The sequence below is a fragment of the Pseudonocardia oceani genome (assembly GCF_019263585.2).
GTDB classification, from domain to species: Bacteria; Actinomycetota; Actinomycetes; order Mycobacteriales; family Pseudonocardiaceae; genus Pseudonocardia; species Pseudonocardia oceani.
The window spans coordinates 3779840-4007270 of sequence record NZ_JADQDF010000001.1; the positions used below are offsets into that span (position 1 = coordinate 3779840).

Sequence of the window (227431 nt, forward strand, 5' to 3'; positions counted from 1 at the left end):
CGAAGATCAGGCCGGCCACTGCAGCAGTGGTCACCGTTCTTCCATACATGGGGTTCCTTCTTCGCTGACCTGTGTCAGCACATGACGAGCAGCCGTGTCGTGGCGGAGGGCAGCAGCGATCGACCGACCGGACGCCGGTTCGGCACTGCTGACCGTTCGCCCTCCCGGTACGGGGGGCGTGGTGCGCACCGCATCGCGTCGGGGCGGGCCGGTGTTCTCCAGCTCGGCGAGTCGCGGGACGCGCGGTGCGTCGTTTCGGGGTGGGGCCGCCGACGGGATCCGTCGCGCGGTGCTGGCCTGGGACCGGAACGACCCGACCCCCCGCTCGTACGTCGCTGCGTACCCACGGAGTGTGCGCCTCTCGTGACAGAACGGCAAGCCGGACTAGCTGAAACGCCTACCAGTGTTTGTCGATACGCGCGCTGCCGGGCGTGTCACGATGGCGTGATGCGCAGGTTCCTGGTGCTCGCGACGGTCGGCGTGCTGGTCCTGCCCGGGTGCGCCGCCGCGTCCGGCCCGGCGCTCGTCACCGCTCCCATCGAGGCGACGCCGGGCGCGCCCGGCATCGGCGACCCGTACTTCCCGCTCGACGGCAACGGCGGCTACGACGTCGACCGCTACGACCTCGATGTCTCCTACGCCCCCGAGACCGACGTGCTCGCCGGAGTCGCGACCGTCAGTGCGCGCGCGACGCAGGGGCTCTCGGCGTTCAACCTGGACCTGTCGGGGCTGGAGGTCCGGTCGGTCACGGTCGACGGCGCCGACGCCGCGTTCACCCGTGACGGCGGCGAGCTCACTGTCACCCCGGCCGCTCCGCTCGCCGAGGGCGCCGCGTTCACCGCGGTCGTCACCTACGACGGCGTCCCGCAGCTCGTCGAGGACAGCTTCGGCGCCGCCGGCTTCTTCGCCACCGGTGACGGCGCGCTGGTCGTCGGGCAGCCCGACGTCGCCGCCACCTGGTTCCCGGCCAACGACCACCCGCTCGACCCGGCCGCGTTCACCTTCCGGATCACCGCGCCCGAGGGGCTGGAGGCGGTCGCGAACGGGGTGCTGGAGTCGACGACCACCAGCGGCGGCTCGACCACCACCACCTGGGTCGCCGACCGGCCGATGGCGCCCTACCTCGCGGGCATGGCGATCGGCGAGTTCGACGTCCTCGCCTACGAGCAGGACGGCATTCGCTACTGGGACGCCTTCGCCCCCGACCTCGGCGGCGTGGACGCCGTCGCCCGCGCCGCGCTCGCCCGCCAGCCCGAGGTGCTCGCGTACCTGGCGCGGGTGTTCGGGCCCTACCCGTTCGACGTGGCGGGCGGCATCGTCGACGCCGAGCCGCGGCTGGCGTTCGCGCTGGAGAACCAGACCCGCCCGATCTACGCGCAGAGCTTCTTCGACGACGCGGTGTCGGGCGAGTCGGTTGTGGTGCACGAGCTGGCCCACCAGTGGTTCGGCGACGACCTGCCGCTCGCCCGCTGGAGCGACATCTGGCTCAACGAGGGCTTCGCGACCTACGCCGAGTGGCTGTGGAGCGAGCACGACGGGCGGGAGACGGTGGCGCAGCAGTTCGCCGCGGTCACCGCGATCCCGGCCGACGACCCGTTCTGGACGGTCCCGATCGGCGATCCCGGCCCCGACAGGATCTTCGACGAGGCCGTCTACGTCCGGGGCGCCATGACGCTGCACGCGCTGCGCACCGCCGTCGGCGACGAGGCCTTCTTCCGGATCCTGCCCGAGTGGGCCGCCCGGCGGTCGGGCCAGAACGTCACGACCGCCGACTTCGCCGCGCTCGCCGAGGAGGTCTCCGGGCAGGAGCTGGACGACCTGTTCACCACCTGGCTCGTCACGCCGGAGAAGCCCTCCGGGCTCGCCTGACGGCGACCGCCTCGTCCGCTCGGACGCCCGGCCGGCGCAGCGCTGCGCACGGTGGTCACCGGCCGTCAGTGCACGGTCGCCGGCGGGGCCGTCGGGACCGGCGACTGGTCCGGGCGAGGGCTCACACCTGTCCGTGGCGGGCTGCGGTGACGCTCCGTGCATCCCCGGTTGACAGGGCGTGCGACAAGCGTCAAGCTGTCATCTGTCAAGCAGCAGTAGGTGACCGCGACGAACGCGCGGTCGTGATCGCGCAGACCGTCACCTCCCCGGTGGCGCCCACGTCGTCCGGACCTGCCCAGCGGCCCCCCGAGCCGCGCGCGTCCCGGACCGCACGCACCTCTCCGGTCCTACGAGGCCGGCCGCCGCACCCCACGGCGCATCCACCCGGTGACGTCACCGGCTCATCACGGCACGCTCCCGAGGGGCGGCCGACCCCGCCTGGAGGCGATGTGCCCACCATGGACCAACCCGTGCCGCCCGGCACCAGAGCCGGCCGGATCGGTGCCGCCGTCACGGCGGTGATCGCCGTGGTCGTGGCGACCCTGATGCTGCTGTCCGCGGGCACGGCACTGGCTGCGACCTCGGTGCCGCTGGGCACGGCGGCGAGCTTCGCCGTGCTCGCGGGCTCGAGGGTGACCAACACCGGCCCGACGCAGGTGTCCGGCGACCTCGGCGTCAGCCCGGGCTCGGCCGTCACCGGGTTCCCGCCGGGTTTGGTCAGCGGCGGCACGCAGCACACGGCCGACGCCGTCGCGCTGCAGGCGCAGTCGGACCTGACGATCGCCTACAACAACGCCGCGGGTCAGCCCCGGGTCGGTGAGACGGCCACCGAGCTCGGTGGGCAGACCTTCGTGGCGGGCGTGTACGGCAACGCCGGCGAGCTGGGCCTGACCGGCACCGTCACCCTGGACGCGGAAGGCGATCCCGGCGCGGTCTTCATCTTCCAGGCCGGCTCGACCTTGATCACCGCGTCGAGAAGCACCGTCGCGCTGGTCAACGGTGCGGATGCGTGCAACGTGTTCTGGCAGGTCGGCAGCTCCGCGACGCTCGGCACCGGCACCGCGTTCCGCGGAACGGTCCTGGCTCTGACCTCGATCACCGCGAACACGGGCGCGACCGTGCAGGGCCGCCTGCTCGCCCGCAACGGCGCCGTCACCCTCGACTCCAACGTCATCGACCGGGCGGGCTGCGCCGCCACCCCCGCACCGGAGCCGACGGCCACGCCGACGACCACCACGACGGCCCCGCCGACGACGACCACGGCCCCGCCGACGACGACCGAGCCGCCGACGACGACCACGACGACCGAGGCGCCGACGACGACCACGACGACCGAGCCGCCGACGACCACGACGACCGAGCCGCCGACGACGACCACGACCGAGCCTCCGACGACGACCACGACGGCGCCGACGACCACGACCACGGTCCCGCCGACCACGACCACGACGGCCCCGACGACGACGCCGGGCAACCCCGGGAACCCCGGGAACCCCGGGAACCCCGGCAACCCGGGAAATCACGGTAGTCCCGGCAACCCGGGCGCCCCCGGAGACTCCGACGCACCCGGCGACGGTGACAACGATGGCGACGAGGACGACTCCGATGGTGGCGTCGACGACGGTTCCGGCGGCTCCGGCGACGGCGACGGCGGCGAGAGCGACGCCGGCGACGACACCGCCCCGGCCACGGGCAGTGGCTCCGGCGATTCGGACAGCGGTGGCAGCGGCGTGACCGGCAACGGATCCGGCGACGGCGTGGTCGTCCCCCTCGGCTACCCGGCCACCGGTGCGGGCGGTCCCTCCGCCCCGGACGTGGCCTGGGTCCTCGCGGGCGGACTGGTGCTCCTCGGCTCCGCCGCGGTCGCCCTGCAGTTCCACCGTCGCCGGAACGCGCGGTGACCACCGCAGGGTCGGGATCCCGGGGCTCGGCCGGTCGCGCCGGCCGGCCCGGGACGCCCGGCCGTCGACCCGGCGCCCGGCCGTGAGGTCCGGATCCCCGCGGCCGCCCCGGACCGGGTGGGGCTGGTGGCCCGTCGCGGCGGCCGGGGTGGCCCTGCTCGTCGTGGCGCTCGTCGCGGTGCCGTGGCTGGTCGACCGGCCGGTGCCGACGGCCGGCGGCGGCTCCGCCACGGCCGCGGCGCCGCGGGCACCGGCACCCGGCGTCGTCGTCCCGGTGTCGCGGCCCGTCACCCTCGACGTCCCCGCGATCGACCTGGCCGGCTCCCCGCTCGGGGAGCTGGGGCTCAACGCCGACGGGACCGTCGAGGTGCCCACCGACTACGCCACGGCGGGCTGGTTCGACCTCGGGCCCACGCCGGGGCAGGTCGGGGCGTCGGTCCTGCTCGGGCACGTCGACTCGACCACCGGCCCCGCCGTCTTCTTCCGCCTGCGCTCCCTGGAGGCGGGCGACCGCGTGGACGTGCGCCTGGCCGACGGGACGGTGGCGCGGTTCGCCGTCGAGACCGTCGAGACCCACCCGAAGGCCGAGTTCCCGGCCCAGCGGGTGTACACCTCGCCCGGATCGCGGGACCTGCGCCTCGTCACCTGCGGGGGCGAGTTCGACCCGGTGTCGGGGAGTTACGAGTCCAACGTCGTCGTCTACGCGACCCTGGTCGACTCCGTGCCCGCATGAACCGGCCCACCGACCGGGAGGGCGGCCCGTGACGGACCTGCGCGACGACTGGCCCGACCTGCTCGCCGACATGACCACCGAGCTCGACGAGTGCTCGGGCTACGTCGTGATGGTCACCGACTCCGTCACCGACGAGGTCGACGCCTACGGCCCGATGACCGCCGACGCGGCCGTCGAGGAGGCCGAGCGGATCCTGCGGGACCTGCACGGGCAGGGCCTGCGCGACGTCGTGGTGCGGATGGTCCGGCTGCACCTCCCCGAGGGCGACGGCGGGCGGGCCGCCGTCGCGCCCCGGTGGGGCTGATGCGCGGGTGACGGGCAGGCAGGCCTGCGCCGATCACACGCGTCGGCCTCACCCGCCGAGGGCCCGCCGCGCCACCACGGCCGCCGCCAGGTCGTCGAGGACGTCGGCGGTGGTGTCCCAGCCCATGCAGGAGTCGGTGACCGACCGGCCGTAGGTCGTGCCGGGCCCCAGGTCCTGGCGCCCCTCGACCAGGAAGCTCTCCAGCATCAGGCCGACGACGCCGCGGTCGCCGGCTGCGAGTCGGGCCGCCACCTCGCGCGCCACGCCGGCCTGACGGACGTGGTCCTTGCCGCTGTTGCCGTGGCTGGCGTCGACGATCACGCGCTCGGCCAGGCCGGCCTTCCGCATCCGCCCCAGCGCCGCCGCCACCGACTCCGCGTCGTGGTTGGGGCCGCCGGAGCCGCCGCGCAGGATGACGTGGCAGTCGGGGTTGCCGGCCGTGGTGACCAGCGCCGCGAGTCCGTCGGGGTTGATGCCCATGAACACGTGGCTCGCCGCGGCCGCGCCCACGCCGTCGACGGCGACCTGCACGTCCCCGTCGGTGCCGTTCTTGATCCCCACCGGCATCGACAGCCCACTGCACAGCTGGCGGTGCACCTGGCTCGCGGCCGTGCGCGCGCCGATCGAGCCCCAGCTCACGACATCGGCGAGGTACTGCGGCGTGATCGGGTCCAGGAACTCGCACCCCACCGGCAGCCCCAGCCCGTTCACCTCCAGCAGCAGGCGCCGCGCCATCCGCAGGCCCGCGTTCACGTCGAACGTGCCGTCCAGGTGCGGGTCGTTGATCAGGCCCTTCCAGCCGACGGTCGAACGCGGCTTCTCGAAGTAGGTCCGCATGACGATCCGCAGCTCGCCGGCGTGCCGGCCGGCCTGCGCGGCGAGGCGGTGGGCGTAGTCGAGCGCCGCCGCCGGGTCGTGGATCGAGCACGGGCCGACGACGACGAGCAGACGGTCGTCGCGGCCGTCGAGGACGTCGACGACCTCGGCCCGCGCGCGCGTGACGGTGTCGGCGACACCGTCGTCGACCGGCAGGTCGTGGCGCAGCAGGGAGGGGGAGATCAGCGGGCTGACGCGGACGGTGCGGTGCGCGTCGAGCGCAGGAACGGCGGTGAGCACGGGAGGGTCCTTGCTCCGGTGAGCGGCCCGCCGAGAAGTCCCCGTCCGAGCCGATCGATCCGGCTCGTGGGGTGGAGGTCAGCGCAGCGGTTCGCCGGCCGACCCGACACGGGCCGTCGCGGTAAACCAGTACTGGCGCTGCACGTCGGCGACAGTACCAGCCGGCCCAGGACTTCCCGCCTCAGGACTTCATGGTCGCGATCTGGATGAGGTTGCCGCAGGTGTCGTCGAGCGTCGCCACGGTGACCGGGCCCATGTCGACGGGCTCCTGCACGAACCGCACGCCGTCCGCGGACAGCCGGGCGAACTCGGCGTGCACGTCGTCGACGGCGAAGGACGTGAACGGGATGCCGTCGGCCACCAGCGCCTCCTTGAACGGGCGGGCGGCCGGGTGCTCGGAGGGCTCCAGCAGCAGTTCGGTGCCGTCGGGGTCCTGCGGGGACACGACGGTGAGCCAGCGGTGCTCGCCCATCGGGATGTCGTGCTTCGTCACGAAGCCGAGCTTGTCGGTGTAGAAGGCGAGCGCCTTGGCCTGGTCGTCGACGAACACGCTGGTGATGTTGATGCGGATCATGGCTGCTCCCGGATCGGCCAGCGCCCGAGGATCGAGCGCAGCGGGGTGGTGTCGAGGTGGTGGAACTTGTAGCGGCCCTCGCGCCGGGTCGTGACCAGACCGGCCTCCTCGAGCACCGCGAGGTGCTGGGAGACCGCCTGCCGTGACGACGTCAGGTCGTGCTTCATCACCAGGCGGGTGCAGATCTCGAACAGGGTCTGGCCGTCGCGGTCGACGAGCTCGTCGAGGATCGCGCGACGGGTGGGGTCGGCGATCGCCTTGAACACGGCGTCCACGGGACCGTTATAGGCAAGTGGCTACTTGCCTGTCAAGTGGTGGGCCCCCGCCAGTCGAGGCACAGCACGGTGGAGTCGTCGCGGAGGTCGCCGCCGGTCGCGTCGATGACGGCGTCGCTGAGCGCGCGCACCACCTCGCGCGGGTGCAGGGCGGCGCTGGCCCCGAGCACCGTGGGGACGTCCACGTGCGCGCTGTTGCGGTCCAGCACGCCGTCGGTGACGAGCAGCAGGCGGTCGCCGGGCCGCAGCGCCACCTCCTGGATCTGGTGCACGACGCCGGGGTAGATGCCGAACGGCAGGTCGATGGCGAGCTCGACCTCGCGGACGACCCCGTCGCGCAGCAGGACCGGGAACGGGTGCCCGGCGTTCACGATGCGGACGACACCGGTCGCGAGGTCGATCCGCGCCACCTGCCCGGTGACGAACGCGCCGACCGACGAGTGCTGCGCCAGCGCGTCGTTCGCGGACAGGACCTGCTCGGGCAGGCCCAGGCTGCGCCGGCGCCCGTTGCGCAGGCTGCTGACCAGCACGGTCGCCAGCAGCGAGGCGTGCACGTCGTTGCCGACGGCGTCGGTGATCGACAGGTGCAGGGTGTCGCGGTCGAGCGCGTAGTCGAACGTGTCGCCGCCGACGGTGTTGGCCGGCTCCAGCCAGCCCGCGAGGCTGAACGTCGCGGCGTCGCAGCTGAACGCGCCGGGCAGCAGGCGGCGCTGGATCTCCGCGGCGAGGGAGAACGGCGCGGTGCGCTGGCCCCACTCGAACAGGTCGGTGTAGCGGCGGTTGGCGACCACGACGTAGCCGAACGCGTGCGCGACCTCCCGCACCTCGCCCAGTGCGGCGTCGTCGGGCGGCTTCGGCAGCCACAGCTCCAGCACGCCGATCGCGTCGCCGCGCACCGTGACCGGCACCGTCACGACGACGCCGCCGTCGTGCTCGCGCACGTCGAGCGCCTGCGACCGCAGCACCGCCTCGTAGACGGTGCCGGCCAGCGCGACGGTCTCGGCGACGTCCTCGCCGTGGCGCCGCGTGCCCGCGCGCGCCCAGCTCGACCGGTCGAAGCGCACGACGAAGCGGCCGGAGTAGTCGGTGATCAGCAGGTTGACGTGCCGGGCGCCGATGACGTCGGACAGCTCGTCCTCGGCGACCTCCACGGCGTCGACGGGCGCCGCGTCGTCGATGCGTCCCAGCAGGGAGCGGCGGGTCACGCGCCGCCGTCCCCGAGCAGGGTCGCGGCGTGGTCGGGGACCTCGTGGAAGCGCTCGCGCGGCGGGCGCTGGTACCCCCGCTGCGGCGGACGCTTCGGCAGTCTGAGCTTGCGGCCGGGCACCGGTTCCCACGGCACGCTGTCGAGCAGGTGGGCGATCATGTTGATCCGGGCGCGGCGCTTGTCCTCGGCCTCGACCACCAGCCACGGCGACGTCGGGGTGTCGGTGTGGGCGAACATCTCGTCCTTGGCGCGGGAGTAGTCCTCCCAGCGCGTGATCGACTCGAGGTCCATCGGGGAGAGCTTCCACTGCCGCATCGGGTCCTTCATGCGGTCGCGGAACCGGCGCTCCTGCTCGGCGTCGCTGACGGAGAACCAGTACTTGCGCAGCAGGATCCCGTCCTCGACCAGCAGCTCCTCGAACACCGGGCACTGCCGCAGGAAGCGCGCGTGCTCGTCGGGGGTGCAGAAGCCCATGACGCGCTCGACGCCGCCGCGGTTGTACCAGCTGCGGTCGAGCAGCACGATCTCCCCGGCCGCCGGCAGGTGCTCGATGTAGCGCTGGAAGTACCACTGCGACCGCTCGCGCTCCGAGGGCGCGGGCAGCGCCACGATGCGGCAGATGCGCGGGTTGAGGTACTCCGCGACGCGCTTGATCGCGCCGCCCTTGCCGGCCGCGTCGCGGCCCTCGAACACGACGACGAGCCGGGCGCCGGTCGTGCGCACCCACTCCTGCATGTGGACGAGCTCGCCCTGCAGGCGCAGCAGTTCTGTCTCGTACGGAACGCGGGGAAGCCGGGCCATGCGGCCATCGTGCTAGTTCAGCATCCAGATGGCGAGGTTGAGGGCCGAGGCGAAGGTGACCCAGGCGGCGTAGGGCAGCAGCAGCAGCGCCGCGGGGCGGCTGTGGCGGGCGAACAGCACGATCGTCGCGACGATCGTCAGCCACAGCAGCACGATCTCGACGAAGGCCGCGCCGAACAGCCCGGCGCCGAAGAACAGTGGCGTCCACAGGGCGTTGAGGACGAGCTGGGCGGCCCAGACGGTCAGCGCGGTGCGCGCGCCGCTCCAGCCGTCCGTGCGCCAGACGAGCCAGGCGGCGACGGCGATCGTGACGTAGAGGACGGTCCAGACGGGCCCGAACAGCCACGACGGCGGTGCCCAGGACGGCTGCACGAAGCTGCCGTACTGCTCGGACGCCGAGAGGGACGCCAGGCCGCCGACGACGGCGACGAGGACGACGGCGGCACCGAAGACGGCCAGACCGGCGACGGCGTTGGGGACGGTGGGGCGCGGATCCAGCGCAGTGGTACTCACGTGAAGATTCTCGCTCATCGAGAGAGTTTCTGCACGCTCGCAAGTCGGGAGGGCGGTCGCTCAGGCGTCGCGGCGCAGCATCCGGTAGGTCGTCACACCCATGCCGACGGCGACGTAGCAGAGCGCCCGCAGCGAGCTGTCGACCATGCCGTCGAGCGGGAGCGGGTCGCGGAGCGCGTCGGCCCCGGCGGCCCAGCCGCTCGTGAGCAGCCACGGCTGCAGCCACTCCAGCGCCGGGATCGCGGCCAGCACGCCGAACACGATCAGCCCGCCCAGCACCGCGGCGAGGACGACGAGCGGGTGCTCGGTGAACGCCGAGACCGCCAGCGCCACCGCCCCGACCGCCGCCAGCTGCCCGACCACCCACACCACGACCAGGCCGACCCGCAGCAGCGCCCCGCCCAGCCCGACCGACGTGCCCGACAGCGTGACCAGCTGCCCCTCGGCCCCGCCCACGACCACCAGCCCGGCGAGGACGCCGACGACGGCGACCACGAGCGTGGCCAGCGTGGCGACGACGAGCACGCCGAACGCCTTCATCACGACCAGCCGCAGCCGCGAGACCGGCGAGAGCAGCAGCCCGCGCAGCGTGCCGTGCGCGCTCTCCCCGGCGATCGCGTCGGCCGCGGCCATCGAGACGGCCAGCGGCAGCAGCAGCGCGAGCGAGAGCGTCATCGCCGCGACGGGCAGCACGAGACCGTTGCCGGCGACCGCGGTGATCAGCCCCGGCCCGCGACCGGTGGACCCGGCGACGGCGACGCCGATCGAGATCAGCACCGGGATCAGCGCGAACAGCCCGAGCATCACCAGCGTGCGCGGGCGGCGCAGGACCCAGCGCAGCTCCGCGCCGAGCAGCCGGCCGAACGGGGCGGTGCGGGGGGTCCCTGCGCGAGTGGTCGGGTCGGTGACCGCGGCCGTCATCGGGTCTCCTCCGTCGAGGTGCTCACTCCGACAAGCTCCGTTCGGTCAGCCGCGCGAACAGCTCCTCGAGCCGGGCGCGGCGGCGCCGGGCCTCCTGCACGGCGACGCCCGCGCGCACGAGCAGCGCGATCGTCTCCGCGGTGGGCGGGCCGTCCTCGCCGACGACGACGCCGGGCTCGTCACCCGGCGCGCGGTACGCCGCGACACCCGCCTCCCGGAGGACGCCGAGCGCGAGGTCGACGTCGGGGGTGACGACGTCGAGGCCGCCGGTGCCCGACTCCAGCAGCGCGGCCAGCTCGCCCGCGGCCACCAGGGACCCGGACTGCAGCACGGCCACGTGCGTGCACGTCGCCTCGACCTCGTCGAGCAGGTGCGAGGACACGATCACCGTCGACCCCGCGGCGTGCAGTTCGGCGATGATCCGCCGGACGTCGCGGGTGCCGGCGGGGTCGAGGCCGTTGGTCGGCTCGTCGAGGACGACGAGCCGACGCGGCAGCAGCAGCGCGCCGGCCAGGCCGAGGCGCTGCTTCATGCCCAGGGAGTAGCCGCGGAACCGGCGGCCCGCGGCGGGGGTGAGCCCGACGCGCTCCAGCGCGGCGTCCACGGCGCCGGGAATCTCCCGCGAGCCGAGCAGCGGCTCGGTGGCCGCCACCCGCAGCAGGTTCTCCCGGCCCGAGAGGAACGGGTGGAACCCCGGACCCTCGACGAGCGCGCCGACGTGCGGCAGCGCACGGGCGGCGTCGTCGGGGATCGCGTGACCCAGCAGCTCCGCGGTGCCGGAGTCGGCGCGGGTGAGCCCGAGCAGCATCCGGATGAGCGTGGTCTTGCCCGAGCCGTTCGGGCCGAGCATGCCGAGCACGGAGCCGGCGGGGACGTCGAGGTCGATGCCGTCGACGGCCACCGTCGAGCCGAACGCCTTGCGCAGCCCGATCGCGCGGGCGGCCAGCGGGGTGGACGCGGCGACCGGGGGCACCGTCGCCGCGTCCAGCACGGAGGGGGTCGTCGTCACCGCGCGAGGGCCTCGGTGAGGACCTGTTCGGGGACGGCGCCCGCGGCGACGCGGCCGTCGTCGGTGACGATCGCGTTGGCCACGGCCGTGCTGATCAGCGTGCCGCTGCCCCACGCGCCGCTCACGGGGGTGCCCAGGGCGCGGAGGTCGGTCGGCGCGTCGCCCTCGTCGTCACCCTGCGGCGCGGTCGCGTCGGCCGGGACTCCTGCGACCACGACGGTGTCCCAGCCCTCGCCGACGGTCGTCGGCTCGGCGCCCTCGGGGCGCGCGGGACGCTCGCCCTCGGGCCGGTCGGCCCCGGGCTCCTGCACGGTCGACCCGGGCGGCGGGGTGAAGGTGAACAGCGACGCGTCCTGCGCGCCGAACGACAGGTCGGTGAACCCGACCTGCAGCGCGGGGTCGGACGAGCCGGTGGCCAGCACCGTCATCCGCAGCGGGACGCGCTGCTCGGCGTCGACGGCGATGCGCACCTCGCGCAGCAGCGTCCGCTCGTCGGGCGCGGGGGTGAGCACGAGCTCGTAGGCCGGGCGGCCCGCGACCTCGGCCGTGCCGTCGACGGTGACGACGCTGCTGGTCTGCAGCGTGCGGATCGCCTCGGTGGCCGCGGCGGTCGGGTCGGCCATGTCCCCGCCGTCCGGGGAGCCGGCGCCGTCCGGGCGGTCCTCGCGGGTGCCCTGGGTGACCGTGCGCTCCTGCGAGTCGTAGGCCCAGAACGTGGTGCCGTCGGTGACGAACGTCTTCTCGCCGTCGGAGGTGGGCAGCTGCACGCGGCCGCCGTCCTCCCCGTTCGACCAGATCCGGGCGGTGCTCGTGCCGTCGGCGGCCTGCGGCGCGCCGGGCAGGGCCGGCAGCCCGAGCGAGTTGTCGAGCTCCACGGTGCCCGCGAAGGCGTCCGGGTCGGCCGCCAGCACGGAGGCCACGAGGTCCTCCGGCGTGACCGGCGGCAGCTCCGGGGCCGCGCCCGCTCCGGCCGGCGCGGCCAGCAGTCCCAGTCCGACCACCCCGGCGACCGCGATCCCCGCGGCTGCCGTGCGGCCCGTCGTCCATCGTCCGGTTCCCATGGGCACAGCCTGACCCACGACGGCTGAGAGATGTCTGAGGTGAGGTGCGCGGGGTGGCGGTACGTTCGCCGGGACATGGCGCGCGTGCTGGTGGTCGACGACGAACCGGGCCTCCGCACGGCCATGACCAGGGGGCTCACCGCGGAGGGCATGGAGGTCGTCGCGCGCGGCGACGGCGACTCGGCGCTGGAGGCGGCCCTCACCGGCACGTTCGACGCGATCGTCCTCGACATCATCCTGCCGGGCCTGTCGGGCTACCGGGTGCTCGAGCAGCTGCGCGCGGCGGGCGTCGACACGCCGGTGCTGCTCGTCTCGGCCAAGGACGGCGAGTGGGACCAGGCCGACGGCCTCGACCTCGGCGCCGACGGCTACCTCGTCAAGCCCTTCGCGTTCGTCGTGCTCGTCGCTCAGCTCAAGGCGCTGCTGCGCCGGCGCGACGCCGCGCTCGGGCGGGTCGGGCAGCGCGTGCGGCTCGGGTCGCTCGTCGTCGACCCGGTGGCGCGGGCGGTGAGCTTCGACGGCGAGCCGGTGGAGCTCTCGCCGCGCGAGTTCGCGCTGCTGCACGCGCTCGCCAGCCGCCCCGACACCGTCGTCGCGAAGGACGAGCTGCTGCGGATCGTGTGGGGCGACGAGGGCGCGGCCAGCCGCAACGTCGTCGAGGTCTACGTCGGGTACCTGCGCCGCAAGCTCGACGCCGTCGGCGCCGGGCAGGTGCTGCGGACGGTGCGCGGCTTCGGGTACCTCGTGTCGTCGTCGTGACCCGCCTGCGCCGCTGGTGGGCCGGGCGCGGGCTGCGGTTCCGGATCACCGTCGTCGTCGGCGCGGTGGCGCTGGTGGCGCTGCTCGGGCTGAGCCGCCTCGGCGTCGGGCTCCTCTACTCGACGCTGCTCGGCGCGGCCGACGAGGAGCTGCGGACGGACGCCTCGGCGGTCGTCGCGGCGCTGCAGGCGGGGGAGGCGCCGTCGGCGGCGCGGACGCCGACGGTCCGGGTCGTCGACACCGCCGGTGACCCCGTCGACGGCGGCCCCGCGCTGCCCCTGGAACCCGGGGCGGTCCGCGTGCTGGCGGCGGGCGAGGGCGTCGTCTCGGGGCGGTTCGACGAGCTGCGGCGCTACCTCGCGGTGCCCGCCGTGCTGCCCGACGGTTCGACGCGGCTGGTCGTGGCCGCGGGCGACATCGTCGGCGGTGCCGTGCTGCTCGCCCGCGCCGCCGGGCTGTTCGTGCTGGCCGCGCTGCTGGTGGCGGCGATCGTCGTCGTGGCGGCGTGGGCCGCCACGCGCGCCGCGCTGCGCCCGGTGGAGCGGCTGCGCGCCGCGGCGGCGGCACTGCCCACGGGGGAGCGGCTGCCGGTGCCCGTCGCGCGCGACGAGCTGCGGTCGCTGGCGGAGGAGGTGAACCGGCTGCTGGCTCGGCGCGACGACGCCGTCGCGCGGCTGCAGGCGTTCACCGGCGACGCCGCGCACGAGCTGCGCTCCCCGGTCGCGGCGATCCGGGCGCAGGCCGAGGTGGCGGTCGCGCACCCCGACCCGGACCTGGCCGACGAGACGCTGCGCGCCGTCGCCGTGGAGGCGGAGCGGCTCACCGACCTGCTGTCGGACCTGCTCGCCCTCGCCCGCGCCGACGCCGGGCGCCGGCCGGACCCCCGGCCCGTCGACCTGGTGGCCGCGGCGCGGGCCGCGATCGCCCGGGCCGGCGACCCGCCGCCCGCGCTCGACCTGGTGGCCCCCGCCCCGGCCCGGGTCGCGGCCGGGCCGGCGGAGGTCGACCTGGTGCTCGACAACCTCGTCGCCAACGCCCGCCGCCACGCCCGGACCGTGGTGCGGATCGGGGTGCTGCCGGACGGGCGGTGGGTGCGGCTGGTGGTCGAGGACGACGGCCTCGGCATCCCGCCCGCCGACCGCGAGCGCGTGTTCGACCGCTTCGTGCGCCTGGACCCGGAGGCCGGCGGCGGGGCGGGCCTGGGGCTCGCCCTGGTGGCGGCCCTGGTGCAGGGCCGGGGCGGCCAGGTCGTGGCGGGGGAGGCGGCGGGGGGTGGGGCGCGCTTCGAGCTCCGCTGGCCCACGGCCCCACCCCATTGACCCCGCGAGTTCGCCGGTCCCGCCCGGCGAGTTGGCCCACGCCGCCCGCGATTCGGGCTCTGGTGGTGCGCGGGTCGGGGTGTGGCTGCGTCGAGGGCGCGCCTCGCCGCCGCACACCGCCGGGCCTTGATCGCCAGGAGTGGTCGGATCAGGCCATCGGTGACCGCCTCCGACCACTTCCGCCGATCAAGGCCAGATGGCGCTGGCCGTCCCCGGTGATCGTCGAGATCGCACCGCCACGGCCCCGCCGACGACCGCCACGACGCACTTCCGGTGATCACCGGCTCGCGGGTGGCAGGAGCGCGCCCTCACGGTCGCGGAAGGACGCTGGAGTGACGGTCCTGGCGATCACGAGGCGCGGGCGGGCGGCGGACGGGAGTGATCGCCGGGAGTGGGCGAGAAGTGTCATCAGTGGCCCCGTCCGACCACTCCTGACGATCAAGGCCGATCCGCCCGTCGCCACCCCGGCCACCCCGCCCCAGCCGACCGTGCCCGGCGAGCCCGCCGCCGCCCGCCGCCGCCCGCCGCCGCCCGCCCCCCACGCCCGCCGACGTCGCCGGATGCGCACTCCTGCCACCATCACCCTGTGCCCGTCCTCCGCCTCGAGACGCTGATCCCCGCGCCCCCGCGCACGGTGGCCGGGGCGGTCCGCGACGCGAGGACCTGGGCGGCGGTGTTCGACGGGTTCGTCGCCCCCGCCCGGTGGTTGGCCGCGGGTCACCGGGTCCGGACGGGGACCCGGGGTGAGCTGCGGGTCGGCCGCGTCTCCGAGCACGGCCTGACGGCCGCAGGCCCGGCGATCAGCCTCACCGTCGTGCTCACCCCCGACGGCGACGGCACCCGCATGCGCGACGCGGTGACCACCGGCGACGCGGTGAGCGCCGACGCCGAGCTGACCGCCGACGACGCCGGGCACCTGCTGGCCGCGCGCGCCGCGGCGATCACGGCGACGGCGCGGGCGATGGCGGCGTCGCAGGTCGTCGTCGCCACGGCCCTGGTCCACGACGGACGTGTGCTCGCCGCACAGCGGACGCGGCCACCGGAGCTCGCGGGGTTGTGGGAGCTGCCGGGCGGGCGGGTCGAGGCGGGGGAGTCGGAGGCCGCGGCGGTGGTGCGGGAGTGCCGCGAGGAGCTGGGCACGACGGTCGTCGTCGGGGAGCGGATCGCCACCGACCTGCGCATCGCCGCCGGCGTGCTGCGCGTCCACACCGCCCGCCCCGCTGGCGCCGCCCCGCCGCCGCGGGCGCTGGAGCACGCGGCGCTGCGCTGGGTGGCGGCCGGTGAGGTCGCCGCCGTCGACTGGGTCGGGGCGGACCGCGCCGTCGTCGCCGACCTCGTCGCCCTGCTCGCCTGACCGTTCGCGGGCGCACCCGATCCGGCGGGGAGCGGAACCGCGGGGCCCGGGGAGCCGTCGAGTGCGGTCATGACGGTCGTCTCCCTGCTGGCCCGCCAGGCCGGCGTCCTCTCCCGCGACCAGGCGCTGCGCGCGGGCCTGCCGCCCGCCGCGGTCGACCACCTCGTCCGCCGCCGGCGCTGGACGTCGCTGCACCCGCAGGTCTACCTGGCGGCGGGGCACCGGCACGGCGACGAGGCCGCCGTCCGCGCCGCCGTGCTGTGGGCCGGGGACGACGCGGTGCTGACGGGACGGGCCGCGGCGTGGTGGCACGGCATCGTCGACGACCCGCCGCCCGCGGTGCGGGTGGCGGTGCCGCCGCACCGCACCCCGCGCAGCCGGCCCACCGTCGACGTCCGGCGCCGCGCGCTGCACCCCGACGACGTCACCGTCCTGCGCGGCCTCCGGATCACCGCCGAGCCGCTCACGGTGCTGGACACGGCGGTCGAGCTCGGGGACGGCTTCCTCGACCACGCGCTGCAGCGCGTGGTCCGCTTCCCCGCCGTGCACGCGGCGCAGTGCCGCAACCCCGGCTCGGCGCGGGCAGGGCAGCTCCTCGCGGCCGCCGCCGACCGCTCCGCGCCCGTCGCCGAGGATCTCCTCCTGCGGGTCCTGCGCGCCTCCGGGACAACAGGATGGCGCGCGGTCCCGGCCGCGGGTGTCGTGTTCCCAGAGGCGCGCGTCGCCGTCGCGGTCGACGGGTGGGCGTGGCGCGCAGACCCGGGTGCCGGCGAGCGGCGCAGCGACGCGCTCGCACCCGGTTGGACGCTCCTGCGCTGGACCTTCCACGACCTCGTGGAGCGGCCGGGGACCGTGCTCGCGGGGATCGCGGCGGCGGTCGGGGGCGTCCGGCACGTGGATCCGGCCCTGACGATGACGTGACCTTGGTCACGCTCGGTCGTCGCCGACGCCCGAGGAGGAGAAGGGTGTGGGGACCTGTGGCCCGGCCCCGACGGGCGGCCGCGGAGCGTCGGCGCTCGACGTCGAGGGGCCGGGAGCGCCGGAGACCCCCGTCACTGCACCGACCGGCCGAACCGCGTCCGGCAACCGCCCGTCGCCGTAACGCCGCCGCTCACCGGGCCGGGGCGGGCGGATCGGTTCAGTAGACGCGTGCGGCCTTGACCGCCCGCCGGAGCTCCTTGCCCTGCAGACCCTTGTCCTCGATCCTGCGCAGGCGCAGTGCGACGACCGGGCAGTTGGAGCAGCGCTTCGGCTTCGAGCGGCAGCACTTCTTCTTCACCTTGCCCATGGTGAGGGGAGCCTAGGCTCACACCTGGGCGAAGGCCAGAGGACGGACCGCTACCGTGAACAGGTGAGCACCGCTATCTCGTCCGCACCCGCAGGCCCCGGCGTGACCCGCGGGGACGGCGCGCTGCGCAACGTCGCCATCGTCGCGCACGTCGACCACGGGAAGACCACCCTCGTCGACGCCATGCTGCGCGCCTCCGGCGCGTTCGGTGAGCGCGCCGCCGTCGTCGACCGGATCATGGACTCCGGCGACCTCGAGCGCGAGAAGGGCATCACGATCCTCGCCAAGCACACGGCGATCAACTGGCACGGGATGACGCTCAACGTCGTCGACACCCCCGGCCACGCCGACTTCGGAGGTGAGGTCGAGCGCGGCCTCTCGATGGTCGACGGTGTCGTGCTGCTCGTCGACGCCTCCGAGGGCCCGCTCCCGCAGACCCGCTTCGTGCTGCGCAAGACGCTGATCGCCGGGCTGCCGGTCGTGCTGGTCGTCAACAAGACCGACCGCCCCGACGCCCGCTGCGAGGAGGTCGTCGACGAGAGCCTCGAGCTGCTCCTGGAGCTGGCCGACGAGCTGGAGCTCGACGAGACCATGACCTCGCGCCTGCTCGACCTCCCCGTCGTCTACGCGAGCGGCCGCGCCGGGCGCGCGTCCCGCAACCGCCCCGCCGACGGCGACCTCCCCGACGAGCCGGGCCTCGAGAGCCTCTTCGACGTCATCGCCGAGACGGTCCCGCCGCCCGCCGACGACGCCGACGCGCCGCTGCAGGCCCACGTCACCAACCTCGACGCCTCGTCGTTCCTCGGCCGCATCGCGCTGTGCCGCGTCCGCGCCGGCGTCATCCGCCGCGGCCAGCAGGTCGCCTGGATGCAGGACGGCGGCAAGGTCACCCGCGTCAAGATCACCGAGCTGCTGCGCACCGAGGCGCTCACCCGCGTGCCGGCCGACGCCGCCTACGCCGGTGACCTCGTCGCCGTCGCCGGCATCCCGGACGTCACCATCGGCGACACCCTCGCCGACCCGGAGACCCCGGTCGCCCTGCCGCGCATCCACGTCGACGAGCCCGCCATCTCGGTGACCATCGGCATCAACACGAGCCCGCTCGTGGGCCGCGACCCGCGCCCGGGCACCAAGCTCACCGCCCGCCAGGTCAAGGGCCGCCTCGACTCCGAGCTGATCGGCAACGTGTCGCTGCGCGTGCTGCCCACCGAGCGCCCCGACGCGTGGGAGGTGCAGGGCCGCGGTGAGCTGGCGCTGGCCATCCTCGTCGAGACCATGCGCCGCGAGGGCTTCGAGATGACCGTCGGCAAGCCCGAGGTCGTCACGCAGATGATCGACGGCAAGCTGCACGAGCCGTTCGAGCAGCTCTCCGCCGACGTCCCCACCGAGCACCTCGGCGCCGTCACGCAGCTCCTCGCGGGCCGCAAGGGCGAGATGAGCCAGATGGTGCACGGCGAGAGCCGCGTCCGTCTCGACTACCGGGTGCCCTCGCGCGGCCTGATCGGCTTCCGCACCGAGTTCCTCACGATCACGCGCGGCGCCGGCATCGTCAGCCACGTCTTCGACGGCTACGGCCCGTGGGTCGGCGAGATCAACAACCGCCTCCGCGGCTCGCTGATCGCCGACCGCACCGGCCCCGTCACCGGCTACGCCGTGGAGCAGCTCGCCGACCGCGGCGTCCTGTTCATCGGCCCCGGCACGCAGGTCTACGCGGGCATGGTGATCGGCGAGTACACGCGCGCCGAGGACCTCGAGGTCAACATCGTCCGCGAGAAGAAGCTGACGAACATGCGCAAGTCGACGAGCGACGAGCTGGTCAAGCTCACGCCGCCGACCGTGCTGAACCTCGAGCAGAGCCTGGAGTTCTGCGCCAACGACGAGTGCGTCGAGGTGACGCCGGAGTCGGTGCGGATCCGCAAGGTCGAGCTCGACTCGCACCTGCGCAACCGCCAGCGCTCGCGCGCGAAGCAGGCCACCGGCTGACGGGCGCGTCACTCCTCGGTGGCAGGATGACCGGGTGACGCGCGCGCTGGTGGTGGCCCTGCTGGCGGTCGTGCTGGCCGCCTGCACCGCCGTCCCGTCGCCGCAGCCCGCGCCCACCGCGCCGGAGCCCACCGCGCAGCTCGAGCCCACGGAGCTGGTGGTCGGCGTCGAGGACCTCGGGGCGGGGTACAACCCGCACCTGCTGGCCCACTCCTCGCCGCTCACCACGGCCGTCGCGGCGCTCGTGCTCCCCTCGGTGTTCCGGCCCGGCGCCGACGGCGTCCCGCAGCTCGACCGCACCATCGCCACCAGCGCCGAGGTCGTGTCCACCGAGCCCTTCACGGTGAGCTACGAGCTCAACCTGGAGGCGTCCTGGTCGACGAACACGCCCATCGCGGCGGAGGACTTCGTCTACCTGTGGGAGCAGATGCGCGCCGACCCCGGCGTGTCCGACGGCGCGGGCTACCGGCTCATCACCGACGTGCGCTCGCGCGCGGGCGGCAAGGCCGTCGACGTCGTGTTCGACCAGCCCTACCCGGCGTGGCGCGAGCTGTTCGCCGACCTGCTGCCCGCCCACCTGCTCAAGGACGCCCCCGGCTCCTGGATCGGCGCCACGACCGGCGGCCTGCCCGCCTCGGGCGGCCCGTTCCGCATCGCCACCGTCGACGCCGGGCGCGGCGAGGTCGTGCTCGCCCGCAACGACACCTACTGGGACACCCCCGCCGTCCTCGACACCCTGGTCCTGCGCCGCCTCGACGACGCTGCGATGGCCACGGGCCTGGCCGTCGGCGACGTCGACGTGGCGCTCACCGAGGCCGACCCGGCCGTCCGCACGGCCCTGGGCGGCCTGACGCCGGTACCGCGCACCCAGCTCGCGCCGCTGCCGACGGTCACCCAGCTCGGCCTGCGCGCCGACGACGGCCCGCTGCGCGACCCGCGCGCCCGGCGGGGCGTCGCCGCCCTTCTCGACCGCGAGGCGATCCGGCTCTCGGTCGCCCCCGAGTCGCTGCCGGCCGACGCCTTCGGGCGGGCGCCGTCCGAGCCCGGTTACGCGGCGAGCGCGCCCGAGGGCGCTCCCGCGCGGCCCGACCCGATCGCCGCGGAGCAGCTCCTGGCGTCGGCGGGCTGGACGCGCGACACCTCGGGCAACTGGGCCGTCGACGGCGCGCCCGTGGCGCTCGTGATCGGCTCGGCCGAGGAGCGCCCCGAGGACGGCCGCGTGGCGCGCCTCGTCGCCGCCCAGCTGACGGTCGCCGGGATCGACGCCGTCGCCGTCGAGTCGCCCGCGGCGGAGGTGCTGGTGCAGGCCACCGTCCCCGCCGGCGAGGTGACCACGACGACCGGGCCCTCCACGAGCACGACCTCCCCGTCCTCGTCCCCGTCGCCGGGTGCGCCGACCTCCCCGGCGGCGGCCCCGCCGGCCGGCGGGGGAGTGCCGGTGGACGTCGTCGTGGGCCCGCGCACCGTCGGCGGCGACCCCGGCACCGAGCTCGCGTCCGACTACGGCTGCGCGCTGCCCACCGACCTCGTGCCCGACCCCCCGGCGTCGCCCACCGGGTTCTGCTTCCCGGCACTGCAGCTGCTCCTGGAGTCCCTCGCCACCGGCAGCGGCACCGAGGACCCGGCGCGCTTCGCGACGGCGGAGCAGGTGCTGTGGGCGCAGCTCCCGGCGCTGCCGCTGTTCCAGCCGGTGGCGCTCGTCGTCAGCAGCGGGGCGGCCGACGCCGCCACGGGCGTCGGGCCGGGCCCGCTCACCGAAGGCCCCCTGGCGGGCGCCGCACGGTGGAGCGAGCCGGGGTGACACCCCGGCGCCAACCGTAGTTACCAACAGGTAGGTTGTTGTCGGCGCAGGGTTCAACTCCGATCACCCTTTGGTCACGATGGCAGGGCCGCGGGTGACGAGTCCCGAACCGCTCCCTACCGTCCCGTGGGTTCGGCGAGCCGCCCCGACACAGATGGGCACCGGCTCGTGCGAGGAAGGCCGCCCGACCGGGCGTCCAGCAGAGAGAGGTCAGGAACAAAGCATGACGAGATCGAGGGTTGCTTCGGTTGTCGCGCTCGGCGTGGCATCCGCGCTGATGCTCGCGGCCTGTGGCGGGGGTGGCTCGTCCGAGGGTGGGGGAGCGGGAGCTCCCGGGGGCGGCACCTTCTCGCTGAACATCAACAGCGACCCGGAGAACCCGCTGGTGCCCGGCAACACCACGGAGAGCGAGGGCGGCCAGGTCATCCGCGCGCTGTTCACGCCGCTGGTGAGCTACAACACCGAGACCGTCGAGATCGAGTACGGCGCCGTGGCCGAGTCCATCGAGACCGAGGACAACACGACCTTCACGGTCACCCTCAAGGACGGCTGGACCTTCCACGACGGCTCGCCGATCACGTCGAGCTCCTTCGTCGACGCCTGGAACTACACGGCGAACGTCGAGAACGCCCAGGGCGGGGCCTACTTCTTCAGCAAGATCGCCGGCTACGACGGCGAGAACCCGAAGCCGGCCATGGAGGGCTTGCAGGTCGTCGACGACCTCACCTTCACCGTGCAGCTGTCCGCGCCCTTCTCGCAGTTCCCGCTGATGACCGGCTACACGCCGTTCTCGCCGCTGCCGGAGGCGTTCTTCGCCGACCCGGACGCCTTCGGACGTCAGCCCATCGGTAACGGCCCGTTCAAGGCCGACACCGAGTACGTCCCGGGCCAGGGCATCACGCTGTCGCGCTTCGAGGAGTACGCGGGTGACAACCCGGCCCAGGCCGGCGGCATCGACGTCCGGCTGATCTCCGACGTCAACACCGCCTACAACGAGCTCATCGGCGGCAACCTCGACGTGTTCCGCTACCAGGTCCCGCCGGAGCTGGCGACCATCGCGCCCGACGAGCTCGGCGACCGGTTCTTCGAGCGGGAGGCCTCGTCGTTCACCTTCATGGGCTTCCCGGTCTACGACCCGCGGTTCCAGGACCCGCGCGTCCGGCAGGCCTTCTCCATGGCCGTCGACCGCCCCGCGATCACCGAGGCGATCTTCTCCGGCACCCGGACCCCGGCCTACGACATCATCCCGCCGACGATCGACGGGCACCGCCCCGACGCCTGCCAGTTCTGCCAGTACGACCCGGCGCGGGCGCAGCAGCTGCTGACCGAGTCGGGCTTCGACACCTCGCAGCCGGTGGAGCTGTGGTTCAACTCCGGCGCCGGTCACGACGCCTGGGTGCAGGCGGTGGGCAACCAGCTCCAGCAGAACCTCGGCATCACCTACTCGCTGCGCGGTGACCTGGACTTCGCCCAGTACCTGCCGCTGGCCGAGGAGCAGGGCATGACCGGTCCCTTCCGCCTCGGCTGGAGCATGGACTACCCGAGCCCGGAGAACTTCCTCGGACCGCTGTTCACCAGCGCGGGCCTGCCGCCGGCCGGGTCGAACTACCCGTTCTACTCCAACCCGGAGGTCGAACGACTCGTCGCGGAGGCCAACGCCGCATCCACCAACGAGGAAGCGGTCGCGCTGTACCAGCAGGCCGACGACATCGTGCTGACCGAGCTGCCGGTCATGCCGATCTTCTTCTCGGTCTCCCAGGGCGGGCACTCGGAGAACGTCGACAACGTGCAGTTCAGCCCGTTCGCCACCGACATCGTGCTCACCGATGTGACGGTGAACGGCTGAGTTCCCGCCGGCACAGGGGCGCGGTCCGGTCGATTCCGGGCCGCGCCCCCTGCCACGTCGAGCGACCGTTCCACTCCGACCGACCCGTCCCCGGGCAGGCGAAAGCCGAGGTCCACTCGTGTCCCGCTACATCGCGCGCCGACTGCTACTGGCGATCCCCGTACTGATCGGCGCATCGTTCTTCATCTTCTTCCTGGTCTACGCGCTGCCCGGCGATCCCGTCCGGGCGTTGGCCGGTGACCGTCCGCTGGCTCCCGGCGTCATCGCGGAGCTGCGTGAGCGGTACAACCTGGACGATCCCGTCTTCGTGCAGTACCTCAAGTACATCGGCGGGCTGCTGCAGGGCGACCTCGGCATCGACTTCAGTGGCCGTCCGGTCTCCGAGACGATCACCCAACGTCTCCCGGTCACCGCGCAGCTCGCCCTCACCGCTCTGGTCATCGAAGCGGTGATCGGGCTGATCGCCGGGATCGTCGCAGGTGTCCGCCGCGGCAGCTACCTCGACAACCTGGTGCTCGTCAGCACGACGTTCCTGGTGTCGATCCCCGTGTTCGTGCTCGGGTTCACGCTGCAGTACTTCCTGGGCGTGCAGATCCCGCTCTTCCCGATCAGCGGAACCAACGAGGGGCTCTACAGCTACCTCCTGCCGGGCTTCGTGCTCGCCACCGCCTCGATGGCCTACGTCGCCCGCCTGCTGCGCACGAGCCTCGCGGAGAACCTGCGCAACGACTACGTCCGCACGGCCCGGGCCAAGGGCCTGCCCGAGCGGATGGTGATCGGCAAGCACACCCTGCGCAACAGCCTGATCGCCGTCGTCACCTTCATCGGCGCCGACTTCGGCACCCTGATGGGCGGGGCGATCGTCACCGAGGGCGTGTTCAACCTGCCGGGTATCGGACGCGCGGTGTTCGACGCCGTCCGCTCGCAGGAGGGCACGGTGGTCGTCGGGATCACCACCTTCCTGATCTTCGTGTACATCTTCTTCAACCTGCTGGCGGACGTGCTCTACGCCGCCCTCGACCCTCGGATCCGGTATGAGTAGCCCCCGCACGGACCAGCAGGCCGGCGACGGCGGGACGGCCGCGCCGGGAGACGGGTCGCCCGCCGAGACGACGGCACCCACGACCACCGCGGCCGTGGCGCAGGCCGGCCTGTGGGGCGACGTCTGGCGTCAGCTGCGCCGCTCGCCCCAGTTCCTGATCGGCTCGGCCGTCATCGCGGTGCTCGCGCTGATGGCGCTCGTTCCCCAGCTGTTCACCCGCATCGACCCGCGGCAGTGCGACCTCGCCCGCAGCCGTCGACCCCCGAGTGCCGAGGCCTGGTTCGGGTACGACGTCCAGGGCTGCGACTACTACGCCAACGTCATCTACGGTGCGCGGTCCTCGATCAGCGTCGGGTTGATCGTCGTCGGGGGAGCACTCGTCATCGCGCTGGTGCTCGGGGCGATCGCCGGGTTCTGGCCGGGCTGGCGCGACAACGTCATCGCCCGCGTCGCCGACGTCTTCTACGGGATGCCGTTCATCCTCGGCGCGATCATCATCCTCTACCAGTTCGACGAGCGCGGGGTGCTGCAGGTCGCGCTGGCACTGCTGCTGCTCACCTGGATGACGCCGATGCGGCTGGTCCGCGCGAGCGTGGTGGCCATCCGCGACTCCGACTACGTGCAGGCCGCCCGGGCGCTCGGCGCCACCGACCTGCGGATCATCACCCGGCACATCCTGCCCAACGCGCTCGCGCCGGTGCTCGTGTACGCCACGATCACCATCGGGGCCGTCATCTCGGCGGAGGCCACGCTGTCGTTCCTCGGGGTCGGGCTCCGGCTCCCGGCGATCTCGTGGGGCCTGATGATCGGCGAGGCGCAGAACTACGTGCGGACCTCCCTGCACCTGCTGCTGTTCCCCGGCGCGTTCCTCGTCGTCACCGTGCTGTCCTTCATCAGCGTCGGTGACGCGCTGCGCGACGCCCTCGACCCGAAGATGCGGTGACGTGAACCTTCCGCTGACCGAGCCGGGCGCCGCCGACGGCGCGCCCGGCGACCACCTGCTGGAGGTCGACGGCCTGTCCGTCGAGTTCCGCACCGACTACGGCACCGTGCGGGCCGTCCGCGACGTGAGCTGGCACCTGGACAAGGGCGAGACCCTGGCGATCCTGGGCGAGTCCGGATCGGGTAAGAGCGTGAGCGCCCAGGCGATCATGGGGATCCTGGACAGCCCGCCCGCGCGGATCACCTCCGGGAAGATCCGGTTCAACGGCACCGACCTGCTCACGCTGCCCGCCGACGAGCAGCGGGCCATGCGCGGCGAGCAGATCTCGATGGTCTTCCAGGACGCGCTGTCGGCGCTGAACCCCGTGTTCACCGTCGGCGCGCAGATCGCCGAGATGTTCCGCGTGCACCGCGGGACGTCGAGGAAGGAGGCGATGGACAAGGCCGCGGAGCTGATGGACCGGGTGCGGATCCCCGGCGCGCGCAACCGCGTCAAGGACCACCCGCACCAGTTCTCCGGCGGCATGCGCCAGCGCGTCATGATCGCGATGGCGCTGGCGCTCGACCCGGCGGTGATCATCGCCGACGAGCCGACCACCGCGCTCGACGTCACGGTGCAGGCCCAGATCATCGACCTGCTGCTGGACCTGCAGCGGGAGAACGGGATGGGCATCGTCCTGATCACCCACGACCTCGGGGTGGTCGCCGAGACCGCCGACCGGGTCGGGGTGATGTACGCGGGGCGGATCGTGGAGACCGGCTCCATCGAGGAGGTGTTCTCCCGCCCGGCTCACCCGTACACCGTGGGGCTGATGAACAGCATCCCGCGCGTCGACCAGATCGGGAGCCGGCTCTCGCCGATCGTCGGGTCGCCGCCCAGCCTGGCCGCCATCCCGGTCGGCTGCGCCTTCCACCCGCGCTGTCCCCGGGCGGTCGACCGGTGCCGGTCCGAGGACCCGCCGCTGATCGACGTCGGACCGGGGCGCCGCAGTGCGTGCCACTTCGCGAAGGACGTGCTCGATGCCTGAGTCGGACGGTCTCACGAAGGTCGCCCCCGTCGACCGCGGCGGCGAGCCGCTGCTGCGGGTGTCGGGTCTGGTGAAGCACTTCCCGATCCGGTCGGGGATCGTGCGGCGCCGGGTGGTCGGGCAGGTCCGGGCCGTCGACGGGGTGGACCTGGAGCTCTACCCGCGCGAGACGGTCGGGCTGGTCGGCGAGTCCGGCTGCGGCAAGTCGACGGTGACCAAGGTGCTCATGGCGCTGGAGAAGCCGACGGCCGGTCAGGTCAGCTACAAGGGCCGCGACGTCTTCGCCATGGACGCCAAGGAACTGCGCACGCTGCGGCGGCAGATCCAGATCATCTTCCAGGACCCCTACACCTCGCTGAACCCGCGCATGACCGTCGGCGACATCGTGGGGGAGCCCTACGAGATCCACCCCGAGGTGGAGCCGAAGGCGGGCCGGCAGCAGGCGGTGCGCGACCTGCTCGACCGGGTCGGGCTCAACCCCGACTTCGTCAACCGCTACCCGCACCAGTTCTCCGGCGGCCAGCGCCAGCGCATCGGCATCGCCCGGGCGCTCGCGCTCAAGCCCGAGATCATCGTGTGCGACGAGCCGGTGTCGGCGCTCGACGTGTCGGTGCAGGCCCAGGTGATCAACCTGCTGGAGGACCTGCAGAACGAGTTCGGGCTGTCCTACCTGTTCATCGCCCACGACCTGTCGGTGGTGCGCCACATCAGCGACCGGGTCAACGTGATGTACCTGGGCCGCATCATCGAGAGCGGGAGCAACACCGACGTCTACGAGCGGCCGGCACACCCCTACACGCAGGCGCTGCTGTCCTCGGTGCCGTCGCACGACCTGGCGCTGCGGGGGAGGAAGAAGCGGATCGTGCTGCAGGGCGACCTCCCCTCGCCGGTCGACCCGCCGTCGGGCTGCCACTTCCGCACCCGCTGCTGGAAGGCCCAGGACGTCTGCGCCGAGGACTACCCGGAGCTGCTCGACCGCGGCCAGGGGCACCGGTCGGCCTGCCACTTCGCCGATGCCGTCGACATCATCCACGGGGAGCTGCCGCCGGCGCCCGGCGGCGCGGGCGATCCCCGGCCGGGCGAGTACTGACCCGCGTCTAGGGTGGCGTGCATGGGTCGCCGGATCGTGCTCGTGCACGCCCACCCCGACGACGAGACGCTGACGACCGGCGGCACGATGGCGGTGCTCGCGGCGGCCCCCGACACCGCCGTCACGCTGGTGACGTGCACCCTCGGCGAGGAGGGCGAGGTCATCCCGCCCGCGCTCGCCGGGCTCGTGCCGGCGGAGGCCGACCAGCTCGGCGGCTACCGCATCGGCGAGCTCGCCGGTGCCTGCGCGGCGCTCGGCCTGAACGACCACCGCTTCCTCGGGGGCGCGGGCCGCTGGCGCGACTCGGGCATGGCCCTGGCCGGTCACGGTGTGCGCGCCGCCACACCCGAGGTGCTGCACCCGCGGGCGTTCGCGGCGCCCGGGGCGTTCGAGGCGGAGGTCGACGCGCTCGTCGCGGTGCTGGAGGAGGTGGCGCCCCACGTGGTGGTCACCTACGGCCCCGACGGCGGCTACGGCCACCCCGACCACGTCCGCGCCCACGAGGTCACCGTCGCCGCGGTGGCTCGGGTGCCCGCACGGCTGTTCTTCACCGTGATCGCCCGCTCGACCCTCGACGCGGGCCTCGCCGGGTTGGCCGCCACGCCCGGCGTGCCGTTCGCGCTGCCCGCGCCCGACGACCTGCCGAGCGTCCCGGACGCGGAGGTGACCACCCGGGTGGACGTGTCCGGGGTGCGTGCGGCGAGGATCGCCGCGATGCGGGCGCACGCCACGCAGATCTCGGTGTGGGAGCGGGAGGGTGACGGGGCGGTGGCGTACGCGATGAGCAACGGGGTGGCCCAGCCCCTGCTGGACGTCGAGGAGTTCGCGGGCCCGCCCGGCGGCCTGTTCGGGGACGGGGCGTGACGGCGCCCGCGCCCGGCGGCACCGTGCCGCGGGAGATCGCGCCACGGGGCGAGTCGCGGGTCGTCGGCGTCGCCGCACTCGTGCTCCTGGTGTTCGACGGCGCGCTGCTCGGCGCGTTCGGCGTCGCCTTCGCGCAGATCCACTCCGGCGGGATCCCGGTGCCGATGGGCGTGGTCCTGACGGTGCTGATCCTGCCCTGGCTGGTGCTGCGCGCGGGCGAGGTCGACGACCGGCCGGGCGTCGCGGGCGCGCCGCTGGTCGCCTGGTTCCTGGTGGTGGCCGTGCTGGCCGTCACCGGGCCGGGCGGGGACATGATGGTGCCGCTGAACTGGCAGTCGGGCGCGCTCGTGCTCGGGGGACTGGGCGCGGGGCTGTGGGCCCTGCGCCGCGTGGTGGACGGGGAGCCGGATGGCTGAGTCGATCACCGACGGCGCGGTCGTGGCGGTGCTGCGGCCCTTCGTGCGGGCCACGCGCCCGCTGCTGGACGGCCTGCGCGAGACCGACCCGTTCGGGCTGCGGGCGCGGGTGGCGGACGTTCCCGCGGACGACGAGCGCGGCCTGCGTGAGAAGGTCCTCGACTTCCTGGCCTCGGTCGAGGTGCCCGGCACGGCGGCGTGGGCGTCGATGCGGCCCGCGGAGCGCTCGCGCTGGTGGGTGCGCCGGGTCGGCCGGTTCACCACGCTGATCGCGGCGGTCCCCGGCATCGGGGGCGCGGTCGCGAACCGGCTGCCGGTCTCGGCGGCGCTCGGTGCCGCCGGTCAGGGGCTGCTGCTCGTCGCGATCGCCGGCGAGCACGGCGTCCACGACGAGGACCGGCTGGTCGGGCTGCTGGGCCGGGTGCTGTTCCGCCGCGAGCTGGTGGTGGAGGCACCGACCGCGGCGGCCGACGCGGCGGCCGACGCCCGCGCCGCCGAGCTCACCGGCGACCTCTCCGACTCCCGGCCCACGCTGCAGCGCGTCGGGTCGGTCGTGTGGCGGCTGGGGCGGGCGCTGTGGTCGGTCGAGGGCGAGCTCGACAAGCGCCCGCACGGCAACTGGTTCCACTCCGCGCTCGGCAACCTCCCCGTCGTCGGGGCCGTCGGCAAGTACCTGGGGGAGTGGTCGGGGCTGCAGCGCGCGGCGCGCGAGGCCGAGGAGCTGCTCGGGGTCACCTGACCGGCACGAGGTGCCGGTAGCGGTGGTGCTCGGTCCAGCCGGTCGACGCGTACAGGGCGCGGGCGCCGGTGTTGCGCAGCGCCACCTGCAGCACGCCGAACCGGGCGCCGCGGCCCCGGCCCCATGCCGCGGCGGCAGCGACCAGGTCGGTGCCCAGGCCCCGGCGGCGCGCGGCGGGCACGACCTCGAGCCACGCCAGGTGCAGGTGGTCCTCGACGACCGACGCGCGCACCTGGCCCACCGCGGCCCCGCCGGCGTCGCGGGCCAGCACGTACGCCGTGGGCACGTCCCGCGGCGCGACGACGTGCGCCTGCACCGGGGTCGGGCGGGCGCCGTGCAGCCCGAGCGCCCACCAGTCGTCGTCGGGGCGCTCGGGGGTGGTGACCGTCCAGGGCCCCGGCCCCGGCCCCGGCCGCGCCCCCGGCCCCGGCCCCGCCCCCGGCTGCGACTCCGGCTTCGGCGCGGCGTCGAGCGTCCGCAGGTCGGCCACCAGCACGGCGACCTCCGCCCCGGCGCCGTGCCCGACGTCGATGGTCCAGCCGGCGCGGCCCACCGCGGTGTCCCACGGCGATCCCGCGGGCACGGTCACGCGCGGCGGGACGCCGTGGGCGGCGGCGAAGGCGCGCACGGCGTCGAGCGCGTCCGGGACCGGCATCCCGGGGTCGCCCAGGGCGAGCGCGGTGTTGGCGCGCGCGGTGTAGCCGCCGGCCGCGCGCAGCCGCCACGCGCCCATGCGCTGCTCGACCAGCGCGGGCCAGGCGTCGGCGCACAGCTCCTCCAGGCGCGCCACGACCGCCCACGACGGGCGGCGCGGCACCGCGGGCGGCACGGCCCGCACGGCGACGACGGCGTCGCGCCGCACGCGCACCGGGCCGCGCCGCGTCTGCACCGTCACCGCGTCGGCACCGAGGGTCAGCTCGCCGACGGCGTCGCTGTGCAGCGGGCGGCCGTCGCGCTCGCCGACGCGGTGGCGCAGCGAGACCCGTCGACCGTCGAGCGACTCGGGGAGATCCACCGGTCCATCCTCCGACGACGCGCGTCACACCGCCCCGGCTGGGTCCCGGGGCCTCCGCCGATACATACTGTGGGCCGTCCTGAACTGCCCGAGTGGAGGACCCACCCGTGACCTACGTGATCGCCGAGCCCTGTGTCGACCTCCTCGACAAGGCGTGCATCGAAGAGTGCCCGGTGGACTGCATCTACGAGGGTGGCCGGATGATGTACATCCACCCCGACGAGTGCGTCGACTGCGGAGCCTGCGAGCCCGTCTGCCCCGTCGAGGCCATCTACTACGAGGACGACGTCCCCGAGCAGTGGACGGCCTACACCAAGGCCAACGTCGACTTCTTCGACGACCTGGGCAGCCCCGGCGGCGCGTCCAAGGTCGGCAAGACCGATCTCGACGTCGAGCCGGCGAAGAGCCTGCCGCCGCAGACGCACGACGAGTGATCGGGCTCCCCGACTTCCCCTGGGACTCCCTCGCGGGGGACCGGGCGCTGGCGGAGGCCCACCCCGACGGGATCGTCGACCTCTCGGTCGGCACGCCCGTCGACCCGATCGCGCCGGCCGTGCGGGCCGCGCTGTCCGGCCCCGCGGCCGACGACCCCGGCTACCCCACGACGCACGGTCCCACCACGCTGCGCGTCGCGGTCGCCGGGTCGCTCGCCCGCCGGTTCGGCGTCACCGTCGAGCCGGTCGCCGTGCTGCCCACCATCGGCTCCAAGGAGCTCGTGGCGTGGCTCCCGACGCTGCTCGGGCTGGGGTCGGGCGACACCGTCGTCATCCCGGAGCTCGCGTACCCGACCTACGAGGTCGGCGCGCGGATCGCCGGCGCCACCGCGGTCCGCTCCGACGGCCTCACCGCCCTCGGCCCGGCGCGCGTCGGCCTGCTCTGGGTCAACTCGCCCTCGAACCCGACCGGCAAGGTGCTCCCGCCCGAGCACCTGCGCAAGGTCGTGGCCTGGGCGCGGGAGCGCGGGGCGGTCGTGGCGTCGGACGAGTGCTACCTGTCCCTGTCGGACGGGGCCACCTCGATCCTGCACCCGGACGTCTGCGGCGGGTCCCACGAGGGCCTGCTCGCGGTCCACTCGATGTCGAAGTCCTCGGGCCTCGCCGGCTACCGCGCCGGGTTCGTCACCGGTGACCCGTCGCTGGTCGCGGGCCTGCTCGAGGTGCGCAAGCACGCCGGCATGATCGTCCCCCGGCCCGTGCAGGCGGCGATGGAGGCCGCGGCGTCGGACGACGCCCACGTGGCCGCGCAGGCCGCCGTCTACGCCGCCCGCCGCGCCCGGCTGCGCGTCGCGCTGGAGAAGGCGGGCCTGCGCGTCGACCACTCCGAGGCGGGGCTCTACCTCTGGGCCACCGCGGGCGAGCCGGGCCGCACGACGGTCCGGGCGTTCGCCGAGCAGGGCGTGCTCGTGGCGCCCGGCGAGTTCTACGGTCCCGCGGGTGCGCAGCACGTGCGCGTGGCGCTCACGGCCGCCGACGAGCGCATCGACGCAGCGGTGGTGCGGCTCAGCCCGTGACGCTCTCCTCCCGACCCACGGCGGTGCGGCCGTGGGTGGTCCTGCTCGGCCTGCTGGCGCTGGCCGCGAACCTCCGCGCGTCGCTGGCCGGTTACCCGCCGCTGCTGGAGACCGTCCGCGCCGAGCTCGGGACGTCCGCGGGCGTCGCCGGGCTGGTGCAGGCCGGGGCCGTGCTGATGATGGGCGTCGGCTCGTTCGCCGGGCCCGCGGTGGGCGCGCGGTTCGGGCGCGAGCGCGCGCTCGGCGGCGCGGTCGGGCTGGTTGCGCTCGGCGGGGTGCTGCGCGGGATCCCCGCGCTGGCGTCGCTGATCGGCGGCAGCCTCGTCGTCGGCGCCGGGATCGGGCTGGCCGGCGTGCTGCTCTCCGGGGTCGTCAAGGAGCACCTGGAGTCGCGGGCCGGCGCCGCGACCGGCGGCTACGTCGTCTCGATGATGGTGGGGGCCACCGTCGCGAGCGCGGTCGCCGTGCCGCTGTCGGTGGCGCTGGGCGGCTGGTCGTGGTCGCTGGCGGTGTGGGCGGTGCCCGCGCTGGTCGCGGTCGCGGTGTGGACGCCGATCGCGCGGCGCATCCCGGTGCCCGAGCGCACCGGGCAGCGGAGCCTGCTGCCCTGGCGCGACCCGTTCACCCGGCTCACCGCCTGCTACCAGGCCGGCACGTCGGTCATGTTCTACGGCTGGCTCACCTGGCTCGCGCCCTACTACGAGGGCCAGGGTTGGAGCCCGACGCAGGCCGGGCTGCTGCTCGCGGTCTGGAGCGTCACGCAGATCCCGGCCGCCCTGTTCGCGCCCGCGCTGGCCGAGCGGCGCAGGCGGTGGCGGTTCTGGGCGTCGCTGACGCTGGCGTGCGGGCTGCTCGGCACGGTCGGTGCGGCCGCCCTGCCGATGCCCCCGGTGCTCGGCCCGTGGGTCTGGGCCGTGCTCATGGGCATCGGCGTCGGCGCCGGGTTCCCGCTCGGGCTCACCGTGATCGCCTGGCGCACCCCCGACGGCGCGGCGAGCGCCGCCACCAGCGGGTTCGCGCTCGGCGTCGGCTACACCGCGGCGGGGCTGGCCCCGCTGCTGATGGGCGTGCTGATCGACCTGACGCGGAGCTACCCGGCGGCGATCGCCGTCCTGCTGGCCGCGGGGGCGCTGCAGGCGTTCGCGATCGTGAGGATCGGGGATCGCCCGGCTACACCGTGACGCCGCTACACCGTGACGGCCACGACCTGCTCCCACGCCGCCCACCACTCGCCGCGCTTGGCCTCGGCGCGGGTGCGCTCGCGCTCGACGAGGCGCCCGGCGACGAACACGACGTGGGCGTCCAGCTCGCCCGTGCCGGCCTCGATGCCGTCGAGCAGCCCGCGGATACGGGTCTCGGCCACGCACGCGTCCTGGTGGTCGCCCAGGACCTCCTGCAGCTCGGCGGTGGCGCCCAGCAGCTTCTTCACGGCCTTGCCGGTGGGCGTGCCGGACAGGGCGGGCGCCACCAGCTCGCCGGTGTAGCGCACGCGCTTGCCGAGGATGCGCAGGGCGTGCAGCTCGGCGTCGGGCGGGTCCTCCCCGGCGCGGCGGACGGCCTTGTGCATCCGCCCGATCTCCTTGCGGATGAGGTCGACGAGCTCGGGCTGCTCCTGCGTGGCCGACGGCGTCGGCAGCGGCAGCCGCACCGCGTCGGCGATGCGCTCCACCAGCGCGGTGTAGCGCGGGGCGTCGAGCGCGGTGAGCATCTCCGCGCGCGCCGCCACCCGCTCGGCCTCCAGCGCCCCGACGAGCACCCCGCCCGCCTCCTGCTCCGCCGCGGGCAGCGCCGCGACCTCCGCGCGCAGCCGCAGCAGCATCACGTCGAGGTCGCGCACCGGGCCCAGTGCGCCGCCGAGCCAGCCCAGCTCGGCGCGGAGGCCGTCGGCCCAGACCGGGTCGAGCAGCGGCCGGGCCGCCTTGAGCGCCGCGCGCATGCGCCGCACCGACACCCGCATCTGGTGCAGGTCCTCGATGTCCTCCCCGGTCCGTGTGCCCGGGTCGTGCGCCAGCATGGCGCGGAGCCGCAGGTCCAGGGCGGCGCGCACGTGGTGCGGCGGGGCGTCGGTGGCCGCCGCGAGGAACGGGGCGGGGAGGTCGAGGGACTCGACGGTGACGCGGCGGCGGCGTCGCGGGGCGGCAGTGGGCACGACCGCGGAGCCTAGTTCCCGGCCGTGCCGACCCGTCGCGGAGATCAGTTCTTGTGCAGATCCGCGTTGAGCGCGATGCCGTCGCCGGTGCGGGGGAGCACCTCGACGGCGCCGGTCACCGAGTTGCGGCGCAGCAGCAGCCCGTCGCGGCCCGAGAGCGTGCGGGCGGCGGCGGTGGTGCCGTCGGGCAGCACGACCTTCGTGCCGGCGGTGACGTAGAGGCCCGCCTCGACCACGCAGTCGTCGCCCAGGGAGATGCCGATGCCCGCGTTCGCGCCGATCAGGCAGCGGCGGCCGACGGAGATGACCTCCTTGCCCCCGCCCGACAGCGTGCCCATCACCGAGGCGCTGCCGCCCAGGTCGGAGCCGTCGCCGACGACCACGCCGGCCGAGATCCGGCCCTCCACCATCGACGCGCCCAGCGTGCCGGCGTTGAAGTTGACGAAGCCCTCGTGCATGACCGTGGTGCCCTCGGCCAGGTGCGCGCCCAGGCGGACGCGGTCGGCGTCGGCGATGCGGACGCCGGTGGGCAGCACGTAGTCGACCATCCGCGGGAACTTGTCGACGCCGAACACCGTGACCGGCCCGCGCGCCTTGAGCCGGGCCCGGGTGAGTTCGAAGCCGGTGACGGCGCACGGCCCGTAGTTCGTCCAGACGACGTTGGCGAGCAGCCCGAACAGGCCGCCGAGGTCGACCTCGTGCGGCGCGACGAGCCGGTGGCTCAGCAGGTGCAGCCGCAGGTAGGCGTCGTGGGCGTCGACGGGCGGGTCGGCCAGCGAGGAGATCTCGGTGCGGACGACGACGGTGGACACGTCGCGACCCCCGTCGGCCCCGGCGAGCGGCTCGAGGTCGGACATCACGTCCGGGGCGTCCGGCCCGAGCGCGGGGGCCGGGTACCAGGTGTCGAGGACCGTCCCGTCGGCGGTGACGGTGGCCAGGCCGGTGCCGGAAGCGCCCTCGCGGCGCGGTGCGGTGCTCACGGACCGACGGTATCCCGTGCCGGTCAGTACGAGTCCGGGTACCGGCGCAGCCACTCCCGTGCGGTCGTCGGCGGTGGCAGGTGGCGGGTCTGCGCGACCCGCACCTCCCACCGCGACCGCGCGCGCTGCGCGTCGCGCCGGCGGCGGTCCCGGTGGAAGGTCTCCGGCGGCCGGCTCAGCCCGTACCGATCGCCCCACCACTCACCGTCGACCGGGTCCAGCACAACGTCCAGGTGCGAGGGGTAGCGCCGCTCGGCGCCGTCGCGCAGGTCGTCGCGGTCCTCCTCCATGGGACCCAGCAGCCTCCCGTCGCGGTCGACCGCCACCAGCGCCACGTCCGCCGCTGCCAGCACGGCTCGCAGCGTCGACAAGCTCGGGAGGAGCCTGCCCGCCTCGATCCGCGCGATCGTCGAGTGCGACACGCCGGCCCGCTCGGCCAGCTCCCGCTGCGAGCAGTCCGCCCGCCGCCGTGCGGCGCGGACCAGACCGACGACGTCGAAGTCACCCGGAGCGATGCCCATGGCGCCGATGCTGCCCGCCGGTCGGGTCGAGTGGCGCCCAGGACGCCCGGCCCTGTGGACTACCCGGCCAGAGGGGCGCCCACGTCCCCTCCCTGTGGACAACCCGCCCCGCCCCGTCACCCCGCCCCGCCCCGCCCCGTCACCCCGCCGCGCCCCCTTTGCTCTGGACACCGATACGCACCAGCGCCTGCCAAGCGGTGCGTATCGGTACCCAGAGCAAAGGGGAGGGGCAGGGGGACCTGGTGACGGACCGGGCGGGCTCCGGCGGGGACCGGTGCGGACGTGGTCGCCGTCCGGGAACGGGTCGCCCCGGCGGTACCGTCGCCCCGTGACCCGCCTCGACCTCCTCGCCGACCCGATCGACCTCTGCGCCGCCCTCGTCGACACTCCCAGCGTCTCCGGGGACGAGGCCGGGCTGGCGGACGCCGTGCAGGCCGCGTTGAGGGAGCAGGCGCCCCACCTCGAGGTCCTCCGCTCCGGCGACGCCGTGCTGGCGCGCACGCGGCTCGGCCGGGAGCACCGGGTGCTGCTGGCCGGGCACCTCGACACCGTGCCCATCGCCGGCAACCTGCCGAGCCGGCGGGAGGGGCACCTGCTGCACGGCTGCGGGACGTCGGACATGAAGGCCGGGGTGGCGACGATCGCGCACCTCGCGGCGGCCGTCGCGCAGCCGCGCCACGACGTCACCTTCGTCTTGTACGACTGCGAGGAGGTCGAGGCCGAGCGCAACGGGCTGGGGCGCATCGAGCGCGACCACCGCGACTGGCTCGTCGCCGACCTCGCCATCCTCGGCGAGCCGACCAACGCCGGGGTGGAGGCGGGCTGCCAGGGCACGCTCCGCGCCGAGATCACGACGCGCGGGCACCGGGCCCACTCGGCGCGCTCCTGGCTGGGCGACAACGCCATCCACGCGGCCACGCCCGTGCTGCAGCGCCTGGCCACCTACACCCCGCGCGACGTCGACATCGACGGCTGCGTCTACCGCGAGGGCCTGCAGGCGGTGCGGATCGCGGGCGGGGTCGCCGGCAACGTGGTGCCCGACGAGTGCGTCGTCACCGTCAACTTCCGCTTCGCCCCCGACCGCGACGCCGCCGCGGCCGAGCGCCACGTCCGCGAGGTGTTCGACGGCTTCGACCTCGTGCTCACCGACCTCTCCCCGGGCGCGCTGCCCGGCCTGACGGCCCCCGCGGCGGCCGAGTTCGTGGCCGCGACCGGCGCCGCACCGAGCGCCAAGTACGGCTGGACCGACGTCTCGCGCTTCGCCGCACTGGGCATCCCGGCCCTCAACTACGGCCCCGGTGACCCCAACCTCGCCCACACCCGCGAGGAGCACGTCGACACCCGCCAGATCACCGAGGCCGTGGACGTACTCCGCCGGTTCCTGTCCTGACACAGCTCGAGCCGAGCCGATCACTACCCTGGCGCCCATGAGCCCACGCGGTGACCAACGGCCCGAGGAGAAGCAGAGGGGCCCCGTCGTGCTCCGCGGGGAGCGCCGCAAGGAGGCCACCACCACCGACCAGCGCCTCCTCGACTCCCGCGGCCCCAGCGACTGGGTGCACACCGATCCGTGGCGGGTCATGCGGATCCAGGCGGAGTTCGTCGAGGGCTTCGGGATGCTCGCCGAACTGCCCCGTGCGGTCACGGTGTTCGGCTCCGCCCGCACCCCGCGCGACCACCTCGAGTACGCCCAGGGCCGCGCGCTGGGCACCGCGCTCGCCGAGGCCGGGTACGCCGTGATCACCGGCGGCGGGCCCGGCGCGATGGAGGCGGCGAACAAGGGCTGCTCCGAGGCGGGCGGCCTGTCGGTCGGCCTGGGCATCGAGCTGCCGTTCGAGCAGGGCCTCAACGACTGGGTCGACCTCGGCATCAACTTCCGCTACTTCTTCGCGCGCAAGACGATGTTCGTGAAGTACTCGCAGGCGTTCGTCTGCCTGCCCGGCGGGTTCGGCACCCTCGACGAGCTGTTCGAGGCGCTGACGCTGGTGCAGACCAAGAAGGTCACCAAGTTCCCGGTCGTGCTGCTGGGCAGCGACTACTGGGGCGGGCTCTACGACTGGATCGCCAAGTCGGTGCTGGAGAACGGCAAGATCGGCGAGAAGGACCTCAAGCTGCTCCACGTCACCGACGACGTCGACGACGCCGTCCGCGTCGTCCACGACGCCTACAAGGCGTGGGAGGACGCGCACTAGTCATGAAGGTGTGCGTCTACTGCGCGTCGATCGAGACGATCGCGCCGCACTACCCCGCCCTCGCCGCCGAGGTCGGCACGGAGATCGCCGCGCGCGGCTGGGAGCTGGTCAGCGGCGGCGGCCTGCGGTCGATGATGGGCTCGGTCGCGCGGGCGGCCCGCGCGGGCGGCGCCCGGACGACCGGGGTCATCCCGCGCTCGATGGTCGAGCGCGAGTGGGCCGACCGGGAGTCCGACGAGCTGCTGGTCACCGAGACCATGCGCGAGCGCAAGGCGCTGATGGAGGTCCACGCCGACGCCTTCCTCGCCCTGCCCGGCGGGCTGGGCACCTGCGAGGAGCTGTTCGAGGTGTGGACCTCGGGCTACCTCGGCATGCATGCCAAGCCGGTCGTCCTGCTCGACCCGGACGGGCACTGGACGGGCCTGCTCGACTGGGTCCGCGGCCTGGGCGAGCGCGGCTTCGTCACCCCGGAGGCGGTCTCCCGGCTCGTCGTCACCACCGACGTCGCCGCCGCGCTCGACGCCTGCGGGCGTGCCACCATCGGGACGTGATGCGCTTCGGCACCCGCGAGCCCGCCCAGGACCGGGCGCTCGTGATGGCCATCGTCAACCGCACCCCCGACTCCTTCTACGACCGCGGCGCCACGTTCTCCGACGCCGCGGCGATGGCGAAGGTCGACGCGGCGGTGGCCGAGGGCGCCGACATCGTCGACATCGGCGGGGTCAAGGCCGGGCCGGGCGACGAGGTGGACGCGGCGGAGGAGGTCCGACGGGTCATCCCGTTCGTGGCGGCCGTCCGCGACCGCCACCCCGACGTCGTGATCAGCGTCGACACCTGGCGCGGCGAGGTCGGCAAGCTGGCGGTGGCCGAGGGCGCCGACCTGCTCAACGACACGTGGGCCGGCGCCGACCCGACGCTGGGCGAGGTCGCGGCGGGCACCGGGGCGGGGATCGTCTGCTCGCACACCGGGGGAGCGGTGCCGCGCCGGCGCCCGCACCGGGTGCGCTACGCCGACGTCGTCGCCGACGTGCTCGCCGACGTCGTCGGGCAGGCCGAGCGGCTCGTCGCGCTCGGCGTGCCGCGCGAGGGCATCCTCATCGACCCCACCCACGACTTCGGCAAGAACACCTTCCACGGCCTCACGCTGCTGCGCCGCGTCGACGAGCTCGTGGCCACCGGCTGGCCGGTGCTGATGGCGCTGTCCAACAAGGACTTCGTGGGGGAGGCGCTCGGTGTGGAGCTGCACGAGCGCCTGGAGGGCACGCTCGCGGCCACCACGCTCGCCGCCGCCGCGGGCTGCCGGGTGTTCCGCGCCCACGAGGTGGCCGCGACGCGACGTACGGTGGACATGGTCGCGGCGATCGCGGGTACCCGTGCTCCCGTCCGCACCGTCCGCGCACTCGCCTAGCAGGAGACTCCCGTGCAGCCCAGCGCCGAGGCGTGGTTCGCCCGCCGTACCTGGCAGGAACCGGCGTGGACGGTCGACGGGCTGGTGGCGTGCAAGGCCGGGCGCCGCGTGTCGGTCGTCCTCCCCGCGCTCGACGAGCAGGACACCGTCGGCGCCATCGTCACCGCCATCCTCCCTCTCACGACCGGCCCAGCCCCGCTGGTGGACGAGCTGGTCGTCGTCGACTCCGGGTCGACCGACAGCACCGTCGAGCGCGCGTCGGCCGCGGGCGCGCGCGTCGTGCACCGCGCCGACGTGCTGCCCGGACTGGAGCCGCTGCCGGGCAAGGGCGAGGTGCTGTGGCGCTCGCTCGCCGCCACCTCCGGCGACGTGGTCTGCTTCCTCGACTCCGACCTCGTCGACTTCGACCCGGGCTTCGTGCCCGCGCTGCTCGGCCCGCTGCTCGCCGAGCAGGGGGTGGCGCTGGTCAAGGGCTTCTACCGGCGCCCGCTGCGGGTCGAGACCACCGACAGCACCGAGACGTCCCAGGGCGCCGGCGGCGGGCGCGTCACCGAGCTGGTCGCCCGCCCGCTGCTGGCCGCGCTGCGTCCGGAGCTGTCGGGGATCGTGCAGCCCCTCGGCGGTGAGTACGCGGCCACGCGCGCGCTGCTGGAGGCGGTGCCGTTCGCCACGGGGTACGGCGTCGAGATCGGGCTGCTGCTCGACACGCACACCCGCCTGGGCCTCGACGCGCTGGCGCAGGTCAACCTCGGCGTGCGCAAGCACCGCAACCGGTCGCTGCTGCAGCTCGGGGTGATGTCGCGCCAGATCGTGGCGGCCGCGCTGTCGCGGTGCGGCCTGGCCGACCCGGGTGGTGCCCTCACCCAGTTCGTCCAGGTGGGCGGGGAGTGGCTGCCGTCCACCACCGACGCGCCGGTCGCGGAACGGCCGCCGATGGCCGCGGTGTCGGGCCTCCGTGGTTCCATCACCGGGTGGGGACCGCGCTGATCTACCTGTTCGTCGTCGTGCTCGTCGCGGCGGCGTTCTTCGGGGTCGCGGCGCTGGTCTTCGGCCGCGGCGAGGAGCTGGCGCCGCTCGCGCCCGACGCCACGCCCACCCGACTCCCGTCGGGCGAGATCGCCGGCGAGCACGTCCGCGAGCTCCGGTTCCCCCAGGCCGTGCGGGGCTACCGGATGACCGAGGTCGACTGGGTGCTCGACCGCCTCGCCGACGAGCTCGACCGCGTCGGCGCCGAGCGTGACGGCCTGCTGGGCCGCATCGCCGAGCTCGAGGCGGGCGTCGCGAGCGGCGACGAGCGCGGGCTGGGAGGATCGGCGTCATGACCAGCAGCGCACATCCTCAGCGGGTCGAGCTGACCGTTCCCGTCGACGTCAACGCCCCCGCCGAGGCGGTGTGGCGCACGGTCACCGACTGGCCCGGGCAGGGGGACTGGATGCTCGGCACGCGCGTGGAGGTCACCAACGGCGGCGACGGCCGCGAGCTGGGGGCTCAGCTGCGTGCGGTCACCGGCATCGGCCCGCTCGGCGTCGCCGACACGATGGACATCGTCGAGTGGGATCCCCCGAAGCGCTGCGTGGTGCGCCACACCGGCAAGGTCGTGCAGGGCGACGGCGTGTTCGAGGTCGTCGAGCTCGGCCCGGAGCGCGCGCGCTTCCTGTGGACCGAGCTGCTCGACCTGCCGCTGGGCGTGCTCGGCCGCGCCGGCTGGCCGCTGGTGCGCCCGGCGTTCCGGGCGGGCGTCGAGATGTCGCTGCGGAAGATGGCCCAGCAGTGTGAGAAGGAGTACCGGCGCGAGCGGGACGGGCGGGGTGCCGGACTCTAGGGTCCGGTGCTCGTGGGCGGGTTCCGCGCCCGAGTACACCGCCTACCACGACGAGGAGTGGGGACGTCCGCTGCGCGGGGTCACCGCGATGTTCGAGCGGCTGAGCCTGGAGGGCTTCCAGTCCGGTCTGTCGTGGATCGTCATCCTGCGCAAGCGGCCGGCGTTCCGCGAGGCGTTCGCGGGCTTCGAGCCGTCGGCCGTGGCCGCGTTCGGCGAGGCCGACGTCGCCCGCCTGCTCGCCGACGCCGGGATCGTCCGCAACCGTATGAAGATCGAGGCGACGATCGCCAACGCGCGCGCGGTGCTCGGCCTCGACACCCCGCTCGACGAGCTGCTGTGGTCGTTCGCGCCGGCCTCGCACGTCCCGCCCGCGACGGTCGCCGACGTGCCCGCCACCAGCCCCGAGTCCGTCGCGATGGCCAAGGAGCTCAAGCGGCGCGGGCTGCGGTTCGTCGGACCGACCACCTGCTACGCGCTGATGCAGGCGGCCGGACTGGTCGACGACCACGTCGCGGAGTGTTGGCTGGCCGCTCCGCAGCGTGAACCTTGCGCGGATTGATCGCTCCGGTTGCGACCCTGTCCCTCCGATGAGGAAAGATGGGTGCCGGGCATCCCGGCCCGCGCTCTCCCCGGCGCGGCGGTGCCGGAGCAGAACTGGACGACGGAGGAGTACGAGATGGCGGCTATGAAGCCCCGTACCGGTGACGGTCCCCTGGAGGTGACCAAGGAGGGGCGCGGCATCGTCATGCGCGTCCCGCTGGAGGGTGGTGGCCGCCTGGTCGTGGAGATGTCGGCCGAGGAGGCCAGCGACCTCGGCGACGCGCTCAAGGCCGCATCCGGCTGACGCACCGCGGGCCTACCACGTTCCGCCGCACGACACGGCACCCCCGCGCGACCCTGCGCGGCGGGTGCCGTTCGTCTTTCCGCAGGGGTGGGCGGTTCAGAGCAGCGCGCGGTAGATCTCGACGGTCCGCTCGGCGGCCTGCTCCCACGCGAACTCGCGCACGGCGCGCTCCCGCCCGGCGGCGCCCATCTCGGCGGCGCGGGCGGGGTCGGCGAGCAGGGCGTTCACGGCGTCGGCCAGGCCGGTGCGGAACGCCTCCTCCTCGTGCTCGTGGCCGGAACCCTGATCGGAGAAGTGGACCAGCGTGCCCGTGACGCCGTCGTCGACGACCTCCGGGATCCCGCCCACGTCCGACGCCACGACGGCGGTGCCGCAGGCCATCGCCTCGAGGTTGACGATGCCCAGCGGCTCGTAGACCGACGGGCAGACGAACACGGTGGCCGCCGAGAGCAGCTGCCGCACGTCGGCGGCGGGCAGCATGCCCTTCACCCACACGACGTTGCCGCGCGAGGACGCGAGCTCGGCCACGGCCTCCTCGGTCTCCTCGGCGATCTCCGGGGTGTCCGGGGCACCGGCGCAGAGCACGACCTGCGCGGCCGGGTCGATGCCGTGCGCGGCCGCGACGAGGTGCCCGAGGCCCTTCTGGCGGGTGATCCGCCCGACGAACACGACCATCGGCCGGTCGGGGTCCACGCCCGCCGCGCGGACGGCGTCGCGCCGCTCGTCGGGGTGGTAGAAGTCGGTGTCGATGCCGTTGTGGACGACGTGCACGCGCGCCGGGTCCAGCGCGGGGTAGCAGTCGAGGACGTCGGTGCGCATCCCGGCGCTCACCGCGATCACGGCGTCGGCGTACTCGTAGGACGTGCGCTCGACCCAGGACGACAGCCGGTAGCCGCCGCCGAGCTGCTCGGCCTTCCACGGCCGGCGGGGCTCCAGCGAGTGCGCGGTGACGACGTGCGGCACGCCGTGCAGGATCTTCGCCAGGTGCCCGGCCATGTTGGCGTACCAGGTGTGGGAGTGCGCGAGGTCGACGCCGCCCAGATCGTTCTGGCTGAGCCCCGCCACCATCGACAGGTCGACGCCGAGGGTCTGCAGCGCGGGGTTCGCACCGGCGAGCGCACCGGGTGCGCGGTGCGCGTGGGTGTCGGATGCGTCCGGACGGGGTTCCCCGAAGCAGTGGACATCGACGTCGACCAGCGACCGCAGAGCAGGCACCAGGTGCTCGACATGGACCCCGGCCCCCCCGTAGACGTCGGGCGGGTATTCACGGGTGAGCAGGCCGATGCGCACGCCGTGCACCGTAGCCGCCCCGGGCGTTCGGCGCGCTGTCGTCTTCTGCACGCTCCCAGCTGTGGCCGCGCACGGTGTCGGCGCACTAGGGTCAGCACCGTGACGGTGCGGGGATGGCTGCTGTGACGGGCGCTCGGCTGTCGGCCGCCGCGCCCCGCCCTCTGTCGGCCAACGTGCTGGGGATCGTCCTGGCGGGTGGCGAGGGCAAGCGGCTGTGGCCGCTCACCGCCGACCGCGCGAAGCCCGCGGTGCCCTTCGGCGGCAACTACCGGTTGATCGACTTCGTGCTGTCGAACCTGGTCAATGCCGGGCTGCACCGCATCTGCGTGCTCACGCAGTACAAGTCGCACAGCCTCGACCGCCACATCTCCACGACGTGGCGGCTCTCCAGCGTGCTCGGGCAGTACATCACCACGGTCCCGGCGCAGCAGCGGCTCGGCCGCCGCTGGTACACCGGCAGCGCCGACGCGATCTTCCAGAGCCTCAACCTCGTCTACGACGAGCGGCCCGACTACATCGCCGTCTTCGGCGCCGACCACGTGTACCGCATGGACCCGGCGCAGATGATCACCCAGCACATCGAGAGCGGCGCGGGCGTCACCGTCGCCGGGATCCGGGTGCCGCGCGCGGAGGCGAAGGCGTTCGGCGTCATCAACTCCGACGAGTCCGGGAAGATCATCGAGTTCCTGGAGAAGCCGTCCGACCCGCCGTCGGTGCCCGACGACCCCGACGTCACGTTCGCGTCGATGGGCAACTACGTCTTCACCACGGAGGTGCTGCTCGAGGCCCTGCGGGCCGACGCCGAGAACGGCGACTCCGAGCACGACATGGGCGGCGACATCATCCCCCGCCTGGTCGACGAGGGGCAGGCCTCGGTCTACGACTTCGCGGAGAACGTGGTGCCCGGCGCCACCGACCGCGACTCGGGCTACTGGCGCGACGTCGGCACCATCGACGCCTACTACGAGGCGCACAACGACCTGTGGTCGGTGCACCCGATCTTCAACCTCTACAACGACCGCTGGCCGATCCGCACGGCGTCCGCGCCGCTGCCGCCGGCCAAGTTCGTGGAGGGCGGCATCGCCCAGGACTCGATCGTCGGCTCCGGCACGATCATCTCCGGGGCCATCGTGCGCCGGTCGGTGATCAGCCCGAACGTGCTCGTGCACGCGGGGGCCGAGGTGTCCGACTCGGTGATCCTGCCGGGCGTGCGGATCGGTCGCGGGGCCGTCGTGCGCGGGGCGATCCTCGACAAGAACGTGCAGATCCCCGACGGCGCGCTCGTCGGCGTCGACCTGGCCACCGACCGGGCCCGCTACACCGTCAGCCCGGGCGGGGTCGTCGTGCTCGGGAAGGGCATGACCGCGCTCTGACCCCCCGTGAGCGGCAACCGTGGCCGGAGCCACGATCGCCGCTCACGAGGCTGCTGCGGTCAGACCGCGGCGCTGGCGTGCTGGTCGATCAGGCGGCCCAGGCGGGGCAGCGCCTCCTCGACGTTCTTCTGCCCCTGCGGGCGGAGCTTGCTGTAGACCTTCTTGACGGCGTCGGAGCTGCTGCCCTCGGCGCGGCGGTCGCTGACCGACAGCAGGGCGTTGGCGGCCTCGGCCGGGCGGGCGGAGAGGTAGGCGCCGAAGTCGGTGCCCGCGCTCGCGCGGTAGTCGGCGTAGAACGGCTCCAGCGCGGTGGCGAAGTCGGGCAGCATCTTGTCGACCGCGCTGGTCACGATGCCCGGCTTGACCTTCTTGACCGTGGCGTACCCGGTCTTGATGACGGCGCCGGAGACACCGCCGGAGTCCGAGACCTCCTGGTCGACCAGCGTCTGGAGGTCCGTCACGACGGTGGGGCGCCGGGTCGGGTCCAGCAGGATGGCGTTGAGGGTCTGCGTCACGGGTGTGTCGTCCTTTCTGATCCGTTCACCGAGGCATCTCGGCCGGGCAGGACGGTAATGCAAGATCCACTGTGTGACACGGGCGGGGGACCTGGATCAGGTGACGACCACCGCGGCCAGCAGTCCGTCGCCCAGGGGCAGCAGGAGCGGCACGAGGCGCTCGTCGTCGCGGACCTGGCGCGCGACCTCGCGCAGGGCGACGCTGCCCGGGTCGTCGGCGGCGGGGTCGGTGACGCCGCCGGTGAGCACTCCCGCCATCGCCACGACGCCGCCCGGGCGCAGCAGCCGCACGGCCTCGTCGAGGTAGCGGGGGTAGTCGGTGCTGCTGGCGTCGACCGAGACGAGGTCGTAGCCGCCGTCGGTGAGCCGGGGGAGGACCTCGAGGCCCATGCCGTTGATCAGCCGGAGCCGCCCGGGGGCGAAACCGGCGTCGCGGAACGCCGAACGGGCGACGCGCTGCGCCTCGGGGTCGACGTCGATGGACGTGAGCACGCCGTCGGGGCTCATGCCGCCGAGCAGCCACAGCCCGCTGACGCCCGCACCGGTGCCGATCTCCACGACCGCCCGCGCCCCGATCGCCGCCGCGAGGAAGCGCAGACCGGCGCCGCCGCCGGGACCGATCGGGGCGCATCCCATCGCGTCGCCGCGGGCGCGCGCGTCGCGCATGACGTCGTCCTCGGCGAGGTACCCCTCGACGTAGTCGCGGACGGCCCAGGGGTAGCCGTCGTCCGTGCGGACGGTCATGGAGGGAAGGTTACTGTGCCGCTGCAGATCACTGTGCCGCTGCTCGCGAGAGGGGGTGCCGCGCTTTCACAGGTTCCTCTCAGTCGGTTCTCACCCCCCGTTCACGAGGATGGGGCACCGTGGTGCACAGATCGGCCGGGGTCGTCGGCCGGTGGAGCGGATCCGGGGGAACTCCCCGGACGCCGCGGACGTTGCCCCGAGCAGCACGACCCGCGCCGAGAGGGTTCGAGAAGATCATGACCGACGGCCTGGCCACCGCCACCGCCTCCCAGTCCGCGGGGACGGTGCTGCCCGGTGAGGGTGCGCCGTGGACCCCGCCGACGTGGGACGAGGTCGTGCGCGAGCACGCGGACCGGGTCTACCGCCTCGCCTACCGCCTCACGGGCAACCCGCACGACGCCGAGGACCTCACCCAGGAGACGTTCGTCCGGGTGTTCCGCAACCTCGCGTCCTACCGCCCCGGCACGTTCGAGGGCTGGTTGCACCGGATCACCACCAACCTGTTCCTCGACATGGTCCGCCGCCGCGCGCGCATCCGCATGGAAGCGCTGCCCGACGACTCCGAGCGCATCCCCGGCCGCGGGCCCGAGCCCGAGCAGGTCTTCTCCGACACCCACCTCGACCCGGCGCTGCAGGCCGCGCTCGACGAGCTGCCGCCGGAGTTCCGCGCCGCCGTGGTGCTGTGCGACGTCGAGGGACTGTCCTACGAGGAGATCGGCGCCACCCTCGGCGTGAAGCTCGGTACGGTGAGGAGCAGGATCCACCGCGGCCGCGCCGCGCTGCGTGCCGCGATCGAACGCGACCGGGCCGCTGCGGGCGCGCCGGTGCAGGAGGAGGTCAGGGCATGAGCGAGCGTCGGCTGTTCACGGTGAACGCGCCCGACTGGGGTCAGACGCACCTGACCTCGGACGCCGTCGTGGCCTTCGTCGACGACGAGCTCGCCCAGCGCCCGCACGCCCGCGCCTCCGCCCACGTGGCCATCTGTCCCGACTGCGCGGCCGAGGTCGTCGCGCAGCGGCAGGCCCGCACCGCGCTGCGCGGGGCGTCGTGCCCGTCCCTGCCGTCCTCGCTGCTGATGTCGCTGCGCTCGATCCCGCAGGACACCGAGCTGCCCGGGCCGCCCGCCGGGCTGGCCGTCACCGACGAGGGGCAGCTCGTGTCGGTGCTGCGCAGCGAGCCGGCTCCGGCCGCCGCACCCGCCGCACCCACGGCCACCGCCGCACCCACCGCCACCGCCGCACCCACCGCCGTCGACCACGGCCGCCGCCCGCCCGCCGCGCGCCGCATGCGGTTCGGTGCGGGCGCCGCCGTCTCCGGGCTCGCCATCGGCGCCCTCGCGCTCGGCGCCGCCACCCTGCCCGCCGCCTCCGTCCCCGCGCCCACCGCCGACCGCGGCGTCCTGGGCGGTTCGCTGCTCAACCCCGCCGGCGCGCTGCCCGCCCGGCTCGGTCTCGAGGCGCAGACCTCCGCGGCCGACGACGCCCGCCACGGCGGCCTCGGCCGGCTGCCCCGCGCGTTCCTGCGCCACGGCGTGCGCTGACGTCCTGGCCCTCCGCGCCGGAACCCGGTACGCGGACTTCACCCCGGCTGCGGCAGGCTGGCGGCGGCCCGCCCCGCCCGCCGTCCCAGGAGTCCCCGCCGCCGATGAGTGACCGCGCGACCCGTGACGCCGACCGGGACCCGGGCCCCTCGGCGGCCGAGGCGCCCCCCGTCGACGACGTCCCGGCGGAGCCCGCCGGGCCACCGCGCCTCGCCCCGCGCCCCCTGGACCGCCCCGAGGTCGACGAGGCCGCGGCCTCGGTGTTCGGGCGCCCCGCGGGCCTCGACGGCGGGTTCGCCACGCCGGCCGCCCGCGCCGTCGCCCCGCCGGTCCCGACGATCGCCCCGCCCGCGCTCGCCGCGGCGTTCGGCCGTCCGGCCTCCGTCGCCGGCTCGTTGCAGCGCCCGCCCGACGGCGGCCCGGCCGGTCCCGGTGCCGACGACCCGTTCTGGGCCGGCGCGGAGGACGACCCGTGGCGCGACCCCGACAGCGGCGTCGCCCTCGGCCCGCCCGCCGTCGACGACGAGCGCCCGGCCGCGGCACCCGCCGGCGAGGGCGCCCGGCTGAGCCTGCGCGAGGTCCTGTTCGGCCGTCGCGTGCACCCGCGCGCGCTGGCGCTGCTGGCGGTGCTCGCGCTGGCCGTCGGCGCGGTCGGCGGACTCGTCGGCCGCCTCACCGCCGACGGCGCGAACGCGCTCACCGAGCCCGGCGCCACGATCGCGTCGGCCGTGCCGGCCAGGGAGCGGCCGCCGGGGTCCGTCGCCGACATCGCCCAGCGCGTCGTGCCCGCCGTCGTCTCGATCGAGGTGCGCGTCGGGCAGGAGGGCGGCACCGGCTCGGGCGTCGTGATCGACGGGAGCGGGTTCGTCCTCACCAACAACCACGTCGTCGCGCCGGCCGCCGAGGTCCCGGGCGCGACGATCGAGACCGTCTTCAGCGACGGCACGCGCACGCAGGCCGCGATCGTCGGGCGCGACCCGAAGACCGACCTCGCCGTGATCCGGGTCGGCGTCGCCAACCCCGTGGTCGCGCAGGTCGGCTCGTCGGCCTCGCTCGCCGTCGGCGACGCCGTGATCGCCGTCGGCTCGCCGCTGGGGCTGGCCGGCACCGTCACCGAGGGCATCGTCAGCGCGCTCGACCGGCCGGTGCGGTTGGAGGGCGGCAACGTCAACGCCGTCATCGACGCCATCCAGACCGACGCCGCGATCAACCCCGGCAACTCGGGCGGCCCGCTCGTCGACTCCACCGGCGCCGTCGTCGGCATCAACACCGCGATCAGCAGCATCGGCGGCGGCGGCGAGGGCGGCTCGATCGGGCTGGGGTTCGCCATCCCGATCGACGACGCCCGCGTCATCGCCGAGGAGCTCATCCGCACCGGCGTCGTGAGGCACGCCGACCTCGGCGTCAACGCGCGGTCGGTCGAGGACGACACGTCGGCGGGCGCGCAGGTGCAGAACGTGCAGCAGGGCGGGGCCGCCGCGGCCGCCGGGATCCTCGAGGGTGACGTCATCGTCACCCTCGGCGAGCGCAGCATCGCGGGCGCCGACGAGCTCGAGGTGGCGGTCCGCGAGTTCGAGCCCGGGGTCACCGTGCCGGTGCAGCTGATCCGCGAGGGGCGCCCGCTCACGGTGTCGGTGGTCCTGGCCTCCGACTGAGCCAGTAGGATGACGGCGTGTTCGACAGCGTCGGCTGGGGCGAGATCATCGTGTTGATCGTGGCCGGCCTGTTCATCCTCGGTCCGGAGCGGCTGCCCGCCGCGGCGGCCTGGCTCGGCGGCGCGATCCGTCAGGTCAAGGAGTACGCCACCGGGGCCCGCGATCAGCTCAAGGGCGAGCTCGGCCCGGAGTTCGACGAGCTGCGCAAGCCGCTGGAGGAGCTGCGGGGCCTGCGCAACTTCAACCCGCGCACCGCCGCCACCCGCGCCCTGTTCGACGACGGCCCCGCGGAGAAGCCCAACGGCTACGCCCCGCCGCGCAACGGCACCGCCGGCAGCAGCGCGCCGAACATGACGAAGAACGGCAGCGCGGCACCGGGTGCCGCCACGACCCCCCAGCGCCATCCGGCCACCGGCCCGGCGCGGGAGGGGCTCGCCCACAACGAGCGCCCCCCGATCGACCCCGACGCCACGTAGGACCCCGCGGTCGGGTCAGACCGTCGGGCGCGGCCTCTGCAGGTGCCAGTCCGTCGTCGCCTGGAAGGCGTGGGCGGCCGCCAGGACCGCCGCGTCGGCGTGGCGGGGCCCCACGATCTGCAGGCCGATCGGCAGCCCGTCGCGCGTGAACCCGCACGGCACGCTCGCGGCCGGCTGCTGGGTCATGTTGAACGGGTAGGTGAAGGGCGTCCACGACGTCCAGCGCTCCCGCGCCGACCCCGCCGGCACCTCGACGCCCGCCTCGAACGCCGGGATCGGCAGCGTCGGGGTGAGCAGCAGCGAGTGCCGCAGGTGGAACTCGCCCATCGTGCGGCCGAGGTCGTTGCGCACGGCCATCGCGGTGAGGTAGTCCAGCGCGCTCGCCCGCGCCCCCTGCTCGGCGGCGGCCACCAGCCCCGGGTCCATGCCGGCGCGCTGCTCGGGCCCGAGGTGCTCGATCGACTTCGCGGCGCCGGAGAACCACAGCGTCTCGAACGCCTCGACGGGGTCGGAGAAGCCGGGGTCGACCTCGGTGACCAGGGCGCCGAGTGCGGCGAACATGTCGACGGCGGCTTCGAACGCCGCCGCGACCTCCGGGTGCACGTCGACGTAGCCGAGGGTGGCGCTCGACGCGATCCGCAGCCCGGCGATCCGGCCGTCGCCGACGGCGGCCGAGGTGGGCGCAGCCGTGGGCAGCGCCCAGGGGTCGCGCGGGTCGAAGCCGGAGAGGACGTCGAGCAGCAGGGCCGTGTCGGCGACGCTGCGCGCCATCGGGCCGATGTGCGCGAGCGTGCCGTAGGGGCTCGCGGGATAGGCGGGCACGCGGCCGTAGGTCGGCTTGATCGTCGTGGTGCCGGTGAAGCCGGCCGGGATGCGCACCGAGCCGCCGCCGTCGGTGCCGAGGCTGAGCGCGCCCATCCCGAGCGCGACGGCCGCCGCGCTGCCGCCGCTCGACCCGCCCGCGGTGAGCGCCGGGTTCCACGGGTTGCGCGTGACGCCCGTCAGCGGGGAGTCGGTGACGCCCTTCCAGCCCAGCTCGGGCGTGGTCGTGCGGCCGATGACGACCGCGTTGTGCTCGCGCAGCCGCGCGACCGCGGGCGCGTCGACGTCCCACGGCCCCGCCGGGTCGATCGTCAGCGAGCCGCGCAGCGTGGGCCGCCCGTTCGTGAGGAGCAGGTCCTTGATCGAGGTCGGCACTCCGTCGAGCAGGCCGTGCGGCTCGCCCCGGTGCCAGCGCGCCTCGGACTCCTTCGCCGCGGTCTGCGCGTCGTCCGCCTCGACCAGGCAGAACGCGTTGACGACCGGGTCGTAGGTCTCGATCCGCGCGAGCGCGTCGCGGGTGGCCTCGACGGGGGAGAGCTCCCCCGAGCGGTAGGCGTCGAGCAGTTCGACGGCGGTGAGGTCGGCCGAGCTCATCGGGCACTTCCCGTCCTGGTGGGCGGGCTCGCGAGCTCGCCCGACGTCACGAATCCGAGGGTCTTGTCGACCACGTTCTCCAGCGGCTCGCCCGCCCGGAAGCGGTCGAGGTTGGCGACGAACAGGGCCTCGAGCTCGTCGCGCCAGCCGAGGATGTCACCCGACATGTGCGGCGAGACGATGACGCCCGGCAGCCCCCACAGCGGGGAGTCGGCGGGCAGCGGCTCGCGCTCGAAGACGTCGAGCGCGGCACCGGCGAGGTGGCCCTCGCGCAGGGCCGCGACCAGGTCGTCCTGCACGACCAGCGCACCGCGCCCCACGTTGACGACCCGCGCCCGCGGGGGCAGCAGCCGGATCGCGGCGGCGTCGAGCATGCCGCGCGTGCTCTCGGTGAGCGGTGCCGCGAGCACCAGCCACTCCGCGCGCGGCAGCAGGCCGGGCAGCGCGCTGATCGCGTGCACGCCCTCGCCCGCCCGGCGCCCCACCAGCTCGACGGTCATCCCGACGGCGGTGAGCATCGCCGCCGTCGCGCGGCCGATCGGCCCGCTGCCGACGACGACGGCCGTGCGCCCGCCGACCCGCTCGCTCTCCCGGTGGCGCCACTCGCGCCGCGACTGCGCGTCGAGCGTGCCCGCGAGGTCCTTGGCCATGGCGATCACGAGGCCGGTGACGTACTCGGCCATCGGCACGTCGAAGACGCCGCGCGAGTTCGTCAGCACGACGTCGGAGTCGAGCAGGGCCGGGAACGTCAGCCGGTCGACGCCGGCGCTCGCGGTGTGCACCCAGCGCAGTGCGTCGGCGGCCGGCCAGGCGTCGCGGACGGCGGTGGAGGTGAAGTCCCAGACGAGCAGGACCTCGGTGCCGGGGAGCGCCGCGGTGAGCGTCTCGTCGGTGACGAAGCGGACGTTCGGCCCGTCGAGGTGCTTCGGCCGGTCGTCGGAATGCAGGATCGTGATGACGGGATCGTGCCCCTGATCTGCGGAAACGGGCACGTTCGTGATCCTCTCGACGGTTGCGGCTCGGCGATTGACACGCTAGGAAGCGTTCGTATGATTGTCAACAATCTCCCCGTCCGACCCGAGGTGATCTCCGTTGTCCAAGCTCCTGCGCATCAGTCTCGAGCGCCGCGGCGTCTCGTGCACCGCCGAACTGCTCGAGAAGCAGGCCCCCCGCACCAGCGCCGCCGTGTGGGAGGCGCTCGCCGACGGGCCGCTCGCCGGGCCCGCCCAGCACGCCAAGTACGCGCGCAACGAGGTCTACACGATCGTGCCGCGCTTCGGCCCGCGCATCGGCCACGAGAACACCACCGTCACGCCGATCCCCGGCGACCTCTGCTACTTCGACTTCCACGGCGGCGTCCTCGACGAGGCGTTCAAGGCCGACCAGGGGATCGACAGCGAGGCCGGCGGCATCGACCTCGCGATCTTCTACGGCCGCAACAACCTGCTCATCAACGGTGACGTGGGCTGGGTACCGGGCAACGTGTTCGGCGCGATCGTCGAGGGCCTCGACGTGATGGCCGAGGCCTGCCACGACGTGTGGCGCTCGGGCAGCGTCGGCGAGCGCCTCGTCTACGAGCGGGTGGGCGCGTGACCACCGTCGGCATCCTCTATCCCGGCTACTCCGCCGAGGACGACTACCCGCGCGCCGAGGAGCTGCTCGACGGGCCGCGGCTCCCGCTCGTCCACACCGAGATGCGCGAGGACGCCCACCGCGTCGACGCGCTGCTCGACATCGGCGGCGACGACGTGCTGGCCGCCGGGGCGCGGGAGCTGGCGGGCCCCCTGGACGCGATCATCTGGGCCTGCACCAGCGGCAGCTTCGTCTTCGGCTGGGACGGCGCCGCCGCGCAGGTGGAGGCGCTGGGCGCGGCGGCGGGGGTGCCGGCGTCGAGCACGTCCTTCGCGTTCGCCGACGCGTGCGCGCACCTCGGCGTCACGCGCGTCGCGGTGGGGGCGACCTACCCCGACGACGTCGCGGAGCGGTTCGTCGCGTTCCTCGCGCGGGCCGGCGTCGAGGTGGTGTCGCTGTCGGCGCGCGGGATCGTCACCGCGGCGGAGGTGGGCACGCTGCCCGCCGACGACGTGCTGGCCTTCGCCGCCGCGGCCGACCACCCCGACGCGCAGGCGCTGCTGCTGCCCGACACCGCGCTGCACACCGTCGACGTGCTCGACGCCCTCGACGCCCGCGTCGGCAAGCCGGTGCTCACGGCCAACCAGGTGAGCATCTGGCAGGGCCTGCGCCTGGCCGGGGCGGGCGGCCCGCGCAGCGGGTTCGGCCGGCTCTTCGCGGGCCGGGGGATGGAAGGGGCGACGGAGGAGGCCCGGGGCGGGTGGGACTAGCCGTGGACCTCTCGGACATGGAGCCGGTCGAGCGGCGGTCGACCGCCGCGATCGTCGCCGACCGAATCCGCACGGCGATCATGCGCGGCACGTTCCCGCCGGGCACCCAGCTCGGCGAGGTGGAGCTGGCGGCCCGGCTCGGGGTGAGCCGCGGGCCGCTGCGCGAGGCGATGCAGCGGCTCGTCGCGGAGGGGCTGCTGCGCAGCGAGCGGCACCGCGGGCTGTTCGTGCGCGACCTCGGCGCGGCCGACGTGCGCGACATCTACCACGCGCGGGCCTCGGTCGAGCGGGCCGCGGGACTGCTCCTGCTCGAGGGCGACCGCGCCGCCGCCGCCGACCGCCTCGACACCGCGGTGGCCGCGATGGCCGCCGCCGTGGCCTCGGGCGACCCGGTGGCCGTCGCCGACTCCGACCACGCCTTCCACGCCGAGCTCGTCGCGGCGTCGGGGAGTCCTCGGCTGCGGCGGATGGCCGACGGCCTGCTCGTCGAGACCCGCATGTGCCTCGCCGCGCTCCAGCAGACCGCCCCACCCCCCGACGGCCTGCTCGCCGAGCACCGCGAGCTGTGCGACGCCGTACGGGCCGGCGACCGCGACCGCCTCACGGCGGCGCTGGAGGCCCACATGGCCGACGCGGTGGACCGGATCCTGGCGCCCGTGGCGGTGGCCCCACCCGCCCCCGCCCTCCCGGCCTGAGGACGGGGCCGTGTGCGGCCGCAGCGCCCGCCGCGGCCTCGACACACCGGTTCCGTCGCCCGCACACCGGTTGCAGGAGGTGTGCGGCGTACGAGACCGGTGTGCGGCGGAGCGTGTCGTCCCGAACGGCCCCGCGGAGGGGTGCCGGCCGTGCACCCTGCGCCCGTGGACGAGCCTCACGTGCTGCTCCGGGCCCGGTTGCTGGCGGAGGGGTGGTCGGACGCGGAGCTGCGTCGGCGCCGGCAGTCGGGCGAGCTGGTGGCGGTCGGGCGCGGCGGGTACCTCCCCGCCGACGACCCGCGCCTGACCACGGCCGCGGCCGCGCACGCACTGCGCATCGAGTCGGGCGAACCGCTGCGGGCCGACGACTCCGTGATCAGCCACGTCTCGGCCGCCGTGCTGCACGGCCTCCCGGTCTGGGGTCTCCCGCTCGGTCGAGTGCACCGCACGCGCGACCGGCGCACCGGCGGGCGGCGCACCCCGACCGCGCACCTGCACACCGCCCCGCTGGACGCAGAGGACGTGACGTCGATCGACGGCCGGTTGGTCACCGCGGTCGCGCGCACGCTGGCCGACATCGGGCGCACGGAGGGGTTCGAGCAGACGGTGGTCCTGGCCGACGCCGCGCTGCACCGGCGGCTCCTCGATGCTGCGGCGCTGCGGCGCGTGCTGGCCCGGACGTCGGGGTGGCGCGGTGCGCCGCCCGCCCGCAGGGCTCTGGGGTTCGCCGACGGCCGCAGCGAGAGCGTCGGCGAGTCGCGGAGCCGCGTGGCGATCCTGCGGGCCGGGCTGCCGGTGCCGGACCTGCAGTGGGAGGTGTCGGCGTCGCACGCGTGGCTCGGGCGCGTCGACTTCGCCTGGCCCGGCGTCGTCGGCGAGTTCGACGGGCGCGTGAAGTACGGGAAGTACCTGCGGCCGGGACAGGACGCGGGCGATGCCGTGTTCGCGGAGAAGCAGCGGGAGGACCGCATCCGCGACGAGGGGCTGCGGGTGGTCCGCTGGGTGTGGGACGACCTGCGCTGGTTCGGGGAGGTGGCCGAGCGCCTGCGTCGCGCCTTCGCCGCCGCCCGCTGAGCGCCGCACACCGGTCCTGTGCGCTGCACACCGGCTGCAGCAGGTGTGCCGGACACGGAACCGGTGTGCGGCGATGAGTCGGGGCGCTGGGCGGAGTCCCACCTCGGTGCGCACACCACCACCTCCTCGGGGGCGGTGCTGGTGCTGGAGGCCGCGGCCGCGGTGCCCGGCGCGCGGGTCCGGTTCCTCGACGGCCAGGGCCACGAGGTCGACCAGGACGTGCTGGCCCCGGTGCTCGCGGAGTTCCTGCGCGCCTGACGCCCTTGCCCCATCCCGCCCCGGTGTGTTTCCCTCTGGTTGTCGACAATCTGACAACCAGGGAGTGCTCATGGCTCGGCTGTCCCCCGTCCTCCAGCAGGCGACCCCCGTGCAGGTCGCGCGCGGTGAGGGTTCCTACCTGTACGACACCGACGGCCGCCGCCACCTCGACTTCACCGCCGGCATCGGCGTCACGAGCACCGGCCACTGCCACCCGCGGGTCGTCGCGGCGGCGCAGGAGCAGGTCGCCACGCTGATCCACGGCCAGTACACGACGGTCATGCACCAGCCGCTGCTGCGCCTGACCGAGCGCCTGGGCGACGTCCTGCCCGCCGGCATGGACCGCGTCTTCTTCCTCAACTCCGGCAGCGAGGCCGTCGAGGCGTCGGTCCGCCTGGCCCGCCACGCCACCGGCCGCCAGACGATCATCGCCTTCGACGGCGGCTTCCACGGCCGCACGATGGGCGCCGCCGCGCTCACGACGTCCGGCGCGAAGATCCGCGCGGGCATCGGCCCGATGATGGGCGGGGTCGCGTTCGCTCCGTTCCCCTACGCGTTCCGCTACGGCTGGAGCGAGGAGGAGACCGTCGCCTTCTGCCTCAAGGAGCTCGACCGGATCCTGGTCACGGCCGCGCCCGCCCGCGACGTCGCCGCCTTCCTCATCGAGCCGGTCCTGGGCGAGGGCGGCTACGTCCCCACGCCGGCCGCGTTCCTGCAGGGCCTGCGCGAGCGCGCCGAGCGCATGGGCATCCTGCTCATCGCCGACGAGGTGCAGACCGGCTACGGCCGCACCGGCCGCTTCTGGGGCCACCAGCACGTCGACGGCCTCACGCCCGACATCCTCATCACCGCCAAGGGCCTCGCCTCGGGCTTCCCGCTCTCGGCGATCGCGGCGCCCGAGGCGATCATGAGCAAGGCGCTGCCCGGCTCCCAGGGCGGCACCTACGGCGGCAACGCGGTGGCCTGCGCGGCCGCGCTCGCCACGCTCGACGTCATCCAGGACGAGGACCTCGTGGCCAACGCGGGGGAGCAGGGCCTGCGCCTGCTCGAGGGCCTGCGCAAGGCGGCCGTCGACCACCCCGGCGTCGCGGACGTCCGCGGGCTGGGTCTCATGGTCGGCAACGAGTTCCTGACGGCCGACGGCGCGCCCGACGCCGCCGCGGCCACCCGGGCGCACGGCGCCGCCGCCGAGCGCGGCCTGCTGCTGCTGACCTGCGGCCCGTTCGGCAACGTCGTCCGGATGATCCCGCCGCTGGTCGTCACGGCCGAGCAGGTCGACGAGGGCGTGGCCCTGTGGTCCGAGGCCCTGCGCGCCGCGGCGCAGTAGGGCACTGCGCCGCGGCGCAGTAGGGGCCGGTACGGGTCAGGTCAGCAGGCGCAGCGACGCGGCGAACGCGTCGTGCTCGGCCGGCCGGTCCTCGGAGCCCGCGGTGATGAGCTGGTAGAGCCGCTGGCCGTCGAGGACCAGCCGGGCGCGGTAGGTGCCGTCCGGGCCCACCGAGGCGACGAGGTCCAGCGCGGGCCGGCCGTCGACGGTGGCCGGGGCGGAGCTCTGCAGCACGCCGCCGGGCACGTTGCCCACGGCGCCGTCGCGGGCACCCTCCAGCACGGCGGTGGGGTCACCCAGCTGCAGGTCGGCCGGGTAGTCGATCACGGCGACGGCCACGGCGTACGTCTCCCGGGCGACGCTGTAGGTCGTGGCCGCGATGCCGGGCAGGTCGGCGATCTCCTGGGTGTCGCGCGTCGGCTCGCCGGGCAGGCCGACGGAGAACTCCGGGGTCTCCAGCAGGTACGCCGTGGCGCTCTCGGTGGTGGGCACGGGCGCGTCGGCCGTGGGCGCGGCGTCGGTGGCCGCGCCGCCGCCGCACCCGGCCAGCAGCGCCGCCGCGAGCAGTGCCGCCGCGAGCGCCCCGCGCCCCACCCCGCTACCGGCTGACCGGGGTGAGGTTCAGGCTCATGCCGGCGAGGCCGCGGGCCCGCGTGGTGAGTTTGCCGGCCACGGCCGACAGCGCCTTCGCGCTGGCCGACTCCGGGTGCGTGAGCACGATCGGGGTGCCGGCGTCGCCGCACTCGCGCAGCGCCGTCTCCAGCGGGATCTGCCCGAGCAGCGGCACCGGCGCGCCGATGGCGCGGGTGAGCGAGTCGGCGACGGTCTGGCCGCCGCCCGAGCCGAACACCTCCATGCGCGTGCCGTCGGGCAGCTCCATCCACGACATGTTCTCGACGACGCCCGCGATGCGCTGCTTGGTCTGCAGCGCGATCGACCCGGCGCGCTCGGCGACCTCCGCCGCCGCCTGCTGCGGCGTGGTGACCACGAGCAGCTCGGCGTTGGGGATGAGCTGCGCGGTGGAGATCGCGATGTCGCCGGTGCCCGGCGGGAGGTCGAGCAGCAGGATGTCGAGGTCGCCCCAGAAGACGTCGGCCAGGAACTGCTGCAGCGCGCGGTGCAGCATTGGGCCGCGCCACACGACGGCCTCGTTGCCCGGCGTGAACATGCCGATCGAGATGACCTTCACGTCGTGCGCCTGCGGCGGCATGATCATGTCGTCGACCTTGGTGGGCAGGGTGGTCGTGCCCAGCATCCGCGGGATCGAGTGCCCGTAGATGTCGGCGTCGACGACGCCCACCGAGAGGCCGCGCGCGGCCATGGCGGCGGCGAGGTTGACGGTGATCGAGGACTTGCCGACGCCGCCCTTGCCGGACGCGACGCAGTACACGCGGGTGAGCGACCCGGGCTGCGCGAAGGGGATCACCGGCTCGGCGGCGTCGCCGCGCAGGCCGCGGCGCAGCTCGGCGCGCTGGTCGTCGCTCATGACGTCGAGGTCGACCTCGACCCCGGTGACGCCCGGGACCTGGGAGACGGCCACGGTGACGCGCGTGGTGATCGTGTCCTTCATGGGGCAGCCGGCGACGGTGAGGTACACGCCGATGCGGGCGAGGCCCTCGGGAGTGATCTCGACCCCCTTGACCATCCCCAGGTCGGTGATCGGCTTGTGGATCTCCGGGTCCTCGACGGTGGCGAGCGCGGCGCGGACGGCCTGCTCGACGGTGGTGGTTCCGGTGGAGGTGGACACGCCTCCCATGCTACGTGGACGGCGCGGAACGGGCCGCCGACCGTACGATGCTCCGTCGTGGCCCTCCGTGATGCTCCCGACACAGCGCCGCCCGACGGGCGCCGCGCGCCGTCGGTCGACGAGCTCGGTGCGTGGCGGGCGTTCCTGCGCGCCCACGCGAGGATCACCCGCGTCCTGGAGGCCGAGCTCGTCGCCGAGCAGGACCTGTCCCTGGCCGCCTACGACGTGCTCGTGCAGCTGGCCGAGGCGCCCGACCGCCGGCTGCGGATGACCGAGCTCGCCGACGCCGTGCTGCTCTCGCGCTCGGGCGTCACGCGGCTCGTCGACCGGATGGAGCGGGCCGGGCTCGTCTCGCGCACCCGGGTGCCCGGTGACGGCCGGGGCGTCGCCGCCGGGCTCACCGACGCCGGTTTCCACCGCCTGCGGGTGGCCGCGCGGACGCACCTGGCCGGGGTGCTGCGGCACTTCGTCGCCCGGCTCGACGAGGACGACCTGTGCGCGCTGGAGCGGATCAGCCGGCGGCTCGCGGAATGAGCGCCTGCTCCGGACCGGGTCAGCCCTTCGGCTGGAGCCGGTCGCCCAGGCGCTCCAGCTCGCCGCGCAGGTAGTCGCGGGTGGCGACCTCGCCGACAGCGACGCGCAGCGCGGCGAGCTCGCGCGCGAGGTACTCGGTGTCGGCCTTCGTGCGCTCGGCGCGGGTGCGGTCCTCGTCGAGCGCCACGCGGTCGCGGTCGTCCTGGCGGTTCTGGGCCAGCAGGATCAGCGGCGCGGCGTACGCGGCCTGGGTGGAGAAGGCCAGGTTGAGCAGGATGAAGGGGTAGGGGTCCCAGCGCAGCGACACCGCCACCAGGTTGATCGCGATCCACACGATGACGATGACGGTCTGGATCGCCAGGAACCGCCCGGTGCCCAGGAACCGCGCGATGCGCTCGGAGATGCGGGCGAAGCTGTCGGGGTCGAGCTCGAAGCGGCGGCGGCCGGGCCGGTCGAGCCGGCGGCGCGTCGTGATCTCAGGCACCTGCGGCCTCCGGGGTCGGGTCGGGTGCGGCCTCGTCGGTGAACCGGTCGCGCCAGTCCGTCGGCAGCAGGTGGTCGAGCACGTCGTCGACGGTGACGGCCCCGAGCAGGTGGTCCTCGTCGTCGACGACGGGACCGGCGACGAGGTTGTACGCCGCGAAGTACCGCGCGATCTCGCCGAGCGTCGCGCCGGGTGACAGGCGCGCCAGCCCCGTGTCGACGACGCCCGCCACCAGCTCGAAGGGCGCCTCCCGCAGCAGTCGCTGCACGTGCGCGCAGCCCAGGTAGCGCCCGGTCGGCGTCTCCGAGGGCGCGCGGCACACGAACACCATGCTGGCCAGGGCGACGGGGAGGTCGGGGTTGCGGATGCGGGCCAGCGCCTCGGCCACGGTCGCGTCCGGGCGCAGGATCACCGGTTCGGGTGTCATCAGACCGCCCGCGGTGTCGGAGGAGTAGCTCATCAGGCGACGCACCGGGGCGGAGTCGCCGGGCTGCATGAGCGCGAGCAGGGCGTCGGACTCGGCGGTGGGGAGGTCGCCGAGGAGGTCGGCGGCGTCGTCGGGGCTCATCGCCTCCAGCACGTCGGCGGCGCGCTCGACGTCGAGGTGGGCGAGCAGCGCGCGCTGGTCGGAGTCCGACATCTCCTCGAACACGTCGGCGAGGCGCTCGTCGTCGAGGGCGTCGACGACCTCGTGCTGGCGCTTCTCGGGCAGCTCCGACAGCGTGGCGGCGACGTCGGCGGGTCGCATCGTCTCCAGCACCGACAGCAGCCCCGCGGTGCCCTGCCGGTCGGTGAGCGAGAGCCCGGTGACCGCCGACCACGGCAGCTCCTGCACCTGCCCGCGCCGGGTCAGGCCGTGGCGGCGGGCGCGCACGGCCAGGCGCCCGACCACCCAGTCGCGCGAGCGCGTCGGCTCGATGGCGGCGTCGACGACGACGGCGGGCACCCCGCCGTCGACGATCGTGACCGGCGCGTCGAGCAGCTGGCCGACCACGAGCGTCTCGTTGGGGCGCTGGGAGAACCCGCGCAGGCTCACCGACCCGGTGGCGAGCGTGACCGCGCTCGGGTCGATGCTCGTGACCCGCAGCATCGGCACGAAGATCCGCCGCCGGGTGACCATCTCGACCACGACGCCCAGCACCCGCGGCGGGCTGGCGTCGACCCGGACGGTGACCAGCACGTCGCGGACGCGGCCGATCCGTTCGCCGTCCGGCCCGAACACCTCGAGGCCGACCAGCCGTGCGACGAAGACGCGGTCGGATGCCATGGCGCGCAGCCTAGGGTTCTAGGGTCGCTCCCGTGCTCCGCTACGACGTCGTCGACGTGTTCACCGACCGCGCCTACGCCGGCAACCCGCTCGCCGTGGTGCACGGGGGCCACGAGCTCAGCACCGGGCAGATGCAGGCGATCGCCGCCGAGTTCCACCTGTCGGAGACCGCGTTCCCGCTGCCGCCCACCGCCGACGCCGACTACCGGCTGCGGATCTTCACGCCCGGCCGTGAGCTGCCCTTCGCCGGGCACCCGAGCGTCGGGACGGCGTGGGTGCTGGCCCGCGACGGCCTGATCTCCACCGGCGACGTCGTGCAGGAGTGCGGGGCGGGGCTGCTGCCGGTCCGCGTCGACGACTACGGCGCGCAGGTCACCGGCGGGGCGTCGGAGGTCGGGCCGGCGCTGGACGGCGCGGTGCTGGCCGCCGCGGTCGGGCTCTCCCCGGCCGACGTCGTCGACGCCGTGCCGGCGGGCGTCGCCGGCGCGGGGGTGCCGTACGCGTTCGTGGTGGTCGCGCCGGACGCCGTGGCGCGGGCCGTGCCCGACCCCGCGGCCGTGCGCGCCTGCACCGAGGGCCTCGTCGGGCTGACGGTGGTGTCCTTCGACGCCGCCGCCTCCGCGGCGCACGCGCGGATGTTCGCCCCCGACGTCGGCGTGTCGGAGGACCCGGCCACCGGCTCGGCCGCCGTCGCGCTGGCGGTGCTCCTGGTCGACCGCGGCGTGCTGGCCGCCGACGGCCAGACCGGGTTCACCGTGGCGCAGGGCGCGGAGATCGGGCGCCCGTCGACGCTGGGGGTGCTGGTGCACGCCGACGCCGGCACCGCCGTGCGCACGTCGGTGTGGGGCACCGTCACGGCCGTGGCCCGCGGCGAGCTCGTGGCCCTGCCTCCCGTCTGAGCACTCCGTGCGGGCAACCCGTCCGACGGGCCCCGACGGGGTGAGAAAACGGTCACCCCGGCGGGCCCGGGGGCGCCGGTCGTGCCAGCATCCCGGGGTCCACCGCGCCGACGTCGACGAGGAGTCCCACCGATGACCACCAGCCAGCTGCGCCCCCGCCGGTCCTGCCTGGCGGTGCCCGGCTCGAGCCAGAAGTTCATCGACAAGGCCCGCACGCTGAACTCCGACCAGGTCTTCCTGGACCTCGAGGACGCGTGCGCCCCGCTCGCCAAGCCCGGTGCCCGCACGACGATCGTCGAGGCGCTCAACGAGGGCGGCTGGGGCGAGAAGATCCGCGTCGTCCGGGTGAACGACTGGACGACCGAGTGGACCTACCGCGACGTCACCGAGGTCGTCGAGGGCGCCGGCGCCAACCTCGACGCGATCATGCTGCCCAAGGTGCAGACGCCCCAGCAGGTCGTCGCCCTGGACCTGCTCCTCACCCAGATCGAGAAGACGATGGGCTACGAGGTCGGGAAGATCGGCATCGAGGCGCAGATCGAGAACGCGCTGGGACTGATCAACGTCAACGAGATCGCCACGGCGAGCCCGCGCGTCGAGACCATCATCTTCGGCCCGGCCGACTTCATGGCCTCGATCAACATGAAGAGCCTCGTGGTCGGCGAGCAGCCCCCCGGCTACGACGTGGGCGACGCCTACCACCACATCCTCATGAGCATCCTCATGGCGGCCCGCGCGCACGACAAGCAGGCCATCGACGGCCCGTTCCTGCAGATCCGCGACGTCGACGCGTTCTCCCGCGTGGCCGGGCGCTCCGCCGCGCTGGGCTTCGACGGCAAGTGGGTGCTGCACCCCGGCCAGATCGACGCCGCCAACGAGACCTTCAGCCCGCTGCAGGAGGACTACGACCACGCCGAGAACATCCTCGACGCCTACGAGTACTTCACCTCCGAGGCCGGCGGCAAGAAGGGCTCGGCCATGATCGGCGACGAGATGATCGACGAGGCCAGCCGCAAGATGGCGCTCGTGATCGCGGGCAAGGGCCGCGCCGCCGGCATGGAGCGCACCGACCGCTGGACCGCGCCCGAGTCCTGACCGCCGGTTCCCGGTGGTCGAGGCCCTGACCACCGGGAGTGGTGGGAAGGTTCACAGGCGTCGGCGATCCCGGCGGCCGCACGGGATACTTACCAGCCAGTACCCAGCGCCGGGACCTTCCCCTCCCGGCGGCCGTGACGTCAGCCAGGAGGCACCCCATGGCCCGGCTCGCCCAGACCGCCGGTCTCACCGAGATCCAGCAGGAGATCCTGTCCACGGTCAAGACGTTCGTGGACAAGGAGATCATCCCGCACGCCACCGCCCTGGAGCACGCCGACGCGTACCCGCAGGACATCGTCGACGGGATGAAGGAGATGGGCCTGTTCGGGCTCACCATCCCCGAGGAGTTCGGCGGGCTCGGCGAGTCGCTGCTGACCTACGCGCTGGTCGTCGAGCAGATCGCCCGCGGCTGGATGAGCGTCTCCGGCGTGATCAACACCCACTTCATCGTGGCGCACATGATCACCCACCACGGCACGCCGGAGCAGAAGGCGAAGTACCTCCCCGCGATGGCGCTGGGGGAGACCCGCGGCTCGTTCTCGATGTCGGAGCCCGACCTCGGCTCGGACGTCGCGGCGATCAAGACCAGGGCCGTGCAGGACGGCTCGGGCGATGACGGGGACTTCGTCATCGACGGCGCGAAGATGTGGCTGACCAACGGCGGCACCTCCACGCTGACCGCGGTGCTGGTCAAGACCGACGAGGGGCAGCCCAAGCCCTACCAGAACCTCACCTGCTTCCTGGTGGAGAAGCCGGTCGGCTACGGCGAGGTCGCACCCGGTCTGATCATCCCGGGCAAGATCGACAAGATGGGCTACAAGGGCGTCGACACCACCGAGATGGTGTTCAAGGGCCACCGCGTGCCCGCCGACCGGATCCTGGGCGGCAAGCGCGGCGGCGGCTTCGCGCAGATGATGGACGGCGTCGAGGTCGGCCGCGTCAACGTCGCGGCCCGCGCGTGCGGCATCTCGATCCGCGCGTTCGAGCTGGCCGTCTCCTACGCCCAGCAGCGCTCCACCTTCGGCAAGCCGATCGCCGAGCACCAGGCCATCGCGTTCAAGCTCGCGGAGATGGCCACCAAGGTCGAGGCCGCGCACCTGATGATGGTCAACGCCGCGCGCCTGAAGGACTCCGGCGAGCGGTTCGACGTCGAGTCGGGCATGGCCAAGCTGATCGCCAGCGAGTACTGCGCCGAGGTCACCCAGGAGTCGTTCCGCATCCACGGCGGCTACGGCTACTCCAAGGAGTACGAGATCGAGCGCCTCATGCGCGAGGCCCCGTTCCTGCTCATCGGCGAGGGCACGTCGGAGATCCAGAAGACGATCATAAGCCGCGGGCTGCTGAAGGAGTACAAGCTGCGCTGAGCCACCTCACGTCGTCGTTGCGCGGGAACGCGCGGGCGGCGAGGCGCATCCGCCGCCCGCTTCCCTTGCAGTGCCGGCACAGGTCGAAGGCGCTGGTGGAGAACACCGGTGGTCTTCGGCTTGTCGTGAGGGGCGCGCCGCCGTTCGCCGAGCCGTACGAAACCGGACAGTGCAGACGGGTGTGAGACCCGCCGCCCTCCGGCACTACGGTGCAGGTCGACGCGTTGGCATGATGTGGACATGTCCCCGTCCGCACTGAGGAGGCCCCCGTGAGCACACCGTTCGGCGGGCCCGCGCGCACCGCGCCCGGCCTGCCCAACCTGCCGACCCCGCCCACCGGCTGGCCGGTCGGCTCCTATGCCACCTACGAGGAGGCGCAGCGCGCCGTCGACCACCTGGCCGACTCCGACTTCCCGGTCCGCGACGTCACGATCGTCGGGGTCGACCTGATGCTCGTCGAGCGCGTGATCGGCCGGCTGACCTGGGGCCGCGTGCTCATGTCGGGCGCCGCGTCCGGTGCGTGGTTCGGTCTGTTCGTCGGCCTGCTGCTCAGCCTGTTCAGCGGCAACGAGGGCGGTGGGTTCGGCCCGATCCTGGTCGGCCTGGCCAGCGGCATCGTGTTCGGTCTCGTCTTCGCCGCGGTCGGCTACGGCGCCACGCGCGGCCGGCGCGACTTCACCTCGGCGAGCCAGATGGTCGCCGGGCGCTACGACGTGCTGTGCCAGCCGCGCAACGCGGAGAAGGCGCGCGAGCTGTTGGCCAAGCTCGCGATGGGTCCCACGCAGACGACATGAGCGTGGGGGCGGGCATCCCCGACGGGTGCCCGCCCGCCGCGTGCGGGAGGATCCGGTCTCGTGAGTCCCCAGCAGCCCGGCCGCATCGACGCAGGCAACGTGTCGCGGTCGTTCGACGTGCACGCGCGCACCTACGACAAGCTCGTCGGCGCCAACCCCGGCTACCACGAGCACCTGCGCCTGTCCGCGAAGCGGATGGGGCTGCCCGGCGGCGGGGCCGGTCTGCGCCTGCTCGACCTCGGCTGCGGCACCGGCGCGTCCACCGCCGCGCTGCTCGAGGTCGCGCCGCAGGCCGAGATCACCGCCGTCGACGCCTCGGTGGAGATGCTGGCGCAGGCCCGGCGCAAGACCTGGCCGTCGACGGTGCGGTTCGTGCACGGCAACGCCGAGGAGCTCGACCCGGCCAAGTTCGCCGGCCCCTACGACGGCATCCTCGCCGCGTACCTGCTGCGCAACCTCACCGACCGCAACGCCGCCCTGCGCCGCTACCGCGGGATGCTCAAGCCCGGCGCCCCGCTCGCGGTGCACGAGTACTCGGTGGCCGACTCGCCCCGCAGCCGCGCGGTGTGGACCGCGGTCTGCTGGAGCGTCATCATCCCGATGGGCCGTATCCGCACCGGCTCCGCCGACCTGTACCGCTACCTGTGGCGCAGCGTGCTCGACTTCGACGGCGTCGACGCCTTCACCGGCCGCATGACGGCCGTGGGGTTCGAGGACGTGCGGGTCCAGACGATGCCCGGCTGGCAGCAGCACATCGTGCACACGTTCCTGGGTCGCAGCCCCGGCGTGCCGCTGGGCGCCGACCCCGACGCCCCCACCCCGCCCGAGGGCCTGGACCTGACGAAGTAGGACGGCCGCGCCCGCCCCGCCCCGCCCCGCCCTCTCGTGACAGTGGAGTGGCTTTACTGGCGCCCAGTGGCAGTAAAGCCACTCCACTGTCACCCGGTGCGGGCTGCTGGGAGCTGTTGGGGGTGCCGAGGGTGGGTGCGCAGCCGAGTGGGGGCGCGGTCAGGTGGTGCGCAGGGCGTAGCGGCGCTCGGCGTAGTCGAGGTCGTCGCGCCACAGCCGCTTGGCCGCCACCGCGATCATCGGCCGCAGGGCCGCCGCGACCTTGCGGGAGTGCTCGAAGCCGGGGCGGTCGGAGTGCGCGACGACGGCCTCGATCACCGCGGTGCGGGGGAGGCCGTCGAGGCCGGGGCGCAGGGGCGGCGCATGGGTCTCCACGACGCTGCCCGTGCCCTCGCCGTCGACGATCTCCATCGTGATCGTGCGGGGATCGGGGCAGGTGAACGCGGCCTTCACCGGCACGCCGAGGCGCCGGCCCAGGGTGAAGGTGACCTCGACGAGGAACCGGTCCTCGGCCTCGGTGCACTCCATCGGCGGCGCCGACACCACGCGCAGGTTGGCGAACGAGTACGGGTGGAACCACGCCCCGTGCCACGGGTCGAGCCGGTTGGCCAGCACGTCCTCGGGCTCGCAGCGGCCCACCACGGTGGCGACGGCGGGCAGGCTGCGCCCCGGGTCGGGGCGCGGGCCCAGGATCGGCGCGTCGGTGACGACCTCGTCCGCGGCCTCCAGCCGCACCCAGGCGAGCACGCCGTCGTCGTGGGCGGGGAACGTGCGCCAGCCCGGCCGGCCCTCCGGTCCGAGCGCGAGCCCGTGCCAGCGGCAGACGACCCGGCCCTCGTGCACGGGGGTGTCGCAGAGCGCGGCGCCCAGGTGCGGGCAGGCGCCCGGCCCGGCGTGCAGGGTGCCGGCGTCGTCGCGCCAGAGCACGACCTCGCGCCCGCCGACGACCCGCCCGTACGTCGTCCCCCGGGTGACCTCGCGGCTCGCGGCGACGACGAACCAGCCACCGGAGGGCCGCGCCTGGGCCCGCGCGAGGGCGGCCCGGATGATCCCCGGCTTGGCGTCGGCCCAGGTGGGGACCTGCTCGGCCCAGGCCGGGCGGCTCAGCAGCCGCAGTGGGTTCATCTGCCGGTCGTTCACCCTGCACAGGCTAGGACGGTCGTCCCGCGACGGCGCGCCGACCCGTCCCGCGTCACACGGCTGGTGACGCTGGGCGACCGCGCGCTACAGCCAGTGGTTGCGGCGGAACTGCCGGAACAGGTACGCGCAGATCGCGACGATCGTCAGCAGCACCGCCGGGTAGCCGATCGGGGACTGCAGCTCGGGCATGTACTCGAAGTTCATCCCGTAGATGCCGGCGATCATCGTGGGGACGGTGATGAGCGCGGCGTACGAAGTGATCTTCCGCATGTCGTTGTTCTGCTGCATGGTGATCTTCGCCAGCGAGGCGTCGACGAGGGTGGTCAGGAGCTCGTTGAAGCCCGCGACCCGCTCCACGACGGTGACGAGGTGGTCGTCGACGTCGCGGAAGTAGGAGCGCACGTCGTGCGGGATCAGCGCGCTGTAGCCCTCGGTCAGCTTGCGCAGCGGCGTGGCCAGCGGCACGACGGCGCGCCGCAGCTCCAGCACCTCGCGCTTCATGACGTAGATCTGCTCGGCGTCCATGGGGGACCGGGGCGTGAAGACCTCGGCCTCCATCTCGTCGATGTCGTTCTCGATGGCCGCGGTGACGTCGAGGTAGGAGTCGACGACGTGGTCGGCGATGGAGTGCAGGACCGCCGAGGGCCCGAGGCAGAGCTGCTCGGGGTCGGCCTCCAGCTTGCGGCGGACGTCGCGCAGGCCGGAGTGGTTGCCGTGCCGGACCGTGACGATGAAGTCGTGCCCCAGGAACGCCATGACCTCGCCGGTCTCGACGATCTCGTTGGCCGTGGTGGGCTCGGCGTGCCCGACGTAGCAGACGGTCTTGAGGACCATGAACAGCATGTCGTCGTAGCGCTCGACCTTGGGGCGCTGGTGCGCGTGCACCGCGTCCTCGACGGCGAGCTCGTGCAGGCCGAACACGTCGGCGATGCCGGTGATCTGGTCCTCGTCGGGCTCGTGCAGCCCGATCCAGACGAAGCCCTCCTCGCGGCGGCGCACCTCGGCGAGGGCGCCGTCGTGGGTCCAGCGCCCGGGCAGGCGCTCGCCGTCGACGTACACGGCGCAGTCGACGACGTAGGCGGAGACCGGGACGCGCAGCTTGGGCAGCAGCGGCTCGGAGACGCGCGTGGTGATGCGCGAGGCCGCACGGATGGCGGGGCGGATCGAGGACAGCGGCGGCACGGGGTACCTCCTGCGGGGTTCGGAACGCACGGGAATCGCGCCCCGAACCGGGAGGGGGCCCCTAGCGGGCCGGTCGGTCGGGAGCGCGGCGACTACTGCATCCGGGTGCCGTCGGCACCGCGCTCACCTCCTGACGTGTGTCGATCACGACCCGCACGGCTGCGGGCCGTTGACTAGATTACTCCTCCAGGCAGTTCATCGGCTGAGGAGGCGTTGACGTTGCAGTTCGGGCGGTACTACGAGGAGTTCGAGGTCGGTGCGGTCTACAAGCACTGGCCCGGGAAGACGGTCACCGAGTACGACGACCACCTGTTCTGCCTCATCACGATGAACCACCACCCGCTGCACCTCGACGCGCACTTCGCCGAGGAGACCACCGAGTTCGGCAAGAACGTGGTGGTGGGCAACTACATCTACTCGCTGCTGCTCGGGATGAGCGTCCCGGACGTGTCGGGCAAGGCGATCGCCAACCTCGAGGTGGAGTCGCTCAAGCACACGAAGCCGACGTTCCACGGCGACACCATCTACGGCGAGACCGAGGTGCTGGACAAGACCGAGTCGAAGTCGAAGGACGACCGCGGCGTCGTGTACGTCGAGACCCGGGGCTACAAGCAGGACGGCACCGTCGTGTGCACGTTCCGGCGCAAGGTGATGATCCCCAAGAAGTCCTACGGCGACGCCCGCGGCGGCGAGCAGGCGGGCCGCCCGGTCCCGCAGGTCTAGACGAGTAAGTCCTAACGGCGTGGCACCCACGAAGGTGGACGGAGGGTGTTGAAGGTCAGTGTGTGACGACCAACCTCAACACCCTCCTGACCGCACTTTACGTCAAGATCGATGACTATCTCGGGCGCCGCACCCGCACCGGGAGACCACCGAAACTCTCCGACGCCGAACTGCTCACCCTCGCCGTCGCCCAGGTCCTGCTCGGCGTGCGGTCCGAGGCCCGGTGGCTGCGGTTCGTGCCCACACACCTGCCCGGCGCGTTCCCCTACCTGCCCGGCCAGTCGGGCTACAACAAGCGTCTACGCGCGGCGTTGCCCCTGATCAAACAGCTGATCCGGGTACTGGCCACCGACACCGATCTATGGGCCGACCCGGTCTGGGTCGTGGACTCCACCCCGGTCGAGTGCGCCCGTTCCCGCCCCACGGTCAAGCGCTCCAACCTCGCCGGCTGGGCCGGCTACAGCTACTGCGCCTCGCACTCACGGTTCTTCTGGGGACTGCGCCTGCACCTGATCGCCACCCCGTCCGGGCTGCCTATCACCTGGGCCCTGGCCGACCCCAAGATCGACGAACGCCAGGTGCTCATTGCCGCACTGGACCACGACCACACTCTGACCGCCGACCGGCCCGGACTCACCATCATCGCCGACAAGGGCTACGTGTCCCGCGAACTCGACACCTACCTCGCCGAACGCGGTATTGCACTACTGCGACCGTCCTACCGCAACCGCACCCCGCATCCAGCCGAGCATCTGCTCAAACCCGTCCGCCAACTCGTCGAATCGATCTTCGACACCCTCAAAGGACAGCTCGACCTGGAACTACATGGCGGACGCACCATCGACGGGGTCGGCGCCCGGATCGGACAACGCCTCCTCGCCCTGACCGCCGCGATCTGGCACAACCGGGCCACCGGCCAACCGATCACCCGCTCCCTGACCGCCTACGACCACTGATCGCATTCGGACTTACTCGTCTAGGTCGCGCTCCTACTCCGGCAGCGCCCCCCACGTCGCGAGCGTCTCCACGAGCCCGTCGACGAGGGGGAGCGCGGCGAGGTCGGCGGCGGCGCACCACCGGGCGTCGAGTGCGTCGTCCCCGGCGCGCAGCGTCCCGCCGACGACCGCGCAGGCGTAGTCGGCGATCGTGTACGGCCCCCGCTCCACTCGCCCGATCAGGCGACCCGGCCGTACGTCCAACCCGGTCTCCTCGCGCATCTCCCTGATCACGGCGGCCGCGTCGTCCTCCCCGGCCTCGACGCGCCCGCCCGGCACGGACCACCGCCCGCGACCAGGATCATTGGCCCGCAGGACGAGCAGCAGGCGCCCGGAGGCGTCGTAGGCGAGGCCTCCCACGCACGGAGTCGTTTCGTCACACCGGGTCACAGATCGGCACCGTATCGGCCCGCGTGCCGGATACCCTGTACCCCGTGGGTGCTGTAAGAATCAGGACGGAAGCGGTTTCCATCCTCGTCTCGGAACGGTGGTACGGGTGAACGTCAGGAAGATCGTCGGGCTGCTCGCGATCGCGTTGCTGATCTTCTTCGTGATCACCCAGCCGGGCAGCGCCGCCAACTCCGTGCAGAACATCGGCGGCATCCTCTCGAACGCGGCCAACTCGATCGTCACGTTCTTCACCGAGCTCGTGTAGGCGATGCTCGCCCCCCGGGAGATCGACGAGTACCTGCTCCCGACGGAGCGGCGGGTCATCCGCGTGCGCCAGCACTGGGCGGTGATGATCCGGCACCTCACCGAGACCGCGCTGTTCCTGCTGCTGCTGGTGATCGTCCAGCTGTGGATCGAGCCCAACACCACCGACGTGTCGCCGTCGTTCGGCTCCGTGATCGCCGACAACGTCACGTTCTACCTCGGGCTCGTCGCCGTCCTGCGGTTCACGGTGCTGACGATCCTGTGGTGGATCGAGCGCATCGTGATCACCGACAAGCGCGTGATGCTGGCCGAGGGCATCATCGTGCACAACGTCAAGATGATGCCGCTGAGCAAGGTCACCGACCTGACGTTCCAGCGCACGCTGGGCGGACGGATGTTCGGTTACGGCACGATGATCGTCGAGTCGGCGGGCCAGATCCAGGCGCTCAACCGCATCGACTACATGCCGCGCCCCGAGGAGATCTACGAGGCGCTCTCCGAGCTGGTGTTCGGGGAGAAGGGCAAGACGCGTGCCACGGGCATGCTCGCGCGGCCGCGCTGGCGCAAGTGACCGCGGGCAAGTGACCGCGGGATAGCCTCGCGGCGTGGCCAGCCCCCCGCGGATCGACCTGCACACCCACTCCACCGCCTCGGACGGCACCGACGCGCCCGCGGAGCTGGTGGCCACGGCCGCCGCCGCGGGCGTCGACGTCCTGGCGATCACCGACCACGACACGACGGGCGGCTGGGCCGAGGCCGTCGCCGCGCTCCCGTCCGGGATGCGGCTCGTGCGCGGTGCCGAGTTCTCCTGCGTCAGCCCCACCGGCCGCCCGGACACGCCCGAGGACCCGGACGAGGTCGCGGTGCACCTGCTCGGGTACCTGTTCGACCCGGAGCACCCGGCGATCGCGGAGGAGCAGCAGCGGCTGCGCGAGGCGCGCCACCACCGGCTCGTCGGCATGATCGGGAAGATGGCCGACGCCGGCTACCCCGTCGACGTCGACACGGTCTTCGCCTACCTGCCCGACGGCGCGAGCGCCGGGCGCCCCCACCTCGCCCGCGCGCTGGTGGCCGCGGGCGTGGTCGAGAGCGTGAACGAGGCCTTCGCGAAGCTCCTCTACACGGGCAGCCCGTTCTACGTCCCGAAGCAGGACACCCCGGTGGAGACCGCGGTCGAGATGATCCGGGCCGCCGGGGGAGCGGCGGTGTTCGCGCACCCGCTGGCGCGCAAGCGCGGCCGCGTCATCGAGCCGTCGGTGCTGGTGGACCTGGCCGCGAAGGGCCTCGCCGGCGTCGAGGTCGACCACCCCGACCACGGCCCCGACGACCGCGACCTGCTGCGCGACCTGGCGGGCCGCCACGGCCTGCTCACCACGGGGTCGAGCGACTACCACGGCACCAACAAGACCACCCCGATCGCGGCCGAGACTACGGCCGCCGCCGCCCTCGACGCGCTCGTCGAGCGGGCCGCGGGCGGGATCGAGGTCGTCACCGGCTGACCACTACCGTGGGTCGGGTGACCGGTCAGCTGGGCTTCGACTTCGTCGCGCCCCGGCTCGTGAAGGTGACGCCCTCGCGGCTGGGCACCTGGCGCGACTGCCCCCGCCGCTATCGCCTGGGCTACCTCGACCGCACCTCCCGCGGCGGGGCGTGGGCGTCGGCCACCCTCGGCGCCGTGGTGCACCTGGCCCTGCGCGCCTACTACGCGCTGCCGCCCGCGCGCCGCACGCCCGACGCCGCGGCGGCGCTCGTCGACCGCAACTGGAACGGCGAGGGCTTCCGCGACGCGGCGCAGCAGCGCGAGCACCGGGAGCGCGCCCGCGGCTGGGTCGCGGCGTACGTCGCCGAGCGGGCCGGGGACGAGCCGCTCGGCGTCGAGCAGTGGGTGTCGGTGTCGACCGAGCGCATCGTGGCGGAGGGCCGGGTCGACCGCATCGACGCGCGCGGGCGCGAGGCCGTGGTCGTCGACTACAAGACCGGCCGGCGCCCCCTCACCGACGACGACGCGCGCACCTCCGAGGCCCTCGCGCTCTACGCCGTCGCGACGGCCCGGACGCTGCGCCGCCCGTGCAGCCGCGTGGAGCTGCACCACCTGCCCACCGGAGAGGTGCACGCCCACGAGCACGACGACGCCTCGCTCATCGCGGCCGTGCGGCGGGCCGAGGCGACGGCGGGGGAGCTGGCCGCGGCCACCGACGCGCTGGCCGACGGCGGCGACCGGGAGGCGTTGTTCCCGCCCGTCGTCTCGCCGAGCTGCGGCACCTGCGAGGTGCGCCGCCACTGCCCCGAGGGGCGCGCCGCGGTGCCCGAGCCCGCGCCGTGGGACGGACTCGCACCGTGAGGACGGCCGCCGTGCTGCGGGGGCTCTCCGGCGTGCTCGCGGGCGGGCTCGTCGTGCTGGCGCTGGCGCTGGGCGTCGCCTGGGTGGTGGCGACGCGCACCGGCTCACCCGGTCCGGCGCCGGCGTTCCTCGCCTGGCACGTCGTGGCCGCGGTGGTGGCCGTGGTGGCGCAGGTGCGGGCCGACCGCGCCGCGGACGGCGGTCACGGGGCAGGCGCAGCGCTGGCCGTCGTGGGCGTCAGCGCGGTGGTCCTGGCTGCCCTGTGGCTCGCCTGACGCCGAGGAACGCAGCCCGCAGCGCACCCAGCGACGCCGTGGTGACCAGGCCCGAGCCGGGCGGGCGTGGCACGCCGTAGAGCTGCTTGGCCCACGGCGGCAGCAGGCCGATCGCGACGGCGGCGACGGTAGTCCAGGCCGGACGGGCCAGAGCGACGGACGCGGCCATCTCGCCCAGCGACCCCACCGGCACCGGCAGCGGCAGCCGCCGCGGGATCGGCGCGAACGCCAGCCGGCGGGCGGCGCGGCGCGCCACGGGGCTCGCGACGAGCTCGGGGCGGACCGCGGCGAAGTACGCGTCGACCTCGGTGCGGGAGGCGGGCAGGTCGACCGCGCCCAGCAGCGCGCCCGCGCGCACCTGCTCGGCGAGGAAGCGGTCCTCCTCCGCGGCGTCGATGAGGCCCAGGCGCCGCACGGCCGCGGAGAACGAGCTGACCTCGGTGACGTGCACCCAGCGCAGCAGGTCGGGGTCGTCGGCGGAGTAGGCGCGGCCGGTCACCGGGTCGGTGCCGCGGACGTGGCGGTGGATGCCGCGGACGCGGGCGGCGGCGCGGTCGGCCGTGGCGGTGTCGGCGAACGCGAGCGTCGTGACGTACTCGGCGGTGCGCTGCAGGCGCGGCCAGAAGTCGTCGGGGAACGAGGAGTGCTGGTCGATGCCCGCCATCGCGCGCGGGTGCAGGGCCTGCAGGAACAGCGCGCTGAACCCGCCGATGAGGGCGGCCGGGTCGCCGATCACGCGGCGGGTCGCGCTGCCGGGCGGGAAGTAGCCGACGTCGGTCGCGGTGCTCACCCGTCCGAGCGTAGGAGTCCCGGGTCGATCCCGCGCGCCGCTAGGGAGCCGGGACCAGCGCGGTGACGGTGGCGCCGCGCTGCTCCAGCAGCACGTCGCCGTCGACGGCGAGGCTCACGGGCGCGTCCGGGTCGGGGCGGTCGACGGGCAGCAGGCGCCCGGGGCGGCCGCGGTCGGCGTCGACGACCCGCAGGCCGCCGGGCACCGGCACCAGCAGCTCGACGCCGTAGCGGACGGGCGGGCCGAGCGCGTCGGGCAGCGTCCAGAGCAGGGCGAGCTGGGCGACGTCGAGCGCGACGACCGACGTGCCGGTGAACCAGTAGCGGTGGGCGTCGTCGGCGGAGGTGGGGGCGACGCCGCCGGGCGGGTCGGCGACGACCGCGTCGACCTCGCTCACCGACACCTGCGCGCCCGACGCGTCGAACACGGCGAGCCGCGACGGGTCGGGCAGCGCGAGGGCCACCTGCTCCTCCGAGACGGCGACGACGACGGCACCGGCGCCGGTCAGCGGCACCGAGAACCGCTCCTCGGGCTTCTCGGCGCCGTCCTCGCCGTCGGAGGCGAGCACGGTGAGGCGGTCGGCGGACTCACCGGGGCAGCGCTCGACGACCGCGACCCGGCGCCCGCCCAGCGCGACCGAGCCGTAGGTGCAGCCGGGGCGGGGCTGGCGGCCCACCTGCTCCTGCGCGGGGACCTCGCCGTACTCGAGGGTCCGGACCAGGTCGGAGCGCCAGACCTCGAGGTGGTCGGTGCCGGTCGCCAGCACGTAGGTGTCGTCGGCGAGCAGCCGCGTGCCGGGCCGGGCGTCCGGGTTGCGGGCGCCGACCCGCTCACCGGTGTCGCCGCGCAGCATCGTGACCTCGGAGCAGTAGGCGCCGTCGCCGCTGCCGGCGTCCGCCGGGTCCCCGTTGGCGTAGACGGCCAGTGCGCGGCCCTGCTCGACGCCCGGGAACCCGGCGCCGACGGTGCACAGCGGCAGGTCGCGGGCGTAGCGCCAGCGCTCCTCGCCGGTGCGGGCGTCGCGCCCGGTGACCGTCGACCCCTCGGCGGTGACGACGGCCGGACCGGCCACGACGGGTACGGGCGTGCCGGGGCTCGGGGCCTCCCAGGCCGGCACGAAGCCGGTCGGGGCGCCGGATGCGGGGGAGGGGGCCCCGATCGGCGCGGTGGCCGGGACCGAGGTGGTGCCCGCGACGTCGCTGGTGGCGGCGACCGTGACGGTCAGCGCCACCAGCAGCACCACGATGAGGCCCGCGGCGACCAGGTCGCCGCGGCGGCGCCGCTCGGACGGCTGCGTGCGCAGCATCGAGCGGCGCCCCTCTCCTGCGGTGCCGTGCGTCAGCTCGCGGCCGCGTCCTCGGAGCCGCCGTCGACGGAACCGGCGTCGGCGGAGCCCTCGGACCCGCCGCTGCGACCGCGGCCGCCGCGACGGCGACGGCGGCGCGGACGCCCGTCGGCCGAGTCGGAGCGCGGGCCGGACTCGGGGCCCGACTCGGGTCCGGACCCGGGCGCCGCATCCGGGGACGCCTGCGGGGCGTCGACCGGCGTGGTGGTGGTCGCCGGCGCGGTGGTGGCCGGGGCGGACGTGGCCGGGGCGGACGCGGCCGGGGCCTCGCCCCCCTCGAGCGTCATGCCGGCGCGGCTGCGGGTGCGCGACCGCGAGCGGCGCGGCTTGCGCTCGGGCAGGACCGTCTCCTCGGCGGCCCGCGGGCCGACCTTGTCGCGACCGCGGTCGCGGCGGCGGCCGCCGCCCTGGTCGCCCTCGGTGTCGACGTACTCGGCCTCCAGCCCGGCCCGGGTGCGCTGCGAGTGCGGCAGGCGGCCCTTCGCGGTGGTGGGGATCGAGAGGTCGGTGAACAGGTGCGGCGAGGTGGAGTACGTCTCCGGCGCCTCGGGCTTGTCGAGGCCCAGGTCGTCGCTGATCGTCTTCCACTTGTGCAGCTCGTCCCAGTCCACCAGCGTGACCGCGACGCCCGTCTTGCCGGCGCGGCCGGTGCGGCCGATCCGGTGGACGTAGGTCTTGGAGTCCTCGGGGCACTGGTAGTTGATGACGTGCGTGACGTCGGAGACGTCGATGCCGCGGGCGGCGACGTCGGTGGCGACCAGCACGTCGACCTTGCCGGAGCGGAACGCGCGCAGCGCCTGCTCGCGGGCGCCCTGGCCCAGGTCGCCGTGCACGGCGGCGGCGGCGAACCCGCGGTCGGCGAGGTCGTCGGCCACGCGCTGCACGGTGCGCTTGGTGCGGGCGAAGATCATCGTGAGGCCGCGGCCCTCGGCCTGCAGCACGCGCGTGAGCAGCTCGACCTTGTCCATGGCGTGCGCGCGGTAGACGTGCTGCGTGGTGTTCTCGTGCGTCGAGCCCGAGTCGGGCTCCTCGGCGCGGATGTGCGTGGGCCGGTTCAGGAACTGGCGGCTCAGCGCGATGATCGGGCCGGGCATCGTGGCGGAGAACAGCATCGTGTGGCGCTGCTCGGGGAGCATGCGCAGGATGCGCTCGACGTCGGGCAGGAAGCCCAGGTCGAGCATCTCGTCGGCCTCGTCGAGGACGAGGGCCTTGACGCGGCCGAGCACGAGGTGGCGCTGCTCGGCGAGGTCGAGCAGGCGCCCGGGGGTGCCCACGACGACGTCGACGCCCTTGCGGAGCGCGGCGAGCTGGGGCTCGTAGGCGCGCCCGCCGTAGATGGCGGTGACGCGGATGCCGAGGTGCTTGCCGGCGTCGGCGAGGTCCTGCGCCACCTGCACGCACAACTCGCGGGTGGGGACGACGACGAGCGCCTGCGGGACGTCGCGGCTGCGGTCGGCGGCCTCGCCCTCGAGGGTGGCGGCGGGCTGCTCGGCCGGAGGCGTGACGCGCTGCAGCAGCGGGACGCCGAAGCCCAGCGTCTTGCCCATGCCGGTGCGGGCCTGGCCGATGACGTCCTCGCCGGCCAGGGCCAGCGGGAGCGTCAGCTCCTGGATCGCGAACGTGTGGACGATGCCGGCCTCGGAGAGGGCCTGCACGATCTCGGGTCGGACGCCGAGGGCGGCGAACGTGGGGGAATCGGGCTTCACGGGGGCGGCGCCGGTGAGCGGGTGCGCCTTCGCGGCGTCCTCGGGGGCGGCGCCGATGGGGGTGGTAGCGGTCTCGACGGACAGGGTGATCGCCTCTCTCCGCGCACAGGAGCCGGGGCCGGCTCGTCGACCACCGGCGCGCGCACCGTCGTGGGAGAGCCGACGAGGCGCTGCACGCACCAGGTCGTTGCGGCCTGACCGTCGTCGGATGCGGGCCGCGGGTAGGCGCGCACCCCGTACGGGTGCTGCGCTAGGTCGCATCCTACCCGCCGGAGAGGTGACGGGGGAGTCCGGCGTGCCGCGACGTGTCGTGACGTGCGCCGCCCCGGACGGGTGGCGCGGCATCTAGGCTCCCGGTCACGGGCGTTCCTACCGGCTCGGCCGGGGGTGCGGAGCGGCGGCCGGGACGAGCGTGACGGCGAGGGCGCGACGGCGATGAGCGGGGCAGGGCGAATGGGTGGGACGGCGTCATGAGCGAGACCGCGAGCGGCACGGACGCCGCCATCGCCTCCGGGCGGGCCACGATCGACCTCCTCGGCGTGCTGGCCTACGGCGAGCTCTCCGCGTTCGACCGGCTCGCCGAGGACGCGCGCCACGCCCCGACCCTGAGCGGGCGCGCGGCGCTGTCGTCGATGGCGGCCGCGGAGATCGGGCACTTCCGCATGCTGGAGGAGCACCTGCACGGCATCGGCGTGCCGATCGAGGAGGCGATGGCGCCCTTCGTCGGCATGTGGAACGCCTACCACGCGTCGACCGCGCCCCGGAGCTGGCTGGAGTCGCTGGTCAAGGCCTACCTCGGCGACGGTCTGGGCGCCGACTTCTACCGCGAGGTCGCCGCCTGGGTGTCGGGCCCGACCGGTGAGCTGGTGCGCCACGTGCTGGCCGACACCGGCCATAGCGCGTTCGCCGAGCGGGAGGTCCGCGCCGCGTGCGAGGCCGACCGCCAGGTGCACGACCGGCTCGCGCTGTGGGGGCGGCGGCTGCTCGGGGAGGCCGTCACGCAGGCGCAGCACATCGTGGCCGAGCGCGACGAGCTCGCCGAGTTCATCGTCACGGGTTCGGGCGACCTCGCCGGCATCGGCGCCCTGCTCCGGCGCCTGCAGCTCAACCACGGCAAGCGGATGACCCGTCTCGGGCTGTCCTGAGCCCGGCCCGTCCCGGGGCGGTTCGCTGAGGGCGGACGCCCGTCCGGGCCGTGGAGCCCCGGCTCGACTAGCCTGGGGCCCGTCAGTTCCCGAACGTCACGACCAGGAGGTCCCCCGGTGGAGGTCAAGATCGGCATCGCGGAGAGCCAGCGCGAGCTCGTGGTGTCCAGCGACCAGACCCCGGACGAGGTCGCGAAGCTCGTCGACGAGGCGCTCGCCGGCGGCGAGGGCGGCCTGCTGCGGCTGGTCGACGACAAGGGCCGGAAGTACATCGTCCGCTCGGCCCAGATCTCCTACGTGGAGATCGCGCCCGAGGAGGGCCGCCGCGTCGGCTTCGCCATCGGCTGAGCACGAGTCGGCCGAGCACGAGGAGTTCGTCGAGGGGGTCCCGGTGCGCCGGGGCCCCCTCGACGCGTTCGGCCCGCCGCGTTCCCCCGAGGTCGCGTTCCCCCGAGGTCGCGTTCCCGAGGTCGCGTTCCCGAGGTCGTGAGCGGTAACCGGTGCTCCGGCACCGGTTGCCACTCACAGGTCAGTCGTCGAGCGCCGGCTCCTCGATCACGTAGGGCGGGCGGCCGACCCCGGTGACCCGGAAGCGGCCCCACGGGTCGCGGTCGCCGATGCGGGCCTCGGAGCGCCCACCGGCGGTGCGCAGCTCCAGGCGGCTCGACGTGGCCGTCAGCGCGCCGAGCAGGGCCGGCTCGGCGTCGCGCTCCAAGGAGAGGCGGCCGAACCAGTGCAGGCGGCCGTCGTGGGGCTCGTGCCGGGCGTCGAGGACGACGCGCACGGGCACGTCCTCGCCGTCGACGGTGAGCACGGCGGGGCCGCGATAGCCGTCCTCGTGGTCGTGGTCGTCGCTCATGTCGGCTCTCCCGTTCCGGTGGGGGGCAGCAGGCGCAGCGGCGCGTGCGGAGCGGTGCCCGCGCCGTCGAGGACGCCGGCGACGCCGCCCCAGATCAGCGTGGTCAGGTAGTCGGTGACGGCCGCGCGGCTCATCGTCTGGCGCTCGAGCCACCAGTCGCCCGCGCTCTGCACCATGCCGACGAGCCCGATGGCCCAGACCTCCGCGCCGCCCGGGTCGAGCCCGGCGTCCTTGAGGCGCTCGCCGATGAGCGAGGAGAGCAGGCTCGCGATGGTCTGCCGGACGTCGTCGACGACCTCCGCGCCGGGCGTGTGCTCACCCGGGTTGTGCACGACGAAGCGCCACAGCTGCGGCTCGTCCTCGACGCCGGACAGGAAGCCCTCGACGACGCCGCGGATGTGCTCCTTGGGCTCCCGGTTCTTCATCAGCTCCGGGGCGATGCGGGCCATGAGCAGGGCGGCGGCCTCGTGGCCGACGGCGCGGTGGAGGTCGGCGCGGTCGTCGAAGTGCCGGTAGAGCACGGGTTTGGTGATGCCCGCCTCGGCGGCGATGTCGGCCACGGAGACGCCGGGGCCGTGCCGGCGGACGGCGTCCATGGCGGCCTGGACCATCTCGGCCCGGCGCTGCGCGCGGCGGGCGTGGCGGTCGCCGGGCTTGACAGGAGGCTGCACTGGAGGCACGGTACCAGAGGTAACAGTTACCGCTGGTAACAGCTTCTGACACGACTGCGCCGGGAGGACCACGATGACCGCAGGGATCGCCGCCAAGGTCGGGGACCGCGAGGCCACGGCCGCACGGCTGCTCAAGTCCTCGCTCGACCACTCCTACGAGCCGAGCATCGACATCGACTGGGACGCGCCGCTCGTCGACGGCCTCTGGGGCGTCCCGGAGCACCGGGTCTCGCTCTACGGCACCGACCTGTGGGACACCCTGTCCGACGAGCAGAAGCGCACGCTCTCGATCCACGAACTGTGCAGCATCGCCCGGATCGGGCTGTGGTTCGAGATGATCCTCATGCAGATGCTGCTGCGGTACTCCTACGACCGCGACCCGCGCAGCGGGCACATCCAGTACGCGCTGGTGGAGATCGCCGACGAGTGCCGGCACTCGATCATGTTCGCGAAGATGAACGCGCACTGCGGCGTGCCCGACTACCGCCCGCGCCGGATCGTCCACGAGCTCGGCCGCGGCTTCAAGGCGCTCGCCTCCGGCCCGGCCATGTTCGCGGGCACGCTGTTCGTCGAGGAGATCCTCGACCAGCTCCAGCGCGAGGCGATGCGCGACGAGACCGTGCAGCCGCTCACCCGGATGGTCAACAAGATCCACGTGACGGAGGAGGCGCGGCACGTCCGCTACGCCCGCGAGGAGCTGGTGCGGATCATGCCGAGGATCAGTACCGCGCAGCGGGCGCTGGCCAACTACCTCACGGCGCGGATCGCCTACGTCGTCGCCAAGAACCTCATCCATTGCGACGTCTACGCCTCGGTCGGCATCGACCCCGCCGTCGGGTACCGGGCCGCGCAGGCCAACCCGCACCACCAGGAGATGATGCGGTGGTCGGCGCGCAAGCTGGTGCCGTTCCTGCGGGAGCAGGGGCTCATCGGCGGGCCGACGGAGGTCCTCTGGCGCAAGGCGCACCTGGTCTGATGCTCGCTCCCGACGAGGTCCCCCTGCACGTCGAGGTGGAGGGGCCCGAGACCGCACCCGTGACGGTCGTGCTCGCGCACGGCTGGACGCTGGACTCCACGACGTGGGCGCCGGTGTCGTCCGCGCTGGCCGGACCGGGCGCCCGCGTCGTGCGCTACGACCACCGCGGGCACGGGCGCTCCGGCGCCGCCGACCCGGCGTCGATGACGCTCGACCAGCTCGCCGACGACCTCGCCGCGGTCGTCGCCGCGGCCGCCCCCACCGGCCCGCTGGTGCTCGCCGGGCACTCCATGGGCGGGATGACGCTGATGGCGCTGGCCGAGCGGCACCCCGACGTCGTGGCCCGCGCGGCCGGCATCGGGCTCGTCGCCACGGCGTCGGGCGGGCTGGCGGACACCTCGTTCGGCCTGCCGCAGCGGACCGTCCCGGTCGTGCGCGCGGTGGAGGAGCGGATCTTCGGGTCGAAGCGGTGGGCCGCGGGTTCGCGGCTGGGCACACCCGGGGTGCTCACCCCGGCGGCGAGATGGCTGCTGCTGGGGCCCGACGCCGACCGGGAGGCCGTGCGCACCACCGCACGGTCGCTGGCCGCGTGCCGCCCGTCGACGATGTCGGGGTTCCGGCCGACGCTCGCCGCCCACGACCGTGACGAGGCGCTGGCGGCGTTCGCCGCGATCCCGACGGTCGTGCTGGCCGGGTCCCGCGATCGGCTCACCCCGCTGCGGGCCGCCCGGCGGATCCGCGCCGCGCTGCCCTCGGCGTCGCTGACGATCTTCCCGGAGGCCGGGCACATGCTGCCGCTGGAGCGGGTGGCCGGGGTGTCCGGGCGGCTCGGCGCACTCGTCCGGGGAGCACTCGGACGCCTGGCGGCCTGAGACCTGCTACTGCCGCGGGTCGGTGATGAACACGTTCGCCAGTTCCGGGTTGTAGGCGTGCACCAGGATCGCGAAGATGATCGCGTCGAACGTCAGGTGCACGGTCACCACGTACGGCAGGGAGCGCGTGCGCTGGAAGATGTAGCCCTGCAGCAGGGCGAACGGGATCGTGAGCAGCGGGCCCCAGCCCCGGTACCCGAGCTCCCACAGGAACGACACGAACACGACCGCCTGCAGCAGGTTGGCCTGCCAGAACGGGAAGTGCCGCCGCAGCAGGGCGAAGACCGTGCACACGAAGAACAGCTCGTCCCACAGCCCGACGGCGTTGACGCCGACGAACAGCCGCAGGATCTCGTTCGCCCCGGAGATCTCGGGCCAGTTCAGGTACGCCCCCGAGCCCAGGAAGTACACCGGGAGGATCAGGTACCCGGCGACGACGACCAGCGCGAGGTAGCCGAACTCGAACCGGCTCCACCTGTTCCCGGTGCCGATGGGGAAGGCGATGACGTCCTCCCGGTACACCCACCGGGAGATCGCGTAGGGCACCGCGACCGCCGCCGTCAGGGTGACGGTGAAACGCAGCATCCCGGAGTCGCTGAGGTCGGCCTCGAGCGACATCGAACTGATGATCACCAGGCCGGCCGCGATGAGGAGCAGGTGCCGCAGCAGCGCCCGGTCGACCACCGCGGCGACGACCAGCCCGACGACCAGCACCGCGTAGCCGGCCGGGCGCTCCTGCAGTCCGAACAGGGGGATCGCCGACGCCGACACCAGTGCCGCCGACAGCGGGCGGGCCACGTCGCGCCGCGCCGTCAGCGGGTGTGCGCCGCCCGCGTCCTCGCTCACCCCGTGCCGGGGGGGTTGATCAGAGGAAAACCGGCCAACCCGCGCCAGGCGAGACCCGTGGCCAGCTCGACGGCCTCGTCGCGCGGGACGACCTTGCCCGAGTCGAGCCAGTACTGCGCCGTGACCTGGCTCAGCCCGACGACGCCGACAGCCAGCAGCCGGGCGCGCGCCGCGTCGAGGCCCGCGTCGGTGGTGACGGCCTCGGCGATGAGGTCGATGCAGCGGCTCGACGCGCCCTCGACGACGGCGGCCGCCTCGGGCTCGCCGCGCAGGTCGGACTCGAAGATGAGCCGGAACGAGCTGCCCTCGTCGGCGACGAAGTCGAAGTAGGCCGCCACCGACGCGCGGGCGCGGGCGTGGTTGTCGGTGTGGTGGCTCAGCGCGCTGCGGACGCGCTCCACGAGCTCGTCGGCGTAGGTCGTCAGCAGCGCCCGGTAGAGCTCCATCTTCCCGGGGAAGTGCTGGTAGAGCACCGGCTTGCTGACACCGGCCTTCTCGGCGATGTCGTCCATCGCGGCGGAGTGGTAGCCCTGCGCGGCGAACACGTCGCGCGCGGCGACGAGGAGCTGGGCGCGACGGGCACTGCGGGAGAGGCGCGCCCCGCGGTGCGGGGGCGCGCTGGCCTCGGTCATCGGCCCGGGAGGTGGGTCATGGGCGGAGCCTTCCGATCGCGTGCGTGCCCCGGTCGGGGGCGGAAGCACACCTTACCGGCTGGTAGCCCCGATCGGGTGCCGGTGGCGCTCCCCGTCGGGCAGCGGCAGCAGGCGCACCGCCGCGACCAGCAGTGCGACGCCGGCCGGTAGCGCCCCGGCGTTCGCGGGCGGGAGCGCCCCGGCGGCCGCCGCGACCGCCCCCAGCGCCGCCGCCCCGAGCGCGACGGCGGCGGCCAGCCCGCGCCGCCGGGTCCCGGGCGGCGGCGCCGTCGCGAGCTCCAGCCAGCCGCGGGCGACGCCGTCCCACGCCACGCACCACACCGTCGCCCCCTGCCCGTCCGCCTGCGCCGCCCCCGCGGTGGGCTCGACGCCGTGCGCGCGCAGCCAGTCCGGCGGGCCGGTCAGCACGGCGTGCGCGACGACGACGTCGGGCGCGGCGAACTCCGAGAGCACCCCGCGCAGGCCGGTGGCCGGGTCACCGTCGGCGTCGGAGACGCCGGGCAGCGACCGGTGCCGGCGGCCGGCCGCGTCGGCGACGGCCCGCCCGACCGGGTCGTCGCCGCCCACGGCGGTGTGCAGCGCTCCCGCGGCACGCAGGACACCGGGTCCGTGCGACGCGGCGACGACCACCCGCGTCGTGGGGTCGGGCACGCGCGGGAGCACCAGCAGCGCGGCCGGGGCCCCGGCGACGAGCACGGCGGCGGAGGTGCCGAGCGCGCCGACCGGGTCGCCCGCCCCGAGCCGGAACCCCAGCGCCGCCACCGCCGCGGCGGCGACGAGGGCGGCGACGGCCGTGGCCGGGCGCCCGCGTCCTGCGTCGGTGTCCCGGAGCAGCAGCAGCACCGCCAGCACGACCGCGGCGTCCAGCGCGAGCACCGGCGCCCCGGCGGGCTGGACCAGCCCGGGGACGCCCGCGCCGCCGTCCACCAGCACCCACGCCGACCACGCCAGCGCGGCCAGGGTCCCTACGGCCGTCAGCAGGCCCGCGGTGTCCGGTCGGGCCCGTGCCGACCGCAGTCCGGCCAGCACGACGGGCACGGCGAGGGCGAGTGCGATCCACTGCCAGTTGCGGAACTGCCACGGCGGCACGGCCGAGAGCACGACGACGGCCGCCGCGGCGGCCGGGCCGGGGACGCGGTGCACGTCAGCCGACGTCCAGGGTGAACTCGGCGGTGCGGACGGCACCGTCGTGGCGGAACTCGAGGAACAACCGGTACCCGCCCGCCGACGGCACCTCGGCGACGAACGCGATCCCCGGCCCCGCGCGGTCGCCCGCGGCGGGCGCCGGCGCGTCGGTACGGGCATGCGCGTAGGCGAGGTCGGCGCGGCGCAGCGCGACCAGGTGACCGAACGCGCCGTGGTAGGGCTGCAGGTCGGTGACCGGCGCGCCGTCGAGGCTGACCGTCGCGAACACGGGGGAGGGCTCACCGGGCACGATCCGGCCGTCGAGGCGCACCTGGTAGCCGTCGACCTGCGCCACCCGCGACGGGCCGAACGGGATCGGTGTGAAGTCGCCGGGCGCGAACAGGTCGGTGCCCAGGACGAGCGCGGGGCCGCCGGTCGGCACGAGGTCGGCGTAGACGCGGTAGATCCCCCCGGCGGGCAGCGTCAGCGGGGCCCGCCACACGCCGTCGGGGCCGACCTCGGGGTGCAGGTGCTGGAAGCCGGCGGCGTCGCGGCGCACGACGACGAGGTGCACCGGGTCCCCGTGCACGACGTCGACCGCCGTGACCGGCCCCCCGTCGGGCCTGGTCACGGTGAACGCGTACTCACCCCGCCGACCGGGCGCCAGCGTGTCGACGGCGGGCGCGAGCGTGTACCCGTCGGCGGTGGCGGAGAGGCCGTCCGCGGCGTCGGGAGGAACGGGGGCGGCCCCGGCGGGGACGGGCTCCTCCTCGTCCACGTGCTCCTGCGCCGCCGGCACCGGCACCACCGGCGCCTCGCCCACCGCCGCCCCGACGCCGAACGCGGCGCCGAACACGAGCGCCAGCGCCGCGGCGCAGCCCGCGAGCCGGGCGACGGTGTCCATGCCCGGTACAACGCGCGACCTGGCCCGCGGTGGCGGCCCGTCGCCCTCCTACCTAGCCGTAGCGGCGCCGTTCGTGGAAGAAGTCGTCGACGACATGCAGGGCGCCCGACCGGGCCACCTCGTCGTAGACGAACTTGCCGACCGCGAGGTCGAGCACCCCGAGGCCGAAGGGCGAGAACACCGTGGGGCGGTCCGCCGGGACCGTCGTGCGCCCGCTGATCACGTCGTCCAGGGTGCCCGCCACGAAGTCCCGGTTGCCGGTGAGCTGCTCGACGAGGTGCGGTGAGGTGTCGGCCTTGAGGCAGTGCTCGACGTCGTCGACGATGTTGGTCGAGGCGAGCAGGACCTCCGGTGCGAGGTCGCGCAGCGACACGTGCAGCACCAGTGGACGGTGGTCGAACCACGCTGGCTCACTGACGTGCGGCTTCCCGGCGATCGTGGCGAACACCACCAGGTCGCTGGACCGGATCAGCTGCTCGGCGCTCTCGTGCACGGTCACCCGGTCGGCTGCTCCCGCCTGCTCCAGCCGGCCGCAGAACCCGGCAGCGCTCTCGGCGGACAGGTCGTGCACGCCGATCTCGTCGAACGACCACCCGGTGGCGGCCAGGAAGGTGTGGATGTAGCGGGCGATCAGGCCGGTCCCGAAGAACCCGACGCGGGCCGGGCGCGGCCGGCCGCGGCTGAGGTGGTCGGCCGCCAGCGCGGCCGAGGCGGCCGTCCTGGTGGCGCTGATGATCGAGCTCTCCAGGCACGCGAACGGGTAGCCGGTGTCGTGGTCGTTGAGGATCAGCACGGCCGAGGCCCTCGGGATGCCCGATGCCGTGTTGCCCGGGAAGCTCGATATCCACTTGAGGCCGTCGACCCGCACCTGCCCGCCGATCGAGGCCGGCAGTGCGATGATCCGGGACGACGGCCGGTCGGGGAACCGCAGGAAGTACGACGGCGGGTTCACCGAGTCGCCCGCGCCGTGCAGCCGGTAGGTGGTCTCGACCAGCTGCACGATCTGCTCCTCGCGCCCCTGCAGCGCGTGCTGGACCTGGGCCCCCGAGACCACCGCGAACGGCGGCACGGTGAGCGGCTCGGACATGGTGGGCTCGGTCGCGGTGGATGTCGGTGCGGTGGAGTCCGGCGCCGTGGGATCGGTGGTGGTCATCTCCGGCCCCGGCGATCAGGCGCCGGTGCGCATCGGGTCGGCCATCGCGACCAGCACCTCGCGCGGTCCGGAGTAGGCCTCCCTGCTGTGCGCGGCGCGGATGTTGTCGACGAGCATCAGGTCACCGGCCTGCCACGGCTCGCGCACGGTGTGCGCGTCGTAGACGCCGGCGAGCAGGTCGACGACGTCCGCGCCGATCGGGTCGCCGTTGCCGAAGCGGGTGTTGAACGGGAGCCCGTCGGGGCCGTAGACGTCCACCAGGTACTCGCGCACCTCGGGCGCCATCGTCCACTCGTTGAGGAAGGCGACCTGGTTGAACCAGCAGCGCTGCCCGGTGAGCGGGTGGCGCACCACCGCGGCGCGGCGCTGGCGGGTGCGCAGCCCGCCGTCGGGCTGCCACTGGAACTCGATCCCGTTCGCGCGGCAGTAGCCCTCCACGGAGGCCCGGTCGTCGGTGCCGAACGCCTCGGCGACGGTCGCGCCGATCTCGTCGTTGTAGCTGCGGGTCAGCAGCCAGCCCTCCCGCTCGAACCGTTCGACCAGCCCGCGGGGCAGCGCGGCGAGGACGGTCGGCGAGTCGGCCACGGCGGTCGCCCCGCCGTCGGTGGGCGCGCTCAGGCAGGCGAACATCATCAGGCCGGGGACCTCGAGGGCGTAGCTCAGCTCGTGGTGCATGCACATCGGCTGGTTCGCCGGCCACGTCGACGACGAGTACACGCCCTCGGCGTAGGTCCGGCGGGAGGCGAACGCCTCCTTCTCGGTCATCAGGGTGGTGGCCAGCCCGCGGAAGACGTCGGCGACGTCCTCCGCGTCGCGCAGCCCGAGGCCACGGACGAGGACCGCCCCGTGCCGGACGACGGCGGCGCGCAGCGCGTCCCGGTACTCGTCCCAGCCCATGTCGCCGACCGATTCGGCCGCCAGCACCGGCGGCCTGCCGGGTCGCAGGTCGAGGTCGAGCAGGGCGGGGGGCGATGCCGGGAACGAGGAGGACATGGTGGGTTCCTTTCCGTAGCCGCTCACGAGGACAGCAGTTCGGTGGTGCGGAGCACGGCCTGTGCCGCCTCCTCCGGCCGGGTGCGCAGGAAGTAGTGGCCGCCGTCCGCGAGCTCGTGCAGCTCGACGCGCTCGGCCAGCAGCTGCCAGTCCCGCGCACGGTGCGGTGACGCGGTGCTCGGGTCGTCGACGGCGACGACGACGGTGACCGGCGCGGACAGCTTCACCGCCGGTGGGGCGTCGAGGAGGTCGGCGAGGTGGCGGTTGGCCGACACGTAGTCGTGCCGGTAGGCCGCGCCGACGTGCGCGGCGCGCTCGGTGTCGAGCTCACCGAGCTCGGTGTAGCCGCCGTCCCCGCTCAGTCCCGCGGCGATCTCGACGTCGCTGCGCCCGGCCAGCTCGGTGATCCCGGCGCGCCGGTCGGCGGCCGTGCCGAGCAGCTGCGCGCACAGGAACACCCGCGCGACGGGGACCCCGCGCTCCTGCAGCCGCAGGGCCGTCGCACACGCGAACGCGGCGCCCGCGGAGTGGCCCCACAGCATCACCCCGGTCAGGCCGCGCCCGGTGATCTCGGCGACGACCTGCTCGACCACCTGCGCCAGCGGGACGAACGGCTCGCTCCGCCCGGCGACGTCGTGACCGGGCAGCTCGACGGCGTGGACGGCGATCCCGCTGCCCCGCAGGGCCCCCGCCAACGGCCGGAAGTTCACCGCGTTGCCCCCGGCGTAGGGGAAGCACACCAGAGCACCGGTCGGTGCGCCGTCGGTCGGCGACAGCGGCTGCAGGAGCGCGGGCCGCGACTCCGTCCGACCCTGCGACCTGCTGTCGACCAGCTCGGCCAGCTCGGCGAGGACCGGGTGCCGGGTGACGTCCTTGAGCGACACCACGCGCTCCAGCGCGATCGCCAGCTTGACCGCCGAGAGGGACGTGCCCCCCAGGTCGAAGAAGTGGTCCCGGCGCCCGACCTGCTCGGCGGGGACGCCGAACAGCGCCGCCCAGGAGGCCGCCAGCCACTGCTCCGTCGGTGTGCTCGGTGCGTCGTAGGGTCGCTCGGCGACATCGAGCTCTCCGGCGAGCGCCGAGAGCGCCTTCCGGTCGATCTTGCCGTTCGCGGTCAGCGGCAGCGACTCGCGGTGGTGGAAGGCCGACGGGACCATGTACGAGGGCAACGACCCGGCCAGCCGGTCGCGCAGCAGCTCGGGCTCGGCCGGCCTGCCCGAGTAGAAGGCCACCAGGTGGCTGCTGCCCCCCGCGAGCTCGGCGACCACCACGGCACCGTCGCGGACGCCCGGCACCCGCAGCAGGGTGTTCTCGATCTCGCCCATCTCGATCCGGAAGCCCCGGATCTTGATCTGGGTGTCCCGGCGCCCGAGGAACTCCAGCTTGCCGTCGGGCAGCCAGCGGCCGTGGTCGCCGCTCCGGTAGAGCCGGTCGCCGTCGCGGTGCGGGTCGGTCGTGAACACCGCCCGGGTGCGTTCGGGGTCGTTCACGTAGCCGCGCCCGACGCAGACCCCGGAGAAGACGATCTCACCCGGGGCGCCGAGCGGCACCGGCGCCAGGTGCTCGTCGACGACGTACACGCGGACGTTCCGGACGGGGGCGCCGAGCGGGACCCGTGGCCCGTCCGGCACGCGGTGCATGACCTCGTGGTTGGTGTCGTCCGAGGTCTCGGTCAGGCCGTAGGCGTTGGCCAGGGCGATCGTCGGCTGGGCGGCGAACCAGCGCTGCGCCAGTTCCTTCTTCAGCGCCTCGCCCGTGGTCGAGACGCAGTGCAGGTCCGGCAGGACGCGCGGATGCTGTTCCAGGTAGGCGACGACGACGTCGAGGTAGGACGGCACGATCTGGAGCACGCCGACCCGCGCGTCGACGACCGTGTCGACGAACCGGGCGACGTCCATGATCACCTCCTGCTCGACGAGCAGGGTCCGCCCGCCGACCAGCAGCGCGGCCACCAGCTGCCACAGCGAGATGTCGAAGCACTGGGGCGCCGTCTGGGCCAGCACCTCCCCCTCGGCCAGCTCGAGGTCCTCGATCTTCGCGAGGAGGTGGTTGAGCATGCCGGCCTGTTCGCACATCACGCCCTTGGGCTCACCCGTGGAGCCGGAGGTGAAGTAGATGTACGCGAGCTGGTCGGCCGTGACGGCGATCCCGAGGTCGCCGTCGGGGTGGTCCTCCCGGTAGGCGTCCCCGACGAGCAGCGACCGGACGCCGGGCAGCGAGGCGAGCGCCTGGTCGAGCGTGGTGGTGGACCCGGGTTCGGTGACCACCAGTGCGCACCCCGCGCGGGAGAGGGTGGTCGCGACGCGGTCGGCCGGGAAGTGGGGCTCGACGGGGAGGTAGGCGCCCCCGGCCTTGAACACCGCGAGCACGGCTGCCATCCAGTCCAGGTTGCGCTCGGTCACCACCGCGACCACGTCCTCGCGACCCAGACCCCGCGCCAGCAGGGCCCGGCCCAGCCGGTTGGCGCGGGCGTTGAGCTCCCCGTAGGTCCAGCTCCGGTCGCCGTGCACGGCCGCCACCGCGTCCGGGTGGGCCGCCACGCGCTGTTCGAACAGCTCGTGGAAGCGGCGGCCCGGGAGCTCGCGCTGCGGGCCGGCGAGCCCGTCGAGCTGGAACCGGAGCTCCTCGGCGCCCACGAGGGAGTGCCGTCGGTGCTCGGCGTCCGGCTCGACGGCTATCCGCCCGAGCGCGGCGAGGTGGTAACCGGCGATCCGGGCGGCGCAGGCCGCGTCGAGCAGGTCGGTCCGGTGGCGCAGGCGCAGCGCGTCCCCCGTGAACCCCACGCGCAGCACGACGCCGCCGGACAGCTCGCCGTCGCTGCCGGCGACGTCGAGCACGGTCTCGAACGTCGGCCCGGTCAGAGCCAGCTCGCGCCGCAGCTCGCCCACCGGGAACCCCGCGTGGGAGACGAGCTCCGCCGTGGCCCGGTGGGCCTCGGCCGACAGCGCACGCCACGACCGGGGCTCGGTCGTCAGCCGCAGGGGCAGCGGCCGCCCGCCCGCCACGGGCACGTACCCGGTCACGACCCCCCGCTCGCCGGACAGCGCGGCGAGCACCGCACCGTGCGCCGCCGTCACCAGGGATCCCAACGGCACCCCCTGCTCGTCGGCGAGCCGGCGCAGTGCCGCCAGTACCCCGTCGGGGATCGCCGCCACGTGCTCGGCGACGCCGGCGACGGGGTCCGGCGCCCACCGGGGTACGGCGGTGGACCCGCCTGCGAGGAGCACCTCGCGCCAGAAGTCCCGGCCGGCCTCTGCTGGAGCTGCCATCGGCTCCTCCTCCCACTCACCGTGGTGCTCGTGGTGATCTCGTCGTGCGCTACGCCGCGGCATGCGGGACCCGCCGGCCGTCCACCGTGCTGCCCGTCCGGTGGCCGTCGTGGATCGCGCCCGCCGGGTTCCCTCCCCACCGCTCGTGCGCGGGGACCTCCTCGCCCTTCATGAGGAACGAGTCGGCGGCCAGCGCCGCGCCGTCGCCCATCGTCACGCCGTAGTGCACGAACGCGCCGACACCGAGGGTGACGCCGGCGCCGATCACCGTGAGGTCGGACTTGAACGCGCCGTCCTCCTGCGAGTGGCACTGGACGATCGCACCTGCGTTCAGCGTGGCGTCGTCCCCGATCGTCACGAACGTCTTCTCCACGACGGAGGCTCCGTCGTCGAAGACCCTGCGGCCGATCCGCACGCCCAGCAGGCGCCAGAGCCCGCTCTTGAACGGAGTGCCGTTGAAGACCTGCAGATACGTCACGGCGGGCACCTTCCAGAACCGCTCGTGCCGCCAGAAGGCGCGGTCGTAGATCGAGCAGCCGTTCGGGGTCCAGGCCTGCAACCGGGAGACGGCGCGCCCGACCAGGACGAACCAGCCCGTGGTGAACAGCAGGGTCAGCACGGTGAACAGCGCGATCGCGGCGATCCCGAGCGACGGGTAGAGGTTGTGGGTGGCGAGGGCGATCAGGGTGACCCCGAAGAAGTGGACCCAGCGCACCAGCAGGAACAGCCCCATGGTGACGAGGTTGTGCCGGTTCTTGGCGGCGAGCCGCCTGCGGAGCTCGTCGCCCTCGACCAGGTGGCCGAAGCGCGTGTCGCGCTCGACCGACCGGGGGATCTCGAAGCAGGGCGACCCCAGCAGGCCGACCCCGGTCCGGACCTCCCCGTCGATCGGCACCATCACCTTCGTCCCGAGCAGGCAGTCGTCGCCCGTGCGGCCCTGCGCGGGGTAGAAGATGTTGTTGCCGAGGAAGTTGCGCGCGCCGATCGAGACCCGGGCCACCCGGAACGAGGTGTTCGAGAAGTCGGCGTTGACGAAGGACAGCCCGTCGGCGATCACCGTGCCGGTGCCGACCGCGCTCAGGGCCGGGACGTCGTGCTTGACGGCGGTGCCGAAGTTCGACCCGGTCTGCTCCACCCGGGAGAGGTCGTACCCGAGGAGGCGCAGGTAGCCGACGACGAAGGAGCTGTCGCCGACGAGCTGCATCAGGAACGCGCTGTTGGTGGTGCGGGTGATCACGCGCTGGATCCAGTAGTGGAACCCGTACAGGGGGTAGAGGCGGCCGGGCTCGAGCACCGGGCCCAGCACCCGGGAGACCACGACCGAGAAGAGCAGCCCGGCGAGCGCGGAGCCGAAGAAGATCACGAGCGAGACGGCCGCGGCGTCGAGGTAGAGCGTCCAGCCGGCCGACGGTTCCGCCTCCGTCAACGCGGCGAGCGGGGGGAACCAGGCGATCAGCAGGACGGGGAGGCTGATCACCGCCGGCAGGTACAGCAGCACGTTGAGCAGTTGCAGGGCCGGATAACCGGCCCGGCGGACGGACCCGCCGTCGACGGACTCGACCACGCGGTAGTCGGTGGTGGTCGGCTGGGCGGGGGACCCGTGCCAGGCCTCGCCCACCGGCACGGACTGACCGGGCTGCAGCGACGATGTGTGGCCGAGCTGGGACCCGTCGCCCATCGCGGTCCCGGTGTCGAGCACGGTCGCGTCGCCGACGAACACGTCCCGACCGAGGGTGACGGTGCCGGTGTGGATCACGCCGTCGTGGGCCCGGTAGCCGGTGAACGACGAGGCCTTGCTGATGACCGTGCCCGCGCCGATGGTGAGCAGATCGGTGCACACGGGCACCGTCGGGGAGAAGATCACGGCCCCGCGTCCGATCCTGGCGCCCAGTGCCCGCAGGTAGTGCACGTAGATCGGCGAGCCGACGAACATCACCAGCGGGTTCGACCGGATGAGCGCCTTCACGACCCAGAAGCGGACGTAGGCGAGGCTCCACACCCGTATCCGCTGGGGCTTCCAGCGGCCGACGAGCACCCACTTCGCCGCGATCGGCAGCAGGCACAGGCCGATGAAGGTGCCGACGGTGACCAGGACGGATCTCAGGTACACCTCGACCGGGCCGGAGGCGACCGAGATCCACTCGTAGCCCCGGACCCCGATCAGCGCGGCGAGGAAGGCGTACCCGAGGATGAACAGCGCCTGCAGGGCGCCGCAGAGGACGTACCGCGGCGTGCCGACCGGGGGCGTCGTCTCCCGGGGTTCCGGGCGCGGCGTCGCGAGGGCCCGACCGGGGTCGGCCTGCGCGAGGGCCGTGGCCAGGCCCCTCATCGTCGGGTGCGCGTAGACGTCCTTGATCGACACCGGCGGCAGGTCGACCCGCTTGCGGACCCGTGCGCAGAACTGGGCCATCACCAGCGAGTCGGCGCCCAGGTCGTCGAAGAAGTGGCTCCCGACCGCCACCTCGCACCCCATCAGGCCGGCCAGCACCTCGGCGAGGCTCCGCTCCGACGGGGTCGATCCGGTGTCCGCGAGCGCCGCCGCGAGGCTCCGGACCGTCGGGTACCGGTAGACGTCCTTCATCGACACCGGTGGCAGGTCGGCGCGCTTGCGGACCCGTGCGCAGAACTGGGCCATCACCAGCGAGTCGGCGCCCAGGTCGTCGAAGAAGTGGCTCCCGACCGGCACCTCGCGCCCCATGAGTGCGGCCAGCGCCCCGGCGAGCGCGCCCTCGGTGTCGTTCGTCGGGCCGGCGGGGCCCGCGGCGACCGGCGCCGGGGGGACCGCGGGGACGGGGAGCCGCGACCCGACCCCGGTCGGCTCGATCCGGAGATCGCGGGTCACGGCCTCCCGGTCGACCCGCCCGTGGTACTCGATCTCCCGGTCGGCGTTGACCCGGCCCCGGTCGCCGGTGCGGTAGATGCGCCCGGAGGGGTTGGCCGGGATGCCCAGGAAGTCCTGGACGAACACCTCGTCGGTCAGGTCGTCGTGGTTCAGGTACCCGCAGGCGAGCCCGATCCCGGCGATGCCGATCTCGCCGACCTCGCCGTGCGGCAGCGCCCGGTACGGGTCCTCGGCGTCCAGGATGACCGTGCTGTAGGTGGGGAGCGGGACCCCGATGGTCGGTGGCCTGTCCGGGTGGAGCTCGGTCCACGTGGCCGACACCGTGGCCTCGGTCGGGCCGTAGACGCTGAGGAACCGGCGACCGGGGCGGTGCCAGCGCGTGATCAGGTCGCGTGGGCAGTCCTTCCCGCACACCAGCAGGAACCGCAGGTCGGGCAGGTCGCCGGGAAGGGTCTCCAGCACGCCCGGGACGCAGCACAGGGCGGTGACGGCCCGGTCGCGGAGGAACTCGTGCAGGTCGGGACCCAGCAGGTTCGGGCCGGGTGGCCGGGGCACCAGCGTCGCGCCGCAGACCCACGGCACCCAGATCTCCTCGACCGAGAAGTCGAGCGCGATCGGCAGCCCCTGGTAGACGCGGTCGCCGGACCGGATGCCGTACACCTCGGCGGCCACCTTGACGAAGTTGCAGATGCTGGCGTGGTCGATGGCCACCCCCTCCGGCCTCCCGGAGGCGGACGAGTAGCTGATGTAGGCGAGCTGGTCGTCCAGGGCGCCCCGCTCGGCGTCGATGAGCCGGCGCGGGTCCATCTCCTCGATCAGCGGCGCGGCGCGGTCGACGTACACGAGTTCGGCGCCGTTCGCGGTCAGCAGGTCGATCTGCTGCACCCGGTCGGCCACGTGCGACATCGACAGCACCGTGCGCGCCCGTGCGTCCTCGACGATGTACGCGAGGCGGCCCGTCGGCGTGGCGACGTCCAGCGGGACGTAGGCCGCCCCGATCTTGAGCGTGGCGAGCACCGCGACGTAGGACTGGGCCGGGCGGTCGAACAGCAGGGCGATCCGGTCGCCTGCGCGGGCCCCGCGCAGGCGCAGGTACCGGGCCAGGCGGTTGGCCCGCGCGTCGAGCTCGGCGTAGGTCAGCGACATCTCGTCGGAGTCGACAGCGAGCCGCCCGGCCCGGCCGTAGCGGTGGTTCCAGTCGCACCGCTCCTCGAAGAGGTGGTCCAGGCGCTCGTCCCGGCGGACCCGGCGGCCCTGGGCCTCGTGCTGGTCGACCAGCACCAGCTCGGACAAGGGCACCGGCGGTCCGGTGGGGGGTTGCTCGGAGTGCTGCGTCGCCGGCACGCCGCCTCCTCGGTCCGAGCACTGCACCGTGCGTCGAAAGAGATTTGCACCAGTACCGGCTGTGGTCAATGGTGCGCGGTCGATGTCGGTCCGTCGGGGAGCAATTCGCCCGCGGAAATCGTTCGAGCAGTCGTACGAATCGATCTTCGGCATGATCGCGACCCCTCCGCCGTCGGATGAAGGATGCGCCGAGGAATGAATCCGGACCACCGTGCACCCCCCACTGCGCGGGGGGCGGACCCGCTGATCGAGGTAGGGGCAGCCCCTGGACGCGCCTGTCGTCGGGTCGGTTCGGGCGTGATCGGCGAAACCCGTCCCGACCGCCGCCATTTCGCCGTTCCAGGAGCGGAATGAGGCGATTCCGTGGCGGTCACACCCGCATCCCCGGAGTTCGACGAGGATGCGCTGTTCCTCCGGTGCGAGGGGACTTCGACGCCGCCGGTCCGGTCGCGGACCTCCACGGCCGGGGGTCAGCCCGGCCCGGCCTCCGCGAGCAGGCGCTCGCAGGTCCGGACCACCACCTGCGCGGCGTCGCGCACACCCCCGGTCGAGGCCGGGTGCGCCGCCCACCACTGCCACCGGGCGAGCTCGGCCGTGGCCGCCACACGCACCTCGTGCGCGTCCGCCCCCTCGGCGAGGCCGAGCCGGGCGCGCGGCTCGGCCCCGCCCGCACCCAGCAGGCGCTCGGCCGAGCGCCGCACCTCCTCGGGCAGCGTGAGGTCGCCCGCGCGGAGGGTCGCGGCGAGATCGACCTCGGCGAGCTCGTGCGCCCCCGACCGCAGGCGGTCCAGCTCGTAGCGCAGGCGGTGCGTCCGGTCCCCCTCCAGCGGTGCCGACCGCACGAGGTCCTCCAGAGCGGCCAGTGCCCGGCGCACCTCGACCACGTCCGGCCGTCCCGCCCTGTCGGTGCGCCCCCCGGCGTCGAGGCGCGCGGCGAGCCCGTGGAGCGCGCCGACGTGGTCGGTGCCGCGGTAGACCTCGCTGGCGTAGCGCAGGAGGTCGCGCAACCGGGCCGCCAGCGGCATCCCGTCGCCGGTACCGGGCCCACCCCCGGAGGGCAGCCGTTCCTGGGGCAGCCGTTCCTGGGGCAGCGGTTCCTGGGGCAGCGGCAGGGACCACTCCACCGTGGTGCCCTCGCCCGGCGCGGAGCGGATCGCGATCGTTCCCCCGACCGCGGCGACGCGCGCGGTGACGTTGCGCAGGCCGCGCCCGGCCCGCACTGCCGAGGCCGGGACGGCACCGGGTTCGAACCCGGGGCCCGAGTCGCGCACGGCCATCCGCAGGCTCCCGCCGACCTCGGACACGCTGACGGTCACCGGCACGCCCGGAGCGTGCTTGCGCGCGTTGTTCACCGCCTCGAGGCAGCAGTAGTAGGCGGTGTCACCGATCTCGGCGGGGAGCCGCGCCGCCGGGGCGCCGGTGCAGTCGAGCGCGACGGGTGGGTGCGCTCCGGCCAGTGCGGCCGACAGCGCCGCCGCGAGTCCCTGCTCGGACAGCACGACCGACGAGACCCCGGTGGCGGTCTCGGCCAGCACCGTCTCGGCGTCGTCGACCTGCACCAGGAGCCTGGCCAGCCGCTCCCGCGCGTCGTCGAGCTGTCGCGTCGCGACCTGGTGGTCGACCAGCCCGAGCGTGAGACCCAGGGTCACGAGGTGGTGCTGCGCGCCGTCGTGCAGGTCGCGCTCGATGCGCCGCCGCTCGCTGTCCATCTCGGCGACCGCCTCGCGCCGGGCCACCGCGATCGCCTCGCCGTGCGCCAGCGCGGCCCGGAGCTGGCGTTCCAGCTCGATGCCCGACCGGCTCGCCTGGAGCACCACCCGCAGGCTGTCGGCGACGTCGTCGAGGAGGTGCCGGCGCTGCGCGTGCAGGCCGGCGACGGCGGCGCGGTCGACCGCGATCTCCCCGAGCTGCTCCTCGCCCTGCGAGATGGACACCGCCACGAGGTCGCCGGGGTCGGTCTGCTCGGCCCCGCCGGGCCACGAGTACGTGCGGTCGCGCAACCCGGGCCGCCGCACCGTCAGCCGGCAGACGCCGGCGCCGAGCGCACGGGCGACGCCCTCGGCGACACGGGCGAGGTCCGGGGCGTCGCCCGCCGTGGCGTGCGACAGCGCCGCCACCTCGGCCAGCACGCTGTAGGGCGTCGGCCGGGTCCCGTACAGCAGCCGGTCGACCAGGTTCTCGACGGACAGGTACAGCGGCAGGAAGACCAGCGCGACCGGTACCGCCGCGAGCGCGGCCTGCCCCAGCGCCGCCGCCCCGGTCGGCGCCGGGTCGCCCGCGGCCGCGCGCACCACCGTGAACGCACCTCCGGCGAGCGCGGCCACGAGCGTGGCGGCCAGTCCCCGGCTGAACAGCTGCTCCGCCGTGCCCAGCCGGGCGCCGACGGTCGCGAGCAGGACCGCGGTCGCGATGGCCGCCGATGCGAGCCGGGAGAACCAGAACAGCAGCGCGGTGGGCAGCTCCTCGTCCTGGTCCACGTGCGCCGTCGGGTCGTAGAGCGTCAGGCCGGGCTCGCCGAGCCCGGTGAGGACCAGGGTGACGACCGCCAGCACCGCCGCGGTCGCGAACGCGGCCGCCAGCACGCTCAGCAGCAGCCGCGCCTGGGTGCGCTGCTCGCTCGTGGCGCCCCGCCGGACCCGCGCGGGCAGCACGACGAGACCCGCGACCGGGACGAGGAAGCCGAAGAAGAGGATGCAGCTGTAGGTGTGGGGGAGCAGGGCCGTCCCGAACCCCACGACGAGCAGGCTCGCGACCCCGACGGCGACCAACAGGTTCCCGGCGGGTCCGCGCCACAGCCTTCCCGACCAGGACACGGTCGGGAAGACCAGCAGCGCGAGGACGTAGGCGGTGCTCGCGACACCGTGCAGCACGATCTGGTGCAGCTGGCCGACCGACCAGCCCGTGGCGATCTGCACGGCCACCGCGGCGGCGTGGGCCTGCAGGTTGAACGCCCCGGCGGAACCGATCATCGCGATCACGAGCAGCCGCAGCGACCACGAGCGCTTCCCGTGGCGCAGCAGCACCGCCGCGATGACCAGGTTCAGGGCGCTGAACGCGTAGTCGAGCACGGCCTGGTCGAGCGGCTCGCTGCGCGGGGCGGCCTCCGAGACGCCCTGGGCCCACCTGCTGCCCCCGGCCGCCGCCGTCCGGACGGCGTCGAGCGCCCCCGGCCAGTACCGCGCCACGGCGACGACCAGGCCGACGGCGAGCCAGCCGACGGCGACCGCCGTGCAGACGATCAGCAGCGCGACGTAGCCGCCCACGGCGAACCGCCTGCCCGCGGCCGCGGATCCGCTGCTCACCGCACCCCCTCACCACGCGGGGCCGACAGGTCGACCAGCGGTTCGAGCCGGTCCGGGAGCCACGCGTGCAGGACCGTCCCCGCCTCGCCGCGCACGAGCTCGAGCTCCCCGCCCAGTGCGGCCAGCCGCTCGGTGTCGATCGCCAGCGCCGCCCGCAGGTCGTCGGGCTCCGCCCCGGGCGCCGGATCCTCGATGCGGATCGACAGCCGCCCGCCGCCGTGCACCAGCTGCACGCGCAGCTCCGGGGCGTCCGACCGGACCGCCAGGTGCTGCAGCGCCGACGCGGTGAGGTAGTAGATGCCCGACTCGATCTCCCAGCCCAGGCGCGGGCTCAGGTCCGCCTCCAGCCGGACGGGCCGGGGCAGGTCGGCCACCAGCTCCTCCAGCGCCCCCACCGGCCCCTGGTCGCGCAGCACCGCCGGGTACACGCCCCGGGCGATCGACCGGAAGCGCTCCAGCAGCGCGTCGAGCCCGGAACGGGCCCGGCCCAGCGCCTGCCGCACCGGGTCGGTCGGGGCGCCGGGTGCGGCGAGCCCCTCCGCGGCCCGCTCGAGCTCCGCGCGCAGGGCCGCCAGGGGTTCCGTGGTGGCGTGGGAGAGCTCGGCGACCAGGCGTCGCCGTTCGACGTCGCGAGCCCGCCCCAGTCGCTGCCGCGACCGCTGGAGCTCGACGGCCAGGTCACCCGCCCGGCGCACCCGCTCCTCGAGCTCCGCGCCCTGCTGCACCTCGCGGAGCAACGACCCGGCCCCGTTCGCGACGTCCCGCATGAGCCGCTGGTCGCCGGGGGTGATCGGGGCACCGGGCTTGCCGATCGCCAGCACCGCACGCAGGACCACCCCGTCGAGCACGGGTACGACGTGATCGGTGTCCGGGCGCGCGAGCAGGACCGCGAGGTTCGGCGCGGTGGCCGGGGCGCCCTCCTCGGGCGGGTGGGTCGCGGCGCTCACCAGCCTGTCCTCGACCACGAGCCACAGGGCCGCCCGCTCCGCGCCGGTGCCGTCGGCGAGGACCTGGGCGAGTCCCGGCAGCGCGGCCTGCAGCGAGCCCGCGCGGATCCGGTCGGCCGCCGCCGCGAGTGCCGAGTAGGGCGTGCTCGTGCGGTGGTGGGTCAGGCCCCGCACCCAGTCGTCGAGGCGCGGCAGCACCGCCCCCAGACCCGCCGTCGCCGCGGCGGCGGCCAGGAACGGCAGGAGCACCGCGGCCCGATCGGGTCCCAGAACGGGGGTGAGGCCGCCGACCAGCGCGGCGAACACCGCGGTCGCCCCGGACGCGACGACGAGCAGGCGCAGCAACCGTGCCGCGACCGTCCGGTCCATCCGCACCACCCGCTTCCGGGTCAGGGCAGGTGAACGCTAAACGGCGCGGCCGCCGTCGCCAAGCCTCCGCTCATCCACTGTTGTCCTGGGAGCGCAGGTAGGTCAGCACCGCGAGCACCCGCCGGTGGTGCTCGGACGTGTCGGTGTGCAGCCCGAGCTTGCCGAAGATGTTGGCGATGTGCTTCTCCACCGCCTTCGCGCTGACGTAGAGCTGACCCGCGATCCCGTTGTTCGAGCGGCCCTCCGCCATGAGCCGCAGCACGTCGAGCTCGCGCTCGGACAAGGCGGCGACGGCGTCCTTCTTCTCCCCGCGGGGCCGCTCCACGAGCCGCTTCGCCAGCACGGGCTCGATGACGATCTCGCCGTCGCGGATGCGGGTCAGGGTGTCGGCCAGCACGTCGACGCTGCCCACCTTCTCCTTGAGCCGGTAGCCGATCGCGTCGGTCCCGATCTGCAGGATGCGCATCAGGTAGTGGGTCTCGGCGTAGTGCGACAGGAACAGGAGCCCCATCCCGGGATGCGCCGCGCGCAGCCGTTCGGCGGTCACGAGGCCGCCGTCGGGCTCGGGAGGCATCCGGATGTCGAGGATGGCCACGTCGGGGGCGTCGTGCGCGAGCATGGCCACCAGCTCGTCGCCACCCGCCGCCCACCCGACCACATCGTGCCCCGTCGCCTTCAGCAGCATGATGAGGCCCTCACGGAAGAGGGCACCGTCCTCGGCCAGCGCTACTCGCACGGGAACCTCGCAATGATCGTGGCGGTGCCGGGGCGGTCCCCCGCCACGACCTCGGTGGTGCCGCCCAACGGACGGACGCCGTCGCGGAGGTGCCGTGCGCCGCTGCCGTCCACCCCGGCGAGGTGCACCACCAGCGAGTCGTCCGCACGCGTCACCGATACCTCGACCGTGCTCCCGCCGGGCGGCAGGCCCGCGAGAGCGGCCACCACCGCGAAGTACGCCGCGCCCTCCAGGGCCGGACCGAACCGCTCGTCCGACGTCGTGACCACGACGTTCGCGTCCAACCGGCCGGCCTGCTCGCGCAGAGCCGGGCCGAGCCCGGCCTCGTCGAGCAGCGGCGGGTAGAGCTCGCTCGCCACCTCGCGCAGCTCCTGGAGGACGGCCTGCAGCTCGTGCTCGAAGCCGTCGATCGACTCGTGCAGGTCCCGGTCGACGGCGGGGACCCGGTGTCGCAGCAGCCCGAGCTGCAGGGTGAGTGCCGAGATCCGCAGGGCGGCGCCGTCGTGCAGCCGGCGTTCGAGGCGCCTGCGCCGCGTCCACCGCTGCCGTTCCGCGCGACGGGTCTCGGCCCTGCCGCCGGACGACCCCGCGCCACCGTCGGCACACTGCGCGGACCCGAACACCATGCTCGAACCCTGGCCCCCGCCGCCGCCGACGGGAAGGGGGCCGTCCCTCCGGCCGGGTAGGGTTCTCTCCCCCCGTGCGTCCGCACTGCGCCCGGCCGCACCGCTCCGGTGGGCCGTGGCGCTCCCGCTTCAGGCGGCGACGGCGGTGAGGGCGTCGGTGTCGTCGGTGTCGTCGGTGTCGTCGGTGAGGTCGCCGTAGAGGTCCTCGACCCAGTGGGACTGGTAGATGGTGTCCATGTAGCGCTCGCCCAGGTCGGGGGCGATGGCGACGGCGGTCGTGCCGGGGGTGGCGTGCTCGGCCAGCCAGGCTTCCGCGGCCGTGACGACGGTGCCGGTGGAGCCGCCGAAGAGGAACCCCGTGCGGGCGAGGCGGTGGCAGGTGCGGATGGTGTCGGCCTCCTCGACGTGGACGACCTCGTCGATGACGGCTCGGTCGAGCATGGGCGGGACCAGGCCGCTGCCCAGGCCCGGGATCATGCGGCGGGCGGCGGGGGTGCCGAAGCTGACCGAGCCGACGCTGTCCACGGCGACGATGCGCACGTGGGGGTGGTGGTCGGCGAAGTAGCGGGCGGTGCCCATCAGGGTGCCGGTGGTGCCGGCGCCGATGAAGATGACGTCGACGTCGGGGAACTGGGCGGCGATCTGGGGACCGGTGGTGTCGTAGTGGGCCTTCCAGCTGTTGGGGTTGGTGTACTGGTTGAGCCACACATGGCGGTCGTCGGAGGCGAGCAGGTCGCGGACGTGGTCGAGACGGGCGCCGAGCAGGCCGTGCTCGGGGTCCGGCTTGGTGATGACGTGGACCTCCGCGCCCAGGGACTCCATGAGGCGGCGGGTGGCGAGGTTGCAGCGGGAGTCGGTGACGCAGACGAACCCGTAGCCCTTGGCGGCGGCGATCATGCTCAGTGCCACGCCCAGGTTGCCCGAGGACGACTCGACGAGGATCGCGCCCGGCCGCAGGGTGCCGTCGGCCTCGGCGGCCTCGACCATGGCCGAGGCGGCCTTGAGCTTCACCGAGCCGGCGAAGTTGAGGCCCTCGACCTTGAGGAACAGGGTGTTGCCGACGACGGGCTCCAGGTCGACGTACAGGTCGTCGGTGTTGAAGTCCTGGGGGCTGGTGATGATGGTCATGTCGTCCGCCTCGGGTCGCTGTCTGCGTCGAGGTAGACGGTCGTCCTTCCGCGCCGTCGAACACATGGTGTGCCCACCCGGACGGGCCGGATCGACCCCCGGGTTCGAGTAGGGACAACCCCAGGCCGACAGGGGGGTCCGGCACGAGGGCGCGGCCGGCGTCGTCCTCGATGAGCCGTCGGCCCCGCGGGACGGACGGGCCGACACCGCCGGGTCCGGGCGAAAGACGTCACCGAGGAATCACACCGTCGCGTGTGATCCTCGTTACCATGGGAGCCCGATCGGAGGGGGTGCGCCGTGACCTACAGCCTGGGTGTCGACCTCGGGACGACGTTCGTCGCCGCGGCGGTCGCCCGTGCCTCGCAGGTGGAGATGTTCACCCTCGGCGACCGCAGCGTGGTCTCGCCCGCCGTGGTCTACGCCCGCGACGACGGCAGCCTGGTCTGCGGCGACGCGGCCGGGCGGCGCGCGGTCAGCCGCCCGGACCGCATCGGCCGGGAGTTCAAGCGCCGGCTGGGGGACCCCACGCCGATCATGCTCGGCGGTACGGCCTACGCCGTCACCGCCCTGCTCGCGACGCTGCTGCGGGACGTCGTCGAGCGGGTGGTCGAGACCGAGGGCGGGCCTCCCGAGCGCGTCGTGCTGACCCACCCCGCCAACTGGGGCCCGTTCCGCCGTGAGCTGTTCGACGAGGTGCCTCCGCTCGCCGGGCTCGCCGCGCACCCGGTCGCCCCGTGCATGGTCACGGAGCCCGAGGCCGCCGCTGCGCACTACGCGGCCTCCCACCGGCTCGCGGACGGCGACGTCGTGGCCGTCTACGACCTCGGCGGAGGAACCTTCGACGCCACGGTCCTGCGCAAGCTGCGCGACGGGATCGAGATACTGGGAACCCCCGAGGGCGTCGAACGCCTCGGCGGCGTCGACTTCGACGAGGCCATCCTGTCCTACGTCAACTACGCCTCCGGAGGGGCGCTCACCGACCTCGACATGAGCGACCAGCAGACCTCCGTGGCGATGGCCCGGCTGCGGCAGGACTGCATCCTGGCCAAGGAGGCCCTGTCCATCGACACCGAGACCGTCATCCCGGTGTTCCTGCCCCATCGCCACTTCGACATCCACCTCACCAGCACCGACTTCGAGGACATGATCAGGGCCCAGGTCGAGTCCACGATCGGGGCGTTCACCCGCACCCTGCGCTCCGCCCAGGTCGAGCCCGACCAGCTCACCGCGGTGCTGCTGGTCGGCGGCTCCTCGCGCATACCCCTGGTCGCCCGCATGATCTCCGCCGAACTCGACCGCCCCATCGTCGTCGACACCCACCCCAAGTACGCCGTCGCGCTCGGAGCGGCCGAGCTGGCCCGGGTCGGTTCCGGCGAGGTCACGGTGGCGGCCGTGGCGCCGGCGGCCTCGTACGCGGTCCCGGCCCCCGACGCCACCGAGCGCAACGGGTCCGACGGCCACGGCGCTCTCCGGAAGGCCGCCGCACCGAACGGCTCGCCGCACGCGGGGGCGGCCACGACGCTGGTCCAGAACGTCGCCCCCGAGGTCGCCCCCGAGGCCGCCCCCGAGGCCGCCCCCGTGGTCGCCGCCCCGTTGCGACCGGGGCGGCCGCCGCTCGACGCTCCGCGCCCGGTGGGGAGGCCGCCGGCCGAGGCCGGCGCGCAGATCCCCGCTCCGCGCCCGGGCGGGCCGGTCGGGTCCGCACTGCGGCCCGGGCGGCCGCCCGGCCCGGGCGGAGCCGGTCCCGGCTCGAGCTCCCACCCGCCGGGCGCAGCGGCGTCGCCGGGTGCCTCCGGTCCGGCGGCCGCCGAGCCGCCGCTCCCCCCTCCGCCCCTGCGTCCGCCGTCGGACGGCGGGCGTCGCCGTGGCCCGCTGATCGCCGTCGCCGCGGTGGCGGCGGTGCTCGTGCTGGTGGGGCTCGTCTACGTCATGACGGGCGGTGTACCCGGGCCCGGCGGCGCGACCGCGCAGCCGGCACCGGTCCCGTCCGGCAGCGGGCAGGTCGTGCCGGCCCCGCAGGCCCCGTCGGAGGTGCAGAGCGTCCCGATCCCGACCATCGGCACGTCCATCCCTGCCGGGCCGACGTCGGGCTTCGTCGCGGTGTCCCCGAACGGCAGGCTCGCCTACGTGGCCAACCGCGCGGCCGGTGTCGTCACCGTCATCGACACCGCGATCAACCGGACCACCGCCACGATCGCCATCCCCGCAGGGCCGCCGCAGTACCTGGCGTTCTCGCCCGACGGGCGCCGGGTCTACGTCAGCGTCTTCAACGAGGAGCGCACGATCGCCGCGGTCGCCGTGCTGGACACCACGACCAACGCGGTCATCGCGACCACCCCCGTCCGCACCCGCCCCTACGCGCTGGCCGTCACGCCTGACGGGAGCCGGGTCTACGTGCCCAACCACGACTCGGGCACCGTCTCCGTGATCGACACGGCGTCCAACGCCGTGACCACGGAGATCGACGTGGCGCCCAACCCGCATTGGATCGCGTTCTCCCCCGACGGGACCCGGGCCTACGCCGCCAACCACGAGTCGAACCTGATCACCGTGCTCGACCCGGCGACCGACTCCGTCCTCGCGGAGGTGCCGGTCGGCACGAGCCCGCACAGCGTCGCTGTGAACCCCGCCCGGCCGCTGGTGGCCAACGTGAACTACGACGGCGGCACGGTCTCGATGATCGACACCGACACGCAGGAGGTGGTCGCGACGGTGGTCGTCGGCAAGAACCCCCAGGCCATCGCCTGGTCGGCGGACGGGCGCTACGCCTACACGGCCAACGTCGCAGGCGACACGGTGTCCGTGATCAGCGCCGACACCTTCGCGGTGACCGCCACGATCCCGACCGAGGACGGCCCCACCAGCATCGCGGTGCTGCCGAACGGGCGGCAGGCCTTCGTCAGCAACCTCAACAGCGGGACGCTGACGGTCCTCGACCTCGCCGGCTGAGCTCCGGCCGGCCGGCGAGGGGAAGGCGACCGGTACCACCCGGACTGGCCGGGCGGCCGGTCGCCGGGTGATGCTCGAGGGGTGAGCACACAGGCATCGGCCGAGCGCGGCCACCAGGGGCCGTGGCCCGGCCGGGAGGTCACCTCCGGCGGCGTCACGCTGCACGTCCGCGAGACGCCCGGGCCCGACGGCGTCCCGGCCGTCTACGTCCACGGCCTCTCCGGCTCGGCGACGAACTGGACCGATCTCGCCGGGCTGCTGTCCGACCTGGCCGCGGGCACGGCCGTCGACCTGCCGGGGTTCGGGCACTCCCGTCCGCTCGCGACGCCGGACTGGTCGCCCGACGCCCACGCCGATGCGGTGCTGTGCTTCCTCGCCGGCCGCGGCGAGCGCGTGCACCTGCTGGGCAACTCCCTCGGTGGTGCCATCGCGATCAGCGTCGCCGCCCGGCGTCCGGAGCTCGTGGAGACGCTCACGCTCGTCTCGCCCGCGATGCCCGACCGCCGTCCCGACCCGCGCCGCATCGCCGACCCGCGGCTGCTGCTCTCGCTCGTCCCCGTCATCGGGGCCAGGGCGAAGGCGCAGATGGCCGCGCTGACGCCGGTCGAGCGCGCGCGGCAGACCATCGACCTGTGCTTCGGCGATCCCGGCCGCGTCCCGCCCGACCGGCTCGCCGAGGCCGCCGAGGAGATCGCGCGCCGCGGGCAGGTGGAGTGGGCGCGCGAGGCCGTCCTCGGCACGGCGGGCGCGATGATCTCCAGCTGGGCGCTGGGGGGCCTGTGGCGCCAGGCCGCGCGGGTGCAGGCGCCCACGCTCGTGGTGTGGGGCGACCGCGACCGGCTCGTCTCCCCGCGCCACGCGGCCCGCACCGCCGCCACCATCCCGGACGCGCGGCTGCTGATGCTGCCCGGCGTCGGGCACGTCGCGCAGATGGAGGTGCCGGAGCGGGTGGCGCAGGCCGTCGCCGAGCTCTGGGAAGATCCCGCGCGGGCCTGACGTTGCCGCAAGCAGACCGAACTACGTGACACCGAGGAGCATGTCCCATGGCACCGAGCGAGCGTGCGAGCGACCCGAGGGCACTACCGCCGCTCGTGGAGCCGGCCGCCGAGCTGACGAAGGACGAGGTGGCGCGCTACAGCCGCCACCTGATCATCCCGGACGTGGGGATGGCGGGCCAGAAGCGCCTCAAGAACGCGAAGGTGCTCGTCGTGGGCGCCGGCGGTCTGGGCAGCCCGGCGCTGCTCTACCTGGCCGCCGCCGGGGTGGGCACGCTGGGGATCGTCGAGTTCGACGAGGTCGACGAGTCGAACCTGCACCGCCAGGTCATCCACGGGCAGTCCGACATCGGGCGGCCCAAGGGCGAGTCGGCGCGCGACTCCATCAAGGAGATCAACCCGTTCGTCGAGGTGAAGCTGCACCCCGTGCGACTGGACTCGTCGAACGTCATGGACATCTTCCGCGACTACGACCTGATCCTCGACGGCACCGACAACTTCGCCACGCGCTACCTGGTGAACGACGCCGCCGTGCTGTCGGGCAAGCCGTACGTGTGGGGCTCGATCTTCCGGTTCGAGGGCCAGGCGTCGGTGTTCTGGGAGGACGCGCCGAACGGCAAGGGCCTCAACTACCGCGACCTCTACCCCGAGCCGCCGCCGCCCGGGATGGTCCCCTCCTGCGCCGAGGGCGGCGTGCTGGGCGTGCTCTGCGCGTCCATCGGCTCGATCATGGTGAACGAGGCGATCAAGCTGATCACCGGCATCGGCGAGCCGCTGCTGGGCCGGCTGATGGTCTACGACGCGCTCGAGATGAGCTACCGCACGATCAACATCCGCAAGGACCCCGACACGAAGCCGATCACCGAGCTGATCGACTACGACGCGTTCTGCGGTGTGGTGTCCGACGACGCGCAGGCCGCGGCCGCCGGGCACACGATCACGGCCACCGAGCTCAAGGAGATGATCGACGCGGGCAAGGACTTCGCGCTGATCGACGTCCGCGAGCCGCACGAGTACGAGATCGTCAGCATCCCCGGGGCGGTGCTGATCCCCAAGGACCGCATCCTCTCCGGCGAGGCGCTCTCCGAGATCCCGCAGGACAAGCCGGTCGTGCTGCACTGCAAGTCCGGTGCGCGCTCGGCCGACGCGCTCGCCGCGCTGCACCAGGCGGGCTTCCGCGACGCCGTGCACGTCGGCGGCGGGGTGCTCGCGTGGGCGAAGCAGGTCGATCCGAGCCTGCCGACGTACTGACTCTCGACGCACCACGCACTCCTTCTCGCACGAACGGCACGTTCACCCGGTCTCGTCGGGTGAACGTGCCGTTCGCGGTTCCGGGTTCGGCGCGACACGGAGCGTGAAGATCGCCCGATCCTGTACGCAGCGTCACTCTGACCTGCGGTGACGTCCCACTTGGAGCAGTGACAAGTTCGGCTCTGCGGGGTACCTTCGCCGTTCAGGAAGATCAAGTTCTGGGCGGCGACGGGCGGTGGGGCGCCCGCCTCCGGCGAGGGGGCGTGGGCGATGAGCGAGAGCGTGCGGCGGTGCGCCCTGCCGGGCTGCGACGAGAGCATCGAGGACCTCCCCGGCCGTCCGCCGCGGCGCTACTGCACCGCCGCCCACCGTTCGGCCGCCCGGCAGGCCCGCCGCGCCGCGGTGCAGGCGGGGGGCGACGCGCAGCTGGCCGCGACGCTGCCGTGGCTGGCGGAGCCCGCTGCCCCGCCGGTCCCGACCCCGGCCCCGGACGCCCCGGCCTCGCCCGAGGTCGCCCCGCCGGTGCCGCAGAACCGCGCCCAGCGCCGTCGTAGTGCCGCGCCCGCCCGCCGCGCCGAGACCCCGCCGGGGCTACGCACCCGCGGGCTCGGCGCGCCCGTCCCGCGCCGTCGGCGCGCGCTGGCCGTGCTCGGGGCCGCCGGGATCCTCGCGGGCGGCTACGCCGTCACCGCGTCGGAGCCGCAGGCCCCGCCCGCGGTCGCGGCGGCGTCGGAGGAGGAGTGGGCCCGCGACGCGCGGGTCGTGCTGGCCTCGGTCAACCGCCAGCTCGACGTGATCGCGCAGGTCGAGGCCGAGTGGCGGCGGCTGCCCGAGGAGCGCCGCGCCGCGAGCCCCGCCGAGCCCGTCGAGGCGCTGGAGGACCGGCGCGAGCTGCTGGAGAACCGGCGCGCCACCCTGCTCTCGCAGCTCGACTCGTTCGAGGCCCTCGACGGCGCCCGCGCCGAGCTGGCCGAGGCCGAGCGCAGCCTGGCGGAGCTGGAGGCCGTGCTCGCCGCGGCGCCCCCGCCCTCGCGGCGCTCGCCGGAGCAGGCCGCGGCGCTCTCCGCGCTCGACGAGCAGCGCGACCTGCGCCTGCGCCAGCGCGACGCCCGCCGCGACGAGGTCCTCGCGCTGGAGGGTGGCGTCGAGGACGCGGCGGCCCGGCCGGTGCCCGACGACGTGCAGCAGACGCAGCAGGTCGGCGAGGAGGTCCGCCAGGTCATCCGCGGCGGGGACGCGCCCGCGCCGACCCCGACCAGCCCGGTCCCGCCCCGGCCCGACGTCGTCGGCGGGCGGGACGAGCCGGACGGTGCGCCGCGCCAGGACGTCGACACGAGCGGTCCGCCCGACCCGCGCGGGCCCGGCGACGAGACGCCCACGCCCGATCCCTCCCCGCCCCCGCCGCCCGCTCCTCCGGCCGAGAGCCCGGTCGACCAGGTCGCCGAGGGCGTCGACGGGGCGGTGGGCGGCACGGTCGACGCGGTCGAGGACGTCGCCGGTGGGGGAGCGCGCGACCGCGACCGGGACCGGTCGGCGGGGCGGCCGGAACCCTCGTCGGCGGCTGCCGAGCCGGCTCCCGCTCCGGCGGCCCCTGCCGCTCCCGCCGATGAGCCCGGGCCGGTGGGCGGCGTGGTCGACACGGTGGAGGAGGTCGTCGACGGGCCTGCTCCCGCGGACCCGGCTCCTGGCGCCGCGGACCCGGCTCCGGCGGATCCGGGTCCGGCGGACCCGGTCGAGGAGGCGGGGCCCGTGGAGGAGGTCGTCGACACCGTCGGCGACGTCGTCGAGGGGCCCGAGCAGCCGGTCGAGCAGCCCGCCGACCAGCCGGTCGACGAGGTCCGGGAGCGCGACCGCCGCGCCGACGCCGACGCGAAGCGCTCGGAGGAGCAGGTGGAGGCGCCGCCCGCCGCGGAGTCCGCTCCCGCCGCGCCCGCCGGCGTCGCGGAGGCCCCGGCCGCGGTGGTGTCACCGGTGTCCGGCGCGGTGGCCGGCCCTGCGGGTCCGGCGCCCGTCGTCGACGACCGCTACCCCGATCCCGCCGCGCCGCCTGCCGGGAAGGAGACCGCGCCGGCGGTGCGGGAGGCCGACGCGCACCGGTCGGCGCCGCCCCCGGTCGACTCCGCAGGCATCGACGCAGCGCCGGCCGACGCACCGCCCCTGGACGTGCCGGCGCCGGTCGAGCCCGCGCCCGCCTCCGTCGGGGGAGCGGCGCGCTCCGAGGACGCGGAGCTCGCGGTCGACGTCGTGCGCAGCACCCCGGGCGCGGCGTGGACCGCGCCGCTGGTGGAGGCGGCCATGGAGGAGGAGGCCGCGCGGCAGGAGCCGGCGCCCACCGCGGCCGGCACGTCCGCCGCCCCGTCGACGGACTCGTCCGCTACGGGCGGTGAGGAGGCCGTCGCGGCCGCCGCGCTGGCGGCGTGGGGCATGGACGACGAGCAGGTCGACGCGCTCAACGCGATGGCCGCCCGGTCCGAGGAGCCGGTGTCCGAGGAGTCGGTGTCCCCGCAGCAGGCCGAGCCGGTGTCGCAGGAGGAGGCCTACGAGCAGGCGGTCCACGAGGCGTTCGTGTCGCCCGACAGTGGGTCGGACAGCGGGTCGGACAGCGGGTCGGACAGCGGGTCCGAGAGCAGCGGGTCCGACAGCAGCGGGTCGACCGGTGACGAGCAGTCGAGCAGCGACACCGACCCCCTCGCCGCCTACGCCGACCTCGTCGACAGCTCGTTCGAGGCGGAGGACCCCGAGGCGGAGGACCCCGAGGAGTCGGACCCCGAGGAGTCGGACCCCGAGGAGTCGGACCCCGAGGAGTCGGACCCCGAGGAGTCGGACCCCCAGGAGTCCGCAGGCGGCTCCGAGGACGCCGACGACAGCGGTTCCGAGACCGATGGGAGCAGCTCGGAGGAGGACTGACCACCCTGCGCGGGACGGACCAGCAGGTTCCCCCGCACACCACCCGCGTGGCGACGTTCATCGGGGACCCTCCGCAGGTAGCGTGCCCGTTCGTGACCGCAGCTCCCGTCCTCCCGAGCGGACCCACGGGGATCACCCTGCCGCCGCACGTCCGCACCGCCTTCGGCGTCCAGGACACCGAGCCGCGCCCCGTCGTGTGGGCGGGCCGGCGCGCCTGGCACTGCGGCGACGTCCTCGTGCGCCCGGTGCCCGACAACGCCGTGGCCGCGTGGTCCGCGGGCGTCCTCGACGGCCTGCAGGTCGAGGGCCTGCGCCTGGCGCACCCGGTGCGGTCGTCGGACGGCCGCTGGGTCGTCGCCGGCTGGGCCGCGAGCCGCTACGTCCCGGGCACGCTCGAGCCGCGCTACGACGCGGTGATCGAGGCGGCCAACCGCCTGCACGCCGCCACCGCCGCCCTCACCCGCCCGCGGGTGCTCGACGGCCGTGACGACCTGCTGGCCCGCTCCGCCGCCGTGGCGTGGGGCGAGCGGCGGATCAGCCTCGACCCGGCCACCGGCGGCACCCTCTACGCCGAGCTGGCCGCGTACCGCACGCCCGTGCAGGTCACGCCGCAGGTGGTGCACGCCGAGCTGTTCGGCGCCGTCCTGTTCGACGACGACGTGCCCGCCCTGGTCGATCTCGTGCCCGCGTGGCGGCCCCCGGAGTGGGCGGCCGCTGTCGTCGTCGTCGACGCCCTGGCCTGGGGCGGGGCCGACGACGGCCTGCCGCACCGGTGGTCGCACCTCGACGAGTGGCCGCAGATGCTGCTGCGCGCCGCGCTGTACCGCCTGGCCCTGCACGCCCAGCACCCCGAGGCCTCGGCGCGCACCCTGCCGGGCCTGGAGCGGGCCGCGGGGCTCGTCACCGCGCTGCTCTGACCTCACACCCGCCGGTGGGCGAGGTGAGAACCGGTTATCGCGCGCGACACGTGGACCGGACGGTCCCGTAACGGGACGTGCCTAGCTTTCGCGTCGACCCACCCGACGACGGAGAAGAGGCCCCGGCGTGACGACGACGGACCAGGAGCAGCCCCCGGCACGGTCGGCGCTGGCCGGCCGCTGGATCGACCACTGGGACCCCGAGGACCCGTCGTTCTGGCAGCGCACGGGCGCGCGGGTCGCGAACCGGAACCTGTGGTTCTCGATCCTGTCCGAACACATCGGGTTCTCGATCTGGACCATGTGGTCGGTCCTGGTGCTGTTCATGGGCCCCGAGTACGGCATCGACGCGGCGGGCAAGTTCTTCCTGGTCGCGGTGCCCACGCTGGTCGGGGCGGTGCTGCGGCTGCCCTACACGTTCGCGGTGGCGCGCTTCGGCGGGCGCAACTGGACGATCGTGTCCGCGCTGCTGCTGCTCATCCCGACGATCCTGGCCGCGGTCGTCATGCAGCCGGGCACGCCGTACGGGGTGTTCATCGCGGTCGCGGCCGTCGGCGGGCTCGGCGGCGGCAACTTCGCGTCGTCGATGACGAACATCAACGCCTTCTTCCCGGAGCGCAAGAAGGGCTGGGCGCTCGGGCTCAACGCGGGCGGCGGCAACATCGGCGTGCCGGTGATCCAGCTGATCGGCCTGCTCGTCATCGCCACCGCCGGTACCGGCGCGCCGCGGATCCTGCTCGGCGTCTACATCCCGCTGATCGTGGTCGCGGCCGCGTTCGCCGCAGTGAAGATGGACAACCTGACGTCGGTGAAGAACGACACGGGCGCCTTCCGCGAGTCGGTCCAGGAGAGCCAGACCTGGGTCATGTCGTTCCTCTACATCGGCACGTTCGGCTCGTTCATCGGCTACAGCTTCGCGTTCGGCCTCGTCCTGCAGAACCAGTTCGGGCGCACGCCGCTGGAGGCCGCGGCCGTCACGTTCATCGGCCCGTTGCTCGGCTCGCTCATCCGCCCGGTCGGGGGCACGCTCGCCGACCGCCTCGGCGGCGCCCGCGTCACGTTCTGGAACTTCCTGGCCATGGTCGCGGCCACCGCCGTGATCATCGCGGCCTCGGCGAGCGACTCGCTGGGCCTGTTCACCGCCGGGTTCGTGCTGCTGTTCGTGCTGACGGGGCTGGGCAACGGCTCGACCTACAAGATGATCCCGGCGATCTTCCGCGGCCAGGCGCGCGTCGCCATCGCGGGCGGCGCCGACGAGGCCGCCGCGTACCTGCGGGCCCGGCGCATCTCCGGCGCCGTCATCGGGATCGCCGGTGCGGTCGGGGCGCTGGGCGGGCTGTTCATCAACCTCGCGTTCCGCCAGTCGTTCCTCACGACGCAGTCCGGCGACACCGCCTACTGGTCGTTCCTCGTGTTCTACGTGGTGTGCGCGGTGGTCAGCTACGTCGTCTACCTGCGGCCCGCCCCGGCGGACGCCACCGCCCCGCGCGCGGCGTACGCGGGCGTGTGACCGCCGTACCCAGCCACTGCCCGTACTGCGCCCTGCAGTGCGGGCAGTGGATCGACGGCGACGGCGGCGTCGACGCGCGGGAGTTCCCGACCAACCGTGGGGGCCTGTGCCAGAAGGGCTGGACCTCCGGCGCGCTGCTCGACCACCCCGGCCGACTCACGACCCCGCTGCTGCGCACCTCGCGGGACGCCCCGCTGGAGCCCGTGAGCTGGGACCACGCGCTGTCGTACGTGGCCGGGAGGCTGCGTGCGCTGCGGGCCGGGCACGGCGCCGACGCCGTCGCCGTGTTCGGCGCCGGGGGGCTGACGAACGAGAAGTCCTACCTGCTCGGGAAGTTCGCGCGGGTCGCGCTCGGCACCTCGCAGATCGACTACAACGGCCGGTTCTGCATGTCGTCGGCGGCCGCGGCGGGCAACCGCGCGTTCGGCGTCGACCGGGGCCTGCCGTTCCCGGTCACCGACCTCGACGATGCCGAGGTGGTCGTCCTGGCCGGCGCCAACGTCGCCGAGACGATGCCGCCGCTGATGGGCCACCTCACCGGGCGGCTCGTCGTGATCGACCCCCGCCGCACGCCCACCGCGGAGCGCGCGATCGCCTCCGGCGGGCTGCACCTCGCGCCCGTGCCCGGCACCGACCTGGTGCTGGCGCTGGGGATGTTGCACGCCGCGGTCGTCGACGGGCACGTCGACGCCGACTACCTGGCCGAACGCACCACCGGCTTCGACGACGCCTGGGTGCTCGCCGCGCAGTGGTGGCCCGAGCGCGCCGAGCGCGTGTGCGGGGTGGCGGCGGCCGACATGCGCACGGTCGTCGGCTGGCTGGCCGGGGCGCAGCGGCGCTACGTCCTCACCGCCCGGGGGGCCGAGCAGCACGCGCACGGCGTCGACACGGTGTCGGCGTGGATCAACCTGTCCCTCGCGCTCGGGCTCCCCGGGCGCGAGGGGTCGGGCTTCGGCACGATCACCGGCCAGGGCAACGGGCAGGGCGGCCGCGAGCACGGGCAGAAGGCCGACCAGCTCCCCGGCTACCGGATGATCACCGACCCGGCGGCGCGCGCGCACGTCGCGGGGGTGTGGGGGGTCGACCCGGACGACCTGCCCGGCCCCGGCCGCTCGGCCACCGAGCTCCTCGCGGCGCTCGGGCGCGACGACGGACCCCGCGCGATGCTCGTCTTCGGGTCGAACGTGCTGGTCTCGGCCCCGGACGCCCGGTCGGTCGCGGAGCGGCTCGCCGCGCTCGACCTGCTCGTCGTCGCCGACTTCCTGCCCGGCGAGACCGCGATGGCCGCCGATGTCGTCCTGCCCGTGGCCCAGTGGGCCGAGGAGGAGGGCACGATGACCAACCTCGAGGGCCGGGTGCTGCGGCGGCGTCGCGCGATGACCCCGCCGCCGGGGGTGCGCACGGACCTGGAGGTCGTCTCCGGGCTCGCCGACCTCCTCGACGCGAAGGGCTTCCCGAGCGACGCCGAGGAGGTCTTCGAGGAGCTGCGCCTGGCCTCGGCGGGCGGCCCGGCCGACTACTCCGGCGTCACCTACGCCCGGATCGACGCGGGCGAGGCGCTGCACTGGCCGGTGCCCGGCGAGGGCCACCCCGGCACGCCGCGCCTGTTCACCGACCGCTTCGCCCACCCCGACGGGAGGGCGCGGCTGGTCGCGGTCGACCACACCGAGGCCGCGGAGCTGCCCGATCGTGGTTTTCCCCTGCGCGCGACGACCGGGCGCGTGCTGGTGCACTACCAGTCCGGGGCGCAGACGCGGCGGGTCGCCGAGCTGGCCGGGATCTCTCCGGAGGCGTTCGTCGAGGTGCACCCCGACACGGCCGCCCGGGCCGGCCTGGCCGACGGCGACCGCGCCCGGGTCGTCTCCCGCCGGGGCTCCACACTCGCGCGGGTGCGGTGCGTGGGGTCGCTGCGGCCGGACACGGTGTTCCTGCCGTTCCACTTCGGTGGGGAGGAGGCGGCCAACAACCTCACGATCGCCGCGCTCGACCCGGTCAGCCGGATGCCGGAGTTCAAGGTGTGCGCGGTGCGGGTGGAGCGGGTCTGACGTTCGCTACTGCACACACTTTCTGATGTTTGCTCTCCGTGACCTGCTCACGGTGAGTGATTCGGACTCTCGGTTCTATGCGGGCTTTCCGGACCGGCGGTGTGGTCGGGATGGGCCGGGGTTCGACCCCCGCCGTCTGGCCCGCTCGGCCGCGCCGTCTGCCCTCGATCGCCGGAAGTGGGACGTGGCGGTCGCCCACGAGCCCGACCACCCACGCCGCACCCCAGGAGAGAAGAGCTAGTTCAGCGGCTGCGTCCCCTCCGGCAGCGCCCCACCGGCGAGCAGGTCGCGGGTGAGGCCCGCGAGGTGGGTCAGGACCGAGCGCTGGCTCCACGGCCCGAACGACACCCGGGCGACCCCGAGCTCGGCCATCCGCGCCTGCGGCACCGAGCCGGGCACGTGGATGAGACTGACCTTGCGCTCACCGATGCCCTCGACGAGCGCCTCGATCGTGGCCTCGTCGAACTTGCCGGGCACGAAGACGCAGGGCGCGCCGGCGTCGAGGAACGCGCGGCCGCGCTGGATCGCGTCGGCCAGGACGTCGGCGGGGTCGCGGTCGCCGGCCTTGAGGAACGCGTCGGTCCGGGCGTTGAGGACGAAGTCGACGCCCTCGGCCTCGCCCGCCTCCACCGCGGCGGCGACGGCGGCGACGGAGTCGGCCAGCGGCTGCATCCTGTCCTCGAGGTTGGCCCCGACGATGCCGACGCCGATCGCGCGGCGGACGGTCTCGCCGGCGTCGCCGTAGCCGCTCTCGAGATCGGCGCTCACGGGGACGTCCACGGCGGCGGCGATGCGCCCCACCATGTCGATCATCAGGTCGCGGGGGATCTGCTCGCCGTCGGGGTAGCCCAGGGTCGCGGCGATGGAGTGGCTGGCGGTGGCGAGCGCGGTGCTGCCCTGGTCGGCCACCACCCTGGCGCTGATGGCGTCCCAGACGTTGACGACGACGAGGAGTTCGGGAGCGGAGTGCAGGCGCCGGAGTTCGGCGGCCTTCTCGGAGAGGGTCACGGGGGCAGGCTAGGGGCTCACCGCTCCCACCCGCCGATGTGCGAGCCGCGTAACCCCTGCGTCACGGGGAGCCCCACGCCCGTAACGGCCGCTCCTTACCGTCGCCCGCATGAGCCGCCGGGTGGTCGTGGTCGGGAACGGGATGGTGGGTGCCCGTCTGTGCGACGAGGTGCGCCGCCGCGACCCCGACGGGCGCCGCGTCCGCCTCACCGTCCTCGGCGCCGAGCCGCGCCCGGCCTACAACCGGGTGCTGCTCTCCACCGTCCTCGCGGGCGGGCTCACCCCGCGCGCGGTGCAGCTGTACCCGGGCGGCTGGGCGGCGCGGCGGCGCATCGACCTCCGCCTCGGCGTGGCCGCCGTGAAGATCGACCGCGGCCGCCGGGTCGTCCTCGCCGACGACGGCTCCGAGGAGCCCTACGACGAGCTCGTGCTGGCCACGGGCAGCCGCGCGCACGTCCCCGACGGGCCGGGGTTCGAGCACGCCACCGCCTTCCGCGACCTCGACGACTGCGCCGCGATCCTGGACCGCGCCCGCCCCGGCACGCGGTTCGCCGTGCTCGGCGGCGGGCTGCTGGGCTGCGAGGCCGCCCGCGGGCTCGCCGGGCGCGGCACGCGCGTCACGCTGCTGCACCGGGGGTCGCACCTCATGGAGCGCCAGGTCGACGCCGGCGCCGGCCACGTGCTCGCGGCGACGCTGCAGCGGCTGGGCGTGGAGGTCCGCACCGGGGTGCGCGCGCTCGCGTGGGAGCCCGGGACCGGGCTGCGGCTCGACGACGGCGAGCTGATCGACGCCGACGCGCTCGTCGTCGCCACCGGGGTGCGCGCCGAGACCGGGCTCGCCGACGACGCCGGCATCGCGACCGGCTCCGGCGTGCTGGTCGACGACCGCCTCGCCACCTCCGACGACCGCGTGCACGCCGTCGGCGACTGCGCCCAGCACGCGGGGGCCGTCGCCGGGGTGGTGCAGCCCGGCTGGGAGCAGGCCGCGGTCCTCGCCGACCTGCTCACCGGCACGGACCCTGCCGCGCGCTACCGCGGTACCCGCACCGTCACCCGGCTCAAGGCGCGTGACGTCGACCTGGCGACGGTCGGCGACCCGGCCCTGCTCGACGCCTCGGCGCTGCGCTTCTCCGACCCCGCCTCGGGCCGCTACGCCGCGCTGGCGTTCCGCGACGAGCGGGTCGTCGCGGGCGCGGTGCTCGGCCTGCCCGACGCCGCGGCGTCCGTCGTCCAGTTCTTCGACGGCGCGATGCCGGTGGCCGACGGCGACCGGCTCGCCCTGCTGCTGGGTCGCGCGCTGCCCGGCGCGGCCGAGACCGCCGACCCCGGCCGCCTGCCGTCGTCGGCGGTGGTGTGCCGCTGCAACACCGTCACCAAGGGCGCGCTGATCACGGCCTGGCGCGCCGGCGCGACCGACCCGCCCGCGCTCGCGCGGGCCACCCGCGCCACCACCGGCTGCGGGAGCTGCGGCGACACCGTCCGCGGCATCTGCTCGTGGCTGGCCCACAGCGATCCGAGCGAGTCCGATCCACCGGTGCTCAGCGCCGTGCGGGAGGGAGCGGCATGAGGGAACTCGTCGTCATCGGCAACGGGATGGTCGGGCACCGCCTGGTCCAGGCCCTGTGCGACCGCGACCGGTCCGGGGAGTGGCGGATCACCGTCCTCGGTGAGGAGGCGCGGCCGGCCTACGACCGGGTGGCGCTGTCGTCCTACGTCGACGGGGCGAGCGCCGAGGACCTGACGCTGGCCGAGCTGACCGACGCCGTCGACCTGCACCTGGGCGACCCGGTCGTGGCGATCGACCGCGACGCCCGCCGCGTCACCACCGCCTCCGGCCGGGTCCTGCCCTACGACGCGCTCGTGCTGGCCACCGGCTCGGTGCCGTTCGTGCCGCCGGTGCCGGGTCGCGACCTGCCCGGCTGTTTCGTCTACCGCACCCTCGACGACCTCGACGCGATCCGGGCCGCCGCGGCCGCCGCCGTCGCCCGGCCGGGGCCCGGTCGGCGCTCGGCCGTCGTGGTCGGGGGCGGGCTGCTCGGGCTGGAGGCGGCGCGGGCGCTGCGCTCGCTGGGGCTCTCGCCGCAGGTCGTGGAGATCGCGCCGCGGCTGATGCCGGTGCAGGTCGACGAGGGCGGCGGGGCGCTGCTGCGGCGGATCATCGAGTCCGAGGACCTCGCGGTGCGCTGCGGCGTGTCCGTCGACGGGATCGCCGAGGACGCCAATCCGCAGCTGAGGGGCCGGCTCGTCGCGACCCTGTCCGACGGCGTCGAGCTCGACGCCGACCTCGTCGTCTTCTCCGCCGGCATCCGCCCCGCCGACGCCCTGGCCCGAGCGGCCGGGCTGCGGCTGGGGGAGCGCGGCGGCGTGTTCGTCGACGACCGCTGCCGCACCTCCGACGACCACGTGTGGGCGATCGGCGAGGTCGCGGCGCTGGAGGGACGCACGTACGGGCTGGTGGCGCCGGGGTACGCGATGGCCGAGGTCGTCGCCGACCGCCTGCTCGGCGGGCCCGCCACGATGACGCCCGCGGAGCTCGACATGTCGACGCAGCTGAAGATGCTCGGCGTCGACGTCGCCAGCTTCGGCGACGCGCAGGCGAGCACGCCGGGCGCGCTGGAGGTCGTCGTCAACGACCCGGTGGCGGGCACGTACGCGAAGCTCGTGGTGTCCGACGACGCCCGCACGCTGCTGGGCGGCGTGCTCGTCGGCGACGCGTCGAAGTACGCGACGCTGCGCCCGCTCGTGGGGTCGCCGCTGCCGGCCGACCCGGTGGCGATGATCGCGCCCGGCGGGGTCGAGCTGGGGGCCGACGCGCTGCCCGACTCCGCGCAGATCTGCTCGTGCAACGCCGTCACCAAGGGCGCGATCGTGCACGCGATCCACGACGGCGCCGCCACGGTGCCCGAGCTGAAGAGCTGCACGCGCGCGGGCACGAGCTGCGGGTCGTGCGTGCCGCTGCTCAAGAAGCTGCTCGTCGACTCGGGCGTCGAGGTGTCGAGGGCGCTGTGCGAGCACTTCGCGCAGTCGCGGGCCGAGCTGTTCGAGATCGTGAGGGGTTCCGGGATCCGGACCTTCTCCGAGCTGGTCGCGCGCCACGGCACCGGTCGTGGCTGCGACATCTGCAAGCCCGCCGTCGCGTCGATCCTGGCGTCGACCGGGCCCGGCCACGTCCACGACGGCGAGCGCGCCACCCTGCAGGACACCAACGACCACTTCCTGGCGAACCTGCAGCGCAACGGCACGTACTCGGTGGTGCCGCGGCTCGCGGGCGGGGAGGTCACGCCCGAGGGGCTGATCGTCATCGGCGAGGTGGCGCGCGACTTCGGGCTCTACACCAAGATCACCGGCGGCCAGCGGATCGACATGTTCGGCGCCCGCGTCGAGCAGCTGCCCGCGATCTGGCGCCGGCTCGTCGACGCCGGGTTCGAGTCCGGGCACGCGTACGGGAAGTCGCTGCGCACGGTGAAGTCGTGCGTCGGGACGACGTGGTGCCGCTACGGCGTGCAGGACTCCGTCGGGCTCGCCGTGGCCCTCGAGCTGCGCTACCGGGGGCTGCGCAGCCCGCACAAGCTCAAGTCCGGGGTGTCGGGCTGCGCGCGCGAGTGCGCGGAGGCCCGCAGCAAGGACTTCGGGATCATCGCCACGGAGGAGGGCTGGAACCTCTACGTCGGCGGCAACGGCGGGTTCACCCCGCGCCACGCCGAGCTGCTCGCCTCCGACCTCGACACGGAGACGCTCGTGAAGCTCATCGACCGCTACCTCATGTTCTACATCCGCACCGCCGACCGGCTGCAGCGCACGGCGCCGTGGATCGAGTCGCTCGAGGGCGGGCTGGAGCACCTGCGCGCGGTCGTCGTCGACGACTCCCTGGGGATCTGCGCCGACCTGGAGGCCGCGATGGACGAGCACGTGGGCAACTACGCCGACGAGTGGCGCGGCGTGCTGGAGGACGAGGAGAAGCTCGCGCGCTTCGTGTCCTTCGTCAACGCGCCGGACGCGCCCGACCCGCTGGTGCAGGTGCGCGAGGAGCGCGGGCAGCCGGTGCCGGTCGCGCTGGGGATGCCGGCGGCGGCGATGCCGGTGGTGGGCGCGTGACCGCCGTGTCGAACCCCTCGTGCGCGGCAACCGTGCCTGGGGCCGAGGTTGCCCCTCACGGGCGGTGGGAGCGCGTCTGCCCGCTGGAGCGCCTGATGCCCGAGCGAGGGGTGGCGGCGCTGTTCGGCGACGTGCAGGTCGCCCTCTTCCGCACCCATGACGGCGCGGTGCACGCGGTCGGCAACGTCGACCCGTTCTCCGGTGCGGCGGTCGTGTCGCGCGGGATCGTCGGCGACAGCGCCGGTGTGCCGACCGTCGCGTCCCCGGTCTACAAGCAGGCGTTCAGCCTGCTCGACGGGCGCTGCCTCGACGACCCGGACGTGTCCTTGCCCTCTTATCCGGTGCGGGTCGAGGACGGGCACGTGCACGTCGGGCTACCGTGGTAGCCGCCGTGACCACCACCACCGCACCCTCGCCCCTGACCGACGTCCCGCCTCTGGCCGGGTTCACCGTCGGCGTCACCGCCGCGCGCCGGGCCGAGGAGCTGGGCACGATGCTGGCGCGGCGCGGGGCGTGCGTCGTGCACGGTCCGGCGCTGCGGATCGTCCCCGTCGCCGACGACACGGAGCTGCTCGCCGCCACCCGCGACCTCATCGCCGACCCGCCCGACATCACCGTCGCCACCACCGGCATCGGCTACCGCGGCTGGGTCGAGGCCGCCGACGGCTGGGGCCTGGGCGAGGACCTGCTGCGCGCGCTCGGCTCCGGCACGCTGCTCGCCCGCGGCCCCAAGGCCCGCGGCGCGATCCGGGCGTCCGGCCTGGTCGACGCGTGGTCGCCGCCGTCGGAGTCCTCGGCCGAGGTGCTGGAGTACCTCCTCGCCGGGCCCCCGCTCGACGGCAAGCGCATCGCGGTGCAGCTGCACGGCGAGCCGCTGCCCGACGTCGTCGAGGCGCTGGAGATCGCGGGCGCGTCCGTCGTCCAGATCCCGGTGTACCGCTGGCTGCCGCCCGCCGACCTCGGGCCGCTCGACCGCCTGCTCGACGCCGTCCTCTCCGGCGGCATCGACGCCCTCGCCTTCACCAGCGCGCCCGCCGCCGCCGGCCTGCTCGCCCGCGCCGGCGAGCGCGGGGTGCGCGAGCAGTTCGTCGACGCCCTGCGCGGCCCCGTGCTGTCGCTGTGCGTCGGGCCGGTCACCGCGGCGCCGCTGGAGGCGCTCGACATCCGGACCGTGCAGCCGCAGCGCTCGCGCCTCGGTGCGATGGTGCGCTGCCTCGAGGCCGAGATGCCCGACCGCGCCCGGCGCCTGCCCGTCGCGGGGCACCGGGTGGAGCTGCGGGGGCAGGCCGTGCTGGTCGACGGGGTGCTGCGCGCCGTGCCGCCCGCCGGGATGGCGCTGCTCCGCGCGCTGGCCCGGCGTCCGGGGCGGGTCGTCGGCCGCGCCGACCTGCTGCGCGCCCTGCCCGGCGGGGGCGACGACGAGCACGCCGTCGAGACCGCGATGGCCCGGCTGCGCACCGCGCTCGGAGAGCCCAAGCTCGTGCAGACCGTCGTCAAGCGCGGCTACCGCCTCGCCCTCGACCCCGCGAGCGGCACCGACCTGGGCGGGCACTGCGTGCACGGGGACGCCCCGTGAGCCTGCTGCTCGTCGCCCACGGCACCCGCCACCCCGGCGGCGCGGTCGTCACCGAGGAGGTGGCCGAGCGCGCCCGTCGGGCGTTGGGGGTGCCGGTGGAGGCCTGCTACGTCGACGTCCGGAGGCCCACGCCCGCCGACGCTCTCCCGCTGCTGCCCGGCCCCTGCGTCGCCGTCCCGATGTTCCTGGCCGCGGGCTACCACGTGCGCGTCGACGTGCCGGAGCAGATCCGCGCCACCGGCCGCACCGACGTCCTGATCGGCGACACGTTCGGCCCCGATCCCGCGCTCGTCGGGGTGGCGGCCGACCGGCTGCACACCGCCGGGCTGCGTCCCGGCGACGCCGTGGTGCTCGCCGTCGCGGGGTCGTCGGACCCGTACGCCCGGGCCGACGGCGCGCTTGCCGCCCGCCGGCTGGGCCAGCGCCTCGGCCGCCCGGTCACCCTGGCCCCGATCGCGATCGGTGGGCCGCGGGTGCCGGAGGTGGTGGCGACCCTGCGCGCCGACGGCGCCGAGCGGGTGGCGGTGGCGTCCTGGCTCCTGGCCCCGGGCCTGTTCCAGCAGGGCCTCGACGGCGCCGGTGCCGACGTGGTGGCCCAGCCGCTGGCGGCGCACGACGCGGTGATCGACCTGGTGGTGGCGCGGTACGAGGCGGCCCTGGCAGCCGGGGTCGTGCAGACGGCCTGAGGCCGCGTGCCCCTCTTCCCAACCAGCCCGCGCCCCGCCGCGGCGCCTCTCGCGCCGCCGCGCCCACCCCCTCCGCGTGACAGTGAAGTGGCTTTACTGGCGCCCAGTGGCAGTAAAGCCACTCCACTGTCACGCGAGCGGGGGCGCGAGGGCGGGAGCGGGCGGGGAGTGGCGCGGGATGGGTGGCGGCGCGCGAGGCGGGGTGGGGCGCCGCGACGTCAGCGCCTGCGGCGGGGGAGCCGGCCGTCCACCAGCAGCACCCCCTCCACCCGCAGCCGCGCCGCCTGCTCCTGCGCGATGTGCGGGGCGCAGGTGCCGTCGGCCCGCAGGACGCGGTGCCAGGGCAGGTCGTGGCCGTCCTCGGCGAGTATCCGGCCGACCAGGCGCGCGCGGCCGGGCAGGCCCGCGCGGGCGGCGACCTCCCCGTAGCTCGACGTCGTCCCCGCCGGGATCGCGCGGACGACCTCCCGCACGCGTTCGAGCGTCTCCTCGTCCACCTAGCGGTCCAGGTACGCGGCCACGTGCGCGGCGACCTCGGCCGTGCGTTCCAGGAACACCATGTGGCCGGCGTCGACGGGGGCGACGGTGAGGTCGTCGCACAGTGCGGCGCGGCAGGCGTCGACCCAGGACGGCGCGACGAAGTCGGCCCGCGTCGCCGGCACCAGCAGCGTCGGCACCGCGGGGACGACGGCCGGGCGGGCCATCTCGCCCCACGCCGCGCCCACGGCGGCGCGGGAGTAGCGGTAGCGCAGCCGGTCGCCGTCGGGCACGAGGTGGGCGGCGAGTTCGGCCTCGACCAGCGCCGCGTCGATGCCCTCCCAGCGCTGCGCGCGGTCGGCGCGGGCGGTGGCGAGGTCGGGGTAGGACTCGTCGGCGCGGGTGTCCTCGGCGGCCTCGAGCATGTCGCCGGGGTCGAGCCCGATCGCCGGGTCGAGCAGCACGAGCCGCTCCACCCGCTCCGGCGCCGCGCAGGACAGGTGCACCGCGATCGCGCCGCCGAAGGAGTGCCCGATCACGGGGACGCGGTCGAGGCCCTCCGCGTCGAGGACGGCAAGCAGGTCGGTGACGTGCTGCTCGAAGCCCCACGGCGGTGTCCACGGGGAGCGCCCGTGCCCGCGCAGGTCGACGCCGAGCAGCTCGTGGCCGGGCAGCGCGTCGGCGAGGACCCGCCAGCGCTCCCCGTGACCGGTGACGCCGTGCAGGGCGAGAACGGGGGTGCCGACGCCGAGCCGGTGGAGGTGCAGGGGCACGGCGAGATCGTCGCACGGCGGTTCGGGTGGGGTCGGGACCCGCCGCGCCGAGGGTCAGGAAAGCCACGTTCCCGCCATCTGGTTGCGGGAACGTGGCTTTCCTGCAACTCCGGCCGGGGACGCGCACGCCCCACCGCACGGGCGGCCTGCGGAACTGTCGGGGCCGCGTGGTTGCATCGCTCCCGTGACACGGACCCTCGCTCCCGCCCGGGTGGCGCCCGGCCTGGTGCGCGCCCCGCGCCCCGGCCTCGTCGCGCCCGAGTGGGACGCCGCGGGGCAGCGGGTGCTCGCGCACACCGCGGGCCCGCTGCGGATCATCGGCGGTCCGGGCACGGGAAAGACCACACTGCTGCTCGCGGCCGTCGCGGGGCGGCTGGCGGCGGGCGAGGACCCGGCGCGCACGCTGCTGCTGGTCGGGAGCAGGCGCGCCGCCGAGGAGTTCCGCGAGCGCCTGGCCGATCTCGCGCTCGACGACGAGCGCACGCTGCGCGAGCCGCTGGTCCGCACCGTGCACTCCTACGCGTTCGGGGTGCTGCGGCTGCACGCCGCCCGCCACGGCGACCCGCCGCCGCGGCTGCTCGCGAGCGCGGAGCAGGACGCCGTGGTGCGCGACCTGCTGGCCGGGGAGCTGTTCGGCGACGTTCCCGACTCCGGCTGGTCCGAGCGGCTGCACCCCGCGCTGGGCGTGCCCGGGTTCGCCGCGGAGCTGCGCGAGCTGATCCTGCGCGCGGCCGAGCGTGGGCTGGGCCCCGACGAGCTGGCCGAGCTGGGGGAGCGCCACGACGTGCCGGCCTGGCGCGCCGCGGGCCGGTTCTTCCGCACCTACGAGCAGGTCACGCTGCTGCGCGGGGCCGCAGGTCGTGGCGCCCCGCAGGCCACCGCACCCGCCCTCGACGCCGCGGAGCTGGTCTCGGCGGCGCTCGATGCGCTGGCGTCCGACCCCGACCTGCTCGCGGCCGAGCGCCACCGGGTGCAGCACCTGCTCGTCGACGACGCCCAGGACCTCGACCCCCAGCAGATGGAGCTCGTGCGCGCGCTGGGCTCCACCGCGCGCACCGTGCTGCTGGCCGGCGACCCCGACCAGGCGGTGCTCGCCTTCCGCGGCGCCGACCCCGACGGCGTGAACGCGATCGACGCCGAGACCGTCGTGCTCGGCACCGACCACCGCAGCGCCCCCGTCGTGCGCGCGGCCGGCGCGCGGCTCGCGGCGCGCCTGCCCGGCGCCGGGGCGGGACGCAAGCGCATCGGGCGGGAGGGGGAGGACCCCGACGCCGGCACCGTCGACGTCCGCATCTTCGCCTCCGCCGCGCAGGAGGCCGGCTGGGTCGCCGACCGGCTGCGTCGCGCCCACCTCACCGACGGCGTGCCGTGGTCGCGCATGGCCGTGCTCGCCCGGTCCACCCGCCGCTCCCTCCCCACGTTGCGCCGCGCCCTGCTCGCCGCGGGCGTCCCGATCGCCGCCCCGCCCGACGAGCTGCCGATCGCCCGCCAGCCCGCGGTCGTCCCGCTGCTCATGGTGCTGCGCTTCGCCGCGCGCCCCGCGGAGCTCGACGCCGACGCGGCCACCGCGCTGCTCACCTCGCCGCTGGGCTCGGCCGACCCGATGCGGATGCGCCGCCTGCGCCGCGGCCTGCTGCGCCTGCACGCCGGCGGCCCCGACGCCGACCCGCTGCAGGACCCGGAGGGGCGCGACCAGCAGGGGCCCGACCAGCGGGGGAGCGACCCCCTGCTCGTCGACGCCCTGCGCGCCGCCGCCCGCGGCCGCCCCGACCCGCTCGCGGCCCTGCCCGCCAACGAGACCGCTCCGCTGCGCCGCGTCGGCGCGCTGCTCGCGCTGGCCGGCGACGCCGTCCGCGACGGCGAGAGCGCCGAGGAGGTGCTGTGGCGGGTGTGGCAGCGCTGCGGCCTCGGGCAGCGCTGGAGCGAGGCGAGCGCCCGCGGCGGCCCCGCCGGTGCCGCCGCCGACCGCGACCTCGACGCCGTCCTCGCCCTGTTCGACGCCGCCGCCCGCCACGCCGACCGACTGCCGGGAGCGGGGGTCGTCGGGTTCACCGAGTACCTCACCGAGCAGCACCTGCCCACCGACACGCTCGCCGCCCGCGCGCCCCGCGGCGACGCCGTCGTCCTGCTCACCGCGCACGCCGCCCGCGGGCGCGAGTGGGACGTCGTCGCGGTGCCCGGGGTGCAGGAGGGGGCCTGGCCCGACCTGCGGCTGCGCGGCAGCCTGCTGGGCAACGAGCGGCTGGTCGACCTCGTCGCCGGGGTCGCCGCGCCGCAGGAGACGGTGTCGCGCATGGCGCCGCTGCTGGCCGAGGAGCGGCGGCTGTTCTACTCCGCGTGCACGCGCGCCCGGCACACGCTGTTGGTCAGCGCGGTGTCCACCGGCCCGGGCAAGGGCGACGACGAGCAGCCCTCCCGCTTCCTCGACGAGCTCGACCCGCTGCCCGCCGAGAAGGCCGAGCGCCCGGTGCACCGGCCGGGCCGCGCGCTGGTCCTCGCCGAGCTGGTCGGGGAGCTGCGCCGCGCCGTGTGCGATCCCGACGCCGATCCCGCCCGCCACCAGCGCGCCGCCGCCGCACTGGCCCGCCTGGCCGAGGCCGGCGTGCCCGGCGCGCACCCCGACCAGTGGTACGGGCTGGCCCCGCTGTCGTCGCAGGCGCCGCTGCGCGAGCCGGGCGAGGTCGTGCCGGTGTCGCCGTCCGACGTCGAGAAGATCCTGCGCTGCCCGCTGCGCTGGGCGCTGGAGCGCCACGGTGGCGGCGACGGCGGCGCGCTCGCGGCGATCACCGGGTCGCTGGTGCACGCGCTGGTCCAGGCCGCGGCGGCGGGCGCGGAGCCCGGCGAGCTGGAGGGTGCGCTGCAGTCGGCGTGGTCGCGGCTCGACGCCGGTGCGCCCTGGTTCGGCCGCCGCGAGCTCACGCGCGTGCGCGGCATGCTGGCCGCGTTCGACGAGTGGGTGCGGGCCAGCCGCGCCGAGGGGCTGCGGCTGGTCGCCGTCGAGCAGGCGGTGCAGCTCGACCTGCCGCCCGACGAGGTGGAGGTCGGCTCCGCCGGTCCGTGGCTGCGGCTCAAGGGCCGGGTCGACCGGCTGGAGGCCGACGCGCAGGGCCGCCCGGTCGTGATCGACGTGAAGACCGGCAAGACGGCGGTGAGCGCGCGGGCCGCCGCCGAGCACCCGCAGCTCGCGGTCTACCAGCTCGCCGCCGCGTTGGGCGCGTTCGGCGACTTCGTCGACGCCGCCGCGGGCCCGGGCGGTGCCCGGCTGGTCTACGTCGCCGACCGCAAGGCGAGCGGCGAGGCGAAGGAGCCCGTGCAGCCCCCGCTCGACGCCGACGACGTGCAGCACTGGCGCGCCGTCGTGCGCGACGCGGGGGAGCAGTCGTCGGGCTCGGTGTTCGTCGCGAGGGTGGGGCCCGACTGCGACCGCTGCCCGGTCCGCACCAGCTGCCCCGCCCACGGGTCCGGCCGCCCCGTCACGGAGGCGTAGCCGTGCTGCTCACGCCCCGCGCCCTGGCGACGGCCCTCGGCGTCGACCCGCCCACCGAGGAGCAGGCCGCCGTCATCTCGGCGCCGCCGCGCCCCGCGCTCGTCGTCGCGGGTGCAGGCGCGGGCAAGACCGAGACGATGGCCGCGCGCGTCGTCTGGCTCGTCGCCACCGGTGAGGTGCTGCCCGAGCAGGTGCTCGGCCTGACGTTCACGCGCAAGGCGGCGCAGCAGCTCGGCACGCGCGTGCGGTCGCGGCTGCGGCGCCTCGCCGGCTCCCGGCTGCTCGACGAGCTCGACCCGAGCGGGCAGCGCCGGGCGGCCGTCCTGGCCGGCGAGCCGACCGTGTCCACCTACCATGCCTACGCCGGACGACTGGTCGCCGAGCACGCCCTGCGCCTGCCCGCCGAGCCAGCGGCGCGGCTGCTCAGCGAGACGGCGGCGTGGCAGCTCGCGCACCGGGTGGTCAGCACCTGGGCGCACGACCTCGACATCGACCGCGTGCCCGCCACCGTCACCGGCTACCTCCTCTCCCTCGCCGGCGAGCTGGGCGAGCACCTCGTCGGCACCGACGCGGTGCGCGTGCACGCCGAGCGCCTGGCCACGGCGCTGTCGGAGGCGCCGCGGGGCAAGGGGCAGCGGGCCGAGCCGTCGCAGACCTACAAGCGGTGGATCGACGCCCAGCGCATGCGCACCGAGCTGCTGCCGCTGGTGGAGGCGTTCGCGGCGCGCAAGCGCGCGGAGCGGGCCGTCGACTTCTCCGACCAGCTCGCCATCGCCGCCCGCGTCGCCGAGAGCCATCCCGAGGTCGGCGAGACCGAGCGCGCCACCTACCGCGCGGTGCTGCTCGACGAGTACCAGGACACCGGCCACGCCCAGCGCGTGCTGCTGCGCGCGCTGTTCGGCACCGTGCCGGGCGAGCCGGTGCGTCCCGGCGGGCCGTCGGTCACGGCCGTCGGCGACCCCTGCCAGTCGATCTACGGCTGGCGCGGCGCGAGCGCGGGCAACCTCGTGCGCTTCCGGTCGGACTTCCCGGCCGGGCCCGACGAGCCCGCCGACGAGTTCGGCCTGCTCACGAGCTTCCGCAACCCGGCCGAGGTGCTCGCGCTGGCCAACGCCGTGTCCGAGCCGCTGCGCACCGCGCCGGGCGCGGTCGGGGTCGGCGAGCTGCGCGCCGGGTCGAGCGAGGTGCGGGGCGACGTCCGGGTGGCGCTGCTGCCCGACGTCGCCACGGAGGTGGGGTGGCTGGCCGACGCCGTCGCCGAGCAGTGGACCGACGGCCGCACGCCCAGCTCCGCGGTGCTCGTGCGCCGCCGCGCCGACATGGACGCCGTCGCCGACGCCCTGCGCGCCCGCGGGCTGCCGGTGGAGGTCGTCGGGCTCGGCGGGCTGCTCGACACCCCCGAGGTGCGCGACCTGGTCAGCGCGCTGAAGCTGGTGTCCGACCCGCTCGCCGGGCCGTCGGCCGTCCGCCTGCTCACCGGGGCCCGCTGGCGCCTGGGCGTCGCCGACCTCGCCGCGCTGTGGGCCCGCGCACGCGAGCTCGTGCCCGCGCTGCCCAGCCGTCGCGGCCCCCTCACCGCTGCCGAGCTCGCGATGGGCGCGCTGCCCGCGGAGCAGGCGGAGCAGGCGGGCCTGGTCGACGCGCTCGACGACCCGGGCGAGCCCTCCCGCTACACCGCGGCGGGCCACCAGCGGATCGTGCGCCTGGGCCGGGAGCTGAGCTGGCTGCGCGCACGGGCGTCGGCGCCGCTCACCGACCTCGTCGCCGACGCCGAGCGGCTCCTGCTCCTCGACGCCGAGTCGGCCGCCCGTCCCGGCCCGGTCGGCCGCACGCACCTCGACGCGTTCGCCGACGTCGTCGCCGAGTTCGCCTCCGGCGCGGAGGTCGCCACCCTGCCCGCGCTGCTCGACTACCTCGACACCGCCGAGCAGGCCGAGGACGGGCTGACGCCGGGCGACGTCGAGGTCGCCGACGACCGGGTCCAGGTGCTCACGGTGCACGCCGCGAAGGGCCTGGAGTGGCAGGTCGTGGCCGTGCCACACCTCGTCACGCAGGTCTTCCCGGGCCGCAAGATCGGCGGGACGTGGCTGACCGACCCGTCGGAGCTGCCGGTCGCGCTGCGCGGCGACGCGATCGACCTGCCCGCACTCGACCTCCCCGCGGGCGGCGACCGCAAGCAGCTGGAGAACGCGGTCAAGGCCCACTCCGAGGCCCTCGACGAGCGGCGGCTCACCGAGGAGCGGCGGCTGTTCTACGTCGCGCTCACCCGCAGCGAGCGGGTGCTGCTCGTGTCCGGGCACCGCTGGCCCGCGGCGGGGGAGAAGCCCAAGGAGCCCTCGGAGTTCCTGGTGCAGATCGCGCAGGCGGTGCCGGAGGCCGTCGAGCAGTGGGCCGACCCGCCGGAGGACGGCGCGCACAACCCCGCCGTCGTCGACGGTCCCGGGGTGCCGTGGCCGCTCGACCCCCTGGGCGCCCGGTCGGCCGACGTCCACGCCGGCGCCGAGCGGGTCCGGGCCGCGCTGGCCGGGCTCGACGCGGTGCGCGCCGCCCGCGCCGACGCCGCCGACCCGGGCTCCCAGCTGGAGCTGCTCGACGTGCCCTCCGCCGCCCCGGAGCTCGTCACGGGTCCGGCCCCCGACGACCCCGGACCCGAGGAACCCGACGACCGGGACGAGGAGGGACTCGTCGAGGAGGACCCCGAGGGCTGGGCCGCCGACGTCGAGATCCTGCTGGCCGAGCGCGCCGCCGCCCGCGCCCGTCCGACGGTCGCGCTGCCCGCGCAGCTCACCGTCAGCCAGCTCGTCGAGCTCGCCGCCGACCCGGCCGTGCTCGCCGCCCGGCTGCGCCGCCCGCTGCCGCTCCCGCCCCACCCGCACACCCGCCGCGGCACCGCCTTCCACGCCTGGCTGGAGCAGCGCTTCGGTGCCGCCCAGCTGCTCGACCTCGACGAGCTGCCCGGCGCGGCCGACGAGGGCGCCGCCGACGACGACGCGCTCGCCGAGCTGCAGGAGGCCTACCTGCGCAGCGAGTGGGCCGAGCGCCGGCCGGTCGAGGTGGAGGTGCCGTTCGAGACGATCGTCGCCGGGGTCGGGGTGCGCGGGCGGATGGACGCGGTGTTCCCCGACCCGGACGGCGGCTGGACCGTCGTCGACTGGAAGACCGGCGCGCTCCCCGAGGACGCTCGGCTCCCGGCGCTGTCGGTGCAGCTCGCGGCCTACCGGCTGGCGTGGGCGGCGCTGGCCGGGTGCGAGCCCGAGCAGGTGCGGGCGGCGTTCCACTACGTCCGCGCCGACGTCACGCTCCGTCCCGCCGACCTCCTCGACGCCGCAGGCCTGCGGGCACTGCTGCAGTCGGTGCCTGCAGCGGCGGGTCCGGCGGGCGGCGACGGTTCCGCCCTCGTGCTTCCCGCGCGCTGAACGGGCTCCCGCGGGGCGCCGGGGACGCGCGGGAACCGGGATCGCGCGCGGCAGCCGGTAACGCGCGCGGGACCTACCGCGCGTCGCGGCGCACCTTGAGCGCCCACAGCACCAGCGGCACCTGCAGCGGCAACCGGCCCCACGCGATCGCCTGGTCGGCGGCGGAGCGGTCCGACCGGTCCAGCGCCATCTTCACGTTCGCCGGGAACACCGCCACGAACAGCGCCACGGCGGCGAGCGCGCCCAGGCGGCGGGTGCGCGGGACGGCCACCGCCGCGGCGACGCCCAGCTCCGCGACCCCGGAGGCGTGCGTCCAGAACCGCGGCGTCCCGGGCAGCGGCGGGGCCGGGACGATCGCGTCGAAGAACTCGGGCACCGCGAAGTGCGCCACGCCGCCGGCGGCGAGGAGCCCGGCGAGGGCGAGGGCGGCGCGGGAGGTCACGCCGGTGATCGTCGCACGGCCCAGCCGGGCTACCCTCCGCGCGTGAGGAGCGACCGGCGAGGCCGACCGATCGCCGACCCGGCGCTGGTCGGGCCGGTGCGTATGCCCGACTCGACGGTCACGCCGCTCATGTCGCTGCTGCGCCGGCTCGCGATCGCGTTCGGCGCGCTCGCGGCCACCGCGCTGATCGTGTACTTCGGGCGCGACGGCTACGTCGACAACAACGCCGAGGGCAGTCCGATCAGCCTGCTCGATGCGTTCTACTACTCCACGGTGTCGGTCTCCACGACCGGCTACGGCGACATCGTGCCGGTGACCGACACGGCCCGGTTGTGGACGACGGTCGCCGTCACGCCCCTGCGGTTGATCTTCCTCATCACGTTCGTCGGGACCACGGTGGAGCTGCTCACCGAACGGTCCCGCCAGTCCTTCCGGATCGAGCGCTGGAGGTCCAGGTTGCGCGACCACACCATCGTCGTCGGCTACGGCACGAAGGGGCGCGCCGCCGTGGAGACCCTCCTCGGCGACGACAAGAGCCCCGACGACATCGTCGTCGTCGACACCGACCGGGCGCAGCTCGACGCGGCGTCCGCGCTCGGGCTGGTCACCATCACCGGCAACGCGACGCGCTCGAGCGTGCTGCGCATCGCGGGCGTGGCGCAGGCCTCGGCGCTCATCGTCGCCACCAACCGGGACGACACCGCGGTCCTGGTGACGCTGACGGCGCGCGAGCTGGCCCCGAAGCTGCGGATCGTCGCGGCGGTGCGGGAGTCGGAGAACGTGCACCTGCTGCGCCAGTCCGGCGCCAACTCCGTGATCGTGTCGGCGGAGACGGCGGGGCGTCTGCTCGGTGCGGCGACGACGAGCCCGAACGTCGTCGAGGTCGTCGAGGATCTCCTGACGCCCGACGCGGGCTTCGCGATCAGCGAGCGCGAGGTCGAGGACTCCGAGCTCGGCGGCTCGCCGCGCCACCTCAGCGACATCGTGCTGGCCGTGGTCCGCGGCGAGGGACTGTTCCGCGTCGACTCCCCGAAGGTCGACTCGCTGGAGCGCGGCGACCGGCTGCTCTACGTCCGCAAGGCCAGCCCGCCCGACGAGGACTGACCCCCCGCGAGTTCGCCGCCGCCGCCCGGCGAGTTTGCCGCTTCGCCCGGCGAGTTCGCCGCTTCGCCCGGCGAGTTCGCCGCTTTCGCCCGGCGAGTTTGCGGCCGTCGCCCGGGAGGTCGGCAAACTCGCGCGGGAGGTCGGCAAACTCGCGCGGGAGGTCGGCAAACTCGCCGGAGCAAAGCGGAGCGGGGGGGGCGGGGTCAGGCCGGGAGCGTCAGCACGAACACCGCGCCCGCGCCCACCTGCTCGGCGAGCCGCAGCTCGCCCCCGTGCGCCCGGGCGATGCCCCGGGCGATCGCCAGGCCCAGCCCCGCGCCCCCGTCGTGGGCGGTGCGGGCCTCGTCCAGGCGCACCAGCCGGTCGAAGATCCGCTCGCGCTCGGCGGGCGGCACGCCGGGGCCCGCGTCGGCCACCTCGACCCGCGCCCCGGGCCCCACCCGCACGGCGACGGCCGTATCCACCGGGGCGTAGCGGTGGGCGTTGTCCAACAGGTTGGCCAGCACCTGGGCGAGTCTGACCGGGTCGCCCGCGACCGTCACGGCCTCGCCCGACACCGTGATCTCCCGGCCCGGCGCCCGCATCCGCACGCGCTCGGCCTCGGTCCCGGCCAGCGCCAGCAGCTCGACCGGCTCCCGGCGCAGCTCCAGGCCGGCGTCGAGGCGGGCGAGGACGAGCAGGTCGTCGACGAGGCGGCCCGCGCGCTGGGACTCCCGCAGCAGCAGCAGGTGCAGCCGGTCGCGCTCCTCGGCGCCGAGCCCGGGCGCGGCGGCCGCCTCGGCCACCGCCTGGACCCCGGCCAGCGGCGTCCGCAGCTCGTGCGCGGCGTCGGCGACGAACCGCCGTGTCCGCGCCTCCGACTCCCGGGCCTGGCGCTCGGCCCCCTCCAGCTCGTCGAGCATGGCGTCGAACGCGGCGGCGGTGCGCCCGAGCTCGGTGTCGGTGCGGGCGGGAGCGAGCCGGCGCCCGCGGTCGCCGCGGGTGATGGAGCGGGCCAGCGCGGTCATGCCGTCGAGCGGGGCGAGCGCGACGCGGGTCGTCAGCAGCATCACGACCCCGGCGACGGCGAGCCCGCCGACGCTCAGCAGGAACAGCGTGCGGCGCAGGCGCTGCTGGGCGGAGGTGACGCCGTCGTCGACGGCCACCAGCGTGAGCTGCGACCCGTCGGCGAGGGGCTGGCGCAGGACGTCGTCGCCGCCGCGGCCCCGGCCCCGCCGGTCGCCGTACACCTCCCCGTCGGCGGCCACGAGCACCGCCCGGATCCCCGGCGTCTCCACCTGCCGCGCGATCTCCGCGGTGGCGACGCCCCGCCCCACCAGCTCGGCGGCGAGCGCGGCGCGGACGGTGAGCTGGCTGCGCAGGTCGGCCCGGCTCTGCGCGGTGAACACGACGTCGGTGAGCACGCCGACGACGAGCAGCACGAGCGCCAGCACCAGCAGGCTCAGCGCGGTGACGCGGGCCCGCAACGAGTGCCGGTTCACGCCTCGGCCCGCAGCACGTACCCGAGCCCGCGCACGGTGTGCAGCAGCCGCGGCTCGCCGAGCTTGCGGCGCAGCGCGGACACGTGGACCTCGACGAGGTTCGGGTCGTACTCCGTGTAGCCCCAGACGCGCGTGAGGATCTGCCCCTTGCCGACGACGCGCCCGCGCTGCGTGGCGAGGTAGTCGAGCAGCCGCAGCTCGGTGGCCGTCAGCTCGATCGGCACACCGGCGCGGGAGACGGCGCCCGCGGCCGCGTCGACGAGGAGGTCGCCGACCTCGACCGTCGACGGGGTGCGCCCCATCCGCCGCAGCACCGCCGTCACCCGCGCGACGAGCTCGGCGAGCGCGAACGGCTTCACGACGTAGTCGTCGGCGCCGCCGTGCAGCCCGCGCAGGCGGTCGTCGACGCCGTCGCGCGCGGTCAGCACGACCACCCCGGCGTCGCTGTGGCGGCGCACGACCTCCAGCAGCGCGAAGCCGTCGCGGCCCGGGAGCATGACGTCGAGGACGACCAGGTCGGGGCGGAAGGCCTCCAGGTCGTGCTCCAGGCCGGAGCCGTCGGCGCGCCCGGCCGCGTCGAAGCCGGCGCCCGTCAGACCGGCGAGCACGGCCGTCCGGATCGCCTCGGCGTCCTCGACGACCAGCACGCGCGCTCCCACGCCGCCATCCTGCCCGCCCGCGGCTGAAGATCGGCTGAAGGAGCCCGGACCTTCAGGGTCCGGTCAGGTTCGCGCGGCAGCCTCGGGGACCCCGACACGAGGAGATGCACGATGACCGGACCCACCACGACCACCCGCCGCTGGCGCCGACCCCGAGGGCGCGTGCTGGTGATCGGCGCCGTCGTCCTGGCGGCGCTGGTCGTCGCCGGCGTCGTGGCCGCGCTGCTCCTCCCCGGTGGAGGCCCGGGTCGCGGCGACGACCGGCGCGGCGTCCCCGGGATCGGCCTGACCGGCGAGTACGACGAGCTGGGCCCCGGCGGCCCCGGCGGCCCCGGTGGAGCCGGCCCCGGCCGCGGCGACCGCGGCCCGCGCGGCGAGGAGTTCGCCGACGCCCCCGTGCTCGTCGGCACCGTCGTCTCGACGTCGGAGGGCACGCTGGTCCTCACGCCCGACGGGGGCGCGCAGCGTTCCCTGCGCACCACCGACGACACCCGCGTCCGCGGCTCGGGCAACGCCGCGCTCGGCGACCTGGCCCCGGGCGAGCGCGTGGTCGTCCGCGTCGACGGCACCGGCGACGCCGCCACCGCAGTGTCGGTCACGGCACCGCAGGCGCGCGTCACCGGCACGGTCACCGCGCTCGCGGGGACCAGCGCGACCGTGGTGGCCGTGGACGGGCGCACCGTGACCGTCGACCTCGCCGGGCTCGGTCAGCAGCCCGCCGTCGGCGACGTCGTGGTGCTCACCGGGACGATCACCGACGGGGTGACGCTCACGGCCGACGGCGTGCGGATCCTGCCCCGGGCGTCCTGAACGGACGCGGACGGGATCAGGGGGAACGCAGCCGCTCCCGCACCACCGACGCGGCGGCCGCCCGCAGCGCCCCGCCCGCACCGAGGGCGGACGGGCGGACCGCCACGTCGGAGCGGTGCACGACGCGCTCGACGAGCCGGGCGTGCACGTCGTCGCTGAACGCCGGGCCGAACCGCGCGTAGATCCCGCCGAGGACGACGACCGGCACGTCGAGCAGGTTCACCGCCCCCGCCAGCGCGACGCCGAGCGCGCGGGCCGCACCGCCGAGGACGTGCGGCGGGAGGGCGTCGAGGTCCTCGGCCCCGGCGGCGCGCAGCAGCGCCTCCTGCCCCGCGACCTGCTCCAGGCAGCCGCGGCCGCCGCAGCGGCACGGCGGCCCGTCGGGGTCGACGACGACGTGCCCCAGCTCGCCCGCGCGCCCGCCGGCCCCGCGGAACAGCTGCCCGCCCAGCACGATCCCGGCGCCGACGCCGATGCCGCCGGAGACGTACACGGCGTCGGGCGGGCCGTCGGCGAACCACAGCTCGGCGAGCGCGGCCAGGTCCGCCTCGTTCGCGGTGGTCACCGGCAGCCCGCCGAGCAGCGGCGAGAGCTCCGGGCCCAGGTGCGCGCCCGACCAGCGCGGCAGGTTCGGCGCGCGCACCACGACCCCGTCGGCACCCACGACGCCGGGCACCGCGACCGCCGCGCCGGCGACGGTCAGGCCCGACTCCGCGGCCACCGACAGCCCCAGCTCGGCGGCGCGGGCCAGCGCGCGGCGCGGGTCGTCGTCGCGGTGGTCGGAGGCGGTCCGGCGGACGGCGCGGACCTCCCCGGTGAGGTCGACGACGCACGCCGCGACGTGGTCGACCTCGATCTCCAGGCCGAGCCCCGCGGGGCCGGACCGGTTGAGCTGCAAGGGGTTCGCCGGCCGGCCGGGCCCGCCGCGCTCGGCGGCGAGCTCGGCGAGCAGGCCCGCGTCGAGGAGCTCCTCGACGAGCGAGGAGACCGTCGCGCGGGTGAGGCCGGTGCGCCCGGCGATCGCGGCCCGGGACACCGGCCCGGCGTCGACGACCTCACCGAGCACGAGTGCGAGGTTGTGCCGCCGGACGTCGCTCCCGGCGGCCCGCGACCCCGACCCGCGCACGACGAGACCCCGACTCGCGTGCACTCAGACCCCGACTCGCGGGACCGTCAGCTCGCGCGCCTCCGCGTACCGCTCCCGCACCTGCGGCGTCGGCGTCGGCGTCGGCGGAGCCTCGAACGACTCCGTGTCGGCCGCCGCCCACCCCGGCGGCGCGTCGGCGCCCGAGAGCACCCACGCGGCCTGGCGGGCCGCGCCGTCGGCGACGTACTCGCCCGGCGTCGGACGCAGCACCGGCCGCCCGAACACCGCGGGGGCGATCCGAGCCACCGCGTCGGACCGGGCGCCGCCGCCGACGAGGAACACCCGCCGCACCTCGACCCCGGCCGCCACCAGCGCGTCGAGCGCGTCGGCGAGCCCGCAGAGCAGGCCCTCCACCGCCGCCCGCGCGAGGTGCGCGGGGTTCGAGGTGCCGAGCGTGAGCCCGTGCAGCGCCCCCGTCGAGTCCGGCTTGTTGGGCGTGCGCTCGCCCTCCAGGTAGGGCACGAGCACCAGCCCGCCCGCCCCGGCCGGGGCCTCCAGCGCGAGCCGCGACAGCTCGGCGTGGTCGACTCCGAGCAGCGCGCACGCCGCGTCGAGCACCCGCGCGGCGTTGAGCGTGCACACCAGCGGCAGGTGCTCGCCCGTCGCCGAGGCGAAGCCCGCGATGATCCCGGTCGGGTCGGCGGCGCGGACACCGCTGACGGCCGAGACCACCCCGGAGGTCCCCAGGGACACGACGACGTCGCCGGGGCCCGCGCCCAGCCCGAGCGCGGCACCGGCGTTGTCGCCCGTGCCCGGCCCGAGCAGCAGGCCCGGCCCGGCGACGCCCTCGGCGGGCCCGAGCACGCGCGGCAGGACGACGTCGGAGCGCCCCAGGGCGCGTTCGAGCAGGTCGGGGCGGTAGCCGTCGTCGGACCAGTAGCCGGTGCCCGAGGCGTCGGAGCGGTCGGTGACCAGGTCGTCGAGGACGCCCGTGCCGCGCAGCCGCCAGGTCAGCCAGTCGTGCGGCAGGCACACCGCGGCGGTGGCGGCGGCGTGCTCCGGCTCGTGCGTGGCGAGCCAGCGCAGCTTGGTGACCGTGATCGAGGCGACGGGCAGGCTGCCCGTCGCGTCGGCCCAGGCCTGCGCGCCGAGCTCGTCGACGAGGTCGCTCGCCGCGCCGGCCGAGCGCGTGTCGTTCCACAGCAGCGCCGGGCGCACGACCTCGCCCGACCCCGACAGGCACACCATCCCGTGCTGCTGCCCCGCGACGGCGAGCGCGTCGACGTCGTCGAGCCCGCCCGCCTTCGCCAGGGCCTCCTGCAGCGCCGACCACCAGGCCTCGGGGTCGACCTCCGTGCCGGCCGGGTGCGGCGCGCGGCCCTCGCGGACCAGCGCCCCGGTGTCGGCGTCCCGGACGACGACGGTGCAGGACTGGGTGGAGGAGTCGACGCCGGCGACGAGACGGCTCACGAGCACCCCCTCGTGAGTGGCGATCGTGCCCCTGGGCACGATCGCCGCTCACGGGTCATCGGGCACCCAGGAGGTGCTCCAGCGCCAGCTGCGCGAGCCGCACGAAGCCGTAGCCCCGCTCGGCGGCCTTGTCGGCGTCGAAGTCGGCGTCGTCGGCGCGCAGGTCGGCCACCGTCTCGCCCGGGTTCAGCGTCGGCTTCCCGAGCTCCGCGACGCCTGACACGGCCAGCGCCTCGGCCACCTCGGGGTCGGCCCGGAACGCCGCTGCGCGCTCCTTGAGCAGCAGGTAGGTGCTCATGTTCGCGGCCGCCGACGCCCACACGCCGTCGACGTCCTCGGTGCGCAGCGGCTTGTAGTCGAAGTGCCGCGGGCCGTCGTAGGCCGGGCCGCCGCCGGGCGCGCCGTTCTCGATGAGGTCGACGAGCGAGAACGCGTTGATCAGGTCGCCGTGGCCGAACACCAGGTCCTGGTCGTACTTGATGCCGCGCTGGCCGTTGAGGTCGAGGTGGAACAGCTTCCCGGCCCACAGCGCCTGCGCGATGCCGGAGGTGTAGTTCAGCCCCGCCATCTGCTCGTGGCCGACCTCGGGGTTGATGCCGACGATGTCGCCGTGCTCGAGCTCGGCGATGAACGCGAGCGCGTGCCCGAGTGTGGGCAGCAGGATGTCGCCGCGGGGCTCGTTGGGCTTGGGCTCGATCGCGAAGCGGATGCCGTAGCCCTGCTCCTTGACGTAGGCGGCGAGCATGTCGACGCCCTCGCGGTAGCGGTCGAGCGCGGCGCGGATGTCCTTGGCCTGGTCGACCTCGGCGCCCTCGCGCCCGCCCCAGAAGACGTAGGTCGACGCGCCGAGCTCGGCGGCGAGGTCGAGGTTGCGCAGCACCTTGCGCAGCGCGAACCGGCGCACCGAGCGGTCGTTGCTGGTGAACGCGCCGTCCTTGAAGACGGGGTGCGTGAAGAGGTTGGTGGTCATCATCGGGACCACGAGGCCGGTCTCGTCGAGCGCGCCGCGGAACCGGCTGACGATCCGGTCGCGCTCGGCGTCGGACGACCCGAAGGGGATGAGGTCGTCGTCGTGGAACGTGACGCCGTACGCGCCGAGGTCCGACAGCCGGTGCACGGACTCGACGGGGTCGAGCGCGGGGCGCGTGGCGTCGCCGAAGGGGTCGCGGGCCGGCCAGCCGACGGTCCACAGCCCGAAGCTGAAGCGGTCCTCGCGGGTGGGCTGCACCATGTCTCGACTCCTTTGTTCGGTCGTTGAACAAACTCCTCCGACGGTAGCGTGCGGACCGTGCGCCTGGCTACGTGGAACGTGAACTCCGCCCTGTCCCGCCTGCCCCGGCTCCTGCCCTGGCTCGACGAGCGCGCGCCCGACGTCGTGTGCCTGCAGGAGACGAAGCTGTCCGACGACGCGTTCGGCGAGCACTTCGACGCGCCGCTGAAGGAACGCGGTTACGAGGTCGCGCACGTGGGGGAGGGCCGGTGGAACGGCGTCGCGCTGCTCTCACGCGTCGGCCTCGAGGACGTCCGTCGCGCCCTGCCTGCGGTGCCGTCGTTCCAGGACGCCGTCGAGGCCCGTGCCGTCACCGCCACCTGCGGCGGGCTGCGCGTCACGTCGGTCTACGTCCCCAACGGCCGCACGCCCGACGACCCCCACTATTCGTACAAGTTGGAGTGGCTCGCCGCGCTGGCCGCCTCCGTCGACGACCCCGCGACCACCGTCATCGCCGGCGACGTCAACATCGCCCCGACCGACGACGACGTCTGGGACCCGGCGCTGTTCGTCGACTCCACCCACGTGACGCCGGCCGAGCGCGGCGCCCTGACGACGCTGCGCGACCTCGGCCTGCACGACGTCGTCCGCGACCGCTGGCCCACCGAGCGGTTCTTCAGCTACTGGGACTACCGCGCCGGCCGCTTCCACCAGGACCAGGGCATGCGCATCGACCTCGTGCTCGCCGGCGGCGACCCGGCCGGCCGCGTCGCCGCCGCGTGGGTGGACCGCCTGGCGCGCAAGGGCACCGGCCCCAGCGACCACGCGCCGGTGATCGTCGACCTCGACACCGCCCCTGACGGCGACATCGGCCCGGTCGTGCCGCCGCCCTCGAACCCGAAGGGCCGCAAGCGCCGCTAGGCCGCCCGCCCGGCGAGCACCGCACCGAGCGCGGCCAGCCCGACGAGCACCGCCACCAGCACCGGCAGGGCGACGGCGGGCGCGACGAGCAGGGCCAGCAGTGCGCCGCCGAGCCCGATCATCAGCGCGGTCGTGAGCTGGTCGGCGATCTGCGCGGCCGAGCTGTGGAAGCCGACCGCCTCGGGCTCCGACTTCTGCAGCAGCAGGAACGACACCGACGAGAACCCGAGCCCCATCCCGACGCCCGCGAGCGCCCAGAACGGCAGCGCCAGCCACGGCAGCCCCCACGCCGGGGCGACGAGCAGCATCCCCGCGGTGCCGGTGCCGAGCGCGCAGAAGCCGATCCGCAGCAGGCGGGCGCGCGGGAGGTCGGGGCGGCGCCCCTGCCACGCCGCCGCGCTCGACCAGCCCAGCGACCCGACGATCAGCGGCAGCCCGGCGGCGGCGAGCGTCCAGCCGTGGGTGCCGTTGAGCATGAGCGGCAGGTAGGAGTTGACGGTGAAGAACACGCCGGCGAGCAGCCCGCGGGCGACGACGACGGTCGGCACGCCGCGCCCGGAGCGGAACACCCCCCGCGGCAGCAGCCGCGGCACCGCCGGCACCAGCAGCAGGAGCGCCCCCGCGGTGACCGCGGCCCCCGCGGCGCCCTCCTGCTGCGCGGCCCAGCTCAGCCCGGACACGCCCACCGCCGCGGCCGCCGCCGCGGGCACGAGCCCGGGACGCGCCTGCGCGGCGGCGCGCTCGGGATCGGGCGGCCCCAGCCGTCGCACGGCCGGGACGACCAGCGCCACCGCGAGCACCACGAACGGCACCAGCCCCAGGAACACCCAGTGCCACGACACCGCCTCGGTGACGACGCCCGACACCGGCGGCCCGATCAGCGACGGCAGCACCCACGCCGAGCTGATCAGCCCGAACACCGCGGGCCGCGCGCGCCCGGGGTAGACCAGCGCGATCAGGACGTAGACGCCGACGCCCAGCGCGCCCGCCCCGAGCCCCTGGAACAGCCGTCCCACCAGCAGCTGCGGCATCGTGGCCGCGGTGCCCGCGACGAGCAGGCCCAGCCCGAACAGCACCGGCGCGACGACGAGCGGCACGCGCGGCCCGGCCCGGTCGCACCACCGCCCGCCCAGCACCGTGCCGAAGACCGACGCCGCCATGAACGCCACGAACGGCCACGCGTACATCGACACGGCCCCCAGGTCGGCGACCAGTGCGGGCATCGCCGTCCCGACCCCCATCGCCTCGAACGCGACCAGGCTGATCAGCAGGACCAGCCCGACGGTGGTCGAGCGGCGGTCGGGCCCGAAGAGCTCGGCGCGGACGGGGGTGGGGGCGGTCATGCGCCGATGGTGCTCCCTGGACCCGGGTGGAGGTCAACGCGATACGGCGTCGCCGGGGTCTCACCCCATCGGGCGGTTCGGTCCCCTCCGTCCGGCGGCGGCCCGGCGCCCGCGCCACCCTCCGGGCGTCCGTTCCCCGCTCCCCGGAGGTCCGCACGATGACCCGCACCACGATCCGCACGACGGCGCTCGCCGCGCTCGCCCTCGCGACCGTCACGGCCTGCTCGTCGCCGGAGCCCGCCGCCCCGGCCCCGGCCGCGCCCGCCCCGGCCGCCGCGCCGACCGGCGTCGGTGAGCAGGGTGTCGGTGAGCAGGGCGACGCGCTGGGCCGGGCCCTGACCGCCGCCACCGGCCTCGCCGCGCTCGGCGGGCTGGGCCAGGACCAGGGCGCGGGTGACCAGGTCCGCGGCCTCGGCGGGCAGCTGTCCTCCGACGCCGAGTCGCTGACCGAGCAGCTCCGCGCGCTCGCGCAGGAGCAGGGCGTCGCCGTCACCGACGCGCTCACCCCCGAGCAGCAGGCGCAGCTGGCCGACCTCGGCGCCCGCAGCGGGGAGCCGTTCGACCAGGCCTGGCTGCGCGCCGCCGGCGACGCGATCGCGCAGGCCCGCGCTGCCGCGGAGGCCGTGCTCGCCTCGCCCGACGCGTCGCCGGAGGCGAAGGCCGCCGCCGAGCAGGCTCTCGCCCGCCTCGACGCCCTCTCCGCAGGCCTGTCCGACGCCGCCACCGCGGCCGGGGCCGACGCGCCGACCGCGGTCGAGGCCGGCAGCGGCGGCCAGGCCTCCGACGACGGCACGCTGCTCGCCGTCGGCCTGCTGGGCGGCGGGATCGTGCTGGTCGGCGGAGCCGCGCTGGTCGGTGGCGCGGTGCGCCGCCGCCAGGACTCCTGACGCCCCGCCCCTCCGTGCGCCGCCCCTCCGTGCGCCGGTGGCCGGCCCTGCTGGCCGCCGGCGCGGGTCTGGCGTGCCTCGTCGCCGGTTCCGCGCTGCTGCTGACCGGGGCGGGCGCGGCGGACGTCGGGGTGGTGCCGCCGGTCGTGGTGTCCGCGCTGCCCCCGGCCCCCGGTGCGCCCCCGACCCCCGGCACGACCCCGGTGGCCGTCGAGATCCCGGGCCGCGCGGTCCGGGCCCCGGTCGTGCCGGTCGGCACCGCGGCGACCGGTGCGATGGAGCTGCCCGCGGACCCGCGGGCGGTCGGCTGGTGGTCACCCGGCCCGCTCGTGGGCGGGCGGGGCGCCGCGGTGCTCGCCGGTCACGTCGACACCGCCGAGATCGGGCTCGGTGCGTTCGCCGTGCTGCGCGAGGTCGAGCCGGGGGAGGAGGTGGTCGTGCGGGGGACCGACGGGCGGGAGCTGCGCTACGTCGTCGCCGCGCGCCGGGAGTACCGCAAGGCCGAGCTGCCCGCCGACCTGTTCACCGGCGACGGCCCGCCCGGCCTGGTCCTCATCACGTGCGGCGGGAAGTTCGACCGGGCTACGGGGCACTACGAGGACAACGTGGTCGTGCACGCCGTCCCGGCCTGACCCGCCGTGCGAACCGGGGGTACCGGCGCCGGAGGGCTCTGGCACTGTGGACGCCGTGAGCAGCAGCGTCGACACCCCCACCGGGACCACCGGGACCCCCGAGCACACCGCCGTCCGCGAGGCCGCCCTCCGCGCCGCCGCCGCGGCCCCGGGCGTGCGGGCCGCGGGCGGGGCCGCCGTCGACGCCGCCCTCCGCACGGCCGCCGAGCTGCTGCGCGAGCGCTCGCGCGACCTCCTCGAGGCCAACCACGCCGACGTCACCGCGGCCGAGCAGAACGGCATGGCCGCCGGCCTCCTCGACCGCCTGCGCCTCACCCCCGAGCGGATCGCGGAGATGGCCACCCAGCTCGACGTCCTCGCCGACACCCCCGAGCCGCCGCTGCAGCGCGAGGTCCGCACGCTGCCCACCGGCGAGCGGGTGTTCGAGCGGCGCGTGCCCGTCGGCGTCATCGGGGCGGTGTTCGAGGCGCGTCCCAACGTCACCGTCGACGTCGCCTCCCAGGTGCTTAAGGCCCGCAGCGCCGCCGTCCTGCGCACCGGTGCGGCCGCGCTCGGGAGCGCGCGGGCGCTGGTCGAGCTCGTCCTCGCCCCGGCCCTGGAGCGCCACGGCGTGCCCGCCGACGCCGTGCAGCTCGTGCCGACCCCCGGCCACGCCGGCGCCGACGCGCTCGTCGGGCTGCCCGACCTCGTGCCGCTCGTGGTCGTCCGCGGCAGCGGTGACGTCACGCGCCGGCTCTCCGCGCTCGGCGCCGCGGCGGGCACCCGCGTGCTCGCCCACGCCGACGGCGGCGGGGTGCTCTACCTGCACGGCAGCGCCGACGAGGACGACGTCGCCCGGCTGGTCACCGAGTCGACCGACCGCCTCGGCGTCTGCAACCGCCTCAACCTCCTGCTCATCGACACCGACGCCTACGACCGCCTCTGGCCGGTCGCCGAGGAGGCGCTGGCCGACCGCGACATCGTCCCCAGCCTCGCCCCGCACGACCACCCGCTCGGCCACGAGTGGGCGCTCGACTCCGGCTCCGAGGCGCACGTGACGGTCGCGACCGTCGACGGCCCGCTCGACGCCGCCCTCACCGCCGCCCGCGAGACGTCCGGGCTGGCCGCGTCGGTCTGCGCCACCGACGAGGACGCCGCCACCGCGTTCATCGACGCCTACACCGGTACCGGCGTCTTCTGGAACACCACGACGCGCCTGCTCGACGGCTACAAGCTCCTCGGCCTGCCCGAGACCGGCATCAACGTCGACCACACGCCCGGCCCGCGCGGCCCGGTCACCTACGTCGACCTGTCGCTGCGCCAGTTCGTGGTGCTCCCGGCCTGACGCACCTCGCGCGCGGTGCTGCCGAACCGCGCGCGGAACGCCCGGCTGAAGTGCGAGGCGTCGACGAAGCCCCAGGACAGCGCGAGGTCGCCGATCGTGCGGTGGCGCAGCCCGGGGTCGCACAGGTCGGCGCGCACGGCGTCGAGGCGCTGGGCCCGGATCCACTCCGCGATCGAGCACGGCTCCCCGGCGAACGCCCGGTGCAGCGTGCTCACCGACGCGTGCAGCTGCCCGGCGATCATCGCGACCGAGAGGTCGGGGTCGCGCAGCCGCGCCCGCGCGACCGCCCGCACCTGCTCGCGGCGCGCCTCCAGCGACGGTTCGGGCGCCTCGCCGCCCAGCGAGCTCAGCCCCGCCACGACGATGTGCCCGACGCTCTGCGCCACCGCCGCCGCGGCGGCCGGTTCGAGCACGGCGATGTCGGCGGCCAGCGTCCGGATCATCTCGATCATCAGGTGCCCCGCGCCGCGGGAGCCGCGGACACTCCGCGCGGTGAGGTCGGTCGCGTCGCGCAGCTGCGAGCGCAGCGTCGGCCCGGGCAGCATGAGGACGTACTGCTGGAACGGCCCGTCGAAGTCGAGGCGGTAGGGGCGCGTGGAGTCGTAGAGCGCGAAGTCGCCCGCGTGCAGCACGGCGGTGCGCCCGTCCTGACTGATCCGCCCGACGCCCGAGGTCTGGATGCTCACCAGGAACCGGTCCTCGGCGGCCCGCGCGATCAGCGACGGCGTGCGGTGCACGTGCTGCGCCGACGCCGTGACGCGGGAGAGCTCCAGGGTGGCCAGCGAGTCGATCCGGATGTCGCCGACGACGTCGCCGCCCGGCGCGTCGCAGGACAGCTGCACGTAGGCGTCGGAGACCGCGTCGTTCCAGAAGGCCAGCCGGTCGCGCGCCTCCACCTGGTCGGTGGTGAGCAGGCGGGCCATGGACCGACGGTAGGGACGGCGGACCCCACCCGGCAAGGCCCTGACCCGCAGAGTCAACGAGGTCGACACGCAGGGTCCACCGCGGGGCCCGCCGCGTCGCCAGGCTCGTCGGCCATGAGCACCCACCCGCAGTTCCGCGCCGCCGCCGTGCAGGCCGCGCCCGCCTTCCTCGACCTCGACGCCGGCGTCGACAAGACCGTGGCGCTGATCGCCGAGGCGGCCGCGAACGGGGCCGAGCTGATCGGCTTCCCGGAGACGTGGCTGCCCGGCTACCCGTGGTTCGCCTGGCTCGACTCCCCGGCCTGGGGCATGCAGTTCGTCCAGCGCTACTTCGACAACTCGCTGGTCTACGGCTCGCCCCAGGCCGACCGGATCGCCGCCGCCGCGCGCGAGCACAGCATCACCGTCGTGCTGGGCCAGTCCGAGCGCCGCGGCGGCAGTCTCTACATCGCGCAGTGGACGATCGGCCCGGACGGGCAGACGATCTCGCGCCGCCGCAAGCTCAAGCCCACCCACGTCGAGCGGACGATCTTCGGCGAGGGCGACGGCTCCGACCTCGCGGTGCACGCGACGCCGCTGGGCCGCCTCGGCGGCCTGTGCTGCTGGGAGCACCTGCAGCCGCTGTCGAAGTACGCGATGTACGCCCAGGACGAGCAGGTGCACGTCGGCGCGTGGCCCAGCTTCTCGCTCTACGTCGGCGGGGCGTACGCGCTCGGCCCGGAGGTCAACACGTCCGCGAGCCGCGTCTACGCCGTCGAGGGCGGGTGCTTCGTGCTGGCGCCGTGCGCCACGGTCTCGCCGGAGATGGTCGACCTGCTCTGCACCGACGACACCAAGCGCGCCCTGCTCCAGCCCGGCGGCGGGCACGCGCGGATCTTCGCCCCCGACGGGCAGGAGATCGCCGAGCGCCTCGCCCCCGACGCCGAGGGCCTGCTCTACGCCGACATCGACCTCGGCATGATCTCGCTGGCCAAGGCCGCGGCCGACCCGGCGGGCCACTACTCGCGCCCCGACGTCACCCGCCTGCTGCTCAACACGACCCCCGGCGACCGCGTCGTGCCGTTCTCCGCGCCCGGCGTCGAGGTCGGCGGGGACGTCGACCCCGAGCCCGCGCTGCGCGCGGAGGTGCCGGCGTGATCGAGTCCGCGATCCCCGACCACCTCCTCACCCCGCGGACCCGCCACCGCCGCGTCCCCGACGACTACGCGCCGCCCTACCCGTCCTACGTGGCGCGCTCCGCGACGTCGGTGCGCCAGGTCGTCATGGCCTACCTGGGCCTGCAGCACGACGGCGACGCCCCGCCGCCCGGGCTGCTGGCCCCGCTCGACGCGGCGCTGGCCGCCGCCGACGGGCCCGGGCACCACGACCGCGCGCGGGGCGACGGCGAGACCGTGACCATCGCCTACTGGGCCGACCCGGAGCGCTTCGACCGCTGGTGGGACGCGCACCGCGGCTCCTGGCTGGGCGACGGCGTCCGCGACGGGCACGGGCGCTGGGCCGAGGTCCTGCGCCCCACCGTCGAGGAGCACGAGACGCTGTTCTCCTCGACCGGGCGCCCCGAGGGCGTCGCGGTGCTGGCCGAGGGGCTGTCCGGTGAGGTGCGGGAGCACGGCTACTGGGGCGGCATGCGCGACCGCATCCCGCTCTCGCAGACCGACGCGATGGCCCCGGTCGGGGAGCCCGTCGTCGAGCGCGACGGCGGACGCGTGCGGGTCCGCCCGCAGCAGGCCGCCTGCCTCATCCGCTCGGGCCAGGACTGGACCGACACCGACGGTGCCGAGCGGGCGATGTACCTCGAGGAGGTCGAGCCGGTGCTGCGGGCGGGCATGGACTTCCTGCGCGACGAGGGGAGCGCGGTCGGCTGCCGCACCAACCGCTACCTCACCGTCGTCGAGGACGGCCGGCCCGTCGACCGCACCTTCGGCATGAGCTGGTGGCGCAGCCTCGACGCGCTGGAGCGCTGGTCGGAGTCGCACCCGACGCACGTCGCGATCTTCGGCGCGGCGATGAGGTACCCGTCGACGACGGGCCCCTCGGCGCGTCTGCGGCTCTACCACGAGGTGTCGGTCGCCGCCGCCGACGAGCAGTACTTCGAGTACGTCGACTGCCGCCCGGGAACGGGGTTGTCCGGCAACGGCTAGATTCGGGGTGTGCTGCATCGAACGACCCTGCCCAACGGGCTGCGGGTCCTGCTCGTCCCCGATCCCGCCACCCCCGTCGTCGGCGTCGCCGTGCACGTCGACGTCGGGTTCCGGTCCGAGCCGCAGGGCCGCACCGGGTTCGCGCACCTGTTCGAGCACCTCATGTTCCAGGGCAGCGAGAGCCTGGAGAAGCTCGCGCACTTCCGGCACGTGCAGAGCTCGGGCGGGGTGTTCAACGGCTCGACCCACCAGGACTACACCGACTACTTCGAGGTGCTGCCCGCCGCGGCGCTGGAGCGGGCGCTGTTCCTGGAGGCCGACCGCCTGCGCGCGCCCCTGCTCACGGCCGAGAACCTGCGCAACCAGGTCGACGTCGTGAAGGAGGAGATCCGCCTCAACGTCCTCAACCGGCCCTACGGCGGCTTCCCCTGGATCCTGCTGCCGCCGGTCCTCGACGACACCTTCCCCAACGCGCACAACGGCTACGGCGACTTCTCCGAGCTGGAGCAGGCCTCCCTCGACGACGCCGCCGCGTTCTTCGACACCTACTACGCGCCGGGCAACGCGCAGGTCACCGTCGCCGGGTTCATCGACGTCGACGAGACGCTCGCGCTGGTGGAGAAGCACTTCGGCGACATCCCCACCCGCCCGACCCCGGTGCGCCCGAGCTTCGCCGAGCCGGTTCCCGGCGCCGAGCGGCGCCAGATCGTCCCCGACGCCCACGCGCCGCTGCCCGCGCTCGCGATGGGCTTCCGGCTGCCCGACCCGGGCGCCGACCTCGACGGCTACCTCGCGCACATGCTGCTGGCGTCGGTGCTCGGCGACGGCGAGGCCGCGCGCCTGCAGCGCCGGCTCGTGCACTCCGACGGGATCGTCACCGACGTCTCCGCCTCCGCCGGGCTCATGGGCTCGCTCGACGCCCGTGACCCCGACACGTTCACCGTCACCGCGGTGCACCCGGCCGCGGTCGACCCCGACCGCGTGCTCGGCGCCGTCGACGAGGAGCTGGAGAAGCTGGCCGCGCAGGGCCCGAGCATCGACGAGCTGGCCCGCCAGGTCGCGCGCTGGTCGGCCGGTGCGCACCAGGAGAACGACCGCGTCATGTACCGCATGCTCGGCCTCGGGGCGCGCGAGCTGCTCTACGGCCGCGCCGAGATCACCGACGAGCTGCCCGGGCGCCTCGCCGCCGTCACCCCCGACCAGGTGCGGGACGCCGCGGCGTCCCTGCGCGGGGCCGGGCGGGGCGTGCTGCTGGTGGAGCCGGCCGCCTTCCAGGAGGAGAGCGCATGACCACCGCGACCCACCGCTCCGCGGAGCAGATCGGCCGCACGCCGGCCGGTCCGCGGCCGCTGCCGGCGCTCGGCGTCACGCGGGAGGTGCCGCTGCCCGACGTCACCGGTACGACGCTGGCCAACGGCCTGCGCGTGCTCGTCGCGCGCCGCGCCAGCGTCCCGATGGTGGAGCTGCGCCTGCGCGTCCCGTTCGCCGACCCGGCGCCCGGCGGCGGGCACCCCGCGATCGCGGAGCTGCTGTCGGAGACCCTGCTGACGGCCACCGCCACGCGCGACCGCGTCGCCATCGACGACGAGCTGGCCGCCGTCGGCGCCGACCTCGGCGCGAGCGTCGACCCGGAGCGCCTGCTGGTCGCGGGCTCCGGCCTCGCCGACGGGCTGGCGACCATCCTCGACGTGCTGGCCGACGTCCTCACCGGCGCCACCCACCCCGACCACGAGGTGGCACGCGAGCGGGAGCGGCTCGTCGAGCGGATCGCGGTGGCCCGCGCGCAGCCGCGCACGATCGCCCGCGAGGCGCTGCAGCGCGTCCGCTTCGGCACGCACCCGATCACGGCCGAGATGCCCACCGCCGAGGCGGTCACCGCGGTCACGGCGGAGCAGGTGCGGGCCACGCACGCGGCGTCGCTGGTGCCGCGGGGGTCGACGCTCACGCTCGTCGGCGACGTCGACCCGGCCGCCGCCGTCGCGGCCGTCGACAAGGCGCTGGGGTCCTGGACCTCCGACCGCGCCGCGCTCGAGCTCTCCGCGCCGCCGTACCCGGCGCCCGGCGACCTGGTGCTGGTGCACCGGCCGGGGTCGGTGCAGTCGCAGCTGCGGCTCTCCGGTCCCGCCGTGCCGCGCGACGACCCCGCCTACGCCGCCCTGCAGCTGGCCAACCTGGTGTTCGGCGGATACTTCTCCTCGCGCTGGATGGAGAACATCCGCGAGGACAAGGGCTACACCTACGGCGCGCACTCGGGGGCGGAGTTCATCCCCGGCGGCGCGGTCCTGGGCATCGACACCGACGTGGCCAGCGACGTCACCGCGGCCGCGCTGCTGGAGACCCGCTACGAGCTGGGCCGGCTCTCCGCGGTGCCGCCCACGGCCGAGGAGATCGACGCGGCCCGCAGCTACGCCGTCGGCTCGCTGCTGATCTCGCTCGACAACCAGGGCGGCCTCGCGTCGACGATCGCCGGGCTGGCGTCGGTCGGGCTCGACCTCGACTGGCTGCGGGCGCATCCCGCGCGGCTGCACGCCGTCACCGCCGACGACGTGGCGGAGGCGGCGCTGCGGTTCTTCGCGCCGTCCGGCTTCTCGGGCGTGGTCGTCGGGGACGCCGACGTCATCGGCCGGGGCGTGCGGGCGCTGGGTGGAATCGCGTGAACTTCGACCTGCTCGGCGAGCCCGTCCTGTCCCGCTCCGCCGTCGACCGCGACGAGCCGCTGCGCACCGACACCGCCCGTCAGGTGGCGGGGTGGGCGTCGGCGCAGCTCGTCGTCGTCGACGCGGAGGGGCGCACCCCCGTCGTCTGGGACACCGAGCCGGACGCCGGCTTCCGCGTCGGCGACGCCGGGAGCTGGGACGTCGGCGGCGGCGCCCGGCTGAAGACCCGCGGCACGACCGGTGAGGTCCCGCCGCCCGAGGCGGTGCTGCTCGGTGAGCGCGACGGCGTCGCGTACTGGGGGGTGCGCGGCAAGCCCGACCTGGTGGCGGGCGACGACCCGAGCGAGTGGGCCGACCTGCGCATGACCGGGGCCGTGCTCGACGCCCTCGGCGCGGGCCTGTTCACCACCGCGGTCGCCGCGCTGAACTGGCACGACACCGCGCGCTTCTGCTCGCGCGACGGCTCCCCGACCCACCCGGCCAACGCGGGCTGGCACCGGCACTGCGAGGCCGCCGGGCACGAGGAGTACCCCCGCACCGACCCCGCCGTCATCTGCCTGGTGCACGACGGCGGCACCGGACCCGACGCGCGGGTGCTGCTCGCGCGCCAGCCGGTGTGGCCGGCGCGGCGCTACTCGGTGCTGGCCGGGTTCGTCGAGGCGGGGGAGTCGCTGGAGGCGTGCGTGCTCCGGGAGATCCACGAGGAGGTCGGCGCCGCCGTCTCCGACGTCCGGTACCTGGGCAGCCAGTCGTGGCCGTTCCCGCGGAGCCTGATGGTCGGCTTCCACGCCGTCGCCGACCCCTCGGTCGCCCTGGTGCCGGCCGACGGCGAGATCGCCGAGGCGTTCTGGGCCACGCGGGCCGACGTCCGCGCGGCGCTGGGGGAGGGCGACTGGTCGGCCACCGGCGAGGCCCCCTTCCTCCTTCCCGGCAGCGTCAGCATCGCCCGCAGCATGATCGAGGCCTGGGCCGCGCTCTAACATCCGGCTCGCACACAGGTTGCAGGGCCGGCACACAGGTCCGGACCTGTGTGCGACCCCCCGGAGGTGTGTGCGAGCCGCCGGGTTGTCCACATCGTGCGGCGGTCGTCCCCAGGAATCCCGCGTCCCTGTCGCCGCAGCTCCGGGGCGCCGAGCATGTCGGCATGACGTCCACGGCGCCCGCGGTGCACCTCCGGAGCGGTCTGCGGGCCGCCGGGTACTCCGACGACGAGGTCCGCCAGCGCGTCCGGGCGGGGGAGTTGGGCGTCGTCCGGCGCGGCGCGTACGTCGACGGGGCGCTGCCCGACGACCACGGCGAGCGGCACCTCACCGCGGTGCGGGCGGCGTCGGAGCAGCTGTGCGCCGACGCCGTGTTCAGCCACGCCTCGGCGGCCCTCCTGCACGGCTGGCCGGTCTGGGGCCTGCCGCTCGGGGCGGTGCACGCCACGCGGTCGCGGCGCACCGGCGGCCGGGTCGACGCGGCCGTGCACGTCCACGCGGCCCGGCTGCGCGACGACGAGGTCGCGCTGCTCGACGGCGTCCTGGTCACCGACGCGCCGCGGACCGTCGCCGACATCGCGCGCACGGCTCCGGTCACCCAGGCCGTGGTCGTGGCCGACGCCGCTCTGGCGAGCGGCGAAGTCGACGCCGAGTCGCTGGCGCGGGCGATCGCGCGGCAGAAGGGGTGGCCGGGCGCGCCGCGGGCCCGGCGCGTCCTCGCGTTCGCCGACGGGCGCAGCGGCAGCGTCGGCGAGTCCCGCAGCCGCGTCGCGATCGCGATGGCCGGACTGCCGGCGCCCGAGCTGCAGCACGAGTTCGTCGACCGGTGCGGTGCGCACGTCGGCACCGTCGACTTCTGGTGGCCGCGCAAGCGCGTCGTCGGGGAGTTCGACGGGCTCGTCAAGTACGGGCGCCTCGTACCGCCCGGCTGGACAGCCGCCGACGTCGTGGTGGCGGAGAAGGCCCGCGAGGACGCCCTGCGCGATCTCGACCTGCGCGTCCTGCGCTGGCTCTGGAGCGACCTGGCCGACTTCCGGGCCACGGCCGCGCGCCTGCGCGAACGCCTCTCCTGACCCGGCTCGCACACAGGCTACGGGGCTCGCACACAGGGCAGAACCTGTGTGCGAGCCCCGGGAGGTGTGTGCGAGCTCAGGCGGCGAGCTTCGCCTTCACCTGCGCCAGGCTCGGGTTCGTCGCCGTGGTCTCGTCCGGGAACAGGATCACCGGGACGGTCTGGTTGCCGCCGTTCACGCCCTCCACGAACCGGGCCGCATCGGCGTTGCGCTCGATGTCGATCTCCGTGTACGGGATGCCGGCCTGGTCGAGCTGCAGCTTGAGGCGCCGGCAGTAGCCGCACCACGTCGTCGAGTACATCGTCACCTGGGACATGTCCTCCTCAACCGTGCGGCGGGCGCACCTCTTCCCGGGGCGGGTGCCAGGATGGACCCCGTGCGTGATTCGGGTCTGGACGACGAGCAGCGGGCCGCGGTCACCGCCCCCCGGGGTCCCGTCTGCGTCCTGGCGGGCGCGGGCACCGGCAAGACCCGCACCATCACCCGCCGCATCGCCCACCTGGTGAGCACGGGGCACGTCGCGCCGGGGCAGGTCCTCGCGGTGACGTTCACGGCGCGCGCCGCGGGGGAGATGCGCACCCGGCTGCGGAGCCTGGGCGTGTCCGGCGTGCAGGCCCGCACGTTCCACGCCGCGAGCCTGCGCCAGCTGCGCTACTTCTGGCCGCGCGTCGTCGGCGGCGACCAGTGGCAGATCCTCGAGGGCAAGCTGCGGATCGTCGGGCAGGCCGCCGCGCGGCTCAAGGTCGGCACCGACGCCGCCTCGCTGCGCGACTTCGCCGGCGAGATCGAGTGGGCCAAGGCCTCGCTCATCACCCCGGGCGACTACGCCGCCGAGGTGGCCGAGCGCAGCCGCGACATCCCCGGCCCGGCCGAGCAGGTCGCGGCCGTCTACGCCGGCTACGAGGCGCTGAAGAACCGCGCCGAGCTGCTCGACTTCGACGACCTGCTGCTGCACACCGCCGCCGCGCTGGAGGAGAACGCGGACGTGGCGGAGGAGTTCCGCGACCGCTACCGCTGCTTCGTCGTCGACGAGTACCAGGACGTCACCGCGCTGCAGCAGCGCGTCCTCGACGCCTGGCTGGGCGACCGCGACGACCTCACCGTCGTCGGCGACGCCAACCAGACGATCTACACCTTCGCCGGCGCCACCCCGAAGCACCTGCTCGACTTCCCGCGCCGCTTCCCCGAGGCCGTCGTCGTGCGGCTGCAGCGCGACTACCGCTCCACCCCGCAGGTCGTGGCGTGCGCCAACACGCTGATCGGCGCCGCCCGCGGCCGCGCGGCCGGCAGCCGGCTCGCGCTGATCGGCCAGCTCCCGCCCGGCCCGGAGCCCGACTTCACCGAGTACGACGACGAGCCCGCCGAGGCCGCCGCCGTGGCCGCGCAGATCCGCCGCCTCGTCGAGGAGGAGGGCGTGCAGGCCGGCGAGGTGGCCGTCCTGTTCCGGATCAACGCGCAGTCCGAGGCGTACGAGCAGGCGCTGACGGCGGCGGGCGTCCCGTTCCAGGTGCGCGGCGGCGAGCGGTTCTTCTCCCGGCCCGAGGTGCGCAAGGCGATGAGCGTGCTGCGGATGGCGAGCGGGCGCACCGACCCGCTGGTCGACGCCGTGCGCGACGTGCTGGCTCCGGTCGGGCTGTCGGCCGAGCCGCCCGGCGGTGCGGCGCAGCGGGCGCAGTGGGAGTCGCTGCTGGCGATCGTCGAGCTGGCCGAGCAGCTCGTCGCCGACGAGCCCGACGCCGACGTGCGCCGCTTCTGCGCCGAGCTCGACATCCGCGCCGACGCCGCGCACCCGCCCGCCGTGCAGGGCGTCACGCTGGCGTCACTGCACGCGGCGAAGGGCCTGGAGTGGGACGTCGTGTTCCTCGTCGGCCTGGCCGACGGCACGCTCCCGATCCAGCACGCCGACGGCGACGAGGCCGCGATCGAGGAGGAGCGCCGCCTGCTCTACGTCGGCGTGACGCGCGCCCGGCGCCGCCTCGCGCTGTCCTGGGCCCTGTCGCGCCAGCCCGGCGGGGCCCGCAAGCGCCGCCGCAGCCGCTTCCTCCACGGCCTCATCCCCGACGCGCACCCGGCCTCGCGCATCGCCGCGCCGACCGCGGCGGGCCACAAGCCGCGCTGCCGCGTGTGCGGGTCGCCGCTGCTCGGCGTCGACGCGCTGAAGATGCGGCGCTGCTCCGACTGCCCGTCCGACGTGGACACCGAGCTCCTCGACCGCCTGCGCGGCTGGCGGGCCGAGGAGGCGCGCGAGCAGCAGGTGCCGGCCTACGTGGTGTTCACCGACGCGACCCTCACGGCCATCGCCGAGCACCGCCCCGCCGACAGCGCCGCGCTGGTGTCGATCCCCGGCATCGGCGCCCGCAAGCTCGACCGCTACGGGCCCGCCGTCCTCGCGCTGGTCAGCGACCTCTGAACCCGGCGTCCGGGGAGCTCCGGGCTCCGTCGGAGAAAGTTTCCGTAAATAGGTTGCCCACGCCGACGGGGTATCCCTAACGTATCTCCCCGACGGACTGCACCGGCCCGTCCCGCCACGACCGTCCACTGAGGAGGTGCCCACGATGATCACGATGACGACCACCCTCGTCCCGGTTCACGGCACCCGTCTGTGGACCGAGCCCGGCTTCGCGCAGGCGTCCGCGTACATCCGCGGGCGCAAGCCGCGTCCGGCCGTGGTCACGGTCGCGGGGATCGACGACGACAACAGCACAAGTGTGTCCGCGGTGAGGTGTCGCAGGTAGACGCCGACACTCACCGGCAGCAGTCGAAGCCGCGGACCCCACAGGGTTCGCGGCTTCTTTGTTTTCCCGGTTCGAGTATCTGGAGGTAGTGCGGTGCTAGTCCGATCAGTTCCGTTGGACGGCGGAGCGATCAACCCCGACCAGACGGGTGGTGGCGACCCCGCCCCTCCTCTGGGGTCCCTGCTCACGGCGTTGAACTCGCTGGGGCAACCTCGCGCCGGTCTGGACCTGCCCTGTCGCTCGGGCGACGCCGACCTGTGGTTCGCCGAGGCTCCCCGTGAGCTGGAGCAGGCCAAGGCGCTGTGCGCGGCGTGCCCGATCCGGGTCGAGTGCCTGGCCGGCGCGCTCGCGCGCGAGGAGCCGTGGGGGGTGTGGGGCGGCGAGATCTTCGAGCGCGGCGCCGTCATCCCCCGCAAGCGGCCCCGGGGCCGTCCCAGCAAGGCCGACCTGGCCCGCGACCGCGCGTACGCGGCGGCCTCGGCCTGACCACCCAGTACGACCGACCCCGCAGGAGCCCCGCCATGACCCTCTTCACCACCGCCACGCCGTACCCGTCCGGCGCCGTCCGCGACCGCGAGGACCGACTCAGCCGAGGACACTGGATGTTGCTCATGAACGAAGCCCTGGCCCGATCCCGACAGCAGGAGGCCGAACAGGCCGCTCGCGACCACGCCCTGGCCCGCCAGCTCGTGGCCGGCCGCACCTGGGCCCGCCTGGCGGCCTTCGCCCAGCGGCGCGCCGAGAGCGCGCGGCGGCGCTCGGTGCGGTGATCTGACCGACCTGCGGCGCCCTCTGCGCGGCGCCGCCCCGAACCCGACGGCGCCCCGGTCCTCCCGTGACCGGGGCGCCGTCGGCGTGCGCGGGTGCGGGCTCAGCCCGACGCGGGGGAGTCCTCGAAGATCCACGGGTTCCACTGCTGGACGATGCCCCGCAGCGGCACGTCGGCGTCGAGCTGGCACAGGACGCCGATCGTGCCCATCGTGACGCGGTGCACGAGCAGGTACTGCGCCGGCAGGTTGAGCTCGCGGCCGGTGTTGAACTGCGGACTGCGCAGATCACCGACGCGCTCGGCCTGCTTCTGCAGCCAGGCGCGGTCGAACCGGAACGACTCGGTGTGCATGGGCTCGGTGAACGGCGCGAGGTAGGCCATCGCCTCGTCGGCCGTCATCTGCGAACCGGTCCGGACGAAGCCCTCCCGCTGCAGGTGGGCGAGCAGGTCGACGGGCCGCTCGGCCAGCGCGAGACGCAGCATCTCCGACAGCGGCCGCGGCATCCCGTCGGGCAGCCGGGCCACGGCGCCGAAGTCGATCACCATGAGGCGGCCGTCCTCGAGCAGCAGGAAGTTGCCCGGGTGCGGGTCGGCGTGCAGCAGCCCCACCCGCTCGGGGGAGGCGTAGAGGAACTCCGAGAGCTGCAGCGCGGCGTGGTCGCGCTCCTCCTGCGTGCCGCGGGCGATCACATCGGACAGCTTCCGCCCGGTGACCCACTCGCTGACCATCGCCTTCGGCGCCGACGCCACGACCTTCGGCACCTTGACCTGCGGGTCGCCGTCGTAGGCCGCGGCGAAGGCGCGCTGGTTGTCGGCCTCGTCGCGGTAGTCGAGCTCCTCGGCCATCCGGTCCTGCAGCTCGCTGATCAGCGGCTTGATGTCGAGGCCCGGCAGGAACGGCTGCATGAGCCGGCTCATCCGCGACAGCTGGCGCAGGTCGGACAGCAGCGCCTGCTCCGCGCCCGGGTACTGCACCTTGACCGCGACCTCGCGCCCGTCGCGCCACACGGCGCGGTGCACCTGGCCGATGCTCGCGGCCGCGGCGGGGGTGTCGTCGAACTCGGTGAACCGGCTGCGCCAGCCGCGCCCGAACTGCTCGGAGAGCATCCGGTCGACGTCGCGCGGCGGCATCGGCGGAGCGGCGGACTGCAGCTTGACCAGCGACTCGCGGAAGGGTGCCGCGTACTCCTCGGGCACGGCGGCCTCGAACACGCTCAGGGCCTGGCCGAATTTCATGGCGCCGCCCTTGAGCTCACCGAGCACGGCGAACAGCTGCTCGGCGCTCTTCTGCATCATCTGCGCGGAGATCTCCTCGCCGTTGCCCCCGGCGAGGCGGCGTCCCCAGCCGGCGGCGGCCCGGCCCGCCGCCCCGAGGGGGAGGCTGGCGAGCTTGGCGGTGCGGGCGGCGGTGCGCCGTGGGATGTCCGTCACGGCTCCAGTCTCCCCCCACCAGCACCACCCCCGCATGTCGCCCGGGCGTGGCGAGCCCCACCGCAGGGGCACCGCGGATGCCGCGACCACCTGCGGGTGACCAGCGTCGCGGCGGCCACGTCGAGCTCCAGCACCGCGTCGAGGACGGGCGGTGCAGCGGTGGCGTCGAGCGCGACGAGGGCCTGCGCGGTGCCGAGCGCGGCCGTGGCGACGACGCACGCGGGATCGGCCCGCCCCGGGCGCCCGACGAGCTGCGCGGCCACACCGGGCCAGCCCGGGTCGCGGTCGGCGCGGTGCAGGTCGACGCAGCGCAGGCACGCCGTGCGGCCGGGCAGCACGAGCGGGCCGACGACGCCCACCCCGTCGCGCAGCCGGAGCGGCAGATGCGCGACGCCGTCGTCGAGGAGCCGGGCGACCAGCCGCGGCGGGGGCTCCTGCGCGTCGGCGAGCACCACCAGGTCGGGGGAGAGCCGCTGCGGCGGGGACGTGACGACGGCGCCGGGGACGAGCCGCGCCGCCGCCCGCGCGACGGCCCTCGCCCGCCGAGCGCCCCGGTCGGCGTCGAGGAGCCCGGTGCCGAGGTCGGCCCCCTCGACCACCCCCTCGGTGGCGACGTGCACGGTGCCCACGCGCCCGTCGGCGCCCGCGGGGCCGGCCAGGCCCGCCCCGACCAGCCCCGTGACGACGCCCGCCGCCAGCGGCCCGTCGCCGACGACGAGCACGACGTGGTGCGCCCGCCGCCCGGCCACCCGGCGCGCGGCGGCCGCGTCGACGAGGACGCCCGCGTCGAGCAGCGACCCCAGCAGCGCCCGCGCCGTCGACGGGTCGGCCCCGCGCGCCACCGCCCGCCCGACGAGCGGGCCGGGCGCGACCGCGGAGCCCAGCTCGTCGAGCATCAGAGCCAGCGGCGGGTCGAGGTCGTCGGCGAGCAGCCCCGCGTCCGGGCTCAGACCGAGCCGGCGGGTGCGCGCCCCGACGGGCAGCAGCGTGCGGTGCGGGGCGAGGGAGAGCAGGGGCGGCAGGTCCATGCGCCGATGCTCGCCCGATCCGCGCCGCCGCGTGCCGTCCGTCCACAGATGACGCCGGGAGCCTGTGGACAACTCCGACCGGGACGCCCGCGGTGACCTGCGGGGACTACTCTCGGTGGCATGGCGTGGCCCACGGCCGTCGAGGTCCGGCGCAGCGATCGTCGCAAGCGGATGGTCAGTGCGCGGCGCGAGGGCGACACCGTGATCGTGTTCATCCCGGGGTGGATGAGCGAGAGCGAGGAGCGCCGCTGGGTCGACGAGATGGTGGCCCGCCTGGAGCGCAGCGAGGCCCGCCGCCGCTCCCCGGGCCGCACCGGCGACGACGCGCTGCGCCGCCGCTGCCTCGACCTCAACCGCCGCCACCTCGACGGGCTCGCCGTGCCCGCCACCGTCCGCTGGGTGCCCACGATGCGCACCCGCTGGGCCTCCTGCACGCCGGCCGACCGCACGATCCGGATCAGCGAGCGGTTGCGCGACGCCCCGGGCTGGGTCGTCGACTACGTGCTGGTGCACGAGCTCGCGCACCTGCTCGAGCCCGGCCACGACGACGCGTTCTGGGCCTGGGTGCGGCGCTACCCCCGCACCGAGCGCGCGATGGGCTACCTCGAGGGGCTCTCCGCGGCCGCCGGGCTGGGCCTGGTCGGCACCGACGGCGACGAGCCCGACGCCGCAGCCGAGTTCGACACCGACACCGGCACGACCGGCACCGACCCCGGAACGCAGACCGGGCCCGACCTCGCGGCCGAGCCCGGCTGATCACCGTGGGGGCGGACTACGCCTCCGGGTCCTTCTTCCCCTGCTCGGGGTCCTCCGGGTCCGGCGCCGCGTCGGTGCCGGCGAGCTTCTCGAGCTCCGCGATCGGGTCGCCGACCTCGTCGCGCGCGACGAACGCCGCCGGGTCGTCGAGGTCGTCGGCCGACGGGATGAGGTCCGGGTGGGCCCACAGCGCGTCGCGCCCGGAGGCGCCGCGCTGCTCGCCGAGCAGGCGCCACAGCTCCGCGGCCGCCCGCAGGCGCCGGGGCCGCAGCTCCAGACCGACGACCGTGGCGAACGTCTGCTCCGCCGGCCCGCCGGAAGCACGACGGCGCCGCAGCGTCTCGCGCATCGCCTCGGCACCGGGCAGGCGGTCGCCGACGGCCTCGGCCACGACGGCGTCGACCCAGCCCTCGATGAGCGCGAGCAGCGTCTCCAGCCGCGCGAGCGCGGCCTTCTGCTCGGGCGTGGTCTCGGGCTCGAACATGCCCGAGCCCATGGCCTCCTGGATCGCCGCCGGGTTCGACGGGTCGATGCCGCGGGCCATCTCCTCGATCTTCGAGGTGTCGATCGTGATGCCCTGCGCGTACTCCTCGACGGTGCGCAGCAGCCGCTCCCTGAGCCAGCCGACGTGCGCGAACAGGCGCTGGTGGGCGGCCTCGCGGGCGGCGAGGAACAGCAGGACCTCGCTGGCGGGGCGGTCGAGGTCGCGCGTCAGCTTCTCGACGTTCTCCGGCAGCAGCGCGGCGACGCGGTCGGGACCGACCGGGATGCCGATGTCGGTGGAGGTGAGCACCTCGGCGGCGAGCTGGGCGAGGCCCTGCCCGAGCTGGCTGCCGAACGCGAGCCCGCCCATCTGGCCGAGCATCGCCATCATCGGCCCGGCCGCGGCGCGCGCCTCCTCGGGCAGCGCGTCGGTCCACGCCGTGGACATGCGACGCGCGATCGGGTCGCACAGGCGCTTCCACGTGGGCATGCTCGCCGTGACCCACTCGCCGGCCGACCACGCCTTCGTCGACGTGGCTCCGGCCGGGAACTCGGTGGCGGCGTCGAGCCATAGCTCGGCCAGCTTCACCGCGTCGGACACGGCGGCGCGCTGCGCGCCCGTGAGCGACGAGCTGGTGGCGGCGAGCTGCTGCGTGGCCATCTGCGCGGCGAGGTCGTAGTTGACGGGCCCGTCGCCGGTGTTCTGCGCCTGGCTGAGCATCTGCCCGAGCTGGGTGAGCATCTGACCGAGCTGGCTGACGTCGAAACCGCCGGGGCCGCCCATGCCGGGCATGCCGCCCATCCCGGGTAGCCCGCCCGGCGGCATCCCCGGCAGGTTGCCGAAGCCGAAGGGGTCGGCCGGGCCGTCACCGCGGCCGGGTTCGTCGTCGCGGCCCCGGTCGGGGTCGTTGCGGTCGGAGGGTCCGAAACCGAACGGCGGCTTGTCGCTCATGCCGACCACGGTACGCGCGCCGACCACCGTACGAGGCCCGCACACCGGGCCGAATAGGGTTCGCCCGTGGATCGTCGCCTGCTGACCGCCGTGGCCGCCGCCCTGCTGGCGGTGTCCCTCGGCGTCATCGGCGCGACCCTGCCCGTGCCGTTCGTCGCGCTGGGTCCCGGGCCCACCCACGACACCCTCGGCGACTACGAGGGCACGCAGATCGTGCGCGTCGAGGGGCTGGCGCAGTACCCCACGTCGGGGCACCTCAACATGACGACGGTGTCGGTCACCGACCGGCTCTCGCTGTTCACGACGCTGTGGTTCTGGGCGTCGGGCGAGCGGCGGGTGATCCCGCGCGAGTCGGTGTTCCCCTCCGACCGCACCGACCAGGAGATCCAGGACGAGAACGCCGCGCAGTTCGCGTCGTCGGAGTCGAACGCGGAGGCCGCCGCCGTCACCGAGCTGGGGCTGCCCGCGCGCGTGCTGGTGGCGGGCGTCGTCGACGACTCGCCGGCGGCGGGCGTGCTGGAGCCGGGCGACGAGATCGTGTCCGTGGCGGGGCAGCCGGTGGCCTCGGCCGCCGAGGTCTCCGACCGGCTCACCGACGCCCGCCCCGGCGACACCGTGGCGATCGACTACCGGCGCGAGGGCACCGAGCAGCAGGTCGACGTCGTGCTGGGCGCGAGCCCGGACCGCGCGCAGGGGTTCCTCGGGGTGCGGCCCACCGTCGAGGCCCGTGACGGCGCCATCGACATCTCGCTCGACGGCATCGGCGGCCCGTCCGCCGGGCTGATGTTCTCCCTCGCCGTCGTCGACCGCCTCACCCCCGGCGAGCTGACGGGCGGGCGCTTCATCGCGGGCACCGGCTCGATCGACCCCGGCGGCGCGGTCGGCGCCATCGACGGCGTGCCGTTCAAGATGGCCAAGGCGAGCGAGGTCGGCGCCGAGGTGTTCCTGGTGCCCGAGGCCAACTGCGCGGAGGCGCTGTCGACGGCCCCCGACGGGCTCGACCTGATCCGTGTGAGCACGCTCGACGACGCCATCGTCCAGCTCGACGCGCTGCGCGAAGGCCGCCCCACCGCCCCCTGCTGAGGGCCCCCCGGGGCACGTGTCGATCACGGTTCGAGCAAATCGGACACGCCCCACGGGAACCCCACACGGCCTCCGTAGAGTTGGGACAGCAGGGCGCGCAGGCGGGCCCGCACACTGTCAAGACCCTGGAGCGTGTCTCGTGGCCATGCGGCCCCCGGTGGGAGCCCCGACGCTGACCCGCCGCACCCGGATCCTGCTCGCCGTGGCGGGCGTGCTCGTGCTGCTGCTGCTCGGCGGTTCGCGGCTGATCAACTTCTACATCGACTGGCTCTGGTTCGGCGAGGTCGGGTTCCGGGGCGTGTTCACCACGATCCTGTTCACCCGGATCGTGCAGTTCCTCGTCGGCGGTCTGCTGATCGGCGGCCTCGTGGCGCTGTCGCTGTGGATCGCCTACCGGTCGCGGCCGGTGTTCGTGCCGCTGTCGGGTCCCGAGGACCCGATCGCGCGCTACCGCACCGTGATCATCCAGCGGCTGCGGCTGTTCGCGATCGGCATCCCCGTGGCCGTCGGCGTCATCGCTGGCCTCGCCGCGCAGGGCGACTGGCAGGTCGTGCAGCAGTTCATCAACGCCACGCCGTTCGGCATCGCCGACCCGGAGTTCGGCCTCGACGTCAGCTTCTACGTCTTCCAGCTCCCGTTCTGGCGGCTGCTGCTGAACTGGCTGTTCGTCGGCGTCGCGATCAGCTTCGTCGTCGCGCTGGTCACGCACTACGTCTTCGGCGGCATCCGGCTCACCGGCCGCGGCGGACAGGTCTCCGGCGCCGCGCGCGCCCAGCTCGCCGTGCTGGCCGGCGTGTTCGTGCTCCTCAAGGCCGTCGCCTACTGGCTCGACCGCTACGAGCTGCTGTTCTCCCAGCGCAACCCGCTGTTCGACGGCGCCACCTACACCGACCTCAACGCGGTGATGCCGGCCAAGCTGATCCTGCTGTTCATCTCGCTGATCTGCGCGGCCGCGTTCTTCGTCGCGGTGTTCCGCAACAACCTGCAGCTGCCCGCGATCGCCACCGTGCTGCTCGTCCTGTCCAGCGTGCTGGTCGGGGCGGCGTGGCCCGCGATCCTGCAGCAGTTCGTCGTCGCGCCGAACGCGCAGGCGCGCGAGGCGCAGTCGATCGAGCGCAACATCGCCGCCACCCGCGACGCCTACGGGCTCACCGAGGCCACCGTCACCGAGGTGCCCTACAGCGGCGAGTCCGAAGCCACCCCGGCCGAGGTACGCGCCGAGACCGCGACGATCCCCAACATCCGGATCCTCGACCCGGCGCAGCTCACCGACACGTTCACCCAGCTCCAGCAGCGCCGCACGTTCTACGGCTTCCCCGAGACCCTCGACATCGACCGGTACGAGGGCGCCGACGGCACCGTCCAGGACTACATCCTGGGCCTGCGCGAGCTAAACACCGCGGGGCTGGCGGGCAACCAGACGGACTGGATCAACCAGCAGCTGGTCTACACCCACGGCAACGGCATCGTGGTCGCGCCGGCGAACCAGGTGAACGCCGCGCTGGACGACGCGGGCGGCGAGGGCGGCCTGCCCCGCTTCACCAGCATCGACACCACCAACTCGACGAGCGAGGCGATCCCGGAGAGCCTGCGGGTCGAGCAGCCGCGCACCTACTACGGCGAGCTGATCCGGGGCTACTCCATCGTGGGCGCCCCCGAGGGTGCGCCGCCGGTCGAGTACGACTCCGACACCGAGCAGTACACCTACGACGGCGCCGGTGGCGTGCCACTGGACAACTTCGTCAACCGGCTGGCCTTCGCCGCGTACTACGGCGAGCGGAACATCCTGTTCAACAGTTCGATCAACGAGAACTCGAAGATCATGTACGTCCGCGACCCGGCCGACCGGGTCGAGCTGGTCGCGCCGTGGCTCACGGTCGACGGCGACCCGTACCCCTCGGTCGTCGACGGGCGGATCACCTGGATCGTCGACGGCTACACCACCCTGGACAACTACCCCTACGCCGAGCGCACCCAGCTCGGCGAGGCCACCGCCGACACCCTCGCCGGCGGCCCGGGGGTGCGTCCGGAGCTCGACCGCGAGGTCAGCTATCTGCGCAACTCGGTGAAGGCCACGGTCGACGCCTACGACGGCACGGTCACGCTGTACGCGTTCGACGAGGCCGACCCCGTGCTGCAGACCTGGATGAAGACCTTCCCGGACACGGTGCAGCCGGCCTCGGCGATCACGCCGAGCCTGCGCGACCACCTGCGCTACCCCGAGGACCAGTTCAAGGTCCAGCGCGACCTGCTCACCAGCTACCACGTCGACAACCCCGGCGAGTTCTTCTCGAACGTCTCGTTCTGGGAGGTCCCCTCGGACCCGACGCCGGCCGGTGGCGGGGCGGGCGGGCTGGCTCAGCCGCCGTACTACCTGCTGGCCGGTCAGCCGGGAGGCCAGGCGTCGGGCGATCCGTCGTTCCAGCTCACCAGCGCGCTGGTGTTCCAGAACCGCGACATCCTCTCGGCCTACATGTCGGCGAGCTCCGATCCCGACACCTACGGTCAGATCACGCTGCTGCAGCTGCCACCGGACACCCAGGAGCTGGGCCCGCAGCAGGTGCAGAGCCGGTTCGTCGGCACGCCTCAGGTCAGCCAGGAGCTCGGCCTGCTCGCCCGCAACGGGCAGAGCTCGGTCATCAACGGCAACCTGCTGACGCTGCCGGTCGCCGGCGGCCTGCTCTACGTCGAGCCGGTCTACATCCAGCGCGCCAACGAGGACTCCAGCTACCCGCAGCTCGCCCGCGTCCTGGTGAGCTACAACGGGCGGGTCGGCTTCGCGCCCGACCTGGCGAGCGCGCTCGACCAGGTGTTCGGCGCCGGAGCCGCGGCCGACGTGCCGACCACCCCGGGCACCGTGCCGCCCGACCCGGGCACCGCCGCACCGAGCACCGGCGCCGGGGCCACCCCGGAGCTGGCGGCCGCCGCGCAGGCCATCCAGGCCGCGCTGGCGAACCTGCGCGCGGCGCAGGCGAGCGGCGACTTCGCGGCCCAGGGCTCGGCCCTGGCCGCCCTGGACGCCGCGGCCCAGCAGTTCCAGGCGGCCCAGGCCGCCGCGGGCGGCTGATGCCCCGCTGAGACGCAGGTCTCGATCACGCCGCGACCCCCGCCGACCACCCGGTCGACGGGGGTCGCGGCGTTGCGGGGCCTCTGACCTGCGGCGACGCGTACCGCACCCCCGCTGCGAACACGTGTCGGGGACGTGTACAGTCGTAGACACAAGAGAACAACAGCGGCGCGGGGTGGAGCAGCTCGGTAGCTCGCTGGGCTCATAACCCAGAGGTCGTAGGTTCGAATCCTACCCCCGCTACTACGGCCGGAGGCCCTCTCGCAGATCCTGCGAGAGGGCCTCCGGCTTTTCCGTGTGATGCTGCCCGGCTCCGGCCGCGGTCGTGATCGCCAGGAACGGTCCAGAGGTGTCGCCGGTGACCTCGTCCGACCACTCCTGACGATCAACGGGTCCGCCGCACAACGCTCCCACCTGCACCGGAGTGGCTGCTACGCCGTTGTCGCACACCGGGTGCGGCGCCTACCGTGCGGGAGTTCCGTGGTCCCGCGGAGCGCGAACCGCTGGAGGCGCCATGTCCGATCCGGTCGAGCACGGCCGCGGACACGGGCACGGACATGGGCACGGACATGGACACGGACACGATCACGACAGGAGCGGCCCGGGTCTGCTGACGCGCCTGCGGCACCTCGTCGTCCCGCACTCGCACGACGCGAGCGAGGCGATCCAGTCCGCGGAGCAGGCGCGGGGTCACGGGATCCGGGCGGCGTGGATCGGGTTGGCGGGGATGCTGGCCACCGCGGTCGTGCAGATGGTCATCGTGGCCGCGTCGGGCTCGATCGCGCTGCTCGCCGACACGCTGCACAACGTCGGGCACGCCGTCACCACGATCCCCCTCGTGATCGCGTTCCGGGTGGGTCGCCGCGCGGCCACCGAGCAGTTCAGCTACGGCTACCGGCGGGCGGAGGACCTCGTCGGGCTGCTGATCGGGCTGGTCATCGCGCTGTCTGCCGGCCTGATCATCTGGCAGTCGGTGCGGTCGCTCGTCGACCCGCAGCCGCTGACGAACCTGGGCTGGGTGCTCGCCGCCGGGGTGGTCGGGTTCCTGGGCAACGAGGCGGTGGCGCTCTACCGGATCCGGGCGGGCCGGCGCATCGGGTCGGCCGCGCTCGTCGCCGAGGGCCAGCACGCGCGCGTGGACGGGATCACCTCGATCGCCGTCGTCGCCGGGGTTTTCGGGGTGTGGTGGGGGTTCCCGCAGGCGGACGCCGTGGTCGGGCTGCTGATCGGCGTGATCGTGCTGGGGATCCTCGTCAGCTCGATGCGCACGGTGGGCCGGCGGCTGATGGACGGCGTCGAGCCCGGGCTGGTCGCGGCGATGACCGCCGTGGCGGCCGCGCAGGACGGCGTCCGCGGGGTCGACCAGGTGCGGGTGCGCTGGGTGGGGCACCGGCTGGAGGGCGACGTCGACATCGCGGTGGACGGCGACCTCACGGTGGCCGAGGGGCACGTCGTCGCCGAGCGCGTCGAGCACGCCCTGCTGCACGGCACGGCGCACCTCGAGGCGATGTCGGTGCACCTGCACCCTGCCGTCGGGAGCGGGTCGCTCGGCGACCTGCACGAGCTGACCGGCCACCACGCCACGGAGGAGGCGCGGCAGGAGTACCTGCGGCGCGTGCACGCGGCGGGCTGAGCCTGCGCCCCGCTCGGCGAGGACCCGACCTGGCGCCGAGGCCACGGGCGGCGACCTGCAGGACCTCCAGGAACCGGCGGCGGTGCCGGCCGACCTGCGGGTCGACGATCCCGAGGGCGGCCATCGACCCCATCCCGCGCCGGTACGTGCACGACGACCCGGACGGTGAGGTCGCGACCCGGCGCGGGGACGCGGGGCGGGAGCACGGCCCCGGGCTCGATCTGGCCGGGGAGGCGACGTGCGGGGGGAGGTCGTCGTCCGCGTGAGCTGACGCGCGGGTTCACCGACCGTTCACTTGCCCTCTGTCTCGACGGCCGTCAAGATAGACGAGTGTCGAAACAGGAGTCGTCGTTGTGCTCGTCTGTGCGGACCCGCACGCCCCTGACCGCCGACGAGGCGGGGGAGCTGGCGGCGGTGTTCAAGGCGCTGGGTGACCCGGTGCGGCTGCGGCTGCTCTCGCTCATCGCCGCGCACGAGGGCGGTGAGGCGTGCGTGTGCGACCTGACCGGCTCCTTCGAGCTGGCCGGGCCGACCATCAGCCACCACCTCAAGGTGCTGCGCGAGGCGGGGCTGGTCGTCGGGAAGCGGCGCGCCACGTGGATCTACTACCGGATCATGCCCGACCGCATCCGGCTCCTGTCCGACGTCCTCGTCCCGGCCGCGGTGACCGCGTGACCGCCGCTCCCGGGGTCGACGCCCCGGTCGTCGCCCGGCTCTCCACCCTCGACCGCTTCCTGCCGGTCTGGATCGTCGCCGCCATGGTCGTCGGGCTCGTCGCCGGGCGGCTGGTCCCCGGCCTGGGCGCCGCGCTCGGTGCGGTCGCGATCGACGGCGTCTCGCTGCCGATCGCGGTCGGGCTGCTGGTGATGATGTACCCGGTGCTGGCCAAGGTCCGCTACGACCGCCTCGACACCGTCACCGGCGACCGCAAGCTCCTCGGCGCGTCCCTGGTCCTGAACTGGGTCCTCGGCCCCGCCCTGATGTTCGCCCTCGCCTGGCTGATGCTGCCCGACCTGCCCGAGTACCGCACCGGCCTGATCATCGTCGGGCTCGCCCGCTGCATCGCCATGGTCATCATCTGGAACGACCTGGCCTGCGGCGACCGCGAGGCCGCCGCCGTGCTCGTCGCCCTGAACTCGGTGTTCCAGGTGTTCGCCTTCGCCGTGCTGGGCTGGTTCTACCTGACGGTGCTGCCCGGGTGGCTGGGCCTGCCCCAGGCCGACCTGGACGTCTCGCCCTGGCAGATCGCGGTGTCCGTGCTGATCTTCCTGGGCGTGCCACTCGTGGCCGGCTACCTCAGCCGGCGCCTGGGGGAGCGGGCGAAGGGCCGCGACTGGTACGAGTCGAAGTTCCTGCCCGTGATCAGCCCGTTCGCGCTGTACGGCCTGCTGTTCACGATCGTCGTGCTGTTCGCGCTGCAGGGCGACGCGATCACCTCCCGCCCGCTGGACGTCGCCCGGATCGCGCTGCCGCTGTTGGTCTACTTCGCCGTCATGTGGGCCGGGTCCTACGCCCTCGGGAAGGCGATCGGCCTGAGCTACGAACGCACCACCACGCTCGCGTTCACCGCGGCCGGCAACAACTTCGAGCTGGCCATCGCGGTCGCGATCGCCACGTTCGGCGTCACATCGGGCCAGGCGCTGGCCGGGGTGGTGGGGCCGCTGATCGAGGTGCCGGTGCTCGTCGGGCTCGTGTACGTGTCGCTGGCGCTGCGCCGCCGCTGGCGCGCCGGCGCTGCCCGCTCCACCACCTGAGTCCCATCCCGTCCGCACATCGGTTTCCACCAGGAAGAAGGCCGTCGTGACCAGCACCTGGCACCGCGACACCCTGTCCATCGACCAGCGGCTCGCTCTGAAGACCGCCGCGGGCACCCTCGCGCGGCAGTTCGACGGGACGTTCGGCAGCGAGACCATCGAGCGGTTCCTGCACTCCTCCTACGACGAGTTCGCCGGCCGCGCGGTCGTGCTCAACCACCTGCCGCTGCTGGCCGAGAAGTTCGCCCGCCAGCGCCTGCAGGCGCTGGCCAGGGTCGAGGGCCGCAGCAGCGACGGCCGCCCGGTGGTGCTGTTCCTGTGCACCCACAACGCCGGGCGCTCGCAGATGGCGCTCGGGTTCTTCACCCACCTCGCCGGGAACCGGGCGATCGCCTGGTCCGGCGGTTCGGAGCCCGGGACCGCGGTCAACCCGGCAGCGGTGGCCGCGATGGCGGAGCGGGGCATCGACATCTCCGCCGAGTACCCCAAGCCCTGGACCGACGAGATCGTCCGCGCCGCCGACGCGGTGATCACCATGGGCTGCGGCGACGCGTGCCCGGTGTTCCCGGGCCGCCGCTACGAGGAGTGGGTCCTCGAGGATCCTGCCGGGCTCACCGTCGACGACGTCCGCCCGATCCGCGACGAGATCGAGCGCCGGGTCCGCGCCCTGCTCGCCGAGCTCGTCCCCGCCGCCCGATGAGCGACGAGCCGACGACGGGGCGGCCGATGACGGAGGAGCCGATGACGGTCCCCGAGGTGCTGTTCGTCTGCGTGCACAACGCCGGTCGCTCGCAGATGGCCGCCGCGCTGCTGGCGCACCACGCCGCCGGTGCCGTGCGGGTCGCCTCGGCCGGGTCCGCACCCGCCGACACGATCAACCCGGCCGTGCGGGAGGTGATGGCCGAGATCGGGCTGGACCTGTCGACCGAGGTGCCGAAGAAGCTGTCGACCGACGCCGTCGAGGCCGCCGACGTCGTGATCACCATGGGCTGCGGCGATGCCTGCCCGGTCTTCCCCGGCAAGCGCTACCTGGACTGGGAGCTCACCGACCCAGCAGGCAAGGCCGCGGCGGAGATCCGGCCGATCCGTGACGACATCGACACCCGGGTCCGCGCGCTGCTCGCCGAGCTCGTCCCCGCCGCCCGATGACCCCGTCGGTGCTGTTCGTCTGCGTCCGCAACGGTGGCAAGTCCCAGATGGCGTCCGGATTGATGCGCCGGGCCGCGGACGGGCGGGTCGTCGCGCACTCCGCGGGGACGCAGCCCGGGACGTCGGTCAACGCGCTGTCGGCGCAGGTGCTCGCCGAGGTGGGGGCCGACATGTCCGGTGAGGTGCCGAAGCCGGTGGACCCCGCGCTGCTCGCGGGCGTCGACGTCGTGGTCGTGCTGGGCCGGGAGGCGCGGCTCGACGTGCCGCCCGGCACCGACCTGCGCCACTGGGACACCGACGAGCCGTCGGAGCGGGGCGTCGACGGTGTCGAGCGGATGCGCCTGGTCCGCGACGACATCGACGGGCGGGTGCGGGACCTGCTGCGCGAGCTCGCCCCGCCCGGGGAGTAGGCGGCCCGCTCAGCCGGTCCGGATGCCGATCGACAGCGGCTCCGCGGGCGCGCAGCAGCCGCCGGCGTCGACGGGCGCGTCGATCAGGCCGGCCCCTCCGCAGACCCCCGTCTCGGGCAGGACCAGCTCGACGCGGTCGGCCGCCTCCCGGTCGCCGGCGATCGCGGCGACGACCGAGCGCGTCTGCTCGTAGCCGGTGAGGGCGAGGAACGTCGGCGCGCGGCCGTAGCTCTTCATCCCGACGAGGTAGAGCCCCGGCTCGGGCTGGGCCAGCTCCCGGGCGCCGTGCGGGTACACGGTGCCGCAGGAGTGGACGTTCGGGTCGATCAGCGGGGCGAGTGCGCGGGGTGCCTGCAGGACGGGGTCGAGGTCCAGGCGCACCTCGCCGAGCCAGCCCAGGTCCGGGCGGAAGCCGGTGAGGGCGACGACCTCGTCGACGGGGCCGAGGCGCCGGCCGTCGAACGCGTCGAGCACGAGGCCCCCGTCCTCGCGGGTCACCGCGCTGGTGCGGAAGCCGGTCACGACCGAGACGTGCCCGGCCCGGACGGCCTCGGCCGCGCGCAGACCCAGCGCGCCGCGCGCGGGGAGCTGGTCGGCGTCGCCGCCGCCGAAGGCGTCGCCGATCGCGCCGCGGCGCAGGATCCACTGCACGTGGGTGCCCGGGTGCTGCCCGGCGAGCTCGGCGAACGCGACGAGCGCGGTCAGCGCGGAGTGCCCGCTGCCGGCGAGCGCGATCCGCCGTCCCGCGTACCGGGCGCGGAGGGCCGCGTCGGTCAGGTCCGGCACACGACGGGTGGTGCGGTCGGCCGCGTCGCGCTCCCCGAGGGCCGGGAGTCCGTCGCCGCCGAGCGGGCCCGGCGTCGACCAGGTCCCGGAGGCGTCGATCACGGCGCGCGCCGCGATCCGCTCCTCGCCCGCCGCGGTCTCGACGCGGACGGTGAGCGGCTCGGTCTCCCGGGCCCCGTCGACGACCCGGTCCCAGCCGCGTCGCGCGACCCCGGTGACCCGCGCGCCGTACCGGACGCGGTCGCCGAGGGCGTCGGCCAGCGGCTGCAGGTACGACCGCGCCCACTCCGCGCCCGTCGGGTACGCCGCGCCGTCGGGGTGCTGCCACCCGGTGGACGCCAGCAGCGCCGCCGCGGTCGGCTCGACCAGCTCGGCCCACCGCGAGAACAGCCGCACGTGGTGCCACTCCCGCACAGCGGTGCCCGCCGACGGCCCGGCCTCCAGCACGACCACGGGCAGGTCCCGGTCGACCGCCTGAGCCGCGGCGGCCAACCCCGCTGGTCCGGCCCCGACGACGACCACGGGCAGCTCGCTCATGCCGACTCCTCCATCGATGAGATTCGATCGAACGACGCGACTGTATCGACGTCTGTCGATCGACACAACCATCGATGGCAGTAGATACTGCGACCATGACGACCGACGTCCAGCTGGCGCCGTCCGACGCCGAGACCTACGCCGAGTGGTTCGCCTGCCTGGCCGAGCCGATGCGCGTCCGGCTCCTGCACGCCGTCGCCGCGGCCGGGCGGGCGGTCACGGTGGGGGAGCTCACCGAGCGTCTCGGCATCAGCCAGTCGACCTGCTCGCACCACGTGCGCCGGCTCGCCGACGTCGGCTTCGTGCTGCTGCGCAAGGAGCGCACCGCCACGCTTGTCACCGTCAACCCCGCCTGCTGCACCGGCCTGCCCCACGCCGCCGACGCCGTCATGGGGTTGCTCGCGCCCCGCCCCTGCTGCCCGGAGGACCTCCCGGGCGACGTCGCCGTCCGGGCGCTCGAACCCCGCGACTGGGACGCGGTCCGCCGCGTATACGCCGAGGGCATCGCCACCGGGAACGCGACCTTCGAGACGGAGGTGCCCGGGCGGCGGGCGCTCGAGGAGGCCTGGCTGTCCGACCACCGCTGGGTCGCCGAGCTCGACGACCGGGTCGTGGGCTTCGCCGCCGCCCGATCCGTCTCCGGCCGGCCCGTCTACGCCGGCGTCGCCGAGACCTCGGTCTACGTCGGCGACGGCGTCCGGGGTCGCGGCGTCGGCAAGGCGCTCGTCCACCGGCAGGTCACCGCGGCCGACGACGCGGGGCTCTGGACGCTGCAGACCGGCATCTTCCCCGAGAACCGCGCCAGCCTGGCGCTGCACCACTCCGCCGGCTTCCGCACGCTGGGCCTGCGCGAGCGCATCGGCCGCCACCACGGGGTGTGGCGCGACACGGTGTTCCTCGAGCGGCGCCGCGCGGAGGACTAGCGCCGGTCGTCGCCGTCCCCGTCCTCGAACGTCGGCAGCGCGAGTGCGGTGTCCATCCGGCGCAGCTCGTCGCGGTGCAGAGCGCTGAGCCGCCCCAGGAGTCGCTCGCCGTCGCCGCTGAGCTGTACCCGCACCGCTCGGGCGTCCTCCGGGTGCGGTGCGCGCTCCACGAGCCCCTGGGCCTGCGCCCGGTCGACGAGCTCCACGACGCTGTGGTGCCGCAGCTGGAGACGCTCGGCCAGCTCGCGCACCGTCGCCCAGTCGCGTCCGGGGAAGCCCTTGAGCGCGAGCATCAGCTGGTACTGCTGCGGGGCCACGCCGTGGCTGCGCACCGTCTCCTCGCTGAAGCGCAGGTAGCGGCGGATGCCGAAGCGGAACCGGGCGAGCGCCTCGAAGTCGCGCTTCGTCAGCTCCCCGTCGGCCACCGGACGACTCTATCGTGATGCGACATATCGCGTTACGATAGGAATTCACCGCCCGGCGGTACCGGGCGGACGGACCGCCCCAGGAGGTGCGCCGTGCTCAGTGACCGCGAGAGGCAGAGGCTGCGTGACGTCGAACGCCGCATCCTCGCCGACGACCCGGACTTCGCCCGGTCCTTCGAGACGTCCGCGGAGGAGCTGGGACGCAGTCCCCTCGACGGGCTGGGCCTGCAGATCTTCCTGGTCTGCGGAGCGCTGGTGAGCGGGTTGCTGCTGGTGACCGGATCGGTCTCCGGCGCGCTGGGCTTCGCCGCCGCGACCGTCGCCATCTGGTGGGCGTGGCGGTACTCCGTCGCCTGCCCCCGCCGGTCGTGAACGCGGACCGGGCGCCCGTCGTCGTGGGGGTCGGCGGTGCGGGCACCTCCGACGCCGCCGTCGAGTGGGCGAGCGCCGAGGCGGCGGCGCGCGGGTGCCCGCTGCTCCTCGTGCACGCCTTCCACCCGCCGCTGTGCGCCGACCCGTGCGGCGTCCTCCCGCCGGTCGACGCCCTCGTGGCCGCCCGCGAGGAGGCCGAGGAGGTGCTGGCCCACGCCGTGGCCCGGGCCCGCGCCGTGGCGTCGGACGGGCAGGTGTCGACGGCGCTGCTGCTCGGGGCGCCGGCGCGGGCCCTGCTCGACGCCGCCCGCGGAGCGTCCCTGCTCGTGCTGGGCCGCCCGGCGGCGAACGGCCTGCGGGGCCTGCTCGGCCGGTCCGTCGCGGTGCGGGTGCCGGTGCAGGCGCCGTGCCCGGTGGTGGTCATCGGCGCACCGCGCACCGACGACGGGCCGTGCCCGCCCCGCGTCGTCGTGGGCGTCGGGGCCGCGGAGTCGTCCGCGGCGGTCGGGTTCGGCTTCCGGGCCGCCCGTCAGCGCGGGGTCCCGCTGGTCGTCGTGCACGCCTGGACGCCGGACCCGCCCGCCGACCTCGAGGGCGTCGCCGCCCCGCCCTCGACCGCCGAGGCGCGGGCGCGCCGCACCCTCGCGTGCGCGATCGGGTGCTGGGAGCCCGCCTTCCCCGACGTCGCGGTGCACGGCGCGCTGGTCCACGGCCGCCCCGAGCACGCGCTGGTGGCCCGGTCGCGCGGAGCCGCGCTGCTCGTCGTCGGGACCAGCGGGCGGGAACGCCTGCTGGGGTCGGCGCTCGGTCCGGTCGGCCGGGCCACCCTGCACCGGGGCGGCTGCCCGGTGGCGATCGTCCGCCACGACCACCCGCGGACCCCCTGGTCGCCCGCCGCGCCGGGACGGGAGCACGGCGGCTCCGGGCGCCGGCGCACGTGGCCGGCGTGACCGCGGCTCACGCGTCCCAGGTGACCGGGAGGCGCGTGACCCCGTAGATGTCGGCGGTCTCCGGGCGGAGCGCCACCTCGCCGGCCGGGACGGCCAGGCGCAGGGTGGGGAAGCGGTCGAGCAGCGCGGGCAGGGCGACCCGCAGCTCGACCCGGGCCAGCTGCTGGCCCAGGCACTGGTGGATCCCGTGCCCGAAGGCCAGGTGCCCGCCGTGGGGCCGCCGCACGTCGAGCACGTGGGGGTCGTCGAAGCGCTGCGGATCCCGGTTCGCGGTGTGGTAGGAGAGGATCACCGAGCTCCCGGCCGCGATCGTGCGACCGCCCAGCTCGACGTCCTCCAGCGCGGTGCGCAGGAACGTCTTCGCGACGCTGAGGTAGCGCAGCAGCTCCTCCACGGCCCCGTCGACGAGTCCGGGGTCGGCGCGCAGCGCGGCGAGCTGCTCGGGGTGCTGCAGCAGCGCGAACGTCCCCAGGCCGAGCATGTTCGCCGTGGTGTCGAGCCCGGCGGCCAGCAGGATCAGGGCGACGCCGCGCAGCTCCTCGTCGGTGAGGTCGGTGCCCGTCAGCTCGCTCAGCACGTCGTCGGTGGGGTGCGCGCGCTTGGCCCGCACCAGCTCGGCGAGGTAGTCCTGCGTGGCGGTGTAGGCCGCGAGCAGGGCCTCGTCGTCGGTCTCCCCGTTCATGAACGCGTCGACGTGCTCCTGGAACGAGCCGCGGTCGGCGTACGGCACCCCCAGCAGCTCGCAGATGACGACCGCCGGGACGGGCCGGGCGAACGCGCTCACCAGGTCGGCCGGGGGACCGGCCGCCTCCATGGCGTCGAGGTGCTCCGCGGTGATCTGCTCGACGCGCTCGGCGAGCAGCCGCATCCGCCGCACGGTGAACCGGCCGACCAGCGGCCTGCGGTAGCGACCGTGCTGCGGCTCGTCCATGAGCAGGAACTCGCCCGGCGGCGCCGGCGGGACCTCGATGTCGCCGAAGTCGATCGTCGGGTGGCGCATGAGCTCGCGGCGCGAGCTGAACCGCGGGTCGGCGAGGACGGCCCGGACCAGGTCGTAGCCGGTGACCAGCCAGCCGGGGCTGCCGCCGGGGAAGGTGTACGGGCTGATCGGGCCGTGCTCCCGGGTCCGGAGCAGCTCCTCGGGCGGGTCGAAGGGGCGGTCGGGCCGGCGGGTGGTCGGCAGGGTCGTGACGGTGTGGTCCACGGTCGTTCCTCCCTCAGCGGGTGGAGTCCCTCAGCGGGTGGAGTCGCGGGCGAAGAGCCGGGTCGACCAGAGGAAGCCGCCGAGGGTGATCAGCAGGCACCAGCCGACGGCGGCGGCCGCGGTGGCGCCCGACGGCGTGCCCGCCAGGAGGCCGCGGACGGTCTCGATGAGCGGCGTGAACGGCTGGTGCTCGGCGAACCAGCGCAGCCCGGCGGGCATCGAGTCGGTCGGGACGAACCCGCTGCCCAGGAACGGCAGCAGGACCAGCGGCAGGCCGACGTTGCTCGCCGACTCCACCGTCCTGCTGGCCAGCCCGAGCGCGACCGCGAGCCAGATGAAGGCCAGCGACATGAGCACCAGGAGCCCGACGAGGGCGAGCCAGTGCCCGGGCCCCGCGGACGGCCGGAACCCGATGAGCACGGCCACCCCGAGCACCGCGGCGAGGCTGAGCAGCGTCTGCACCAGGCTGCCGACGACGTGCCCGGTCAGGATGGAGCCGCGGGCGATCGCCATCGTGCGCAACCGGTCGACGATGCCGCCGGTCATGTCCATGGCGACCGAGATCGAGGTGCCCTGGACCGCCGCGGTGATCGCCATGAGCAGGATCGCGGGCGTCACGTACTCGACGTACTCCGCGCGCCCGCCGCCGAGCCCGGCGCCGAGCGTGCCGCCCAGGACGTAGACGAACAGCACCAGGAAGACCACCGGCATCACGAGCAGCTGGAACGTCAGCGACGGGTAGCGGACCATCCGCCGGAGGTCGCGGCGCACCATCGTCGCGCAGTCGGTGAGGGCGAGGGACGCGGTGCTCATCGGCCGGCCTTCCGGTCGGTGAGGGCGAGGAACACGTCGTCGAGGTCCGGGGTGTGGGTGCTCAGCGCGTCGACGTCGTAGCCGTCGAGCCGGTCGAGCAGGGCCCTCAGCGACCGGACGTCGCCGTCGTGGGGGATGCGCAGGGCGAGTGCGTCGCCCTCGCGGGTGGAGGGGCCGACGACGCGCGCGGCGGCGTCGAGGTGGTGGGCGTCGGTGAAGCGCAGCAGGACGTGGCCGCCCGGGATGCGCCGCTTGAGCTCGTCGGAGGTGCCCTCGGCGACGATCCGGCCGCCGTCGAGCACCGCGATCCGGTCGGCGAGCTCGTCGGCCTCCTCCAGGTACTGCGTGGTGAGCAGGATCGTGACGCCGTCGGCCACCAGCTCGCGCACGACGTCCCACACCGCGCGGCGGCTGCGCGGGTCGAGCCCGGTCGTCGGCTCGTCGAGGAAGATCACCTGCGGTGTGCCGACGAGGGTCATCGCGAGGTCGAGCCGGCGCCGCATGCCGCCCGAGTACGTCGAGGCGGGCCGGTCGGCGGCGTCGACGAGGTCGAGCCGCTCGAGCAGCTCGGCGACCCGGACCCGCCCCGCCGCGCGGCCGAGGTGGTGCAGGTCGGCCATGAGGACGAGGTTCTCCCGGCCGGTGAGCAGGTCGTCGACCGCCGAGAACTGGCCGGTGACGCCGATCGCGGCGCGGACCGCCCCGGGCTCGGTGTCGAGGTCGTGGCCCGCGATCCGGGCGGTGCCGGCGTCGGCGCGGATCAGCGTGGACAGGATCCGGACCACGGTGGTCTTGCCGGCGCCGTTGGCGCCCAGGAGCGCGAGGACGCTGCCCCGCGGCACGTCGAGGTCGATCCCGTCGAGCACGACGTGGTCGCCGAACGAGCGGCGCAGCCCGCTCGCGGTGATGGCCGGTGCGGTCATGACTGCTCTCCTCCGGGTCAGGAACGGTGGACGGTGATGTCGCCGAAGGAGGTCCGCGCGCGGACCTCGACGGTGCGCGCGGACGGGTCCGGGGCGCGGCCGGTGTCGTCGAGCTCGTTGCGCACGCGCCCGTGGCCGGTGGTGAGGTCGAGCCAGGCGGTGGTGCCCTCGGCGACCCCGATCTCGAGGTCGCCGGTGGCGGTCTGCAGGGTGACGGCGCCGCCCGCGGCCCCGCCGACGCGGATGCCGCCGTTGGAGGTCCGGGCCTCCACCCGCGCGCCGGCGCGGTCGACCGCGATGGCGCCGTTGGCCGAGCGCACCCTCAGCTCGCCGGTGACGCTGCCGATCTCGGTGTCGCCGTTGGAGTTCTCGACGACCGCGGCGCCGGTGACGGAGCCGATCCGGACGCTCCCGGTGCCGGTGGAGACCTCGGCGTCGCCGTCGACGGCGTCGACGGAGACGTGGCCACCGGAGGTGCGCAGGTGCAGCGGGCCGGTCCGGTCGAGGCGGAAGTGCCCGACCGACGTCGTCAGCCGGCACTGCGCGAGCACGCCGGTGCTGCGGACGTCGGCGGCCGAGAGGGTGGCGTGCACCTGCGAGCCGGTGGGGAGCTCGACGAGCACGTCGACCGAGCGGGACTTCCTCGAGAAGTCCAGGGCGCGGGACCGCGGGCCGCGGACGGTGAGCACGCCGTCGGCGTAGTCGACGCGGGTCTGGCGCGCGGCCGTCACGTCGGAGTCGTCGGACGCATCGGTCGGGCGCACTTCGACGAGGGTGTCGGCGCGGTCGGTCGCGACGATCTGGACGTCCCCGGCGGAGAGCTCGATGGTCGCGGAGATCGGTTCGGGCGTGGCGTACACAGGCATGGCTGTCCCCTCGGAACGGGTCGGACGGACGTTTCTGCTGGTCGCGGGCTCGGCGCTAGCGCGCCCAGCCGGTGTAGCGCTGGGCGCCGCGGGCCCCGCGGCCCTCGGTGGCCGGGTCGCGCTGCGGGGCCCGCAGCGCGGTCGAGCCGGCCCGGACGAGCCAGGCGTTGAGCGAGCGGCCCTCCCGCCCGGCGGCCTCCTCGAACGCGGCCTTGAGCTGCTCGGGGAGGCGGAGGTTGACGCGCACGGCCGGGCCGTCGTCGAGGTCGTCGGCCGGGCCCCCGTCGGCGGGGGCCTGCGGGAGCGGCTGCTCCACGGGCGGCGGCGCCACGACGAACCGCGGGTCGCGCCCGCGCAGCTGCACCTGGACCGAGCCGGGGGCCAGCTCGCGGGTGATCTCGTCCGCCGCCGCCGACAGCGCCTCCAGCAGCGCGAGCCGGATCGCCGACTCCATCGACGCGGTCAGCCGGTCGATCACCGCACCGGCGTCCTCGCCGCCGGCCTCGACGGCGGTCAGCAGCTCGCGGCCGAGGGAGGCCACGTAGGGGGTCAGGTCCATGGCACCAGTGTGGCACCTAGTGGTGCCACTAGCAAGGATCATGGCACCACGATGGCTCAGAAGTGGCTCAGACCCGCTCCGCCACCACGTAGCCCTGCGGCTGTGGCTCGTCGGGACGCGCCGGCCGGGTGGCCGTGAACTCGACCCGGAACCCGGCGTCGGCGAGCCGGCGCTCCACCTCCGCCATCGAGAGCCACCAGATGTCGAAGGCGACGCCGACGGCCGCCCCGCCGCGCCGGTGCGCGTCGTCGCCCATCTTGAAGGCGACGCCGACGACGCCACCCGGCCGCACGACGCGGGCCACCTCGCCGAACGCCTGGGCCCGCTCCTCGGGCGGCAGGTACATCAGCGAGTACCAGCACAGCGCGCCCGCGAGCTCGCCGTCGGCGTAGGGGAGGCAGCGCAGGTCGCCCACCTCGAACGGGATGCCGGGGTGGTCGCGGCGCGCCACCCGCACCATCTCCGGGGAGAGGTCGACGCCGCGCGGCTCCAGCCCGAGCCGGGCCAGGTACCCCGCCATCCGCCCCGACCCGCACCCGATGTCCGCGACCTGCGTGCGCCCGTCGAGCAGCTCGTGGAACAGGGCGAGCACGGCGCGGTCCTGCGGGATCTCGTCGACGGCGGAGTGCGACAGCTCGGCGTAGAGCTCCGCGAGCGAGTCGTGGGCCTGGCGCAGCTCGTCGGTCCGGTCGTCCACCGGGCGACCGTAGCGGGGCCTACCAGCCCAGCGACCCGCGGATCCGGTCCTCCAGCAGCGGGGCCATCGAGGTGGTGTAGGTGGCCGTGAGGTGGTTGTCGTCCATGTAGACCAGGACGTTGCCGCGCTCCGCGGGGCACAGGGCGTCGTCGCAGACGGCGTCGGCGATGTCGAGGAACGAGACGTTCGGCGGGACGTCGCCGATCTGGGCGTAGGGCGGCTCGGGGGAGTAGACCTCCTCGCGGGCCACACCGCACTCGATGGCGCCGCGCCCGAGCTGCTGGATGCAGTCGGCGGGGGAGTGGTCGAAGCGGGGGTTGTCGCGCACGGCGATGACCGGGATGCCGAGGTCGTCGAGCTGGCGCCAGCGCTCCACGAAGCCGACCGGGGTCTGCTCGGTGAGGCCGGCCCGGACGTCGCGGCTGGCCAGGGTGACGACCGCGTCGGGGCGCATGTCGGCGATCTCGGCGGCGGCGGCATCGTTCCAGTCGAGGCAGGCCTGCTCGCCCGCGCCCTTGTCGACCTCCGACGCCGTCGAGTACGGGCAGGCGCCGAACACCATCGACACGAGCTGCCAGCCCGAGCGCTCGGCGATCGGGACGAGCGCGCCCGCGAACTGCTGCACGTGCGAGTCGCCGACCAGCACGATCCGCCGCTCCGGCTCGTCCTCGACGGGGAGCCGGCACGCGTCCCACGCGATGCCGCGCAGCGGTGCGCAGTCCCACTTCTCCAGGCGCACCCAGTCCTCGGTGACGCCGGCGGGCGCGGGCAGCAGGTCGGCGAGCGGGACGTCGCCGCCGACGGCGCCCGGGTGCAGGTCGGTGCCCACGACGGCGTCGGAGGAGGTGCGCGCGACGGCCACGAACTGTAAGCACCCCGTGACGGCCAGGACGACCGCGAGCCCGGCCACCCCGACCCGGAACGGGTCCTTCGCGAGCTCGACGAGGCGGTCGGTGGCGGCCGCCAGGACCAGCGCCACCGCGATGACCGCCAGCCCCGCACCGATGCCGAGCTGCTCCTGGCGCGACCACACGAGCGCGAGCACCAGCAGCGGCCAGTGCCACAGGTAGAGGGAGTAGCTGAGGTCGCCGAGGCGGCGCAGCGGCGCGCTCGAGAGGAACCGGTCGGCCCCCGAGCGCGACCCCGTGTCACCGGCGAGCAGGACCAGCGCGGCGCACGTCGTCGGCCAGAGCGCGGCGTAACCGGGGAACACGGCGTCGACCTGCAGGACCAGGCCGCACGCCACCAGTCCGACGAGCCCGATCCAGCCCAGCCGCACGCGCAGGCGGGCGCTCAGCGGGACGCGGTCGATGACGAGCGCGAGCAGGCCCCCGAACGCGAACTCCCACAGGCGCGTGACCGTGTGGAAGTAGGCGAAGGGCTGGTCGTCCGCCGTGAGCACGACCGAGTAGAAGAGCGAGACGGCGAAGACCGTACCGAGCAGGGCCAGTAAGGTGCGGCGCGGTGAGGCGCCGCGGGCGCGCGCGAGGGCGACGACGCCGAGCATGAGGACCGGCGCGGCCAGCATGACCTGCACCTGGATCGACAGCGACCAGAAGTGCTGGACGATGCTCGCCGCGTTGTTCTGGGCGGCGTAGTCGACCGAGTCGGCCGCGAGCCGCCAGTTCTGCAGGAACAGCGACGACGCCAGCACCTCGCGGACGGCCTGCATCCAGCGCGACTCCGGCAGCACCAGCGCGCCACCGACCACCGTGCCCAGCAGCACGATCAGCGCTGCGGGCAGCAGTCGCCCGAGCGTGCGCGCCCACTGCCGCAGCACCGGCACCGCGGTGCGGCCCGTGGCGCGCAGCATCTGGCCGGTGAGCAGGAAGCCGGTGATGACGAAGAAGACGTCGACGCCGCCGGAGACCCGGTTGAACCAGACGTGGTAGACGACGACGAGGGCGACGGCGACCGCACGCAGCCCCTGCAGTTCGGGGCGGAACCGCCGCGGCGCAGCGACGGTGGGCCCGGGCGCCGCGGCGGGGGCGGGTCCGGTGCTGGTCATGCCGTGCGGAGTTCCTTCGCTGCGTCGGGTGAGGGCACCATGGTCTCATGCGCATCGACGACGTCCCGCTCAGCGGTGAGCCCATCCGGCTGGGCCAGTTCCTCAAGCTCGCGGGGCTGGCGGAGGACGGCAGTCACGCGCGCGAGCTGATCGAGGCGGGAGAAGTGCAGGTCAACGGCCGTCCCGAGGCGCGCCGGGGTGCGCAGCTCAAGGCCGGTGACGTGGTGGCGGTCGGTGGTCGCAAGGCGCGGCCGGTGGCGGCTCAGTAGCCGACGTACCCGCCGCTGGAGTTGGTGCGCCCGCCGGCCTCGAGGGTGTCGAGGCCGTAGGTGTCGATCATGTAGCGGATGCCGGCGGTGATGTTCGCGACCGGGTGCGTGATCGACTCGCCGGCGAGGCTCGGGTGCACGTAGTGCGCGAACGTCGACGGGATCGTCTGCATCAGCCCCTGCGACGGCGTGCCGGCGCGGGCGTTGGAGTCCCAGTTGTTGATCGCGCGGGGGTTGCCGCCCGACTCCTTCATGATGATGTTCTTGACCGACGGGGCCAGCGACTGCGACAGGTCGAGGATGTCGAGCGCCTGCGCGATCCAGCCGTCGACGCCTCCGGAGGCGATCAGCGCGTCGAGCTCGGCGCGCTCCGCGGCGATGCGCTGCTCCTCGGCCTGACGCTCCGCGAGCTCCTGGGCCATCGTGTGGCCCTTGTCGAGGAACGCGAGCTCGGCGATCTCGGCGCCGTCGGTGGCGGTCTCGAAGGAGACCGGCGCGAGCATCCCGGTGGCCGCGGCCGGCAGGTCGGCGATGAAGGTCGAGCCCGCCGAGACGAGCGTGGCGTCGATGGTCTCCGCGGCGCCCGCGGTGGTGGCCGTGTCGCCCGGGGTGGGGAGCAGGGCGGTGAAGGTGCCGGTGGCGACCGCGCCGACGGCGGCGGCCGAGGCGACCACGGTGTTGCGGAGCGAGGGGCCGGTCGGCGCGGGGCGCTCGGCGGCGTGGTGTCGGGCCGCGCCGGAGGCGCGACGGGCGCGCGTGCCCTGCGGAGAACGATGTCCAGCCACGGTCCAGCCTCTCAGCGCTCGGGGGAGCGAACCGATCACGACGCCCGGTCGGGGGTCCGGTGGGCCGGATGGGGAGTTCCGGCCCGTGGCGTCGTGATCGGTTCGTAACGCTGAGGCAGGACCTTACGAGGTCGCGTTACGGCCCCACAAGGTGACACGCTGCCTGTCGGCGCACCTGACGTGCCGTTCGTCGTGCCGAAGGTCGCTTCCGTGCATGACGAGCGACGGCGGCGAACGGTCACCGAGCGCGACGAGTGACGCTCCGTGGCGGAAGGAGCAGGCAGGAGTCTCCGAACTCGTGCCACCGGTACGGCCGCTCGGCGGAGGCGGCGTAGGCCCGCCCGACGAGCTCCGGACCGGCCACCGCCTCGAGCAGCAGGAGGTGCGAGGCCTCCGGCTCGTGCCACCCGGTGACCAGCCCGTCGACGACCCGGGCCGGGCGGTCCGGGCCCAGCACCAGGTCGGTCCAGCCCCCGGCCGCGGAGACCGTCCCGTCCGGTCCGGTGGCCGACTCCAGCGCGCGGGTGGCGGTCGTGCCGACGGCGACCACCCGCCCGCCCGCCGCGTGCGTCCGGCCCACGGCGTCGGCGGTGGCGGCGGGCACGCGGTAGCGCTCGGGCAGCGGCACCTCGTGGGCCTCGGGGGAGGAGAGCCCCGTGTGCAGCACGATCTCGGCGGTCCGCACGCCCCGGGAGCGCAGGGCGTCGAGCACGGTGCGGGTGAACGGACGCCCGGCGCTCGGCATCTCGGCGCTGCCGAACTCGCCGGGCACGGGCGTCGCGAACACCGTGCGGTACTCGGTCAGCGGCCACGCCCGCGGCACGTAGGAGTAGCGGACGGGCGCGCCGACGGCCCCGAGGTAGGCGCGCAGCCCGCCCTCGACCGGGACCGCCGCCCGCCACATGCGCCCGGGCGTCGCCCCGGGGACGGGGGAGTGCAGCACCGCGACCGCCCCGGCCGGCAGCGCCACCGCCTCGCCCGCGACGACGTCGGTGACGCGGCCGCCGTCGGGCGTGCGGAGCTCGACCACCAGCCCGCCGTCGCGGCCGGGCCCGGCGACGTGCAGCAGCACCGGACGGCCGTCGGAGCGGCGGCCGGGCACGGCGGCGGGCTCGGTGTCGGAGGTGTTGACGACGAGGAGGTCGCCCGGCTCGAGGGCGTCGGGCAGGTCGCGGAACCACCGGTGCGCGATGTCGTCGCCGGCGACCATCAGGCGGACCCCGTCGCGGACGGCGGGCGGGCGGGTCGCGGACGGCCCGGGGGTGAAGCGGGTCGCCGGCTGTGCGCGGGTCACCGGGCCACCACCCCGACGGTGGGTGCCACCGCGAGGTCCGCCGCCCGGTAGCGCCCGCTGGGCGGGCGCTCGTCGAGCAGGCGCAGGAACGCGGGCACGGCCGCGGCCGGCTCGGGGCGGTCGGTGACGTCCTCGCCGGGGAAGGCGCGCTGGTGCATGGCGGTACGCATGTCGCCGGGGTCGACGGCCCACACCCGCACCCCGGGCTCCTCGACGCCGAGCACGGCGGCGAGGTGGTCGAGCGCGGCCTTCGCGCTGCCGTAGCCGCCCCACCCCGGGTAGGCCCCGACGGCGGCGTCGGAGCTGAGGGTCACGACCGCGGGCGCCGCGGCGGAGCGCAGCAGCGGCAGCGCGAGCTGGGTGAGCGCGAGCGCGGCGACGACGGTCGTCTCGTGGACCGCGCGCAGGGCGTCGAGGGGGTAGGCGGCGAGCGGTGGCAGCGGCGACGGGCCGAGCTCGCCCGCGTTGTGCACCAGCAGGTCGAGCCCGCCCAGGCGGCGCGCTGTGGCGACGAGGTCGGCGCGGTGCGCGGGGTCGTTGACGTCGCCGGGCACGGCGACGACGTTCGGCAGGTCGGCCACGGCGGTGCGCAGGCGCGCGGCGTCGCGGCCGGTCGCGAGGACGGTGGTGCCGCGGGCGGCGAGCGCGGTGGCGAGGGCGAGCCCGAAGCCGGCGCCCGCGCCGGTGACGACGGCGATCTCGGTGGCGATCTCGGTGGCGGTCGTGGAAGTCATGCGACTACGGTGCAAGCTGAAGTCAGCTTCAGGTCAAGGGGGGACCGATGGACGGGCACGACCTGCTCACGATCGGCGAGGTGGTGGCGCGCAGCGGCTTCCCGGCGTCGGCGCTGCGGTTCTACGAGCGGGAGGGCCTGCTGCGCACGACGCGGACGTCGGGCGGGCAGCGGCGCTACGAGCGGTCGGTCCTGCGGCGGCTCGCCTTCATCCGCGCGGCCCGGACGATCGGCGTGGGGCTGGAGGAGGTGCGCGAGGGCCTCGACCGCCTGCCCGACGGCCGGACGCCGACGAAGGCCGACTGGTCGCGGCTGTCGGAGGCGTGGCGGGGCCGGCTCGACGAGCAGATCGAGGCACTGGTGGCGCTGCGCGACGGGCTCGACTCGTGCATCGGGTGCGGGTGCCTGTCGCTGGCGCGCTGCCGGCTCTACAACCCCGACGACCGGGCCGCCGCGGCCGGCCCGGGCGCCCGCCTGCTGCCCCCGGCACTCCGGCGGACGCCGGCGCAGGGGGTGTGAGCGCGACACGCGCGCAACGAGACCCCGACTCGCGGGGAGCCCGCGAGTCGGGGTCTCGTGGTGACCGTGTCGGGGTCTGGTCGGGCCTGCCGTGCTAGCGGCAGGAGGGCAGAGCGTCGGGGCGGGCGCTGATCCAGTCCGCGACGTCCTGCGTGATCTCCGGGCCGTTGCGGTGGAACTCCACCCCGTGGCCGATGCCCGGGTAGCTGTTGAACGTGACGTCGTCGCTGCTCAGGAACGTCGCCTCGTCGACCGGGGCGCCGGCGGCGTTGAAGATCTCGTCCGCCTCCGCGATGAGGGTGAGCACCGGAACGTCGATGAGCGGCGCGACGGCGCGCGAGGGCTGCGGTCCGATCGAGAGGATCTCGCCGGCCGGGGTCTCGTTCACGAGCGGGTGCAGGGCCTTCACGAGCTCGGGATCGGCGAGGTCGGTGAACAGGAAGCTGTCACGGGTCTCGTGGTCGCCGAAGAAGAAGGGGTAGTCGTCGGTCAGCGTCCGCGGCACCTCCTGCGTGGCGATCTGGGCGGTGAAGCGCTCGGTGGCGAGGTGGGTGAACCCGGAGAGGATCAGGGCGTCGACGTCCTGGTAGAGCCCGGCCTGCAGCTCCGACTCCTCACTGCCCGCGGAGTGCCCGATCAGGCCGACGCGCTCGTAACCGTCCTCGCGCAACTGCTGGGTGACCTGGTGGCTGGCGTCGGCCAGCGCCTCGACCGTGACGGTGTAGCCGTTGGGCCGGTCCGACGACCGGTAGGGGTGGTCGGGTTGGCCGTAGCCGAGCTTGTTGAGCGCGAGGAACGAGATCCCCGACTCCTTCACGATCGTGCGGGCGATCGAGTAGCGGTCCTGCTCGAAGGGGATGTCCCAGTACCAGGCGCCGGTGGTGAGCGCGTGGTTCGCCTGGAGCACCGTCGTGCAGCCCTCGGCGTCCGCGGGTTCGTAGAGGAACCCGCGCAGCGTGTACGACGAGCCGGGCTCGAGCTGGTTGGAGACCTGGAAGTCGATCGGGGTGACCGTCACGTCCTCGTCGGATTCCGGGGCGCTGTAGTCGGACAGCGACGGGTCGCCGGGCAGCGCGTCCTCGGGGAGGGCGGACGCGGTGCCGGCGAGGACCGCGAGGGGGATCGCGGTGGCGCAGACGGTGAAAGTTGCGGCCATGAGGCGCAGCCGGGAGCGCGAGAGAGACACTTGTTACTCCGAATGGACGCGGGGAGCGCGGACTCATCGACCATATGGAGTAACAAGTTTGCGAAGACGACGACACGGTGACGGCGTCGTAAAATAAGTCACACACCGTCACCTCGGCTACTGTGAGTGCAACCGCGCCGCCCGCAGCGCCGACCGCCGGACCTTCCCCGTGTCCTCCCGCAGCGGCCCCTCCACGCGCTCCCACGTCCGCGGGACCTTGTTGGCGGTGAGCCGGGCGGCGACGTGGGCCCGCAGGTCCTCGTCCGAGACCGCCCCGTCCACCTGCACCAGCGCGTGCACCCGCGCCCCGAGGTCCTCGTCGGGCAGGCCGATGACGCAGCACGACAGCACGCGCGGGTGGTCGGCCAGCGCCGCCTCCACCTCGGCCGGGTAGACGTTCGAGCCGCCGACGAGGATGAGGTCGCTGCGGCGGTCGGCGAGGTACAGGTAGCCGTCGGCGTCCATGTGCCCGAGGTCGCCGATCGTCTCCCAGCCGTCGTGGGCCCGGGCGATCGCCCCGAGGTAGCGGTAGGGCACGGCGTCGGGCGGGTAGCGCATCCACACCTCGCCGACCTCGCCCACCGGCAGCGGCCGCGCCTCCTCGTCACCGATGCGGATCTCGCCCCACGTCGTTCGGCCGACCGAGCCGGGGTGCGCCAGCCACTCGACGCCGTCGATCTGGCAGCCGGCCTGCGACTCCGTGCCCGCGTACAGCTCGACGACCTTCTCCGGACCCAGCCAGTCGATCCAGGCCCGCTTCACCGGCTCCGGGCAGGGCGCGCCGACGTGCAGCAGCGTCTGCACGCCCGACAGGTCGGCCGCCGCCCGCACCTCCTCGGGCAGGCGCAGGATCCGCCCCATCAGCGTCGGCACGGCGTAGAACCAGTGGACGCGGTGGCGGCTCACGGCCTCGAGCACGTGCGCCCCGTCGAACCGGTCGAGCACCAGCAGTGGGCAGCCGCGCAGCAGCGCGATCAGCGAGAACATGAACGGCGCGTTGTGGTAGAGCGGGGCCGTCACGGCGAAGACGTCACCCGGTCCGCCGATCCGCAGCCGCTCCGCACGCTCGGTCACGGCGTCCGTCCAGCCGGGCTGGCCCGCCACGATGATCTTCGGACGTCCGGTGCTCCCGCCCGACGTCGGCGCCTTCCAGCTCGGCGGCAGCGCCGGGGGGAGCGGGTCGGCCGACTGCGCCGGGTCGGGCCTCCAGTCCGGGGGCAGCGACGGGCGGTCGGCCGCCGCCAGCCCGACGACGACGGGCGAGCCCGCGATCTCCAGCAGCGCGGAGAGCTCCGCGGGCGGCAGCTTCGCCGACACCGGCTGCGGCACCGCCCCGAGCTTCCACGCGCCGAGCACGGCGGCGTAGAAGGGGAAGCCGTTGCCGAGGCCGATCGTGACGAGGTCGTCCTGCCGCACGCCGAGGGCGCGGAACTCCCGCGCGGCCCGGTTGGAGGCGGCCGCCAGCTCCGCGCGGGTGACGTCGCCGTCGGGCGCGTGCAGCGCGACGGCGTCGGGGTCCAGAGCGGCGAGGCGGTCGAAACCCCGGCCCACGGGGATGTGGTCGTCCATCGTCCCTCCGGTTAGCGTTGAGCGAGTGATCGACGAGACGCCCGAGTACACCACGCGCACCCTGCCGTTCGAGGGCATCGACAACGTCCGCGACGTCGGCGGTCTCCCGCTCGCCGGCGGCGGCACGACCCGCTCCGGCGTCCTGCTGCGCAGCGGCTCGCTGCACTTCGCCACCCCCGACGACGTCACCCGCCTCGTCGACGGCTTCGGCCTCTCGCTGGTGCTCGACCTCCGCACCCCCCGCGAGGTCGACCGCGACGGCCCCACGCCCGTGTCCGCGGCAGGCGTCGAGACGGTGACGCTGACGTTCATCGGCGAGAGCCGCGACTACCTCCCCGAGACCGGCGACGACACCGACCCGCTGTTGCGCAACTACCTCGGCTACCTCGGCGACCACCCCGCCAACGTGGCCGAGGCCGTGCGCCGCCTGGCCGCGGAGGACGCCGGGCCCGCCCTCGTGCACTGCGCCGCGGGCAAGGACCGCACCGGGGTCCTCGTCGCGCTCGTGCTCGACGCGGTCGGCGTCGAGCGGGAGGCGGTGGTGGCCGACTACGCGCTGTCGGCGGAGAACGTCGAGGGGATGTGGCGGCGCTGGACCACCGCGGCGGGCGAGGAGATGCCCGCCGACCTCACCCCGCACCTGCCCCGCGCGGTCGTGATGGAGGCCGTGCTGGCCCACCTCGACACGGAGTACGGCACCGACGGGACGGGCGGCGCCGCCGGCTGGCTGCGCGCCAACGGCCTCGACGACGCCGCGCTGGAACGCCTGCGGCAGCGGCTCGCCTGACGCAGGTCGTGAGTGGCGACCAGGGCTCCAGCCCTGGTCGCCACTCACGGCAGTTCTTCGATCGCCACCCCGGTGTCGAGCTTGCGCAGCGCCCACGGCTCGCCCGTGACCGCCGGCCACCCGCGCCGCCGGGCGCTGAGCGTGACCTGCCCGGCCGACAGGTCGTCGCCCCCGGACTCGGCCATGAGCAGGCCAGACTCCTGCGCGGCGCGCGGGTCGAGCTGGTCGATCACGGTGATGGGCAGGTCGAGGAGCACACCCAGCGCGGCGTGGTGCTCGGGGGAGAGCACCGACCAGGCCCGGCTCAGCGCGGCGCTGGGCACCGCGAGCACGATGTTGGCCTCGACGGCGGCCCAGACCAGGGCGCGGACGTAGACCGGACGGCCGGTGGCGAAGGCGATGAGCGCGGAGGCGTCGAGGACGCGGCCGCCGATCACAGGCTGGCACCCATGCGCGGCGCCCCTAGACCGCGGCCGCGGGCGGCGCGAGCCGCAGCGTGCGACGGGCCTCGTCGAGCTCGTCGGGCGGGGGCGGGCCGCCGTAGAGGTCCTCGAGGGTGGCCAGGGTCCGCTCGCGGACCTGGCGCGCGGCCACGGCCTCGGCGATGTAGGCGGACATGCTCGACGCCGCGCCCCGGCGCACCGCACCGCGGGCCTCGGCGACCAGTTCGGCCGGCAGGCTCACCGTCACACGCTCGCTGCGCATGGCCGGAAGGGTACGCAGACCGCGCCGCTCACGCACACGGCGCTGCGGGGTTACTGCTCGGTATGCCAAGGTGGGCGGTACCGCGCGAGGAGGCCGTGAACATGGATCTGACCTACACCGCCGCCGAGGAGGAGTTCCGCAGCGAGCTGCGCTCCTGGCTCTCGGCGAACATCCCGAACGAGTGGACGCGTCCCGGCTTCTGGGAGTCCCTCGACGACGACGAGAACTTCCGGCTGCGCCGCGACTGGGAGCGCGACAAGGCGCTCGCCGGCTACGCGGGCATCCAGTGGCCCACCGAGTACGGCGGGCGCGGTGGCACGCCGGGCATGAAGGCGATCTACGACGCCGAGATGGTCCTGGCCGACGCGCCGCGCTCGGTCAACCCGCTCGCCCTGACGTTCCTCGCCCCGACCGTGATGGCGATCGGCACGGACGCGCAGAAGAAGGAGATCATCGGCCCGCTGCTGCGCAACGAGGTCATCTGGTGCCAGGGCTTCTCCGAGCCCGGTGCCGGCTCCGACCTCGCGGCCGTCGCCACGAAGGGCGTCCGCGACGGCGACGACTTCGTCGTCAACGGGCAGAAGGTGTGGACCACCAACGCCGTGCACGGCGACAAGATCTTCACCCTCGTGCGCACCGAGGCGGGCTCGCAGAAGCACCGCGGCATCTCGATGCTGCTCATCGACATGCACCAGGACGGCGTCGACGCCCGCCCGCTCAAGCAGATGAGCGGCGCGAGCGAGTTCGGCGAGGTCTTCTTCTCCGACGCCCGCGTGCCCGCCACCGAGGTCCTCGGCGAGATCGGCGAGGGCTGGCGCACCGCCATGCTCCTGCTGTCCTTCGAGCGCGGCGCATCGGGCATCGCGCAGTACACCGAGTTCCGGCGCCAGTACGACGAGGTCGTCGACGTGGCGAAGCGGCTCGGGCGCGACACCGACCCCGTGATCCGGGGCAAGCTCGCCCGCGTCCTCACCGACCTGGAGTGCCTGCGCTACCACGCCATGCACGTGCAGACCCAGGTCGAGCAGGGCCGCGACCTCGGCTTCGAGGCGTCGATGACCAAGCTCATCTGGTCGGAGCCCTCGCAGGACCTCTGGGAGGTCTTCGACGAGATCCTGGGCGAGGACGCCACGCTCGACACCCTCGGCGACCTCGACCTGCGCCCGCTGCACGCCCAGGCGATGTGGTCGCGGTCGGTCACCATCTGGGGCGGCTCCTCGCAGGTCCAGCGCAACGTCACCGCCGAGCGCGTGCTCGGCCTGCCCCGATAGGGAGTCACCGTGTTCTTCGCCCTCGATGAGGACCAGCAGGCGTTCGACGGTGCGGTCCGCTCCTACCTGGCCGGGCGCTTCGACCTCGAGGCCGTGCGCGGCGTGTTCGAGGGAGTGGGCGGGGCCGACGGTGCAGCCGACGGCCACCCCGCCTCCCTGTGGAAGGCCGCCGCCGAGCAGGGCTGGCTCGCCGTGACCGTCCCCGAGGAGCACGACGGCCTCGGCCTCGGGCTGGTGGAGGCCCAGGTGATCGGCCGCGCGCTGGGTGCGGGCGCCGCGCCCGGGCCGTGGCGCGGCACCGTGCTCGCCGCGGAGGCGGTCCGGCTCGCCGGCTCACCCGAGCAGCAGGCCGCGTGGCTGCCGCGGCTCGCCTCCGGCGACGCGGTCGGCGCGTTCACCCTGCGCGGCAGCGCGCCGGGCACGCTCCCGGCCGTCGAGTACGGGGCGCTGGCCGACGTCGTCGTCGCCCGTTCCGGCGACGGGCTCGTGCTCGTCACCGGCGCCACCGCCACCCCGCAGGGCTCCTACGACGGCACGACGCGGCTCGCGTCCGTCGAGGCGGGCGAGGGGGAGGCGCTGCCCGGCGCCACCGCCGCGGTCGTCGCCGAGCTGGAGGCCCGGGCCACCGTGCTCGTGGCCGCCGACCTGGCCGGGATCGCCCGCGAGGCGATCACCCGCACCGTCGCCTACGACAAGGACCGCCAGCAGTTCGGCGTGCCGGTCGGCTCGTTCCAGGCGATCAAGCACGCGCTGGCCGACCTGCACGTGGCGGTCACGCTGGCCGAGCACGCGGTGCTCTACGCGGCGCACGCCGTCGACACCGGGCTCGACGGGGCCGACCTCGCCGTCGCCGTCGCGAAGGCGAAGGCGGGCGACGCGGCCGTCGCGGCGACCCAGGCGATGATCCAGTACCACGGCGGCATCGGGTACACGTGGGAGCACGAGGCGCACTTCTTCTACAAGCGTGCCAAGCGGCTCGCCGGCCAGTTCGGTGACGCCGACGCCCACCGCGCCCGCATCGCCGAGCTGACGATCGGCTGACCCCTCGTGAGTGGCGATCGTGGCCAGGGCCACGATCGCCACTCACGGGCTGGGATCGGTCACGTCAGCGACGCCAGGGAGAACGTCGCGAAGGCCGCGATGAAGCAGAGTGCGACGTAGTTCACGAGCCGTCGCAGGAGGAACCCCGCCGTACCCCCTCCTCGCTCCCGCCGGCGGATCGCGCCGCACCGGGCCTCGCCGAACGACCGGATGTCGGTGGTCCGATCGGGCTAGTGGCGGGTACTCGGGGGAGCCGCGTGTGTGGTCGGCGTGAAGCGGGGCGCGTTCGGGTCCTGATCCGGTCACACGCAGCCGCGAGGTGGTCGTCCGGGGGTGCTCCGGGCGTTACGCCGTCCGGTCCCGGTCGGCCTGCAGGGGCGGCAGCGGGATGGCACGGTGGTCGCATGCCACCCGCCAGGGCGACGCCCGTCAACGCCACCGCCGCCGCACTGCTGGGCCTGCTGCACTCGGGCCCGATGAGCGGCGGCGAGCTCGTGGCGCAGGCGGGCGAGCGGTTCGGCCCGTTCTTCGCGGTCACCCGCAGCCAGGTCTACCGCGAGCTCCCCGCGCTCGCCGAGGCCGGACTGCTCAAGCTCGGCAAGCAGGGCCCCCGGGCGTCGCAGCAGTACGCGATCACCGCCGCGGGGAAGCGCTCGTTCACCGCCTGGCTGGCGTCGGGCCCCCCGTCCGACCCGGTCCGCAGCCCGCTCGTGCTCCGGCTGCTGCACGCCGGCTCGCTCACCCCCAAGCAGCGCGCCGGTCTCGTCGGTGGCGCCCGCGAGGCCTACAGCGAGCGGCTCGCCGCCGCGAAGGCCACGGCGAAGGGCGAGCCCGACCCGTACCGCAAGGCCGTGGCCGACTTCGTCGTCGCCCACACCCGGGCCATGCTGCGCCTGCTGGACGCCGTCCCGGACGTCTGAGGCCGCCGCGTACCCTGGAGCGTTGTGAACCCCGACGCCGCGGCCGACCTCAAGGAACTCGCCACCACCCTGGAGAGCATCGAGGCGGTCACCGACCTGCCCGCGCTGCGCGTCGAGATCGCCGACCTCGAGGACCAGGCGGGCCAGCCCGACCTGTGGAACAACCCGGACGAGGCGCAGAAGGTCACCAGCCGGCTGGCCTACGCCACCGGTGACGTCCGCCGGCTCGAGGAGCTTCGCCGCCGCCTCGACGACCTCCCGCTGCTCTACGAGCTGGCCGAGGACGAGAAGGACGAGGGCGCCATCGCCGAGGCCGATGCGGAGCGCACCAAGCTGCGTGCCGACATCGAGGCCCTCGAGGTGCGCACGCTGCTGTCCGGCGAGTACGACCAGCGCGAGGCGCTCGTGACGATCCGCGCCGGCTCCGGCGGCGTCGACGCGGCCGACTTCGCCGAGATGCTCATGCGCATGTACCTGCGCTGGGCCGAGCAGCACGGCTACGGCGTCGACGTCTACGACACGTCCTACGCCGAGGAGGCGGGCCTCAAGTCGGCCACCTTCGCCGTCCACACGCCCTACGCCTACGGCACGCTCTCGGTCGAGCAGGGCACGCACCGCCTGGTCCGCATCTCGCCGTTCGACAACCAGGGGCGCCGCCAGACCTCCTTCGCCGCCGTCGAGGTGGCGCCGGTCGTGGAGACCTCCGACCACGTCGAGATCGACGAGAAGGAACTGCGCGTCGACGTCTACCGGTCCTCGGGCCCCGGCGGCCAGGGCGTCAACACCACCGACTCGGCGGTGCGCCTGACGCACCTGCCCACCGGCATCGTGGTGTCCTGCCAGAACGAGCGCTCGCAGATCCAGAACAAGGCCTCGGCGATGGTCGTGCTGCAGGCCAAGCTGCTGGAGCGGCGCAGGCAGGAGGAGCGGGCCCTGATGGACTCGCTCAAGGACACCGGCGACGCGTCGTTCGGCAACCAGATGCGCTCCTACGTGCTGCACCCGTACCAGATGGTCAAGGACCTGCGCACCAACCACGAGGTCAACAACCCCGCGGCCGTGCTCGACGGCGCCATCGACGGGTTCATCGAGGCGGGCATCCGCTGGCGCCGCAACGAGGCCACCGCGTCCGACTGACCCGCGGGGCGGCGGCGGACGGCCGCGGGCACCTGCGTATCGTCACGCCGCGTGATCCGCCTCGAACGCGTCACCAAGACGTACAAGACGTCCACGCGTCCCGCGCTGGACCGGGTCTCGGTGAACGTCGAGAAGGGGGAGTTCGTCTTCCTCATCGGGCCGTCCGGGTCCGGCAAGTCGACGTTCCTGAGGCTGCTGCTGCGCGAGGACGTCCCCACGCGCGGCAGCATCTTCGTGTCCGACATGGACGTGGCGAAGCTCCCGCGCCGCCGCGTGCCCACGCTGCGCCAGCGCATCGGCTGCGTGTTCCAGGACTTCCGGCTGCTGCCGAACAAGACCGTGGGCGAGAACGTGGCGTTCGCGCTCGAGGTCATCGGCAAGAGCCAGGGCACGATCCGCAAGGTCGTGCCCGAGGTGCTCGACCTCGTCGGGCTGGGTGGCAAGGCCGAGCGCCTGCCCAACGAGCTCTCCGGCGGCGAGCAGCAGCGCGTGGCGATCGCGCGCGCGTTCGTCAACCGGCCGCTGGTGCTGCTGGCCGACGAGCCCACGGGCAACCTCGACCCCGACACCAGCCAGGACATCATGCTGCTGCTGGAGCGGATCAACCGCACCGGCACGACGGTCGTGATGGCCACCCACGACCACTCCATCGTCGACTCGATGCGCCGCCGCGTCGTCGAACTGGACATGGGCCAGGTCGTGCGCGACGAGATCCGCGGGGTCTACGGGGTCGGACGGTGAGGCGCGCCGACGTGCTTTCTCCCGGGGAGGCGCCATGAGAGCCGACTTCGTCACGCGGGAGGTCTTCACCGGCCTGCGCCGCAACGTCACGATGACGATCGCGATGGTGCTGACCACCGCGATCTCGCTGGGCCTGGTCGGCACCGGGCTGCTCGCCGTGCGCACGATCGACCGCACCGAGCAGCTCTACAGCGACCGCGTCGAGGTGCAGGTCGCGCTCACGGCCGACGTGTCCGCCGCCGACACCGACTGCAGCCAGCCGGTGTGCTCGGGGCTGCGGGCCACGCTGGAGGGCTCGCCGCTCGTCGACTCGGTGCGGTTCGAGAGCCAGCAGCAGGCCTACGAGCGCTACCTGGAGCTGTTCGCCGGGCAGGCGCTGGCCGACGTCGTGCGCCCGCAGTCGCTGCCCGCCACCCTGCGCGTGCGGCTCGCCGACCAGGAGGCCGGCGCGGCGGCCGTCACGCAGGCGATGACCGGGCAGGTCGGCGTCCGCAACGTCATCGACCAGCGCGCCGTCGTCGCCAAGCTGTTCGACTTCCTCGGCGGCGTCCGCAACGTGACGTTCGCGCTCGCGCTGGTGCAGGCCGTCGCGGCGCTGCTGCTGATCTCCAACACCGTGCAGGTGTCGGCGTACACGCGGCGCACGGAGGTCGGCGTCATGCGGCTGGTCGGCGCCACGCGCTGGTACACGCAGCTGCCGTTCCTCATCGAGGCCGTGGTCACCGGCGTCGTGGGTGCGCTGATCGCGTCGGCGGGGCTGGTGGCGGGCAAGTTCCTGTTCATCGACCAGCTGCTGTCGGGGATCGTCAGCAACGGCGTCGTGCCGCCGATCGAGCTGGCCGACATCGTGTGGGTCTCGCCGATCCTGCTCATGGTCGGCGCAGGCATCGCCGCGGTCACCGGCTACGTGACGCTGCGCCTCTACGTGCGCCTGTAGCGCCGCAACCGGCTGGCCCCTCCGCGTAAGCTGGAGGGGTGAAGGAAACGGGGCGCAAGGTGATCGCGCAGAACCGCCGCGCGCGCCACGACTACGCCGTGCTCGACGAGTACGAGGCGGGCGTCGCGCTGCTCGGCACCGAGGTGAAGAGCCTGCGGCTGGGCCGGGCGTCGCTGGTGGACGCGTTCGCCACCGTCGACGACGGCGAGATCTGGTTGCGCGGGCTGCACATCCCGGAGTACACGCAGGGCAGCTGGACCAACCACGAGCCGCGCCGCACGCGCAAGCTGCTGCTGCACCGCGGCGAGATCGACCGCCTGATCGGCAAGATCAAGGAGGGCGGGCTGTCGCTGGTGCCGCTCTCGCTGTACTTCTCCGACGGAAAGGTCAAGTGCGAGCTGGCGCTGGCCCGCGGCAAGAAGAGCTACGACAAGCGCACCGACCTCGCCAAGCGCGACGCGCAGCGCGAGATCCAGAGGGCGTTCGGCCGGGCCGCGAAGGGCCGCGCGCGCGAGCTGCGCAGGTGACGGTCCCCGCCCCTCCGCTCGACGACACCGACGTCCCGCGCTTCCTCGACGAGCTCGGCGTGCCCGGGCTCGTCGACGCGCACGTGCACTTCCTGCCCGACCGCGTGATGGACAAGGTGTGGGCCTACTTCGACCGCGCCGAGGAGCACTACGGCACGGCCTGGCCGATCCACTACCGCACCACGCCCGAGGAGCGGGTGGCGACGCTGGAGAAGCTCGGGGTGCGGGCGTTCGCGCCGTTGGTGTACCCGCACAAGCCGGGCATGGGCCGCTGGCTCACCGAGTGGGTCACCGACTTCGCCGCGCGCACGCCCGGCGCGGTGCCCACGGCCACGCTCTACCCCGAGCCCGACGTCGCCGACTACCTGGGCGCGGCCGTGTCCGCGGGCGCCCGCGTGGTGAAGGTGCACGTGCAGGTCGGCTCGTTCGACCCGCGCGACCCGCTGCTGCGCCCGGCCTGGGGGCTGCTCGCCGAGGCCGGGGTGCCCGCGGTGGTGCACTGCGGGCACGGCCCGATCCCCGGCGCACACACCGGCCTCGACGTGTTCGGCGAGGTGCTGGCCGAGCACCCGACCCTGCCGGTGGTGCTCGCGCACGCCGGGATGCCCGACTTCGCCGGTGCGCTCGACCTCGTCCGCCGCTACCCGCGCGTCCACATCGACACGACGATGGTGGGCACCGCGTTCACGCAGGCGATGACGCCGCTGCCCGGCGACTGGGCGTCGCGGCTGGTCGACGTCGCCGACCGCGTCGTCTACGGCAGCGACTTCCCGAACATCCCCTACGGCGTGCACGAGCAGGTGGCCGCCGTGGCGGGGTGGGCGTCGGCCGACGAGCGCCTGGGTGCCCCGTTCCTGCGCGCGGTGCTGCACGACACGCCGGCGCGGCTGCTCGGCGTCCGGCCCGCCTGACCCGGCTCGCCCCCCGGCGGCTCGCCCCCCCGGCGGCTCGCACACAGGATCCGGTGCTCGCACACAGGTCCGGCCCTGTGTGCGGACCCCGGGAGGTGTGTGCGGGCCAACCGGGATGATGTCGGGGGCGATAGGCGTTAGTCTGTGCAGGCGTCCGAAGTCCGGGCGTGCTCCAGGGGGTGAACGGTTTCGACTTCGTTCGTCGATCAAGGGGAAGCGTGCCGAGGAAGGCGACGATGATCTCGTTAACCACCCGTCGCAAACCTATAAGCGCCGACTCCAGTCAGCGCGAGTTCGCCCTCGCCGCCTGAGGCGAGTGCGACTCTGTCGGCCCGCGGGCGCTCCCGCCGCGGATCCCGGCATCAGCTAGGGAGCTCACCCGTCCGCCCGGTCGCGGGGTGGACGGGGACACCAAACAGCGACTGGGATCGTCACACCGGCTTGTTCGCGTGACCGGTGGATCCGAGTAGAGGCATTGCGGACTGCGCACGGAGAAGTCCTTGTGGAGCGACGGAGGACCCGGGTTCGATTCCCGGCACCTCCACCCCTGGGGAGAGCCCCCGCCGACACCGTCGGCGGGGGCTCTCTCGTTCCCGTCCCTCTCGTTCCCGGCCCGTCAGATCGCGCGCTCGGCGAGCATCCGCGCGAGGTTCTCCAGCCCCGTGTCGAGGCCGCGGCGCACCTCGTCGGAGGCCTGCCCGGTGTGCGTCTCGGGCTGGTCGCCGAGGAACGACAGGTGCAGCAGGACCGACGAGCGGTCCGGGTCGTCGCCCATCACCTGCAGGTAGCCCGCGTAGTCGGTGGAGTCGCCGCCGCCCCACTCGACGCGCATCTGCTCGGGGCGCACCCGCACCAGTCCGTGGGCGTCGACGTGCCGCGGTTCGACCTCCGCGTGCACCTCGGTCACGTCGCCGCCCCCGCGGGCGGGGTCGCTGCCCGGGTCGTCGTGGGTGGGGCGCACGCGGATCTCGTGCGGCAGCCACTCGGTCAGCCGTTCCAGGTCGGACACCACGGCGAACACCGCGTCCGCGCCCGCCGGCATCGTGCGCTCGGTCTCGAACTCCGTCATGCGTCCGGGGTGCCCCGTCCCGCGCCGGACAACCTGACCACGAGGCCTCGACGCGGGCTTCCGGCGGTCCGGGGCCGGTGGCACACTCCGCGGTGTGACGCCCCTGACCCGCGGCGAGAACCGGCCGCTGTCCGTCGACCTGGTCACGGTCGCGGTGACCAGCGCCGCCCCGGTCGAGGTCTCCGCGCTGCTGCTCGGCCCGGCCGGCCGGGTGCGCAGCGACGGCGACTTCGTGTTCTTCAACAACCCGCTCGGCGACGGCGTCTCCCACCACCACGGCCGCGGCCGGGGCGACCTCATCCAGATGGACCTGCGGGCGGTCCCGGCCGACGTCGGCTCGGTGGTGGTCACCGCCAGCCTCGACGGCAGCGGCCCGGCGACGTTCGGGCAGGTCGCGCCGCCGGTCGCCACGGTGGGGGAGTCGACGTTCGAGATGACCGGGCTCGGCAGCGAGTCCGCCGTGGTGTGCATCGAGGTCTACCGCCGCCAGGGCGGCTGGCGGGTGCGCGCGGTCGGGCAGGGCTACGACTCCGGGCTGGCCGGGATCGCGGCGGAGTACGGGGTGCACCTCGACGACGACGCGCCCGTGCCGCCCGCCGAACCCCCACCGAGCCGTCAGGCGCCGCCCGCCCCTCCGGCGGCTGCGCCGCCGTCCCCGTCCGCGCCGCCGCCCCCGTCCTGGCCGCCGGTCGCGCCCCCTGCCGGGCCGCCGTCCGCGCCCCCGGCGCCGCCGTCCGCACCGGACCCGGACCGGTTCGCCCTGCCGCTGCCCGACGCCCCGCGGGCTCCCGCCGCGTCGCCGCCCGCCGCGGCGTGGCCGTCGGCGCCGCCCGTCCCCCCGGCTCCGGCGTTCCCGCCGTCCGCCCCGCCCGTCCCCCCGCCGTTCGCGCCGTCGCCCGAAGGAGCCCCTCCCATGCAGAGCGACCTGTTCAGCCCGCAGCACGCCGAAGTCGCCGGCATGGGCATCCAGAAGCAGGGCGGCAAGATGGCGCGCGTCTCGATGGGCGGCGGCGACCTCATGGCCCGCGCCGGGTCGATGGTCGCCTACCAGGGCGACCTGCGCTTCGAGGCGCTGGGCTCCGGCGGCATCGGCAACATGATCCGGCAACGGCTCACGGGCGAGGGCGTGCCGCTGATGAAGGTCAGCGGTCGGGGTGACCTGTTCCTGGCCAACGCGGCCAGCGACGTCCACCTCATCGACCTCGACGGCTCCGACGGCCTCACCATCAACGGCGCCAACGTCCTCGCCTTCGACTCCACGCTGACCTACCGCATCGCGCGGGTCTCGGGCGCCGCCGGCTTCGCGAGCAACGCCGGGCTGTTCAACTGCGAGTTCACCGGCCGCGGCCGGATCGCGATCACCACCGAGGGCACGCCGGTCGTGCTCAACGTCGACCAGCCCACCTACGCCGACCCGCAGGCCGCCGTCGCCTGGTCGGCGAGCCTGCAGACGGGCCTCACGACCAACGACACGTTCAACATCGGCACGCTGATGGGCCGCAGCACGGGGGAGCGGTACACGCTGTCGTTCACCGGCCGCGGCTTCGTCATCGTGCAGCCCTCGGAGCTGCCGCCCGGCGGGCTCGTGGCCGGCGCCGGCGGCGGCGAGCAGGCCGGTCACGGCGGGCAGGGCGGCGTCGGCGGCGTGCTGGGCGGGCTGCTCGGCGGGCGCTGACGACGCCCGGCGCGTGCCGGACGCCGGCACGTGCGGCAGGGTGGGCGGCATGGACCGGCCTCACGATCTCGTCGTCTACGGCGCCACCGGCTTCGTCGGGGAGCTGACCGCCGCCTACCTGGCCGAGCACGCGCCCGCCGGGGTCCGGATCGGGCTCGCGGGCCGCTCGCAGGAGAAGCTCGAGGCCGTGCGCCGCCGGCTGCCCGCCGCGGCGCGCGACTGGCCGCTGCTCATCGCCGACTCCGGCGACGCCGACGCCCTGCGCGCGCTCGCCGAGGGCACCCGCGTGCTGGTGACGACGGTCGGCCCGTACGCGCGCTACGGCCTGCCGGTCGTGGAGGCGTGCGCGCGGGCCGGCACCCACTACGCCGACCTCACCGGCGAGGTGCTGTTCCACCGCGACGCGATCGACGCCTTCGACGAGGTCGCGCAGGACACCGGCGCGAGGATCGTGCACTCCTGCGGCTACGACTCGATCCCGTCGGACCTCGGCGTGTTCGTGCTGCACGAGCGCGCCGCCGCCGACGGTGCGGGAGAACTCGTCGACGTCGACCTCGTCGCCACGGCCCGCGGCGGCTTCAGCGGCGGCACGATCGACTCGATGCGGGCGCAGCTGGAGGCCGTCGGGGCCGACCGGTCCCGGCAGAAGGTGGTCGGTGACGCCCACTCGCTGAGCCCCGACCGCGCCGCCGAGCCCGCGCCGCGCCAGCCGTCGGACGCGCCGCTGCCCAGGCGCCGAGGGGCGCGCGGAACGTGGACGGCGCCGTTCGTCATGGCGTCGTACAACACCCGCGTGGTGCGGCGCAGCAACGCCCTGCTCGGCTTCGCCTACGGCCGCGGCCTGCGCTACTCCGAGACGATGGGCTTCGGCTCGAGCCCCGTCGGCGCCGTCGCGGCGGTGGGGACGACCGTCGGGCTCGCCGCCGGCCTCGCCGGGATGTCGCTGCCGCCCACGCGCGCCCTGCTCGACCGGGTCCTGCCGAAGCCCGGCACGGGGCCGAGCGCGGAGGCGCGGGCGAAGGGCTGGTTCCGGATGGACGTCGAGGCGACCACGACGAGCGGCCGCCGCTACCGCGCGCGGGTGTCGGGGAAGGGCGACCCGGGCTACGCGGCCACCGCCGTCATGCTCGGCGAGAGCGGGCTGTGCCTGGCGCTGGACGACCTGCCCGACCACGCCGGCTCGCTGACCCCGGCGACGGCGATGGGCCGGGCGCTGGTGGAGCGGCTGGTGACGGCCGGGCACACGTACGAGGTGACCGGCTAGCGCTCCGCGCTCGTGAGTGGGAAACAGGGCTCCAGCACTGTCATCCACTCACGGGTGCGGCGCGCGAGGCCAGGTAGGCGGGCCAGCTGCCGTGCGCGCTGACGTCGACCGCGCCCGGGGGCCGGCGCACGCACACGATCCCCAGCGCTTCGCCGTCGACCAGTTCCACCGGACCGATCCCCAGCGGCGCGGGCAGGGTGCACACGAGCGCGCCCAGCGCGGCCACCGGGAGCCGGTGCAGCTCGACCTCGACGGCCGCGCCCCCGTCGTCGACGGCCACCAGCCCGCCGCGCGGCACCCCCGGCCCGGGTAGCGCCACGAGCAGGTAGACCGGCGCGGTGAGCGCCCGCCGCACGAACTCCGCCCCGAGCGCGACGAGCTCGGGATGCAGCGGCTGGCCCGTGCGGTGGGCGGCCACGACGGCGAGCAGGGCGGGGCGGGGGGCCGGGGGAGCCCCCCGCCCCTGATCGCGGGCCGTCATCCGAGGGGCACCTCGGACACGTGCGCCGCGACGATCCGCCAGCCCCCGGGGAAGCGGAACCAGGTCTGGCTCTGCCGCCCCTCGGTGCCGGAGCCGGGGTGGTCGAACAGGGTCGTGACCACCGCCGTGTCCCCGCCCAGCGCCAGCACCGCGGTCTCGCGGAGCCGGCGCCCGGCGGGCACGGTCGGGTGGGCGCGGCGCCAGGCCGCGATCTCCGCGGCGCCGTCCTGGCGGTCGGCGACGCCGAAGCGGCGGCAGCGGGGGTCGTCCCAGAACAGCTCGGTGAGGACGGCGACGTCGCCGTCGAGCAGGGCCTGCTCGTAGCGCTCGAAGGCGGCGCGGACCTCGGCGGTCCGGTCCGGCCCCGTTGCAGGAAAGCCACGTTCCTGTCCTGTGGTTGCGGGAACGTGGCTTTCCTGCAACTCGGGAGCCTGCGCCGTCACGCCGTCGCCGGGCGCGTGGTGTCGATCGGCGCCATCGCCGGCGCCGCGGACTCCTCCGCCTCCCGCTGAGCCGGCACCTCGGACCCGTCCTCGGGCTCCCCACCCACCGGCGTGCCCCGCGTGAAGGCCGCGAACGCCAGCAGGATGATCCCGGCGAACAGGTAGCCCAGCGCGATCTGCCCGCCGACGTTCCAGCCCACCGACTCGGCGTGGATCAGCCCGACGAAGCCCAGCGCGGCTCCCACGAAGCAGTAGATCGCGGCCGGCACGAACTTCTTGTCGATGATGAACACGACGATCGAGCCGAGCACCATGCCGGCCAGGATCGCGCCGCCGCCCAGCAGCAGCGTGCCGTGGTAGACGAGCCCGGCGTTCGCGAAGCCCTCCTCGCCGACCTCGGCCGGGGTGCTCCCGGCCGCACCGACGGCGTTGGTCATCAGCCCGCCGGCCCAGGACGCGATGTTCGGGATGATCGCGAAGACGACCGCGATGGCGTGCCGCTTGGGCACCTCCTGGAACGCCTGCGCGCCGATCAGCAGGCCGATGTAGAGCAGGATCGGGACGATCGCCGGCAGCGGCAGGAGGGCTCCGAGCAGCGAGAACATGCCGAGGAAGCACATCAGCGCGATGAAGACGCCCGACGCGAGCGAGTAGCTCGTGCGGCCGCCCGCGGCCTTCCAGCCGGGGTGGCCGATGTAGACGGCGGGCGGGAACGGGCAGCCCAGCGCCGCGCCGACGACCGCACCGGCGCCGTCGGCCCCGAGGATCGCGCGCAGGTCGTACTCGTCACCCGCGGCGGCCGCGCTCTCGACGTTGGCCATGCCCTCGGTGAAGTTGTAGATGCCCAGCGGGATGGCGGTCGCGAGCAGCGGGGCGACGTTGGCGAGGCCGTCGATGAGGCGGGGGATGTCGAAGGCCGGCAGCGAGAGCGCGACGTTCCCGGCGGCGTCGATCACGTCGGGCACCGACATGAACCCGCCGATCCAGCCGATCGCCGAGCCGACGAGCAGGGCCGCGAGCCCGACGGGGATGTTGCCGGGCAGCTTCAGGTCGGTGAAGAAGCCGATCAGGATGATCACCATGACCGGGAACGCGATCCAGAGCGCCTCCCACATCTGGGCGGCCGGGCGCATCGAGATGAACGCGATGGAGATGCCGGCGAGCGTACCGAGCATGGCGGCCTGCGGCGTGTACCTGCGGATGTACGGGCCGACGAACGCCCCGATCAGCACGATGATGCCGATGATGAACGACCAGGCGAGCCCCGAGGTCCAGGCGACGATCGGATCGCCCGTCGCGAGGTAGATCGGCAGCATGATCACGAAGACCACGATGAACATGTGCGGTACCGACGGGCCGTAGGGCATCGCGCAGACGTCGGTGCGGTTCTCCCTCCTCGCCAGCCGCCGTGCGAGGTAGGTGTAGTAGACGTTGCCGATCAGCAGCTGCACGCCCAGCGCCGGGAGGATCACCCCGAACACGTCGGCGCCCGGGATGTTCACGACGCCCAGGCACAGCCCGGACAGCACCAGCACGTTGACCAGGGTGTTGAACCCCAGCCCGAAGAACGCGTTGGTGTCGCCCGCGACCCACCAGGACAGCTTCACGGGTTCGGCTCCGGTGGTCGTCATGACGGGATCTCCTGGGGGGTGAGGGCGTGCAGGAACGACTCCGAGGGCGCGACCCAACCGAAGATCCCGCCCTGGGCGGAGATCATCTCGAGGCCGACGCGCTGGAACTCCGGAAAGTACGAGCCGACGCAGTCCGACAGCACGAGGCACTCGTAGCCGCGGTCGTTGGCCTCGCGGACGGTGGTGTGCACGCACACCTCGGTGGTGACGCCGGTGACGACGAGGCTGGTGATGCCCCGCTGCGCGAGCTCCGCGCCGAGCGCGGTGCCGTGGAACGAGCCCTTGCCCGGCTTGTCGATGACGAGCTCGCCCGGGACCGGCCGGAGCTCGTCGATGATGTCGTGGCCGTACTCGCCGCGGATCAGGATGCGGCCCTTGGGCCCGGGCGCGCCGATGCGCAGGGACGGGTCGCCGCGGTTGAGCTTGGCGGGCGGGCAGTCCGACAGGTCGGGCACGTGGCCCTCGCGCGTGTGGATCACCGTGAGGCCGACGTCGCGGGCGGTGGCCAGCACCTTCTGCAGCGGCGGCACGACGGCCTGCAGCCACGAGACGTCGTTGCCCAGCGTCTCGCCGAACCCGCCGGGCTCCACGAAGTCGCGCTGCATGTCGATGATGACCAGCGCGGTCGACGCCGGGTCGAACACGAAGGGGTAGGGGTCGGCGGGCACGGTGCTCACGGGGTGGTCCCCTCGATGACGGCGGTCGACGTGGCGACCGCGCCGAACACCCCGCCCTGCATGGTCACCATGTGCAGGGCCGCGGTGTGGTTGGACGGGTCGGTGGCGCCGGTGCAGTCGGACAGGACCAGGCACTCGTAGCCGCGGTCGTTGGCCTCGCGCATGGTCGTGTGCACGCAGACGTCGGTGGTGATGCCGGTGAGGATCAGGTGCGTGATCTGCCGCGTGCGCAGCACCAGGTCGAGGTTCGTGGCGTAGAACGCCCCCTTGCCCGGCTTGTCGAGCAGCACCTCGCCCTCGATCGGCGCGACCTCCGGCACGATCTCCCAGCCCGGCTCGCCGCGCACGAGGATCCGCCCGGTGGGTCCGGGCGAGCCGATCTCGGCGCCGATCCGAGCGCTGCGCCAGCGCTTGTTGGCCGGCAGGTCCGACAGGTCCGGCGCGTGCCCCTCCCGCGTGTGGACGACGAGCATCCCGGTGGCGCGGGCGTGCGCGAGCATCGCCGCAGTGGCCGGCAGCCCGGCGCGGGTGAGCCCGATGTCGTAGCCCATCCGGTCGACGTAGCCGCCGGGCCCGCAGAAGTCGACCTGCCAGTCGATGCAGATCAGCGCGGTGCGGGCGGCGTCGACGCTGCCGTCGTAGGGCCACGGGTAGGGGTTCGCGGCGACGGGCCCGATGCGGGCCCTCGTGGTGACTGACGCGGTCATGCGGCCTCCCAGGTGGTCATCCGGCGTGCGGTGGCGATCAGGCGGTCCTCGGAGAAGGCGGGACCGAGCAGGGTGACCCCGACGGGCCGTCCGTCGGCGGTGGTCCCGGCGGGAACGGCGACGGCGGCGAGGTCGAGCAGGTTCGCGAACTGCGTGTAGCGACCGAGGACGAGGTTGCGGGCGACGGGCTGCTCGGCGAGCTGCGCGCGCGTGAACGTCGTCGGGACGGTGGGGAGCAGGAGGACGTCGGCGCGGTCCCACAGGCGGTCGCACCCGGCGCGGAGCTCCTGGAGGCGGTGGCGGGCGCGGAAGGCGTCGACGGCGCTGAAGCCGTGGCCGGCCTCGATCACGGCGCGCGTCACGGGGAGCACGTCGTCGGGGTGCTCGTCCAGGAAGGACTCCAGTCCGGCGAGCCGCTCGGCGACCCACGGCCCGGTGTAGAGCAGGTCGCCCGCCTCCTGCAGCGGCCCGACCGGGGTGGTGCCGACGGGCTGCGCGCGCTCGGCGACGGCGGCGAACGCGGCCTCCATGGCCGTGTCGCCCTCGAAGTCGAGTCCGGTGGCCACGAGCACCCGTGAGTGCGAACCAGGGCCAGGACCACGTTCGCCACTCACGAGCGCGGAGCGCGACCAGGGATCCGCCGGGTCGGGACGGGCCAGGACCGCGAGCACGTCGGCCGCGTCGTCGAGGTCGTGGGCGAACACGCTCACGCAGTCCAGCGACCGGCACGCGGGCAGCACGCCCGCCGTGCTCACCAGCCCGCGCGTCGGCTTGAGCCCGACGATCCCGTTCATCGCGGCCGGGACGCGCCCGGAACCGGCCGTGTCGGTGCCCAGCGAGAACGCGACCTCGCCCGCCGCCACGGCGACGGCACTGCCGGAGCTGGACCCGCCCGAGACGAGGTCGCCGCCGAACACCGACTCGGGCGCGCCGTAGGGGGAGCGGCCGCCGCCCAGCCCGGTCGCGAACTGGTCGAGGTTGGTCTTGCCGACGACGATCGCCCCCGCCTCCCGCAGCAGCCGCACGGCCGTGGCGTCGGCCGCGGGGTCGTGGGCGAAGGCGGGGCAGGCGGCCGTCGTCGGGAGGCCGGCGACGTCGATGTTGTCCTTGACGGCGAACGGCACGCCGTAGAGGGGGAGGTCGACCGAGCGCAGCGACGAGGCCTGCTCGTGCAGCTCCGCGCGCGTGGACCGGGAGATCCAGACGCCGTCGTCACCGCGGGCGGCGATGCGGTCGAGCACCTCGTCGACGACGTCGTGGGGGGTCAGCGCACCCGACCGGTAGGCGGCGCGCAGGGAGCGCACTCCGAGGGCGACGGTCGCGATCTGCATTCTGTCGATTGTCGACCGTTTGGTGTCGACGGCAGGTCTGCCGCGTTAAGCCCGTGTGACGCTGTCTAGCCGTCCAGCTCGGGGGCGAGGTAGGTGCGGGCGCCGTGGTGGCCGAGCTCGGTGAGGACGGCGTCGAGGTCACCCGAGTCGACGGCGTCGCACAGCCGGCGGTGGCGGTCCGCCCCCTCCTGCGGCGACGCGGCCACGGCCTCCCGGCGCAGGTTCGTGGCCATGTAGAGCTGCAGCTGCGTGAGCACCGGCTCGTAGGTGCGCAGCAGCTGGCGGTGGTCGGCCAGTCCGACCAGTGCCAGGTGGAACGCGCGGTGCCCGGCGGCCTGCTCAGCGGCGTCGCCCGCCTGCGCGGCCCGCTCCATCTGCTCGGTGGCGGCGCGCAGGGCGGCGGTGGACGGGCGGGTGCCGGCGCGCAGCGCGCGGTCGACGGCGAAGCGCTCGAGGGCGTCGCGCAGGCTGAACAGCTCGTCGATGTCGCGCGCCGACAGCTCGGTGACGCGTACCCCGCGCCGGGGCAGGTGCTCCACGAGGCCCTGCTGCCCGAGCAGGCGCAGCGCCTCCCGCAGCGGCGCGCGGCTCGTGCCGAAACGGCGCGTGAGCTGCTCCTCGACCAGCCGCTCACCCGGCACCAGGGCCCCGCTGAGGATCTCGCTGCGCAGCCGCCGCACGGCGAGCTCGACGAGGCTGCTCGCCCCCAACCCGTCCTCGACGGCCGGTCCTGCGGTCACTGCCACGCCCCTGTCGGTCTGCTCCGTGTGGTTCCACAGTGACAGACGGGGGAGTCCGACGGGCGGAGCGGGCGGGCTGCGGCGGGGCGTAGGGTCGGTTCCGTTAGCAGTGGCACGGACGTGAGAGGAGTCGCGGGTGGTCGAGGTCGACGCCCCGCGCGCCCCCGCACGCCTGCCGCGCGAGATCTGGGTGCTGGTCGGGGCCTCGTTCCTCATCGCCATCGGCTTCGGGCTCGTCGCCCCGACACTGCCGGTCTTCGTCCGCAGCTTCGACGTCGGCATCGCCGCGGCCGGGCTCGTCATCAGCGTGTTCGCCCTGGCCCGGCTGGTGTTCGCGCCGTCGAGCGGCTGGCTGGTCGGCCGGATCGGCGAGCTCCGGGTGTTCAACGCCGGGCTGCTGATCGTCGCGGTGTCGACGGCGGCCATGGCGTTCGCCGGCGAGTACTGGCACCTCCTCGCGCTGCGGGCGTTCGGCGGCATCGGGTCCACGATGTTCACGATCTCGGCGGTCTCGCTGCTGATCCGCCTGTCCCCGCCGGAGATCCGCGGGCGTGCGTCGGGGATGTGGGCCACCGGGTTCCTGCTCGGCAACATCGTGGGCCCGCTGGCCGGCGGCGGGCTCGTCGCGATCAGCCTGCGCGCGCCGTTCCTCGTGTACGCGGCCGTGCTCGTGGTGGTCGTGGTGGTCAGCGGGGTGCTGCTGCGGGGCCGCACGGACGTGGCGGCGCCCGTGCCCGGCGCGGCCCCGGTCACCACGGTCACGTTCCGCGAGGCCCTGCGTCACCGCACCTACCGCGCCGCGCTGGTGGCCAACTTCGGCGTCGGCTGGGCGGTGTTCGGGGCGCGCGTCGCGCTGGTGCCGCTGCTCGTCGTCGAGGCGCTGGGGCAGCCGGAGGCGTGGTCGGGCATCGCGCTCGCCGTCTTCGCGGCGGGCAACGCGGCCACGCTCGTCGTCTCGGGCCGGTTCGCCGACCGCTTCGGCCGCCGCCCGCCGATGCTGCTCGGGCTGGCCGTCGCCGCGGTGGGCACGGGTGTGCTCGGCTACGTCGAGGACCCGGTGCTGTTCCTCGCCGTGAGCCTCGTCGCCGGGCTGGGCAGCGGCCTGGTCAACCCGCCGCTGCAGGCCGCGGTCGGCGACGTCATCGGCACCGGCGGGCGCGGCGGCACCGTGCTCGCCGGGTTCCAGATGGCCTCGGACACCGGCGCCATCCTCGGTCCGGTGCTGGCCGGCGGCCTCGCCGAGCTCGTCGGCTACGGGCCGGCCTTCGGGATCACCGGCGTCGTGCTGGCCGTGGGCTGGGCGTTCTGGCTGCGCGCCCCCGAGACGCTGCCGCGGCTCGTCGAGCCGCCGGTCACGGTGTCCTGCCCGGAGACGTGATCCGCCCCTAACCGGCCACGTTCACCCCGATCAGCGAGCCGACGAGGAACGTCGCCCCGGCCGCGATCGCCCCGAACGCGAGCTGGCGCAGCCCGGCGAGCCACCACGGGCGGGTGGTGAACCGCGCCGTCAGCGCCCCGGCGACGACCAGCCCCACCCCGCCGACGACGAGCCCCAGCAGCAGCGACGACGAGCCCAGCAGGAACGGCACGAGCGGCACGATCCCGCCGACCGCGAAGCACAGGAACGACGACACCGCCGCGATCCAGGGCGACGGCTTGTCGTCCGGGTCGACGCCGAGCTCCTGGGTGATGTGGACGCGCACGGCGAGCTCCGGGTCGCCGTGGACCTCGCGGGCGACCGCCTCCGCGGTGGGCCGCGTCAGCCCCATCCGCTCGTACGTCGCGGCCAGCTCGGCCCGCTCGGCGTCGGGGTGCAGGCGGATCTCGGTGCGCTCGACGTCGACCTCGTGGCGGACGGCGTCGTTCTGCGTGTCGACCGACGCGAACTCGCCCAGCGCCATCGAGAACGCGCCCGCGACGAGGCCGGCCATCCCGGTGAGGATCACCAGCGACCGCCCGCCTCCGCCCCCGCCGACGCCCGCGACCAGCGCGATGTTGGTCACGAGCCCGTCCATCGCGCCGAACACGGCCGCGCGCAGCCAGCCGCCGCTCACGTCGGAGTGGTGGGCGTGGTCGTGCGCGGCGAACTCGGCGGGGCCGGGGACCTGGGTCATGGCGACATCCTGCTCCGGTCGCGTCCCGGGCGCGCTGCACCGAGACTGGCGCCGTGCCCGCTCCGCTCTGGCTGTTCGCCGACCAGCTCGGCCCGCACGTCCACGACACCGACGCGCACCGCGACCGCGAGGTCGTGCTCGTCGAGTCGGCGCGGGTCCTGCGCAGCCGCCCGTTCCACCGCCAGAAGCTGCACATCGTGCTCTCCGGCATGCGCCATCTCGCCGACGAGCTCGGCGACCGCGCCACCTACCTGCGCACCGACACCTACCGCGAGGCCCTGGAGCAGGTGGGGCGCCCGGTCGTCGTCCACGAGCCGACGTCGTTCGCCGCGGCGGACCTCGTCGAACGGCTCCACGCCGAGGGCCTGGTCGAGGAGGTCCTGCCGACGCCGACGTTCGCGCTGCCCCGCGCCGACTTCGACGAGTGGGCGGGCGACCGCGACACGTTCCGCATGGAGGACTTCTACCGCTCCCAGCGCCGCCGCTTCGACGTGCTCATGGAGGCGGGGGAGCCGGTCGGCGGCACGTGGAACTACGACAAGGAGAACCGGGAGCCGCCGCCGAAGGGCGTCGCGCGCCTGGACGTCGCCGGGCCGTGGCAGCCGCCGGAGGACGCGATCGACGACGGGGTGCGCCGCGACCTCGAAGCGCTGGACCTCCCGACGGTCGGCGCCGACGGCCCGCGCTGGTTCGCCGTCACCGCCGCGGAGGCCCGCCGCGCGCTCGCGCACTTCGTGCAGGAGCGGCTGCCGCACTTCGGCCCGCCCGAGGACGCCATGCTGACCGAGGACTGGGCGATGGCGCACTCGCTGCTGTCGGTGCCGCTCAACCTCGGCCTGCTGCACCCGCTCGACGTGGCACGGGAGGCCGAGTCGGCCTACCGCTCGGGCGACGTGCCGCTGCCGAGCGCCGAGGGCTTCGTCCGCCAGGTGCTCGGGTGGCGCGAGTACATGTGGCAGCTCTACTGGCGCTTCGGCCGCGACTACATGCGCGACAACGCCCTGCGCGCGCACACCCCGCTGCCGGAGTGGTGGACCTCGCTCGACGCCGACGCCGTCACCGCGAAGTGCCTGTCGACGGCGCTGGCCGGCGTGCGCGACCGCGGCTGGGCCCACCACATCCAGCGCCTGATGATCCTCGGAAACCACGCCCTGCAGCGCGGCTACGACCCGCGCGCGCTGTCGGACTGGTTCCGCGAGTCGTTCGTCGACGGGTTCGAGTGGGTGATGCCGCCCAACGTGATCGGGATGAGCCAGCACGCCGACGGCGGCAGGCTCGCGACCAAGCCCTACAGCTCCGGTGGCGCGTACGTGAACCGCATGTCGGACCACTGCCGCGATTGCGCCTACGACCCGAAGAAGCGCCTGGGCGACGACGCCTGCCCGTACACGGCCGGGTACTGGGCCTGGACCCACCGCCACCGCGACCTGCTCGCCGCCAACAACCGCACCTCCCGCGCCGTGGCGTCGATGAACCGCCTGGGCGACCTCGACGCCGTGCTGGAGCAGGAGTCCGCGCGCGAGGAGTTCTGAGGGGGTCCCTAGGCTGGCCGGGTGCAGCGATCGCTCGACGTCGTCGGCACGCTCGCGCGTCTGGGGCTGGCCGCGGTCTGGCTGCTGTCCGGGATCCCGAAGGCTCTCGACCCCGACCAGACCTACGTCGCGGTCCGGGCGTACGACGTGCTCCCGCGCCCGGGTGTCGAGCTGGTGGCCGGGATCCTGCCGTGGCTGGAGATCGCGCTCGCCGTGCTCCTGCTGCTCGGGCTGGGCACGCGGGCGGTCGCGGCGGCGTCGGCGCTGCTGCTCCTGGTGTTCCTCGCCGGGGTGGCGCAGGCGTGGGCGCGCGGGCTCTCGATCGACTGCGGCTGCTTCGGTGGCGGTGGCCAGGTCGAGCCCGGGCAGACGGCGTACCTGCAGGAGATCGTCCGCGACACGGGCTTCCTGGCCCTCGCGGTGTGGTTGGTGGTGCGGCCGCGGACGGTGGCCGCGGTGGACTCACGGGTGTAGGGAGAGGCATGGGCGGCGCGTCGCGCAACGAGAAGAAGCGCAGGCAGGAGGCGGCGAACGCACGGCTGCGGGCGGCCGGTATCACGCCTCCGACCCACGCGCGCGACTCGAAGCGCACCACGTTCATCGCGGTGGCCTCGCTCGCGGTCGTCGCGCTGGTGGTGGGCGTCGTCGTGCTGCTCAACCGCGACTCCGGCGAGACCGCGGTGGTGCCGACGTACACCACGACCGCGGCCGGCGGTGTCGTCACCGCGGGGAGCGGGCCGATGGTCGTCGACGTCTACGAGGACTTCCTCTGCCCGGTCTGCGAGCGCTTCGAGGAGCGCTACGGCGAGGAGCTGACCGAGGCCCTCAACGCCGGCCGCATCACCGTCCGGTACCACTCGGTGGCGATCCTCGACCAGCAGACCGACCCCGTCGGCTACTCCTCGCGCGCGGCCAACGCGGCGCTCTGCTCGGTGCCCGCCGGCATCCACCCCGCCTACCACCAGCGCCTGTTCGCCGAGCAGCCCGCCGAGGGCAGCGCCGGCCTCTCCGACGAGCAGCTCATCGCGTTCGGCACGGAGCTGGGCGCCGACCTCGGCCCCTGCATCACCGGCGGCACCAACGCCGACGCGGTGACGGCCATGACCCGCGCCGCGATCGACGACCCGGCGCTGCGCAACGCCGACGGCAACTTCGGCACGCCGACCGTCCTGCTCGACGGCGCCCGCGTCGACATCAGCGACACCGGCTGGCTGCAGAAGGCCCTCGCGGCCTGAGCCGGCGTCAGCGCGGCTCGTCGCCGGGGCGGATCCGCAGCTTCGCGGCGATGCGGACGAGCGCCTGCCGGTCGGCCTCACCGGAGCCAGTCCGCCTCCGGCCGCGCGCCGCCGAGGTGGCGTCCGAAGAAGTCGAGGATCAGCTCGGCGCGCTGGATCCGGTGGCGCGGCGAGCCGTTGCGCGCGGCGAACCGGTCGGTGTGCGCGACGAGCCACGTCGTGAGGTATCCGCCGTAGGAGCCGCCGAGGACACCGAGGCGGTCGCGGTCGAGCCCGGGTCGCCGTCGAGCACGGCGTCGAGGACGGCGAGGACGTCCTGCGCGCCGCGCCCGCCCCATCCCGATCCCGGGTGCTCGGCCGCCTCGGGCGCGCGGATCTCGCGGGAGAACGCGTGCGTGTCGCCGGTGCTGCCGTGACGTCCCCGGCGAGCACGGCGATCCGCGTGCCGCCGGGGGAGAAGGCGGGCATCGACAGCGACAGCGCGGAGTCGGTGAGCGGCCGCGGCCCGGTGCGGCCGGCGGGGCCGAGCTCGTGCAGCCGCTCGCGGGAGGCGAACGCGATCCGCGTGCCGTCCGGCGACCACACCGGCGCCTCCACGGCCTCGTTCCGCGCGCAGACCGTGACGGTCTCCCCGGGTCCGTCGACGGGCACGACCCGCCGCCCTCCCCATCCCCGCTCGTGTACGCCAGCCGGCGGCCGTCCGGCGACCAGGCGGGCGACCCGTCCCCGTGCTCCCCGGCCGTCAGCGCATAGGGGCCGTCGTCCCGTCGACGTCGGCGATCCACACGGCGCTTCGCCGGCGGTTGGCGTCGAGGTCGATCCGGCCGACGACGAACCCCACCCGCCGCCCGTCCGGGGAGAGCGCGGGGCAGGAGACGGACACGATGCGGGCGATGTCCGCGGGCTGCACGCCGCGAACGTAGGGGGAGGGCGGACGGAGTCGACCCGGTTGTCGCGGGGTGTCGGGGCTCGTGTAACTTCTTCGGGGCAAGGGGCTGTGGCGCAGCTGGTAGCGCACTTGACTGGCAGTCAAGGGGTCAGGGGTTCGAATCCCCTCAGCTCCACCCTTCCTCACCAGCGGAAACACTCCGCTTGAGTTATCCCCACCGACATCTGTGGTGCGGAAACTTGGTGCGGATCCGTACTAGCGTTGCACCTGACCTTTACGGCGCCGCGACGCCGGGCCCGCTCCAAGGGCCGCATCGAGCAGCTCCCCAGCGGGTCGCTGCGCGTCGTCGTCTACGCCGGTCAGGACCCGCTCACCAAGCGCCGGCACTACCTGCGCGAGATCATCCCGGCCGGGCCTCGCGCGGCCGTCGAGGCGGACAAGGCGCTGCGTCGGCTCGCCGTCCAGGTCGACGAGCAGCGCAATCCGCGGACCACAGCGACGGTCGAGCAGCTGCTGACCGAGCACTTCGAGCTGCTCGAGGTGGAGCCCAGCACGCTGTCGACGTACCGGACGCTCACGCGGACCCACATCGTGCCGCTGATCGGCAAGCAGAAGGTCGGCGCGCTGCGGGCCGCGGTGTTCGACTCCTTCTACGTCGAGCTCCGGCGCTGCCGGGCGCGCTGCAACCGCCGGCCCTTCGTCGAGCACCGCACACCCCGGTCGCACAGCTGCGACCACCGCTGCGACGGGCGTCCGCCGGGGCGAGCTGTGCGCGCTGCGCTGGCAGGACACCAAGACCCACCAGGACCGCCGGATCGCCCTCGACCCGGACACGGTGGCGTCGCTGGCCGGTCACCGGCAGCGGTACACGGGTTTCTGCGCCGGCCTGGGCTTCGAGCTGCCCGCCGACAGGAGGCGGGCGGTCGGCCGGTCGAGGCAGGTGGAGGTGCGCGATGCGTTGCGCATGATCGTTCTCTCTTCTCGCGGATCAGGCCCGCCGGGCGCCGCTGCGGTAGCGGGCGGCCGCGAACAGGCCGAGCGCGGCGGTCCACGTGGCGAGGACGGTGACGCCGGTCCAGCCGGTTCCGGGCCCGCCGATGACGGAGCGGCCGACGGCGTTGAGCCAGTAGGAGGGGAGCGCCCGGGCGACGGTCTGCGCCCAATCGGGCAGGATCTCGATCGGGAACCAGACGCCGCCCAGGAGTGACAGGGCCAGCAGTACGAACGTGCTCACCGCCTGGACGGACTCGTTGCTGCCGGTGAACCCGAGCGCGATCCCCAGCACGACGAACGGCAGCAGCGCGGCCCAGGTGGTGCCGGCCAGCGCGAGCCACCGCCACCACGGCAGCGACACCCCGACCAGGGCCCCCGCGGAGTAGACCAGGACGAGCCCCGGCAGGGTGACGAGCCAGGCGGTCAGCCCCTTGACCAGTACGTAGTGGCTGGGGGGCAGCGGCGTCAGCCGGAGCTGGCGGTTCCAGCCGATCCGCCGCTCCAGGGCGATCGAGGCGGTGGAGAACAAGGCCCCGCCGAGCGACCCGTACGCCGCCATGCCCTGCATCGTGTACGCCGTCGACGACACGCCGCCGAAACGCGCGTCGCCGAAGAGCCCGGCGAAGACCAGGAACAGGACCAGGGGCAGGACCACGGTGAACAGCAGCAGCTGCGGCACGCGCAGCACCCGCAGGATCTCCAGGCGCAGGTAGGTGGCGTTCACCGCGGAGGGTCCGCGGTCAGGGCGAGGAAGGCATCGGTCAGGTCGGCGCCGGTGACCTCGATGTCGCGGGCGCTGGGCCCGGTCGACAGGAGCGCCCGCAGTGCCCGGTCGGAGTCGGTGCAGTGGAGGACGACCGCCTCGCCGCGCGCCTCGGCCGTGCGGACGCCCGGCAGGGCCGACAGCCGGTCGAGGTCGGCGCCGGGCACGGTGGCGCGGAGCGTGCGGCCCCTCGTGGCGCCGGTGAGCTCTGTGACGGGCCCGTCGGCGACCACCTGGCCCCGCGCGAGGAGCACGATGCGGTCCGCGTAGGTGTCGGCCTCCTCGAGGTGGTGCGTGGCGAACAGGATCGTCCGCCCGGCCTGCGCCTGGCCGCGGATCGTCTCCCACAGCGCCGCCCGGGACGCGACGTCGAGGGATGCGGTCGGCTCGTCGAGGACGAGCAGGACGGGATCGCCCACGAGCGCGACGGCGAACCGCACCCGCTGGACCTGCCCGCCCGAGAGCGCGGTCGTGCGGCGGGACCGCAGGTCGCCGATGCCGGCGGTGCGCAGTGCGTCGTCGACGCCGAGCGGGCGGTCGTGCAGCGCGGCGACGAGCTCGACCAGCTCGCCGACGGTGACGTGCGGGAGCAGCTCACCGGTCTGCAGGACCGCACCGACCCGCCCGTGCCGCACGGCGTCGGCGGGAGTCGTCCCGAGCACCCGCGCTGTCCCGGTGTCGGGGTCGGTGAGGCCGAGCACCATGTCGAGCGTCGTGGACTTGCCCGCGCCGTTGGGGCCGAGGAGTGCGACCACCTCGCCCTCGGCTATCCGCAGGTCCAGTCCGGCCACGGCCCGCACCCGGCCGTAGGACCGGCTGACGCCGCAGAAGTCGACGGCGAGGTTCCTGGACGGGCCCGGACGGTCGTCGGGTGCAGGAGGCATGGACCCACGCTGCAGCACGGAGATGCGCGGAACATCCGCCAGTGCGCCGAGATCGCGTCGGCGTTCAGCCGGCGCGCCGAGCAGCCGCCGCGGCGAGTTCGGCGCGGGAGGACAACCCCAGCTTGCCGAACACGTGCCCGACGTGGGTCTGCACGGTGCGCCGGGACAGAAAGAGCCGGTCCCCGATCTGCGGGTTCGACAGACCCTCGGCGACGAGCGCGACGACCCGGCGCTCGGTCGGGGTCAGGCTGTCCCAGCCCGTGCGCGGGCGCGCCCGCCGTCCGCGACGGCCCCGGCGCACTCCCCGATCGCGCAACGCCGCGTCGACCCGGTCGACACCGCGGGTGGCGCCCAACCCGGCCCATGCCTCGGCCGCCCGCTCCAGCAGCGCGCAGGCGATGGACGGGTCCGGGTTCGCCGCCGCGGCGTCCTCGGCCGTCGCAGCCAGGTGCAGCGGCCGCCCGGCGCCTACGTCGACAGCAGCGGTCAGCAGTGCGGCGTCGGCCGTCAGGAGGCCCCGGCAGCGCATCGCCACGGCGTCCCAGGAGGGGATGCCCCGGCCGGCGGTCAGGTCGACGGCGTCGACCACCCGGCCGGCGGACTCGCGATCGCCCGTCGCCGCGGCGAGGCGGACCAGGTCCGGCCCCAGCACGGGGAACTCGACGACCCGGCCCGAGTCGGCGCAACGGCGGAACGCCGCGGCGAGCACCTCGAACGCCTGGTCCGGAGCCCCCTGTGCCTCCAGCAACAGCGCCCGGGCCCAGCCGACCCGGTCGTCGCGGAACGCCGGGCCGCCCGTGCGCAGCTCCCGGTCCGCGTGGTCGAGCGCCTCCTCCGCCCGCCCGAGGTCACCCCGGTGGAGGTGGATGACCGCGAGGACGGAGAGGCCGAACACGAGGCTGTAGCGCTCGCCGGTCTCCTCGGCCAGCGCGAAGCCGGTCTCCAGACCGGTGATCGCGTCGTCCCACTCCCCGGCCAGGAAGCGCTCGACAGCAAGGAACACCTCGTAGCTCGGCAGAGCCCAGCGCGTGCCGAGCCGCTCTCCGAGGATCCTGCCGGTCTCCAAGGTGGCCCGGGCACGGGGGAGCTCGTCGAGCTCGAGGAGCACGTGACCGCGGGTGACGTGCAGCGGGTAGCGGTGGCCGACGCGGGCGGGGCTGCGGTCCGCGCGTCCGACGGCGTCGTCGAGGATCCGCAGCGCACCGGCCGGGTCGCCGCGGTGCTCGGCGACCGCGGCCAGTGAGTTCAGGGCGACCCCGGTGACGACGGGCTCGCCCACCCGCTCGGCAGCGGCCAGAGCGGCCCTGGCGGCGGTCTCCGCTCCGTCGAGATCGCCGATCGACCCCCGGGCGACGCTCGCCCACCCGAGCGCGGCGGCCCTCGCGGAGGGACCGCCCGAGGACGCCACCCGATCCAGCTCCGGCAGTGCCTCCGCCATCCGGCCGGTCATGATCAGTGTGCGGGCCAGGCAGAGCCGGGCGGTCTGCTCGACCTCGGGATCACGTCGATCCGTCAGCAGAGCGCGGCACACCTGCTCCACGGCTGTCAGCTCGCCTGCCCACCACAGGCTGGTGACGCGCTCGGCCAGCAACCGGTCCCGTTCCGGTCCGCCTGGCCCGATCAGCTCGATCGCGCGGGCGAGCAGATCGGCGGCCGCAGCAGGTGACTGCGGCGCGACCTCCCGGGCCGCTACGACCAGGCCGTCGACCGCGCCGGCGTCACCCGCCACGGCGCCCCGCGACAGCTGCTCGGCCACCACCAGAGACGGCGCACCGGCCGCGGCGAGCCTGCTCGCCGCCTCCCGGTGCAGGCCGCGGCGCACACCCTGCGGCAGGTCGGCGTACACGGCGTCTCGGAGCAGGTCGTGACGGAAGCGCAACCACTGCCCGTCCTCGACGAGCACGCGCGCGGCCATCGCGGGCTCCAGCGCGGTGGCCAGGTCCACCACAGAGCGGCCGGTCGTGGTGGCCAGGTCGGTCACCGCGAACCGCCCCCCCAGCACCGACGCGGGACGGAGCGTGGACAGCGTCTCGGCGGGCAGGAGACCCAGGTTCCGGACCGTGGACAGGCGGAGACCGGGCAGCGGATCAGCCGTGGACAACACCGCACGGCCGTCGCGCACGGCAACCGCCCCCTCGGTGGCGAAGGCGGCGAGCAGCTCGGCCACCAGCAGCGGGTTGCCGCCGGCTCCCGACACCTCCTGAACGAGGCGCGCATCCGGTGGCGCCGCCACGAGCTGTCCGACCAGGTCGACGACGGCATCGTCGGGGAGGCCGTCGAGACGCAGGGTGACGGCCCCCGCCGCGCCGACGCGGGCGAGCGCCCGCTCCAGGTCCGGCAGTGCCGGCAGGGGACGCCGGCAGACGATGACGGCGACGGGCGCCCCCGCCAGGCGGCGGGCGAGCACGGTCAGCGTCAGCAGGCTGGCCGGATCGGCCCAGTGCAGGTCGTCGAGTCCGATGACGAGGGGACGCTCGTGTGCGAGATCCTCGAGGAGATCCACCACGGCGTCGACCACCTGGAACTGCAGGCCAGGGTCGCTGCTGACCGTGATCAGCCCTCCAGGGCGGGCTGCCGTGGTCAGGAGGGTGGCGATCGCGACACGGCGCGGATCGGCCGACGCCCGGGTCAGCTCCAGCGCATCGACCCAGACCCCGAAAGGACGTCTGCGCTCCAGCTCTTCCCCTCCGCCGGACACGACGCGCGCGCCCCGAGCAGCCGCCGCGGTCAGCGCACTGGACAGGATCGTGGACTTGCCGATGCCCGCCTCACCCTCGACCGTGATGAGTGTCAGGCGTCCTGAGCCGGCCCGGTCGACAGCTCCTCCGAGCACGGCGAGCTCGGCGTCGCGGCCCACGACCCGCAGAGCGGAGGAGACCGTGCGCACTGCTGCAGGCTAACGCGGCGTCGAACAGCACGCAGGCCACATCTGACTCCATCGCGTCACCGGTGTCGTCAGCGGTGAACGGGAAGCAGTGCCCGTGCAGTCACCGATGAGTGGGGCTGACAGGCGGTACGACAGAGGCGTCTGCCACGAGCCGCCGAGTGGCATGGACGCGCGGAGGCGGCACGCGGGGTTCACCGAACAGGCGCGGGACGACTGCGGATGCTCAGGGTGGTGCCGTCAGGCCGACCGTCGATCCTCAGCTCGGCAACGAGTGCCCGGATCAGGAACAGGCCATGGCCGGGCTGCATTCGGTGTGACGGCTCGATCCAACGCCCGTCGTCGGCGATGGTCATATCGATGCAACGGTAGCCGGGTCCGTCGCCGAGAATCCGAGCGTGCAGGCGCACGATCCCGGGATGCTCGGACATGTCAGGACCGACACGGTAGCCGTGTTCGATGCTGTTCGAGACGGCCTCGCTCACGACCATCACGAGCTCGCCGGCGTTGGCAGGAGGCCAGGTGTTGGCGGTCAACCACGCGGCGACCTTCTCCCTCGCGAGCGATACCGAGACCAGGTCGGCCCCGAGCGTCAGGCGCAGCCTGTCGAGCGCATGCGACAGGCCGTGTGCGGATCGAGCTGCGGGTGCTTCTGCGGATCCGTTGACCTCGGAACGCCCTCGACCTGGAGCGTGTTCATCATGGCTGGAGGGAAAAGCCATGGCCGCTGATCTCCGTTCTCGAACGTCGGTAGCCAACCGGCCAGGTCGGCCGCTCATCGTGCCCGATCATGGGCTGTCTCGAAGAGCTGCTTCGACGTCGTGGTAGAGGGAAAGGACCCCGTCCAACCCGACGATCTCGATCGGCCGGATCACCGGGCGGCTGCTGTCGACAACGATCCGCAAGGGGCGCAGACCACGATGGTGCAGGGCGGCCTCGGTCGCACTTTCGGAGAGCGCGCGCAAGCCCGGGGAGCCGAAGAACGTCACGGCACTGAGATCGACGACCAGCACCCGCCCGTCAAGGCGGGCGAAGGCCTTGTGCAGAGCGTCGCGCAGTCGCGGCACCGTCAGGGCGTCGACTGCACCATCAACAGTCACCACGATCGCGGTGTCGCCATCCCGCACGTACGCACTCATCAGCTGCTCGCTCGCCGGCCGGACGTAGGCAGCTGAGCCGCTTCCGTCGGGCGTGCGCTCATCACCGGCAGGAATCACAGGCTCGGACCCTACCGGTCGACGCACGTACCGCTGGATGGCTGCTGCTGACGCTCGATCGCACGCGCCGACCGAGGTCGCAGGTTTGGTGGGCTCGTCGGCGGGTAACAGCAGCCGTGCCCCGGCGATCCCTGTCGTTCTGCCTCGCGCCGGATACGGCATCTGCCTCACTGGCTCGGGAGCGGGTTCACGAGTGGCTGGCCGAGCTGGGGTGGTCGCCGGACGAATCGCACGATCTGGTCTACGCCGTCAGCGAGATCGTCACCAACGCCGCAGAGCACGCGTTCGTCGAGGCAGTGGGAGATCGCCGTGACCCGCCGTCGATCTGGGTCGACTGCCTCGTCGGATCCCACGACCGGAGGGTGCGAGGCCCGGGGAAGGTTGACGAGGTCCGGGTGCGCGTCAGCGACAACGGACGGTGGAAACCTGTTGCCGCGAGCGGCTTCCGAGGGCACGGCCTCGCCCTCGCCAAGGCCTTCGTCGACGGGTTCGCCATAGCCACAGGCGATCGGGGTACGACGGTCGACCTCGTCAGCCGTGCCCGCACGACAACGATCCGTCGTCCGAACCCGCGAAGAGATCGTTGACCAGCGTCGAGCGCCGGCTTGCGCCGACGCAGGCAGTCAAGGGGTCAGGGGTTCGAATCCCCTCAGCTCCATCCCTCCTCTCCATCCCAGGGCCCGAGTGTCCGAGCCCTAGTCCGCCATCCACGTGCTCTTGAGCCGGAGCGCCCGGTCGACCGCGGCCAGGGCCCCGGCGGCGGGGAGAGCGAACTTCACCCAGCCGGACAGGTGGATCGGCGAGACGAACGTGCCGACGTGCTGGGCGACGACCTCGATCCGGGTGATCTGCTCGGCGGCCGCCGAGAGGGTCACGGCGAGGCCCACGATCAGCACGACGAGGCCCACCGCCCCGATGGCCGCGCTGGTGCGGGGGAAGCGCCGGTCGAACGCCGCCCGCCGGCCCTCCTGGGATCGCGGGTGCGGGCGCAGTACCTGTTCGCGGCCGTCGTCCCCCATCAGGTGCATGCGCTTGACGCCGTACTCGCTGACGGCCACCTCGATGACCCCGCCGGGCACGGGGAACGCCACCGGGAGGTTGCCGGCGAGGACCTGGACGCCGTCGCGGTAGAGCGCGGCGGGGCGCTTGCCGGACGAGCTGTCGCGCCCGTGCCGGACGTCGACCTCGAAGACACTGCCGTCGAGCTCGGTGGAGAACAGCGACCGGGAGAACAGCTGCCACAGCCGGTACGGCTGGAGCGGGCTCCCGTCGCCCGGCCGGGCCTTCGACAGCTGCCAGCGCCGCTTGTACTTCCGGAACACGATCCTCACCCCTCGGGGACGGGCCGTCAGGAGGCGGGGCAGGACACGTCGTCGGCGGGCATCTCGCCGTCGACGAGGTAGCGGGTGGTGACGTCGGAGGCGCAGGCGTTGCCGCCCAGGACGTACGCGCCGTGGCCGCTGTCGTCGACGCTCACCAGCCGGGCCCGGTCGCCGAACCGCTCGCGGAGCAGCTCGGCGCCGCGGTGGGGGGTGGCCGGGTCGTTGAGGTTCTGGACGAGCAGGACGTCGGTCGGCCCGTCGCCGTCGATCGCGACCGGGGGCTCCGCCGGCTCCCAGGGCCAGAAGGCGCACGGCAGGATGTTGGCGGCGGCGGCGCCGTAGAGCGGGAACCGTTCGCGGTCCTGCGCGACGGCGTCGCGGTAGGTCTGCACGTCCTCGGGCCAGTCGACGTCGTTGCAGGTGACGGCCAGGAACACGGTCAGGGAGTTCTCCAGGGCGGCGAAGTCCGGTGCGGGGCCCGGCGGCGGCGGGACCGGGACGCCGGTGCGCAGGCCCTGCCACAGCTGCGCCAGCAGGGGGTACTGCAGCTCGTTGTAGAGGAACGCGAACGTCGTGGCCCGGAAGGCGGCGCCGTCGACGCCCTGCTCCGGCTGCTCGTCGAGGCGTGCGGCGGTGTCGAGGAAGGCCGCCCGCACCTCGTCGGCCGTGCGGCCCAGTCCGTAGGTGTCGTGGCGGTGCGCGGCCCAGTCCGCGAAGGCGGGGAAGGCCTGTTCCATGCCCAGGGCGTAGCGGCGCATGCCGTCGCGGTCGAGGTGGGTGTCGCCGATGATGCTGTCGAGCACGATCCGGTCGGACCGCTCGGGGAACATCGACGCGTAGGCCGCGCCGAGCGCCGACCCGTAGGAGTAGCCGAGGAAGTTGGTCGTCTCCTCGCCGAGCGCGGCGCGGACGAGGTCCATGTCGCGGGCCATGTCGGCGGTGGTCAGGTGCGGGAGGAGGCCGTCCCGGTCGTTCTGCGCGCACTGCTGCGCCGCCGCCTCGGCGACCTCCGCCCGCTCGACGACGGCCGCGTCGTCGGGCGCGTAGGGCGGGACGTTGGCGAAGTAGGGGCCGGCGACGGTGAAACCGCAGCTCACCGGGGCCGAGTGGTCGATCCCCCTGGTGTCGATACCGATCAGGTCGTAGCTGTCGGTCACGCTCGCGGGCAGGCCCTGGGCGACCAGCAGCGCCGACTGCGTCAGCCCGGACCCGCCCGGGCCACCCGGGTTGAGCAGCAGGACGCCCCGCCGCTGTTGCGGGTCAGGGGCGGCCAACCGGGAGATCATGATGTCGATCCCGCCGCTCGCCGGGTCGCCGTGGTCGACCGGCACCGGCACGGTCGTGCAGTCCAGCACCGACGGCGCGGCCGCGGTCACGACGTCCTCCGGACAGGTGCTCCACGTCAGCGATGACGCTGCGGCGGGACCGGCGGGGAGGGGTGGCGGGGCGCAGCCGGCGGTGAGCGCCAGCGCCACCGCCCCGAGCGCGAGGAGGGCAGCACGGTTCGTCGTCATGATCGGCCACGCTAGGAAGGTCGTCCGGTGCGGCGGATCGGGCGACGGCCTGCACCGTCCCGACCGAAGTCGGAGGCGGCTCCGTCGTCGGACGGAGGCGGTGGGCGGCCGGTCTGCCTACGCTCGGCGTTCATGGACGCCAGCGGGAGCACGGTCCGCGACCGGACGGTCGACGGCCTACTCGTCCTGCTCGCCGCCGCAGGTGGGTGGTGGGCGGTCCGGTCGCGGGCGGACGTCCTGCCCGTGGCTCCGACCTGGCTGCTGCAGCTCGACATCGTCGCCGGCGCCGTGGGCTGCCTCGCGCTGGCCGGTCGGCGGCGGCGCCCGCTCGTCGTCGCCGCTCTGCTGATCGGGCTGAGCACGTTCGCCGAGTCCCTGTGGGTCGCCCTGCTGATCGCGCTGTTCACCGTGGCGGTGCGGACCCCGGCCCTGGCCACCGCGGTCGTGTTCGTGGGCAGCGTGCTCGCTCTCGGGGTGCTCCAGACCCTGCGGCCCGAGCCGACGCTGCCCTGGTGGGGGGTGCTCGCCTTCCTCGTCGCCGTGCACGTGGCGGTCGTGGTGTGGGGCCTGCTGGTGCGCAGTCGCGGGCAGCTCATCGCCTCGCTGCGGGACCGCGCCGCGGCGGCCGAGGTCGAGGCGCGGTTGCGGGCCGAGCAGGCCCAGCACGAGGCGCGGGAGACCCTGGCCCGGGAGATGCACGACGTGCTGGGCCACCGGTTGTCGCTGCTCAGCGTGCACGCCGGCGCGATGACCTACCACCGTGACGCGTCGCGCGAGGAGCTGGACCGGGCCGCGGAGGTGGTGCGGGAGAACGCCCACCGAGCCCTGCAGGACCTGCGCGAGGTCATCGGCGTGCTGCGGGCGCCGGTGGGGGAGCTGCCCACGCCCGGCGTCGCGGACGTCCCCGGACTGGTCGAGGAGGCCGTGCGCGCCGGGACGCCCGTCGAGCTGCGCGACGACGCGGGGGTGACGACCGCCGGTCCTGCCGTGGGTTCAGCGGTCGGTCGCACGCTCTACCGGCTGGTGCAGGAGGGGCTCACCAACGTCCGCGCCCACGCCGCCGGAGCCGCGGTCGTCGTCCGGATCACCGGGGAGCCCGGCGACCACCTCGCCGTCGAGGTCGTCAACACGCGCCCGTCGGGCCCGCCCGGCCGGGCCGGCAGCGGCAACGGGCTGCGCGGGCTGGCCGAGCGGGCCGCCCTGATCGGCGGGCGCCTGGAGCACGGCCCGACCGACGCCGGCGGCTGGCGGGTGGGGATGTGGCTACCGTGGCCGACGTGATCACCGTGCTCGTCGCCGACGACGACCCCGTCGTCCGGTTCGGCCTGACCATGATGCTGCGCGGCGCCTCCGACCTGCGGGTGGTCGCCGAGGCGGGTGACGGGGCCGAGGCGGTGGCCCTGGCGCTCGAGCACCGCCCGGACGTCGTGCTCATGGACATTCGCATGCCCGGCACCGACGGGTTGACGGCGACCGAGACGCTCCACCGCCGCGCGCGGACCGACGGACGCGAGCCGTCGCCCCCGCACGTCATCGTGCTGACCACCTTCGACGCCGACGCGCACGTGCTCCGCGCCCTGCGGGCCGGGGCGGCCGGCTTCCTGCTCAAGGACACCCCGCCCGACGAGCTCGTGGACGCGATCCGCCTCGCCGCCCGGGGCCGCCCGGTGCTCTCCCCGGAGGTGACGCGCCGCCTCATCGACCGGGTCACGGAGCCCGGGCAGGACACCCGCCGCGCCGCCGCGCGCCGCCGCCTCGACCTGCTGGCCGACCGCGAGCGCGCCGTCGCGCTCGCCGTCGGCACGGGGGCGTCCAACGCCGAGATCGCCGCCTCCCACCACATCAGCCTGGGCACCGTGAAGACGCACGTCTCGGCGATCCTCACCAAGCTCGACCTCACCAACCGGGTGCAGGTCGCCCTGCTCGTGCACGACGCCGACCTGCACCAGCCGGGGTGATCGTGCACCGCCGGCTGCGACGGGACCGGCCGACCGCCATGATCCACGGATGACGTCCCGCGAGACCACCGCCGCGGCCGGGCTCCTGGCCAGGACCCGTGACGGTGTCCTGCTCTACGGCCTCACCCCGCCGCGGGCGACCACCACCCCCGAGCAGGCGGACGCCGTCGCCGGGGCGGCCCTGGCCCGGCTCCGGTCGGTGCGGGTCGACGGGCTGGTCCTCTACGACGTGGACGACGAGGCGGACCGGTCCTCCACCCCGCGGCCGTTCCCGTTCCTGCCGATGATGGATCCGGCCGTCTTCCTCGACCGGCACCTGGGCGGCTGGACCGGACCGGTGGTCGTCTACCGCGCCGTGAGCAAGTACAGCGGCGACGAGCTGGGCCGGTGGTTGTCGGGGACGCCGCGCGACCGGGTGCTGACCGTGCTGGTCGGAGCGGCGTCCCGGGACCAGGCGGTGCGGACCAGCCTGCCTGACGCCTACCGCCGGCACGCCGCGCTCGCGCGTCCGCCGCGCATGGGCGGCGTCGTCATCGCCGAGCGGCACGCGGGTGCGGGGGCCGAGCACCGGCGCATGCTGCGCAAGCAGGAGGCCGGCTGCGAGTTCTTCGTCTCCCAGGTCTGCTACGACCTGGACCGCACCCGGACCCTGCTGTCCGACTACGCCTACGGCTGCCGGGACGGGGGTGTGGACCCGCGGCCGGTCGTGCTGACCCTGGCGCCGTGCGGCTCGGTGACGACCCTGGAGTTCATGTCCTGGCTGGGCATCGACGTCCCCGGCTGGCTGCGGACCGAGATCACCCGCTCCGCGGACCCGCTGGCCGTGTCGTACGAGCAGTGCGTCGTCAACGCCCGGACCCTCGTCGCGTTCTGCCGCCGGCTCGGCCTGCCGTTCGGGATCAACGTCGAGAGCCTGACCAACCGCAGGGTCGAGATCGAGGCCTCGGTCGACCTCGCCCGCGAGGTCCGCGGCCTGCTGGGCTGAGACGAGGGGCGGACCCGCCGCCGCCGAGCTCATCCGCCGTGGCGCTCCTGACGCGGGACGTACAGCCCCTCCCGTTCCGCCCGAACCGCCGCGAGGGTCCGCGCCGGGGCCCCGAGCTTGCCGAGGATGTGCTCCAGGTGGGCGGCCACGGTCCGCGGGGCGACGACCAGAGCGCGGGCGATCTCCTGGTTGGAGCACCCCTCCACCAGCAGCCCCAGTACCTCGATCTCCCGCGGGGTCAGCCCGTGCAGGTCGGCCACCGGTGACAGCAGGGCCAGCCCGGTCAGCCCGGGTGGCACGTCCTCGGGTGCCGCCAGGACCGTGACGCGGACGTGCCCGTCCGGGGCGTGCGGACCGCCCAGCGGCCAGAGGAACGACGAGTGCACGCGCCCGTCGTCTATCCGCTCGTGCGCCGCGGCCAGAACTGCCGAGCGGGGGTCCAGCAGCGGGTCCACCGGCAGGTCCGGCAGTGGTCGGCAGCCGCCGTCCGCGCACAGCACCGCACCGGCCGTGGCCCCGTGCACCAGGTGGGCGGCGCCGAGCAGCGAACGCATCGGGTCGATGCCCCGCGCGAGCACCGGGGCGAGCCGCCCGAGCCGACGCCGGCTGCCCGACGACGGCCGGTGGAAGCCGGGAAGCAGCGCGAGGAACCCGACGCGTCGCCCCGCGGGTGCCACGAGGTCGATGCCCACCGCCTCGGGGAACGGGGACGGCGGGTGCGGCGGCTCCGGCAGGGGCGGCGCCGGACGCGGGCGCTCGGCGAGGGCGGTCCGCGACACCAGCGCCCCCGAGAGGCGCTCCACGGTCGGGACGTCCACGTCGACGCACGCCAGCGAGTGGTAGCCGCGGCCGAGCGGGTCGGCCAGCGCCAGCCACGCCCCGTCGAACGGGACGAGCCGGCGGAGCGCCTCGAGCAGGGCGTGCGCGCGCACGGACGGAGTGCCGGGCGAGGTGGCGGTCTCGGCCAGTCGCAGCTCATCCTCCCGGTACGAGCGCACGCGTCCCCCTCACGGGTCGGCCGGTTCCCGCCCACCGGGACCTGTCGGTCGACCTGTTGGGAGGCGCTGACCCGTGACAGGTACCCCGCGACGCCGCACGTACCGCGGACACCGTGACGCAGGTCCGCCGGAGCGTGAGGCGTCGCCTAACACTGGACCTGTACGGCCCGCACGGCGGTAGCGTCGCCGTGTGGAACTGCGGCGGCTCAGGTACTTCGTGGCCGTGGCGGAGGAGCGCCGCTTCTCCGCCGCTGCACGCCGCCTGCACATCGCCACCCCGTCGATGTCCCAGCAGATCCGCGCGCTGGAGCGCGAGCTGCGCGTCACGCTCTTCGACCGCACCCCCCGGGGGGCGGAGCTGACGCCCGCGGGGCGCGTCCTGCTGGAGCGGGCCCGCGTGATCCTGGCCGAGGTGGACCGGGCGCGCGAGGACGTGCGGTCCGTGGGCCCGGACCGCCTGGAGCAGGTGACCCTGCGGGTCTGCACGATGGCCGAGCGGGTCCTCGACGGCCCGCTGCGGCTCGTCGGCGTCGCCGTCCCGGGCACCGAGGTCGTGGTGACCTCCAGTCCCGGGGACGACGCCGTCGAGGCCGTCCGGCAGGCGCGCGCCGACGCGGCCGTCGTCTGGAACCGTCCGCACGAGCACCGCGACCTCGACGGCCTCGTCCTCGGTTCCGTGCTGTTCGGGGTCGTCCTGCCGCAGGGGCACCTGCTCGCCGGCCGGTCCGAGGTCCCGGTCGCCGCCCTCGCTGAGGGGTCGGCGGCGACGGTGGTGATGTTCCCGTGGTCCCCGTTCGCCGGCGTCTGGCAGCGGACCGTCGACCACCTCCTGCCCGGAGGGGCGCAGGCGGGGCAGGTCGTCGTCGAGCCGGACCTCATCAACAGCCCCGAGGCGATGCTGCGGGCGGTCGCGGCGGGGTCGGGCGTGGCCCCGGGCATCCTCGGCGTCGCCGAGCACATGGACGTCGCCGGCATCGTCGTGCGACCGCTCGACCCGCCGTTGCTCCTCGACCTGGAGGTCGTCTGGCGCCCGCCGGTCCGGCCCGCCGTCCGCCGGCTCGTCGACTACCTCCTGGAGGCGGTCGACGACCCGGACGTCCTCGTCTCGGCCGCACTGCGCCGCCCCGGGGACACGGGCGGCTAGCGAGCACGGCCGCGCATCCTCCATCGGCAGGACGACCGATTGCGCCGGCCCGCCACGGCGGACAGCGTGGAACGGCCCCCACGCCCGACGGCCGCCGCCCGCCCACCGCGGAGCGGCGAACCGGGCCCAGCGACGACCGGAGGACTCACATGGGTGCCTGGACCCCGGAGGCGCAGCCGGCCGGCACCGGCGCCGTGGTGACCCTGGTGGAGGGGGCGTCGTTCTGCCTCTGCACACCGGGCGGGGACCTCACCGGTGCCGGGCCGCACGGGGTGTTCTTCCGGGACACCCGCATCCTGTCGCGGTTCGACCTGCGGGTCGACGGCGAGTTCCCCGAGCCCCTCGCGGCCATGACGCCGGAGCCCTACCGCGGTACCTTCCTCGGCCGGTCGACCCGCCGGACCGGCCGGACCGACTCGAACCTGCTGGTGCAGCGCGACCGGCGGGTGGGCAACGGCCTGCGGGAGGACATCGTCATCGGCAACCCGGCGGGGGAGCCGGCGGCCTGCACGGTCACCGTCGCCGTCGATGCCGACTTCGCGGACCTCTTCGAGGTGAAGGAGGGGCGGGTCCAGGCCCGCGGCGAGCGGAGCGCCCAGGGGCAGGGCGAGCGGCTGGTGCTCGACCAGCGCTGGCGCGACACCCACCGCGGGGCGGTCGTACTGGCCCCCGGCGGGTCCGTCGACGCCGTCCCGGGCCTCGCCCACAGCGCGGGCAGCATCCGCTACGAGGTCGTCGTGCCCGCGCGGGGCCGGTGGACGGCCTCGCTGCTGGTGCAGCCGGTGGTGGACGGCGACGCGGTCGAGCCCTCCTTCCCCCTGGACCGTCCCGTGCGGGAGTCGCTGCCGGCCCGGCGCCTGCAGCGGTGGCAGGAGACCACCCCGATCGCCACGACCGGGCACGACGGTCTGCAGCGGGTGCTGCGGCGCAGCCAGGAGGACCTGGGTGCCCTGCGCATCTTCGACCCCGTGGATCCGTCCCTGGCCGCGGTCGCCGCCGGTGCGCCGTGGTTCATGGCCCTGTTCGGCCGCGACTCGCTGCTCACCGCCTACATGGCACTGCCCGTCGACCGCAGCCTCGCGCTGGGCACCCTGCGGACCCTGGCCCGGCACCAGGGCCGGAGGACCGATCCGCTGACGGAGGAGGAACCGGGGCGGATCCTGCACGAGGTCCGGCTCGGTGTGGAGTCGGGCCTGTCGCTGGGCGGTGGGAGCACCTACTACGGGACGGTCGACGCGACGCCCCTCTTCGTCGTGCTCCTCGGTGAGCTGGCCCGGTGGGGGGCCGATCCGCGGCAGGTCGCCGAGCTGCTGCCGCACGCCGACCGCGCTCTCGAGTGGATCCGCACGCACGGCGACCGGAACGGTGACGGCTTCGTGGAGTACCGGCGGGCCACCGACCGGGGACTGGTGAACCAGGGGTGGAAGGACTCCTGGGACGGCATCACCTCCGCCGACGGCAGGCCGGCCGAGGCGCCGATCGCGCTCTGCGAGGTCCAGGGCTACGTCTACGACGCCTACCGCACGCGTGCCGAGCTCGCCAGGACGGTGGGCGACGAGGAGGTGGCGCGCGGGTGGGACGACCGCGCCGCCGCGCTCAAGGAGGCGTTCAACGAGCGGTTCTGGCTCCCCGACCGCGGCTGGTTCGCCCTCGCCCTGGACCGGGACGGGCGTCCGGTCGACGCGTGCGCGTCCAACATGGGGCACTGCCTGTGGAGCGGCGTCGTGGACGAGGACAAGGCCCGCGCCGTCGCCGACCACCTCCTGTCACCGGCGATGTTCAGCGGCTGGGGCGTGCGCACGCTCAGCAGGGACATGGGCGCCTACGACCCGGTCAGCTACCACAACGGCTCGGTCTGGCCGCACGACAACGCCCTGGTCGTCGCCGGTCTCCTGCGCTACGGCTTCGTGCACGAGGCTCAGCGGGTCGCCGAGGCGCTGCTCGAGGCGGCCCAGCACTTCGGCGGCCGGCTGCCCGAGCTGTTCTGCGGCTTCGACCGCGACGAGTACCCCGAGCCGGTGCCGTACCCGACGTCGTGCTCACCCCAGGCGTGGGCGGCCGCTGCCCCGATCCAGCTCGTCCGCACCCTGCTGCGGTTCGATCCGCGGCTGCCCCGGGGCGAGCTGTGGGTCGACCCCGTGCTGCCGTCCGCCTTCACGCCCCTGCGCGTCGAGGGCGTCGCGCTCGGCGGCACCCGGATCGACCTGGCGGTCTCGGCGGACGGGACCGTGGTGGAAAGGGTGCCGGACGGCGTGGAGGTGCGCCACGAGTGGCTCCGGGGCCCCGGGGGCGCCGAGCGGGCCTGACCGTCGCTCAGGACGCCGGGACCGCCGGCGTGCGGACCGCGGGACGGCGCGGTGCCGGACCGCGCAGGAGCTCGTCGTAGAAGCGGAGGTGCTCGCCGACCATCCGCTCCGTGCTGAAGCGCTGCACGACGGCCTCGCGGCAGGCCGCGCGGTCCAGCTGCGCGATATCCAGCAGCGCCGCGGCCAGCGGGAGGCTCCCCGAGCACAGGAGCCCGGTGACCCCGTCGTCCACGATCTCCGGCGCGGAACCCACCGGAGTGGCGACGACGGGAGTGCCGGTGGCCAGCGCCTCGATCATCACCAGGCCGAACGGTTCCGCCCACTGCATGGGGTTCAGCAGCGCGAACGAGTTCCCGACGAGCTCGAACTTCTCGACGCTGCCCAGCTCGCCCAGGAACTCGACGTCCGAGCACAGCAGCGGCTTGACCCGGGCGTCGAAGTACTCGCGCTCGGCCGGCTCGCGGAGCTTGGCGGCCATCCGCAGCGGGACGCCCGCGGCGCGGGCGACGAGTGCGGCTTCGCGAGGTCCCTTGTCGGGCGACATGCGTCCCAGGAAGCTGGCGTAGCCGCCGTCGCCGCGGCCCACCGGGACCGACTCGACGTCCAGGCCGTGGTGGATCACCCCGGCCAGCGGGATCCCGGCGGTGGCCGCCTGGTGGTGCGAGATGGCGAGCACGGCGACATCGCGCATCGCGCGGTAGACCGGGCCGAACGTCGCGTCGAAGGGGCCGTGCGCGGTGGTCACCACGGCCGGGCCGGACCGGGAGAAGCGGCACAGGGGGCCGGTCAGCGTGTGGTCGTGCACGACGTCCACCTCACCCATGGCGGCGTAGCCGGTGATGACGTGGCGCAGCTCGTCGACCGCGTCCGCACTCACCGGTGACGACCCGGCCGCCCCCTCGGTGCCGCCGACCCGGGGCACCGGGCAGGTGCTGTCCGCCGCCGCGGC

The 227431-nt window shown here is 74.7% G+C and carries 220 protein-coding genes, 2 tRNA genes and 1 other RNA gene (2 of these 223 cut by a window edge); 126 read left to right on the forward strand and 97 right to left on the reverse strand.

Features of this window, described 5'->3' with window-relative positions:
- Positions 1–34, reverse strand: the 5' end (the start) of a protein-coding gene (locus tag I4I82_RS19015) for a DUF6777 domain-containing protein (protein WP_218591634.1). The gene continues 1916 nt to the left of window position 1, outside the view; only the first 34 of its 1950 coding nucleotides appear in the window; it begins with the start codon at positions 32–34; the stop codon falls past the left edge of the window.
- Positions 35–447: 413 nt separating this feature from the next.
- On the opposite strand from I4I82_RS19015, the gene I4I82_RS19020 reads away from it, so the two are divergent.
- From I4I82_RS19020 to I4I82_RS19035, 4 genes are all read left to right on the forward strand, one after another.
- The gene (locus I4I82_RS19020) at positions 448–1869 is read left to right on the forward strand and encodes a M1 family metallopeptidase (RefSeq protein ID WP_218591635.1); all 1422 of its coding nucleotides are present in this window, start codon (positions 448–450) and stop codon (positions 1867–1869) included.
- A 458-nt stretch (positions 1870–2327) separates the two neighbouring features.
- Positions 2328–3770: an ice-binding family protein gene (locus I4I82_RS19025; RefSeq protein WP_218595911.1), complete on the forward strand. Its 1443-nt coding sequence runs from the start codon at positions 2328–2330 to the stop codon at positions 3768–3770.
- An 82-nt stretch (positions 3771–3852) separates the two neighbouring features.
- Positions 3853–4503 (forward strand): class F sortase, encoded by a 651-nt coding sequence (locus I4I82_RS19030; RefSeq protein WP_218591637.1) that lies wholly within the window; start codon positions 3853–3855, stop codon positions 4501–4503.
- Between the two features lie 28 nt (positions 4504–4531).
- Positions 4532–4807 (forward strand): hypothetical protein, encoded by a 276-nt coding sequence (locus tag I4I82_RS19035; protein WP_218591638.1) that lies wholly within the window; start codon positions 4532–4534, stop codon positions 4805–4807.
- A gap of 48 nt (positions 4808–4855) precedes the next feature.
- Here I4I82_RS19035 and I4I82_RS19040 read toward each other — a convergent pair whose 3' ends face one another.
- The 9 genes from I4I82_RS19040 to I4I82_RS19080 all read right to left on the reverse strand — a co-directional run bounded on the left by I4I82_RS19040 (position 4856) and on the right by I4I82_RS19080 (position 12284).
- Positions 4856–5923 carry a 3-deoxy-7-phosphoheptulonate synthase gene (locus tag I4I82_RS19040; protein WP_218591639.1) on the reverse strand — a complete coding sequence of 356 codons (1068 nt, stop codon included), beginning with the start codon at positions 5921–5923 and terminating at the stop codon, positions 4856–4858.
- A gap of 181 nt (positions 5924–6104) precedes the next feature.
- On the reverse strand, positions 6105–6497 hold the full coding sequence (locus I4I82_RS19045) for a VOC family protein (RefSeq protein WP_225920629.1): 393 nt from the start codon (positions 6495–6497) through the stop codon (positions 6105–6107).
- A complete protein-coding gene (locus tag I4I82_RS19050; RefSeq protein WP_218591640.1) occupies positions 6494–6772 on the reverse strand; it encodes an ArsR/SmtB family transcription factor in 279 nt (92 codons plus the stop codon). Before I4I82_RS19050 ends, I4I82_RS19045 begins: the two co-directional genes overlap by 4 nt.
- A 32-nt stretch (positions 6773–6804) precedes the next feature.
- On the reverse strand, positions 6805–7977 hold the full coding sequence (locus I4I82_RS19055; protein ID WP_218591641.1) for a PP2C family protein-serine/threonine phosphatase: 1173 nt from the start codon (positions 7975–7977) through the stop codon (positions 6805–6807).
- Complete coding sequence (ppk2, locus tag I4I82_RS19060) at positions 7974–8780, reverse strand: polyphosphate kinase 2 (protein WP_218591642.1); 807 nt, start codon at positions 8778–8780, stop codon at positions 7974–7976. The genes I4I82_RS19055 and ppk2 overlap by 4 nt, the downstream gene beginning before the upstream one ends.
- Before the next feature lie 12 nt (positions 8781–8792).
- Positions 8793–9293 (reverse strand): TspO/MBR family protein, encoded by a 501-nt coding sequence (locus I4I82_RS19065; protein ID WP_372451450.1) that lies wholly within the window; start codon positions 9291–9293, stop codon positions 8793–8795.
- Between the two features lie 60 nt (positions 9294–9353).
- On the reverse strand, positions 9354–10214 hold the full coding sequence (locus I4I82_RS19070; protein WP_218595912.1) for an ABC transporter permease subunit: 861 nt from the start codon (positions 10212–10214) through the stop codon (positions 9354–9356).
- Between the two features lie 22 nt (positions 10215–10236).
- Entirely contained in the window at positions 10237–11223 is a 987-nt protein-coding gene (locus I4I82_RS19075) for an ABC transporter ATP-binding protein (RefSeq protein WP_218594275.1), read from the reverse strand.
- Positions 11220–12284 carry a LolA family protein gene (locus tag I4I82_RS19080; RefSeq protein WP_218594274.1) on the reverse strand — a complete coding sequence of 355 codons (1065 nt, stop codon included), beginning with the start codon at positions 12282–12284 and terminating at the stop codon, positions 11220–11222. The genes I4I82_RS19075 and I4I82_RS19080 overlap by 4 nt, the downstream gene beginning before the upstream one ends.
- 75 nt (positions 12285–12359) lie before the next feature.
- Here I4I82_RS19080 and I4I82_RS19085 point away from each other — a divergent pair, with 75 nt between their 5' ends.
- The 4 genes from I4I82_RS19085 to I4I82_RS19100 all read left to right on the forward strand — a co-directional run bounded on the left by I4I82_RS19085 (position 12360) and on the right by I4I82_RS19100 (position 16637).
- Complete coding sequence (locus I4I82_RS19085; RefSeq protein WP_172154509.1) at positions 12360–13043, forward strand: response regulator transcription factor; 684 nt, start codon at positions 12360–12362, stop codon at positions 13041–13043.
- Complete coding sequence (locus I4I82_RS19090; protein ID WP_218595913.1) at positions 13040–14362, forward strand: sensor histidine kinase; 1323 nt, start codon at positions 13040–13042, stop codon at positions 14360–14362. Before I4I82_RS19085 ends, I4I82_RS19090 begins: the two co-directional genes overlap by 4 nt.
- Positions 14363–14948: 586 nt before the next feature.
- The gene (locus I4I82_RS34645; RefSeq protein WP_275948780.1) at positions 14949–15716 is read left to right on the forward strand and encodes a (deoxy)nucleoside triphosphate pyrophosphohydrolase; all 768 of its coding nucleotides are present in this window, start codon (positions 14949–14951) and stop codon (positions 15714–15716) included.
- A gap of 69 nt (positions 15717–15785) precedes the next feature.
- Positions 15786–16637 (forward strand): type IV toxin-antitoxin system AbiEi family antitoxin domain-containing protein, encoded by an 852-nt coding sequence (locus I4I82_RS19100; protein WP_218594021.1) that lies wholly within the window; start codon positions 15786–15788, stop codon positions 16635–16637.
- A gap of 217 nt (positions 16638–16854) precedes the next feature.
- Here I4I82_RS19100 and I4I82_RS19105 read toward each other — a convergent pair whose 3' ends face one another.
- The gene (locus tag I4I82_RS19105; RefSeq protein ID WP_218594022.1) at positions 16855–17004 is read right to left on the reverse strand and encodes a hypothetical protein; all 150 of its coding nucleotides are present in this window, start codon (positions 17002–17004) and stop codon (positions 16855–16857) included.
- A 63-nt stretch (positions 17005–17067) separates the two neighbouring features.
- Here I4I82_RS19105 and typA point away from each other — a divergent pair, with 63 nt between their 5' ends.
- The 10 genes from typA (at position 17068) to I4I82_RS19155 (ending at position 28755) form a co-directional block, all read left to right on the forward strand.
- Positions 17068–18987 carry a translational GTPase TypA gene (gene typA, locus I4I82_RS19110; protein WP_218594023.1) on the forward strand — a complete coding sequence of 640 codons (1920 nt, stop codon included), beginning with the start codon at positions 17068–17070 and terminating at the stop codon, positions 18985–18987.
- A 34-nt stretch (positions 18988–19021) separates the two neighbouring features.
- On the forward strand, positions 19022–20788 hold the full coding sequence (locus I4I82_RS19115) for an ABC transporter substrate-binding protein (RefSeq protein ID WP_218594024.1): 1767 nt from the start codon (positions 19022–19024) through the stop codon (positions 20786–20788).
- Positions 20789–21011: 223 nt separating this feature from the next.
- On the forward strand, positions 21012–22634 hold the full coding sequence (locus I4I82_RS19120) for a peptide ABC transporter substrate-binding protein (RefSeq protein ID WP_218595914.1): 1623 nt from the start codon (positions 21012–21014) through the stop codon (positions 22632–22634).
- A 118-nt stretch (positions 22635–22752) separates the two neighbouring features.
- Complete coding sequence (locus I4I82_RS19125; RefSeq protein ID WP_218593409.1) at positions 22753–23676, forward strand: ABC transporter permease; 924 nt, start codon at positions 22753–22755, stop codon at positions 23674–23676.
- Positions 23669–24619: an ABC transporter permease gene (locus I4I82_RS19130; RefSeq protein ID WP_218593410.1), complete on the forward strand. Its 951-nt coding sequence runs from the start codon at positions 23669–23671 to the stop codon at positions 24617–24619. The genes I4I82_RS19125 and I4I82_RS19130 overlap by 8 nt, the downstream gene beginning before the upstream one ends.
- A 1-nt stretch (position 24620) precedes the next feature.
- Positions 24621–25646, forward strand: coding sequence for an ABC transporter ATP-binding protein (locus I4I82_RS19135; RefSeq protein ID WP_226370139.1), 1026 nt, complete (start codon positions 24621–24623; stop codon positions 25644–25646).
- Entirely contained in the window at positions 25639–26736 is a 1098-nt protein-coding gene (locus I4I82_RS19140) for an ABC transporter ATP-binding protein (RefSeq protein ID WP_218593411.1), read from the forward strand. The genes I4I82_RS19135 and I4I82_RS19140 overlap by 8 nt, the downstream gene beginning before the upstream one ends.
- A gap of 21 nt (positions 26737–26757) precedes the next feature.
- On the forward strand, positions 26758–27600 hold the full coding sequence (gene mshB, locus I4I82_RS19145; RefSeq protein ID WP_218593412.1) for an N-acetyl-1-D-myo-inositol-2-amino-2-deoxy-alpha-D-glucopyranoside deacetylase: 843 nt from the start codon (positions 26758–26760) through the stop codon (positions 27598–27600).
- A complete protein-coding gene (locus tag I4I82_RS19150; RefSeq protein ID WP_218593413.1) occupies positions 27597–28016 on the forward strand; it encodes a hypothetical protein in 420 nt (139 codons plus the stop codon). The genes mshB and I4I82_RS19150 overlap by 4 nt, the downstream gene beginning before the upstream one ends.
- On the forward strand, positions 28009–28755 hold the full coding sequence (locus tag I4I82_RS19155) for a hypothetical protein (RefSeq protein ID WP_218593414.1): 747 nt from the start codon (positions 28009–28011) through the stop codon (positions 28753–28755). Before I4I82_RS19150 ends, I4I82_RS19155 begins: the two co-directional genes overlap by 8 nt.
- Here the strand turns inward: I4I82_RS19155 and I4I82_RS19160 are convergent.
- Positions 28748–29770 carry a GNAT family N-acetyltransferase gene (locus I4I82_RS19160; RefSeq protein WP_226370140.1) on the reverse strand — a complete coding sequence of 341 codons (1023 nt, stop codon included), beginning with the start codon at positions 29768–29770 and terminating at the stop codon, positions 28748–28750. The two genes, I4I82_RS19155 and I4I82_RS19160, sit on opposite strands and share 8 nt — an antisense overlap.
- A 107-nt stretch (positions 29771–29877) precedes the next feature.
- Here I4I82_RS19160 and fdxA point away from each other — a divergent pair, with 107 nt between their 5' ends.
- Genes fdxA through I4I82_RS19175 form a run of 3 tightly spaced genes read left to right on the forward strand, consistent with a single transcriptional unit; the run spans position 29878 to position 32461 of the window.
- Entirely contained in the window at positions 29878–30204 is a 327-nt protein-coding gene (fdxA, locus tag I4I82_RS19165; protein WP_218593981.1) for a ferredoxin, read from the forward strand.
- Complete coding sequence (gene dapC / locus I4I82_RS19170) at positions 30201–31280, forward strand: succinyldiaminopimelate transaminase (protein WP_218593980.1); 1080 nt, start codon at positions 30201–30203, stop codon at positions 31278–31280. Before fdxA ends, dapC begins: the two co-directional genes overlap by 4 nt.
- Complete coding sequence (locus I4I82_RS19175) at positions 31277–32461, forward strand: MFS transporter (RefSeq protein WP_218593979.1); 1185 nt, start codon at positions 31277–31279, stop codon at positions 32459–32461. Before dapC ends, I4I82_RS19175 begins: the two co-directional genes overlap by 4 nt.
- 5 nt (positions 32462–32466) lie before the next feature.
- On the opposite strand, the gene I4I82_RS19180 is transcribed toward I4I82_RS19175, so the two are convergent.
- From I4I82_RS19180 to I4I82_RS19190, 3 genes are read right to left on the reverse strand one after another with little or no spacing between them, the layout of a single operon-like run.
- The gene (locus I4I82_RS19180) at positions 32467–33429 is read right to left on the reverse strand and encodes a CHAD domain-containing protein (RefSeq protein ID WP_226370141.1); all 963 of its coding nucleotides are present in this window, start codon (positions 33427–33429) and stop codon (positions 32467–32469) included.
- A 44-nt stretch (positions 33430–33473) separates the two neighbouring features.
- The gene (gene dapD, locus I4I82_RS19185) at positions 33474–34409 is read right to left on the reverse strand and encodes a 2,3,4,5-tetrahydropyridine-2,6-dicarboxylate N-succinyltransferase (protein WP_218593978.1); all 936 of its coding nucleotides are present in this window, start codon (positions 34407–34409) and stop codon (positions 33474–33476) included.
- A 23-nt stretch (positions 34410–34432) separates the two neighbouring features.
- Positions 34433–34930: a helix-turn-helix domain-containing protein gene (locus tag I4I82_RS19190; protein ID WP_218595916.1), complete on the reverse strand. Its 498-nt coding sequence runs from the start codon at positions 34928–34930 to the stop codon at positions 34433–34435.
- Between the two features lie 328 nt (positions 34931–35258).
- Between I4I82_RS19190 and dapE the strand changes: the two genes are divergently transcribed.
- From dapE to I4I82_RS19235, 9 genes are all read left to right on the forward strand, one after another.
- The gene (dapE, locus tag I4I82_RS19195; RefSeq protein WP_218592671.1) at positions 35259–36320 is read left to right on the forward strand and encodes a succinyl-diaminopimelate desuccinylase; all 1062 of its coding nucleotides are present in this window, start codon (positions 35259–35261) and stop codon (positions 36318–36320) included.
- Positions 36321–36357: 37 nt separating this feature from the next.
- Positions 36358–37122: an LOG family protein gene (locus tag I4I82_RS19200; RefSeq protein ID WP_172154471.1), complete on the forward strand. Its 765-nt coding sequence runs from the start codon at positions 36358–36360 to the stop codon at positions 37120–37122.
- A gap of 2 nt (positions 37123–37124) precedes the next feature.
- Positions 37125–37673 carry an LOG family protein gene (locus I4I82_RS19205; protein WP_218592672.1) on the forward strand — a complete coding sequence of 183 codons (549 nt, stop codon included), beginning with the start codon at positions 37125–37127 and terminating at the stop codon, positions 37671–37673.
- A complete protein-coding gene (gene folP, locus I4I82_RS19210) occupies positions 37673–38530 on the forward strand; it encodes a dihydropteroate synthase (RefSeq protein ID WP_218592682.1) in 858 nt (285 codons plus the stop codon). The genes I4I82_RS19205 and folP overlap by 1 nt, the downstream gene beginning before the upstream one ends.
- A 12-nt stretch (positions 38531–38542) precedes the next feature.
- On the forward strand, positions 38543–39517 hold the full coding sequence (locus tag I4I82_RS19215) for a glucosyl-3-phosphoglycerate synthase (RefSeq protein WP_218592673.1): 975 nt from the start codon (positions 38543–38545) through the stop codon (positions 39515–39517).
- On the forward strand, positions 39502–39852 hold the full coding sequence (locus I4I82_RS19220; RefSeq protein WP_218592674.1) for a DivIVA domain-containing protein: 351 nt from the start codon (positions 39502–39504) through the stop codon (positions 39850–39852). The genes I4I82_RS19215 and I4I82_RS19220 overlap by 16 nt, the downstream gene beginning before the upstream one ends.
- Positions 39849–40352, forward strand: a complete 504-nt coding sequence (locus tag I4I82_RS19225; protein WP_218592675.1) for an SRPBCC family protein — start codon at positions 39849–39851, stop codon at positions 40350–40352. Before I4I82_RS19220 ends, I4I82_RS19225 begins: the two co-directional genes overlap by 4 nt.
- Positions 40339–40911, forward strand: a complete 573-nt coding sequence (locus tag I4I82_RS19230) for a DNA-3-methyladenine glycosylase I (protein WP_218592676.1) — start codon at positions 40339–40341, stop codon at positions 40909–40911. Before I4I82_RS19225 ends, I4I82_RS19230 begins: the two co-directional genes overlap by 14 nt.
- A 117-nt stretch (positions 40912–41028) precedes the next feature.
- Positions 41029–41196, forward strand: a complete 168-nt coding sequence (locus I4I82_RS19235; protein WP_084211001.1) for a DUF3117 domain-containing protein — start codon at positions 41029–41031, stop codon at positions 41194–41196.
- Positions 41197–41292: 96 nt separating this feature from the next.
- Here the strand turns inward: I4I82_RS19235 and glgA are convergent, their stop codons facing one another.
- Positions 41293–42486 (reverse strand): glycogen synthase, encoded by a 1194-nt coding sequence (glgA, locus tag I4I82_RS19240; protein ID WP_218592677.1) that lies wholly within the window; start codon positions 42484–42486, stop codon positions 41293–41295.
- Positions 42487–42599: 113 nt separating this feature from the next.
- Here glgA and glgC point away from each other — a divergent pair, with 113 nt between their 5' ends.
- On the forward strand, positions 42600–43859 hold the full coding sequence (gene glgC, locus I4I82_RS19245) for a glucose-1-phosphate adenylyltransferase (RefSeq protein ID WP_172154457.1): 1260 nt from the start codon (positions 42600–42602) through the stop codon (positions 43857–43859).
- A 59-nt stretch (positions 43860–43918) separates the two neighbouring features.
- Here glgC and I4I82_RS19250 read toward each other — a convergent pair whose 3' ends face one another.
- On the reverse strand, positions 43919–44374 hold the full coding sequence (locus I4I82_RS19250) for a DUF6918 family protein (RefSeq protein ID WP_218592678.1): 456 nt from the start codon (positions 44372–44374) through the stop codon (positions 43919–43921).
- Positions 44375–44470: 96 nt separating this feature from the next.
- The gene (locus I4I82_RS19255) at positions 44471–45118 is read right to left on the reverse strand and encodes an O-methyltransferase (RefSeq protein ID WP_218592679.1); all 648 of its coding nucleotides are present in this window, start codon (positions 45116–45118) and stop codon (positions 44471–44473) included.
- A gap of 236 nt (positions 45119–45354) precedes the next feature.
- Here I4I82_RS19255 and sigE point away from each other — a divergent pair, with 236 nt between their 5' ends.
- From sigE to tatB, 4 genes are all read left to right on the forward strand, one after another.
- The gene (sigE, locus tag I4I82_RS19260; protein ID WP_218592680.1) at positions 45355–45966 is read left to right on the forward strand and encodes an RNA polymerase sigma factor SigE; all 612 of its coding nucleotides are present in this window, start codon (positions 45355–45357) and stop codon (positions 45964–45966) included.
- Positions 45963–46658, forward strand: coding sequence for a zf-HC2 domain-containing protein (locus I4I82_RS34495; protein WP_218595917.1), 696 nt, complete (start codon positions 45963–45965; stop codon positions 46656–46658). Before sigE ends, I4I82_RS34495 begins: the two co-directional genes overlap by 4 nt.
- A 104-nt stretch (positions 46659–46762) precedes the next feature.
- A complete protein-coding gene (locus tag I4I82_RS19270; RefSeq protein ID WP_218595918.1) occupies positions 46763–48313 on the forward strand; it encodes a S1C family serine protease in 1551 nt (516 codons plus the stop codon).
- 17 nt (positions 48314–48330) lie between these two features.
- Positions 48331–48789: a Sec-independent protein translocase protein TatB gene (tatB, locus tag I4I82_RS19275; protein ID WP_218593996.1), complete on the forward strand. Its 459-nt coding sequence runs from the start codon at positions 48331–48333 to the stop codon at positions 48787–48789.
- Positions 48790–48804: 15 nt separating this feature from the next.
- Here the strand turns inward: tatB and I4I82_RS19280 are convergent, their stop codons facing one another.
- A complete protein-coding gene (locus tag I4I82_RS19280) occupies positions 48805–50205 on the reverse strand; it encodes an amidase (RefSeq protein WP_218593997.1) in 1401 nt (466 codons plus the stop codon).
- The gene (locus tag I4I82_RS19285) at positions 50202–51197 is read right to left on the reverse strand and encodes a D-2-hydroxyacid dehydrogenase (protein ID WP_218593998.1); all 996 of its coding nucleotides are present in this window, start codon (positions 51195–51197) and stop codon (positions 50202–50204) included. Before I4I82_RS19285 ends, I4I82_RS19280 begins: the two co-directional genes overlap by 4 nt.
- A 100-nt stretch (positions 51198–51297) precedes the next feature.
- Here I4I82_RS19285 and I4I82_RS19290 point away from each other — a divergent pair, with 100 nt between their 5' ends.
- The 6 genes from I4I82_RS19290 (at position 51298) to I4I82_RS19315 (ending at position 55901) form a co-directional block, all read left to right on the forward strand.
- On the forward strand, positions 51298–51798 hold the full coding sequence (locus tag I4I82_RS19290; protein WP_218593999.1) for a DUF3830 family protein: 501 nt from the start codon (positions 51298–51300) through the stop codon (positions 51796–51798).
- Positions 51795–52547 (forward strand): maleate cis-trans isomerase family protein, encoded by a 753-nt coding sequence (locus I4I82_RS19295; protein ID WP_218595919.1) that lies wholly within the window; start codon positions 51795–51797, stop codon positions 52545–52547. Before I4I82_RS19290 ends, I4I82_RS19295 begins: the two co-directional genes overlap by 4 nt.
- A gap of 2 nt (positions 52548–52549) precedes the next feature.
- The gene (locus I4I82_RS19300; RefSeq protein ID WP_226370142.1) at positions 52550–53242 is read left to right on the forward strand and encodes a GntR family transcriptional regulator; all 693 of its coding nucleotides are present in this window, start codon (positions 52550–52552) and stop codon (positions 53240–53242) included.
- 165 nt (positions 53243–53407) lie between these two features.
- Positions 53408–54316, forward strand: coding sequence for a hypothetical protein (locus I4I82_RS19305; protein WP_218592529.1), 909 nt, complete (start codon positions 53408–53410; stop codon positions 54314–54316).
- A 45-nt stretch (positions 54317–54361) separates the two neighbouring features.
- Positions 54362–54574 carry a hypothetical protein gene (locus I4I82_RS19310; RefSeq protein ID WP_218592530.1) on the forward strand — a complete coding sequence of 71 codons (213 nt, stop codon included), beginning with the start codon at positions 54362–54364 and terminating at the stop codon, positions 54572–54574.
- A 70-nt stretch (positions 54575–54644) separates the two neighbouring features.
- On the forward strand, positions 54645–55901 hold the full coding sequence (locus tag I4I82_RS19315) for an aspartate aminotransferase family protein (RefSeq protein ID WP_218592531.1): 1257 nt from the start codon (positions 54645–54647) through the stop codon (positions 55899–55901).
- Positions 55902–55937: 36 nt separating this feature from the next.
- Here the strand turns inward: I4I82_RS19315 and I4I82_RS19320 are convergent, their stop codons facing one another.
- Both I4I82_RS19320 and I4I82_RS19325 read right to left on the reverse strand, forming a co-directional pair.
- Complete coding sequence (locus I4I82_RS19320; protein WP_218592532.1) at positions 55938–56495, reverse strand: hypothetical protein; 558 nt, start codon at positions 56493–56495, stop codon at positions 55938–55940.
- 4 nt (positions 56496–56499) lie between these two features.
- Entirely contained in the window at positions 56500–57648 is a 1149-nt protein-coding gene (locus I4I82_RS19325) for an Mrp/NBP35 family ATP-binding protein (RefSeq protein ID WP_372451490.1), read from the reverse strand.
- Positions 57649–57705: 57 nt separating this feature from the next.
- Between I4I82_RS19325 and I4I82_RS19330 the strand changes: the two genes are divergently transcribed.
- Complete coding sequence (locus I4I82_RS19330; protein WP_218592534.1) at positions 57706–58182, forward strand: MarR family winged helix-turn-helix transcriptional regulator; 477 nt, start codon at positions 57706–57708, stop codon at positions 58180–58182.
- A gap of 19 nt (positions 58183–58201) precedes the next feature.
- On the opposite strand, the gene I4I82_RS19335 is transcribed toward I4I82_RS19330, so the two are convergent.
- Together I4I82_RS19335 and I4I82_RS19340 are read right to left on the reverse strand one after the other, a co-directional pair.
- The gene (locus tag I4I82_RS19335) at positions 58202–58666 is read right to left on the reverse strand and encodes a DUF1003 domain-containing protein (RefSeq protein ID WP_218592535.1); all 465 of its coding nucleotides are present in this window, start codon (positions 58664–58666) and stop codon (positions 58202–58204) included.
- Positions 58659–59933, reverse strand: a complete 1275-nt coding sequence (locus tag I4I82_RS19340; protein ID WP_218592536.1) for a magnesium transporter MgtE N-terminal domain-containing protein — start codon at positions 59931–59933, stop codon at positions 58659–58661. Before I4I82_RS19340 ends, I4I82_RS19335 begins: the two co-directional genes overlap by 8 nt.
- Before the next feature lie 32 nt (positions 59934–59965).
- On the opposite strand from I4I82_RS19340, the gene I4I82_RS19345 reads away from it, so the two are divergent.
- The 5 genes from I4I82_RS19345 to I4I82_RS19365 all read left to right on the forward strand — a co-directional run bounded on the left by I4I82_RS19345 (position 59966) and on the right by I4I82_RS19365 (position 64934).
- A complete protein-coding gene (locus tag I4I82_RS19345) occupies positions 59966–60832 on the forward strand; it encodes a PhzF family phenazine biosynthesis protein (protein ID WP_218592537.1) in 867 nt (288 codons plus the stop codon).
- Between the two features lie 132 nt (positions 60833–60964).
- Positions 60965–61927 (forward strand): HpcH/HpaI aldolase/citrate lyase family protein, encoded by a 963-nt coding sequence (locus I4I82_RS19350; protein WP_218592538.1) that lies wholly within the window; start codon positions 60965–60967, stop codon positions 61925–61927.
- A gap of 158 nt (positions 61928–62085) precedes the next feature.
- The gene (locus I4I82_RS19355; RefSeq protein ID WP_218592539.1) at positions 62086–63291 is read left to right on the forward strand and encodes an acyl-CoA dehydrogenase family protein; all 1206 of its coding nucleotides are present in this window, start codon (positions 62086–62088) and stop codon (positions 63289–63291) included.
- Positions 63292–63560: 269 nt separating this feature from the next.
- Entirely contained in the window at positions 63561–64085 is a 525-nt protein-coding gene (locus I4I82_RS19360) for a YflT domain-containing protein (RefSeq protein WP_218592540.1), read from the forward strand.
- 60 nt (positions 64086–64145) lie between these two features.
- A complete protein-coding gene (locus tag I4I82_RS19365) occupies positions 64146–64934 on the forward strand; it encodes a class I SAM-dependent methyltransferase (protein WP_218595920.1) in 789 nt (262 codons plus the stop codon).
- Positions 64935–65093: 159 nt separating this feature from the next.
- Here I4I82_RS19365 and I4I82_RS19370 read toward each other — a convergent pair whose 3' ends face one another.
- Together I4I82_RS19370 and I4I82_RS19375 are read right to left on the reverse strand one after the other, a co-directional pair.
- Positions 65094–66059 (reverse strand): Rieske (2Fe-2S) protein, encoded by a 966-nt coding sequence (locus I4I82_RS19370; RefSeq protein ID WP_218596503.1) that lies wholly within the window; start codon positions 66057–66059, stop codon positions 65094–65096.
- A gap of 99 nt (positions 66060–66158) precedes the next feature.
- Positions 66159–67226 carry a magnesium and cobalt transport protein CorA gene (locus tag I4I82_RS19375; RefSeq protein ID WP_372451531.1) on the reverse strand — a complete coding sequence of 356 codons (1068 nt, stop codon included), beginning with the start codon at positions 67224–67226 and terminating at the stop codon, positions 66159–66161.
- A 243-nt stretch (positions 67227–67469) separates the two neighbouring features.
- Here I4I82_RS19375 and I4I82_RS19380 point away from each other — a divergent pair, with 243 nt between their 5' ends.
- Both I4I82_RS19380 and I4I82_RS19385 read left to right on the forward strand, forming a co-directional pair.
- The gene (locus I4I82_RS19380) at positions 67470–67979 is read left to right on the forward strand and encodes a MaoC family dehydratase (protein WP_372481219.1); all 510 of its coding nucleotides are present in this window, start codon (positions 67470–67472) and stop codon (positions 67977–67979) included.
- Positions 67980–68041: 62 nt separating this feature from the next.
- Positions 68042–68935, forward strand: a complete 894-nt coding sequence (locus I4I82_RS19385) for an IS982 family transposase (protein ID WP_218595225.1) — start codon at positions 68042–68044, stop codon at positions 68933–68935.
- Positions 68936–68968: 33 nt separating this feature from the next.
- Here the strand turns inward: I4I82_RS19385 and I4I82_RS19390 are convergent, their stop codons facing one another.
- The gene (locus I4I82_RS19390) at positions 68969–69334 is read right to left on the reverse strand and encodes an NUDIX hydrolase (RefSeq protein ID WP_308112804.1); all 366 of its coding nucleotides are present in this window, start codon (positions 69332–69334) and stop codon (positions 68969–68971) included.
- 136 nt (positions 69335–69470) lie between these two features.
- Between I4I82_RS19390 and I4I82_RS19395 the strand changes: the two genes are divergently transcribed.
- Genes I4I82_RS19395 through I4I82_RS19415 form a run of 5 tightly spaced genes read left to right on the forward strand, consistent with a single transcriptional unit; the run spans position 69471 to position 72244 of the window.
- On the forward strand, positions 69471–69629 hold the full coding sequence (locus I4I82_RS19395) for a hypothetical protein (protein WP_218589609.1): 159 nt from the start codon (positions 69471–69473) through the stop codon (positions 69627–69629).
- 3 nt (positions 69630–69632) lie between these two features.
- Positions 69633–70199 carry a PH domain-containing protein gene (locus I4I82_RS19400; protein WP_218589608.1) on the forward strand — a complete coding sequence of 189 codons (567 nt, stop codon included), beginning with the start codon at positions 69633–69635 and terminating at the stop codon, positions 70197–70199.
- Positions 70200–70233: 34 nt separating this feature from the next.
- Positions 70234–71127, forward strand: a complete 894-nt coding sequence (locus I4I82_RS19405) for a PHP domain-containing protein (RefSeq protein ID WP_218589607.1) — start codon at positions 70234–70236, stop codon at positions 71125–71127.
- A 17-nt stretch (positions 71128–71144) separates the two neighbouring features.
- Positions 71145–71969: a RecB family exonuclease gene (locus I4I82_RS19410; protein WP_218589606.1), complete on the forward strand. Its 825-nt coding sequence runs from the start codon at positions 71145–71147 to the stop codon at positions 71967–71969.
- Complete coding sequence (locus I4I82_RS19415; protein WP_218589605.1) at positions 71966–72244, forward strand: hypothetical protein; 279 nt, start codon at positions 71966–71968, stop codon at positions 72242–72244. The genes I4I82_RS19410 and I4I82_RS19415 overlap by 4 nt, the downstream gene beginning before the upstream one ends.
- Here I4I82_RS19415 and I4I82_RS19420 read toward each other — a convergent pair.
- Genes I4I82_RS19420 through I4I82_RS19430 form a run of 3 tightly spaced genes read right to left on the reverse strand, consistent with a single transcriptional unit; the run spans position 72207 to position 76085 of the window.
- Positions 72207–73034 carry an oxygenase MpaB family protein gene (locus I4I82_RS19420; protein ID WP_218589604.1) on the reverse strand — a complete coding sequence of 276 codons (828 nt, stop codon included), beginning with the start codon at positions 73032–73034 and terminating at the stop codon, positions 72207–72209. The genes I4I82_RS19415 and I4I82_RS19420 overlap by 38 nt on opposite strands.
- 40 nt (positions 73035–73074) lie before the next feature.
- On the reverse strand, positions 73075–74340 hold the full coding sequence (locus I4I82_RS19425) for an Rv3212 family protein (RefSeq protein ID WP_218589603.1): 1266 nt from the start codon (positions 74338–74340) through the stop codon (positions 73075–73077).
- A 32-nt stretch (positions 74341–74372) separates the two neighbouring features.
- A complete protein-coding gene (locus tag I4I82_RS19430; RefSeq protein ID WP_226370143.1) occupies positions 74373–76085 on the reverse strand; it encodes a DEAD/DEAH box helicase in 1713 nt (570 codons plus the stop codon).
- A gap of 470 nt (positions 76086–76555) precedes the next feature.
- Between I4I82_RS19430 and I4I82_RS19435 the strand changes: the two genes are divergently transcribed.
- Together I4I82_RS19435 and I4I82_RS19440 are read left to right on the forward strand one after the other, a co-directional pair.
- Positions 76556–77230 (forward strand): ferritin-like fold-containing protein, encoded by a 675-nt coding sequence (locus tag I4I82_RS19435; RefSeq protein WP_218589601.1) that lies wholly within the window; start codon positions 76556–76558, stop codon positions 77228–77230.
- 117 nt (positions 77231–77347) lie between these two features.
- Positions 77348–77578: a DUF3107 domain-containing protein gene (locus I4I82_RS19440; protein WP_218589600.1), complete on the forward strand. Its 231-nt coding sequence runs from the start codon at positions 77348–77350 to the stop codon at positions 77576–77578.
- 181 nt (positions 77579–77759) lie between these two features.
- Here I4I82_RS19440 and I4I82_RS19445 read toward each other — a convergent pair whose 3' ends face one another.
- Entirely contained in the window at positions 77760–78089 is a 330-nt protein-coding gene (locus I4I82_RS19445; protein WP_218589599.1) for a DUF4873 domain-containing protein, read from the reverse strand.
- Positions 78086–78760, reverse strand: coding sequence for a TetR/AcrR family transcriptional regulator (locus tag I4I82_RS19450; RefSeq protein WP_226370144.1), 675 nt, complete (start codon positions 78758–78760; stop codon positions 78086–78088). The genes I4I82_RS19445 and I4I82_RS19450 overlap by 4 nt, the downstream gene beginning before the upstream one ends.
- Before the next feature lie 73 nt (positions 78761–78833).
- On the opposite strand from I4I82_RS19450, the gene I4I82_RS19455 reads away from it, so the two are divergent.
- Positions 78834–79736: an AurF N-oxygenase family protein gene (locus I4I82_RS19455; protein WP_218589598.1), complete on the forward strand. Its 903-nt coding sequence runs from the start codon at positions 78834–78836 to the stop codon at positions 79734–79736.
- A complete protein-coding gene (locus I4I82_RS19460; RefSeq protein ID WP_218589597.1) occupies positions 79736–80608 on the forward strand; it encodes an alpha/beta fold hydrolase in 873 nt (290 codons plus the stop codon). The genes I4I82_RS19455 and I4I82_RS19460 overlap by 1 nt, the downstream gene beginning before the upstream one ends.
- A 6-nt stretch (positions 80609–80614) precedes the next feature.
- Here I4I82_RS19460 and I4I82_RS19465 read toward each other — a convergent pair whose 3' ends face one another.
- The 13 genes from I4I82_RS19465 to sbnA all read right to left on the reverse strand — a co-directional run bounded on the left by I4I82_RS19465 (position 80615) and on the right by sbnA (position 100845).
- Positions 80615–81454 carry a type II CAAX endopeptidase family protein gene (locus I4I82_RS19465; RefSeq protein WP_218589596.1) on the reverse strand — a complete coding sequence of 280 codons (840 nt, stop codon included), beginning with the start codon at positions 81452–81454 and terminating at the stop codon, positions 80615–80617.
- Entirely contained in the window at positions 81451–82086 is a 636-nt protein-coding gene (locus tag I4I82_RS19470) for a TetR/AcrR family transcriptional regulator (protein ID WP_218589595.1), read from the reverse strand. The genes I4I82_RS19465 and I4I82_RS19470 overlap by 4 nt, the downstream gene beginning before the upstream one ends.
- Positions 82087–82158: 72 nt before the next feature.
- Positions 82159–83250, reverse strand: coding sequence for a hypothetical protein (locus I4I82_RS19475; protein WP_218589594.1), 1092 nt, complete (start codon positions 83248–83250; stop codon positions 82159–82161).
- 1 nt (position 83251) lies between these two features.
- On the reverse strand, positions 83252–84136 hold the full coding sequence (locus I4I82_RS19480; protein ID WP_218589593.1) for a DUF8832 domain-containing protein: 885 nt from the start codon (positions 84134–84136) through the stop codon (positions 83252–83254).
- A gap of 52 nt (positions 84137–84188) precedes the next feature.
- Positions 84189–85223, reverse strand: a complete 1035-nt coding sequence (sbnB, locus tag I4I82_RS19485) for a 2,3-diaminopropionate biosynthesis protein SbnB (protein ID WP_218589592.1) — start codon at positions 85221–85223, stop codon at positions 84189–84191.
- Positions 85224–85304: 81 nt separating this feature from the next.
- On the reverse strand, positions 85305–86282 hold the full coding sequence (locus I4I82_RS19490; RefSeq protein ID WP_218589591.1) for a TauD/TfdA family dioxygenase: 978 nt from the start codon (positions 86280–86282) through the stop codon (positions 85305–85307).
- Between the two features lie 23 nt (positions 86283–86305).
- The gene (locus tag I4I82_RS19495; protein ID WP_218589590.1) at positions 86306–89551 is read right to left on the reverse strand and encodes a non-ribosomal peptide synthetase; all 3246 of its coding nucleotides are present in this window, start codon (positions 89549–89551) and stop codon (positions 86306–86308) included.
- Positions 89552–89600: 49 nt separating this feature from the next.
- Entirely contained in the window at positions 89601–93737 is a 4137-nt protein-coding gene (locus I4I82_RS19500) for a Pls/PosA family non-ribosomal peptide synthetase (RefSeq protein ID WP_218589589.1), read from the reverse strand.
- A gap of 470 nt (positions 93738–94207) precedes the next feature.
- Entirely contained in the window at positions 94208–97039 is a 2832-nt protein-coding gene (locus tag I4I82_RS19505) for a sensor histidine kinase (protein WP_218589588.1), read from the reverse strand.
- Positions 97036–98355, reverse strand: coding sequence for a sensor histidine kinase (locus I4I82_RS19510; RefSeq protein WP_218589587.1), 1320 nt, complete (start codon positions 98353–98355; stop codon positions 97036–97038). Before I4I82_RS19510 ends, I4I82_RS19505 begins: the two co-directional genes overlap by 4 nt.
- A 70-nt stretch (positions 98356–98425) precedes the next feature.
- The gene (locus I4I82_RS19515; RefSeq protein WP_218589586.1) at positions 98426–99091 is read right to left on the reverse strand and encodes a response regulator transcription factor; all 666 of its coding nucleotides are present in this window, start codon (positions 99089–99091) and stop codon (positions 98426–98428) included.
- Positions 99082–99717, reverse strand: coding sequence for a sensor histidine kinase (locus tag I4I82_RS19520; RefSeq protein ID WP_218589585.1), 636 nt, complete (start codon positions 99715–99717; stop codon positions 99082–99084). Before I4I82_RS19520 ends, I4I82_RS19515 begins: the two co-directional genes overlap by 10 nt.
- Before the next feature lie 129 nt (positions 99718–99846).
- The gene (gene sbnA / locus I4I82_RS19525) at positions 99847–100845 is read right to left on the reverse strand and encodes a 2,3-diaminopropionate biosynthesis protein SbnA (RefSeq protein ID WP_218589584.1); all 999 of its coding nucleotides are present in this window, start codon (positions 100843–100845) and stop codon (positions 99847–99849) included.
- Between the two features lie 297 nt (positions 100846–101142).
- Here sbnA and I4I82_RS19530 point away from each other — a divergent pair, with 297 nt between their 5' ends.
- The 7 genes from I4I82_RS19530 to I4I82_RS19560 all read left to right on the forward strand — a co-directional run bounded on the left by I4I82_RS19530 (position 101143) and on the right by I4I82_RS19560 (position 113419).
- Positions 101143–103794 carry an Hsp70 family protein gene (locus I4I82_RS19530; protein WP_218595921.1) on the forward strand — a complete coding sequence of 884 codons (2652 nt, stop codon included), beginning with the start codon at positions 101143–101145 and terminating at the stop codon, positions 103792–103794.
- An 81-nt stretch (positions 103795–103875) separates the two neighbouring features.
- The gene (locus tag I4I82_RS19535) at positions 103876–104790 is read left to right on the forward strand and encodes an alpha/beta fold hydrolase (protein ID WP_218595922.1); all 915 of its coding nucleotides are present in this window, start codon (positions 103876–103878) and stop codon (positions 104788–104790) included.
- A gap of 47 nt (positions 104791–104837) precedes the next feature.
- A complete protein-coding gene (moeZ, locus tag I4I82_RS19540; protein ID WP_218594447.1) occupies positions 104838–106040 on the forward strand; it encodes an adenylyltransferase/sulfurtransferase MoeZ in 1203 nt (400 codons plus the stop codon).
- Positions 106041–106310: 270 nt separating this feature from the next.
- A complete protein-coding gene (locus I4I82_RS19545) occupies positions 106311–108947 on the forward strand; it encodes a hypothetical protein (RefSeq protein ID WP_218595923.1) in 2637 nt (878 codons plus the stop codon).
- Positions 108948–109039: 92 nt separating this feature from the next.
- Positions 109040–109864 carry a TIGR02569 family protein gene (locus tag I4I82_RS19550; protein WP_226370145.1) on the forward strand — a complete coding sequence of 275 codons (825 nt, stop codon included), beginning with the start codon at positions 109040–109042 and terminating at the stop codon, positions 109862–109864.
- Between the two features lie 127 nt (positions 109865–109991).
- Positions 109992–111374 (forward strand): nitrate/nitrite transporter, encoded by a 1383-nt coding sequence (locus tag I4I82_RS19555; RefSeq protein WP_226370146.1) that lies wholly within the window; start codon positions 109992–109994, stop codon positions 111372–111374.
- A complete protein-coding gene (locus I4I82_RS19560; protein ID WP_218592100.1) occupies positions 111371–113419 on the forward strand; it encodes a molybdopterin oxidoreductase family protein in 2049 nt (682 codons plus the stop codon). The genes I4I82_RS19555 and I4I82_RS19560 overlap by 4 nt, the downstream gene beginning before the upstream one ends.
- A gap of 237 nt (positions 113420–113656) precedes the next feature.
- Here the strand turns inward: I4I82_RS19560 and I4I82_RS19565 are convergent, their stop codons facing one another.
- On the reverse strand, positions 113657–114427 hold the full coding sequence (locus I4I82_RS19565; protein WP_218592099.1) for an isocitrate lyase/PEP mutase family protein: 771 nt from the start codon (positions 114425–114427) through the stop codon (positions 113657–113659).
- Between the two features lie 109 nt (positions 114428–114536).
- On the opposite strand from I4I82_RS19565, the gene I4I82_RS19570 reads away from it, so the two are divergent.
- Genes I4I82_RS19570 through I4I82_RS19590 form a run of 5 tightly spaced genes read left to right on the forward strand, consistent with a single transcriptional unit; the run spans position 114537 to position 120784 of the window.
- Complete coding sequence (locus I4I82_RS19570) at positions 114537–115994, forward strand: FAD-dependent oxidoreductase (RefSeq protein WP_218592098.1); 1458 nt, start codon at positions 114537–114539, stop codon at positions 115992–115994.
- Entirely contained in the window at positions 115991–118522 is a 2532-nt protein-coding gene (nirB, locus tag I4I82_RS19575) for a nitrite reductase large subunit NirB (RefSeq protein ID WP_218592097.1), read from the forward strand. Before I4I82_RS19570 ends, nirB begins: the two co-directional genes overlap by 4 nt.
- Positions 118523–118554: 32 nt before the next feature.
- Positions 118555–118908: a nitrite reductase small subunit NirD gene (gene nirD / locus I4I82_RS19580; RefSeq protein WP_226370441.1), complete on the forward strand. Its 354-nt coding sequence runs from the start codon at positions 118555–118557 to the stop codon at positions 118906–118908.
- 32 nt (positions 118909–118940) lie between these two features.
- Positions 118941–120098 carry a uroporphyrinogen-III synthase gene (locus tag I4I82_RS19585; RefSeq protein ID WP_218592103.1) on the forward strand — a complete coding sequence of 386 codons (1158 nt, stop codon included), beginning with the start codon at positions 118941–118943 and terminating at the stop codon, positions 120096–120098.
- Complete coding sequence (locus tag I4I82_RS19590; RefSeq protein WP_226370147.1) at positions 120095–120784, forward strand: sirohydrochlorin chelatase; 690 nt, start codon at positions 120095–120097, stop codon at positions 120782–120784. The genes I4I82_RS19585 and I4I82_RS19590 overlap by 4 nt, the downstream gene beginning before the upstream one ends.
- Positions 120785–121002: 218 nt before the next feature.
- Here I4I82_RS19590 and I4I82_RS19595 read toward each other — a convergent pair whose 3' ends face one another.
- The gene (locus I4I82_RS19595) at positions 121003–121281 is read right to left on the reverse strand and encodes an MGMT family protein (RefSeq protein WP_218595924.1); all 279 of its coding nucleotides are present in this window, start codon (positions 121279–121281) and stop codon (positions 121003–121005) included.
- Positions 121282–122034 carry an alpha/beta fold hydrolase gene (locus I4I82_RS19600; protein ID WP_218594796.1) on the reverse strand — a complete coding sequence of 251 codons (753 nt, stop codon included), beginning with the start codon at positions 122032–122034 and terminating at the stop codon, positions 121282–121284.
- A gap of 184 nt (positions 122035–122218) precedes the next feature.
- Between I4I82_RS19600 and I4I82_RS19605 the strand changes: the two genes are divergently transcribed.
- Both I4I82_RS19605 and I4I82_RS19610 read left to right on the forward strand, forming a co-directional pair.
- Positions 122219–125521, forward strand: coding sequence for an ATP-dependent helicase (locus I4I82_RS19605; protein ID WP_308112807.1), 3303 nt, complete (start codon positions 122219–122221; stop codon positions 125519–125521).
- A 2-nt stretch (positions 125522–125523) separates the two neighbouring features.
- A complete protein-coding gene (locus I4I82_RS19610) occupies positions 125524–128937 on the forward strand; it encodes an ATP-dependent helicase (RefSeq protein ID WP_226370148.1) in 3414 nt (1137 codons plus the stop codon).
- A gap of 73 nt (positions 128938–129010) precedes the next feature.
- On the opposite strand, the gene I4I82_RS19615 is transcribed toward I4I82_RS19610, so the two are convergent.
- On the reverse strand, positions 129011–129379 hold the full coding sequence (locus I4I82_RS19615; protein ID WP_226370149.1) for a DoxX family protein: 369 nt from the start codon (positions 129377–129379) through the stop codon (positions 129011–129013).
- A gap of 102 nt (positions 129380–129481) precedes the next feature.
- Between I4I82_RS19615 and I4I82_RS19620 the strand changes: the two genes are divergently transcribed.
- Positions 129482–130483 (forward strand): potassium channel family protein, encoded by a 1002-nt coding sequence (locus tag I4I82_RS19620; RefSeq protein WP_218592658.1) that lies wholly within the window; start codon positions 129482–129484, stop codon positions 130481–130483.
- Between the two features lie 203 nt (positions 130484–130686).
- Here I4I82_RS19620 and I4I82_RS19625 read toward each other — a convergent pair whose 3' ends face one another.
- The gene (locus tag I4I82_RS19625) at positions 130687–131964 is read right to left on the reverse strand and encodes a HAMP domain-containing sensor histidine kinase (RefSeq protein WP_218592649.1); all 1278 of its coding nucleotides are present in this window, start codon (positions 131962–131964) and stop codon (positions 130687–130689) included.
- Positions 131961–132623: a response regulator transcription factor gene (locus tag I4I82_RS19630; RefSeq protein ID WP_218592650.1), complete on the reverse strand. Its 663-nt coding sequence runs from the start codon at positions 132621–132623 to the stop codon at positions 131961–131963. The genes I4I82_RS19625 and I4I82_RS19630 overlap by 4 nt, the downstream gene beginning before the upstream one ends.
- Positions 132624–132734: 111 nt before the next feature.
- On the opposite strand from I4I82_RS19630, the gene I4I82_RS19635 reads away from it, so the two are divergent.
- Complete coding sequence (locus tag I4I82_RS19635) at positions 132735–133433, forward strand: hypothetical protein (RefSeq protein ID WP_218592651.1); 699 nt, start codon at positions 132735–132737, stop codon at positions 133431–133433.
- A gap of 16 nt (positions 133434–133449) precedes the next feature.
- On the opposite strand, the gene I4I82_RS19640 is transcribed toward I4I82_RS19635, so the two are convergent.
- Genes I4I82_RS19640 through xylA form a run of 3 tightly spaced genes read right to left on the reverse strand, consistent with a single transcriptional unit; the run spans position 133450 to position 137221 of the window.
- Entirely contained in the window at positions 133450–134559 is a 1110-nt protein-coding gene (locus tag I4I82_RS19640) for an ROK family transcriptional regulator (protein WP_218592652.1), read from the reverse strand.
- Between the two features lie 24 nt (positions 134560–134583).
- Positions 134584–135990: a xylulokinase gene (locus I4I82_RS19645; RefSeq protein WP_372451441.1), complete on the reverse strand. Its 1407-nt coding sequence runs from the start codon at positions 135988–135990 to the stop codon at positions 134584–134586.
- Between the two features lie 55 nt (positions 135991–136045).
- The gene (gene xylA, locus I4I82_RS19650; protein ID WP_218592654.1) at positions 136046–137221 is read right to left on the reverse strand and encodes a xylose isomerase; all 1176 of its coding nucleotides are present in this window, start codon (positions 137219–137221) and stop codon (positions 136046–136048) included.
- 57 nt (positions 137222–137278) lie between these two features.
- On the opposite strand from xylA, the gene I4I82_RS19655 reads away from it, so the two are divergent.
- Positions 137279–138121, forward strand: a complete 843-nt coding sequence (locus I4I82_RS19655; RefSeq protein WP_218592655.1) for an exodeoxyribonuclease III — start codon at positions 137279–137281, stop codon at positions 138119–138121.
- On the opposite strand, the gene I4I82_RS19660 is transcribed toward I4I82_RS19655, so the two are convergent.
- Positions 138118–139464: an MFS transporter gene (locus tag I4I82_RS19660; protein WP_218592656.1), complete on the reverse strand. Its 1347-nt coding sequence runs from the start codon at positions 139462–139464 to the stop codon at positions 138118–138120. The two genes, I4I82_RS19655 and I4I82_RS19660, sit on opposite strands and share 4 nt — an antisense overlap.
- A gap of 158 nt (positions 139465–139622) precedes the next feature.
- On the opposite strand from I4I82_RS19660, the gene I4I82_RS19665 reads away from it, so the two are divergent.
- The 3 genes from I4I82_RS19665 to I4I82_RS19675 are packed head-to-tail and all read left to right on the forward strand — an operon-like array spanning position 139623 to position 142307.
- Positions 139623–140351: a DUF4142 domain-containing protein gene (locus tag I4I82_RS19665; RefSeq protein WP_218595925.1), complete on the forward strand. Its 729-nt coding sequence runs from the start codon at positions 139623–139625 to the stop codon at positions 140349–140351.
- Positions 140352–140365: 14 nt separating this feature from the next.
- Positions 140366–140983 (forward strand): class F sortase, encoded by a 618-nt coding sequence (locus I4I82_RS19670; protein ID WP_218595926.1) that lies wholly within the window; start codon positions 140366–140368, stop codon positions 140981–140983.
- Positions 140984–141029: 46 nt separating this feature from the next.
- Positions 141030–142307 carry an aldehyde dehydrogenase family protein gene (locus tag I4I82_RS19675; protein WP_267461579.1) on the forward strand — a complete coding sequence of 426 codons (1278 nt, stop codon included), beginning with the start codon at positions 141030–141032 and terminating at the stop codon, positions 142305–142307.
- On the opposite strand, the gene I4I82_RS19680 is transcribed toward I4I82_RS19675, so the two are convergent.
- Positions 142262–143230: an AraC-like ligand-binding domain-containing protein gene (locus tag I4I82_RS19680; protein ID WP_218594074.1), complete on the reverse strand. Its 969-nt coding sequence runs from the start codon at positions 143228–143230 to the stop codon at positions 142262–142264. The two genes, I4I82_RS19675 and I4I82_RS19680, sit on opposite strands and share 46 nt — an antisense overlap.
- Positions 143231–143344: 114 nt before the next feature.
- Here I4I82_RS19680 and I4I82_RS19685 point away from each other — a divergent pair, with 114 nt between their 5' ends.
- The 6 genes from I4I82_RS19685 (at position 143345) to I4I82_RS19710 (ending at position 150081) form a co-directional block, all read left to right on the forward strand.
- Positions 143345–144367, forward strand: a complete 1023-nt coding sequence (locus I4I82_RS19685; RefSeq protein ID WP_218594073.1) for a carbon-nitrogen hydrolase family protein — start codon at positions 143345–143347, stop codon at positions 144365–144367.
- On the forward strand, positions 144364–145371 hold the full coding sequence (locus I4I82_RS19690; RefSeq protein WP_218594072.1) for a phenylacetaldoxime dehydratase family protein: 1008 nt from the start codon (positions 144364–144366) through the stop codon (positions 145369–145371). Before I4I82_RS19685 ends, I4I82_RS19690 begins: the two co-directional genes overlap by 4 nt.
- Before the next feature lie 9 nt (positions 145372–145380).
- Positions 145381–146661 (forward strand): M16 family metallopeptidase, encoded by a 1281-nt coding sequence (locus I4I82_RS19695; RefSeq protein ID WP_372481223.1) that lies wholly within the window; start codon positions 145381–145383, stop codon positions 146659–146661.
- On the forward strand, positions 146658–148028 hold the full coding sequence (locus I4I82_RS19700) for a M16 family metallopeptidase (RefSeq protein ID WP_218589034.1): 1371 nt from the start codon (positions 146658–146660) through the stop codon (positions 148026–148028). Before I4I82_RS19695 ends, I4I82_RS19700 begins: the two co-directional genes overlap by 4 nt.
- On the forward strand, positions 148025–149008 hold the full coding sequence (gene nudC, locus I4I82_RS19705) for an NAD(+) diphosphatase (RefSeq protein WP_218589035.1): 984 nt from the start codon (positions 148025–148027) through the stop codon (positions 149006–149008). Before I4I82_RS19700 ends, nudC begins: the two co-directional genes overlap by 4 nt.
- 164 nt (positions 149009–149172) lie before the next feature.
- On the forward strand, positions 149173–150081 hold the full coding sequence (locus tag I4I82_RS19710; RefSeq protein ID WP_218589036.1) for a hypothetical protein: 909 nt from the start codon (positions 149173–149175) through the stop codon (positions 150079–150081).
- Between the two features lie 76 nt (positions 150082–150157).
- Here I4I82_RS19710 and I4I82_RS19715 read toward each other — a convergent pair whose 3' ends face one another.
- Entirely contained in the window at positions 150158–150397 is a 240-nt protein-coding gene (locus tag I4I82_RS19715; RefSeq protein WP_172154304.1) for a mycoredoxin, read from the reverse strand.
- 51 nt (positions 150398–150448) lie between these two features.
- Here I4I82_RS19715 and I4I82_RS19720 point away from each other — a divergent pair, with 51 nt between their 5' ends.
- The 4 genes from I4I82_RS19720 to I4I82_RS19735 all read left to right on the forward strand — a co-directional run bounded on the left by I4I82_RS19720 (position 150449) and on the right by I4I82_RS19735 (position 153586).
- Entirely contained in the window at positions 150449–152491 is a 2043-nt protein-coding gene (locus tag I4I82_RS19720) for an ATP-dependent DNA helicase UvrD2 (RefSeq protein WP_218589037.1), read from the forward strand.
- A gap of 154 nt (positions 152492–152645) precedes the next feature.
- Positions 152646–152816 (forward strand): hypothetical protein, encoded by a 171-nt coding sequence (locus tag I4I82_RS19725; protein ID WP_218589038.1) that lies wholly within the window; start codon positions 152646–152648, stop codon positions 152814–152816.
- Between the two features lie 171 nt (positions 152817–152987).
- Positions 152988–153302, forward strand: coding sequence for a WhiB family transcriptional regulator (locus tag I4I82_RS19730; RefSeq protein WP_275948786.1), 315 nt, complete (start codon positions 152988–152990; stop codon positions 153300–153302).
- Positions 153303–153337: 35 nt separating this feature from the next.
- Positions 153338–153586 carry a hypothetical protein gene (locus I4I82_RS19735; RefSeq protein ID WP_218589039.1) on the forward strand — a complete coding sequence of 83 codons (249 nt, stop codon included), beginning with the start codon at positions 153338–153340 and terminating at the stop codon, positions 153584–153586.
- 101 nt (positions 153587–153687) lie between these two features.
- Here I4I82_RS19735 and I4I82_RS19740 read toward each other — a convergent pair whose 3' ends face one another.
- Complete coding sequence (locus I4I82_RS19740) at positions 153688–155016, reverse strand: ABC1 kinase family protein (RefSeq protein WP_226370150.1); 1329 nt, start codon at positions 155014–155016, stop codon at positions 153688–153690.
- Positions 155013–156044: a hypothetical protein gene (locus I4I82_RS19745; protein ID WP_218595927.1), complete on the reverse strand. Its 1032-nt coding sequence runs from the start codon at positions 156042–156044 to the stop codon at positions 155013–155015. The genes I4I82_RS19740 and I4I82_RS19745 overlap by 4 nt, the downstream gene beginning before the upstream one ends.
- 120 nt (positions 156045–156164) lie before the next feature.
- On the opposite strand from I4I82_RS19745, the gene I4I82_RS19750 reads away from it, so the two are divergent.
- Positions 156165–156800 (forward strand): M48 metallopeptidase family protein, encoded by a 636-nt coding sequence (locus I4I82_RS19750; RefSeq protein ID WP_218589042.1) that lies wholly within the window; start codon positions 156165–156167, stop codon positions 156798–156800.
- A 16-nt stretch (positions 156801–156816) separates the two neighbouring features.
- Here I4I82_RS19750 and I4I82_RS19755 read toward each other — a convergent pair whose 3' ends face one another.
- Complete coding sequence (locus I4I82_RS19755; protein ID WP_218589043.1) at positions 156817–158235, reverse strand: zinc-dependent metalloprotease; 1419 nt, start codon at positions 158233–158235, stop codon at positions 156817–156819.
- 66 nt (positions 158236–158301) lie between these two features.
- Between I4I82_RS19755 and I4I82_RS19760 the strand changes: the two genes are divergently transcribed.
- From I4I82_RS19760 to I4I82_RS19800, 9 genes are all read left to right on the forward strand, one after another.
- Positions 158302–159318 carry a YlbL family protein gene (locus I4I82_RS19760; RefSeq protein ID WP_218589044.1) on the forward strand — a complete coding sequence of 339 codons (1017 nt, stop codon included), beginning with the start codon at positions 158302–158304 and terminating at the stop codon, positions 159316–159318.
- Positions 159319–159463: 145 nt separating this feature from the next.
- A complete protein-coding gene (locus I4I82_RS19765; RefSeq protein WP_218589080.1) occupies positions 159464–162385 on the forward strand; it encodes a UPF0182 family protein in 2922 nt (973 codons plus the stop codon).
- Positions 162386–162554: 169 nt separating this feature from the next.
- Positions 162555–162628: transfer RNA gene (locus I4I82_RS19770), tRNA-Met, on the forward strand.
- A gap of 271 nt (positions 162629–162899) precedes the next feature.
- Positions 162900–164018 (forward strand): cation diffusion facilitator family transporter, encoded by a 1119-nt coding sequence (locus I4I82_RS19775; protein ID WP_218589045.1) that lies wholly within the window; start codon positions 162900–162902, stop codon positions 164016–164018.
- Between the two features lie 330 nt (positions 164019–164348).
- On the forward strand, positions 164349–164693 hold the full coding sequence (locus tag I4I82_RS19780) for an ArsR/SmtB family transcription factor (RefSeq protein ID WP_218589046.1): 345 nt from the start codon (positions 164349–164351) through the stop codon (positions 164691–164693).
- Positions 164690–165772 carry an ACR3 family arsenite efflux transporter gene (gene arsB / locus I4I82_RS19785; RefSeq protein ID WP_218589047.1) on the forward strand — a complete coding sequence of 361 codons (1083 nt, stop codon included), beginning with the start codon at positions 164690–164692 and terminating at the stop codon, positions 165770–165772. The genes I4I82_RS19780 and arsB overlap by 4 nt, the downstream gene beginning before the upstream one ends.
- Positions 165773–165818: 46 nt before the next feature.
- Complete coding sequence (locus tag I4I82_RS19790) at positions 165819–166472, forward strand: arsenate reductase ArsC (RefSeq protein WP_218589048.1); 654 nt, start codon at positions 165819–165821, stop codon at positions 166470–166472.
- 41 nt (positions 166473–166513) lie between these two features.
- On the forward strand, positions 166514–166921 hold the full coding sequence (locus I4I82_RS19795; RefSeq protein ID WP_218589049.1) for an arsenate reductase ArsC: 408 nt from the start codon (positions 166514–166516) through the stop codon (positions 166919–166921).
- Positions 166918–167331: an arsenate-mycothiol transferase ArsC gene (locus I4I82_RS19800; protein WP_218589050.1), complete on the forward strand. Its 414-nt coding sequence runs from the start codon at positions 166918–166920 to the stop codon at positions 167329–167331. Before I4I82_RS19795 ends, I4I82_RS19800 begins: the two co-directional genes overlap by 4 nt.
- 9 nt (positions 167332–167340) lie before the next feature.
- Here the strand turns inward: I4I82_RS19800 and I4I82_RS19805 are convergent, their stop codons facing one another.
- Positions 167341–168654, reverse strand: a complete 1314-nt coding sequence (locus I4I82_RS19805; protein WP_218589051.1) for an NAD(P)-binding domain-containing protein — start codon at positions 168652–168654, stop codon at positions 167341–167343.
- Positions 168655–168749: 95 nt separating this feature from the next.
- Here I4I82_RS19805 and I4I82_RS19810 point away from each other — a divergent pair, with 95 nt between their 5' ends.
- Positions 168750–169577: a helix-turn-helix domain-containing GNAT family N-acetyltransferase gene (locus I4I82_RS19810; RefSeq protein WP_218589052.1), complete on the forward strand. Its 828-nt coding sequence runs from the start codon at positions 168750–168752 to the stop codon at positions 169575–169577.
- Here the strand turns inward: I4I82_RS19810 and I4I82_RS19815 are convergent.
- A complete protein-coding gene (locus tag I4I82_RS19815; protein ID WP_218589053.1) occupies positions 169574–170002 on the reverse strand; it encodes a MarR family winged helix-turn-helix transcriptional regulator in 429 nt (142 codons plus the stop codon). The two genes, I4I82_RS19810 and I4I82_RS19815, sit on opposite strands and share 4 nt — an antisense overlap.
- 93 nt (positions 170003–170095) lie before the next feature.
- On the opposite strand from I4I82_RS19815, the gene I4I82_RS19820 reads away from it, so the two are divergent.
- Both I4I82_RS19820 and I4I82_RS19825 read left to right on the forward strand, forming a co-directional pair.
- Positions 170096–170374 (forward strand): DUF3040 domain-containing protein, encoded by a 279-nt coding sequence (locus I4I82_RS19820; RefSeq protein ID WP_218589054.1) that lies wholly within the window; start codon positions 170096–170098, stop codon positions 170372–170374.
- Positions 170371–171324 carry a universal stress protein gene (locus I4I82_RS19825; protein ID WP_218589055.1) on the forward strand — a complete coding sequence of 318 codons (954 nt, stop codon included), beginning with the start codon at positions 170371–170373 and terminating at the stop codon, positions 171322–171324. The genes I4I82_RS19820 and I4I82_RS19825 overlap by 4 nt, the downstream gene beginning before the upstream one ends.
- 7 nt (positions 171325–171331) lie before the next feature.
- Here the strand turns inward: I4I82_RS19825 and I4I82_RS19830 are convergent, their stop codons facing one another.
- The 7 genes from I4I82_RS19830 to I4I82_RS19860 form a co-directional block, all read right to left on the reverse strand.
- Positions 171332–172528, reverse strand: coding sequence for a cytochrome P450 (locus I4I82_RS19830; protein WP_218589056.1), 1197 nt, complete (start codon positions 172526–172528; stop codon positions 171332–171334).
- A 30-nt stretch (positions 172529–172558) separates the two neighbouring features.
- Positions 172559–173341 (reverse strand): ABC transporter permease, encoded by a 783-nt coding sequence (locus tag I4I82_RS19835; protein ID WP_218589057.1) that lies wholly within the window; start codon positions 173339–173341, stop codon positions 172559–172561.
- The gene (locus tag I4I82_RS19840; protein WP_218589058.1) at positions 173338–174264 is read right to left on the reverse strand and encodes an ATP-binding cassette domain-containing protein; all 927 of its coding nucleotides are present in this window, start codon (positions 174262–174264) and stop codon (positions 173338–173340) included. Before I4I82_RS19840 ends, I4I82_RS19835 begins: the two co-directional genes overlap by 4 nt.
- A 17-nt stretch (positions 174265–174281) precedes the next feature.
- Positions 174282–175130: a DUF4097 family beta strand repeat-containing protein gene (locus I4I82_RS19845; protein ID WP_218589059.1), complete on the reverse strand. Its 849-nt coding sequence runs from the start codon at positions 175128–175130 to the stop codon at positions 174282–174284.
- A 55-nt stretch (positions 175131–175185) separates the two neighbouring features.
- Positions 175186–175689: a hypothetical protein gene (locus I4I82_RS19850; protein ID WP_218589060.1), complete on the reverse strand. Its 504-nt coding sequence runs from the start codon at positions 175687–175689 to the stop codon at positions 175186–175188.
- Between the two features lie 67 nt (positions 175690–175756).
- Positions 175757–176386, reverse strand: a complete 630-nt coding sequence (locus I4I82_RS19855; RefSeq protein ID WP_218589061.1) for a class I SAM-dependent methyltransferase — start codon at positions 176384–176386, stop codon at positions 175757–175759.
- Between the two features lie 19 nt (positions 176387–176405).
- Positions 176406–178394: an acyltransferase family protein gene (locus I4I82_RS19860; RefSeq protein WP_218589062.1), complete on the reverse strand. Its 1989-nt coding sequence runs from the start codon at positions 178392–178394 to the stop codon at positions 176406–176408.
- A 47-nt stretch (positions 178395–178441) separates the two neighbouring features.
- Between I4I82_RS19860 and I4I82_RS19865 the strand changes: the two genes are divergently transcribed.
- Positions 178442–178663, forward strand: a complete 222-nt coding sequence (locus I4I82_RS19865) for an RNA-binding S4 domain-containing protein (RefSeq protein WP_172154250.1) — start codon at positions 178442–178444, stop codon at positions 178661–178663.
- Here the strand turns inward: I4I82_RS19865 and I4I82_RS19870 are convergent.
- From I4I82_RS19870 to I4I82_RS19880, 3 genes are all read right to left on the reverse strand, one after another.
- Positions 178657–179448 (reverse strand): transglycosylase SLT domain-containing protein, encoded by a 792-nt coding sequence (locus I4I82_RS19870; RefSeq protein WP_218589063.1) that lies wholly within the window; start codon positions 179446–179448, stop codon positions 178657–178659. The two genes, I4I82_RS19865 and I4I82_RS19870, sit on opposite strands and share 7 nt — an antisense overlap.
- 238 nt (positions 179449–179686) lie before the next feature.
- Positions 179687–180742 carry an S-adenosylmethionine:tRNA ribosyltransferase-isomerase gene (locus tag I4I82_RS19875; RefSeq protein ID WP_226370151.1) on the reverse strand — a complete coding sequence of 352 codons (1056 nt, stop codon included), beginning with the start codon at positions 180740–180742 and terminating at the stop codon, positions 179687–179689.
- The gene (locus I4I82_RS19880) at positions 180739–181476 is read right to left on the reverse strand and encodes an SDR family NAD(P)-dependent oxidoreductase (protein WP_218589064.1); all 738 of its coding nucleotides are present in this window, start codon (positions 181474–181476) and stop codon (positions 180739–180741) included. The genes I4I82_RS19875 and I4I82_RS19880 overlap by 4 nt, the downstream gene beginning before the upstream one ends.
- 47 nt (positions 181477–181523) lie before the next feature.
- Between I4I82_RS19880 and soxR the strand changes: the two genes are divergently transcribed.
- A complete protein-coding gene (gene soxR / locus I4I82_RS19885; RefSeq protein WP_218589065.1) occupies positions 181524–181994 on the forward strand; it encodes a redox-sensitive transcriptional activator SoxR in 471 nt (156 codons plus the stop codon).
- A gap of 94 nt (positions 181995–182088) precedes the next feature.
- On the opposite strand, the gene I4I82_RS19890 is transcribed toward soxR, so the two are convergent.
- Together I4I82_RS19890 and I4I82_RS19895 are read right to left on the reverse strand one after the other, a co-directional pair.
- On the reverse strand, positions 182089–183150 hold the full coding sequence (locus I4I82_RS19890; RefSeq protein WP_225921934.1) for an alpha/beta hydrolase: 1062 nt from the start codon (positions 183148–183150) through the stop codon (positions 182089–182091).
- A 147-nt stretch (positions 183151–183297) separates the two neighbouring features.
- The gene (locus tag I4I82_RS19895) at positions 183298–184749 is read right to left on the reverse strand and encodes an AMP-binding protein (protein ID WP_218589067.1); all 1452 of its coding nucleotides are present in this window, start codon (positions 184747–184749) and stop codon (positions 183298–183300) included.
- Positions 184750–184774: 25 nt separating this feature from the next.
- On the opposite strand from I4I82_RS19895, the gene I4I82_RS19900 reads away from it, so the two are divergent.
- Positions 184775–185536 carry a tyrosine-protein phosphatase gene (locus tag I4I82_RS19900; protein WP_226370152.1) on the forward strand — a complete coding sequence of 254 codons (762 nt, stop codon included), beginning with the start codon at positions 184775–184777 and terminating at the stop codon, positions 185534–185536.
- A 44-nt stretch (positions 185537–185580) separates the two neighbouring features.
- Here I4I82_RS19900 and I4I82_RS19905 read toward each other — a convergent pair whose 3' ends face one another.
- Both I4I82_RS19905 and I4I82_RS19910 read right to left on the reverse strand, forming a co-directional pair.
- A complete protein-coding gene (locus I4I82_RS19905; protein WP_172154237.1) occupies positions 185581–185973 on the reverse strand; it encodes a PIN domain-containing protein in 393 nt (130 codons plus the stop codon).
- Between the two features lie 25 nt (positions 185974–185998).
- Positions 185999–186241 carry a hypothetical protein gene (locus I4I82_RS19910; protein ID WP_172154235.1) on the reverse strand — a complete coding sequence of 81 codons (243 nt, stop codon included), beginning with the start codon at positions 186239–186241 and terminating at the stop codon, positions 185999–186001.
- 101 nt (positions 186242–186342) lie between these two features.
- Between I4I82_RS19910 and I4I82_RS19915 the strand changes: the two genes are divergently transcribed.
- The 9 genes from I4I82_RS19915 (at position 186343) to ssrA (ending at position 194273) form a co-directional block, all read left to right on the forward strand.
- Positions 186343–187512 (forward strand): acyl-CoA dehydrogenase family protein, encoded by a 1170-nt coding sequence (locus tag I4I82_RS19915; protein WP_218589069.1) that lies wholly within the window; start codon positions 186343–186345, stop codon positions 187510–187512.
- A gap of 9 nt (positions 187513–187521) precedes the next feature.
- Positions 187522–188553 carry an acyl-CoA dehydrogenase family protein gene (locus I4I82_RS19920; protein WP_218589070.1) on the forward strand — a complete coding sequence of 344 codons (1032 nt, stop codon included), beginning with the start codon at positions 187522–187524 and terminating at the stop codon, positions 188551–188553.
- 404 nt (positions 188554–188957) lie between these two features.
- Positions 188958–189473 (forward strand): PadR family transcriptional regulator, encoded by a 516-nt coding sequence (locus I4I82_RS19925; RefSeq protein WP_218589071.1) that lies wholly within the window; start codon positions 188958–188960, stop codon positions 189471–189473.
- Positions 189474–189497: 24 nt separating this feature from the next.
- On the forward strand, positions 189498–190610 hold the full coding sequence (gene prfB / locus I4I82_RS19930) for a peptide chain release factor 2 (protein ID WP_218589072.1): 1113 nt from the start codon (positions 189498–189500) through the stop codon (positions 190608–190610).
- A gap of 51 nt (positions 190611–190661) precedes the next feature.
- Positions 190662–191351, forward strand: a complete 690-nt coding sequence (gene ftsE, locus I4I82_RS19935) for a cell division ATP-binding protein FtsE (protein ID WP_218589073.1) — start codon at positions 190662–190664, stop codon at positions 191349–191351.
- 34 nt (positions 191352–191385) lie between these two features.
- The gene (gene ftsX / locus I4I82_RS19940; RefSeq protein ID WP_218589074.1) at positions 191386–192288 is read left to right on the forward strand and encodes a permease-like cell division protein FtsX; all 903 of its coding nucleotides are present in this window, start codon (positions 191386–191388) and stop codon (positions 192286–192288) included.
- Between the two features lie 38 nt (positions 192289–192326).
- Complete coding sequence (smpB, locus tag I4I82_RS19945; protein ID WP_218589075.1) at positions 192327–192815, forward strand: SsrA-binding protein SmpB; 489 nt, start codon at positions 192327–192329, stop codon at positions 192813–192815.
- Positions 192812–193726 (forward strand): amidohydrolase family protein, encoded by a 915-nt coding sequence (locus I4I82_RS19950; RefSeq protein ID WP_218589076.1) that lies wholly within the window; start codon positions 192812–192814, stop codon positions 193724–193726. The genes smpB and I4I82_RS19950 overlap by 4 nt, the downstream gene beginning before the upstream one ends.
- A gap of 175 nt (positions 193727–193901) precedes the next feature.
- Positions 193902–194273: a transfer-messenger RNA gene (gene ssrA, locus I4I82_RS19955) on the forward strand.
- Positions 194274–194342: 69 nt separating this feature from the next.
- Here ssrA and I4I82_RS19960 read toward each other — a convergent pair.
- Complete coding sequence (locus tag I4I82_RS19960) at positions 194343–194795, reverse strand: SRPBCC family protein (protein ID WP_218589077.1); 453 nt, start codon at positions 194793–194795, stop codon at positions 194343–194345.
- A 94-nt stretch (positions 194796–194889) separates the two neighbouring features.
- On the opposite strand from I4I82_RS19960, the gene I4I82_RS19965 reads away from it, so the two are divergent.
- Positions 194890–196470, forward strand: coding sequence for an AIM24 family protein (locus I4I82_RS19965; RefSeq protein WP_218595928.1), 1581 nt, complete (start codon positions 194890–194892; stop codon positions 196468–196470).
- Between the two features lie 49 nt (positions 196471–196519).
- Positions 196520–197734, forward strand: coding sequence for a saccharopine dehydrogenase family protein (locus I4I82_RS19970; RefSeq protein WP_225920631.1), 1215 nt, complete (start codon positions 196520–196522; stop codon positions 197732–197734).
- Between the two features lie 40 nt (positions 197735–197774).
- Here the strand turns inward: I4I82_RS19970 and I4I82_RS19975 are convergent, their stop codons facing one another.
- The 7 genes from I4I82_RS19975 to I4I82_RS20005 form a co-directional block, all read right to left on the reverse strand.
- Positions 197775–198215 (reverse strand): allophanate hydrolase-related protein, encoded by a 441-nt coding sequence (locus I4I82_RS19975; protein WP_218595929.1) that lies wholly within the window; start codon positions 198213–198215, stop codon positions 197775–197777.
- A complete protein-coding gene (locus I4I82_RS19980) occupies positions 198212–198637 on the reverse strand; it encodes an AtzH-like domain-containing protein (RefSeq protein WP_218595930.1) in 426 nt (141 codons plus the stop codon). The genes I4I82_RS19975 and I4I82_RS19980 overlap by 4 nt, the downstream gene beginning before the upstream one ends.
- Before the next feature lie 17 nt (positions 198638–198654).
- The gene (locus tag I4I82_RS19985; protein ID WP_218593637.1) at positions 198655–200289 is read right to left on the reverse strand and encodes a regulator; all 1635 of its coding nucleotides are present in this window, start codon (positions 200287–200289) and stop codon (positions 198655–198657) included.
- On the reverse strand, positions 200286–200966 hold the full coding sequence (locus I4I82_RS19990; RefSeq protein ID WP_205347055.1) for a cysteine hydrolase family protein: 681 nt from the start codon (positions 200964–200966) through the stop codon (positions 200286–200288). The genes I4I82_RS19985 and I4I82_RS19990 overlap by 4 nt, the downstream gene beginning before the upstream one ends.
- Positions 200963–201673 (reverse strand): biuret amidohydrolase, encoded by a 711-nt coding sequence (gene biuH, locus I4I82_RS19995; protein ID WP_218593638.1) that lies wholly within the window; start codon positions 201671–201673, stop codon positions 200963–200965. The genes I4I82_RS19990 and biuH overlap by 4 nt, the downstream gene beginning before the upstream one ends.
- Entirely contained in the window at positions 201670–203004 is a 1335-nt protein-coding gene (atzF, locus tag I4I82_RS20000) for an allophanate hydrolase (protein WP_218593639.1), read from the reverse strand. The genes biuH and atzF overlap by 4 nt, the downstream gene beginning before the upstream one ends.
- A gap of 65 nt (positions 203005–203069) precedes the next feature.
- Entirely contained in the window at positions 203070–203744 is a 675-nt protein-coding gene (locus I4I82_RS20005; protein WP_218593642.1) for a GntR family transcriptional regulator, read from the reverse strand.
- A 136-nt stretch (positions 203745–203880) separates the two neighbouring features.
- Here I4I82_RS20005 and I4I82_RS20010 point away from each other — a divergent pair, with 136 nt between their 5' ends.
- Positions 203881–205122, forward strand: coding sequence for an MFS transporter (locus tag I4I82_RS20010; protein WP_218593640.1), 1242 nt, complete (start codon positions 203881–203883; stop codon positions 205120–205122).
- A gap of 7 nt (positions 205123–205129) precedes the next feature.
- Here I4I82_RS20010 and I4I82_RS20015 read toward each other — a convergent pair whose 3' ends face one another.
- Positions 205130–205858 carry a VIT1/CCC1 transporter family protein gene (locus I4I82_RS20015; protein WP_218595931.1) on the reverse strand — a complete coding sequence of 243 codons (729 nt, stop codon included), beginning with the start codon at positions 205856–205858 and terminating at the stop codon, positions 205130–205132.
- A gap of 53 nt (positions 205859–205911) precedes the next feature.
- On the opposite strand from I4I82_RS20015, the gene I4I82_RS20020 reads away from it, so the two are divergent.
- The 3 genes from I4I82_RS20020 to I4I82_RS20030 are packed head-to-tail and all read left to right on the forward strand — an operon-like array spanning position 205912 to position 208625.
- Entirely contained in the window at positions 205912–207390 is a 1479-nt protein-coding gene (locus tag I4I82_RS20020; protein ID WP_218592133.1) for a cryptochrome/photolyase family protein, read from the forward strand.
- A gap of 21 nt (positions 207391–207411) precedes the next feature.
- On the forward strand, positions 207412–207864 hold the full coding sequence (locus I4I82_RS20025) for a MauE/DoxX family redox-associated membrane protein (protein ID WP_218592132.1): 453 nt from the start codon (positions 207412–207414) through the stop codon (positions 207862–207864).
- Between the two features lie 8 nt (positions 207865–207872).
- Positions 207873–208625, forward strand: a complete 753-nt coding sequence (locus I4I82_RS20030; protein ID WP_218592131.1) for a DsbA family protein — start codon at positions 207873–207875, stop codon at positions 208623–208625.
- Positions 208626–208702: 77 nt separating this feature from the next.
- Here I4I82_RS20030 and I4I82_RS20035 read toward each other — a convergent pair whose 3' ends face one another.
- Together I4I82_RS20035 and I4I82_RS20040 are read right to left on the reverse strand one after the other, a co-directional pair.
- Complete coding sequence (locus I4I82_RS20035) at positions 208703–208963, reverse strand: prolyl oligopeptidase family serine peptidase (protein ID WP_225920632.1); 261 nt, start codon at positions 208961–208963, stop codon at positions 208703–208705.
- 404 nt (positions 208964–209367) lie between these two features.
- Entirely contained in the window at positions 209368–209535 is a 168-nt protein-coding gene (locus I4I82_RS20040; protein WP_218592130.1) for a hypothetical protein, read from the reverse strand.
- Between the two features lie 81 nt (positions 209536–209616).
- Here I4I82_RS20040 and I4I82_RS20045 point away from each other — a divergent pair.
- A tRNA-Ala gene (locus I4I82_RS20045) sits at positions 209617–209689 on the forward strand.
- Between the two features lie 80 nt (positions 209690–209769).
- Here I4I82_RS20045 and I4I82_RS20050 read toward each other — a convergent pair.
- The 6 genes from I4I82_RS20050 to I4I82_RS20075 form a co-directional block, all read right to left on the reverse strand.
- Positions 209770–210222, reverse strand: coding sequence for a hypothetical protein (locus tag I4I82_RS20050; RefSeq protein WP_218592129.1), 453 nt, complete (start codon positions 210220–210222; stop codon positions 209770–209772).
- Between the two features lie 280 nt (positions 210223–210502).
- Positions 210503–211231: an ABC transporter permease gene (locus tag I4I82_RS20055; protein ID WP_218592128.1), complete on the reverse strand. Its 729-nt coding sequence runs from the start codon at positions 211229–211231 to the stop codon at positions 210503–210505.
- Entirely contained in the window at positions 211228–212154 is a 927-nt protein-coding gene (locus I4I82_RS20060) for an ABC transporter ATP-binding protein (RefSeq protein WP_218592127.1), read from the reverse strand. The genes I4I82_RS20055 and I4I82_RS20060 overlap by 4 nt, the downstream gene beginning before the upstream one ends.
- Positions 212155–212218: 64 nt before the next feature.
- Positions 212219–215041 (reverse strand): ATP-binding protein, encoded by a 2823-nt coding sequence (locus I4I82_RS20065; RefSeq protein ID WP_218592126.1) that lies wholly within the window; start codon positions 215039–215041, stop codon positions 212219–212221.
- A 191-nt stretch (positions 215042–215232) separates the two neighbouring features.
- Positions 215233–215760, reverse strand: a complete 528-nt coding sequence (locus I4I82_RS20070) for an ATP-binding protein (protein WP_218592125.1) — start codon at positions 215758–215760, stop codon at positions 215233–215235.
- A 66-nt stretch (positions 215761–215826) separates the two neighbouring features.
- On the reverse strand, positions 215827–216255 hold the full coding sequence (locus I4I82_RS20075) for an STAS domain-containing protein (protein WP_218595932.1): 429 nt from the start codon (positions 216253–216255) through the stop codon (positions 215827–215829).
- 116 nt (positions 216256–216371) lie between these two features.
- Here I4I82_RS20075 and I4I82_RS20080 point away from each other — a divergent pair, with 116 nt between their 5' ends.
- Positions 216372–216842 carry an ATP-binding protein gene (locus I4I82_RS20080; RefSeq protein WP_218592123.1) on the forward strand — a complete coding sequence of 157 codons (471 nt, stop codon included), beginning with the start codon at positions 216372–216374 and terminating at the stop codon, positions 216840–216842.
- Positions 216843–216950: 108 nt separating this feature from the next.
- Here I4I82_RS20080 and I4I82_RS20085 read toward each other — a convergent pair whose 3' ends face one another.
- Positions 216951–217577 (reverse strand): hypothetical protein, encoded by a 627-nt coding sequence (locus I4I82_RS20085; protein ID WP_218592122.1) that lies wholly within the window; start codon positions 217575–217577, stop codon positions 216951–216953.
- A gap of 26 nt (positions 217578–217603) precedes the next feature.
- Positions 217604–219091: an alpha/beta hydrolase gene (locus I4I82_RS20090; protein WP_218595933.1), complete on the reverse strand. Its 1488-nt coding sequence runs from the start codon at positions 219089–219091 to the stop codon at positions 217604–217606.
- A gap of 132 nt (positions 219092–219223) precedes the next feature.
- On the opposite strand from I4I82_RS20090, the gene I4I82_RS20095 reads away from it, so the two are divergent.
- The 3 genes from I4I82_RS20095 to I4I82_RS20105 are packed head-to-tail and all read left to right on the forward strand — an operon-like array spanning position 219224 to position 222034.
- Positions 219224–220372: a sensor histidine kinase gene (locus tag I4I82_RS20095; protein WP_218592431.1), complete on the forward strand. Its 1149-nt coding sequence runs from the start codon at positions 219224–219226 to the stop codon at positions 220370–220372.
- A complete protein-coding gene (locus tag I4I82_RS20100) occupies positions 220369–221049 on the forward strand; it encodes a response regulator transcription factor (RefSeq protein WP_218592432.1) in 681 nt (226 codons plus the stop codon). The genes I4I82_RS20095 and I4I82_RS20100 overlap by 4 nt, the downstream gene beginning before the upstream one ends.
- A 49-nt stretch (positions 221050–221098) precedes the next feature.
- Positions 221099–222034, forward strand: a complete 936-nt coding sequence (locus I4I82_RS20105) for a 5,10-methylenetetrahydrofolate reductase (protein ID WP_218592433.1) — start codon at positions 221099–221101, stop codon at positions 222032–222034.
- A 29-nt stretch (positions 222035–222063) separates the two neighbouring features.
- Here the strand turns inward: I4I82_RS20105 and I4I82_RS20110 are convergent, their stop codons facing one another.
- Positions 222064–223032, reverse strand: a complete 969-nt coding sequence (locus tag I4I82_RS20110; RefSeq protein WP_218592434.1) for a response regulator transcription factor — start codon at positions 223030–223032, stop codon at positions 222064–222066.
- Positions 223033–223222: 190 nt separating this feature from the next.
- Here I4I82_RS20110 and I4I82_RS20115 point away from each other — a divergent pair, with 190 nt between their 5' ends.
- Together I4I82_RS20115 and I4I82_RS20120 are read left to right on the forward strand one after the other, a co-directional pair.
- Positions 223223–224176, forward strand: coding sequence for a LysR family transcriptional regulator (locus I4I82_RS20115; RefSeq protein WP_218592435.1), 954 nt, complete (start codon positions 223223–223225; stop codon positions 224174–224176).
- A 149-nt stretch (positions 224177–224325) separates the two neighbouring features.
- Positions 224326–226482, forward strand: coding sequence for an amylo-alpha-1,6-glucosidase (locus I4I82_RS20120; RefSeq protein ID WP_218592436.1), 2157 nt, complete (start codon positions 224326–224328; stop codon positions 226480–226482).
- 7 nt (positions 226483–226489) lie between these two features.
- On the opposite strand, the gene I4I82_RS20125 is transcribed toward I4I82_RS20120, so the two are convergent.
- A protein-coding gene (locus tag I4I82_RS20125) for a glycosyltransferase family 4 protein (RefSeq protein ID WP_218592437.1) crosses the window boundary here: on the reverse strand, positions 226490–227431 show its 3' portion. The gene runs 123 nt beyond the window's last position; only the last 942 of its 1065 coding nucleotides appear in the window; its start codon lies beyond the right edge, outside the window — the gene reads right to left on this strand; it ends in the stop codon at positions 226490–226492.

What these genes read in the sequence shown, in the direction of transcription:
- glgC (WP_172154457.1), top strand. Translation starts at nt 42,600, where the DNA reads ATGGCTGCTGTGACGGGCGCTCGGCTGTCGGCCGCCGCGCCCCGCCCT.
- I4I82_RS19100 (WP_218594021.1), top strand. Translation starts at nt 15,786, where the DNA reads ATGACGGTCGTCTCCCTGCTGGCCCGCCAGGCCGGCGTCCTCTCCCGC.
- I4I82_RS19455 (WP_218589598.1), top strand. Translation starts at nt 78,834, where the DNA reads ATGACCGCAGGGATCGCCGCCAAGGTCGGGGACCGCGAGGCCACGGCC.
- I4I82_RS19840 (WP_218589058.1), bottom strand. Translation starts at nt 174,264, where the DNA reads ATGACCGCACCGGCCATCACCGCGAGCGGGCTGCGCCGCTCGTTCGGC.
- I4I82_RS20030 (WP_218592131.1), top strand. Translation starts at nt 207,873, where the DNA reads ATGGGCGGCGCGTCGCGCAACGAGAAGAAGCGCAGGCAGGAGGCGGCG.
- I4I82_RS19925 (WP_218589071.1), top strand. Translation starts at nt 188,958, where the DNA reads ATGCCACCCGCCAGGGCGACGCCCGTCAACGCCACCGCCGCCGCACTG.
- I4I82_RS20060 (WP_218592127.1), bottom strand. Translation starts at nt 212,154, where the DNA reads ATGCCTCCTGCACCCGACGACCGTCCGGGCCCGTCCAGGAACCTCGCC.
- I4I82_RS19800 (WP_218589050.1), top strand. Translation starts at nt 166,918, where the DNA reads ATGACCCCGTCGGTGCTGTTCGTCTGCGTCCGCAACGGTGGCAAGTCC.
- I4I82_RS19350 (WP_218592538.1), top strand. Translation starts at nt 60,965, where the DNA reads ATGACCACCAGCCAGCTGCGCCCCCGCCGGTCCTGCCTGGCGGTGCCC.
- I4I82_RS19340 (WP_218592536.1), bottom strand. Translation starts at nt 59,933, where the DNA reads ATGGCATCCGACCGCGTCTTCGTCGCACGGCTGGTCGGCCTCGAGGTG.
- I4I82_RS19025 (WP_218595911.1), top strand. Translation starts at nt 2,328, where the DNA reads ATGGACCAACCCGTGCCGCCCGGCACCAGAGCCGGCCGGATCGGTGCC.
- I4I82_RS19750 (WP_218589042.1), top strand. Translation starts at nt 156,165, where the DNA reads ATGGCGTGGCCCACGGCCGTCGAGGTCCGGCGCAGCGATCGTCGCAAG.
- I4I82_RS19235 (WP_084211001.1), top strand. Translation starts at nt 41,029, where the DNA reads ATGGCGGCTATGAAGCCCCGTACCGGTGACGGTCCCCTGGAGGTGACC.
- I4I82_RS19495 (WP_218589590.1), bottom strand. Translation starts at nt 89,551, where the DNA reads ATGGCAGCTCCAGCAGAGGCCGGCCGGGACTTCTGGCGCGAGGTGCTC.
- I4I82_RS34495 (WP_218595917.1), top strand. Translation starts at nt 45,963, where the DNA reads ATGAGCGAGCGTCGGCTGTTCACGGTGAACGCGCCCGACTGGGGTCAG.
- I4I82_RS19975 (WP_218595929.1), bottom strand. Translation starts at nt 198,215, where the DNA reads ATGACGGCCCGCGATCAGGGGCGGGGGGCTCCCCCGGCCCCCCGCCCC.
- I4I82_RS19685 (WP_218594073.1), top strand. Translation starts at nt 143,345, where the DNA reads ATGAGCACCCACCCGCAGTTCCGCGCCGCCGCCGTGCAGGCCGCGCCC.
- I4I82_RS19710 (WP_218589036.1), top strand. Translation starts at nt 149,173, where the DNA reads ATGACGTCCACGGCGCCCGCGGTGCACCTCCGGAGCGGTCTGCGGGCC.
- I4I82_RS19985 (WP_218593637.1), bottom strand. Translation starts at nt 200,289, where the DNA reads ATGACGACCACCGGAGCCGAACCCGTGAAGCTGTCCTGGTGGGTCGCG.
- mshB (WP_218593412.1), top strand. Translation starts at nt 26,758, where the DNA reads ATGGGTCGCCGGATCGTGCTCGTGCACGCCCACCCCGACGACGAGACG.
- I4I82_RS19520 (WP_218589585.1), bottom strand. Translation starts at nt 99,717, where the DNA reads ATGGTGTTCGGGTCCGCGCAGTGTGCCGACGGTGGCGCGGGGTCGTCC.
- I4I82_RS19490 (WP_218589591.1), bottom strand. Translation starts at nt 86,282, where the DNA reads ATGTCCTCCTCGTTCCCGGCATCGCCCCCCGCCCTGCTCGACCTCGAC.
- I4I82_RS19445 (WP_218589599.1), bottom strand. Translation starts at nt 78,089, where the DNA reads ATGAGCGACGACCACGACCACGAGGACGGCTATCGCGGCCCCGCCGTG.
- I4I82_RS19085 (WP_172154509.1), top strand. Translation starts at nt 12,360, where the DNA reads ATGGCGCGCGTGCTGGTGGTCGACGACGAACCGGGCCTCCGCACGGCC.
- I4I82_RS19080 (WP_218594274.1), bottom strand. Translation starts at nt 12,284, where the DNA reads ATGGGAACCGGACGATGGACGACGGGCCGCACGGCAGCCGCGGGGATC.
- I4I82_RS19120 (WP_218595914.1), top strand. Translation starts at nt 21,012, where the DNA reads ATGACGAGATCGAGGGTTGCTTCGGTTGTCGCGCTCGGCGTGGCATCC.
- I4I82_RS19105 (WP_218594022.1), bottom strand. Translation starts at nt 17,004, where the DNA reads ATGGGCAAGGTGAAGAAGAAGTGCTGCCGCTCGAAGCCGAAGCGCTGC.
- I4I82_RS19130 (WP_218593410.1), top strand. Translation starts at nt 23,669, where the DNA reads ATGAGTAGCCCCCGCACGGACCAGCAGGCCGGCGACGGCGGGACGGCC.
- I4I82_RS19355 (WP_218592539.1), top strand. Translation starts at nt 62,086, where the DNA reads ATGGCCCGGCTCGCCCAGACCGCCGGTCTCACCGAGATCCAGCAGGAG.
- I4I82_RS19400 (WP_218589608.1), top strand. Translation starts at nt 69,633, where the DNA reads ATGCTCGCCCCCCGGGAGATCGACGAGTACCTGCTCCCGACGGAGCGG.
- I4I82_RS19890 (WP_225921934.1), bottom strand. Translation starts at nt 183,150, where the DNA reads ATGGCCGCAACTTTCACCGTCTGCGCCACCGCGATCCCCCTCGCGGTC.
- I4I82_RS20095 (WP_218592431.1), top strand. Translation starts at nt 219,224, where the DNA reads ATGGACGCCAGCGGGAGCACGGTCCGCGACCGGACGGTCGACGGCCTA.
- I4I82_RS19620 (WP_218592658.1), top strand. Translation starts at nt 129,482, where the DNA reads ATGCCCGACTCGACGGTCACGCCGCTCATGTCGCTGCTGCGCCGGCTC.
- I4I82_RS19665 (WP_218595925.1), top strand. Translation starts at nt 139,623, where the DNA reads ATGACCCGCACCACGATCCGCACGACGGCGCTCGCCGCGCTCGCCCTC.
- I4I82_RS19020 (WP_218591635.1), top strand. Translation starts at nt 448, where the DNA reads ATGCGCAGGTTCCTGGTGCTCGCGACGGTCGGCGTGCTGGTCCTGCCC.
- I4I82_RS20015 (WP_218595931.1), bottom strand. Translation starts at nt 205,858, where the DNA reads ATGACCCAGGTCCCCGGCCCCGCCGAGTTCGCCGCGCACGACCACGCC.
- ppk2 (WP_218591642.1), bottom strand. Translation starts at nt 8,780, where the DNA reads ATGGCCCGGCTTCCCCGCGTTCCGTACGAGACAGAACTGCTGCGCCTG.
- I4I82_RS19775 (WP_218589045.1), top strand. Translation starts at nt 162,900, where the DNA reads ATGTCCGATCCGGTCGAGCACGGCCGCGGACACGGGCACGGACATGGG.
- I4I82_RS19810 (WP_218589052.1), top strand. Translation starts at nt 168,750, where the DNA reads ATGACGACCGACGTCCAGCTGGCGCCGTCCGACGCCGAGACCTACGCC.
- I4I82_RS19190 (WP_218595916.1), bottom strand. Translation starts at nt 34,930, where the DNA reads ATGGGCATCGCTCCGGGTGACTTCGACGTCGTCGGTCTGGTCCGCGCC.
- I4I82_RS19460 (WP_218589597.1), top strand. Translation starts at nt 79,736, where the DNA reads ATGCTCGCTCCCGACGAGGTCCCCCTGCACGTCGAGGTGGAGGGGCCC.
- biuH (WP_218593638.1), bottom strand. Translation starts at nt 201,673, where the DNA reads ATGACCGCGTCAGTCACCACGAGGGCCCGCATCGGGCCCGTCGCCGCG.
- nirB (WP_218592097.1), top strand. Translation starts at nt 115,991, where the DNA reads ATGAGGGAACTCGTCGTCATCGGCAACGGGATGGTCGGGCACCGCCTG.
- folP (WP_218592682.1), top strand. Translation starts at nt 37,673, where the DNA reads ATGCGCTTCGGCACCCGCGAGCCCGCCCAGGACCGGGCGCTCGTGATG.
- I4I82_RS19660 (WP_218592656.1), bottom strand. Translation starts at nt 139,464, where the DNA reads ATGACCGCCCCCACCCCCGTCCGCGCCGAGCTCTTCGGGCCCGACCGC.
- sigE (WP_218592680.1), top strand. Translation starts at nt 45,355, where the DNA reads ATGACCGACGGCCTGGCCACCGCCACCGCCTCCCAGTCCGCGGGGACG.
- I4I82_RS19070 (WP_218595912.1), bottom strand. Translation starts at nt 10,214, where the DNA reads ATGACGGCCGCGGTCACCGACCCGACCACTCGCGCAGGGACCCCCCGC.
- I4I82_RS19155 (WP_218593414.1), top strand. Translation starts at nt 28,009, where the DNA reads ATGGCTGAGTCGATCACCGACGGCGCGGTCGTGGCGGTGCTGCGGCCC.
- I4I82_RS19735 (WP_218589039.1), top strand. Translation starts at nt 153,338, where the DNA reads ATGACCCTCTTCACCACCGCCACGCCGTACCCGTCCGGCGCCGTCCGC.
- I4I82_RS19225 (WP_218592675.1), top strand. Translation starts at nt 39,849, where the DNA reads ATGACCAGCAGCGCACATCCTCAGCGGGTCGAGCTGACCGTTCCCGTC.
- I4I82_RS19270 (WP_218595918.1), top strand. Translation starts at nt 46,763, where the DNA reads ATGAGTGACCGCGCGACCCGTGACGCCGACCGGGACCCGGGCCCCTCG.
- soxR (WP_218589065.1), top strand. Translation starts at nt 181,524, where the DNA reads ATGGACGGGCACGACCTGCTCACGATCGGCGAGGTGGTGGCGCGCAGC.
- I4I82_RS19865 (WP_172154250.1), top strand. Translation starts at nt 178,442, where the DNA reads ATGCGCATCGACGACGTCCCGCTCAGCGGTGAGCCCATCCGGCTGGGC.
- I4I82_RS19280 (WP_218593997.1), bottom strand. Translation starts at nt 50,205, where the DNA reads ATGAGCTCGGCCGACCTCACCGCCGTCGAACTGCTCGACGCCTACCGC.
- I4I82_RS20070 (WP_218592125.1), bottom strand. Translation starts at nt 215,760, where the DNA reads ATGGCTTTTCCCTCCAGCCATGATGAACACGCTCCAGGTCGAGGGCGT.
- I4I82_RS19700 (WP_218589034.1), top strand. Translation starts at nt 146,658, where the DNA reads ATGACCACCGCGACCCACCGCTCCGCGGAGCAGATCGGCCGCACGCCG.
- I4I82_RS19470 (WP_218589595.1), bottom strand. Translation starts at nt 82,086, where the DNA reads ATGACCGAGGCCAGCGCGCCCCCGCACCGCGGGGCGCGCCTCTCCCGC.
- I4I82_RS20120 (WP_218592436.1), top strand. Translation starts at nt 224,326, where the DNA reads ATGGGTGCCTGGACCCCGGAGGCGCAGCCGGCCGGCACCGGCGCCGTG.
- I4I82_RS19570 (WP_218592098.1), top strand. Translation starts at nt 114,537, where the DNA reads ATGAGCCGCCGGGTGGTCGTGGTCGGGAACGGGATGGTGGGTGCCCGT.
- I4I82_RS19435 (WP_218589601.1), top strand. Translation starts at nt 76,556, where the DNA reads ATGAGCGAGACCGCGAGCGGCACGGACGCCGCCATCGCCTCCGGGCGG.
- I4I82_RS19255 (WP_218592679.1), bottom strand. Translation starts at nt 45,118, where the DNA reads ATGACCGTCCGCACGGACGACGGCTACCCCTGGGCCGTCCGCGACTAC.
- sbnB (WP_218589592.1), bottom strand. Translation starts at nt 85,223, where the DNA reads ATGTCCGAGCCGCTCACCGTGCCGCCGTTCGCGGTGGTCTCGGGGGCC.
- I4I82_RS19805 (WP_218589051.1), bottom strand. Translation starts at nt 168,654, where the DNA reads ATGAGCGAGCTGCCCGTGGTCGTCGTCGGGGCCGGACCAGCGGGGTTG.
- I4I82_RS19205 (WP_218592672.1), top strand. Translation starts at nt 37,125, where the DNA reads ATGAAGGTGTGCGTCTACTGCGCGTCGATCGAGACGATCGCGCCGCAC.
- ftsX (WP_218589074.1), top strand. Translation starts at nt 191,386, where the DNA reads ATGAGAGCCGACTTCGTCACGCGGGAGGTCTTCACCGGCCTGCGCCGC.
- I4I82_RS19725 (WP_218589038.1), top strand. Translation starts at nt 152,646, where the DNA reads ATGACGACCACCCTCGTCCCGGTTCACGGCACCCGTCTGTGGACCGAG.
- xylA (WP_218592654.1), bottom strand. Translation starts at nt 137,221, where the DNA reads ATGGTGCAGCCCACCCGCGAGGACCGCTTCAGCTTCGGGCTGTGGACC.
- I4I82_RS19915 (WP_218589069.1), top strand. Translation starts at nt 186,343, where the DNA reads ATGGATCTGACCTACACCGCCGCCGAGGAGGAGTTCCGCAGCGAGCTG.
- moeZ (WP_218594447.1), top strand. Translation starts at nt 104,838, where the DNA reads ATGGCACCGAGCGAGCGTGCGAGCGACCCGAGGGCACTACCGCCGCTC.
- I4I82_RS20105 (WP_218592433.1), top strand. Translation starts at nt 221,099, where the DNA reads ATGACGTCCCGCGAGACCACCGCCGCGGCCGGGCTCCTGGCCAGGACC.
- I4I82_RS19315 (WP_218592531.1), top strand. Translation starts at nt 54,645, where the DNA reads ATGGCTCGGCTGTCCCCCGTCCTCCAGCAGGCGACCCCCGTGCAGGTC.
- sbnA (WP_218589584.1), bottom strand. Translation starts at nt 100,845, where the DNA reads ATGACCATCATCACCAGCCCCCAGGACTTCAACACCGACGACCTGTAC.
- I4I82_RS19510 (WP_218589587.1), bottom strand. Translation starts at nt 98,355, where the DNA reads ATGGACCGGACGGTCGCGGCACGGTTGCTGCGCCTGCTCGTCGTCGCG.
- I4I82_RS19745 (WP_218595927.1), bottom strand. Translation starts at nt 156,044, where the DNA reads ATGGACCTGCCGCCCCTGCTCTCCCTCGCCCCGCACCGCACGCTGCTG.
- I4I82_RS19635 (WP_218592651.1), top strand. Translation starts at nt 132,735, where the DNA reads ATGACCGGACCCACCACGACCACCCGCCGCTGGCGCCGACCCCGAGGG.
- I4I82_RS19895 (WP_218589067.1), bottom strand. Translation starts at nt 184,749, where the DNA reads ATGGACGACCACATCCCCGTGGGCCGGGGTTTCGACCGCCTCGCCGCT.
- I4I82_RS20035 (WP_225920632.1), bottom strand. Translation starts at nt 208,963, where the DNA reads ATGGGGCGGGCGCGGCGCGCAGGACGTCCTCGCCGTCCTCGACGCCGT.
- I4I82_RS19835 (WP_218589057.1), bottom strand. Translation starts at nt 173,341, where the DNA reads ATGAGCACCGCGTCCCTCGCCCTCACCGACTGCGCGACGATGGTGCGC.
- I4I82_RS19425 (WP_218589603.1), bottom strand. Translation starts at nt 74,340, where the DNA reads ATGCTGCGCACGCAGCCGTCCGAGCGGCGCCGCCGCGGCGACCTGGTC.
- I4I82_RS19795 (WP_218589049.1), top strand. Translation starts at nt 166,514, where the DNA reads ATGACGGTCCCCGAGGTGCTGTTCGTCTGCGTGCACAACGCCGGTCGC.
- I4I82_RS20090 (WP_218595933.1), bottom strand. Translation starts at nt 219,091, where the DNA reads ATGACGACGAACCGTGCTGCCCTCCTCGCGCTCGGGGCGGTGGCGCTG.
- I4I82_RS19970 (WP_225920631.1), top strand. Translation starts at nt 196,520, where the DNA reads ATGGACCGGCCTCACGATCTCGTCGTCTACGGCGCCACCGGCTTCGTC.
- I4I82_RS19850 (WP_218589060.1), bottom strand. Translation starts at nt 175,689, where the DNA reads ATGGACCTGACCCCCTACGTGGCCTCCCTCGGCCGCGAGCTGCTGACC.
- I4I82_RS19845 (WP_218589059.1), bottom strand. Translation starts at nt 175,130, where the DNA reads ATGCCTGTGTACGCCACGCCCGAACCGATCTCCGCGACCATCGAGCTC.
- I4I82_RS19715 (WP_172154304.1), bottom strand. Translation starts at nt 150,397, where the DNA reads ATGTCCCAGGTGACGATGTACTCGACGACGTGGTGCGGCTACTGCCGG.
- atzF (WP_218593639.1), bottom strand. Translation starts at nt 203,004, where the DNA reads ATGCAGATCGCGACCGTCGCCCTCGGAGTGCGCTCCCTGCGCGCCGCC.
- I4I82_RS19960 (WP_218589077.1), bottom strand. Translation starts at nt 194,795, where the DNA reads ATGACGGAGTTCGAGACCGAGCGCACGATGCCGGCGGGCGCGGACGCG.
- I4I82_RS19045 (WP_225920629.1), bottom strand. Translation starts at nt 6,497, where the DNA reads ATGATCCGCATCAACATCACCAGCGTGTTCGTCGACGACCAGGCCAAG.
- I4I82_RS19860 (WP_218589062.1), bottom strand. Translation starts at nt 178,394, where the DNA reads ATGACCAGCACCGGACCCGCCCCCGCCGCGGCGCCCGGGCCCACCGTC.
- I4I82_RS19720 (WP_218589037.1), top strand. Translation starts at nt 150,449, where the DNA reads ATGGACCCCGTGCGTGATTCGGGTCTGGACGACGAGCAGCGGGCCGCG.
- I4I82_RS19480 (WP_218589593.1), bottom strand. Translation starts at nt 84,136, where the DNA reads ATGGACACCGTCGCCCGGCTCGCGGGCTGCGCCGCGGCGCTGGCGCTC.
- I4I82_RS19545 (WP_218595923.1), top strand. Translation starts at nt 106,311, where the DNA reads ATGAGCGAGAGCGTGCGGCGGTGCGCCCTGCCGGGCTGCGACGAGAGC.
- I4I82_RS19140 (WP_218593411.1), top strand. Translation starts at nt 25,639, where the DNA reads ATGCCTGAGTCGGACGGTCTCACGAAGGTCGCCCCCGTCGACCGCGGC.
- I4I82_RS19880 (WP_218589064.1), bottom strand. Translation starts at nt 181,476, where the DNA reads ATGACTTCCACGACCGCCACCGAGATCGCCACCGAGATCGCCGTCGTC.
- I4I82_RS19755 (WP_218589043.1), bottom strand. Translation starts at nt 158,235, where the DNA reads ATGAGCGACAAGCCGCCGTTCGGTTTCGGACCCTCCGACCGCAACGAC.
- I4I82_RS19680 (WP_218594074.1), bottom strand. Translation starts at nt 143,230, where the DNA reads ATGGCCCGCCTGCTCACCACCGACCAGGTGGAGGCGCGCGACCGGCTG.
- I4I82_RS19370 (WP_218596503.1), bottom strand. Translation starts at nt 66,059, where the DNA reads ATGAACCCACTGCGGCTGCTGAGCCGCCCGGCCTGGGCCGAGCAGGTC.
- I4I82_RS19910 (WP_172154235.1), bottom strand. Translation starts at nt 186,241, where the DNA reads ATGCGCAGCGAGCGTGTGACGGTGAGCCTGCCGGCCGAACTGGTCGCC.
- I4I82_RS19200 (WP_172154471.1), top strand. Translation starts at nt 36,358, where the DNA reads ATGAGCCCACGCGGTGACCAACGGCCCGAGGAGAAGCAGAGGGGCCCC.
- I4I82_RS19765 (WP_218589080.1), top strand. Translation starts at nt 159,464, where the DNA reads ATGCGGCCCCCGGTGGGAGCCCCGACGCTGACCCGCCGCACCCGGATC.